Origin of the sequence: Butyricimonas sp., from assembly GCF_019423355.1 — a bacterium.
In the GTDB taxonomy this organism is placed as follows: domain Bacteria; phylum Bacteroidota; class Bacteroidia; order Bacteroidales; family Marinifilaceae; genus Butyricimonas; species Butyricimonas faecihominis.
The window spans coordinates 403,700-577,627 of the sequence record NZ_JAHZBP010000002.1 but is presented as its reverse complement, the minus strand read 5'-3'; the positions used below and the strand labels follow the sequence as shown (position 1 = coordinate 577,627).

The 173,928-nt window shown below is 43.4% G+C and carries 133 protein-coding genes, 1 tRNA gene and 2 pseudogenes (1 of these 136 running past the window's edge); 88 read left to right on the top strand and 48 right to left on the bottom strand.

The features are described 5' to 3' along the window. Positions 1-153: 153 nt before the first annotated feature. Positions 154-1,104, top strand: a complete 951-nt coding sequence (gene ftsY / locus QVC79_RS05085) for a signal recognition particle-docking protein FtsY (protein WP_027203074.1) — start codon at positions 154-156, stop codon at positions 1,102-1,104. A gap of 70 nt (positions 1,105-1,174) precedes the next feature. Then, positions 1,175-1,651 carry a low molecular weight protein-tyrosine-phosphatase gene (locus tag QVC79_RS05080; protein ID WP_087422090.1) on the top strand — a complete coding sequence of 159 codons (477 nt, stop codon included), beginning with the start codon at positions 1,175-1,177 and terminating at the stop codon, positions 1,649-1,651. A gap of 48 nt (positions 1,652-1,699) precedes the next feature. Here the strand turns inward: QVC79_RS05080 and QVC79_RS05075 are convergent, their stop codons facing one another. Together QVC79_RS05075 and QVC79_RS05070 are read right to left on the bottom strand one after the other, a co-directional pair. Further along, a complete protein-coding gene (locus tag QVC79_RS05075) occupies positions 1,700-2,647 on the bottom strand; it encodes a phosphoribosylaminoimidazolesuccinocarboxamide synthase (protein ID WP_270593420.1) in 948 nt (315 codons plus the stop codon). 21 nt (positions 2,648-2,668) lie between these two features. Then, positions 2,669-3,616: a PhoH family protein gene (locus QVC79_RS05070; protein WP_124318110.1), complete on the bottom strand. Its 948-nt coding sequence runs from the start codon at positions 3,614-3,616 to the stop codon at positions 2,669-2,671. A gap of 103 nt (positions 3,617-3,719) precedes the next feature. On the opposite strand from QVC79_RS05070, the gene mazG reads away from it, so the two are divergent. From mazG to menA, 5 genes are all read left to right on the top strand, one after another. Beyond that, positions 3,720-4,511: a nucleoside triphosphate pyrophosphohydrolase gene (gene mazG, locus QVC79_RS05065; protein ID WP_118301910.1), complete on the top strand. Its 792-nt coding sequence runs from the start codon at positions 3,720-3,722 to the stop codon at positions 4,509-4,511. A gap of 99 nt (positions 4,512-4,610) precedes the next feature. Continuing rightward, the gene (locus QVC79_RS05060; RefSeq protein ID WP_270593422.1) at positions 4,611-4,961 is read left to right on the top strand and encodes a hypothetical protein; all 351 of its coding nucleotides are present in this window, start codon (positions 4,611-4,613) and stop codon (positions 4,959-4,961) included. A gap of 110 nt (positions 4,962-5,071) precedes the next feature. Further along, positions 5,072-8,302: an FAD-dependent oxidoreductase gene (locus QVC79_RS05055; RefSeq protein ID WP_270593423.1), complete on the top strand. Its 3,231-nt coding sequence runs from the start codon at positions 5,072-5,074 to the stop codon at positions 8,300-8,302. 135 nt (positions 8,303-8,437) lie between these two features. After that, positions 8,438-9,283, top strand: a complete 846-nt coding sequence (locus tag QVC79_RS05050; RefSeq protein ID WP_270593424.1) for a CvfB family protein — start codon at positions 8,438-8,440, stop codon at positions 9,281-9,283. A 171-nt stretch (positions 9,284-9,454) separates the two neighbouring features. Further along, positions 9,455-10,360, top strand: coding sequence for a 1,4-dihydroxy-2-naphthoate octaprenyltransferase (gene menA / locus QVC79_RS05045; protein ID WP_270593425.1), 906 nt, complete (start codon positions 9,455-9,457; stop codon positions 10,358-10,360). A 223-nt stretch (positions 10,361-10,583) separates the two neighbouring features. Here the strand turns inward: menA and QVC79_RS05040 are convergent, their stop codons facing one another. The 5 genes from QVC79_RS05040 to QVC79_RS05020 form a co-directional block, all read right to left on the bottom strand. Beyond that, a complete protein-coding gene (locus tag QVC79_RS05040; RefSeq protein ID WP_087422097.1) occupies positions 10,584-10,961 on the bottom strand; it encodes a DUF3127 domain-containing protein in 378 nt (125 codons plus the stop codon). A gap of 69 nt (positions 10,962-11,030) precedes the next feature. Next, complete coding sequence (bamJ, locus tag QVC79_RS05035; protein ID WP_087422098.1) at positions 11,031-11,735, bottom strand: BamJ family beta-barrel-assembly machinery protein; 705 nt, start codon at positions 11,733-11,735, stop codon at positions 11,031-11,033. A gap of 18 nt (positions 11,736-11,753) precedes the next feature. Beyond that, positions 11,754-12,356, bottom strand: a complete 603-nt coding sequence (gene bamJ / locus QVC79_RS05030; RefSeq protein WP_087422099.1) for a BamJ family beta-barrel-assembly machinery protein — start codon at positions 12,354-12,356, stop codon at positions 11,754-11,756. 127 nt (positions 12,357-12,483) lie between these two features. Next, on the bottom strand, positions 12,484-13,140 hold the full coding sequence (locus tag QVC79_RS05025; RefSeq protein ID WP_118261008.1) for an ABC transporter ATP-binding protein: 657 nt from the start codon (positions 13,138-13,140) through the stop codon (positions 12,484-12,486). A 199-nt stretch (positions 13,141-13,339) separates the two neighbouring features. Beyond that, complete coding sequence (locus tag QVC79_RS05020) at positions 13,340-13,681, bottom strand: DUF3795 domain-containing protein (protein ID WP_270593427.1); 342 nt, start codon at positions 13,679-13,681, stop codon at positions 13,340-13,342. Between the two features lie 153 nt (positions 13,682-13,834). Here QVC79_RS05020 and QVC79_RS05015 point away from each other — a divergent pair, with 153 nt between their 5' ends. The 3 genes from QVC79_RS05015 to QVC79_RS05005 all read left to right on the top strand — a co-directional run bounded on the left by QVC79_RS05015 (position 13,835) and on the right by QVC79_RS05005 (position 17,395). Continuing rightward, positions 13,835-15,967, top strand: a complete 2,133-nt coding sequence (locus QVC79_RS05015) for a Tex family protein (protein ID WP_270593428.1) — start codon at positions 13,835-13,837, stop codon at positions 15,965-15,967. A 16-nt stretch (positions 15,968-15,983) separates the two neighbouring features. Further along, positions 15,984-17,099, top strand: coding sequence for a Fic family protein (locus QVC79_RS05010; protein WP_270593429.1), 1,116 nt, complete (start codon positions 15,984-15,986; stop codon positions 17,097-17,099). Positions 17,100-17,161: 62 nt separating this feature from the next. Next, positions 17,162-17,395 (top strand): hypothetical protein, encoded by a 234-nt coding sequence (locus QVC79_RS05005; protein ID WP_118301916.1) that lies wholly within the window; start codon positions 17,162-17,164, stop codon positions 17,393-17,395. Positions 17,396-17,402: 7 nt separating this feature from the next. On the opposite strand, the gene QVC79_RS05000 is transcribed toward QVC79_RS05005, so the two are convergent. From QVC79_RS05000 to QVC79_RS04975, 6 genes are all read right to left on the bottom strand, one after another. After that, positions 17,403-19,733 carry an ABC transporter permease gene (locus QVC79_RS05000; RefSeq protein ID WP_270593431.1) on the bottom strand — a complete coding sequence of 777 codons (2,331 nt, stop codon included), beginning with the start codon at positions 19,731-19,733 and terminating at the stop codon, positions 17,403-17,405. 2 nt (positions 19,734-19,735) lie between these two features. After that, the gene (locus QVC79_RS04995) at positions 19,736-22,114 is read right to left on the bottom strand and encodes an ABC transporter permease (RefSeq protein WP_270593433.1); all 2,379 of its coding nucleotides are present in this window, start codon (positions 22,112-22,114) and stop codon (positions 19,736-19,738) included. A 2-nt stretch (positions 22,115-22,116) separates the two neighbouring features. Next, the gene (locus QVC79_RS04990) at positions 22,117-24,459 is read right to left on the bottom strand and encodes an ABC transporter permease (RefSeq protein WP_270593434.1); all 2,343 of its coding nucleotides are present in this window, start codon (positions 24,457-24,459) and stop codon (positions 22,117-22,119) included. A gap of 2 nt (positions 24,460-24,461) precedes the next feature. Beyond that, complete coding sequence (locus tag QVC79_RS04985; protein WP_270593436.1) at positions 24,462-26,849, bottom strand: ABC transporter permease; 2,388 nt, start codon at positions 26,847-26,849, stop codon at positions 24,462-24,464. Positions 26,850-26,887: 38 nt separating this feature from the next. After that, positions 26,888-28,138: an efflux RND transporter periplasmic adaptor subunit gene (locus QVC79_RS04980; protein ID WP_270593437.1), complete on the bottom strand. Its 1,251-nt coding sequence runs from the start codon at positions 28,136-28,138 to the stop codon at positions 26,888-26,890. 190 nt (positions 28,139-28,328) lie between these two features. Next, positions 28,329-29,678: a TolC family protein gene (locus QVC79_RS04975; RefSeq protein WP_162613847.1), complete on the bottom strand. Its 1,350-nt coding sequence runs from the start codon at positions 29,676-29,678 to the stop codon at positions 28,329-28,331. Between the two features lie 245 nt (positions 29,679-29,923). Here QVC79_RS04975 and QVC79_RS04970 point away from each other — a divergent pair, with 245 nt between their 5' ends. The 4 genes from QVC79_RS04970 to QVC79_RS04955 all read left to right on the top strand — a co-directional run bounded on the left by QVC79_RS04970 (position 29,924) and on the right by QVC79_RS04955 (position 35,069). Continuing rightward, on the top strand, positions 29,924-30,610 hold the full coding sequence (locus tag QVC79_RS04970; RefSeq protein WP_087422109.1) for an ABC transporter ATP-binding protein: 687 nt from the start codon (positions 29,924-29,926) through the stop codon (positions 30,608-30,610). A 75-nt stretch (positions 30,611-30,685) separates the two neighbouring features. Beyond that, a complete protein-coding gene (locus tag QVC79_RS04965; RefSeq protein WP_270593441.1) occupies positions 30,686-32,356 on the top strand; it encodes a TlpA disulfide reductase family protein in 1,671 nt (556 codons plus the stop codon). Positions 32,357-32,369: 13 nt separating this feature from the next. After that, entirely contained in the window at positions 32,370-33,731 is a 1,362-nt protein-coding gene (locus tag QVC79_RS04960) for a sigma-54-dependent transcriptional regulator (RefSeq protein ID WP_270593442.1), read from the top strand. 9 nt (positions 33,732-33,740) lie between these two features. Then, complete coding sequence (locus QVC79_RS04955) at positions 33,741-35,069, top strand: sensor histidine kinase (RefSeq protein ID WP_270593443.1); 1,329 nt, start codon at positions 33,741-33,743, stop codon at positions 35,067-35,069. Positions 35,070-35,818: 749 nt separating this feature from the next. Here QVC79_RS04955 and abc-f read toward each other — a convergent pair. Next, positions 35,819-37,684, bottom strand: a complete 1,866-nt coding sequence (gene abc-f, locus QVC79_RS04950) for a ribosomal protection-like ABC-F family protein (RefSeq protein WP_270593444.1) — start codon at positions 37,682-37,684, stop codon at positions 35,819-35,821. A gap of 164 nt (positions 37,685-37,848) precedes the next feature. Continuing rightward, entirely contained in the window at positions 37,849-38,562 is a 714-nt protein-coding gene (locus tag QVC79_RS04945) for a DNA alkylation repair protein (protein ID WP_270593445.1), read from the bottom strand. A 143-nt stretch (positions 38,563-38,705) separates the two neighbouring features. Here QVC79_RS04945 and QVC79_RS04940 point away from each other — a divergent pair, with 143 nt between their 5' ends. The 5 genes from QVC79_RS04940 to QVC79_RS04920 all read left to right on the top strand — a co-directional run bounded on the left by QVC79_RS04940 (position 38,706) and on the right by QVC79_RS04920 (position 45,112). After that, complete coding sequence (locus QVC79_RS04940) at positions 38,706-39,473, top strand: ParA family protein (protein ID WP_087422340.1); 768 nt, start codon at positions 38,706-38,708, stop codon at positions 39,471-39,473. Between the two features lie 140 nt (positions 39,474-39,613). Further along, positions 39,614-40,507, top strand: coding sequence for a ParB/RepB/Spo0J family partition protein (locus QVC79_RS04935; protein ID WP_270593446.1), 894 nt, complete (start codon positions 39,614-39,616; stop codon positions 40,505-40,507). Positions 40,508-40,515: 8 nt separating this feature from the next. Further along, positions 40,516-41,235, top strand: a complete 720-nt coding sequence (locus tag QVC79_RS04930) for a DUF5683 domain-containing protein (protein WP_229782874.1) — start codon at positions 40,516-40,518, stop codon at positions 41,233-41,235. Between the two features lie 10 nt (positions 41,236-41,245). Continuing rightward, on the top strand, positions 41,246-42,823 hold the full coding sequence (locus tag QVC79_RS04925; protein ID WP_124317287.1) for a lytic transglycosylase domain-containing protein: 1,578 nt from the start codon (positions 41,246-41,248) through the stop codon (positions 42,821-42,823). 264 nt (positions 42,824-43,087) lie between these two features. Next, the gene (locus tag QVC79_RS04920; protein WP_270593447.1) at positions 43,088-45,112 is read left to right on the top strand and encodes an LruC domain-containing protein; all 2,025 of its coding nucleotides are present in this window, start codon (positions 43,088-43,090) and stop codon (positions 45,110-45,112) included. A gap of 36 nt (positions 45,113-45,148) precedes the next feature. Here the strand turns inward: QVC79_RS04920 and rlmD are convergent, their stop codons facing one another. Continuing rightward, the gene (gene rlmD, locus QVC79_RS04915; protein WP_270593448.1) at positions 45,149-46,552 is read right to left on the bottom strand and encodes a 23S rRNA (uracil(1939)-C(5))-methyltransferase RlmD; all 1,404 of its coding nucleotides are present in this window, start codon (positions 46,550-46,552) and stop codon (positions 45,149-45,151) included. A gap of 105 nt (positions 46,553-46,657) precedes the next feature. After that, on the bottom strand, positions 46,658-47,344 hold the full coding sequence (locus QVC79_RS04910; protein WP_270593450.1) for an SIR2 family NAD-dependent protein deacylase: 687 nt from the start codon (positions 47,342-47,344) through the stop codon (positions 46,658-46,660). A gap of 90 nt (positions 47,345-47,434) precedes the next feature. On the opposite strand from QVC79_RS04910, the gene QVC79_RS04905 reads away from it, so the two are divergent. Beyond that, complete coding sequence (locus QVC79_RS04905; RefSeq protein WP_124317291.1) at positions 47,435-48,220, top strand: C40 family peptidase; 786 nt, start codon at positions 47,435-47,437, stop codon at positions 48,218-48,220. Positions 48,221-48,305: 85 nt separating this feature from the next. Here the strand turns inward: QVC79_RS04905 and QVC79_RS04900 are convergent, their stop codons facing one another. Continuing rightward, positions 48,306-48,923, bottom strand: coding sequence for a WbqC family protein (locus QVC79_RS04900; RefSeq protein WP_270593451.1), 618 nt, complete (start codon positions 48,921-48,923; stop codon positions 48,306-48,308). Between the two features lie 326 nt (positions 48,924-49,249). On the opposite strand from QVC79_RS04900, the gene QVC79_RS04895 reads away from it, so the two are divergent. The 5 genes from QVC79_RS04895 to glgP all read left to right on the top strand — a co-directional run bounded on the left by QVC79_RS04895 (position 49,250) and on the right by glgP (position 60,214). After that, on the top strand, positions 49,250-51,232 hold the full coding sequence (locus QVC79_RS04895; protein ID WP_270593452.1) for an alpha amylase C-terminal domain-containing protein: 1,983 nt from the start codon (positions 49,250-49,252) through the stop codon (positions 51,230-51,232). An 86-nt stretch (positions 51,233-51,318) separates the two neighbouring features. Next, positions 51,319-53,265, top strand: a complete 1,947-nt coding sequence (locus QVC79_RS04890; protein ID WP_270593453.1) for an amylo-alpha-1,6-glucosidase — start codon at positions 51,319-51,321, stop codon at positions 53,263-53,265. Between the two features lie 45 nt (positions 53,266-53,310). Continuing rightward, positions 53,311-54,594 (top strand): glycosyltransferase family 4 protein, encoded by a 1,284-nt coding sequence (locus QVC79_RS04885; RefSeq protein ID WP_317146634.1) that lies wholly within the window; start codon positions 53,311-53,313, stop codon positions 54,592-54,594. A 25-nt stretch (positions 54,595-54,619) separates the two neighbouring features. After that, positions 54,620-55,960 (top strand): glycoside hydrolase family 57 protein, encoded by a 1,341-nt coding sequence (locus QVC79_RS04880; RefSeq protein WP_270593454.1) that lies wholly within the window; start codon positions 54,620-54,622, stop codon positions 55,958-55,960. Positions 55,961-55,969: 9 nt separating this feature from the next. After that, a complete protein-coding gene (glgP, locus tag QVC79_RS04875) occupies positions 55,970-60,214 on the top strand; it encodes an alpha-glucan family phosphorylase (RefSeq protein ID WP_270593455.1) in 4,245 nt (1,414 codons plus the stop codon). A 142-nt stretch (positions 60,215-60,356) separates the two neighbouring features. Here the strand turns inward: glgP and QVC79_RS04870 are convergent, their stop codons facing one another. Next, positions 60,357-60,695, bottom strand: coding sequence for a translation initiation factor (locus QVC79_RS04870; protein WP_270593457.1), 339 nt, complete (start codon positions 60,693-60,695; stop codon positions 60,357-60,359). Between the two features lie 386 nt (positions 60,696-61,081). Here QVC79_RS04870 and QVC79_RS04865 point away from each other — a divergent pair, with 386 nt between their 5' ends. The 8 genes from QVC79_RS04865 (at position 61,082) to QVC79_RS04830 (ending at position 73,311) form a co-directional block, all read left to right on the top strand. Continuing rightward, entirely contained in the window at positions 61,082-63,382 is a 2,301-nt protein-coding gene (locus tag QVC79_RS04865) for a bifunctional dihydroorotate dehydrogenase B NAD binding subunit/NADPH-dependent glutamate synthase (RefSeq protein WP_270593459.1), read from the top strand. Between the two features lie 169 nt (positions 63,383-63,551). Further along, positions 63,552-64,088 carry an RNA polymerase sigma factor gene (locus tag QVC79_RS04860; protein ID WP_270593460.1) on the top strand — a complete coding sequence of 179 codons (537 nt, stop codon included), beginning with the start codon at positions 63,552-63,554 and terminating at the stop codon, positions 64,086-64,088. 113 nt (positions 64,089-64,201) lie between these two features. Next, on the top strand, positions 64,202-65,362 hold the full coding sequence (locus tag QVC79_RS04855) for a FecR family protein (RefSeq protein WP_270593461.1): 1,161 nt from the start codon (positions 64,202-64,204) through the stop codon (positions 65,360-65,362). A 94-nt stretch (positions 65,363-65,456) separates the two neighbouring features. Next, positions 65,457-68,924: a SusC/RagA family TonB-linked outer membrane protein gene (locus QVC79_RS04850; RefSeq protein ID WP_270593462.1), complete on the top strand. Its 3,468-nt coding sequence runs from the start codon at positions 65,457-65,459 to the stop codon at positions 68,922-68,924. A 10-nt stretch (positions 68,925-68,934) separates the two neighbouring features. Further along, positions 68,935-70,377: a RagB/SusD family nutrient uptake outer membrane protein gene (locus QVC79_RS04845; RefSeq protein WP_270593463.1), complete on the top strand. Its 1,443-nt coding sequence runs from the start codon at positions 68,935-68,937 to the stop codon at positions 70,375-70,377. Between the two features lie 12 nt (positions 70,378-70,389). Then, a complete protein-coding gene (locus QVC79_RS04840; protein WP_270593464.1) occupies positions 70,390-71,688 on the top strand; it encodes a zinc metalloprotease in 1,299 nt (432 codons plus the stop codon). Positions 71,689-72,032: 344 nt separating this feature from the next. After that, positions 72,033-72,614 (top strand): hypothetical protein, encoded by a 582-nt coding sequence (locus QVC79_RS04835; protein ID WP_287642442.1) that lies wholly within the window; start codon positions 72,033-72,035, stop codon positions 72,612-72,614. Next, the gene (locus tag QVC79_RS04830; protein WP_270593467.1) at positions 72,607-73,311 is read left to right on the top strand and encodes a nucleotidyl transferase AbiEii/AbiGii toxin family protein; all 705 of its coding nucleotides are present in this window, start codon (positions 72,607-72,609) and stop codon (positions 73,309-73,311) included. The genes QVC79_RS04835 and QVC79_RS04830 overlap by 8 nt, the downstream gene beginning before the upstream one ends. 56 nt (positions 73,312-73,367) lie before the next feature. On the opposite strand, the gene QVC79_RS04825 is transcribed toward QVC79_RS04830, so the two are convergent. The 4 genes from QVC79_RS04825 to QVC79_RS04810 form a co-directional block, all read right to left on the bottom strand. Beyond that, the gene (locus tag QVC79_RS04825) at positions 73,368-74,564 is read right to left on the bottom strand and encodes an FprA family A-type flavoprotein (RefSeq protein WP_270593469.1); all 1,197 of its coding nucleotides are present in this window, start codon (positions 74,562-74,564) and stop codon (positions 73,368-73,370) included. 120 nt (positions 74,565-74,684) lie between these two features. Next, a complete protein-coding gene (locus QVC79_RS04820) occupies positions 74,685-75,890 on the bottom strand; it encodes a C1 family peptidase (RefSeq protein ID WP_124317577.1) in 1,206 nt (401 codons plus the stop codon). Between the two features lie 126 nt (positions 75,891-76,016). Continuing rightward, positions 76,017-76,937 (bottom strand): CPBP family intramembrane glutamic endopeptidase, encoded by a 921-nt coding sequence (locus tag QVC79_RS04815; protein ID WP_270593471.1) that lies wholly within the window; start codon positions 76,935-76,937, stop codon positions 76,017-76,019. A gap of 204 nt (positions 76,938-77,141) precedes the next feature. Continuing rightward, positions 77,142-79,673, bottom strand: a complete 2,532-nt coding sequence (locus QVC79_RS04810; RefSeq protein WP_416336078.1) for an FtsK/SpoIIIE family DNA translocase — start codon at positions 79,671-79,673, stop codon at positions 77,142-77,144. 235 nt (positions 79,674-79,908) lie between these two features. Here QVC79_RS04810 and QVC79_RS04805 point away from each other — a divergent pair, with 235 nt between their 5' ends. Together QVC79_RS04805 and QVC79_RS04800 are read left to right on the top strand one after the other, a co-directional pair. Then, complete coding sequence (locus tag QVC79_RS04805) at positions 79,909-81,378, top strand: trypsin-like peptidase domain-containing protein (RefSeq protein ID WP_270593475.1); 1,470 nt, start codon at positions 79,909-79,911, stop codon at positions 81,376-81,378. A gap of 98 nt (positions 81,379-81,476) precedes the next feature. Next, positions 81,477-82,337 carry a sigma-70 family RNA polymerase sigma factor gene (locus QVC79_RS04800; RefSeq protein ID WP_026207779.1) on the top strand — a complete coding sequence of 287 codons (861 nt, stop codon included), beginning with the start codon at positions 81,477-81,479 and terminating at the stop codon, positions 82,335-82,337. A gap of 296 nt (positions 82,338-82,633) precedes the next feature. On the opposite strand, the gene QVC79_RS04795 is transcribed toward QVC79_RS04800, so the two are convergent. Continuing rightward, positions 82,634-83,278 (bottom strand): DUF6266 family protein, encoded by a 645-nt coding sequence (locus QVC79_RS04795; RefSeq protein WP_270593476.1) that lies wholly within the window; start codon positions 83,276-83,278, stop codon positions 82,634-82,636. A gap of 328 nt (positions 83,279-83,606) precedes the next feature. On the opposite strand from QVC79_RS04795, the gene QVC79_RS04790 reads away from it, so the two are divergent. After that, entirely contained in the window at positions 83,607-84,236 is a 630-nt protein-coding gene (locus QVC79_RS04790; RefSeq protein WP_270593478.1) for a hypothetical protein, read from the top strand. A 252-nt stretch (positions 84,237-84,488) separates the two neighbouring features. Here QVC79_RS04790 and QVC79_RS04785 read toward each other — a convergent pair whose 3' ends face one another. From QVC79_RS04785 to QVC79_RS04765, 5 genes are all read right to left on the bottom strand, one after another. Continuing rightward, positions 84,489-85,040 carry a hypothetical protein gene (locus QVC79_RS04785; protein WP_270593480.1) on the bottom strand — a complete coding sequence of 184 codons (552 nt, stop codon included), beginning with the start codon at positions 85,038-85,040 and terminating at the stop codon, positions 84,489-84,491. A gap of 11 nt (positions 85,041-85,051) precedes the next feature. Continuing rightward, positions 85,052-85,183 carry a hypothetical protein gene (locus QVC79_RS04780; RefSeq protein WP_287642441.1) on the bottom strand — a complete coding sequence of 44 codons (132 nt, stop codon included), beginning with the start codon at positions 85,181-85,183 and terminating at the stop codon, positions 85,052-85,054. A gap of 659 nt (positions 85,184-85,842) precedes the next feature. Then, positions 85,843-86,187: a carboxypeptidase-like regulatory domain-containing protein gene (locus tag QVC79_RS04775; RefSeq protein WP_270593481.1), complete on the bottom strand. Its 345-nt coding sequence runs from the start codon at positions 86,185-86,187 to the stop codon at positions 85,843-85,845. Between the two features lie 78 nt (positions 86,188-86,265). Further along, positions 86,266-86,676, bottom strand: coding sequence for a carboxypeptidase-like regulatory domain-containing protein (locus QVC79_RS04770; protein ID WP_270593482.1), 411 nt, complete (start codon positions 86,674-86,676; stop codon positions 86,266-86,268). A 142-nt stretch (positions 86,677-86,818) separates the two neighbouring features. Then, positions 86,819-87,334 (bottom strand): RNA polymerase sigma factor, encoded by a 516-nt coding sequence (locus tag QVC79_RS04765; protein ID WP_270593483.1) that lies wholly within the window; start codon positions 87,332-87,334, stop codon positions 86,819-86,821. A gap of 549 nt (positions 87,335-87,883) precedes the next feature. Between QVC79_RS04765 and QVC79_RS04760 the strand changes: the two genes are divergently transcribed. The 12 genes from QVC79_RS04760 (at position 87,884) to QVC79_RS04705 (ending at position 107,014) form a co-directional block, all read left to right on the top strand. After that, positions 87,884-89,098 carry a FecR family protein gene (locus tag QVC79_RS04760; protein WP_270593486.1) on the top strand — a complete coding sequence of 405 codons (1,215 nt, stop codon included), beginning with the start codon at positions 87,884-87,886 and terminating at the stop codon, positions 89,096-89,098. A gap of 90 nt (positions 89,099-89,188) precedes the next feature. Next, positions 89,189-92,569: a SusC/RagA family TonB-linked outer membrane protein gene (locus QVC79_RS04755; protein WP_270593487.1), complete on the top strand. Its 3,381-nt coding sequence runs from the start codon at positions 89,189-89,191 to the stop codon at positions 92,567-92,569. 10 nt (positions 92,570-92,579) lie between these two features. Beyond that, entirely contained in the window at positions 92,580-94,058 is a 1,479-nt protein-coding gene (locus QVC79_RS04750; RefSeq protein WP_270593489.1) for a RagB/SusD family nutrient uptake outer membrane protein, read from the top strand. A 28-nt stretch (positions 94,059-94,086) separates the two neighbouring features. Further along, complete coding sequence (locus QVC79_RS04745; RefSeq protein WP_270593490.1) at positions 94,087-94,929, top strand: DUF4843 domain-containing protein; 843 nt, start codon at positions 94,087-94,089, stop codon at positions 94,927-94,929. 24 nt (positions 94,930-94,953) lie between these two features. Continuing rightward, on the top strand, positions 94,954-96,567 hold the full coding sequence (locus tag QVC79_RS04740) for a PKD-like family lipoprotein (protein WP_270593491.1): 1,614 nt from the start codon (positions 94,954-94,956) through the stop codon (positions 96,565-96,567). A gap of 76 nt (positions 96,568-96,643) precedes the next feature. Continuing rightward, positions 96,644-97,579 (top strand): ABC transporter ATP-binding protein, encoded by a 936-nt coding sequence (locus QVC79_RS04735; protein WP_027203008.1) that lies wholly within the window; start codon positions 96,644-96,646, stop codon positions 97,577-97,579. 11 nt (positions 97,580-97,590) lie between these two features. Next, on the top strand, positions 97,591-99,891 hold the full coding sequence (locus QVC79_RS04730; RefSeq protein ID WP_270593493.1) for a Gldg family protein: 2,301 nt from the start codon (positions 97,591-97,593) through the stop codon (positions 99,889-99,891). Positions 99,892-99,906: 15 nt separating this feature from the next. After that, on the top strand, positions 99,907-102,207 hold the full coding sequence (locus QVC79_RS04725; RefSeq protein ID WP_270593494.1) for a DUF4350 domain-containing protein: 2,301 nt from the start codon (positions 99,907-99,909) through the stop codon (positions 102,205-102,207). Between the two features lie 7 nt (positions 102,208-102,214). Beyond that, the gene (locus tag QVC79_RS04720) at positions 102,215-104,593 is read left to right on the top strand and encodes an ABC transporter permease/M1 family aminopeptidase (RefSeq protein ID WP_270593496.1); all 2,379 of its coding nucleotides are present in this window, start codon (positions 102,215-102,217) and stop codon (positions 104,591-104,593) included. Between the two features lie 69 nt (positions 104,594-104,662). Then, entirely contained in the window at positions 104,663-105,568 is a 906-nt protein-coding gene (locus tag QVC79_RS04715; protein ID WP_270593498.1) for a hypothetical protein, read from the top strand. Positions 105,569-105,639: 71 nt separating this feature from the next. Next, positions 105,640-106,191, top strand: a complete 552-nt coding sequence (locus QVC79_RS04710) for a DJ-1 family glyoxalase III (RefSeq protein ID WP_124316116.1) — start codon at positions 105,640-105,642, stop codon at positions 106,189-106,191. A 1-nt stretch (position 106,192) separates the two neighbouring features. Continuing rightward, positions 106,193-107,014 (top strand): DUF4846 domain-containing protein, encoded by an 822-nt coding sequence (locus QVC79_RS04705; protein WP_124316117.1) that lies wholly within the window; start codon positions 106,193-106,195, stop codon positions 107,012-107,014. Here the strand turns inward: QVC79_RS04705 and QVC79_RS04700 are convergent. From QVC79_RS04700 to mce, 8 genes are all read right to left on the bottom strand, one after another. Continuing rightward, on the bottom strand, positions 107,004-107,786 hold the full coding sequence (locus tag QVC79_RS04700; protein WP_124316118.1) for a TIGR02757 family protein: 783 nt from the start codon (positions 107,784-107,786) through the stop codon (positions 107,004-107,006). The genes QVC79_RS04705 and QVC79_RS04700 overlap by 11 nt on opposite strands. Positions 107,787-107,867: 81 nt before the next feature. Next, complete coding sequence (mnmC2, locus tag QVC79_RS04695) at positions 107,868-108,524, bottom strand: tRNA (5-methylaminomethyl-2-thiouridine)(34)-methyltransferase MnmC2 (protein WP_124316119.1); 657 nt, start codon at positions 108,522-108,524, stop codon at positions 107,868-107,870. A 3-nt stretch (positions 108,525-108,527) separates the two neighbouring features. Beyond that, entirely contained in the window at positions 108,528-109,556 is a 1,029-nt protein-coding gene (locus QVC79_RS04690; protein ID WP_124316120.1) for a threonine aldolase family protein, read from the bottom strand. A 101-nt stretch (positions 109,557-109,657) separates the two neighbouring features. Continuing rightward, entirely contained in the window at positions 109,658-110,923 is a 1,266-nt protein-coding gene (locus tag QVC79_RS04685) for a sodium ion-translocating decarboxylase subunit beta (RefSeq protein ID WP_124316121.1), read from the bottom strand. A gap of 21 nt (positions 110,924-110,944) precedes the next feature. After that, complete coding sequence (locus tag QVC79_RS04680) at positions 110,945-111,331, bottom strand: acyl-CoA carboxylase biotin carboxyl carrier protein subunit (RefSeq protein WP_229782879.1); 387 nt, start codon at positions 111,329-111,331, stop codon at positions 110,945-110,947. Between the two features lie 60 nt (positions 111,332-111,391). Next, positions 111,392-111,736, bottom strand: coding sequence for an OadG family transporter subunit (locus QVC79_RS04675; protein WP_087422296.1), 345 nt, complete (start codon positions 111,734-111,736; stop codon positions 111,392-111,394). Between the two features lie 5 nt (positions 111,737-111,741). Then, positions 111,742-113,301: an acyl-CoA carboxylase subunit beta gene (locus QVC79_RS04670; RefSeq protein WP_151411432.1), complete on the bottom strand. Its 1,560-nt coding sequence runs from the start codon at positions 113,299-113,301 to the stop codon at positions 111,742-111,744. A 37-nt stretch (positions 113,302-113,338) separates the two neighbouring features. Further along, a complete protein-coding gene (gene mce / locus QVC79_RS04665) occupies positions 113,339-113,743 on the bottom strand; it encodes a methylmalonyl-CoA epimerase (protein ID WP_087422294.1) in 405 nt (134 codons plus the stop codon). A gap of 267 nt (positions 113,744-114,010) precedes the next feature. Between mce and QVC79_RS04660 the strand changes: the two genes are divergently transcribed. Then, positions 114,011-114,424: a hypothetical protein gene (locus tag QVC79_RS04660; protein WP_124316123.1), complete on the top strand. Its 414-nt coding sequence runs from the start codon at positions 114,011-114,013 to the stop codon at positions 114,422-114,424. Between the two features lie 350 nt (positions 114,425-114,774). Here the strand turns inward: QVC79_RS04660 and QVC79_RS04655 are convergent, their stop codons facing one another. After that, the gene (locus tag QVC79_RS04655; RefSeq protein WP_270593505.1) at positions 114,775-115,326 is read right to left on the bottom strand and encodes an RNA polymerase sigma factor; all 552 of its coding nucleotides are present in this window, start codon (positions 115,324-115,326) and stop codon (positions 114,775-114,777) included. Positions 115,327-115,669: 343 nt separating this feature from the next. On the opposite strand from QVC79_RS04655, the gene QVC79_RS04650 reads away from it, so the two are divergent. The 12 genes from QVC79_RS04650 (at position 115,670) to QVC79_RS04595 (ending at position 135,921) form a co-directional block, all read left to right on the top strand. Beyond that, positions 115,670-116,140 carry an RNA polymerase sigma factor gene (locus QVC79_RS04650; RefSeq protein ID WP_124316685.1) on the top strand — a complete coding sequence of 157 codons (471 nt, stop codon included), beginning with the start codon at positions 115,670-115,672 and terminating at the stop codon, positions 116,138-116,140. A 93-nt stretch (positions 116,141-116,233) separates the two neighbouring features. Further along, positions 116,234-119,017 (top strand): sensor histidine kinase, encoded by a 2,784-nt coding sequence (locus tag QVC79_RS04645; RefSeq protein ID WP_151411433.1) that lies wholly within the window; start codon positions 116,234-116,236, stop codon positions 119,015-119,017. 99 nt (positions 119,018-119,116) lie between these two features. Further along, positions 119,117-120,235, top strand: a complete 1,119-nt coding sequence (locus tag QVC79_RS04640; RefSeq protein WP_270593508.1) for a FecR family protein — start codon at positions 119,117-119,119, stop codon at positions 120,233-120,235. A gap of 77 nt (positions 120,236-120,312) precedes the next feature. Then, positions 120,313-123,918 (top strand): SusC/RagA family TonB-linked outer membrane protein, encoded by a 3,606-nt coding sequence (locus tag QVC79_RS04635; RefSeq protein ID WP_124316688.1) that lies wholly within the window; start codon positions 120,313-120,315, stop codon positions 123,916-123,918. A gap of 10 nt (positions 123,919-123,928) precedes the next feature. Then, positions 123,929-125,368, top strand: coding sequence for a RagB/SusD family nutrient uptake outer membrane protein (locus QVC79_RS04630; protein ID WP_124316689.1), 1,440 nt, complete (start codon positions 123,929-123,931; stop codon positions 125,366-125,368). An 11-nt stretch (positions 125,369-125,379) separates the two neighbouring features. Further along, positions 125,380-126,291 (top strand): hypothetical protein, encoded by a 912-nt coding sequence (locus QVC79_RS04625; RefSeq protein WP_124316690.1) that lies wholly within the window; start codon positions 125,380-125,382, stop codon positions 126,289-126,291. 37 nt (positions 126,292-126,328) lie between these two features. Further along, positions 126,329-128,881 (top strand): zinc-dependent metalloprotease, encoded by a 2,553-nt coding sequence (locus QVC79_RS04620; RefSeq protein ID WP_124316691.1) that lies wholly within the window; start codon positions 126,329-126,331, stop codon positions 128,879-128,881. Positions 128,882-129,188: 307 nt separating this feature from the next. Further along, complete coding sequence (ettA, locus tag QVC79_RS04615; RefSeq protein WP_124318254.1) at positions 129,189-130,865, top strand: energy-dependent translational throttle protein EttA; 1,677 nt, start codon at positions 129,189-129,191, stop codon at positions 130,863-130,865. A gap of 12 nt (positions 130,866-130,877) precedes the next feature. Beyond that, positions 130,878-131,684 (top strand): hypothetical protein, encoded by an 807-nt coding sequence (locus QVC79_RS04610; protein ID WP_087422285.1) that lies wholly within the window; start codon positions 130,878-130,880, stop codon positions 131,682-131,684. Positions 131,685-132,084: 400 nt separating this feature from the next. Further along, positions 132,085-132,852 carry a polysaccharide biosynthesis/export family protein gene (locus tag QVC79_RS04605; protein ID WP_124317430.1) on the top strand — a complete coding sequence of 256 codons (768 nt, stop codon included), beginning with the start codon at positions 132,085-132,087 and terminating at the stop codon, positions 132,850-132,852. A 52-nt stretch (positions 132,853-132,904) separates the two neighbouring features. Continuing rightward, positions 132,905-135,238 carry a GumC family protein gene (locus tag QVC79_RS04600; RefSeq protein ID WP_270593510.1) on the top strand — a complete coding sequence of 778 codons (2,334 nt, stop codon included), beginning with the start codon at positions 132,905-132,907 and terminating at the stop codon, positions 135,236-135,238. Positions 135,239-135,240: 2 nt separating this feature from the next. After that, a complete protein-coding gene (locus QVC79_RS04595; protein WP_270593511.1) occupies positions 135,241-135,921 on the top strand; it encodes a tyrosine-protein phosphatase in 681 nt (226 codons plus the stop codon). 51 nt (positions 135,922-135,972) lie between these two features. Here the strand turns inward: QVC79_RS04595 and QVC79_RS04590 are convergent, their stop codons facing one another. The 3 genes from QVC79_RS04590 to QVC79_RS04580 form a co-directional block, all read right to left on the bottom strand. After that, positions 135,973-138,477 carry an AsmA family protein gene (locus QVC79_RS04590; RefSeq protein WP_270593512.1) on the bottom strand — a complete coding sequence of 835 codons (2,505 nt, stop codon included), beginning with the start codon at positions 138,475-138,477 and terminating at the stop codon, positions 135,973-135,975. A gap of 99 nt (positions 138,478-138,576) precedes the next feature. After that, a complete protein-coding gene (locus QVC79_RS04585) occupies positions 138,577-139,125 on the bottom strand; it encodes a ComEA family DNA-binding protein (protein ID WP_270593514.1) in 549 nt (182 codons plus the stop codon). A 74-nt stretch (positions 139,126-139,199) separates the two neighbouring features. Further along, positions 139,200-140,588 (bottom strand): S41 family peptidase, encoded by a 1,389-nt coding sequence (locus tag QVC79_RS04580; RefSeq protein ID WP_270593516.1) that lies wholly within the window; start codon positions 140,586-140,588, stop codon positions 139,200-139,202. 219 nt (positions 140,589-140,807) lie between these two features. Between QVC79_RS04580 and QVC79_RS04575 the strand changes: the two genes are divergently transcribed. Continuing rightward, positions 140,808-140,880: transfer RNA gene (locus tag QVC79_RS04575), tRNA-Lys, on the top strand. 85 nt (positions 140,881-140,965) lie between these two features. Here the strand turns inward: QVC79_RS04575 and QVC79_RS04570 are convergent. Further along, positions 140,966-142,459: a Fic family protein gene (locus QVC79_RS04570; protein WP_270593517.1), complete on the bottom strand. Its 1,494-nt coding sequence runs from the start codon at positions 142,457-142,459 to the stop codon at positions 140,966-140,968. Positions 142,460-143,709: 1,250 nt separating this feature from the next. Then, positions 143,710-144,365 (bottom strand): annotated as a pseudogene (locus QVC79_RS17805) (ORF6N domain-containing protein). Between the two features lie 286 nt (positions 144,366-144,651). Between QVC79_RS17805 and QVC79_RS04560 the strand changes: the two are divergent. The 3 genes and pseudogenes from QVC79_RS04560 to QVC79_RS04550 all read left to right on the top strand — a co-directional run. Continuing rightward, positions 144,652-144,834: pseudogene (locus tag QVC79_RS04560) on the top strand (AAA family ATPase); the annotation flags it as partial. Between the two features lie 779 nt (positions 144,835-145,613). After that, positions 145,614-146,588: an alpha/beta hydrolase gene (locus QVC79_RS04555; RefSeq protein WP_270593518.1), complete on the top strand. Its 975-nt coding sequence runs from the start codon at positions 145,614-145,616 to the stop codon at positions 146,586-146,588. Between the two features lie 571 nt (positions 146,589-147,159). After that, the gene (locus QVC79_RS04550) at positions 147,160-148,137 is read left to right on the top strand and encodes a helix-turn-helix domain-containing protein (RefSeq protein WP_124318286.1); all 978 of its coding nucleotides are present in this window, start codon (positions 147,160-147,162) and stop codon (positions 148,135-148,137) included. Positions 148,138-148,168: 31 nt separating this feature from the next. Here the strand turns inward: QVC79_RS04550 and QVC79_RS04545 are convergent, their stop codons facing one another. After that, on the bottom strand, positions 148,169-149,488 hold the full coding sequence (locus QVC79_RS04545; RefSeq protein WP_270593519.1) for an MATE family efflux transporter: 1,320 nt from the start codon (positions 149,486-149,488) through the stop codon (positions 148,169-148,171). A gap of 351 nt (positions 149,489-149,839) precedes the next feature. On the opposite strand from QVC79_RS04545, the gene QVC79_RS04540 reads away from it, so the two are divergent. Continuing rightward, positions 149,840-150,022, top strand: coding sequence for a hypothetical protein (locus QVC79_RS04540; protein ID WP_270593520.1), 183 nt, complete (start codon positions 149,840-149,842; stop codon positions 150,020-150,022). 230 nt (positions 150,023-150,252) lie between these two features. Then, on the top strand, positions 150,253-150,594 hold the full coding sequence (gene rbp, locus QVC79_RS04535) for an RNA-binding regulator (RefSeq protein WP_027202973.1): 342 nt from the start codon (positions 150,253-150,255) through the stop codon (positions 150,592-150,594). 45 nt (positions 150,595-150,639) lie between these two features. On the opposite strand, the gene pgl is transcribed toward rbp, so the two are convergent. Together pgl and QVC79_RS04525 are read right to left on the bottom strand one after the other, a co-directional pair. Next, entirely contained in the window at positions 150,640-151,338 is a 699-nt protein-coding gene (pgl, locus tag QVC79_RS04530; protein ID WP_270593522.1) for a 6-phosphogluconolactonase, read from the bottom strand. 226 nt (positions 151,339-151,564) lie between these two features. Continuing rightward, positions 151,565-152,917, bottom strand: a complete 1,353-nt coding sequence (locus QVC79_RS04525; protein WP_164720055.1) for an MATE family efflux transporter — start codon at positions 152,915-152,917, stop codon at positions 151,565-151,567. A gap of 213 nt (positions 152,918-153,130) precedes the next feature. Between QVC79_RS04525 and QVC79_RS04520 the strand changes: the two genes are divergently transcribed. The 18 genes from QVC79_RS04520 to QVC79_RS04435 all read left to right on the top strand — a co-directional run bounded on the left by QVC79_RS04520 (position 153,131) and on the right by QVC79_RS04435 (position 169,146). Then, entirely contained in the window at positions 153,131-153,523 is a 393-nt protein-coding gene (locus QVC79_RS04520) for a hypothetical protein (protein WP_270593523.1), read from the top strand. A gap of 215 nt (positions 153,524-153,738) precedes the next feature. Further along, positions 153,739-153,864 carry a hypothetical protein gene (locus QVC79_RS04515; protein WP_262707606.1) on the top strand — a complete coding sequence of 42 codons (126 nt, stop codon included), beginning with the start codon at positions 153,739-153,741 and terminating at the stop codon, positions 153,862-153,864. A gap of 33 nt (positions 153,865-153,897) precedes the next feature. Continuing rightward, on the top strand, positions 153,898-154,713 hold the full coding sequence (locus QVC79_RS04510; RefSeq protein WP_124317454.1) for a MotA/TolQ/ExbB proton channel family protein: 816 nt from the start codon (positions 153,898-153,900) through the stop codon (positions 154,711-154,713). A gap of 24 nt (positions 154,714-154,737) precedes the next feature. Then, entirely contained in the window at positions 154,738-155,340 is a 603-nt protein-coding gene (locus tag QVC79_RS04505) for an ExbD/TolR family protein (RefSeq protein WP_027202968.1), read from the top strand. A gap of 30 nt (positions 155,341-155,370) precedes the next feature. Beyond that, positions 155,371-156,042, top strand: a complete 672-nt coding sequence (locus tag QVC79_RS04500; RefSeq protein ID WP_027202967.1) for an ExbD/TolR family protein — start codon at positions 155,371-155,373, stop codon at positions 156,040-156,042. A 4-nt stretch (positions 156,043-156,046) separates the two neighbouring features. Next, positions 156,047-156,871 carry an energy transducer TonB gene (locus QVC79_RS04495; protein ID WP_087419816.1) on the top strand — a complete coding sequence of 275 codons (825 nt, stop codon included), beginning with the start codon at positions 156,047-156,049 and terminating at the stop codon, positions 156,869-156,871. 111 nt (positions 156,872-156,982) lie between these two features. Continuing rightward, positions 156,983-157,921, top strand: a complete 939-nt coding sequence (locus QVC79_RS04490) for a PstS family phosphate ABC transporter substrate-binding protein (protein ID WP_164719734.1) — start codon at positions 156,983-156,985, stop codon at positions 157,919-157,921. Between the two features lie 17 nt (positions 157,922-157,938). Continuing rightward, positions 157,939-159,594, top strand: coding sequence for a tetratricopeptide repeat protein (locus QVC79_RS04485; RefSeq protein WP_124317456.1), 1,656 nt, complete (start codon positions 157,939-157,941; stop codon positions 159,592-159,594). A gap of 157 nt (positions 159,595-159,751) precedes the next feature. Next, positions 159,752-160,144 carry a hypothetical protein gene (locus QVC79_RS04480; RefSeq protein WP_124317457.1) on the top strand — a complete coding sequence of 131 codons (393 nt, stop codon included), beginning with the start codon at positions 159,752-159,754 and terminating at the stop codon, positions 160,142-160,144. Between the two features lie 136 nt (positions 160,145-160,280). After that, the gene (atpD, locus tag QVC79_RS04475; RefSeq protein ID WP_124317458.1) at positions 160,281-161,792 is read left to right on the top strand and encodes a F0F1 ATP synthase subunit beta; all 1,512 of its coding nucleotides are present in this window, start codon (positions 160,281-160,283) and stop codon (positions 161,790-161,792) included. A 142-nt stretch (positions 161,793-161,934) separates the two neighbouring features. After that, on the top strand, positions 161,935-162,168 hold the full coding sequence (atpC, locus tag QVC79_RS04470; protein ID WP_270593528.1) for an ATP synthase F1 subunit epsilon: 234 nt from the start codon (positions 161,935-161,937) through the stop codon (positions 162,166-162,168). 7 nt (positions 162,169-162,175) lie between these two features. Beyond that, positions 162,176-163,309: a F0F1 ATP synthase subunit A gene (gene atpB / locus QVC79_RS04465; protein WP_270593530.1), complete on the top strand. Its 1,134-nt coding sequence runs from the start codon at positions 162,176-162,178 to the stop codon at positions 163,307-163,309. Between the two features lie 67 nt (positions 163,310-163,376). Next, positions 163,377-163,634, top strand: a complete 258-nt coding sequence (gene atpE, locus QVC79_RS04460; protein WP_027202959.1) for an ATP synthase F0 subunit C — start codon at positions 163,377-163,379, stop codon at positions 163,632-163,634. 9 nt (positions 163,635-163,643) lie between these two features. Further along, positions 163,644-164,141, top strand: coding sequence for a F0F1 ATP synthase subunit B (atpF, locus tag QVC79_RS04455; protein ID WP_027202958.1), 498 nt, complete (start codon positions 163,644-163,646; stop codon positions 164,139-164,141). 11 nt (positions 164,142-164,152) lie between these two features. After that, on the top strand, positions 164,153-164,701 hold the full coding sequence (locus QVC79_RS04450) for a F0F1 ATP synthase subunit delta (RefSeq protein WP_027202957.1): 549 nt from the start codon (positions 164,153-164,155) through the stop codon (positions 164,699-164,701). Positions 164,702-164,792: 91 nt separating this feature from the next. Continuing rightward, positions 164,793-166,367, top strand: coding sequence for a F0F1 ATP synthase subunit alpha (gene atpA / locus QVC79_RS04445; RefSeq protein WP_287642440.1), 1,575 nt, complete (start codon positions 164,793-164,795; stop codon positions 166,365-166,367). A 17-nt stretch (positions 166,368-166,384) separates the two neighbouring features. Then, on the top strand, positions 166,385-167,257 hold the full coding sequence (atpG, locus tag QVC79_RS04440; protein WP_270593534.1) for an ATP synthase F1 subunit gamma: 873 nt from the start codon (positions 166,385-166,387) through the stop codon (positions 167,255-167,257). Between the two features lie 23 nt (positions 167,258-167,280). Further along, positions 167,281-169,146, top strand: a complete 1,866-nt coding sequence (locus QVC79_RS04435) for an SLC13 family permease (RefSeq protein ID WP_270593536.1) — start codon at positions 167,281-167,283, stop codon at positions 169,144-169,146. A 20-nt stretch (positions 169,147-169,166) separates the two neighbouring features. Here QVC79_RS04435 and QVC79_RS04430 read toward each other — a convergent pair whose 3' ends face one another. Further along, positions 169,167-170,327 (bottom strand): DUF6051 family protein, encoded by a 1,161-nt coding sequence (locus QVC79_RS04430; RefSeq protein ID WP_270593537.1) that lies wholly within the window; start codon positions 170,325-170,327, stop codon positions 169,167-169,169. 182 nt (positions 170,328-170,509) lie between these two features. On the opposite strand from QVC79_RS04430, the gene QVC79_RS04425 reads away from it, so the two are divergent. The 3 genes from QVC79_RS04425 to QVC79_RS04415 all read left to right on the top strand — a co-directional run bounded on the left by QVC79_RS04425 (position 170,510) and on the right by QVC79_RS04415 (position 172,679). Further along, a complete protein-coding gene (locus QVC79_RS04425) occupies positions 170,510-171,364 on the top strand; it encodes a LytR/AlgR family response regulator transcription factor (RefSeq protein WP_183312856.1) in 855 nt (284 codons plus the stop codon). Further along, positions 171,357-172,190, top strand: coding sequence for a helix-turn-helix domain-containing protein (locus QVC79_RS04420; protein WP_124318164.1), 834 nt, complete (start codon positions 171,357-171,359; stop codon positions 172,188-172,190). The genes QVC79_RS04425 and QVC79_RS04420 overlap by 8 nt, the downstream gene beginning before the upstream one ends. Before the next feature lie 105 nt (positions 172,191-172,295). Beyond that, a complete protein-coding gene (locus tag QVC79_RS04415; RefSeq protein WP_124318165.1) occupies positions 172,296-172,679 on the top strand; it encodes a VOC family protein in 384 nt (127 codons plus the stop codon). A 295-nt stretch (positions 172,680-172,974) separates the two neighbouring features. On the opposite strand, the gene QVC79_RS04410 is transcribed toward QVC79_RS04415, so the two are convergent. Next, a protein-coding gene (locus QVC79_RS04410) for an Rpn family recombination-promoting nuclease/putative transposase (protein ID WP_270593539.1) crosses the window boundary here: on the bottom strand, positions 172,975-173,928 show its 3' portion. The gene runs 9 nt beyond the window's last position; the window shows 954 of its 963 coding nt (coding positions 10-963); its start codon lies beyond the right edge, outside the window — the gene reads right to left on this strand; the stop codon is at positions 172,975-172,977.

Sequence of the window (173,928 nt, the reverse complement as noted above, 5' to 3'; positions counted from 1 at the left end):
GCCGATAGGTGGGAGAGTAGGTCGATGCCGAATTTAGAAGAGAGGGCGAGTTCAAGTGACTCGCTCTTTTTTATTTTCTTTCATTTTCAATTCTTCATTTTCAATTTTCAATTGTTTTACCTACCTTAGCGTTCTGAATCAATTTATGTGGAAATGGCATTATTCGGTCTATTTAATAAAAAGAAAAAGGAAAGCCTTGATAAAGGTTTAGAAAAGACGAAAGAAAGTGTATTCAAGAAACTCTCTCGGGCAATTGTTGGTAAATCCAAGGTTGATGACGAGGTTTTGGATAACTTGGAAGAAGTGTTGATTTCTTCGGATGTGGGAGTTGATACAACTCTTCGTATCATTGAACGAATCGAAGAAAGAGTACAGCGGGATAAATATGTGGGTACGGATGAATTAAACCGGGTATTGAAAGAAGAGATTGTTGATTTGTTGAAAGAGAATAATTCAACGGATTACGATGCTTTGAGTTTACCGGAAGGACATGGCCCTTATGTGATCATGGTAGTCGGTGTGAATGGAGTGGGTAAGACAACGACAATTGGTAAATTGGCTCACAAATTTAAAGATGCTGGAAAATCTGTTGTTTTAGGGGCTGCAGATACCTTTAGAGCTGCTGCGGTAGATCAGTTGGTAATCTGGGCGGAACGAGTAGGGGTACCGATCGTAAAACAGGGTATGGGGGCAGATCCGGCTTCTGTGGCTTTTGATACGCTGAGTAAAGCGAAAGCGGAGAATGCAGATGTGGTGCTTATTGACACGGCGGGACGTTTACACAATAAGATAAACTTGATGAACGAATTGACGAAAATCAAGAAGGTCATGCAAAAAGTGATTCCGGATGCCCCACATGAAATTTTGTTAGTACTTGACGGTTCTACCGGGCAAAATGCTTACGAACAAGCAAAACAATTTACCTTGGCTACGGAAGTAAATGCTTTGGCGATTACAAAATTGGACGGAACGGCAAAAGGTGGCGTTGTAATTGGTATCTCTGATCAATTCAAAATTCCCGTGAAATACATTGGTATCGGTGAAAAAATTGATGATTTGCAAGTATTCAATCGTGAAGAGTTTGTAGACTCTTTATTCAATTAATAGAACATAATTTTTGAGAGCGGTTATTATGGCAAACAAGGTCATGATAACCGTTTTTTAATGTTTAGTTATGAAGAAAAGAATTCTGTTTATATGTTTGGGTAATATATGCCGCTCCCCGAGTGCCGAGGCAATTATGAAATATTACGTGAAAGATCGGGGATTGGAGGAACAATATTATATTGATTCTGCAGGGATTAGTGGTTATCATTCCGGTGATCCGGCGGATCGTCGGATGCAAAGTCACGCGATAAGAAGAGGATATGATCTGACCAGTTTATCCCGGAAATTTTATCCGGATGCAGATTTTTCTGATTTTGACATGATTATCGGTATGGATGACCAGAATATCCGTGATCTGCAAAGAATGGCTACATCCGAGGAAGAAAAGAATAAAATATTCAAGATGACTGATTTCTGCCAGCGTTTTTCCTATCGGGATAGCGTTCCCGATCCTTATTATGGCGGGGATTCCGGATTCGAATTAGTCTTGGACTTACTGGAAGATGCTGTTGAAGGTCTGTTGGATCAGCTAGAAAATAAATAAAGCTCATAGGAAAATTCCTTATGAGCTTTATTGGAAAGTTTTGACTATTTATTTTAGGCTAGCCAAGCATTCATTTACATTGTTCTCGATGCGGGCAAGAATGTTCGTGCTGTCGGCTTTTTCGAACTTTGTTCCCGTGATATGTTCGTATAATTCGATATAACGATTCGTGATGTTGGCTACCACTTCCGGAGTCATTTCCGGAACAGTTTGCCCTTCTTTTCCTTGGAATCCATTTTCCATTAACCATTCGCGAACGAATTCTTTGGATAGTTGACGCTGTCTTTCTCCTTTTGCAAGGCGTTCTTCGTAACCGTCGGCATAGAAGTAACGGGAAGAATCCGGGGTATGGATTTCGTCGATCAAATAGATTTTTCCATCTTTTTTACCGAATTCGTATTTCGTGTCTACTAGAATTAATCCCATTTGGGCTGCAATCTCTGTTCCTCTTTGGAATAGGGCAAGAGTGTATTTTTCGATGGCCTCGTAATCTTCTTTACTAACCAGTCCGGACGAGATGATTTCTTCTTTAGAGATATTTTCATCGTGTCCTTCCATAGCTTTGGTGGTAGGAGTTACAAGAGGTGTCGGGAATTTCTGGTTTTCAACCATTCCTTCCGGCAAAGGTAAACCGCAAAGGGTTCTCTTTCCTGATTTGTATTCTCTCCATGCACTTCCGGCCAAGTAACCGCGAATAACCATTTCTACTTTGAACGGTTCGCATTTGTGACCAACGGTCACCATCGGATCGGGTGTTGCTATTTTCCAGTTCGGAACGATGTCTGACGTTGCATCTAGGAATTTAGCGGCAATTTGATTCAATATTTGTCCTTTGTAAGGTATTCCTTTCGGGAGTACCACGTCGAAAGCGGAAATTCTGTCGGATACCAACATAACGAGGTATTCGTCATTGATGTTATACACGTCACGTACTTTACCGACGTATTCATCTTTCTGTCCCGGGAATTTGAAATTTGTTTTTACAATCGCTTCCATGTTATTTGCTTTAAAGATCCGTTATTTAGTTTTTTCTTCGTTGTTGTAAGCGTTAACAATCTCTTTCACCAACCTGTGGCGAACGATGTCACTGTTGTCGAATTCGACAAATGCAATTCCTTTTATATGATGCAGTAATTTGAAGGCATGAATCAATCCGGAATCACTTCGTTTGGGAAGGTCTATTTGGCTCATATCCCCGGTGATCACGAATTTAGCGTTGACACCCATACGGGTTAGGAACATTTTTAACTGATTTTTTGTCGTGTTCTGTGCTTCATCGAGAATCACGAATGCATCATTGAGTGTACGTCCCCTCATGTATGCTAAAGGGGCAATCTGAATGATTTCCGTTTCGAGATATTCGCTTAATTTTTTCGAGGGAATCATGTCAGAAAGAGCATCGTACAAGGGTTGCAAATAGGGATCAACTTTCTCTTTCATGTCCCCGGGTAGGAATCCAAGACTTTCACCTGCCTCTACTGCCGGACGGCTGAGAATGATCCGTTTGACCTCTTTATTGCGTAATGCTTTTACCGCAAGAGCAATTGCCGTGTAGGTTTTACCGGAGCCGGCCGGACCCGTGGCAAAAAGCAAGTCGTTTGTTTTGGCCAGATCAACGAGTTTACGTTGATTTGTCGTTCTGGCTCGTATAATTTTCCCGTTATTCCCGAAAACAATAATTGAGGCCGGGTCCTCGGGGTCTTCCACGATCTCGTCTTCCAGAATAATTCTTTTCAGATTGGCGATCGTGAGCATGTTATATTTATTGTAATGTTCCAAAAGGGCATTAATTTTGGCAACAAGGACATCAATGTCGCTTTCTTCTCCCTGAATAATGATTTCATCGCCCCTAGCGGTGATCTTCAATTTCGGGAAAAATTCTTTTAAAGTAATGAATTTTGCGTTGTTAATGCCGTAAAAGTCAATAGGATCAATGTTTCCAATACTTATTCTTCTCTCTATCATGAAACTTAAAATAAAAGCCTTATTTTTGCAGGTGCAAAGTAGGGAAAACAATTGAAAATTGAAAGTTGGAAATTGAAAATTTTTCACGAGAGTAGAGTTTGTTATGGAGAAAGATTTTACGAAACAAAAAGAAGCTTTTGCCGAGCTGTTGGATATAATGGAAACCTTGAGGGAAAAGTGTCCTTGGGATCATAAACAGACGATGGAGTCTTTGCGGACGTTATCGGTGGAGGAGGTTTATGAGCTGGGAGATGCAATTCTGAAAAATGATATGCAGGAGGTGAAAAAGGAGCTGGGAGATTTGCTTATGCATATCGTGTTTTATGCTTTGATCGGGAAGGAACAGGAGCAATTTGACATGACGGATGTTTTGAACGAGATCTGTGCCAAGTTGCGCTATCGTCACCCGCATATTTACGGGGAGGTGAAGGTCGAGGATGAGAATGACGTGTTGCGTAACTGGGAGCAATTGAAGTTGAAAGAGAAGGGCCGTCATAATAAAGTTTTGGAAGGTGTCCCGGATGCTCTTCCGGCTTTAGTGAAAGCATACCGGATTCAAGATAAGGTGAGGGGAGTCGGGTTCGACTGGAAACAGAAAGAGGACGTGTGGCAAAAGGTACGGGAGGAGTTGGGTGAATTGGAAGTCGAGGTAGCCCGGAAGGATCAGGAGCGTATGGAAGAAGAATTCGGTGATTTCATGTTTGCCATGATTAACGCGGCGCGACTATACGGTATAAATCCGGAAGATGCTTTGGAGAAATCCAACAAGAAATTTATTCGTCGTTTTTCGTACGTGGAAAAGAAAGCTCACGAAACAGAGCGTAACCTTTCGGATATGACCTTGGAGGAAATGGACGAGTATTGGAACGAGGCAAAAGCGATGGAAAAAGCTTGAGAAGATTCCGTGATAGTCGATTTGATAACTGGAAGATTCTATAATCACTTAATTGGAAATCACTAAATCACAAAATTAATCGGATTTAAAATTAGCAAGGTGGATTTAACAGGTAAATGGAAATATAAAGAGGATTATGGCTACGGGGTAGCCGAGGGTGAGTTGTTCTTGAAACAAGAGGGGAATGATTTGTCTGGGCGGATTATTTTTACGGATAAGCTTGAGGGAGAGGAAGGATATATGTTGCAGGAATTTTTAGTGGGGAGGCTTGAAGAACATAAGGTGAAATTGGATGCCGAAGAGTTTGATATTATTCATTCCGAACACGAGATCGAGTACGAGTTGGATAGTTGGTTTGGTATCTTGGTTGATGTCGATACGATCGTTGGTGTGAGTAAGGATGGACAGGGAATCGAGGGAAAATTCACATTCACGAGAGAAAAGAATTAAATGTTAAAAAATAGATAAATTTGAAAAGCTGACTTTTGTCAGCTTTTTTTTGTCTCGGATCGGTTATATTGCAAAAGAATCTAATAACCTAACTAATAAAACAATAACTTATGTCGAAGATTAATTCGCATCCGATTCTGGATGTTCCGAAACGAGATAAAGTGGTGTTCACTTTTAACGGTAAGAAAATCGAAGGAGAAAAAGGTTTTACCATCGCAGCAGCCTTGCATCAGGCCGGGTACCCCGTGCATAGTCACAGTCTGGATGGCCGGGGACGTTCTCTAGCCTGTGGCATCGGGAAATGTGGGGCTTGTGAGATGTTGGTGGATGGTAAAGTCCGGCGTATTTGCGTGACAAAAGTGGATGGTGTGAAAGAGGTACGGGAGTTCGCCCAGGGGGAAATGGCCGAACAACATGCCGAACACCGGATTGATACACGGAAAGTACTTCGTACCACGGTGGTGATCGTGGGGGCAGGACCAGCCGGATTAGCTGTGCGGGAGGAATTTGAAAAGTATGGTATAGATAATATCGTGATTGATAATAATGATAAGATTGGCGGTCAGTTTAATATGCAAACCCACCAGTTCTTCTTTTTCGAGAAAGAAAAACGTTTCGGGGGTATGCGCGGATTTGATATTGCCAAAACATTGGCGGGGGAGAATATGGAAGGTATTTATCTGAACTCTACGGTTTGGGATATATTGGAGGGGAAACGAGTGGCCGTGAAGAACTTGGAAACGGATACCGTGTTTTTCGTGGATGCCGATTATCTGGTCGTGGCCACGGGGGCTGTTCCGTTTATGCCGGCTTTCGAAAACGATGATTTACCCGGGGTATATACGGCAGCTGTCGTCCAGAAAATGATGAATAACGAACTTACGCTGTTGGGGAAAAATGTACTGACCGTGGGAGCCGGAAATATCGGTTACTTGACTTCTTACCAGTTGATGCAAGCGGGGGCCCACGTGAAGGCGATTATTGAGGGGATGCCCAAAGAAGGTGGTTTCCCCGTGCAAGCAAACCGGGTGCGCCGTTTGGCGATACCGATCATGACGTCCCACGTGCTGTTGAAAGCGATCCCGAATGCTGATCACACGGGAATCACGGGGGCTGTTATTGCCGAATGTGAGAATTTCAAACCGATTCCGGGTACGGAAAGAATATTGAATGGCATAGATGTCATAAATATATGTACAGGGTTGATACCGGACAATCAATTGTTGATGAAAGGAAAGGCCGTCTTTGGAGAGCATTGTTATGCTGCGGGAGATGCCGTGAGAATTGGAGAGGGAACGAGTGCCGTGTTGCGTGGAAAACAGACGGCGATTGAGATATTGATGGATTTGGGGGCTAGGGTGAGTTATGATGATTACTTGGTGGTTTCCAAAGAGTATATTGATTCACAACAACATCCGGTTCGGATTCTGGAAACACCCTGTTTGCCGGAGACGGAACGTATGCACAAACGAGGATTCGTGCAAATGGATTGTTTGTATGGTTTTGCATGTAATCCTTGTTCTTTTGCCTGCCCTCACGGGGCGATAACGAAAAGTTCGACTTCTACCGTACCTCACGTGGATTACGATAAATGTATCGGGTGTATGGAGTGTGTCTATCAATGTCCGGGATTGGCCATTTTCGGTTATGATTTACGAAAAGATAACTTGTTCCTGCCGATAGAATACGAGGTAAAGGAGAAAGAAGTGGTTTACTTGGTGAATAATTATGGTGAGAGATTGGGAGAGGGGATTATCGAGAAAGTTCTACACAAGCCGAATAAAACGAATATAGCCCGGGTGAAAGCCTTGGATGTTCACGGGGAAGATTTGGTGAAGGTGAGAGGTTTCGTGGTGAAGGAGAATTACCCGCAACCGCTAGATTTGGAACCGTTGTTGAAGGATCAACCGGGAGCCACGTTTATTTGCCATTGTGATGATGTTACTTTGGACGATGTTTTGAAAGTCGTGGGTGATCGTACCTTTATTTCGATAGACGAGATAAAACATACCACTCGCTTGGGAATGGGACCTTGCCGGGGGAAACGTTGTATTCCTCGGTTGAAAACAGCTTTACGAGCTAAAGGGATTGAGATCGTGGGTGATGCTACACCGAGAGCGCCCCTGTCTAACCAGTTGAATCTAGGTGAATTGTACCCGCCAAAGCGAGGTGATGAGCATCGTGTGGCTAATCGATCGGATTTCAAGAAGATAGAGGTAGGGGCGTTGATTGCCGGAGGTGGTATTGCCGGAAGTGCATTATTCCGCTATATGGCAGATTCTGGTTTGAATCCCGTGCTGGTGAATGCGGATAGAGGTTCCTCATGGAGAAATATCGGGGGAGGGCGTACTGCATTCTCTTTACCGGAGCTGGCCGAGATTGCGGAGCATAATCATGCTATATTTAAAGAGTTACAGAAAATATCGAATATTGATTACAAGACGACGCGCTATATTAATCTGGCTCATGATGAACCCACGTTCAATGCCTTGAACGCAAGTCGTGCATGGTCGGATGCCTATATGGTTGACCCGAAGAATTTTCAGAAAGAGATTTCTCCTTATTTCAGCACGAAATCCAAACGTTACTTGGGGGCTTTGATTACCAATGATTGCTGGCAGGCAACCCCCGGTAAAGTGGTCGATTTGATTCGTAACATGGGTATTTCGGCTGGGGGGCGAATTGTGGAAGATTGCAAGGTGTTGGAAGTGATGAAAGAGGGATCAACATACAGTATCTTGGTGTTGACTCATGATAAGAAATACGTGGAATTCCGCACGGAGATATTCGTGAATGCCTTGGGGGCCGGGGCCGGAAAGATATGCGAGGGATTGGGGATTCACGCGGGATTGTACCCGGTACGCCATCAGGCATTTATCACTCGTCGTTTGCCCATGCTAGGGAAGAACGGGGATAGTCTGGATATGCTGATCGATCGGCAGGAATATAAAGGATTCTCCGCTGTCTATGGGCAACAATTAGTCCACACGGGGCAAATTATCGGTTGTGCATCCCCGCGGGTGGATGCGTTACGGACGGATAAAAATCTGATTTTGAATACGAAGGAGTTTATGGAGATTATCAGTGAATTCTTCGTGGATTGGATGCCTGAATTGGCTGGTGTCAGCATACAGGCCACGTGGTCCGGGTATTACACGGAGCCTCGCTATATCGTTGATCCCGAATTAGGTCTGTTTGTCGGTATGCGGGGGCATGGTTTCATGTTATCGCAATACTTGGCTAAAATGTATGTTGATAAATTGATGGGCCGTCCGGTGCCGGAGTATTTTGATCAGTTGAAGTTGAACGGACCGGGATTGTCGGAAAAAGCCTTTAAGTGATATCGAGATTTACGATTGAATGATTTTGTGATTCCCACCTTCCTGCATTCTTGTAGGTGGTGGGAATGATTTAATCACCGAATCATAAATCATAAATCACTTAATTTCTCTATCTTTGTCACAAAATTACAGAATATGATAAAGTTAGGAGAATATAATATATTGAAAGTCGTTAAGATCGTGGATTTTGGAGTTTATCTGGATGGAGGAGAGTATTGGGGAGAGATTTTGTTACCGAAAGAGACGACTCCGGCTGAATGTAAGGAAGGCGATGAATTAAAAGTTTTCATTTATTTTGATTCGGAAGACCGGGTGATTGCCACGATGACAACACCTAAAGCCGTTGTGGGTGATTTTGCCTTGATGAAGGTGGTGGGTACGAGTCGAGTAGGAGCTTTTTTGGACTGGGGATTGCGTAAGGATTTGCTGGTTCCTTTCCGGGAACAGCGGGAAGAAATGATTGTGGGGCGTGAATACTTGGTTTATGTTTACGTGGATAAAACGACGGATCGTATTGTTGCTTCCACGAGATTAAGTCGTTTCTTGGATAAGACTCCGGCAGAGTATGAATTGGGGCAGGAGGTTGAGTTAATCGTTGCTCGTCGTACGGATTTAGGGTATAATGTTATTGTCAATAATAGCCATGAGGCAATTATCTATCGTAACGAGATATTCCAACCTATAACCATCGGGCAGCACCTGACCGGTTATATAAAGACAATCCGGGAAGACGGGAAAATTGATTGTATCCTGCAAAAAAATGATGGTCATGAACAAATTGATCGTTTGGCAGCCTTGATACTGAAAAAGCTGGAAGAAAATGGAGGTTCCTTAGCTGTATCGGATAAGAGCGATCCGGACGAGATATATCGCCTTTTCGGTTGTAGCAAAAAGAACTACAAAAAGACGGTTGGCGGTTTGTTCAAACAGCATAAGGTTATTATCGGGGAGAAGGAGCTGAAGTTGAAAATGGAGAATTAAAAGTTGAAAATAAAAAATGAACTCCCTCCCCCTTCGGGTGCTCCCTCTATAAACAGAGGGAGAGTTGAATTACTTTTCGACTTAGGGAAGAGTTACCAGCTCCTCCTCTGTTTATAGAGGAGGTGGCAGCGAAGCTGACGGAGGAGTTTAATTTAAAATCTGAATGAATACATGTCTAAAGTTCGGGCATATATCACGAGTTTTCGGTTAAGAACATTACCTTTATCCTTATCGGGTGTATTACTAGGTTCTTTGTTGGCAGCAAGCGATGGGTATTTTAAAACAACGACCTTCGTGTGGGCCATGCTCACCACGGTTGCCTTACAAATATTGTCTAATCTGGCGAATGAGGTGGGGGATTTAACCAAGGGAACGGATAATGAACATCGTTTAGGGCCTATCCGGAGCGCCCAAAGTGGAGCTTTGAGTATGCGGGAAATGGTACAGGCCATGATTGTTTTCGGGGTAATAGCGATCATCACCGGAAGTCTGTTAATCTATGAGGCATTTCGGGATTTGTTGAATTGGAAAAGTATTTCTTTGTTTATTGCCGGAGGCGCATCTATCGTGGCCGCCGTGAAATACACGGTCGGGAAGAGCGCTTATGGTTACCGGGGACTGGGTGATCTTTTCGTGTTTATTTTTTTCGGGTTAGTGAGCGTGATGGGAAGTTATTTTGCCATGTCCGGTGTTTTACCTTGGATATGTGTATTGCCGGCCGCAGCCATCGGTTTTCTCTCTTCCGGTGTTTTGAATATGAATAATATCCGCGACATCGAGAATGACTCGGTTTGTGGCAAGCGTACCATCCCGGTTATCTTGGGAATACGGGGAGCAAAGATATATCATTTCGTGATCACGCTATTGGCTGTGATTTGTCTAGTGGAGTACTCCGTGCTGCATCCTGCCGGATGGACGGGCTATCTCTTTTTGTTAACGCTACCGTTGCTGGCAATGCATCTGAAGTCTGTCTATTGGGGAGAAGGAAGAGCCTTGGATTCTCAATTGAAATTTCTTTCGATAACGACGTTGTTGATAGCGCTTTTATTAGGTTTTGGTCAATTATTGAGTTGTTAGATTATGGTATTAAAAAAAAACTGTCCCAAAAGTCATTTTTCAACTCCCTCCCCCCTTCGGGGTACTCCCTCTATAAACAGAGGGAGAGTTGAAATACTCCCTGTCTTCGGGAAGAGTCACCAGCTCCTCCTCTGTTTATAGAGGAGGTGGCACGAAGTGACGGAGGAGTTTTTTGAAATAAAATGACTTTTGAGATAGCCCCTTTTAATACTAGTATTTCCGTTTAGAAAGGAAGATCGTCGGCTTCCGGCATGGGAGGAATGTCTTCCACCTTGTATTCCGGTACCGGGGCGCCCATCATCGGGGCTTCCGCTTGAACTTTCTCAATTCTCCAACCTTCGAGGTTCGTGAAATAAGAAACCTGTCCGTTGTTCTCCCATTTGCGGCCACGCAAATTGAAATACACTTTAATATTCTCGTTCAATTGAATAGTCTCTAATAGATCACACCGGTCTTGGATCAATTGAACTTTTACGAAGTCGTTCCACTGTGGATTCTTCTCGTTTTCAACTTCTATCACGAATTCTCTCTTCTGGAAACGATCACTGATTTTTTGTGTAGCTTCTTTGTAAATTAATTTTCCGGTAACTTCGTAATTCATTGTTTTTCTGATTAGAAACAAGCCCAAGAGTCCTTGGGCTTGCTAGCTGTTTAAATATCAAATAATAAATTATTTTTGAGCGTTCGGGTCAACGATGTCGATTAATTCAACTTCGAAAATCAACGTTTCGTTCGGTCCGATAGCACCTCTGGCTCCTTGAGGTCCGTATGCCAAGTTTGACGGGATATAAAGCGTCCATTTAGAACCAACAGGCATTAATTGTAATGCTTCCGTCCAACCTTTGATCACCCGGTTTACAGGAAATTCGGTAGGCTCGCCTCTCTTGTATGAAGAGTCAAACTCGGTTCCGTCAATCAAAGTTCCTTTGTAGTGAACTCTAACAACACTGGTATCTGCCGGGATAGCTCCGGTTCCTTCTTTTTCAATTTTGTATTGAAGTCCGCTTTCGGTAGTTTTGATACCATCTTTCTTAGCGTTTGCTGCCAAGAATTCTTCTCCGGCTTTCAATGCTTTTTCAGCTTTAGCCATCATGGCTTTTTGAGTATATTTCTGTAAAAACATATTCATTTGCATCATGTCGGCAGGAGCGTCTTTTTTCTGTAAGGCACTGTTCATTCCGGCGATGATAGCGTCCATGTTGATGTCTTCAATACCGTTTCCAGTGATGTTAGAACCGTACATGTAACCAATATAGAAACTTGCTGTATCGGCCTCGTTTTTCAGCGATACATTCGTTTTTGTAGAAGTGTTGCAGCAGCTAGATAAACCGATTGCAGCAACAGATAAACCTAAAATTAGATTTTTTGCGTTCATAGTTTTTCGTAAATTAAATTATACTATATCTAATAATTCGATATCAAAAATCAAGGTCTCGTTCGGTCCGATCGCCTGTCCTGCACCGTGAGGGCCGTAAGCTAGATCAGAAGGAATGTATAGTTGCCATTTTGAACCCACGGGCATTAATTGAAGAGCCTCAACCCAACCGGCAATAACTCCGTTAACCGGGAATTCAGCCGGTTCGCCACGGCGGATGGAAGAGTCGAACACGGCACCATTAATCAGGCGTCCTTCATAGTGGCATTTTACAGTATCGCTACTTTTCGGAATAGCCCCGTTTCCGGTGGAAATTACTTTATATTGTAATCCGCTTTCTAGGGTAACCACGCCTTCTTTGCTCTTGTTATCGTTTAAAAATTGTTCTCCGGCTTCCTTGGCAGCTTTACCTCTTTCATTTTGCAGTTTGTTAAAATAGTCCTGCAAAATCTGGTTAGCCTCTTCCGGTTTGATTTCCGGCATCTGGCCTGCATAGACTGTTCTGATAGCGTCAACAAAAGCTTCTGTATTAATGGTGTTCACACCTGAAGAAAGGAGATTACTTGCAATACTTAGACCGAAACAATAACTCACTTTGTCTAACTCTTCTGTATATTTCATTGAAAGGTTTAATTAATAAATAAATATTTTGTTCATTAAGATGCAAATGTAAGAACATTGTGCGAAAACACAAACAGGTTTTCGTGTTTTATTCGCGATACGAGAAAATCGTGCCGGAAGGTTCATTTTATTCATTCATTAGCATTCCGTCATTTAATTTTATTTGTCTGTCTGACATACGGGCTAGTTCCGTGTCATGCGTGACGATTACGAATGTTTGTCCGAGTTCTTCCCGTAAAGTGAAGAATAACTGGTGTAATTCATTTTTGGTACGGGTGTCCAGGTTTCCGGAAGGTTCATCGGCCAGCACGACCCGGGGATGATTGACGAGAGCCCTTGCAACGGAAACTCGTTGTTGTTCCCCGCCGGATAGTTGATTGGGTTTGTGGCTCACCCGGTCTGCCAGACCGAGAAGGGTCAGTAGTTCCATGGCCCGCAGCTCCGCTTCTTTTTTTCCGGTTCCTTTGATCCATGCCGGGATGCAAACATTTTCCAACGCAGTGAATTCCGGTAATAAGTGATGGAATTGGAATACAAACCCGATGTTATTATTTCGGAATTCCGATAGTTTGTTGGAGGATAACCGGGCAATGTTCACGGAATCATACAATAGTTCACCCTCGTCCGGGGTATCGAGTGTTCCCAAAATGTGTAATAACGTACTTTTCCCGGCACCGCTAGCCCCGACGATCGTTACGATCTCTTTTTCTTTTATCGTGAGATCAATTCCTTTCAGCACTTTTAGTTCGCCGTAGCTTTTGACTATATTTTTAATTTCTATCACCTGATTGATTTCTTGATTTATGATTTCCGATTTAGTGATTCCAACCCGCTAACCAACATTTATTATTTGATGGTAAAGATAATAATTTTCAATTTTGGATAATCCTGTTGATTATTTTTATTTCAATGATAGATGTAAATATGCTTGTAGGCATAATAAAGTTATGCTGTTGTAATGAATCCAAGGCAAGAAGGTGATTTTAAATTGATGATAAAAGATTTTCTTTTGCACTGGGGTTATGCTGGAAAATAAGACCGATGGTCGGGCAATGATCCAGTTCTTTACAATCGCCACAGGTATTGAATCCTTTTGTTTGAACACATTTCCGGATTTCACAATAATTGCTGCAATAGGCGAATTTAGACCCGTCAACACGGCAACCCGTGCAATTAATAGTTTCCGGTGTGATTTCCGACGTGTTGTTCATGACACTCCATTTTTGAGCGGTTTCTTCTCTTAACTTGTCATCGTTATTGATTGTGGCGATACGGGCATCGCAGTTTTCGCAATCTAATCCACAACAGGCGATTAATTGTTTCATAATAGGGTATGTTTGATTTAAGTTTTAGACAAAGATAAGAAATATTAGATCGCTACCTAGGATTACTTCACGTGATTCGATGAATTTATTTGATGGATAGAGATAGCGATTAAATAAAGAGTGTGTATCTTAGCAATCTAAAATCAATTACGTATGGAATATTATATAGATCCGGTCACCTTCGTGACACAAAAGAGTGGTTTTGAGAGTAGATATATAAAAAATTTATTGGGGTTACTGGATGAAGGAGCCACGATACCTTTTATTTCCCGTTATCGGAAAGAGATGACCGGGAGTATGGACGAGGTGCAGGTGGGACAGGTACGAGAGATTTACGAGCAGTTCAAGGAACTGGAAAAGCGGAAAAAGACGGTGTTGGAGAGTATCGAGCTGCAGGAGAAACTGACCCCGGAATTACGGAAACAGATAGAGCATTGTACAGATTTACGAGAACTGGAAGATATTTACCTGCCTTATAAACCGAAGAAACAAACTCGGGCATCAAAGGCAAAAGCAAAGGGATTGGAACCTTTGGCTGCCATGTTGATGAAACAGGATAACGGGGATGTATGGGACAAAGCGGCTCGTTTCGTGAAGAATGACGTGGAGAATGAAGAAGAGGCTTTGCAGGGTGCTAGGGATATTATTGCCGAGTGGGTCAGCGAGAATGACCGGGCAAGAAACACCGTGCGTCGCTCTTTTGACCGGGTGGCAGTAGTAAAGGCGAAAGTTGTGAAGGGGAAAGAGGAAGAAGGGGAGAAGTTCACGGATTATTTCGATTATTCGGAGCCTTTGCGGAGGATTCCTTCCCACCGTATGTTAGCGATTCGTCGGGGGGAGGCTGAAGGTATTCTGAAAGTGGCGATTGAAATTCCGGAAGAGGAAACGATCGAGTCTTTGGAAAGAATATTCGTGAAAGGTCGTAACGAGAGTGCCGAGCAGGTGACCATGGCGGTGAAAGACGGGTATAAACGTTTGTTGCTTTCGTCTATCGAGACCGAGTACCTGCAAAGCGGTAAGCAGAAAGCAGATGAAGAAGCGATTAAGGTGTTTGCCGAGAATCTGCGTCAATTGCTTTTGGCTCCGCCTCTTGGGAATAGGCGGGTGTTGGGTATAGACCCGGGGTTCCGCACGGGATGTAAGGTTGTTTGTCTGGATGAAACGGGAAATCTGGTGCATAATGAAACCATTTATCCTCACCCGCCACAAAACGAGGTGAAACAGGCGGCTAATAAGGTTACCAATCTGGTAAACTCGTACCGGATCGAGGCGATTGCTATCGGTAACGGTACGGCAGGACGTGAGACCGAACGGTTTATCCAGAGTTTACGTTATGACCGGGATATACAAGTGTTTGTCGTGAGTGAAAGCGGGGCATCGATTTATTCGGCCTCTAAGATAGCCCGGGACGAGTTCCCGCAGTATGATGTAACGGTTCGCGGTGCCGTGTCGATAGGGCGTCGGCTGATGGACCCATTGGCCGAGTTGGTAAAAATTGACCCGAAGTCTATCGGGGTAGGGCAATACCAGCATGATGTCGATCAATCCAAATTGAAAGAGAGTTTGGATCGGGTGGTCGAGTCGTGTGTGAACCGGGTTGGGGTGAACGTGAACACGGCAAGCAAGTACTTGTTGACTTACGTCTCCGGATTGGGGCCGACTTTGGCAGAAAATGTGGTTACTTATATCAAGGAGAACGGGGCATTCCGTAGTCGCAGCGAATTGAAAAAAGTGAAACGTATGGGAGAGAAGGCATTCGAACAGTGTGCCGGGTTCCTTCGTATCGAGGGGGCCGAAAATCCCTTGGATAATTCATCCGTGCATCCGGAATCATACGCCGTGGCAGAACGGATGGCAAAAGACTTGGGCATCCCGTTGAAATCGTTGATTGGTAACGAGGAGACTTGTAATAAGATTGAACTATCCCGTTACGTGAATGACCGGATTGGGCTACCCACGTTGAAAGACATCGTGGATGAACTCAAGAAACCGGGGCGTGACCCCCGTTCCGTGGCTAAAGTATTCAGTTTCGCTGACAACATTCACACGATCGACGATTTGGAGATCGGGATGGTTGTTCCGGGTATCGTGACTAATCTGACGAACTTCGGAGCCTTCGTGGATATTGGCGTGAAACAGGACGGACTAGTACACATATCCGAGATTGCCGATAAATATATTTCGAACCCGGCGGATGTACTTTCTTTGAATCAGCATGTTTCAGTGAAAATCGTGCAGGTTGATAAGGTACGGAAACGTATCGGTCTTTCGATTAAGCAGGCATAAAATAAGAAAATTTAGCATGAATGATTTCGAAGAATATATAAAGCAAAATGAACCTCATAAACGGGAAAAAGGTTATGTATGGCAAACTGCAATTGGTTTACAGGCTGTCGATGGATTAAAACCGTCGGAATACTTAATCGAAACAGCTCGTCGGAACATAGAAGGGGATATAACAATTGACGAGGCTCGTCAGCTTATCAAGAATTATTACGAGTCAAAAGGCGATCGTGTAAATGATGCTGATGATACGGAAGAGGCCGATAAGGTGTCGGCTAATATTGCTAAGTTGTTAAGTGAACGGACATTTGCTTTTACTGTAGCGGGATTTATAGCTATTCATCGACGTATATTTGATGGCGTATTTAAATTTGCAGGAAAAATTCGGGACTATAATATTATTAAAAAAGAATGGGTCCTTCGAGGTGATACGGTGCTATATGTTTCCGCTCCAGATATTCGTAAGGCCATGGAATATGATCTTGAACAAGAGAAAGGGTTTGACTATACCGGTTTGAGTATAGTACAAGTTACAAGTCATGTGGCGAAATTTGTATCAGGATTATGGCAGATACATCCTTTTGGGGAAGGAAATACTCGGACAACAGCCGTTTTTACTATCCAATATTTACGTTCTATGGGATTCAATGTTGAGAATAATCTTTTTGCCAATCATTCTTGGTATTTTAGGAATGCTTTGGTACGAGCTAATTATCAGAATATTCAAAAAAGTATTACACGTGATACTGAATATTTAGAACGTTTTTTTCGTAATTTACTGATGGGAGAGAAAAACGAATTAAAAAATAGATATATGCTCATCCAATTTCCTGAAGAAATACGAGAGAAGGTGGAATCTACCGATAACCGAACAACTACCGAACAACTTACCGAACAACTTACCGGACAAGAACGTATTCTTTTGTTGTCAATAGGAGATGAGCAATATACTCTTAAACAGTTAATGGAAAAACTGAAGCTGAAACACCGTCCTACGTTTTTGGAGAATTATATCAATCCGGCAATGAAAAATGGTTTTATAAGATTACTATACCCGGAAAAGCCTAATCATCCTCGGCAAAAATATTTGTTGACAGTAAAGGGTATGGCAATATATAATGAGTTACATGACTAAATTTTTATAAACTTTTTTCCTTTTCTTTCGTTTCACGTGTATAAATTCAAACGAACACGGTTATGAAAGAGAAGGAAAAGAAACAAGAGAATATGGATGTGAAAAAGCATCTGACACCCGAAGATGATGAGAAATTACACGAGGCATATATAAACGCTTTAGGTGAAATTCTGGAGAATGACGATGATGATGCCCGGGATAATTTGGCTAATTACATGGACGAGGTAAAAGAAGAGTCCGATGCCTTGGGTACGGAACCAGACGAGAATGATTTGGATAGGGGAAAGAACGCTTGACTTTCCCCTATTTTATAGTATCTACCGGATTCATCCGGGAGGCTTTAAATGCTTGCCATGCGACGGTCAGCGTGCCAATAACGACTGCCGCTATACCGATAAAGATAAATGATACCGGAGAAATTTCGTTTTTATAAACGAACTGTGTGAGCCACTGTACTGAGCAGTAATAGGCAATCGGCGCCCCGATGCAAAAAGCAACTAGAATCCATTTGATAAAACGGGCGCATAGTAACACGGCGATTTGGTTTTCACTGGCCCCGTTGATTTTACGGAGGCTGATCTCTTTCCGCCTGTTCTCCACGGAGAACCATGCTAATCCGAATAATCCTAAACCGGCTAGCAAAATGCTGATATAGGAAAATATTGAAAGAATTTTCATTACTTGTAACTCTTCTTCGTGAAACTCCATGTAGCGTTCAGACAGACTACAAGTTTTTATTTCGATTGCTCCGGGAGCAATTTGTTTCCAAAGTGCATTAATCTTTTCTTCGACTATTTTTCGGGTACCGGGTTGAATACGGATAATATGACGATCAGACCCGGTATCACTGAATCGAATAAATAATGGCGTGATCTCTCGGGTGAGTTTATCTCTTGGATAATCGGCAACGACCCCGACGATCGTGTAGGTTTCATCCCATATTTGGAAGGTTTTACCTAAAGGCTCTGTTATCCCTTGTTTCTTTAGAAAAGTCTCGTTCACGATGGCTTCATGTAATCCTTGTTTTCCCGGAGAGAAAAGTCTTCCTTCCAAAAGTTGTATATCATAAAAATCAAAGAACGAGAGATCGGCGTCTGTGCAAGCCACGTACATATTATCTAGTCCGTAAGTGCAATTTTGAGTGATAGCGCTCATCGTTCGGTGCGTGATCTCCGGGATGGAAGAGAGTTGGTCATAAAAAGCTTTCGTCGTTTCATCTTCTACCGTGTAAAGTCCCCATCCTAATATCAAGATTTCATTGGCGTGTGGACGGCAATGTGTTGCGAAGTCCATCTGGTGGTGAATGTTTACCACTGTTGTCGTCAGGATAATGGATATGGTAAACTGGGTAATCACAATATTGCGAATAAGAATGTTTTTTTGTTTGTTTTCATTCTTTAGAATTTCAGATAGAGAATTTTTGTTGATTTTTAGGATCACGTATAAAGGAGGTATGATGATAATTGTACCGAGTAAAAGAATTAGCACCAGTGGAGTATATCCGGCATATAAATCCGATAGACATAAATCGGAAGTAATGAATGTGTTGAAATAAGGAATAAGAATATGGATAATACCAATAGATACGATAAAGGAAAACATAACGAGTAATCCGGTTTCCATGATTAACTGTTTACGTATTCCTTGTTTTGATTCTCCCGAAATAAGTTGAATCCCGGTTGTTTTTAATTGTTGTATGGTACGGGTCAGACAAATGTTGATGTGGTTGAAGCAAGCGATGATAAATATGAGTATGGCAACTCCCATGCCTAAATAAACGAAAGAAGGATCACGTTTAAAGATTAATCCGTCCTCGTATAAATATTTTGCTTTTGAAAAATAAAGTTGTTCAACAGGTTTTAGATAGATCGTTCTATCCTTAAATACTTCTTCGTTCCGATCATTTATTTTTGTTAGGAAATTTGGAGCTGTAACTTTAGACGAAAGCTCGATAAAAATGTAAAAAGAGAATCCGGTAACTTTTGATATTTCTTCGTCCGGTAATCCTCGTAATATCCCAAAATGGAGAAAATTCTTTTGCGAATCGTCAATAACAGTTGTGATTGTACAAGGTTCGAATATCTTTTTGTAGATATTTTTCTCCCCGTCAAAATGAACAATATAGCGCCCTAATGTGAGAGATTTCCCAATAGGGTTAGCAATTCCGAATTGTTGGCGGGCAAAAGACCGGGTAACGGCAATTTCATTGGGGGATGAGAGTGTTTTGCGTAAATCTCCCGATAAAAGGGGAAGTTTAAAAAAGTCGGTGAAGTTGGGTGTAACAGAATAAGCATCCATGTAGTCCGGTTCTTCCGCTTTTTCACTGAAAAGAAGATGTTCATTCCGGAATACACAATAGGCTTTCACTTCTGGATAAATGTTTTTTAGTTGAACCCCGCTTTCCCCGGAAATGAAAGCATCATTGGGATGGACGTCTTGTTTCCTTTGCTCCTGAACAAGATAACTATTTTTACTATTCAAGATAGAATGAGCGATATTATATTCGTGTATCACGAAAGTAACGAGCAGCGTGCAACACGTGATCCCCGTGATCAGGCTGATCAAAGAAATCAGCGTGTAGGTCTTGTTTTTTAGCCAACCTCGAAATATGATTTTGAATTGAACGTTTTGCATGATTATTCGGTTTTAAGGGTATCTATCGGGTTATTTCTTGATGCTTGCCGGATCTGCCAGTTGGTCACGAGCAGAACAATACAAAGGGATATAACGATGGTAAGTACGAAAATCCAAGGTTGTATTTCTATCCTGTAAGCGTAGTTTTCCAGCCATTTCCGGGAGGCGTAGTACGCTATCGGCAGACCGATCACGCAGGCCACGAGAACTTTTGTCATGAATTGTCGGTTAAATAGTAACATGATTTGTCGTTCCGATGCCCCGTTTACTTTCCGAAGGGCGATCTCCCTCGTTTTGCTTTCCACCATGAATATGGCAAAAGCGAATATCCCCATACCACCGATTAGAATGGCGATCAGTGAAAACAGGATCACGAGTTCCATAAAGGCCATGTCTTTTTGGTATAGGTCTGAGTAATTATATTCCTTGCACTCGAAAATATATTCTGGGTTTCGGGATAGATATAAGTCTTGCAGATATTCAAGAATCTCTTGCCGTTTTCCCGGTTGGTAACGTATTAATAATAAATACGAGGATGGCGGTAAAATCATCGTGGGGCGTACCGGGTAATGGAGTGATTGCGTGTGATAATCTTCCGTAACTCCTGTAATTCGATAGTGAACAGAATGTTGCTGGTTTAGGATCATTCCTAGAGGGTGATCCAGTTTGAACGTTTCCACGAATTTTTTATTTACCCACACGTCGGTTGTTGATGAGTAATTATTTTCAGGCGAGGGATTAAATTCGATAGGAGTAAACTCCTGACTTTCAATAATCGGAATTTTATATACATTGGTAAAGTCTTCGTCCCCGTATGCACATACAACATCAATTTGTTTTTCCGGCTCTGTGAGAAGGGGTATTTTCTCGATGGAGGGTATGTAAGTAAAAGGTATACTCATACCGTTACATACATAAAGAATTCCGGGATGCTGAAGTAATTCTTCTTTTAGAGGTTGATAGCTGCGGGAATTGTCAAACCAGCCAACTTGAAGGATATGTTCCGTATCTATCCCTAGTGGTTTGTTTTTTATAAAATTAATTTGTGAAATAATGATGGTACAATAAAAAAGTAATGAGGTGAAAATACCGATTTGTAATATGGTTAAAATTTTGGAAAGATTTATCTGTTGTGGTTTGGGTTGGAGCATACCTCTCACACCTTCCCGGCTAACATGATGTTTAAAGTGAAAGTATAAAATGGAGCAAATGATCCCCATAATCAGACATATAAATCCTACAAATACGAAATTGGAAAGGTTGAAAAGTTCAAATGGATAAATATGCTCCGGTGACAAGATTTGGATAAAATAAGGATGCAATCCATAGGTCAAAATACACGAGAGTAGAAGAATAACTCCTGTCTGTAACCCGATTTCACCGAGCAATTGATAGAATAAATGCTTGTTGCTGGCTCCATAACATTTGTGTATGGCAAAACGGGAAGAATCCCGGTCTTGTTGGGCAATTCGGATAAGTAGGAAGTTTCCGGCAGCAAGTAGTAGAATAAGAATTGTGATACTCCATAATAAATAGGTTAGGGATTGAGAACCCCGTAACAATTCATCTTCTCGTAGATGATCGGAATGAAAATAAATATCTTTCAGGGGTTGAAGTCTGTGACTGTAATGGTTAACGTCGTCCGGCATATTGGATGCGATTGTCGGTAATTTCTTTTCGATAGCTCGAAGGTCTGCGGTTGGTAGGATATGAAAATAGGTGTACAAAGAGTAATTTCCTCGATGTTCATCAAAATATGGGATTCCCTGTCGGCAATCCACGATGATGTTTGCTTGAATCGTCGAGTTCGCCGGAAAATCTTTTATAACAGCAACGACTTGGCATTTGATGTCTTTTTTTCTGTTATTGATTCCATCTTTAATGGTTACCGTCTTTCCAATCGGGTTCTCCTTGTTAAAGTAGCGTTTGGCACTTGTTTCCGTGAACACGATCCATGAAAAAACGGTTGTGTCAATTTTCCCTTGTATCACGGGAATCTCGAACAGATCAAAGAACGGAGGATCGACAAATGCAAGTTTAGGTTCTATGGTAAAATCTTGGTCATCCTTTATTTTTATGCGATAATCTTTTTGAAAATAGCGTGCTACCTGTACGATTTCCGGAAATGTTCGTTTTGCTGCAGGACCGAATGGCGTGTTGGTTCGGCAATTCCAGAAATCCTCATCACCGTATCGGGTGATCACCCGGTAAATATTGTCGCTGTTTTTCAAATACCCGTCCATATTCCACTCGTTTGACGTGTGACTGTATATCAGCCAAGCGGCAGAAAAGGCAATGGACAACCCGACAATATTGATCACAGTGTAAACCCTGTTGCGGGAAAGCTTGCGTACTATGAATTTAAAATATTGCTTAAACATGGCTATTCGGTTTTAAGGGAATCTATTGGGTTTAGTGTTGCGGCATACCAAGATTGGCGAATCACGGTAATAATGCCTATCATGATTACGAGCAATATACTCGTGATAAAAATCCACGGGGATAACTCGGCCCTGTACACGAATTGTGAAATCCATGCGTTAGCCAAATACCAAGCGATTGGAATACCGAGAAGTGAGGTCCAAATCATCCATTTCACAAAACGTCCGCACACGAGCAGTACGATTTGCTTCTCGGTTGCTCCGTTGACTTTCCGCAGGCAAATTTCTTTTGTCCGACATTCAACCGAATACCACGCTAACCCGAATAATCCCATGCAAGAGAGTAGCATACTGATCCATGTGAATACGGAAACGATTCGTGCCGTCCGGAACTCTTCCTTGTGTATATCCCTGTAAATCTCGGCCAAAGAAGTAAAAACCAACGGAGATTCATCAGGAGCGATCGTTTCCCACAAGCTCTGCATCCGGGCAATCGTGGCCTCAACCTCTCCCGGTCGGGTTTTAATTACCGTGCCTCTGGCGTTTACCCAGTCATCCGTCTCCCGGATGATAATTAACGGTTCGACCTCGTTCGTGACGTGATCAATAGCGTAATCCTTGATGACACCGCAAATTACGAAGTCCATCCCGTCATGTGAAAAAGATTGCCCGACTGGGTTTTCGATCTGTTTCTTTCTGATCAGCGATTCATTCACCAACACCTTGTGGATCGAAACATCGGTAGCATGACACAAGGAATCCCCTGCCACGAGTTCAGCGTGATAAAAACGGAAAAAGCGTTGATCCATCTTTAACGTGTTGGCATTAAACTCCCGGTTAGCGATGGCCCCGTTCATGAGCGGGAGGGTAGAGGTGTAGTCAACAACTTCCGGTAGCGTGATCACTTGCTCCTTGAATGTCTTCCACGAATGTTCGTCGGGAGTATATTCGTGTTCTATGGAAACAATCGATTCCGCGTCCGGGCGAATGTGTGTGATATATTCGGTCTGCTTTTTTATCGTGAGGAAAAGGGCCAGTAAAATGATCGAAATCGTGAATTGGACAACAATAATTCCGGCAATCAGCGAGCGATGAAACGTGTAATTTTTCCTTAGAATATCGGCCAGAGCCACCCGTTCCGCTTTGTACAGGATATAAATTGACGGGAACAGGATCACGGCGACAAGGGTATAGGAAATGATCGGTAGCGTTTCTCCCCGGAACAGATCGACAAAAGCCAGCTTGGAATCCATAAAGGCATTAAACGTCGGTAACACCGTGTAAATCAATGCCAGTGAAATAACGAAAGCAAAGCCTACTTGGAGTGCTGTTTCTTGAATCACCTGCCACCGGATTTCGTTCCGGGAAGCCCCGTGTATCAGTTGCTGGCCGGAATAAAGCAGACGTTGGAACGAACGGGTCATGTTGATATTCACGTGATTAAAACAAGCGATAATTAGAATAAGTAGTGCGATATACAGGCTGGTTTGCAACTGTTTATAATCCCGGTACCTGAAAAGTCGGTTCTCGGAATAATCTTTCGTGTAGTACGCCTGTTCGATGGGGAGCAGGAAAAGCGGGGTGGCGTTTTCATCCTTTTCTTGCAGGACGGATAGATCACTTCCCGCTTGCACTTGCACCACGTTATGATACCACGAAGTGCTGAAAGGTTGCCGGGCAATCTCTTCCGTGGATAACCCGAAAAGAAGCTCGTAATACAGGACACTTGGTTGGCGATCGTCAATGACTGAGGTGATCGTGTAGTCTTGGTTGACTTGTTGTTGTGAAACCCCGTAACCGTCCCCGTTCTTCACGAATACATCTTTGTAGATTTCGAGCGTGAGAACCTCTCCCATCGGGTTTTCCTTCCCGAACGTGCGGAGGGCAAAACTCCGGGTTATCGCGATTTCCAAGGGATGCGATAGAGTTTGTTTTAAATTCCCGCTAATCATTTCCGGTTGGAAAAGCGTGTCGAAACCGGGAGTTACTTTATAAGCGTTATCAATCTCCAGCTTGTGCTTTCCCCGGTGCATGACGACAAATTCTTGTCGGAAAGTGCAGTACCCCGTCACCTGCGGGTATTTCTCGTGTAGTTTTTGGGCAGCCCCGACCGGGGTATCGTACGTTTTCAATTCCGAGTTGTGGTAAAAATTATCTTTCGTTTGCACCACATAAAGCTGGTCCTCTCCGGGCGTGGAATGTGCCGTTTGCCGTTCGTGCATGGCAAACCCGATCAGTAGCGTACTGCACGTGAGACCGATAACCAGACTGAATGTCGAGATACAGGGATATATTTTGTTTTTACCCCAATGCCGGAATAATATTTTATATTGGAACATCCGCATGATCATTCGGTTTTAAGGGTATCAATCGGGTTTCGGCGTGTGGCCCGGCGTATTTGCCAACCGGTGACGAGAACCACCAGTAGCAAAGAAACCCCGATCACGCAAACGGTAATCCAAGGGCTTATCGTGACTTTGTACGCGAAACCTTGCAACCATTGTCGGCAAATCAGATAGGAACAGGGAATCCCCACGATACAGGCGACCGCTACTTGCCCCGTGAAAATACGGTTCAGGTAAATCATAATTTGCCTTTCCGAGGCCCCGTTCACCTTGCGGAGAGCGATCTCTTTGGTCTTGCTCTCGGCGATGAAAACGGAAAAGGCAAGTACTCCCATGCCCCCGATCAATAGGGCGATGCCCGTGAATATATACACGAGATGTCCCAGCATGATTTCCCGCTCGTATAGTTCGGAATAGGGATATTCTTGGTAACTCATCAGCGTTTCCGGGTGACGGGTTTCGTATAATTGTTGCAGGTAATGGATCATCTCGCTTCGTTTCCCTTCCCGGTACCGGACGATGAGTGTGAACGACACTCCCGGAAGGTCACTACCGATCATGACGGGTTGAATCGGTTCATAGAGTGAACGGAAGTGGAAGTCCTGCACGATTCCCACGATTTGCATTTTGGCGATTCCGTCACTCAGAAGTGTTCCAATCGGGTGGCTCAATCCCATTTGCCGCACGAACTTCTGGTTCACGACAATCTCCACGACGTCCACGGGCTTACGGGAATAGATTCCCGGTGTCGTGATCTTCGTTTTGGCATCCCGTCCTTCCACGAGTTTTAACTGGTAGGTACGGAGGAAATCTTCGTCACACAAAAGCGAGTAGGATTGTATGCTTTTTTCCGGTTGCTCAGCCAAATGAATAGCCCAGTGCGACCAGTTCCCGATTGGGAGCAAGGCTCCGCAACTCACGGCCAGCACGTCCGGGTGTCGCGACAACTCTTCCTTCAGGGACGTGATCTCGTAGGGATTCGGCCAATTGAAAGAAATCGTGTTTCGGTTATTGTAACCCAGCGATTTATTTTGGAGATAATCGATTTGTTGAATAAACACGATGGAGAAAAAAAGCAACCCGCAGAAAATTGTCAGTTGGGCAATCATCAGAATTTTCTTCAAATCCAGTGACGAACGGGAAGAGGCAATCGTGTTTTTCAGTCCGGAAGAGTTGAGTTTTCGGCTGATATGCCCGTAAGTAATTCCCCCGACGCATCCGGTAAACAGTAGGAAGATGAGCAGGAAACCGATGACTTCCGTTCCGCTCAAATAAAATGGGAAGGGATGCTTGGGCGAAATGATTTGTGCGAAATAGGGATAAAAAATAAAGGTCAGCACGACCGTCAAGACGAGGGCCGTCACGGTATATATGCCTATTTCCTGCAACACCTGCACGAAAATATTTCGATTACTACTCCCGAAATATTTTTGTATGGCAAACCGTTCCGCGTTTTTATCCGCTAGGGCTAGTTTGATGATGAGGTAATTACAAAATGCCAGCGACAGAATGAGCAAGAGGATTCCGAACAGAATCCAGTTAAAGGTTCCCGACCCTTGGGCAAAGGAGAGGTCAAAGTCCTGTATGTGATCCGAGTGCAAGTACATTTCCCGTAACGGTTGCAACTGTAATAGCTCCTTTTGTTCCCGGATATAATCAGACTCCCGGTATTCAATTTGAAGTAATTGCTCTTCAACCTTTTGGACATCCGCCCCGTCGGTTAATTGAATAAACGTCTGCACGGCGTTTCCCATGTTGTACCGGTACGAATGTCCTATCACGAAAAAATCCAGAATCACGTCGGCTTGAATGGATGAACGGGGTGGCATGTCCTTCATGACCCCGGCAATTCGATAAGTTGACTCTCTGCCACTCGTATACAGGTCTTCTAGATGTACCAGTTTCCCTATCGGGTTCTCATCCTTGAAGTAGCGTCGGGCAATACTTTCCGAAATCACCACCCAACCGGGTTGTTCGAAGGCTTGAATACTCCCTGTCACGAGCGGGAACGTGAACATGCTGAACAATTGTCGGTCAGCGTACCCGCAGGAAATCCCGGTTTGATAGTGATCGTTATTCTCCCAGCGAATTTTCATCTCCCGTGCCGTGATGATCCGGGTATAGTCAGTCACTTCCGGAAGTTCCGCTTTGGCAATCTCTCCCAGCGAGCTACAAACCTCTGCCCCCCAGTGGGTATTCCCGTCGGTTTGAACCGTGATTCGGTAAATGTGGTCAACATTCTCGTGGTACGTGTTTGTCTGCCACTCTTTTACCAGAAAAGTATAAATAAATACGGAGGCGGTGAGAGCCACGGCCAGCCCGATCGTGTTGATCACGAAATAGCCTTTCCGTTGAAAAATCTGACGTCCTACCAGTTTGAGATGATACATATCGTGTTATTTTTAGCCGTGTTGCAAAGTACAAAAAATCACTTGAAAATAAGTCGTTCATTGTCGCCAAACATTTCGTATCCTGACGTGATGATCTTTTCACCCGGTTGGAGTCCTTCCGTCACTTGATAATAACGGGGATTCTGTTTACCGATTTTTATTTTTCGTCGGAAAGCCTCTGTCCCGTCGGGCGACAACACGTATATCCATTGTCCCCCGGTGCTTTGGTAGAAAGTACCTCTGGGAATCAGTATCGATTCGTCCGCCGCGCCGAGTTGCAAGTTCAGATGGTATGTCTGTCCCGTCCGGATATTGGGAGGGACGGTAGTCGTGAACTCCAAGTCTGTCTTGAACTGCCCGTCCTTCACGTCGGGGTACACTTTGATCACCCCCATCTGGAAATCCTTACCTTGCCGCTCCAACGTGGCAGTCAGCCCCTTGCGTACCCGGTCGATATAATGTTCGTCGATTTGTGTCATCACCTTGTAATCGTTCAGCATGTTGATCTTCCCGATCTGGCTGCCGGCCCCCACCATCTGACCGATCTCCACGTTCAGGTCGCTCAACTGCCCGTCGATCGGGGCGCACACGTTAAGCCGGGCATAGCGTTCCTGCGTCAGTCGCAGGTTACGCCGGGCATTCTCCATTTTTTGCTTGAGCATAATGACCTGCGAGTGGCGGCGAATGGAATCTTTCGTTTGTTTTTCCGTGATCAGCTCCCGGTTGTGGATGGCGTACTCGTAATCTTCTTTGGCCACGAGGTACTCTTCCTTGGCGATCAAGTCTTCCTCGAAAAGTTGCTTGTTTTGCAAGTATTTTCGTTTCTTCCTTTCCACGTCAAGCTCCAGCGTCAACCGCTCCTGTTGCAGGTTCAGCTCTTCCCGTTCCAAGTCCAGCAAGCTATTCTGCACGGAGTTCTCTTCCTCGGCGAACCGATCCTTGCTATTCAGTATCTCCGTTTCCAGATTCTTGCTTTCGAGCCGGATAATGACCTCTCCCGCCTTCACCATTTCTCCCTCTTCCACGAGAATCTCTTTCACGTTTCCCCCTTCTTGCACGGTTAACTGCGAGAATGTCAACGGTTCCACGTTCCCCATGATCCGGATATAATCATGGAAAATCCCTTGGCTCACGTCCTCGATAGTTACTTTCTCCTTGTCCACCCGCAAAGCCGATTCGTGATTCCCGAACACGGCCCACCCGGCAAACCAAAGAATAAATATTCCCCCGATGAGGTAAGGTATGTGTTTTCTCTTAATTCCTCTTTTTTGTTCTATTAGTCGATCCACGATGTTATTTTAGATTTTTAGATTTTAAATTTTAGATTGAACTCCTCCGTCAGCTTCGCTGCCACCTCCTCTATAAACAGAGGAGGAGCTGGTGACTCTTCCCGAAGACAGGGAGTATTTCAACTCTCCCTCTGTTTATAGAGGGAGCACCCCGAAGGGGGGAGGGAGTTCGTTTTTTCATTTTCAATTTTCAATTCTCAATTTTCAATTGTAACGGTTTTCCTTGATAAAAATCAATCATCCTCTTCTGCATCACGTAGTCCAAGCGGGCTCGCAGCACGTCGTACTTTGCTTCAAGGAGGCTGTTGGAGGTTGTGTTCAGGTCGATGATGGTGATCAGTCCTTGCTCGTAACGTTTGCGGGCGGCGTTGTAGGAGAGGGTGCTGAAATTCTCTCGCTGCACGGCAATCCGGTAGCGCTGGGTGCAGGACTTCAAATCCTGCAGGGCTTGTTGTATCTCGTTATATAATGCTCGTTCCGTCTGTTGGTATTGTATCTTCGATGATTGATAATTGTGTTTGGCTCTTTGGAGGCTGGAACGGCGGCTCAGACCGGAGTAGAAGGGAATACTCATGCCGATGCTGAACCCTTTCCCGATCTGGTTGCGGTCCGTGATTTGCGAGAAGAAATCACCCGAACGCTGGTCACTATAATTTCCGAAAGAGATACTTCCGCTAATACTGATCGAGGGATATAATCCGGCTCTTGCCGAGTACACGCCGAGCTGTGCGGAACGGATTTGATAAGCGGCCAATTTGATTTCCGGCAGCGTTTGGAGTGCTTGTGTGAAAACCTCTTTGGGCTTCAATTCGTGGAGTTCCGGGTGAACTTCGGAAACCGACCGGGCATCAATCTTTAATTCCTCTTCCGCGTTATAATTCATAATATATTTAAGATTAGCCTGTGCGTTGAGACAATTATTTTGTGCCGTGATCAGCCGGAACTCCACGGAGGCTTGCTGTGCCTGCATCTCGAAAAGATCGCTTTTCGGCTTTTTCCCTAACTCGTATTCCCGTTCGATCTTTTTGAGACGCAACCGGGAGTTTTCCACCTGTTCCTGCGTGATCCGAACCTCTTCCTCTGCATACAATAACGTGAAGAAAGCGTTCATCACCTGTATGGCGATCTGGTTGGCTTGGTTCTCGGTTTCTTCCCATCCCATCAGGCGGCTTAACTTGGCAGCTCGCAGGCGATTGATATTGCTGAATCCGGCAAACACGGTCAGGCTACTGCCCACGCCGAATCCCCCGACCGACATATAGCGGGTATTCGTGTACGTGTTGGTTTCCGGGTCAATCCCCCGACCGAAACTGTAACTGACGCCGGGAGAAATCCCGCTAACGGAGGGTAGGAGCGAGAGCGTGGCATCCCGCACGTCCAGTTTATCGTTTTTATTTTGTAGCTCCCGTTGTTGCATGGAAAGACTTTTCTCCACGCCGTAATCAATACACTCCTGAAGACTCCATTCCCGGTTTTGCCCGTTGACAAGCAAACCGGATGTTAAAATGCTCAATAGAATGGAATATTGCTTTAATATCATCATTTTTTGTTTTATCTTGCATCTAGAGGAACGAATGTCGTGCCAAAGTCGGAAAGTGTTTGTTTCCAGCGGTATAGAGGAAAATAGGGAAGAATGGGATGTCAAAAAATAAGACACGATTGTCTAATTATTTGACACGTGGTATAAAGTATATTTTGGTAATGTGTTGATAATTAGTGCAAAATACCTTTTGGCATGATAATGGTACGTTCAACGTGAAGTTTTACTCGTAAATAGATTGAATCATGATAAGAATTGAGCATTTAAGTAAAGTATTTCGCACCGAAGAGGTCGAAACAACAGCGTTGAACGATGTGTCCCTTCACGTGAAACAGGGAGAATTTGTGGCCATTATGGGACCTTCCGGTTGTGGTAAGTCAACCTTATTAAACATCATCGGTTTGTTGGATAACCCGACATCCGGGAATTATTATTTCAACGGACAGGAAGTCGGGCATTTAAAAGAGAAACAGCGGACGCAGGTTCGCAAGGGGAACATCGGTTTCGTGTTCCAGAGTTTTAACCTGATTGACGAGTTGAATGTCTATGAGAACGTGGAATTACCCTTGATCTACCTGAAGAAAAAGGCGTCGGAGAAAAAAGAACTGGTCACGTCGATTCTCGACCGGATGAACATTAGTCACCGGGTTAAGCACTTCCCGCAGCAACTTTCCGGGGGACAACAACAGCGGGTTGCCATTGCCCGTGCCGTCGTGGCAGGGCCCAAGCTGATCCTTGCTGACGAGCCGACCGGAAACCTCGATTCTAAAAACGGGGCAGAAGTCATGAATCTATTGACCGAGCTGAACCAAGAGGGAACCACTATTGTCATGGTGACCCACTCCCAGCATGACGCCTCGTATGCCCACCGGGTGGTTCATCTCTTTGACGGGCAAATCGTGACCGAGTTGGAAAACCGGGAAATCCTCTGATTTAAAATAGAACGATTGTCAACCGGAAAATTTTGGACGAGACGGGAAGAATTAAAAACCAAAAAATAACAACTTATGAAAGGTAAAAGCTTGCTCTTCGGATTGTGCTTGTGTCTCTGGACATCGTTGGGATGGGGACAACGAATGATTGAAGTCCCGTGGTACGAGACCACCAACACGTATATGTTTGATATTATAAAAATGGAACTGACCGATGAGGCGACAGTTATCACGGGACAAGTGAAGTATTTCCCTAACGAGTGGTTTCGGGTTGTGGGGCGCACGGTATTAAGAGGGGAAAGTGGTAAAGAGTACAAGCTCTTAAAAGCTGAGGGAATCAAGCTGAATGAACAGGTATTTTTACCAGAATCCGGACAGATGACTTTTCAGCTCTATTTCGAACCCGTGGATGTCGGGGAGAAAAAGGTGGATTACGTGGAGGGAAACCACGAAACGGACTGGCGGATTGGGGGTATCGTGTTGGATGAGAAACCGCAAAAGCTGGAAAAGGAGAGCGATTGCCTGATCCGGGGGAAGGTGCTGGGACACCCATCGAGCTATCGGTTGGTGCTGATGGGCTATTATGACGATAATCGGATTCAGGAACCATACGCCATTATACCTGTTCGAAACGGGAAGTTCGAATACGTGTGCCAATTAGGAGAGAGCAAAATGTACTGGTTGGTGTTTACTGATGAATTGGTAAAATCAGCCTTTCGTCCGGTGTGTTTTTTTATTGAACCGGGGGAAGTCGAGATCACGATTCAGCCGGAAGATGCCTATACGGATTCGGAAATTCGTGGAGGAGAAGTCAATGAGCAGTATAGGAGTTATCTACGATTGAAAGAAGATAAATTCAATTTCAAAGCGTTGTATAGCGCATTCGATTCGTTGCATAATCAGAATCTTAGTTTCACTCCTGAGGCGCAGAAATTGAGTGAATTAATGTCCGAAAATTTCAAAAACAGGCAGAAACATGATAGCCTGTATGCCGCTTTTCTGCAATTAGAAAAGGATGGCAAAATGTACACCCCTCAAATGATGGCGTTAAATGAGAAAAAGAGAGAGTTGAGTAAAAAGGAACAAAAATGGAAAGAGGACTATATTGGAGAGCATCCGTCACTGGCAACTTATTTTCTGTTAATGGATGATTTGAGGAATCTGATGACTTATCGGTTGCACGGTTTCCCCGAAGAACTTGAAGTCCTGTCTTTTAAAGACTTGCCGCATCTGGAAAATATGTATTATACCATCTATAAACCCATGTTTCCCAAACATTCATACACGGAGTTAATCGCTACCATGCTCCAGTCATTAAAACAGATCGAAATGGGTGGACATTACATCGACTTCACCGCTCCGGACTTCGAGGGGAATCCCGTGACTTTATCCGAGCAGATAAAAGGAAAGGTGGCTTTGATTGACCTGTGGGCCTCTTGGTGCGGCCCGTGCCGACGGTCGGCGAAAAGCATGATTCCCGTGTATGAAAAATACAAATCCAAAGGTTTCACGATCGTCGGGGTTGCCCGAGAAAAGACGGTGAAGACGGCGAAAGCTGCGGCCCTTCAAGATGGCTACCCGTGGTTGAACCTCGTGGAACTCAACGATGCCGGGAACATTTGGTTTAAATATTGTGTCGGTAATTCCGGAGGGGGAACTTTTTTGGTGGACCGGGACGGCAAAATTTTAGCCATCGGTCCGTCACCTGAAGAAGTGGAGCGTATTTTAGAAAAAATGTTGGAGTAGAAAAACAAGATATATGGCGAAACAGGGAACCATACTGGTCGTGGACGATAACAAGGCCGTACTGAACGCTTTGGAGATGCTGTTGGCAGGAGTGTTCCGGGAGGTAATTACGATCAGAACCCCGAACCAAATCGAGGCAATCCTTGAATCCGGTCGGGTGGACGTGGTATTGTTAGATATGAATTTCTCGGCGGGAATCAATACCGGGAACGAGGGACTTTACTGGTTGTCGAGAATCAAGGGGTATGCCGCAGAAATCCCCGTGGTCCTGTTCACGGCTTACGCGGACATTGATCTGGCGGTGCGAGCCGTGAAGGAAGGAGCGACAGACTTTGTTGTCAAGCCGTGGGATAATGCCAAGCTCGTGGCAACCCTGTTGGCAGCGTATCGTCTGCATGAATCCCGACGAGAGGTGAAACAACTGAAAGCAAAAGAAGAAGTGTTGAAAGGGCAGCTTTCCCCCGAACGAACCGTCGTGTGGGGAGAGTCGGATGCCATGCGCCGGGTACGTCAATTGATTGAAAAAGTGGCGGTCACCGATGCGAACGTGCTGATTACTGGGGAAAACGGCACGGGAAAAGAGATCGTGGCAAGGGAAATTCACGCCTTGTCGGGGCGGAAAGGGGAGGTGATGATTTCGGTGGATATGGGAGCAATCACGGAAACCCTTTTCGAAAGTGAGTTGTTCGGTCACGTGAAAGGGGCTTTCACCGATGCACGGGAAGACCGTGTCGGGAAATTCGAGGCGGCAAACAAGGGTACGTTATTTCTGGATGAAATCGGAAACTTGTCATACGCCCTGCAATCCAAACTACTGGCAACCCTGCAAAGCCGGAAAGTGATCCGCGTGGGATCGAATAAACCGATCGACGTCAACATCCGTCTGATCTGTGCCACGAATAGCGACTTACCCCGGATGGTCAAAGAAGGTTCTTTCCGGGAAGATTTACTTTATCGCATCAACACGATCCACGTGGAAGTCCCCCCGTTACGGGAAAGAGGGAATGATATTCTGTTACTGGCAGAGGCCTTTTTACAGGATTACGGCAGGAAATACCGGAAACCCGATTTATCCTTCTCCAGTGAGACCCGGCGACGGTTGTTAGGATATTCATGGCCGGGAAACGTGCGGGAATTACAGCACACCGTGGAAAAAGCCGTGATCATGTGCGATCGGCAGGTACTCACCCCCGAAGATTTCCTGTTCAAAAGCGAGCCGGGCGAGATAGCTCCCTTGGAAACCCTTGAAGATATGGAACGGGAGATGATCCGCAAGGCTTTGGTCCGGCACGAGGGCAATTTGTCGGCTGTCGCATCCCGGCTGGGAATCACCCGGCAAACCCTGTATAACAAGATGAAAAAATTCAATCTGTAAGAATAAGATATGGTAAGAAACATCACCTCGCGGGTATTGGCGTATTTGTTACTTCTGATCGTTCTGGTCGTGGCGACCTGTTATTTTTTGTCGGAAGATGAGTATATTCCGGGTGTCGCCACGGCAATACTCGCCGTGGGGTGTTGTTTCCGTGTCGTGTGGAACGTCCGGTCCGTGAACCGGAAACTGGCTTACTTCTTTCAAGCTTTGGAGAACGATGATTATTCCATTCATTTCCCGGAACACGGTGGTAGCCATTCCGAGCGTTTTCTGAACGGGGTGCTGAACCGGATCAAGGATATTTTGCAGAACACCCGCTTGGAGATACAGCAACGGGAGCAATTTTACGAGTTGATCATAAACAGCGTGAGTTCCGGTATCGTGGCATTGGATGAACGGGGATTCGTGACGCAGAATAATCAAGTCGCCTTAAAATTGCTAGGCTTGGAGATATTTACACACGTCAACCAGTTGGAACGAGTGTCCCCGGCCTTAAAATTGCTGGTGACGGAAATCCGTCCCGGAGAGAGTCGGCGGGTGACTTTCACAAACGAGCGGGGTTCCGTACAATTATTGGTCAGTGCCTCTCGCATCCTGTTAAGAGACAAGCCCATCACCCTGTTAGTCATGAATGACATCGAGAATGAACTCGACGAGAAGGAAATTGATTCTTGGGTACGTCTGATCCGGGTGTTATCGCACGAGATCATGAACTCGATCGCCCCGGTAACCTCTTTGAGCGACACGTTACTTTCCATGCACTCTGACCCGGAAATCACTCCCGATGACTTGAAACGTAACACAGAAAACGGGTTGAAGGTGATTAGTGAAACGGGCAAAGGGTTGATCTCTTTCGTGGAATCCTATCGTAAGTTTACCCGTATTCCTCGGCCTGAACGGGAATTGATCAACTTGAACGAATTTATCCAACGGGCGGTGATCCTGAGTAGTACGGAACCGAATTTCCCGGAAGTCACGATCGACATTTGCATTGAGCCGGAAGACTTGAAAGTGTTTGCCGATCCGAACCTCATGGGACAAGTCCTTTTGAACTTGATGAAAAATGCGTTTTACGCTTTGCGGGGTAGGGAAGATGCCCACATCACCCTCTCGGCTGAGCACGGGCCGACGGGAAAGGTGCTGATCCGGGTGCGGGACAACGGTCCCGGTATTCCTCCCGAAATCATGAACGAGATATTCGTCCCCTTCTTTACCACGAAAGAAGAGGGTTCGGGCATCGGGCTAAGTGTCTCCCGCCAGATCATGCGAATGCACGGCGGTAATCTAAAAGCTTCATCCATAGAAGGTAAAGAGACGGTTTTCACGATTATTATCTGATGTCTATCCTTTGAAACCGTTTGAAAATTAGTGTAATTCTATTGATTTACACGGAGTAAATGTATGATCGGAAACGGATTCCGGTCTACATGGAATGTCCAGTAAATTTCAGTGCCTTTTCCTACTCGTGTAATCTGAATATGTAATATTTTAAATGAAGATTTATTATATTTTTAATATAGCATCTCCTATTCAACTCCCATTCAACTCCTATTCAACGCTTATTAAATTGAAAATTAAATAGGTTATTATTAATAATTGCAAATGCTCTTTATTGTTTAAAATACCTTATAATTATATTTAATGATACGTATAAATATAGGAAATCCTCACCTTATCGTGGGGATTTCCTATACTTCTGTTTTCATGACGGGAAGGGGCTGCCTAAAAAGTCATTTTTCAAACTCCCTCCCCCCTTCGGGGTACTCCCTCTATAAACAGAGGGAGAGTTGAAATACTACCTGTTTTCGGTAAGAATCACCAGCTCCTCCTCTGTTTATGAGGCCACTGAAAAAGTCCCTCTTTTTGAGGTAATATTTTGATTTTACTTACAGTTTGAAACTAGAAAGAGAATTTAATACCTATATAAGACTATATTTTGTTAAATATTCGCCAAAAACTGGTTGTATATCTCTAGCTAACTTACAAATTGTAAGTGTTAAAACGTTTTTCAGTGGCCTCGTTTATAGAGGAGGTGGCACGAAGTGACGGAGGAGTTCTTGAAGATAAAATGACTTTTTGGACAACTCCTATTCAATCTCGCTAAGTTCCAGCCAGCGCATTTCCTTTTCGTCCAACAAATCAATGATCTCGGCAATTCGCTGGGAAGATTTCACCAGTTCGTCCGTATCCAGTGTCCCGGAGTTCAGGGCTGTTTCCAACTCTGTTTTTTCCGAGTTTAGTTTTTCCATGTCGGATTCCAGTTGCTGCATTTCCTGCCTTTCCTTGAAAGTCAGTTTACGGACTTTTTCCTTTTCTCTCACGGGTTTGGGTGCGACAGGGATTTTCTTCTCTTCCTGTTTGCGCAGTAGTTCCTCTTCTTCTTTTTTGTTCTTATACTGGGTGTAATTACCGGGGAAGTCTTTCACCACGCCGTCTCCCTCGAAAGCGAACACCCGATCCACCACTTTGTCTGTGAAGAAACGGTCGTGCGACACGATGATCAGGCAACCTTGGAAAGATTTCAGATAATCTTCCAACACGTTCAGCGTCATGATGTCGAGATCGTTCGTTGGCTCGTCGAGAATCAAGAAGTTGGGGTTGCTCATGAGGACGGTCAGCAGGTAAAGCCTCCGGCGTTCACCCCCGCTAAGTTTTGCCACGAGGGAATATTGCAGCTTGTCCGGGAAAAGAAAATATTCAAGAAATTGCGAGGCCGACATCACCCGTCCGTTACCGAGGTCGATTTTCTCGGAAATGTTTTTCACGATGTCTATGGGGCGATCGTCTTCCTTGAAACTGATCCCGTCTTGTTTGTAATAACCGTAAACCACGGTTTCACCAATTTCGATGGTTCCGCTGTCCGGCTCGATCTGGCGGGTGATGATATTGAGAAAGGTCGATTTCCCGACCCCGTTTTTCCCGATGATCCCGATCTTTTCCCCCCGTACGAATTTGTAGGAGAAATCCCGTAACACGCGGAAATCCCCGTAACTCTTGTTCACGTGTTCCAGTTCGAGAATCTTCTTACCGAGGCGTTGTCCTTTTATATCGAGTTCCAGTTGTTGCTCCGTCGTGTTTTGAGAGGCGACTTCTTTTATTTTATAGAAATTGTCGATCCGGTATTTCGCCTTATGCCCGCGGGCCTGCGGCATCCGGCGCATCCATTCCTGTTCCGTGCGTAGCAGGTTCTTGGCTTTGTCGATCGAGGCATTGCGGGCCTCAATCCGTTCGTCTCTCTTTTCAAGATAGTAGGAGTAGTTTCCTTCGTAGGCGAATAAACCGAAATCGTCGATCTCGATGATCTTGTCGCATACCCGATCCAGAAAATAACGGTCGTGAGTCACCATGAGTAGCGTGGCATTCGTTTTTTCGAGGTACTCTTCCAGCCATTCAGTCATCTCCACGTCCAAATGGTTCGTCGGCTCGTCAAGGATCAGGAAATCGGGGTTACTGATCAATATTTTGGCCAGCCCGACACGTTTGCGCTGTCCCCCGGATAGCTCCTTGATCCGTTGGCTATACTTGTCAACCTTGAGTTCCGACAGAATTTGTTTCACTTGCGTGTCGTAGTCCCACGCGGCGAGAGCGTCCATTTGCGGGATGAGTTCTTCGAGAGCCGACGCATCGTTGTCCTTCACGGCTTGCTCGTATGTTTTGATTAATTTCAAGGTCGGGTTCTCCGAGTTGAACACTTCTTCAAACACGTAATTTTCCGGGTTGAGTTCCGGGTCTTGGTCCAAAATACCGATTGAAATGTCGTTACGGAAGATCACGGAACCCGTGTCCGCGGAGTCTTTGCCCGCAATGATACGTAACAGGGTGGATTTTCCCATCCCGTTCTTGGCAATTAAAGCTACCTTTTGATTTTTGCCGATTCCAAAAGTTATATTTTCAAACAGGAGTTGTTCCCCGAAACGTTTACTGAGATTTTCGACTTGTAAAAAACTAATCATGGAGTAATTTATGATTTTAGATTTATGATCTGATTAATTTATGATTTTAGATCCTATCGATTAAGTGATTTAATGATTTTCGATTAGGTGATTTTAATCACTCAATCATCGAATCGGCAATCACGGAATCTTTTTCATTCTAAACTTTAAACTCTAAACTTCTTTTAAATCATGGAATTTAAAAAGGTTTTCCGTTTCCCTTCCTCGAAACGTTCGATGGCGTACCGTAACATGGTGCGGGGCATTTCCTTGTAGCGAGGGGTGAGATAATCGATTAAAAGTTGTTCGTCCTCTTTGCCGATCTCACGGAGAATCCAGCCCACGGCTTTGTGGATCAGATCGTGAGGGTGGTGCTGGAGAAGGTCGGCAATCGCGAGAGCATCCTTGAATTCACCTTGTTTCACGAAGTGCATACAGGAGATCATGGCGATACGCTGTTTCCAGAGGTGATTCTCTTTTGCCCAGTCATAAAGGAGTTGTTTGTCCTTGTCGAAAAGCCAATGCCCCAAAATCTTGTAACAGCTAAGGTCAACGAGATCCCAGTTGTTGATGGCGTCCACCTGACTTACGTAGAAATTCACGCAAGTCTCTCTGGACGCGTGGTCTTTGAGTTTGGCGTAACGATAGGTTAATGCTAGGAGGGCCGTCAGGCGATACTCGTGGTACGGAGAGGCGAGTAGTTCCCGGAACGTGTCGAAGTCCGCGTCAAAATGTTTTTTGGCAACGATACGCAAATTCGGAACGACCACCCCGATAAATTGATCCCCTTCACCGTATTCCCCTTTACCCGTTTTGAAGAAACGGGGCAGGAAAGCCGCTTTCGATTCGTCCCGGTATGTATTTATTTCATTTATAATTTCTTTCGTTGAATTTTTCATCTTTCCCTCAGTTCTTTAGTTCCCGGTGTAAAGGTAATTATTGTTAGTAAAAAAGTAGGCGTTGTTATTAAAAAATTGAATAAAAATGGGGGACGTATTCTTTTTAATTGTATTTTTACCACATAATCGAAAAACGTGGATTTATGTCAAAAATTATAGCTATCGCGAACCAAAAGGGGGGTGTTGGAAAGACAACGACGTCTGTAAACTTGGCGGCTAGTTTGGCTGTACTGGAACAGAAAGTGTTGTTGGTTGATGCTGATCCTCAAGGGAACGCGACAACGGGAGTGGGATATGATTTAAAGGAATTGAAGGCGACTATCTACGAATGTCTGGTGGACGGGTTGGAGCCGAAAGAGGCGATCCTGAAGACGGATATTGAGAATTTGTTTTTGTTGCCTTCCAATATAGATTTGGTGGGAGCCGAGTTGGAGATGTTGAATTTCGAGGAGAAAGAGAGTGTAATGGCAAAAGTGTTGGCAAAGGTGAAAGATGACTACGATTATATTTTAATCGATTGTTCGCCTTCATTGGGTTTGTTGACCGTGAATTCATTGGCCGCGGCCAATTCGGTGATGATCCCCGTGCAATGCCAGTATTTTGCATTGGAGGGATTGGGTAAGTTATTAAATACGATCAAGATTATCCAGAAACGTCTGAACACGGCTCTGGAAATTGAAGGATTCGTGCTGACCATGTATGACGGGCGTGTCCGTCTGTCGAACCAAGTGGTAGCCGAGGTGCGGAAACATTTCGAGGAGATGGTTTTCGACACGTTGATTCAACAGAACGTGAAATTGGCAGAGGCCCCGAGTTACGGACAACCGGTTATCCTCTACGATGCCGAGTGTCGCGGTTCCGTGAATTATTTGAGTTTGGCAAACGAATTGCTGGAGAAAAACAAAAAATAGTTTAGAATTTAGAAGATTCTGTGATTGCTGATTCAATGATTCAGTGATTAAAAATAGGTGGAAATAGAGCGGGAGGGAAGGAATCACTTAATCTGAAATCATTAAATCACTAAATTGATAGGATCTAAAATTAATAAGAGATGGCGAAAAAGAGTGCATTAGGTAAAGGATTGGGAGCGTTATTGTCGGATGCGGCAGAGGAGGCGAAGCCAAGGGGGACGGTTTCATCGGCGTTACAGGAAGAATTGAAATTGAGTGATATTCGCCCGAATCCGAACCAACCGAGAACCGTTTTCGATGAGGAGGCTTTGCAAGAGTTGGCTTCTTCGATCAAGGCTATCGGTATCGTGCAACCCATCACCGTGAGAGAAGTGGAAGACGGGAAGTACGAGATTGTTGCCGGGGAACGCCGGTTCCGGGCATCGAAGATGGCAGGGTTGGAAACTATTCCCGCTTATATCCGTAAGGTGGAAGAAGAATCCGTGCTTGAATTGGCATTGATTGAAAATATCCAGCGGGAGGATTTGAATGCTATCGAGATTGCGATTTCGTACGAGCGTTTGATTGACGAGTGCAACTTGACACAGGATGCGTTGAGCGAACGGGTAGGTAAAAAGCGAACGACGATTTCGAATTATTTGCGTTTGTTGAAGTTGCCCGCCCCGATACAGTTGGCAATCAAGGAACGGAAAATCAGCATGGGGCATGCCCGTGCTATTATTAATATAGAAGATCCGGAAACCCAGTACATGGTTTTCGAACAGATCATGAAATACGATTTTTCCGTGCGAAAAGTCGAGGAAATCGTTCGGGAGCTGATGAAACCGGAAGAGGAAAAAGAGAGAAAAGCCGAGAGGAAACGTCAACCTATCGAGGATTACATGGAGTTACAAACTCATCTGGCTCGTTATTTTGACACGAAGGTTGACCTGAAACGGAACGAGAAGGGAAGAGGGAAGATCGTGATTTCTTTTAAATCGGATAGCGATCTGGAGCGAATTGTTGAGTTATTGGATAAGGTGGATAAGAAATAAACTTTGTAGTGAGAAGTATTTTAGTGAAAATAGTTTTGATTATCCCGGTTTTGCTTATTTGTACGGGAGTAACGGCGTCGGAGTATCGTTCGGATTTCCCTGTATTCTTGCAAGACACGATTATTCACACGGATTCCTTGACGTTCACGGGAAAAGAGGAAGTGTTGAAAAGTAAAGCGAGAAAAAGAGATAATGGTAAACCCCATTCCCCGCATCGGGCAACGATCATGGCGATGGTATTACCGGGTTCCGGACAGATTTATAACCGTCAATGGTGGAAGTTACCGATCTTGTACGGGGGTATTGGGGCTACCGTGTACGGGTTGTCGTGGAACATGAAGTATTACAAGAAATACCGTACGGCATTCGTGGATTACACGGCTTATTTGAACGCTTTGGAGGCTGATCCGGAAACGCCTTACCCGGCTAATTCCAGTTGGGATAAATTGATGTTACCGGGTAAAACGGCTGAAAAATTTCAGCCGGAGATGCGAAAGCGTTTACAGGAGCAGTTAAAAACAAAGAAAGATAATTATAAACGGAATCGGGACTTATTGTATATCGTATCGGGTGCAATATACGCGATACAAATTATTGATGCTACGGTATTTGCCCATTTTTATGATTTCGAGATTAACGACGATTTGTCGATGAATCTTCGTCCCTCAACTGGATTTTCTCCCGTCAGCGGGGGAACCGTGGGTTTGACATTAACTTTTAATTTTTAAAGGAATAACCATGCGTTTTGTGTTTTTGTGGCTATGTGCGATTTTATTTTCAGGTGTAGTATATGGTGAGAGTGATCGGGATTCGTTGAAAGTACGATTGGGTGCGCCCCGGCTAAATTTAGGGGCGCCGGTGTTGCTGACGGATTCTATTCCGGGTGCATTTATCGAACGATTGGATGAATTATACAGTAAATGGTACGTTTCCAGATTGGGGGAAGGTAATTATGTGGATTCGGTGTACCTGACTGAAATGGTGACCGGGCCGGCTGTTCCGGATTCGGTGTATTTACAACGTTTGGATAAATTAAATTCAGCGATAAAGCTTTCCTATAACGATATTGTACGGAATTATATTGAATTATATACCGTGAGACGTCGAGCCCAAGTGGGAACGATGTTGGGGTTGAGTTCCTATTATTTCCCTATTTTTGAAGAAGTGTTGGATCGGGAGGGATTACCGCAGGAGTTGAAATACTTGCCAGTGATTGAGAGTGCTTTGAACCCACGGGCATTTTCCCGTGCGGGGGCCTGTGGCTTGTGGCAGTTTATGTACGGAACAGGGAAGATGTACAAGTTGGAAATAAATTCTTTTATTGACGAACGCCGTGATCCGGTAAAATCCACGGAGGCAGCCGTTTGTTTCTTGAAAGATTTGTATAAGATTTACGAAGACTGGATTCTGGTGATCGCGGCTTACAACTGCGGACCGGGTAACGTGAACAAGGCCATACGACGGTCGGGAAGTAAAAAGAATTATTGGGATATTTATTTCCATTTGCCGAAGGAGACACGTGGCTACGTGCCGGCTTTTATCGCTGCCATGTATACGTTCAATTACCATAAAGAGCATAATATTTTTCCCTTGGAGAATGAGTTGCCCACGATGTGTGACACGATCATGATTTCCGATGCCTTGCATTTCGAGCAGGTGGCCAAATTGATGGATATATCCGTGGAACAAATTCGGGATCTGAATCCGCAATACCGTTCAGACATCGTGCCTGCCGGATTCGGGAAGAGTTACGCTTTGCAGGTCCCTTATAATCATGTCGGGGAGTTTATTGATAAGCAAGATACGATCTTTGCTTATAACCGGACGACTTATTTTAATGATAGTGACCGTACGGCCGATCCGAAGAATCGTTTCAAGAAATACGCTCATGCCCATGCTGTCCCTAGCAATAAAGCCAAATTGGTTTACACGGTGAAAAGTGGGGACGTGATCGGGAAGATTGCCGAGAAGTTCAACGTGCGTTTATCCGACTTGAAGTACTGGAACGGGATGACAAGAGACCGGATCAATATCGGGCAGAAACTTACGGTTTACGTGCCGAATAATAAGGTAGACTATTATAAGTCTAAAGTGAATGCCAAGTATGCCGGGATTGCCGCAAATGCGGAAGTCGAGGCAGAACCTTTAACAGAAGGCGAGTTCTTCTACTACACGATCAAGCGAGGCGAGAATCTGTGGTCGATTGCTAAGAAATATCCGGGCGTGTCGAACCGGGACATCATGAAATGGAACGGGTTGACCGACCGATCGGCAAAGAATCTAAAACCGGGACAAAAGTTAAAGATTAAGATTTAATAATAGAGAAAGTGAGATTTTATCTATAAACAGTCAGAAGAAATTCCTTCTGACTGTTTTTTTATGAGATTGTCTCGTTTTTGCGGATTGGAAATTAGGTGATTTCAATCTTACAATGACGATGGGTTATCTTTCAGTAAATACGAGAGAGGTGATATTTTGTATAAAAATAGTTATAAATTTCACTATATAGCATTTGTTTAGTGAAATATATTGTACCTTTGTGAAAATTATAGGTAGAAATTCTCTATAAAAGTTATGAAGATGGGTGTATGTGTAAAATTGAAAATGCTTGTGAGTGCCACGTGTGTGGTTATTCTACTAGCGATGATAGGGTGTAAGAAGGAGATGTATACTCCTGATGAACCTGTGGTTGATCCCGAAAACGTGTTTGATTTCTCGACGAGGGAAAAATACACGTTGCATGTAAAATATGATGTTCCTGAAAATTATAAGGTGTATTTTGAAGTGTACACGAAGGATCCGGAACAGTTAGATGCCGATGGGCAAGTGGTGAAAAGAGATATAGAGCCTGTTGACGTCGGGTTTACGGATGGAAATGGGGAATATAATCATAAAATAGAGGTTCCTGCAACGGCAAAATACTTGTATATTTATAGTCCTTATGCAGGAGTGCCACGAGTGTTGGTAGCCGAAATTAAGGATGGAGTTTTGTCGGAAGTTGCCTATCCGGACGAGATTGAAGGGGCGAGGTCTATGCTTGGGCGTGCCGATGATGGCGATTATAAAAATGAGGCTTACAATACGATTACAGGGAAGAAATTGAGCCGTTTGGGATATTGGAAGAACGCTAAAAGAGCTTATTCATTGAAGGGGGTCACTTATGATCTTTACGGACGTCCGGATTATACGAAGGTGGGAGACCGGATAACCGTGTCAAGAGATATATTGAACTTGATAAATCAGACGGTACCGGAAGGTGGAAAGGTGGACCCAAGCTTAATAAGAAATGGGGATATACGTGTGACTAAAAAAGCGCATATTGATTTATTTTTGGTTGATGAGACAACATCTGCCAATAATACGTTGGCTTATTATTGTTATGAAACCAATAATCCCCCGAAGAAAGAGGCTGATATTAAAGTAAATGATATTGTTATTGCTTTTCCTAATGCCAAGGTTTTGAAACGACATGATTATGAACCTAAAGGAAATAATGGTGCATTGGAAAGAGGGGAAGGAGTTCGTTTACATTATTATAAAGACGGAAAAGATATGGGAGAAGAATTCCCAGAAGGAGTTTCTATCGGTTGGATTATTTATAATCAGGCTTATAGGACAGCTGTGAATGGTAATGCTTTGAATACTGGAGTAAAACACTATTTTGCGGATAAGGATTTGAATGGAAACGGAAAAGGGAATGTGGTTTTATTCAGAAGTGGGGAAAAAGTGATGTTTGGTTTTGAGGATTGGAATGGCGATTATGATTACAATGATGTTGTTTTTTACGTGAAGGCAGATCCGATAGAGGCGATTACTCCGGATATACCTGATGTGAAACCGACGGATCCGGATGATTCGGATATTGTTGCGGAAATAACTTATCGGGGAATATTGACTTTTGAAGATTTGTGGCCATACCGGGGTGATTTTGATATGAATGATGTGGTGGTTGAATACGAGTCGACAGTTGGTTACAATCAGGCAAATGAGGTGCTTCGCACGATTGATAATTATACGATATTGTGGTCTGGAGCTAGTTATGATAACAGCTTTGCTTATCAATTGGAGGCATTACGCGGAGAGGTGGAAGTGGAGATTTCTTCGTCTTTGGGCGGAAATGGAGGGGCTTTCGTGGACCCAGAAGTTGATCGTGCTACTATTCGTTTGGCGAATAACGTGCGGGCATACGCTAATGAAGATGAAAAGGTGACATTCAAGGTTGTGACGAAATACACCGGACGTAAGATTAACAAGGAGGATTTCGTGTTACCACCTTATAATCCTTTTATCACGACAAATTCATTGGATAAAGAGGTGCATTTAACAAATATGCGGCCGACAGAGAAGTTGAATAAGGACAATTTGGGGTATGGGAATGATAAATCGGATCCGAGTTCCAATCTTTATTATGTCACCTATGACGAGAATGGCCAACAGATGCCATTTGCCATTAATATCGCTTATGAGCGCAAAGAGGATTTGAATACTTTCGTGATCCCGAGGGAAAGTAAGCATATTGATACTTATTATCCGAAATTCTTAAATTGGGTAAAGACAAAAGGAAAAGAAGATGCTGATTGGTATTTGCATTCTAGTAATAAATAAAAAAAACTCCGAGATTTCTCGGAGTTTTTTTTATTCTTATCTGCGATGTAACAAAACAATGTTTTCCACGTGATGCGTGTGAGGGAACATATCCACGGCTTGAACGGCCATCACTTCATAGTCTGCATCCATGAGAGCCAAATCCCGTGCTTGGGTGGCAGAGTTGCAGCTAACGTAAACGATACGGTCGGGAGCCGCTTTTAGTATGGTGTCCACGACGTCTTTGTGCATTCCGGCACGAGGTGGGTCCGTGATGATCACGTCGGGATGACCGTGGCGACGGATAAACTCTTCGTTTAGCACGTCTTTCATGTCTCCGGCGTAGAATACCGTGTTGTGGATATTGTTGAGTGCCGAATTGATTTTGGCATCTTCAATGGCTTCCGGGACGTATTCGATACCGATAACTTTTTGGGCATTGCGAGCCACGAAGTTGGCAATGGTCCCGGTTCCGGTGTAAAGGTCGTACACGGTTTCATTTCCGGTTAATCCTGCCAGCTCTCTTGTTTTGGCGTACAGGTTATAGGCCTGTTCGGAGTTGGTTTGGTAGAAGGATTTCGGACCGATCTTGAATTTTAAATCTTCCATCTGTTCGAAGATGTGGTCGTTCCCGTGGAAACAGATCACTTCTTGATCGGTGATCGTGTCGTTCATCTTTTCATTGATGACGTACATTAAAGAGGTGATTTCGGGGAATTGTTGCACGATAGCATTCAGCAAGCCTTCCCGATCCTCCCGATTTTCTTCTCCAAACGTGACGATGACCATAACTTCTCCCGTGGAAGAGGTGCGGATGATAAGGGTACGTAGGAATCCGGCCTGTTCCCGTATATCATAAAAACTGAGTTCATGTTTGATAGCATACTCCCGGATAAAGTTACGAACGCCATTTGAAGGTTCGGCTTGCAAATAACATTTCTCAATATCAATAACTTTGTCAAATAAACCGGGGACGTGAAAGCCCACGGCCGGGGTACGATTTATATCTTGATCATTAGCAATTTCTTCCCGAGTCAGAAAGCGCTTGTTGCAGAAGGTATATTCCAATTTATTCCGGTAATAGGTGGTCTTGGGAGAACCGATGATCGGGGCCACGTTTTGTAGTTCTACTTTACCGATTCTTTGCAGGTTGTCGATGATTTCCTGTTGTTTGAATTCTGTCTGCAATTGATAAGGCAGGTTTTGCCATTTGCATCCGCCACATATTCCGAAGTGCGAACAAAAGGGTTCCGTGCGGATATCGGAGTATTTCCGTACGTTAACAATAAAGCCTTCTAGGAAACTTTTACGTTTCCGGGTGACCTGTACGTCAACGATGTCACCGGGTACGGTGTTCGGTACGAATAATACCTTTTCATCCACGTAAGCGATGGATTTTCCTTCCGCGGCTATTTTTTTTATTTCGATATTTTCCAGTAAGGGCTTTTTACCACGAGCCATATTAATTTTAGATTTTAAATTTTAGATCTGATCAATGAAGTGATTTCATGATTTTTGATTAGGTGATTTAGAATCGCAGAATCGTTCAATCGGAAATCACCTAATTTATTTGTTTTTCAGTTTTTCTTTCAGGATTTTGACACCTTCGGAGGCGCCTTTTTCAATGAACTCGATCTTACTGTTTTTGACACTTTCCGGAATTTTCGGGTCGATCAACAGGATGCGACAACCGGCAGGTGCATAGTGTAACAGGCTGGCAGCCGGATACACGGCTAGCGAGGTCCCGATGATCACGAGAATATCGGCTTGTTGAACGAGTTCTATGGCCGGTTCGATGTTCGGAACGGATTCTCCGAACCAAACAATGTGAGGGCGCAGGATAGAACCGTCCTCGGCTTTGGTTCCTAGCTTTAATTCCCAACCGTCAAGGTCGTATATTAGGTTCGGGTTCCGGCTACTTCTGACTTTTTTAAGTTCTCCGTGAAGGTGTAATACGTTAGTACTTCCGGCACGTTCGTGTAAGTCGTCAATGTTTTGCGTGATGATCCGGACATCGAAATCTTTTTCGAGTTCGGCAAGCCCGTAATGCCCGGCGTTGGGTTTTGCCTCGTAGAGTTGTTTACGACGCTCGTTGTAAAAACGGTTCACTAATTCCGGGTCACGTTGCCATGCTTCCGGAGTGCAAACATCCATAACATTGTATTCTTCCCATAGGCCGTCGCTGTCTCTGAAGGTACGAATTCCACTTTCGGCACTCATGCCGGCTCCTGTTAAAACGACTAACTTATTCATAATCAGATTGTATTTTAATCATTGAATTCGATTGCAAGTTAGATAAAAAAACTCTATTTTCGTAACTTTCAATTTTCAATTTTGTACGGTATGACTTTTGGTATAGCGGATTTAAGTGTTATCCCCATGCGACGGGAAAAATCGGAACGGAGCGAAATGGTTTCTCAGTTGTTGTTCGGGGAGGTGTACGAAGTACTGGAGGAGGAGGATAAATGGCTTAATATTTGCTTGTTACATGATCATTGTTGTGGATGGATTGATCGTAAAACTTACAAAGAGGTAAGTGAAGAGTTTGCGGAAAAGTACCGGGCTTCCGATCAATTGATTATGAGTGAGGTGTTTAATCTGGTGGTTAAAAAAGGGGATTGGGAGAACAAGATGGTCGTGGCGGGGAGTGTGTTGCCTTTCTACGATGCATATACTAAAAAATTGATGATCGGGGATGAGGAGTATGTCGTGAAGGGTTTTTTACGGGAAGTAGGGATTGAAAGTCTGCGGGAATTATTGATTCAATATGCGTTGATGTTCTATAATGCTCCTTATCGTTGGGGAGGGCGAACTCCCAATGGTGTGGATGGTGCCGGATTGGTGCAAATGGCGTATCGTTTGGCGGGAATTACCATCCCGCGGTATATCGAGCAACAAGCCGGCGAGGGGCAAGTTTTGTCTTTTCTGGAAGAAGCACAACCGGGAGATCTTGCTTTCTTTGGGGATTCTTCCGGTGCTGTTACTCATGTCGGTATCTTGTGGGAACAGGGGCGAATTATCCATGCCTCGGGAAAAGTCCGGGTGGATAAAATCGATCATCACGGTATTTTCAATGAAGATTTGAAACGTTACACGCACACGCTGAAGGTGGTGAGGCAGATTTTTTAATTCGCTGAAGACGAATTAAAAAGTCGCAGGTTACAAGTTGACAGGTTACAAGTTCTTCTTCAATCTAAAATCATTAAATCATAAATCATAAATATCCTTGGCTTTCCGGGCCCATGTTGAATAATAGGTCGAGGATGCTGAGGTTGGGGGCGAAAGGGAATCTTTCGGCAAAGGTTTGGTGGTAAGGTTTGGCGACGAAAGGGTCTTCTACACGGCGGCGGGAAGGTTTCGGGTGAATAACATCCCGCAAGTCTGTGAGGGTGTCGTATGTCGGGTAATAGTCTTCCGTGAGTTTAATCGGACGTTGGAGTTGCAGGTTATCCATGAGCTCTTTTAGAATTTTGGTATTGAGATCCAACAGGAACTTCTCTTTCCGTTCGAAGAAATGCATGAAGTTGTCGATATAGTAATCGTAGTAAGGGGAATTTTTGTAGGCAGATTCTATTCCTTTGAAATGGAGCTTCTGCCAGTTCGTGGAGTAGTCAACCTGCACGTCTTTGGTTAATATCTTTATGGATGAACCTTTCACGACTGGTACGGATAACGTCATCACGCCATTGGCTGTCATGATGTCACATCGATTTCGATAGCTTTGTTTACCATAGCTTTCGTATTGTTCAATCCATATTTCAGTGCAATCGTGTATTTTTGTAAAGTATTGAACTGGTGGAAAGTATGCCGTGTTAACAAGTATATTGCTCATGATCCATTTATATTAGCCGGGCAAAGATAAGAATTTTTCAATGAATTGAAAATCTGTAATATTTTGTATGATTAACAAATTTATACTCAAAAAGTATGATTTGTGGTGTAAAAGTTGTATATTGTAACAGGATAGAAGGTTGTCGTATTCGACTCAAACTACCGCAGGTCGATTTTATAGAAAGGAGAGGATTTTTAGGCCTGCAATAGAACAAAAGCCGTAATTCTACGTAACTAATTAGTAATAGTATCACAACCAGAACGTAATATAAAAGTAGTTCATTTGGAAGGGTATTATTACATGATAAATAGAAATAAAAGTAATATATGATGCTAAAACTCGTAGAAGAAGATAAATTATTAAAGCCATTTGCAGGAATTATTGAAAAAAGACACCAGCAAGTATTGGCGATGGAACGAGAATTTACTTATCGGACGACTCGTTTGTCCGATTCGTGTAATTCTTATTTGTATTATGGGTTGCATCGAACGAATGAGGGGTGGGTGTTTCGAGAATGGGCGCCAAATGCCACGGCAATTTATCTGTTAGGCGAGTTTAACGATTGGAGAAAACATCCTGATTATGCCTTGACCAAGGTCGGAGATGGGAATTGGGAGATTAAACTGCCTCTGGGAGCGTTGGTTCACGAGATGCTTTATCGTTTACTCGTGGAGTGGAACGGGGGGAGCGGGGAGCGGTTGCCTTCTCATGTGCGACGAGTGATTCAAGATGAATACACGAAAATATACAGTGCGCAGGTATGGGACCCATTGAATCCCTACCAGATGCGTCATGAAAGACCCAAACGAACAGATTATCCGTTAATTTACGAGGCTCATATCGGGATGTCAACGGAGCATCGGAGGGTATCGACTTTTACGGAATTCCGTTTATTTGTGCTACCGCGTATTGTTGATCTAGGTTATAACACTATACAGTTGATGGCCGTGCAGGAACATCCTTATTATGGTTCGTTCGGTTATCAAGTGGCGAATTTCTTTGCCGTGAGTTCCCGTTTCGGGACACCGGATGAGTTGAAAGCCTTGATCGACACCGCTCATAGTATGGGAATCCGAGTGATTATGGATATAGTCCATTCGCACGCGGTGAATAACGAGGAAGAAGGATTGAGCCGCTTTGATGGTAGTTACGATCAATATTTTTACCCCGGAGATCGGGGGTATCACCCCTTGTGGGGATCTCGTTGCTTTGACTACGGAAAACATGAAGTGTTGAATTTCTTACTCTCGAATTGTAAATATTGGTTAGAAGAATTCCGTTTCGATGGTTATCGTTTTGATGGGATTACCAGTATGTTGTACTGGGATCACGGAATCAATAAGGATTTTACGGAGTATAGCTTGTATTATGACGGAAATCAGGACGAGAGTGCAATTACTTATTTAGCATTGGCTAACCGGGTGATTCATCAAGTCGATCCGGAGGCGATCACGATTGCCGAGGACATGAGCGGGATGCCGGGAGTCGCTAGCCCAATAGAGGATGGCGGTATGGGATTTGACTACCGGATGAATATGGGAACTCCGGATTACTGGATCAAGCTATTGAAAGAGAAACGGGATGAGGAATGGCACGTCGGAGATCTTTTTTACGAGTTGACCAACAAGCGGGAAGAGGAACATACGATTAGTTACGCGGAAAGTCATGATCAGGCATTAGTGGGAGACAAAACCATATTTTTCCGCTTGGTGGATAAGGCCATATATTCCTCGATGGGCGTGTTTGACAAGAATGTAATTATCGACCGGGGTATGTCGCTTCATAAAATGATTCGCTTGGTTACTATTGGAACCGCAGCCGACGGTTACTTGAATTTCATGGGAAATGAATGGGGACACCCGGAATGGATTGATTTCCCGAGAGAGGGTAACGGGTGGAGTTACGATCATGCCCGGCGTTTATGGAGTCTGGTAGATGATGAAAATCTTCGGTTCCGTTTTTTGAATATGTTCGATAAGGCGATGATCCAAATGGTGAATGATACAGGTGTTTTTCACTGGCGGCCGGAACCGTTAGTGCGGGATAACGAGCGGCAGGTGTTGATATTTACCCGGGGGGATTACCTGTTCGTGTTCAATTTTAACCCGGAGAAATCCTTCCCGGATTACGTGTTTGACGCTCCCTCCGGGAAGTATACGATGGTCTTGAACACGGATAACAAGAACTTTGATGGGGTAGGACGAATTGATGAGGAGGTTGAACACTTTACCCGTTACGTTTCTCCGGGAAGGGGACAACTGAGTTTGTACGTGCCTGCGAGGACGGGATTTGTATTAAGGCGTTCATAAAATATATAGGGATTTATGATTTACGATTCGGGTGTTGAGGTAATTGTTGAGTCATAGATCTGAAATTAAAAATCTGAAATTAGATTATGAGTTATTTGAATTTCAACAAAGAAGAATTGGTAAATCTGGAATATTCTTTGAAGAGAGAAGTTTTATCAACCAATAGAGCCGGGGGATATTCTTCGACAACGGTTGTATGTTGTAACACGAGGAAATATCACGGGCTACTTGTATTACCTATCTCGGAGTTCGGGGGAGAGAATCATGTATTACTTTCCTCTTTGGATGAGACGGTTGTTCAACACGGGCAATCTTTTAATTTGGGAATCCATAAATATCCCGGGGTATATGAACCTAGGGGACATAAATATATCGTGGATCTGGCTTATGATCCATTGTTCACGTTGACTTATCGGGTGGGGGGCGTCGTGCTGAAGAAAGAAATTTTGATGGTACATAACGAAGCTCAATTGATGGTTCGTTATACATTGGAAGATGCTCATTCGGAGACTTTCTTGCGGTTGAAGCCGTTTTTGGCTTACCGGAATGTTCACGCTTTAAGCAAGGCGAACATGATGGCAAACACGAAGTTTGATCACGTGGAGAATGGTATCCGTTCAAAATTGTATGTCGGATTCCCGGCTTTGAATATGCAGTTGAGTAAGGAAAACGAGTTTATACCCGTGCCTGACTGGTATTATAATATAGAGTATCTGGAGGAAAAGAACCGGGGATATGAGTATAAAGAAGACTTGTTTGTTCCCGGTTATTTTGAAGTTCCGATCAAAAAAGGAGAAAGTATTATATTTTCGGCTTCCACCGAGGAAGTAAAAACTTCCACCTTGAAACGTAAATTCCAGCAAATGGAAAATAAACGGGAACGTCGGGATGACTTTGAAAGTTGCTTGACTTATTCGGCTTCCCAGTTTATTGTTCACGAGGGGAAAGATACGGAGGTTGTGGCCGGTTACCCGTGGTTCGGACGCTGGGGACGCGACACGTTTATTGCCCTTCCGGGGTTGACGTTAGCTGCCGGAGCGAATTTGAAGGACTGTAAAGAAGTGCTTGATACCATGGCTCGCCAGTTACACAATGGTTTGTTTCCGAATATCGGTAAAGGAGATAAGGCTGCCTACAATTCGATAGACGCTCCCATGTGGTTCTTCTGGGCGGTGCAGGAGTACGATAAAGCTCAAGGAGAGCCGGGCGTTGTATGGAAAAATTATGGCGGGAAAATGAAATCTATCTTGACCGCTTTCCGGGAAGGCGTGAATCCCGGGTTACGAATGGACCCGAGTGGTTTGATCTGGGCCCGACAACCCGGAAAAGCACTGACATGGATGGATGCTGTTGTGCGGGGAGTTCCCGTGACACCGAGGGCCGGGTATGCTGTGGAGATCAACGCCCTTTGGTATAATGCAGTGTGCTACATGTTGAAATTAGCGGGAGAGGCGAAGGATCAATCCTTTATAAAGGAATGGCAGGATATGCCTGAGTTGATTCGTAAATCGTTCGTGGAAACCTTCTGGAATGAAGAATATGGATATTTAGCCGATTACGTGGACGAGGAAGGTCAGAATCTGGATGTAAGACCGAATCAGGTGTTTGCCTGTTCTCTGATGTATTCCCCGCTTACGGACGACATGAAGGAACGGGTTCTGCGAGTCGTGACGAAAGAGTTGTTGACACAGAAGGGCTTGCGGACTTTATCTCCCAAAAATCCGAAATATCACGGGCATTATGAAGGTAACCAAGATGAGCGGGACAACGCTTATCATCAGGGAACCGTATGGCCTTGGCTGATAGGGGCGTATATAGAGGCAAATCTTCAGCTTTACGGGAAACAGTTCTTGCCGGAGGCGAAAGAATTGCTGGAAGGATTTGAAGAAGACATGACCGTTTACGGGTTGTGTTCGGTCGCTGAAGTGTATGATGGTGATCCTCCACATCATCCGAATGGGAGTATATCTCAAGCGTGGAGCGTCGGGGAGATACTTAGAAGTATGGAATTGATAAGGAAATATGAAAATTAATCGAATTAGATCATTTCCGAATTTGCAAATTAATATATTATGAGCATAAAAGTATTGATGTTTGGGTGGGAATTTCCACCACATATTGCAGGGGGCTTGGGAACGGCCAGTTACGGGTTGACGAAGGGCTTGGCGAAACATGGCGTCAAGGTAATGTTTGTCATGCCGAAGGCCGGAGGTGATGAGGATCAAAGCGTCGTGAAAATCATTAATGCGAGTGATGTCGAAATGATGAGCGAGTATTCGAATTTGGATGAATACTGGCAGAATGTAAACTTTATGGAAATCGGTTCGAATCTTGTTCCCTATCTGGACCCGGAAACCTTCGAAAGAACGGTAAAGGAAACCATAAAGACGGGCGAACATTCCGAGCATATCGTTTTCCGTAACAAGTTCCAATTTTCCGGTAAATACGGAACAAACCTGATGGAAGAAGTTGCCCGCTACGCCATGGTGGCAGGGACGATAGCGGCGCAACAGGATTTTGATATTATCCATGCCCACGATTGGCTGACCTATTCGGCTGGGATCGTGGCGAAAAAAGTTTCGGGTAAACCGTTGGTGATCCATGTACATGCCACGGAATTTGACCGGAGCGGGGAGAATGTCAACCAACAGGTGTACGATATAGAGAAACGTGGAATGGAAGCCGCCGATCGGGTAATCACCGTGAGCAATCTGACGCGGAACATCGTGATCAATCGTTACGGTATTAATCCGGATAAGGTAGTAACGGTTCACAATGCCGTGGATTTCCAGACACGGGAAGATATTGAAGTGGAACGGGGAGTGAAAGAAAAAGTGGTCACCTTCTTGGGAAGGATCACTTTCCAGAAAGGACCGGAATATTTTATCGAGGCCGCGAATAAGGTTTTGAAACGTTACCCGAACGTCCGGTTCGTTATGGCCGGAAGTGGGGACTTGTTTAATCGTTCCGTTCGACGTGTGGCCCAATTGAAAATTGCTACGAAATTTCACTTTACCGGATTCTTACGGGGGGATGATGTGCAGAAGATGTTTTTGCATAGTGACGTGTATGTAATGCCTTCTGTCTCCGAGCCATTCGGGATTTCGCCGTTGGAGGCGATGCGTGCGGGTGTTCCCACGATTATCTCTAAACAATCCGGGGTGGCAGAAGTATTAAAACATTCTATTAAAGTAGATTACTGGGATGTCGATGCGTTGGCAGATGCTATATATGGTTTATTGGCCTATCCAGCTCTGGGAAAAATGGCCGGGGAAGAGGGGTTGGATGAGGTAAACCAGTTGAAATGGGAGAATGCCGCGTTGAAAGTCGATGAGGTTTACAAGGACGTATTGGGAGTTTAGAGTTTAAAATTTAAAATGTAAAATTATGAAAAAGACATTGTGTTTTTATTTCCAGATACATCAACCCGTAAGATTAAGAAGGTATCGTTTTTTTGATATAGGCAAGCGTCATGATTATTTTGACGAATATGTGAATCGTTCCACGATACGGCGTGTGGCGGAAAAATGCTATTTGCCGATGAATCAGTTGGTCATGGATATGATTCAGCGCTATGGGGCGAACTTTAAAGTGAGTTTTTCCATTTCCGGCTCGGCATTGGAACAGTTTGCCCTTCATGCCCCGGAAGTGATTGAAAGTTTCCAGAAATTGGCCAAGACAGGCTGTGTGGAATTTTTAGCCGAGACGTATGCTCACTCGTTGGCATCCTTGTCTGATACGGATGAATTTGAGAGACAAGTACGACGACATGTGGCTAGGATGGAAGAGTTATTCGGGCAGAAGCCGGTGACCTTGCGGAATAGTTCGTTGATTTATTCCGATCAGATCGGGGAACGGGTGGCTGCCATGGGATTTGAATCCATGTTAACCGATGGGGCAAAGCATGTGTTGGGGTGGAAGAGTCCGAATTTCGTTTACACGAACGTGATGAATCCCCGGTTGAAACTATTGTTGAAAAATTCTCGGTTAAGCGACGATTTGACCCTGCGTTTTTCAGATCATAGCTGGCGTGAATGGCCTCTCACGGCAGATAAATATGCTCGTTGGTTAAAAGATAGTACGCGGGATAGTGAGATCGTGAATTTGTTTATGAACTACGAGACGTTTGGTGAAAACCAATTGGCCGAGACCGGAATTTTCGAGTTTATGCGTTCTTTGCCCGAATTTATATTCTCGACAACTGATTTTGAATTCCTGACCCCGAGCGAGGCGGTGAAAAAACATCAGCCAGTGGCTCCTTTGCACGTGCCTTACCCGATTTCATGGGCGGATGAAGAAAAGGATATTACCGGATGGTTGGGAAATGAATTACAAAATGAGGCTTTTGAAGAGCTGTTTAAAATACAACCAAAAGTGGAAGCATTAAATGATCCGGAGCTGAACGAGGATTACTCTCGCTTGCAGGCTAGTGATCATTTCTATTATATGAGGACGAAACTGTTCTCCGATAACGACTATCATCGTTACGTTTCACCTTATGAAACTCCGTATGAAGCATTCATAAATTATATGAATGTGTTGAGTGATTTTGTCGCACGTGTGGAAGATATGGAAAAAATGCGTAATATTGCGGGCAATAAAATCACCGAAGAAGAGAAAAGTCCGGAAAAAAAGAAACGGACTCCTCGTGTAAAAAGTGCGGAGAGTGCTGCGAAGGCGACGAAGAAGGTGAGTACTAAGGAGAAACAAGTGAAGTCAAAACATTAAAAATTAAATATGAGTAATTTGGAATTGAAAGATCCCGCCTATTTGTTCGAGGTAAGTTGGGAAGTATGTAATAAGGTTGGGGGAATTCACACGGTAATTTCAACAAAGGTGTTGAGTTTGGCCGGGGAATTCAAAAACAACCATATATTGATTGGCCCGGACGTGTGGCGGTATAATGAACCGAACCCGGAATTCACAGAGGATGCCCATTTGTTTAAATCGTGGCGGGTGAAAGCGGCACAGGAGGGGTTGCGGATTAAAGTGGGACGATGGAACGTGGCGGGTAACCCCGTGGCTATTCTGGTGGATTTTACCTCTTTTATTCCCCAGAAGGATCAAATTTTGACGTCTTTTTGGGAGAAGTTTCAGGTGGACTCGTTAACCGGACAATGGGATTACATTGAACCCGTGTTATTTGGTTACACGGCAGGAAAAGTGATCGAAAGTTTTGTCCGTTACCATATATCGCCTCGTCAGCGTATTATTGCCCAGTTCCACGAGTGGATGACGGGAAGCGGTATGTTGTACTTGAAAAATGCCCTTCCACAAGTGGGATGTGTGTTCACCACTCATGCCACCGTGTTAGGACGTAGTATTGCCGGGAACGGCTTGCCTCTTTATGATCCGATGAAGGATTACAATCCAGTGGAAACGGCTCATCGTTTCGGCGTGGATTCCAAACAATCCCTGGAAAGTAAGGCGGCAGAATGGGCGGATTGTTTCACGACGGTCAGTGACATTACTGCGAAAGAATGTGAGCATTTCTTGGGTAAGCAAGTGGATCTTGTTACCCCGAATGGTTTCGAGAATAGTTTCACCCCCAGCGAGGAGGATTATCCCGCCAAGCGTCAGCAAGGACGGGAAAAGTTGTTGAAAGTGGCGCAGGCTTTGTTGGGAAGGGCGGTCGCTGAAGATGCTTTAATCGTGGGTATCAGTGGACGTTACGAGTTTAAAAATAAGGGTCTGGACGTGTTTATCGAAGCACTGGGACGCTTGAACCGGGATGCAGATAATAAACGGGATATTTTGGCGTTTATTCTGGTTCCGGCAGGACACAAGGGTGCAAATCGGGAATTACTGAATAATTTGGAACGTCCCTATCAGGCCGTAGAAATTACACATCCTTACGTGACGCATGAATTGTCGGACCCGCAAAATGATCCGGTCTTGCGTAAGATCGAGGAGCAAAGGTTATCGAACGGGCCGGAGGATCGGGTGAAGGTCTTTTTCTCCCCGAGTTATTTGAATGGTAATGACGGCGTGTTCAATATGCCTTATTATGATTTGCTCGTGGGAATGGATTTAACCGTTTTCCCCTCTTACTACGAACCTTGGGGATATACGCCTTTGGAAAGTTTGGCGTTTAAAGTACCGACGATCACGACCTCCTTAGCGGGATTCGGTTTATGGGTAGAATCCTATTGCAAGAAAGCGCATCCGGGAATTGAAGTGATAGAGCGGAATGACCGGAATAACGAGGAGGTGGTCGAGAAGATTACCGATAAAATAAAAGCGATTGCCGGACTGAACGAAAAAGAGTATCAAGCTGTAGCTAAGAATGCCAAGGACGTTTCGAAGATTGCTCTTTGGGAAAACTTGATCTCATACTACAAGAAGGCTTATCAGATTGCGATAGATAAAATAAATGAACGGATTGATGAAATCCCGGTGGTGGAAGACGAACAGTGGTCGTTTATCGAGAAGAAAGCGGCAACAAATGTTCCGAACTGGATCAGCGTGATCATTCATCGGTCGATTCCTGCCAAATTAAGTGCCTTGGAAGAATTGGCAAATAATTTATGGTGGTGTTGGAACGAGGAGGCGGTTGATCTGTTCAAGAGTATCGATCCTTTACAATGGATGTTGACGCGCCATAACCCGATAGCCCTCTTGGATAAGATTTCTTTAAACCGATACAAGGAGTTGGAGAATGACGAGGAATTTGTGGCCCGTCTGGCAGCCGTGTACGCTAAATTCTCCGAGTACATGGATGAGAAAAAACAAATGAATGATCCTTCCATTGCTTATTTCAGTATGGAGTATGGGCTACACGCTTCCCTGAAAATTTATTCGGGCGGTCTTGGAGTTTTGGCCGGGGATTACTTGAAAGAGGCGAGCGATAAGAAAACGAAGATCACGGGTATCGGTCTGTTGTATCGTTACGGTTATTTCACGCAGAAATTCTCTGCCGCTGGAAATCAAGAGGCTGAATATGAAGCGCAGGATTTCACGAAAATTCCGGTGTCTCCGGCTCGGGATGCAGAAGGAAATTGGTTGACGATTAGTCTTGCATTCCCCGGACGAGAGGTGTATGCCCGAATCTGGAAGGTGAACGTTGGACGGGTTGAGTTGTACTTGTTGGATACGGATTTCGAGGATAATCAGGAAGGCGATCGGAGTATCACGCATTACCTGTATGGTGGGGATTGGGAAAATCGTTTGAAACAGGAAATTTTGCTGGGTATCGGGGGAATCCGGGCTTTGCGGAAATTGAATATTCAGGCGGATGTGTACCATTGTAATGAAGGACATGCCGCGTTTACTGGGTTGGAAAGATTGCGGGAATACGTGTCAGAAGGTCAACTCTCATTTGCCGAGGCGATGGAAGTCGTTCGGGCGTCTTCGCTTTTCACCACGCATACGCCGGTTCCGGCAGGGCATGATTCATTTACCGAAAACCTGTTGAAAAATTACTTCTGGTTTGTGGCTGAACGCTTGAAAATCACGTGGGAACAGTTGCTTGGGTTGGGACGTGTAAATGCAAATGATCCGAATGAGAAGTTCTCCATGAGTTTCCTAGCCGCGAACTTATCACAAGAGGTGAACGGGGTTAGCTGGTTACACGGGAAAGTCAGTCGGGATATATTCAAGGATTTATGGCCGGGATATATGCCGGAAGAGTTACACATCAGTTATGTAACTAATGGCGTGCATTACCCGACTTGGACGGCTCCGGAATGGAAAAAAATACAGATGAGCGTGTTTGGAGAGAAATTCAAAACGCATCATTACGATAAAACTTGTTTTGAAGGTATCTACCAAGTACCGGATCAAGTGATCAAAGAGGTACGTATGGTTTTACGCAGTCGGTTGATCCGTCATATAAAGCATCGTTTGGCTGACGAGAAGAGTACGGCTTATTTCACGCCGCGGCAAATCGTGGAAATTCAAGACACCTTGCGGGATGATATTCTGACCATCGGTTTTGCCCGTCGTTTTGCGACTTACAAGCGGGCTCATTTGCTATTCAGTAATCTGGATCGTTTGAATGAGATCGTGAATAACCCGGACCGTCCGGTTCAGTTTATTTTTGCGGGGAAAGCTCACCCGGCGGATCAGGCCGGTCAGGATTTGATCAAGCGGATCGTGGAGATCTCCAAATATCCGCAGTTCTTGGGTAAGATATTGTTCCTGCCGAATTATGACATGGACTTGGCTCGTCACATGGTGCAAGGAGTGGACGTGTGGATGAATACCCCGACCCGTCCGCAGGAGGCTTCCGGTACGAGTGGGGAGAAGGCTGCCATGAATGGAGTCATGCACTTCAGCGTGCTGGACGGTTGGTGGGTTGAAGGCTATCAGAAGGATGCCGGTTGGGCTTTGCCGATGGAAAGAACGTACGAGAATCAAGAATTCCAAAACGAGTTGGATGCCGAGTTGATTTATAATATCATTGAATCGGAAATCGCTCCGGCGTTCTATGAGCGGGGAGAGAACGGTATCTCCAGCAAGTGGTCTGGATACATCAAAAACACGATCGCGAAAGTGGCTTCAAACTTTACGTGTAATCGGATGTTGACGGATTACGAGGATAAGTTCTATATTCCGATGTCTCGCCGTTTCCACCGTTTGAGTGAGAATAATTATGCTTTGGCCTCCCAGATTGCGGAATGGAAGAGAAAGGTTAGCCGGGAATGGGATTCCGTGCAGGTGGATGGTTTAATTCTGCCGGATAAATCGAAACAGATTATCTCTTTGGGAAAATCTTACCAAGGAAAGGTAATACTTGAGTTGGGAGAGTTGTCCATTGATGACATCGGGGTCGAATTAGTGGCCATGATGAAGAAGGATGAGAAAATCGAGGTTTGTTTCACGCAGGAGTTCGTGCCTGTTTCTTTCGAGAACGGAAAGGCTACGTATTCCATCGAGGTGACACCCGATGATCCCGGAATCTTCATGCTGGGATTGAGAATCTTCCCGAAGAATGTATTACTTCCTCACAGACAAGATTTTGCTTTGGTGAAATGGGTATAGGAAAAGCATGCAACTAAATAATAAGGGGCTGTCCCAAAAGTTAATTTTAAACAACTACCCCCACTAACTCCCCCTTACACAGGGGGAGTTGGAGGGGGTAGTTTGTAGATACTGGATAAGACTTTTGACGCACCCTCTTTTTTTATTTTGCCCGGTACTTATTGTCCCGGAGAATGGTCAGTATTTTTTCTTTCACTTCCCCTTGAATGATAATTTCTCCATCTTTCACGGAACCACCCACGCCACATTTGTTTTTCAGTAGCTTGGCCAGTTCTTTCAGATCTTCTTCCGTGCCTACGAAACCTTGTACGAGAGTGACGGTTTTGCCTTTGCGCTGTTTGGAATCAAGGGTTACCCGCAGGTTTTGTTTTTCCGGGGCCAGTGTTTCCTGTTCTTCTTCTTGATTGTATTCGTATTGGTAATTGGGGTTCGTGGAGTAGACCACGTTAATTCGTTCCTTTTTATCGTTTTTGTTACCCATAATGTCCATGTAATTTGTTTTCGGGAACAAAAATAGCAATATTACTCGGATTGTCACGAAATGACGTGAGTTTTCCGATATGACAGATTGTAGGAAGTTACTTTACTTTGTGTGTTTAGTTTAGGGCGAGTTAAGCGGGAGATAAGGAACGACAAACGAGAGACTGACGTGTCCCCTTCGTTTTATAGTCGTTTAGTGACTAACTTTGCTATCTAGGGAATGTGCTGATGTGATTTTGGGTGTGTCTGACTTCATGCTTACTTCTAACTTATCTTGCCATTAATCGAAATAAAAATTGTTTTTTCCAAGGGGTTCGTTATCTTTGCGGCTTGAAATCGAAAACGATAGCGGGGTTGAAATAAGTAGAATAGATTAACCTATAGACTATGAATAAAATTTTAAGTAAGACTTATTTTTCAGAAAAAGTTGTAAAGCTGGAAGTTGAGGCACCATTGATAGCAAAGGCCCGTAAACCGGGTAATTTCGTGATTGTACGCGTGGGAGAGAAGGGCGAGCGGATGCCGTTGACCATTGCTGATGCTAATTTGGAAAGAGGAAGTATTACATTAGTGGTACAAGTGATGGGCGTCTCTTCCCGGAAATTGTGTGCTTTGGAAGCAGGGGATTATATCACGGATTTAGTGGGACCCCTCGGAAAACCGACTCATATCGAGAAGGTCGGAACTGTGTTGGCTTGCGGTGGTGGTGTTGGTGTGGCTCCGTTACTGCCTATCGTGCGAGCTTTTAAGGAGGCTGGAAATAGAGTGGTTTCAGTAATTGCCGGACGTAATAAGGATTTGGTAATTCTGGAAGATGAAATACGGGCTTCTTCGGATGAAGTGATTATCATGACGGATGATGGAAGCTATGGAAAAAAAGGTTTGATCACGGAAGGTATGGAAGAGGTGATCAAACGTGAGAAAGTAGATTTGGCCGTGACTATCGGACCGGCGATCATGATGAAATTCTGTGAGAAACTGACTCGTCAATATGATATCCCGACAGTGGCTAGTTTGAATGCGCTGATGGTGGATGGAACCGGAATGTGTGGAGCTTGCCGGGTGACCGTGGGGGGAAAGACCCGCTTCACTTGCGTTGACGGGCCGGAGTTTGATGCTCACTTGATTGATTTTGACGAGATCTTGTCCCGGTTAGGTGGATTCAAGGATGCCGAGGTTGCCAAACTGCATGATGTAGAGGTAAAACAGGAGGAAGCAGAACATTGTCATGGTGTGAGCGACCGGAACGAACCTTGGCGTCAGGAATTGCGTCAGAAGGTGGCTGGAAAAGACCGTACTTCTATTGAGCGTGTCCACATGCCCGAAACGACTCCGGAGGAACGTATCAAGAGCCAACGTATCGAGGTGAACCAAGGTTTGACAGCCGATATGGCTATGCGGGAGGCTACCCGTTGTATGGATTGCGTGACCCCGACTTGTATGGAAGGTTGCCCCGTGGGTATTGATATTCCCGGATTCGTGAAAAACATTGAGAGAGGGGAGTTCTTGCAGGCGGCTGCCGTACTGAAACGTACGAGTGCTTTACCCGCGGTTTGCGGTCGGGTTTGTCCTCAGGAAAAACAATGTGAATCCAAGTGTTTTTATTTACAGAAATTGAAGAAACCGTCGGTTGCTATCGGTTATCTGGAACGTTTTGCATCGGATTTCGAGAGAGAATCCGGACATATTACCGTGCCGGAAGTGGCCCATGCCAATGGAATTAAAGTTGCCGTTATCGGTTCCGGACCTTCCGGATTATCGTGTGCGGGTGACTTGGCAAAATTGGGTTACGATGTGACCGTGTTCGAGGCGTTGCATGAAATTGGCGGTGTGTTGAAATATGGTATTCCTGAATTCCGTTTGCCGAATAGCGTGGTAGACGTGGAGATTGATAATCTGAAGAAGATCGGTGTGAAATTCGTGACCAACTTTATCGTGGGAATGACGGATTCCGTGGAGGATCTGAAGGCAGAAGGCTTTAAGGCTTTCTACGTGGCTTCAGGTGCCGGACTTCCCCGGTTTATGAATATTCCCGGAGAAAACTATAACGGTATTCTTTCTTCCAACGAGTATCTGACTCGTGTAAATCTGATGGGTGCCGATAGTGAAGATTCCGATACCCCGGTGTATCGCGGAAAGAACGTGGTAGTCGTGGGAGGTGGTAACACAGCAATGGACTCTGTGCGTACGGCAAAACGTTTGGGTGCGGAACGTGCTATGATCGTTTATCGTCGGAGCGAAGAGGAAATGCCTGCCCGTTTGGAAGAGGTAAAACATGCTAAGGAAGAAGGATGCGAGTTTATCACGTTGACTAATCCGGTGGAATATATTGCCGATGAGCGGGGACGCGTGAAACAAGTACGGGTACAGAAGATGGCTTTGGGCGAACCGGATGCCAGCGGACGTCGTAGCCCTGTGCCGATGGAAGGTTCCGAGTACACGATCGATGCCGACGTGGTGGTTGTAGCCGTGGGAGTTTCTCCTAACCCGATCGTTCCGAACTCCGTGAAAGGATTGGAGATTTCACGTAAAGGTACAATCGTGGTGAACGACGAAACGATGCAGTCTAATTTGTCAGAGTTCTTTGCGGGGGGAGATATTGTGAGAGGTGGAGCAACGGTGATTTTGGCTATGGGTGACGGTCGTCGGGCTGCCAAACATATAGATGAGATGTTCAAAGCGAACTAGAATAGAATTTATTGTTACCTATTAAAGAACGGGGCTGTCTAACTTTTTTATTGTTAGACAGCCTCGTTTTAGTTTCTCTTTGTGTGTAAAAGTTTAGTGTTAATTTCAGTTTGTTTTATAAAAAATAGTAACTTGCAGCGGATTCGTATTTTTATTTATGGGAGGCTCTATGGAGATACCGATGGATATTTCGACATGGGATGATAAGTGTATGCAGGCGTTTATTCGAGAAAATGCTTCGATGTTCCGTGTGTTTGCTTTCAGGTATTTGCAGGATGAGGAGGCGGTGGATGATGTATTGCAGGAGTCTTATATGAAATTGTGGATAAATCGTTCGAAAATAGGTTCTGTGAAATCGCCTCGCAATTATTTCTTTTCTATTATAAAAAATACGATTGCGGATAAGCGAGACTATTTCCCCAAAGGCCGGAAGGCGCTGGTGCCTGCGGATGTTTCGGATGACGGGCTTTTGTTGCGCAATATCATAGAAGCGCAGAGTATCCGGATGATTGGGGAGGCCATCATGCAGTTGTCGCCACAGAGTCGGCAGGTGATGCAGATGACGCTGGATGAGATGAGTTTGGCCGATATTGCTGCGGCTTTGGACGTGAGTGTCAATACGGTAAAGACAATCAAGTACAGGGCTTTGAAACGGTTGGCAACCATGCTTTCGCGAGAGGATTTTTTACTACTGCTGTTGTTTTGAGGGTGAGGAAGAGAGGAGGAAAGGTAAGATTTTCGGGAATATTAAAAAAAATTTTTAGATGGTGTCATCCTTTTTGGATGCACTTGCCGTCTATTAGGCAAAATTTAATTAAAATGGAAAGAACAGAAAGAATTGCGCGATTGATTTCCGCCCGGATGCTCGGTCAGGAGTTGACGGAAGAGGAGAAAAGGGAGTTGGATGATTGGTTGGGGGAGGAGCAGGCCAACAAGGACCTTTTGGAGGAGGTAAGGAGTTTGCGTGGGGTACGGCAGTTTGTGCAGTTGGAGCAGGAGGGATATGGGGAGCAGATGGCTGCGGCTTTTGCGGAGAGATGTAGAGGCGGGAAGAGACGTTCGTTGAGGCGGATAGTGCTTGCAGCGGTGGGGAGTGCTGCTGCGGTGGTTGTGCTGGTGGTGGGACTTTGGATGTGGACGGGAGAGGAAGGGAGGTCTTTGCCGGAGGTGGTTGCGGTAGTGGAGGATTCGCTGTCGATACAAAGAGTGGGAACGGTGTTGACTTTGGCAAGCGGTGAACGAATCGATTTGAAGCAGGAGGAGACGGAGAAGGCGGCCACGAGGCAAAGGGGAGAGCGGGTGATTCCTGCGGAGCGGATGGCTAAGGAACATCCTGAGGCATACCACACTTTGTCTGTGCCTGCCGGAGGAGAGTTTCAATATGTACTGGCGGACGGGACGAAGGTGTGGTTGAATTCGGATTCGGAATTGCGTTTTCCGACTTCGTTCACCGGAGATGAACGGCGGGTGTACTTGAAGGGGGAGGCGTTTTTTGACGTGGTGAAGGACAGCGGGAAACAGTTTGTGGTGGCGTTGCCGGAAGGGGATATCAAGGTGTACGGTACGCGCTTCTGCATCACGGATTATGGGAATAAGCCGATGTCCGCTGTATTGACCCGCGGGAGCATCGGGTTTACGACAACGGGAGGAGAGGAGGTTCGCCTGAAGCCTGCCGACCGTTTGACGTATGAAGCAACTGAGGGTGTGTTGAAGGTGGAGCAGGTGGATACTACTTTATATATGTCGTGGATAAACAAGATGTTTGTGTTTAAGGGACAGCCCTTGGGCGAGATTATGGAAACCTTGTCGCGTTGGTACGACTTGGATTGCGTGTTCGCTTCAGAGGATTTGAAACAGGTGCGTCTGTCGGGACGGCTGAACCGTTACCAGAATATACAGGTGTTGTTGAAAACGTACGAGGGAATTGCCGGCTTGCGTTTCGAGATTGAGGGCAGGCAGGTTTTTATATCGAGGAAATAACCGGTGAGATACAAAAAATCCGATCCACAGCTACGACCCCGGAACCGGATTTTATGTGTTGAAGCCTTTTTTATAAACTTAACGCTTTAAAATTATGAAAAAAAGTTCGTATTTGGTGTGGAAAGTTCCACAAAAAATCGAGAAAAAGCTTATGCGATTATCATTATTGATTACCTTGTTGCTTTCGTGTGTGATGCATACGGAGGCGATGGCTCAACGGATAAGTATCCGGATAGAGCCGGGATCTTTGGATCAAGCCTTTCAACAGATTATCAAACAAAGCGATGCGCAATTGGTGTATAATACGGATGTCGCTTCTGCCATCCGTTGTAAGGGCGCTGTGTTTGAAAATCAGGATTTGAAGAAAATTCTGGATGAGTTGCTGGCGGATACCCGTCTGCGGTGTCGGTTGGAGAATGGAATCTATATTATAGATGATCGGCCAGCGGAGCAAAAGCAGGCAGTGAAGCTAATCGGTAAAGTGGTTGACAAAAACGGGGAACCGATTGTGGGAGCTACCTTGGTTATCAAAGGGACGACTGTGGGAGTGGCTACGGATGTGGATGGAAAGTTCGAAATGAATAACTTGTCAGGTGAGAAATTCGTGTTGCAGGTTCGTTTTATCGGTATGGGTATGCAAGAGGTGACCGCGTATCCTGATAAGTTTATCACGATCACTTTGCAAGAGGAGGTGAGTGAGATGGACGAGGTGGTTGTGGTGGGCTACCAGTCGGTGCGTCGCGAGCGTATGACGGGTAGTAGCAAGACCGTTACTGCCCGGGAAATCGAGGGGCGAGGGCTGACCTCTATCAATGAGGTGTTGAGCAGCACGATATCCGGTTTGAATATGGTGAGTAGCGGGCGTCCGGGGGCAGATTCGCAGATTCAGATCCGGGGCATCAACTCCATCAACGGAAGCACGGAGCCTATCTGGATTGTGGACGGAATGCCGATGCAGGGTGAGCTTCCGAATATCAAGGTGGGTTCCACGGATTTGCAGTCTACCATTTTTACATCCGGTATCGGCAACATCGCTCCAGATGATATCAAGTCCATCACGGTTTTGAAGGATGCCGCTGCGACGGCTATTTACGGTGCGCGGGCGGCAAATGGTGTGATTGTGGTGGAGACGAAGAGTGGACTGGTGGGAAAGACCCGTTTTAGCTTTTCGTTGAACTATGGTATCAAGGAGCGGCCGCGGAATAATATAGAGATGATGAATACGGCGCAGAAAATACAGTTCGAGAAGGAAATCTTTTACGATGAGCCGGGTTATCTTTTCGAGCCGGGGAGAATCATGAAGTTGTTGCGTTCGGCCAGTTATGGCGTGATGTCGCAGGAGGAGGCAGATGCCGAAATCGCCCGTCTTTCGACCATTGATACGGACTGGTTCAAGGAGATTTTCCGCACGGCTACGAACCAACAGTACAGTTTCAGTATGTCCGGCGGTACGGAGAAGACGCAACATTATACCTCTTTGAATTATCAGACGGAGACGGGTACGGAGCCGAACAATAAGTATAACAAATTGGGAATGAGTTCTAAGATAACTCATATTCCAGTTGAAGCGTTGCGGATTACGGGAAGTATCGGGGCCACGCTGAAGAATGACCGGGCAACGGCGAGTATGATTTCGCCCCTGAATTACGCCATGTATGCGAATCCTTATGAACGGCCTTACAATGAGGACGGTTCGTATGCCAGCGATATCACTTATAATGCCCAGCAGAGTAGCATCCGTCCGGGTTTGGACTGGGAGAATTTCAATATCCTGCATGATTTGAACAATAATACGAACAAGAGCAGGTATATCGATGCGGAAATACAGTTGAAGGTGGAGTGGGAGATTATTAAGGGGCTGATGTTCACGACTCACGGGATTTATAACGTGAATTCCAATCATAACCGGATTGTGGAGGGAGCGAATACATATACGAATTTCAAAAACAACTGGTATGACTATATCAGTTACGGGGAGGATTTGGATTTGGCTTTGGTGAGGGGGTCTTTGCGGGAGGCGACGGCATACAGCAATGCTTACACGTTTAAGAATACCTTGCAATATTCGAAGGATATAAAGGACCGGCATTTTATCAATTTCTTTCTCGGACAGGAGATTTCTGACAGGACTACTCACAGTTCATTCAATTATTCGCCGGTCTATGATGAGGTGCATAATATTATCGGGTTTCCGGATTTGTCGGGGGTGAGTGCGAACAATATCAATTTCGACCTTTTGGGGAATACGGGAAAGGAGCGGATGAAGATGTCCTCCTTTTTTGCGAACGCCTCTTATTCTTATGAGGACAGGTATATCCTAACGGGTGCCATCCGTTATGACGGTTCGGATATTATCGGTAACCGGAACCAGTTTACGCCGCTGTGGAATGTGGCTTTGCGTTGGAATCTGCATCGGGAGCGGTTTATGACGGCTTTGCCTTGGGTGAACCTGTTTTCTTTGCGCGGAGGTTTCGGTTATACGGGAAGTATCGATAAGAATGCTCTTCCTTTCTTGGTGTTCACTTTGGGACAGAGTGTGATATATGACGAACAGAATGTGCCGACGAGTCTGGAGTATCCGAATCCGAATATCAAATGGCAGAAGAAGCAGGACATGAATCTCGGTTTAGAGTTGTCTTTGTGGGATTACCGGGTGGAGTTAGGCGTGAATTACTATCACAATATTACGCGGGATGTGCTTGATAAGAAGCGTCTGGCTTCTTCTTCGGGACGATTGGAGGCAACGACGAATGTTGCCAATCTGCATAATAGCGGTGTAGAGGTCGATTTGGGCGTGACTCTATTGAAACGCAAGGATTTCCAGTGGTTTGCGAAGACTAATTTCGCCTTTAACAAGAATGTCGTGAGGAATACTTTTTATCAGAAGATAGAGGATTTGCCGCAGAAGGTGACGGCTTCTTCCGCTAACAATTATGTGGAGGGTTATGCTGCCGGGAGTTGGTTTGGTTATAAGATGGCGGGCGTGAATCCGATGACAGGCGGTCTGTTGGCTTATACGGGTAACGGGGATGCGACGCTCGACCTAGGTACGGCGCAAGGGCATGTACCGAATTCCATGGTGCGCTACTTGGGACAGAAATATCCTCCCTATGTCGGAGGTTTTTCAACTTCTGTGAATTTCAGACAGTTTGTGTTCAGTGCGAATTTCGAATACAAGGCAGGGCATAAGATTATGTCTTTCACGACTTTCAGCACGCTGAACAGCCAGAACCGCCATGTGAACGATATCAACCGTTGGAGGCAGCCGGGCGATATTACGAATGTGCCCCGTTTATCGCAGTCGAATCTCACTTCCAGTTATTATATGATGGATAATCGCCTAGAGAAGGGTAATTATCTGAAATGCGGTTATCTGACTTTAGGCTATAATCTTCCACCGGAGTTCCTTAAGAAGATCGGGTTCAATACGGCTCGTTTGAGTTTCACGGCCAAGGATTTGTTCACCCTGACCCCGTACAAGGGTATCGATCCTTTGCTGATGGGTGATTTCGGATACCCGAATTCCCGAAAATATACGATAACTTTGAATTTCAGCCTTTAAAATAGAGTCTATGAAAAATATAATTTTGTTGATAGCCATTCTGGTAGGTCTCAGTTCCTGTAGTGAATATCTGAAGGTGGATCCGTCGAATGTGCTGGCGGTTGCCAATTATGATGATGTGAAAGCGTTGCTGGGGGCGCATTTGAAAATGTATGCCGATCCGACATCGACGACTTTGAAGGAGACGGTGATTCCTTATAAGGAAAATAGTTTTTGGGTTTATCTGTACCTGTTGACAGATGATGTGGATACGGACAAGTATATTTTGTCGAATTTCGGCAATAATAACAAAACGGTTTTCGTGAATACGCTGGACTGGAAGAATACGGAAACACCGGGTGTGATTTGGGAAAAGCTGTATCTGAATATCGGTTTTTTCAATACGATATTGGATGAGTTGGATCGTGTGGATGCTTCCCCTGCGCAAGCGGATATTGTGAGTTGTGAGGCGAAGGTGTTACGCGCTTGGCACCTGTTCAAGCTTTTGCAGTATTTTTCTCCCTATCATTCGAATGAATTGGGGATTCCGGTGAATTTGGATGCGCAGCTGGTAGGCAGTTATGATGCAAGGCGGAGGAGCCAGAAAGAGGTGTACAGGATTTTAATCGACGAGTTGACGGATGTACTGGAGTGCGAGACGAGTCCGCGGGAGACGTATAATGTGTTTTACGACAAGAAGATCGTGAATGCATTACTGGCGGAGATTTATTTGTTCAAAGGAGGTTCCGGTGCCGGCGAGGCTACAGACTACGATAATGCTATCCGGCATGCGAAGGCTGCGATGGAGGGACGGAAGTTGCAGACAGTCGATGAGTATGTGCATTTTCCTGTGTTCCCGGAGCGGGAGGGGGTGAAGAAAGATTATCCACAGGGACTTTTTTATGACAACCGGAGCGATTATGTCATGCAAAATATTGTGGGCAGCAGCTATAGTAAAATTATGGCGGCGGAGAGCTTGGTGAAGATGTATAATGAGAAGGATGTGCGGAAAGAGAAGTTTTTTGATGAGTCCGGGAATATTCAGAAATATGCGAATGTGAATCCTGTAGGCAGTTATAAGCAGTTCTCTGTTTACACCTTTTTCTCTTATGCGGAGATGCACTTGATTGTGGCTGAGAGTTATGCCCGCAAAGGGGATGCACAAGCAAAGACGTGGCTGGAGGATTTTCAGCGTTGCCGTATCCGGGATTATGCGGGGTATAAGGGGAATGATGTCTTGCAGGAGATTTTGGACGAGCGTAGGCGTGAGTTCTGTTATGAGTATGATATGCGCTGGTGCGACCTGATTCGTACGCAGAAAGGATGGACACGTAATTCGTATAAGGATGAAGAAGCAGCCACTTATACGTTGGAGGACGGGGATTACCGTTTCTGTATGCCGATACCTTTGAATGAGGAATTGCAGTACAATAATATTGAGCAGAACCCGGGCTGGGGATTTTTAATCGATTAAAATTGAAAAGTTATGAAGACAGTATTATTAGTGATATTGGGATGTGTTTTACTTTTGTCCTGTGAAAAGCAGGAATATGAATCTTGGAGGACGTTTCCGGATGTGTCGAAAGTGACACGGGTCAATCTGTCGCCTAATAGCCCAGTGCTCATTGCAGACGGGAAGGCGGAATTAACTTTCAAGGTGAAGGCCTATATGGGGGTGGAGGACATTCGGACGATAGAGTTGGAGAATGAGGACGGGGTGATTGTCAAGGATTCTACTTTTAGGGATACGATTGAAATCAAGGAAGATCGGATTCCGAAGGAGGATATCAAGATTTATCTGGAGGATGGGACGCCGGTGGACTGGGCATTCAGGACGACGGAGCATGCTGGAGAGACTTTGAGGTTCAAGGCTTCGGTTTATGGGGTTGAGTCTGAAGTGCGGGAAGTGAGGATTATCGAAAAGCCGGAGGTCAATTTTGAGCATATCACCATTCCTTTGATTTTCCATCTTTTGTATAAGGAGGATGAAGCCTACCAGTATGAGAATATCACGACGGAGATGCTGCAAGGCATGGTGGATCGCTTGAACCGGGTTATGAAGAATGATATGATTAATGCTCCTTCGTCTGTGGATTTGAATGTCACTTTTGAGTTGGCGGAGACGGATAATCTTGGGAAACCTTTGAAAGAGAGAGGTATAAATCGGGTGCAGCTTTGGGATGGTATTGACGGAAATTCTTATATCAATGATTATTTGATTTGGGATTTGGATAAGTATTTGAATATATGGGTTGGAGAGCATCAGGACGAGTATTCTCTAAGGATCCAGTATCCGCAGTATATTTTGGATAACGGTTCGGAGTTGCAGATGGATGAATGGAGGACTTTACAGAAAGTGGAGAGCGTGGAGGATGCTTCCTATTGGGGTTATACTGAAGTTGGTATCGCTTTGAATAAAAAGCATCTGTATAATATGCCTAATGCTAGTAACTGGGCTGATATGGGAGGAACGAGCGAGCGGTTCGAATCCTGTATCGGGCAATTTTTCGGGCTTTATCCCACTTGGTGGTCTCCGTATGGCGGTGCGGCGGACGATTTCTGTTCGGATACTTACACGGGGACTGACATGTCTCTTCATTTTGAGAAATGGACTTATGAACCGGGTGCGCCATCGAAAAATGAATACAAGAACGGGCATGAGATTTATTTCGATTCGTTCAATATCATGGACCAAAATACCTTTTGTTCGACTATTACTTACGAGCAGGCGTTGCGTATGCGTACGGTGATGGAGAATTGTCCTTTCCGTATGATGCGGAAGTAATTTTTTGGAGGGAAATGTTTACCCAATGGGAAACTTTCCGTCATGGGTTTCTCTTGGGTAATCATAGGCAAGTAAGCTCCTTTGTTCTTTTTTAGCAAAAAAAGGGGGCTGTCCAAAAAGTCATTTTTCAAACTCCCTCCCCCATTCGGGGTGCTTCCCCTCAGGTAGGGAAAGAAGGAGGTGGCACGAAGTGATGGAGGAGTTTTTTGAAATAAAATGACTTTTGGGACAGTCCCTTTTGATATGAGTGATTTTCTTTTTTGGAAAATGGAGATATTTTGTTATATGTGTCATTGATAATGTTTTTTTCTTATATTTGTGAACTGGTAATTTGAAATATTAAAATGATTAGTTCACAAAAAGTAAATGATATTATATTCCGGATATATGATGACTCTCGTACAGTCTTTAGGTTACATGATATAGCGTTACTTTTAGGAGATTTAAATATATCTTTGTTAAGTCAACGTTTAAATTACTATGTTCGTACAGGACGCTTATTGAATCCTCGCAAAGGATTTTATGCGAAACGCGGGTATAATCCCGAAGAATTTTCAAATCTACTTTATACTCCTTCCTATATTTCTTTAGAGTATGTATTACAAAAAGCCGGAGTCGTTTTTCAATATGATGATAGAATATCTGCAATAAGTTATTTAAGTCGGGAAATAGAATCGGATGGTAAGGTGTATATGTATAAAAAAATTAAAGGAGAAATTCTTGTTGACATGAGTGGTATTGTACAACAGAATAATGTTAATATTGCGATCCCCGAACGAGCATTTTTGGATTTAATGTATCTGAATAAAGAATATCATTTTGATAATTTGAGTTTACTTGATAAGAATATGATTTTAAAATTTTTACCCTTATATCGTTCGAAACGCTTGGAAGAAAGGGTTATAAAGCAACTAAAAAATGTTTGATTTAAATAAGCACAAGTTTTTCATGCTTCAAATCTTGAAAGAAATATACTCTGACGCAGAATTGGCTTTGTGTTTAGGGTTTAAGGGTGGGACTGCTCTGATGTTTTTTTACGGATTACCTCGTTTCTCTGTTGATTTGGATTTTAATCTGCTTGATATAACACGGGAAGAACTTGTCTATGAAAAATTGCGAGCAATATTATCTAAATACGGTAAGATTGCAGATGAGGCAATGAAATTTTATGGCCCGATCATCGTGTTAGATTATGGTGTTGGAGAACGTAAGCTAAAAGTTGAAGTAACAAATCGTGTGTATGATAATCATTATGAAATAAAGAACCTACTGGGAATTTCTATTAATGTGCTGGTTGAATCAGATATGTTTGCTCATAAATTATGTGCATTATTGGATAGAACAGAAGTAACAAATCGTGATATTTTTGATTGCTGGTTTTTCATGCAACGTCGAACCCCAGTTAATCAATATATTGTTGAGGCACGGATGGGGATGACTTTGACCGATTATTTTCAACGGTGTATTGAATGTTTGGAAGGGATGAGTGATCGAAGAATTCTTAATGGATTAGGAGAATTGATGGATGATAAAATGAAAAAATTTGTCAAAACGCAACTTCGGCAAGAAACTATTACTTTGATGCAGTTTTATAAAACCTTTCCAATTTTGTCGAGAGAATAAAAACAAAGAGCGGGTATTTCAAACATACCCGCTCTCCTTTTTCATATCGTTTGAAATCAACAGATTTCGTCCAATTTATCTGCCATAGCGTAGGCGATGTTACGGCACGTTTCGAAATCTTCGTCTTTTGGGCAACCGCAAGCCTCGCAAGAAGGAGCAACCACTTCCCATTTGATTTTTTCAGCGAATTGGTTGAAACGGGGCATTGCTCCGCCAGCCCATGCTTTTCCGCCAAAGAAGGCCACCACGTGGTTTTTCACGCCCATGTGTTCCAGTTCGAACAACAGGGTTTCCATGGTTGGGAATGCGTTACCGTTGTAAGCGCAACTTCCGAGGATAACTCCTTTATAACGGAAAATGTCGTTGATGATATATGACGGGTGTGTTTTGGATGCATCGTGAATACGGATTTTCTTGATTCCTTTTTCAGCCAAGAAACGAGCGATTATATCAGCCATTTTTTCCGTGTTCCCGTACATGGAACTGAACACGATCACGACACCTTTGTCCGTGTCGTACTTGCTCCACTTGTCATATTTAGCCACGATGTCGGCAATGTGCGAACGACGGATCGGTCCGTGGGTAGCACATATCATTTTGATCGGAAGGCCTCCGAGTTTTTTCAGTGCAGTTTGAGCCGGTTGACCGTATTTTCCAACAATATTGGAATAGTAACGGCTGATTTCCTCTTCCAAGTAATCCAGATCTAACTCGTCGTCAAAGATACCTCCGTCAAGCGTACCGAATGCTCCAAAAATGTCACCACTGAACAGGATACCTTCGGTTGATTCGAAAGTAACCATCGTTTCCGGCCAGTGAAGCATCGGGGCCATGTAGAAATTCAATTTATGTTTTCCAAGGTCGAGAGAATCGCCTTCTTTTACTTCCATCAAGTTGTCACAAACCCCGTAGAAGTTTTTCAGCATGGGGAAAGTCTTGGCGTTACCGATGATTTTCACGTCCGGGTAGTGGCACAATAAAGCTTTGATGGCTCCGGTGTGATCGGGTTCCATGTGATTAATCACGAGATAATCCACTTTCCGGCCATTCAGTAATTGTTCGATATTCTCCACGTAGTCATCCATTTTGCTTCTTTCGATCGTGTCGATGACTACCACTTTTTCATCCACGATGATGTAAGAATTATAAGCAACACCTTTGGGAATAGGCCAGTAATTTTCGAAGATATGGGTTCTTCTGTCATTGACTCCAACCCAGTAAATGTCTTTCTTAATTTCTCTCGCTAGATTCATATTGATTATAATTTTATGTATTTCTTTTTCGCTCCCGCGAAATTATGAAAAAAAGGCCGTTAATCGGATGGATCAACGGCCTTTTTTTATAGTTTTTCTCTAACTCCTTATAGAGTGGATTTATTTGATTCCAAGTTTTTTGCGAATATCCTTCGGGATGGCATTCTTGTGAACGATGATGTTCATCGTTTTGTATTTCATGAAAGGTTCAGAAGCGTAGAAATATCCACCGAATTTATTATATTGATTCCAAGAGTTTTTCACGATATAGTAAACCGTACCGTTCTGGTCTTTCGCTTTACCGATTACGTGCATACCGTGATCATCGGTAGTTAAGTAGTTGTCGAACTCTTGTTGTCTCATTTCTTGAGTAATCTCTTTTTCAGGAGCCGGGCCTTGTCTGAAAGCATCCGGAGTTTGGTTCCCTTTAGGCATAGCTTCCCATTTAGCGATTTCGGCACCGCTCATTTCTTTCGTGTCGGTTGTCGGAACCACGGCAACTCCGGGTTGTGAGGTTTGGAAACCTCTTTCGCTCACGTCAGAAGCCCAAGCAAAGGTGTAACCGTTGTCGATAGCGTTGCTCATGACTTGTGCCAGTTCATCTATCGGTAAATTGTAAGACATTCCCCACAACCAGTTGTCCGGAACTTCAATTGCAAATTGAGAATAGAACGGGTGGTGAGTGAATGAAGTCAAGCTCACATAATCATCCATGTTCAAACCAACAACTTCGTCAGCGAAAGTTCTCGGGGTATATTCTTTACCTTTGTATTCGAATTTTTCGGGTTCTTCTCCGAGATAAGCATCTAGAATACCGTCAAAGCCTTTTTTCCAAGCAGTACTTAATTTTTTGTTTGAGTTTTTGATAACAGCGTTAACGTAACCTGCCAACACATCGTCGATTTCTCCGAAAGCGTGGTTCGGTTCACCGTAGTTCAATCCTTTGTAAACGTCCATCGGAACGATACCGTAGTTTTTGATCACGTGCATCACGTCGCAGAAAGCTCCGCCGACAGCAAAGTTCATGCTACCGTGCAGACGAACAAATTTAGTTGCTTTGTCGCTGTAAGCGTGTCTCACGATGTACATGGCTGAAAGATCGATTGGTTCTTTGCCCATACGGATCATTTCTGATTCAAAGAACGAGATTCCGGACCATGACCAGCAGGTACCTGCACGAGCCTGATCTTTTACAGAAGTTGCAGGTAATCTCTTAATATCAGTGAATTGGTAACCTTTCGGTTGATTGCTTTTAGCATCCTGAGCATTAGCCAAGAAAGACAGCCCAAAGATGAGAGCGAACATTAAAGATGTAATTTTTCTCATTTTTTTGAAACTTCGATTATAGATTAATATAATTGTTATCACGTTTTTGTTTACTGCCAAAGATACTATTTTATTGGCAATGTCATGAAAGTAACACGAGTATTAAGAAAATTTTAAGAACTTCTTTTACTCGACGACTTCCCGTTCTACTTTTCCCCACAGGTTGACCTTAGAGAAAAATTTGTATTTCCGGTTACAAACCCAAAGGAAAATGACCCCGCAGACGAGCATCACCACGGTATCCATGTGCGAAGCCGTTGGTGCCATATCCTTGAACAGTGCGTGTGTTTGCAGGGCGGAGGCGTCATGTGTTACCACAAGGGAGGAAATGACGTTGTTGGCCAAGTGTAACCCCAAAGCCAATTCCAACCCGTCATCCCAGATGGCTACCAGTCCAAGGAGTAATCCCATCAGAATATATTGCGGCATAGCTACCCAGAAACCGAAACGATCCACTTCCGGGTTGGACCCGTGAAGTAACCCGAAGGCAAAACCGGTAAGTAATAGGGCTACCCATCTGTATTTGAAAAGTAGGATACTGCCTTGCATCAGATATCCCCGGAAAATAAATTCCTCGAATGCCACTTGGAAGGGAATGAAAATCAGTATAACGATGCACATCATGATGAAATTGAATGGCTGGAATTGGAACACGAGGTTAGACGTGTCTCCGAATCCGTATTGCGCACCCAGTAGGACGATGGTTAATATTCCCCATATGGCAGCCCCGAAGAACACCCGTTTCACGTCAAAACGATTTCGGCCCGTGAGTATATCCGTCGGTTTCTTGTGATGGAAATATTTCACGCATAACAGAAGTGCGATGACGCCTCCGGCGAACGTGAATAGCATGAGTGCTAGGCCCAGATTCGTGTTCGTGACGGCCAGAATGTTATTCGTCCCCCCGCTTAGTATTTCGGGATTCATGATGATACTGTAAATTACTAACGGGATTGACGCTACTTGTACTGCGGCAAACACGATAATGAGCGTGAGGATGTAAAAATACCATTTGTTGTTACCTTTGTATGACTTTTCTAAAAACATGACGTTGTTAATTTTAGATTTTAAATTTTAGATTTCCACCCACGAAATCACCCTTCTAGATTTACTACATTCAACTTTTATCTTTTAGTTTTTATCTTTTAACTTCAATCTTTCCAACTCCCCCCTCTGGCTCCCCCTTACACAGGGGGAGCCAGAGGGGGGAGTTTTTTCCATTCTAAATTTTAAATTTTCCATTTTAAATTTTTAAAACTCCACGGTTTTAAGAATGTGTTCCAAGCTGTACTCGTCGGGGATAAGTACTTGACGGGCTTTACTACCCTCGAATGGTCCCACGATGCCTGCCGCTTCCAGTTGGTCGATGATTCTTCCTGCCCGGTTGTAGCCGATGGAGAAACGTCGCTGGATAGAGGAGGTTGAACCCTGTTGGGTGTTCACTACCAAACGGGCGGCCTCTTCAAATAACGGGTCTTTTACCCCGAGATCGATGTCGCCACTCACCCCGTTTTCCGTGTCGGAAACATATTCGGGGAGTGCGTAGGCTTCCGGGTAACCCTGTTGATCCGCAATGAATTTCGTGATGGCATCTACTTCCGGGGTATCGACGAAGGCACATTGTACACGTACCATCTCGCTATCCTTGGAAATCAACATATCCCCGCGGCCGATCAACTGGTTGGCTCCCGGTGAGTCCAGAATAGTGCGGGAGTCGATCATGGAGGCCACCTTGAAGGCTATTCGTGCCGGGAAGTTGGCTTTGATGACCCCGGTGATGATGTTCGTGGAAGGTCGTTGCGTGGCAATGATCATGTGAATCCCGACGGCACGGGCCAGCTGGGCGATACGGGCAATCGGTTGTTCCACCTCTTTACCCGCAGTCATGATCAAGTCGGCAAACTCGTCTACCACTACTACTATATAAGGTAGATAACGGTGACCATTGTTCGGGTTCAGTTGCCGTTTCACGAACTTTTCGTTATATTCTTTGATGTTTCTTACGTGAGCTTGTTTCAACAGATCGTAGCGGCTGTCCATCTCGATGCAGAGAGAGTTGAGCGTGGCCACGACCTTGTCGTTATCGGTAATAATGGCTTCTTCTGCATCCGGTAACTTCGCCAAGAAATGTTTTTCGATGACGGAATAGATGCTTAACTCCACCTTTTTAGGGTCCACCATCACGAATTTCAATTGTGACGGGTGTTTTTTATACAAGAGCGATGTGATAATGGCATTCAAGCCCACGGATTTACCTTGTCCCGTGGCTCCGGCTACCAGCAAGTGGGGCATTTTTGCCAGATCGAACGTGTAAGGTTCATTCGAGATGGTTCGTCCCAGTGCTACCGGAAGGGCATATTTGGATTCTTGGAATTTCTTGGATGCGATGATTCCCCGCATGGAAACGACTTCCGGATTCTGGTTCGGCACTTCAATACCGATGGTTCCGGCTCCGGGGATCGGGGCAATGATTCGTATGCCTAAGGCTGACAAGCTTAACGCAATGTCATCTTCGAGGTTTTTGATTTTCGAGATTTTTATACCGGGAGCGGGGACAATTTCGTATAACGTGACTGTCGGTCCGATGGTCGCCTTGATCTTGGTGATCTCTATTTTATAATGGCGCAATGTCTCGATAATCGTGTTTTTATTCTCTTCGAGTTCTTCCGCTGTTACTTTTTGCGAACCGGAAGAGTGTTCTTCCAGTAATTCTAGCGGGGGATATTGATAGTTCGATAAATCGAGAGTCGGGTCGTACTCCGTGTCCGGCATCAAGTTTTTGGTTAATTGCTCTTCCAGCTTGTCAGCCATAACGGTCAATTCAATATCGTCATTGGTGAGCGGGAGAGTATCTTCTCTGTGTTCATCTTGATTTTCAGGGTTCTTGTCCACGGATAAATTGAAGTGATGTTCTGTCGTGAATTCCTCTTCGGGATCATGCAATTCCAGTTTTTCTGATTCATCCGGATGGGGCGTGTCAAACTCATGACGGGGGAAAAGTTCATCTTCAACAGGCGGAACCTTTTCTATATCCAATTTCTCTTTTTCTTCGGTATCGATGTCCTCTTCTTTTTCTTGCAGGTCTTCCGGCTCTTCAGTTTTTGCCATCTCTTCTCGTTTCCGGGTAAGAGCGGCTTCTTGTGCCAAGGCCCTTTCTTCCTTGAGTTGAGCCCGACGTGCGAAGTAATTCTTGATCATGGTCATGCATTTGTTGAAAGCGTTCTCGAATCCAAAGAAAAGAATGGCTGCAAACGAAACAATCAACAGGAAGAACGAGCCGATTTCCCCGATAAACGAGTTCAGCCAAAAACACACGAAATAGCCGTGAGCTCCACCCGGGAATACGTATCCTGTGGGTAAGAACGTGAAAATATATCCCAATAACAAGGAGCACCAGATGATTAGGACAAAGCTAATGATGATCTTTTTCCCGAATTTCTTGATATTCCGTCCGGCAATACGTAGCCCGATGATAAATAGCAAGTAGCAGAATATGAATGACGAAACTCCGAACCACCGGTTTATGAGCAAATCGGAAAGAAACGCTCCTAGTTTGCGTCCCGGGTTTCCGACGACAATATCCGGGTTGGTCATTAATTCCCGGGTCTCTTTATCGATCAGACTCTGGTCCATGCCACCGGTGAAAAAGAAACCGACGAGGGACACCAGCAGGTAAATGGAAAATAGCATAAAAATCAGCCCAACAACTACACGTGTCCGGGGATCCTTCAGAAAATTAAAGGAATAGGGGGTACGTGTTTTACCACTCTTTTTATTGTTTATACGTGTTATCATGTAAATTGAAATTATCGAAATCGCAGGTACAAATATACAAAATGTAAAATTTAGAATTTAGGATTTGGAATGAAAAGATTTTGGCACGCCTCAAAACATAGTTAAGGTATATTAATTAAGAATTTCTTAATAGTCAGTTGGCAAGGATATTGCTAATATTGTAATATACAAACAAAATGTGGATACTTTACGTTTAATCTATAAAGGAGATAAAGATATGACAATGAGAAAATCATTTTTAAATTTAGGACTGGGGGTTGTTGGCGGTTGCCTTGCTTTCGTGGCGATAGATGCCATTCGAGGGGAAAGTGCTGCACCGGTTTCACAATTGGAAATTGCATCTCCCGCGGCGGTTCGTCCTGTTTCACTCGCGTCTAACACGGCTCTTCCTGTTGGGGGAGCGGGTAGCGTGGATTTGAGGGAGGCTGCCAAAAAGACAGTTCCGGCTGTTGTTCATGTCAAAACAGTACAAATGGGACGGGAATATATAGGTAACCCACTATTGGAGTTTTTTTACGGTTATGCCCCGCATACACGGGAAACCCCGCAAAAAATGGGTATTGGGTCGGGTGTAATTGTCTCTGAGGACGGGTATATTATCACGAATAATCACGTGATCGACAAGAGCGACAAGATTACGGTGACCTTAGATAACAAGACGGAATACGAGGCCAAGGTAATCGGGACAGATCCTAGCACGGATATTGCTTTATTAAAAGTAGAAGCAAACGGACTTCCTTATCTGGAGTATGCGAATTCGGATGACGTGGAGTTGGGAGAGTGGGTTTTGGCCGTGGGTAACCCGTATAATTTAACCTCAACGGTTACAGCAGGAATTATCAGTGCCAAAGCGAGAGAGTTGGGGATAAACCGGAGCCAGATGAGTCTGGAGTCATTCTTGCAGACAGATGCCGCAGTGAACCCCGGTAATAGTGGGGGTGCGTTGGTGAATGCCAAGGGTGAGTTGATTGGGATCAATACGGCAATTGAATCCCCGACAGGCTCTTACTCGGGTTACTCGTTTGCCGTACCTTCGAATATTGCCCGTAAAATTGTCGGGGATTTGAAGGAGTTTGGTACGGTTCAGAGAGCGATGATGGGAATATCCATGTGGAGAGACGAGTTGACGCCTGCTGTGGCGAAAGAGCTGGGAACGGATGAAGTGAGCGGAATATATGTATATGAGGTGATACCTAACGGGGCGGCAGCTAAAGCCGGAATAAAGAAAGGAGATGTAATCAAACGCATAAATGGTATCGAGATAAAGACAAGACCGGAGTTCCAAGGACAGTTGGCTAAATATCACCCGGGAGCGACTATTTCCGTGACTGTGAGCCGTGGAGGAAAATTAAAGGATTTGGATGTGGTACTCCAGAACACGTATGGTGATGTTGCCTTGGTGGATAAGAATTATACCGGAATACTGGGAGCCACGGTGGAGCCGTTGAGTCGGGAGGACCGTTATCGCTATCGCTTGAACGGGGGTGTGAAAATTATAGATATAAAGAATGGCCCTTTTAAAGCGATTGGTTTGGATGAAGGATACATTATCGTGAAAATTAATAACACGGTGATTTATGATAAAGACGATTTGGTACGGGCGCTGAAAGCGGCAGAAAATGAGGGTGTTCTTGTGACAACTATCTCGCCGCGAGGACGTGTCGAGTACTACGCTTTATCTTTACAGAATTAAAAAACGTTAATATTGGAAAGGTGTCGATTTTAACATATTGGTTTATGGATAAATTGTTCTACCTTTGCGACATATTTGGGGGAGAATATTAGAAGACTATGAGACAGCTAAAGATAACAAAATCTATAACGAACAGAGAGAGTGCTTCTCTTGACAAGTACTTGCAAGAGATTGGTAAGGAGGATTTGATTACGGTTGAAGAGGAAGTTGAGCTTGCCCAGCGAATCCGGAAAGGGGATCAACGGGCTTTGGAGAAACTGACTCGGGCAAACCTTCGTTTCGTGGTATCTGTTGCAAAACAATACCAGAATCAGGGATTAAGCCTTCCGGACCTTATCAACGAGGGGAATTTGGGTTTGATTAAAGCAGCAGAGAAGTTTGACGAAACGAGGGGATTCAAATTTATTTCTTATGCCGTATGGTGGATTCGCCAATCTATCCTGCAAGCATTGGCAGAACAATCGCGTATTGTACGTTTGCCATTGAATCAAGTTGGATCTTTGAATAAAATCAATAAAGCATTTTCTCGTTTCGAACAAGAGCATGAGCGTCGTCCGTCACCGGAAGAGTTGGCAGAGACTTTGGATTTACCGGCTGAAAAAGTTGCCGATACTTTGAGAGTGTCCGGCCGTCATATTTCCGTGGATGCACCTTTCGTTGAGGGGGAAGACAACAGCTTGCTCGATGTGTTGGTAAACGATGATTCTCCTGTTGCGGACAAGACGTTAATTAACGAGTCCTTGTCAACGGAAGTAGAGAGAGCATTGGCTACATTGACCGAAAGAGAACGTGATATTATTCGTTTGTTTTTCGGTATCAATTGCCAAGAAATGACATTGGAAGAAATTGGAGAGAAGTTCGGGTTAACCCGTGAACGTGTTCGCCAAATCAAGGAAAAGGCTATTCGCCGTCTGCGACATTCTTCCAGAAGTAAGCTATTAAAAACTTATTTAGGATAAATGAAAAGCGCCAGTTGGCGCTTTTTTTTATGTTTTAATGACCTGTTATTGACATCGTTTTCGTTAATAGGTCAAGAGTATTGACAGTTTCACTTTACGTTATAAATCTAATGCACATAGAGAGGTCGTCTAACAAGTCTTATCCAGTGTTAAAACTACCCCCTCCAGCTCCCCCTTATACAGGGGGAGAGTTGATTTCCAAGCGATTTCTCCCCTGTGTAAGGGGGAGTTAGTGGGGGTAGTTTTTCAAAATTGACTTTTTGGACAATTCCTCCTAAAATTAGCTCCTTCCCGTTTTATGCGGTTGTTATTTTCACGTGTTGGGAGGGAGAGGCCAGGTAACCGTTTGCTGAAGTGGCGAAAAGATAGACGTTACAATTTTCTACCGACCAGATCTCGGGTAATTCGATCGAGGTTACTCCCGATTCTCCACGCGCTCTTAATGATACGATCCCGCTGAGATTTGTCTTGGTTTCGAGGATGGATGCGTAGAGAAGATCCTTCGGGTCACTGTTCAGCAACGAGTTCGACAGTGCTTCTTGTTGGAACACGAGCATCCTGCCGTCGGCGTTGTACGTTACCGTGACTTCGAAGAAACAGGGCAGTTTGCCGTCCGATACCTGTAGCTTTTCGAGGTCAATCGTGGCCTCGTAGTTTTCATCCACTTCCACGAAGTTTTTGTTTGCTCTCACGAACTCGTTCGACGAGGAACGCCCCTTTGCTTTTTCTGGGAAACCGGTTCGAGTCGTTTCGATTAGTACCCGTGCTAATTGTACGAGCATCGTGAAGGTTGCTCGATGACGAAGTTGTTTCGGGGTTTTCGCATTTTTCACGTGTGCGACTTTCGCCCGGGCGAATGTTTTACCGTGCATGATGTAATACGTTACATTTCCCACGGATTTTCTCAATTTTTCAGCCATTGGCGCTTGATATTCTGCCATAACTTTTAGGTTTTAAGTGATTATTAATTTTAAAGGATCCTTTCTTATATAATATAAGAAATGGCTTTAATACCCCGGTTGTAAAAGTTAAATAATGTTAGATACATTGATCCGCTAGCATCGTGTGGATCGGTGTATTTGTAATATGCTGTTTGCTCGTTGTTTGGCTAGGGTTTCTCCGTGCTTTCTCCGTGTCACTTGCGAGTGACGCTAGAAAAACATTTGTTTGGGAAGGGGGGTATTTTTGTCCAAAACTATATTTTAAGATAGAGAGAGGGTAGCATGACTAGAGGGAATTCAAATGTTTCATGAATAAAAAAAGAGAATTATGGCAAAAGTGGGAAATTGTTTAGGAGGTTTTTCCGGGAAAATCGGGAATGTAGTTTATTATTATTGTAACGGGAATTTGTACGCACGGCGTCGACCGTATAGGAAGATGTTGGTGAGGAGCAAGAACCAGCAATTATGGCAGAATCGTTTCAGTGCCTGTATTTCGTTCTATCGTTCATTGAATGGTGTTTGCGTGAAACCGATTTGGGTGAAGCTGGGTAAATTAATGAACATAAACGGGTTAAATGCTTTTGTTTCTTCGAATATCCAGGCTTTTAACGGGGAGATGGGTATTAGTAATTACGAGGAGATTCATTTTAGTAAAGGAGTTTTGAAGGTGCCTATGGGTTTCGAAATTAGGGAAAGAAAGGGAAACAAGTTGGACGTGTGTTGGGATACGGGATGGCAGACTTCGCTTGATGCTGGTACGGATCGGCTTTGTGCAGGGGTGATTTATGATGACGAGCCTTTGCGTCCGTTGCTGGCAGAAAATGTGACAGGAATCCGGTCGGAAGGGATAGGAATGATCGAATTGAGGGAAGGAATTACGAAATGTTATCACCTGTATTGTTATTTCATGTCAGGGGATGGACGGAGTTATTCTGGCGACAAGTATTTCCGGGGATAAGGGAAAGGCGGTTTGCAGCGTGTTGACGAAAAGGGGGCGAGGGAACGTCACATGTTCCCTCGCTTGTAGCGAATACTTTGAAGGTTCATAGACCGAATGAGGATGATACTGTCTAAATAAAGGACACAGGTTAATTTACATCCTCGATTAATTTGTTCAAAAAGTTGAGAATAACCTGTGGCAGCAAAAAATTAATTTTATAACACAGTTTAAATTCCATTTTTTCATGTTTGAGAATCGAGTAAATTATTTCTATTGATGATCCTCGTAACGATTCATAACATCAATTATGTCACCTTTATCATTCCGGATAGTGTCTTTTACCCACTTACCGGGTTTACGATGCTTATATGGAATCACGATTTTGTTTTTTTCGGCTCTGGATAATTTATCGTAATCTCGAATTCCCATGCCATGTCCAAAGGCGACATCAAAAATAGTTAAATCCTCCCAAAAATAGACTTTTGCGGCATACTCGCTGTAGAATATTTCCTTTTCCATATCATAAGGATACTCTACCGTGTAATATATCCGTTTCATGTTTTTTCTGATAATTGATGGATGAAGGTCTCTGGAAGATTTAGACACTCGCCTGTACTTGATAACAGGTTCTTTATATTCCCGATAATAATCTCGTCCGTGTTTCAAGACCACCTGTTTCGTTAACTTGATCAATTTTTCGTCAAGCTTCTTTTTAGCTATACTATCTTTAATCACTACCGTATCTTGCTCTTGAGTGTATGTCATGTTATTAATACCCAAGAGGCAAAATACAACCAATAAAATGAATTCAAACTTTTTCATCTCTATATTATTTAAGGAATTTCTCTTCTGTTAGGACCATAAGTGTACATTTGTTTCGGATTATCTTTTATATCTACTGGATCTCCCGCAAATACTTGATACAAATAATCATATACCAGCCCCGGCAAACTACCTTCTGTCATTACAAGATAAGAATATGGTCAAAATTAAAAAAATACTGGATTTTAAATAACTAAAAATGACCTTCCTTTTCATAACGTTAAATTTTGAATGTAAAACACCTTTTCTTCACAACACTATAGTGGACTATTTTAGTATATGATATAATTTCTATTGAATTACATCTTACTTATATGTTGTCATTAAAAATTTTAGTGGTTGTACAAACGCTCCACAATTTAATTATAATTTTATAATTAACAACAAAAACATCAATATGTTTTAGACCGTTTTACGCATTTAGCTTGTTTTGTATGCCATATCACATTATGCAATAAATACATATGTTTGTCTATTTTATATTAATTCTAAATAAGTAAAAATGCATAAAAATATGATGATTCAAAAAAAAACTTCGTCATGGAGTAACTCAATCACTTGGATGAAAATGGATTCGAATTTGCTTTTCAACCGCTTTTTTGTTGTTATGTGATTGATATGTAGTTTGTTGTCCAAAATAAATACACGAAATCTTTCACGAATAATAAAGGCTTTTCGATTGATAATCAGAAGAAAAGCCTTTATTATTCAATCACGAAAAAGACTGTCTAAACTTGTTAGACAGCTTTCTTGTAATCATTTTATTATTTAGCAGGTTTATTCCGTCCTGTTTTTCAATATACTATTTTGTTTTCTTGGGTGATTTTATGTCTTTCGTTTCTTTTTTCATTTGTACATTTATTTCTGATTTCTCGCCTACGGAGATTTCTTGGGTCTTCATTCCTTCTTTGGAAAATATCAACGTGCTATTCGTTAACGTGACCATTTTGTATCGGCCTTCCGCATTAGTTACCGTGCCAATTTCTGTTCCTTTGACCATGATGATCACTTCGGGGATCGGTTTCCCGGTTACGCTATCCGTTACGATTCCATGAATGCTTTTGGGAGAGTCGGGAGTGAGCGTGTCTGTTTTATTTCCCCATGTAAAACTGGCAATGAAGGTGCAAATAAATAGTATTTTTATCATGGTGTTCTATTTTATGTCATACTATACGGAGGTACAGAGATTTGTTTGGGGGGGTAACCCGAATCCGTGGTGATTTCTCTATATAATACAGACGTGTGTGCCAGGGCAAATAGCCTTGTATTCTATTGTTGGTTCGTTTATTACCGGATCGTTTTGTGAGATTTCGAAGTAGAAAGAATCGTCCTGCAAGACCACGTTGATAACACTTCCAAAACTTCTGACTCCAACTTTCAAGGTTTTCATACCCAAATACGAAAATACGAGCGTGTCACCGGGCATAGCGTAGATCGTGTAATGACCGTCGAAATCGGTCGTGGTGCCAATGATAGAACCCTGAATTACCACGGTTGCCCCGATGATCGGATTTCGGGCCCAGTCAGTTACGGTTCCCGTAATCCCGAATTGTGCGAACGCTTGGCTTAGCGGACTGAATCCCAGTAATAAAACAAAGAGTACGAGTACTCGTTTTGAAAATAATTTAGATTTCATAGTTGTAGAGTTTTAATTAAACATGACTGTTACTTGGAACAGCTTGATTTTAAATAAAAGACACCACTCGAACCGAGTGAGGATGAATGGAATGTGAATATTTTAATCTGGCTAAACGATTGTGTCTATGTAAAATACGCTTTCATGGCTGATCAAGCTCGTAATCATTCGAATTGAAATATTCTCTCAATTTGCGGATCGCTGAATACTTGAGTGTTTTGATCGTGTTCACGGAAACACCCATGACTTTAGCGATTTCCTTGTTCTCGTACCCTGACAGGATGAGGCGCATGATACGGGCGCTTTGCACGGGGAGCAGATCGATGGCGTGTATCAAAATTTGATTGATCTCTTCTTCGATCAACATGTTAAGTACTTTGGGATGTTCAAATTCTTCTACTTCAAGATGATTATAACGTTGTTTCTCTCTTTGTGAGCCTCGCAGGTAATTTAAGGCTTCATTTTTAATCATGGTATACAGGAAGTTATCCGTGGATTTAATGTTTTCGTAGTTTTTCCGGTTTTTCCAGAATTTGATGATAACTTCTTGGGTGATGTCTTGTGCGATGTCGGGAGAACCAATAAAGCGTAAGGCAACGGCACACATGGAAGAGTAGTGTTTTCGGATGAAAATTTCTAGCTGTTGATTTTCTCTCATAATTTGTAGCACTTATATAGACAGAATGGTTCGTGTGGAGGTCACGTTTGGAGGTGTCGTTGAAACGATGGGAGCATATTGATAGAAATATCCTTTTTTGCTTGTTACGGGATATAGATTATGGAATAAACCTTGTCTTGAGAATACAATTTGGGGAAAAATTTGATGTGAACAAAGTGTTGCAAATATAGTAGGGGTACTTTCCCCGGATGGATTATTGGAAACAAGTCCTTGAGGCTTATTCTCGGATAATTTATAATGAATGTTAAATATAGGAAGTGTTATCATACAAAATATAAGATATTTGTTCGACACAGTATATGATTATAGACACCGCCCGAAATCATGCGGGATGAATGGAATCCTGTTTTTTTATAGAATTCGGTTAATAATGATTTTACCAGTTCTGATATTTTTTTGACGACTTTAAGTTGTACGCTATAAAGCTGTGTCCTTGATTAAAACGATTGTTAAATGCAGAAAAAAATGTGATCCGGTTCATCCCGTTTTTCAGCTAGTGGTGTCTATATATCAAATGCAAGATGATATATGGTGATGAAGAGAGAACAAATACTAGCAAGGGTTATTATTAGAGTACGATTGGGTATGGCTACCGAGGAGGAGCGGGAACTTCTGGGAAAGTGGCTGGATGAAGAGGTGGCCAACCGAAGGTTGTATCGAAATATAATTAGAGGAAAGAGTATCGCCGGAAGGTTGAGGCTGGAAGATGAAATTAACCAGACCACTGATTTTCAGAAGGTGTACGAGGAAGTTGCTCGACGTTTGGCCGTGCATCGTTCCCGTCGGTACTCGTTGAGACGGATTGTCGTGGTTAGTGGTGCGATTGCGTCCTGTCTCGTGGGAATTTTCGTGGCTTTGCATCCTTTGGTGAAAGTGGAGGTTCACAAGTCGATGAGTGTGCAGGGGGAATTGAAAGAGATGAAGATCGTGAAAGAGAAGGTGATGCTTGTACTGGGAAACGGAGAGCGTATCGGGTTGGTGAAGCAGGTCCCCGATAGTCTGAAGTTGGCACAAGCCACTTTGATCGGGACGAAAGGAGGGTTATTCTATGAGGCTAACACGGATTCGGTGCCGGAGCGGGAGGAATTTCACCGGATAGAAACGGCTGTGGGGGGAGAGTATTTTGTCGTGCTGAGTGACGGTACGCGGGTGTGGGTAAATTCCACGTCTGAATTTGTTTACCCGGTACAGTTTATTGGTGACCGCCGGGTGGTACAGCTAAAGGGTGAGGCCTATTTCGAGGTGAAACATGACCCCGCCCGGCCATTTATCGTGCAGGTACGGGATGTTGAAACTCGTGTGTTGGGGACGGCTTTCAATGTCAGCGCTTACGAGAACGAGGAGTCGGTTTACACGACCTTGCTGACGGGAAAAGTGCAGGTCAGTTTGATGGACCAGAAATCTGATATTCCATCCATGATTCTGAAACCGGGTATGCAATCTTACTGGAAAAAGGGAACGGGAGAGTTTTCCGTGAGGAAGGTAGATACGAAAAATGTGGTGGCTTGGCGTTACGGGGAATTCGTGTTTGATGAGGACGATATAGAGGTGGTGACCCGGATGTTGTCCCGTTGGTATGAGGTTCGTTTCGTGTATGACGGGAAAAGGAAAGGGCGACACACGTTTAGCGGGAAGATGAGTAAGGATGAGAAGTTGGAATCTATTTTAAAAATGTTGACTCTGGCGGGAGGACCGGAATTTAGGATGGAAGATGGAATTGTACATATCGTAGAGAAAAGGTAAAAAAGAAATGCCGGAAATGTTTAGGAGGCATTCCCGGCTTGGGACCTTGCTGATAACAAGGCACTTGTTTAATTAAAACAGAACAAAGTTATGAAAAAAAACTGCAAAGCAAAAGTGTTTTGTAGACTTTCGGTGATGCGTGGTGCGTTATGCGGATTGTTATTACTATCCCTAACCACGTTGTTTACTCACTCACCGGTCTATGGACAACAGAATGTGAAAAGAATTTCTTTAAAACTTGAGGCAACTAGTTTGCTTGAGGCGTTATGCGAGATCAACCGGTTGGGTGACAATGTGGTTGTGTTTAAAAAAGAGGAGGTGGAGCGGGAAACCAAGCGAGTGACGGTTGACCTGAAGAACGTGACAGTTAAGGCAGCGGTAGAGGCCTGTGTGGATGGGACCGGATTAACTTGTGTGGACTTCGAGGGAAAGGTAGTCGTGACTCCTCGGCAGCAACCGACTTCGATCACGGTTACGGGCACTGTGCGGGATGTGAACGGTGAAGTTCTACCGGGGACAACGGTAATCGTGAAGGGGGATTCCCTGTTCTTGGGGACGAGTACAGGAGCTGATGGTGCATATCGGTTGACGATGCCGACAAGCGTGACGACGTTGGTATTTTCTTTTGTGGGTTATAAACCGAAGGAAGTGACTGTTGGTGGACGTACGAAAATCGACGTGGTGTTGGAAGAGGAGGTGAAAAGCGTGGACGAAGTGATCGTGACGGGTATATTTACCCGTAAGGCAAGTAGTTACACGGGTGCGGTTGTCACGATGACAGCCAAGGATATTATGCGGGCTGGAAATCAAAATTTGTTTCAAAGTCTGAAAAATCTTGACCCGTCGTTATTCATCATGGATAACTTGGAGATGGGTTCGAACCCGAATGCGATTCCGGAGATGAAGATGCGGGGTATATCGAGTTTCCCGCTGGAAGAGACAGGTGTCCGCTTGAAGGGAAATTATAAAAATAGTCCGAATCAACCGTTGTTTATCCTTGACGGGTTCGAGGTGACGGCGGAGCGGGTGATGGATATGGACATGAACCGGATTGAAAGTGTAACCTTGTTAAAAGATGCTTCCGCGAAAGCCATCTACGGTTCTAAAGCAGCTAATGGGGTAGTGGTGATCACGACTAGACGTTTGGCTGGTAACGAACAACGGGTGACTTACACGGGCAGTGTGGATATACAGATGCCGGATTTGAGTAGTTATAATCTGTGTGATGCAGAGGAAAAGTTGGAAGCGGAACGTATTGACGGGATTTATGATGATGCTAATTTTCTGTTATACACGCAAAAGCAGATGTTGTATCAGCAGCGGAAACAATTGGTTGCAGCTGGATTAGACACCTATTGGTTATCGAAACCTTTGCGTACGGGTGTGGGGCACAAGCACAACTTGAGCGTGGAATTGGGAGATGCCGAGACATTAAGAGCCGTGTTGGACGTGTCCTACAATCAAGTTATCGGTGTAATGAAGGGATCCGATAGACGGAATATTTCTGGTTCATTGGATTTGTCTTATCGGAGAAATGACTTGATTTTTAGCAATACAATGACTGTAAATAGCAATAAAAGTTATGACTCCCCTTATGGTGCTTTTAGTGATTACGCGAAGATGAATCCCTACTGGCGGGCAAAGGATCCCGAAACGGGACAGGTGGTACGTTGGGCTGAAGATCGGATTCCCAACCCGATGTATGATGCCGAGATCGGTACGTTAAAACAGGAGTCTTACGTGGATTTTTTGAATAATTTTCAAGTGGAATGGAGAGCGTTGAATGGTTTGATCCTGAGAGCTCGTGTGATGTTGTCTTTTAAACGGAATGATGGTGACGAGTTCTTACCGGCTGCGCATTCAAGTTTTGCTAATATTACGAAAGACTCTCCGGTGGAGGAACAATTACGAAAAGGATCTTATCGTTTGGATAATGGGAAAAGTAGTAACGTGTCCGGTGATTTACATGGGAATTATGCAACCACGATAGGTAAACATTCTATCTTGGCAATGGGTGGTTTTGGAATATCCGAATATTCATACGAGGCTTACGTGCATAAGGCCGAAGGGTTCCCCAATAGCCAGTCTGCAGATATTACATTTGCTCGTCAGTATGCCTTGGACAGTCGTCCGGAAGGATCGTCATCTTTGCGTCGAGAGATTAATTTCGTGTTGGGAGGTGGTTACAGCTATGACGATCGGTATTTCCTGGATTTTAACGTGCAGACTAGTGCATCTTCGCTTTACGGAAACGATAATCGTTGGGCTACGGGGTGGTCCGTGGGAGTCGGATGGAACTTGCATAACGAGCATTTTTTCCCATGGAAGGATTTGGTTCGTCAATTCAAAGTTCGGGGGTCGATCGGATTAACCGGGAATCAGAATTTTGATACCAATGAAGCGGTGGCAACTTACCAGTATTACACGGATGCGAATTATTTGGGTATGACGGGATCCTATTTAGGGCGCTTGGCAAACCCCTCGTTGAAGTGGGAACAGAAAAAAGATTATAACGTGGGGGGTGATGCAACGATTCATCGGGCCACGTTACGTTTCGATCTTTACCGAGCCGATACGGAGAATATGTTGACGGATGTTTCTGTGCCGACAAGTACGGGATTTGCGACCGTGAAAGATAACTTGGGGCTGGTACGGAATAGTGGAATTGAGGCTTATCTTTCTTATGGTATGTTGCAACAGAACCAGACTTTCTTGACCGTTTTCGGTTCATTGGTGACCACGAAGAACAAAATTATCCGGTTGTCGGAAAGTATGCGTGCTTTCAACGAGTTGCGGGATAAGATGGCTTCGGATAAAGCAAATAATCGTCCGGTGCTGAAATACGTGGACGGGGAGTCCATGGAGACTATCTGGGCTGTGCGCTCTGCCGGGATCGACCCGATGACAGGACAGGAACTTTATATTCGTCAGGATGGTTCACTGACCTACACGTATTACGAATCGGATTTATACCCGGTAGGTAATTCATTACCCAAATACAGGGGAACTTTCGGTTTCACTTTCGAGCATAAAGGATTTGGTGTCAGCACGACTTTCCGTTACCAAGCCGGGTATCAGTATTATAATAAGACATTGATCGACCGGGTGGAGAACGTGGACATGAATTATAATGTTGACAAACGGGCATTGTACGGTCGTTGGAAAGAGCCGGGACAAGTAACTCCTTTTAAACGTTTGGGAACTTTCCGGTATGATGATGATCCCTTGTCACGCCAGGAGATGACAAGGGCAACTTCTCGTTTCGTGCAGGATGCGAAGGAATTGACTTGGGGATCGTTGAACGTGTATTATGATTTTCAGGCGGATATACTTAAATATCTTCGAATGAAACGATTGAGAGAGTCTTTCTACATGGAAGAGATCTCGAAAATCTCATCTATAAAGGCCGAGAGAGGGTTTGATTATCCTTTTGCCAGAACGATGTCGTTTTCGCTTATTGGAACATTTTAATTAGTTAGATATGAAGACAATAATAAAAAATATCGTGTTGTGTGTGATATTATGCACGATGGTGGCTTGTGATAGTTGGCTGGACACGACACCCCCTTCGCAAGTACCGGAAGAAGATCAGTTCGATGATGAATTTGGTTTCCGGCAGGCCCTGATCGGTTGTTATATCGGTATGGCGGATGTTGATTTATACGGGAAACAGCTCACGTGGTATTCTACGGAAATGCAAAGCGGGCAGTACACGATTCATTCGCAGGCTTACGTGTATGCAATGGGAACCTACCAGTACACGGCCCAGCGGGCATTGAGTATACTTAACAGTGTTTGGCAGAAGGCGTATAACGTGATTGCCAACGTGAATAATGCGTTGAAATTTATAGATAAGCGGCAGGGGGTATTGGATCCGGCTTCTTACCGGATGATTAAGGGCGAATTGTTAGCTATTCGTGCTATGTTGCATTTTGACATGATGCGCTTGTACGGGTACGGGAATCTGGCTGGTCGAACGGATAAATCAACGAAACCGACCGTGCCGTATGTGACGGATTATGACAAAGAGATGACTCCCCAGCTTTCGTATAATCAGACCATAGAATTGATCGTTAAAGATTTGATGGATGCTTTGGGGTTATTGGATGATGAACCTATCACGGGAAAACATCCTGCAGATTATTACGATGCGTTGAATGACGACGGGTTCTTCAGTGACCGTACTTTCCGGTTGAATTATTTTGCCGTGAAAGCTTTATTGGCAAGAGTATATATGTGGGAAGGAAGTGATGCATCCATAGCCTTGGCGCGTCAAGAAGCGTCGGATGTGATACGTGAAGGCGAGCGTTTGGGACTCTACCAGTGGGTGACGACAGATTTGGTAAGTACAGACCCGATTCATTCCACGGAACATATTACTTCTTTAAATATTCCGGCATTCACGGATCGTTTGACGGATTATTATCTTTATAATTTCTTGGAAGGTACGGCGTATGAAGCGATTAAATTGAGTGAGGATAATTTGGTTAATATTTACCAAGAAACGGGGAGTGGGGAGAATGCCGATTACCGTCGGGAAAAGTTATTCTTCAGAAATTCCAACGGGTATTATACACCGTTAAAGTTAGCACAGGATCGTTCATCGGGATATTTAAAACTAAACCGTATGCCTTTGATCCGTCTTCCGGAAATGTACTTGATCGTGGCCGAGAGTTATTTGCGAGGAGCAAATATTGATTTGTCTCAAGCCGTATCTTACTTGAAAACGTTGCGGGAGAATCGTTCGAACTATATTGATATTAGCGGTTATACACGAGACGAGTTATTAACATGCCTGATGAATGAATATCGGCGGGAATTCTTGTGTGAGGGAGTGACCTTCTTCTATTTCAAGCGTATTGGAGCAACCGATATTCCCAACTCGACCATCGTGATGAGTGACGAAAAATATTTGTGGCCTTATCCCGCTATTGAACGGGAAATGGGACGTGTTCAATGATGATTAATAATGCTATAAATGAAAGGATATGAACAGATTTAATTTTCTGTACGCGATATGTTTTCTTTTGAGCGGGTTGCTATGCGGCGGTTGCTCGAAAGTGGGAATAGATACTTTTGATGAGACCCAAGCCACGGTAACGGTTCCATGGAATAGCGTGGACGTGAGGACTTATCCGGGATATAACTCCTTAACGAAGACTTTTGACCAGACTTATTCGTTTTGGAGTGATCCGGAAGAAGAGACGATGGTGGTGAATATCCCGTTAAAGTTGGTCGGGGATGTCCGGGATTACGACCGGGCGGTAGGGTACACGATCGTGCGGGATAGCAGCCGGTTGTTGGAAGGATCGTATAAGGTGTTGAATGCCGTTATTCCCGCCGGGGAACGTTACGGGTATCTCACGCTGGAATTGCCGAAGTTGGTTGAATTGGAAGACACGACGTGTATGATGGAAATTGTGTTGGGTGCTTCGGAGTATTTCGTGGCCGGACCACCGGAATATACTCGTATTAAATTTTCGTGGGATAATCAATTACCGATGCTCCCCAGTGGTACATTTTATGCCCGAACCTACAATTTTTTGATCAATGCAGGACAAAGTATGAATCTGGCGAACTACAATTATTATAGCCGGAACGCACATAAGGCGATTCTGGCAGCTTTAGGATGGCCGTGGCAAGCGGATCAGTGGCCCCAGTATAACCGGATGGATCCGGATGGGTATATGTTCTATAATACAGCGATCACGAATGCTTACTACGAGTTGTTACAGAAGTATCTGGATGATTACGAACAAGAACATGGAACTCCATTGTTGCATGATGGAGGACTTGCTATAAACCAACCAGTGAGAGCGCGAAAGTTTTGATAAAACGGATTAAAGATAATGAAGATGAAAACTATATATTACCTGTTGTTGCTCGTGTTGGGATACGGCCTCGTGTCGTGTTATGACGACAAGAGCACCTATGACACGAAAGAAATTCCTAACGTGGAACTGGACCTGAATGGTGTGTCGGAAACGCAGTACGTGGCGTATTTGGGCAAATTGCATATTGATATTCCCGTGAAAAAAAACGGAACCCCGGACCATCCGGATTTGGAATATAAATGGGAGATCGAGTTAAGTTCGTCAGCGGGATTGAGAGAAGTGTTGTCGAACGAACGGGTGCTTGACACGATTGCTTCCATGCCGATTCAGGCTAGTGGTTACACGTTGACCTTGGAAGTGACGGACAAAGTTTCCACGCTTAAATATTATTCTGTCTTTTCTCTAGTGGTGGAGAGCCAATTCGGGGAAGGCATTATCGTGGCTCATTCCCGTGATGGCGTGACTTCCGATTTGTCGTTAATCATGGATAAAGACATTAGCAAGGGATTTACGGGAACGGAGAAAATTCAATATGATGATATTTTCACCTCCAAGGGGGAACCTTTGGATGATTGGATTGATAACGTGGCCTATACCGTGTCGGGAGCAACATGGAGTACCTATCAGAATATCCTGTGGATGGCCGGAAAGAATGGATTGTTCCGGGCTGATTGCCGGGACTATTCCTTCCTGAAAACGGGTAAGATTATTCCTTTCGTGACCGAGACATATACTTCCGGACATTTCTATTTGGCTCCCGCAACGACGATTTTGGTGATGAATAATCAGGTGTACCAGCATCTTCGTCAGAATGATGCGATATTTATCAAGCCGGAAGTGGTTTCCGACTTGGGCGGTTTGCAGTCCAATTACGTGGATAATCGAGTGGTTGCCGCGGCCACGGGCGATGGGACTCATTCCAGCGGATCGACGATCTGGTATGATTCACAGGTAGGACGCTTCGGGCGTTTTAACGGGGCTTACTCGCAGAACAAATGTTCGTTGTATTCTTCTTCTGAAAATGACGATAATTTCCCCTTTGATCCTTCTGCCGTGCCGGGTAAAGAGGCCGTGGCCGGAGGTTTCATGAATAGCTCTTCCTTGGTGATGGTATTGAAGGACAAAGTATCGGGAGAATATTCTCTTTACACATTTTTTACTAAAAATCAGGATTATACGTTGGTTAACCCGACTCCGAGTTACTTGTATTCGGTTCCGGCAGCCATCAAGGATTTACTGGATCGTTCTGTGTCAATTTGTTTCAGTACGGTGGACCCGATCATGTACGTGGCGACAGCTAGAGAGATTCATGCCGTGCGTCTGAATATAGACGGTTCACTCAGTTCATCATTGAAATACACGGCGGTAGCAGGAGAGAATATCACTATTCTGAAATTCTACACGCAGGGAAGATATAATGTCAATTCGGAAGACTTTGACAGTGACACGGAAATTTTACTGACCTTACCGTTGAACACGAAAGCCGTGATGATGGCGACACAAGCCTCGGATTCGGAAGGATATGTTTACCTGATTCCGCAAAAAGATCCGGGAACGGGAAATTTGGATGAGGAAAAGCAGGTGAAATATGATGGTTTCGGGAAAATTTCAGATATAACAGCTCAAGGAAAATAGTTTATAATAAAACAGGCAGGTAAGGCATGACGAAAGCCTTACCTGCCATAATAGTTAATTTTTTAAAATGAATAACATGGAGAATCCGGTTGTAAAGGTGGAACATTTGTCTCATCGTTATAGTGTGCAATGGGCGATACGGGATATTAATTTCGAGATTTACGAGAAAGGGATATTGGGATTGTTGGGATCGAACGGAGCGGGTAAATCGACAACGATGAATATCATGTGTGGTGTGTTGAACCAGACAGAAGGGGAAGTGTATATTAACGGGATTAATTTTCGGGAGGACCCGATTGCGGCTAAAATGAATATTGGTTTTCTACCACAGAAACCCCCGTTGTACACGGATTTGACTGTGGAAGAGTATTTGGCCTATTGTGCGGATCTGCGTTCGGTTGCACCTAAAAAGATACGTTCTTCGGTGGACTATGCGATGGAGAAATGTGGGATCACGCATTTCCGGAAACGGTTACTGAAACATTTATCGGGAGGTTACCAGCAACGGGTGGGTATCGCGCAGGCAATTATTCACAATCCGAAGTTCGTGGTGCTGGATGAACCGACGAATGGACTCGATCCGAATCAGATCCTGGAAATTCGGGAATTGATCAAGGAGATTGCTACGGATCGTTCCGTGCTACTTTCCACGCATATCTTGTCGGAGGTACAGGCCACCTGCGACCACATCAAGATGATCGAGGAAGGGCAACTGGTATTTGCGGGGACGATGGATGAGTTTAACAATTATATCCAACCGAATTCATTCGTGGTGGTACTGAAGAATCCGCCGAGAATGACCGAGTTGGAACACGTGCCGGGAGTTAGCCGGGTGGAGGCAATAAATTCGAAAAGTTTCAGGGTATGGTTTGATACGGATGACGACGTGACGGCCCGGATGGTACACGAGAGTGTCAGCCGGGGATGGGAGTTAAGCGAGGTTTCCGTGGAACGGAGTTCTCTGGATGAAGTGTTCGCTCGCTTGTCGGGAAAAAGTAAACGTGAATCATAAGTTCGTGTAGTATGAGAAAAATATTCAAGATAGCATTGACAGAGTTATGCACTCTGTTCTATTCGCCTATCGCGTGGTTAGTCCTTATTATCTTTACCGTTCAGGCATGCATGACCTATTTCCGTTTGGTGGATATTATGTTGATGCAGCAATTTAACAAGCCTTTATGGTATAGTATAGCGAAAGAGATGTACACGGGAAGTATGGGATTATTCCCGAATATGCTGGTGCATCTCTACCTGTATATTCCTTTATTGACCATGGGATTGATGAGCCGGGAATATAGTAGCGGTTCCATCAAATTATTATATTCTTCGCCGGTATCAAGCGTGCAGATTATCTTCGGGAAATTTCTTTCCATGATGATATACAGCCTTATTCTGGTGGGGATTCTCTTTTTGTTTGTTGGGTTCACGGCATGGAACGTGCCTTCTTTTGATATGTCATTGGCTTTGTCGGGGTTGCTGGGAATTTATCTGGTGATCTGTTCCTATGCGGCGATAGGATTGTTCATGTCTTGTCTGACCTCCTATCAAGTGGTGGCGGCTGTTGCCACGTTAGGGGCTTTGGCCTTCTTGAATTACGTGGGAAGAATAGGACAGGAAGTTCCTTTTATTCGGGATGTCACGTATTGGCTGTCAATTTCCGGGCGTTCCGACGAGTTAATCAACGGTTTGATCAGCAGTGAGGATGTGTTTTATTTCCTCGTTGTGATCGGTCTTTTCCTGACGCTTTCTATTATGGTCATCTTGTCGGGGAAACGCAAGTTATCAAAAAGTATGGCTTTTACCCGTTATACTGGGGTGGTTATATTGGCCATGTTGTTGGGATACGTGACTTCCCGACCGGGATTGCAATGTTCTTACGACGCCTCGTCGATTAAACTGAATAGTCTGAATCCGGTCAGTCAGGAGATTATGGAAAAAATGGACGGTGGGTTGACAATCACGACATACGTGAATCTTTTGGAGGCGAATTTTCATCGAGGGGCTCCTTCGGAGAGGAATAGTGATGCGAATCGATTTAAAAAGTTTATTCGCTTCAAACCGAAGATGCAGATGAATTACGTGTATTACTATGCCGATGCGGGAAACGAGGTCTTGGAAGATCGTTTCCCCGAGTTGAACACGCAACAACGTGCGTGGAAAATGGCCGTCATGGAAGATTTGGATATAGAGATGTTTCTGAGCCCGGAACAGGTAGCCCAACAGGTTGATCTTTCGGGTGAAAAATATCGTTTTGTGCGTTTGTTGGAACGGGAAAGCGGGGAAAAGACCTTTTTGCGGATTTTCGATGATAGTTACATTTATCCGAGGGAAGGAGAAATCTCCACGGCCATGAAACGTTTGGTGACGAAAGCCCCCAAGGTTGTTTTTCTAACCGGGCACGGGGAACGTGATATTCAACGGGCAGGAGACCGGGACTACTACACGTTTGCCATAGACCCGACATTCCGTCATTCTTTGATTAATCAAGGGTTTGACGTGGATAGTATTACCTTGATGGGGGATCGGCCGATACCCATGGATATTGACGTGTTAGTTGTTGCAGATTTACAGCGTCCTTTGTCAACAGATGAGTTGGCTCAGCTCGAAGAATATATAGCGAAAGGCGGGAATATTGTTATTGGCGGGGAACCGGGAAAATCGGATTTGATGAATCCTCTTACGGCTTCTCTGGGCGTGAGTTTCTTACCGGGGACTTTAGTACAACCGACGAAAGCTTACGATGATAATTTGCTGGTTTGCTCTTTTGTTGAGGAGGGTGTGAATGTCGTGACTCCTTTGCGGGGACTATGGCAACAAAAATATGGGGTTACGATGCCGGGAGCAGCCGCGTTAAGTTACAAAAACGGACATGGTTTCAACGTGTACCCTTTGCTAAAGACAAAAGACGAGGGAAGTTGGAACGAGTTAACCACCGTAAATTTTACGGACGAAAAAGCTGTATTAAATCCGGAAATCGGGGAGCAAGAACAGTCCTACCCGACGATGCTTGCCTTGACTCGTAACGTGGGAGACCGGGAACAGCGGATATTCGTGTTAGGTGATGTAGATTGTATTAGTAATGCCGAGTTATTGATGTCTAGAGTTGGGATGAAAACGAGTAATTTCTCTTTAATCACGGGTATGTTCCGGTGGTTGAGCTACGGGGAATTCCCGATCGTTTTGTCGAATATACCGCCCGTGGATACGGTGTTGGAATTGAGTAAGGACACGGTGCCTTATGCGAAATTTGCTTTCACGTGGGGATTGCCTATCTTGTTCGCATTGGGATATTTTGGCGTGTGGTTTAAAAGAAGACGGAGATAATGTAATTATAAACGAATGAGAAAGATATTGAAAATAGCGGGAAATGAGTTGCGCGCTCTCTTTTGTTCTCCCGTGGCTTGGTTTATTTTGGTGATATTTGCCGTTCAGTCGGGGATGACTTTTACCGATTTGTTCCGGAGTGTTTTGCGACAACAATTTATGGGGGAACCGATAGAATATAGTATCACGACGGCTCTGTTAACAGGAATGTCGGGAACATTTACGGTGATACAACAATATTTGTATCTATATGTTCCCTTGTTGACGATGGGATTGATGAGCCGGGAATTTGGTAACGGTTCGATTAAACTCCTGTACTCGTCCCCCGTGACAGCGGGACAGATCATTTTTGGAAAATTCCTTTCTATGATGGTTTACGGGTTGATATTGATGGGCGTGTTGCTGGTTCTGGTTCTTTTTGCTTGTTGCACGGTGGAATCATTTGATCTTTCCGCGGCCTTATCGGGTTTACTCGGATTGTATTTGTTAATGTGTGCTTACGCAGCAATCGGGCTTTATATGTCTAGCCTGACCTCTTATCAGGTTGTGGCGGCCGTGGGAACATTGGCCGTGTTAATCGTGCTGAATTTCATCGGTAGTGTGGGGCAGGATATAGCTTTCGTGCGTGAAATCACGTATTGGTTGTCGATTAAGGGACGGGCAACCGTGTTTATTGACGGGTTGATATGCAGTGAGGACTTCCTGTATTTCGTCGTGGTAATTCTCTTTTTTCTGACATTGGGAATCATGAAGATCGAGGCTCACCGGGCAAAACGAAGTCAAGTGATGACGGTAGGACGTTACCTCGTCGTGATTGTGGTTACCGTGGCATTGGGGTATATGACTTCTCGTCCCACGTTTTTATGGTATTATGATGCGACAGCAAGTAAGACACAAACATTGACTAAAGAAAGTCAAAGTATACTGGAAAGGATGAAAGACGATTTGACAATTGTCACTTACGTGAATCTTTTGGGAGATAACTCTTCTTACGGGATGCCCCGTTCCCTGAAGAGTGACATGGAAAACTTCAAACCGTACATCCGTTTCAAATCGAATATCGAGCTGAAATACGTGTATTATTATAAAAAAGCGTCGTCCTACATACGGGAACGGTATGCTGACGTGAGCGACCGGGAGGTGGCCGAAAAATATGTTGATCAGATGAAATTGAATCTGAAAATGTTTTTATCTCCCGAAGAGATCGAGGCCCAGATTGACCTTGCTCCGGAAGGTTATCGTTTCGTGCGACAGTTGGTGTTACCCGACGGTTCTGCCACTTTCCTGCGGTTGTATAATGATATGTTTGTACATCCGATGGAGGCAGAGGTTTCCGCAGCACTGAAACGGTTGATCATGGAAGTACCCAAGGTGGCTTGTCTTACGGGGCATGGAGAGCGGGATATGAACAACGTGGGTGATCGGGATTATTATGCTTTTGCCAAGAATCCGACTTTTCGTTATGCTTTAGTAAATAATGGTTTTGATGTGATCGCCTATCGCATGACCGAGGGGGAGGAAATCCCGGAAGATATTCGTATTCTGGTGATTGCGGATGTGAAACAACCGTTGACCGAAAGCGAGTTGGAAAAGATTGACCGCTACGTGGCCCGTGGAGGAAATTTGTTGATTGCGGGAGAACCGGGGCGTCAGGAAGTAATGAATCCTTTGGTGGAACGTTTCGGGGTACAATTTATGCCCGGTGTTTTGGTACAGCCCAGTCGGGATTTCGATCCGGATCTGATTCGGGGGGAATTGACGAAAGATGCCGCGGAGATGTCCCTTAACTATGCCGATTTGCAGAAGAAAAAACGGGTAATCACGATGCCCGGTGCCACGGCGTTAAACTATACAACGGATAAAGGTTTTATGGTGCGTCCTGTTTTGGCCACGCGTGACACGGGATGTTGGAACGAGATAGAAACCCGGGATTTATTGAATGAGCCGGTTGAACTCAACCCTGTCGTCGGGGAAAAAGAAGGCATTTACCCGATTGCTTTGGCATTGAGTCGGAAGATGGGTGATCGGGAACAACGGATCATTGTACTGGGAGATGCGGATTGCATCAGTAACTCCGAGCTGATGATGTACCGGAAGGGTATCAAGGCGTCCAACTTCTCGTTGATCACGGAATCCTTCCGTTGGTTGACGGATGGGGAATTCCCAGTGAATACCCGTCGTCCGGATCCTGCCGACACCTCGATTTCACTGGAATTGTCATCTATGAAATGGGTGAAAGTGATGTTCGTGGGGATATTACCCCTGTTATTAATTGGTTGTGGAATATTAATCTGGCACCGTAGGAGGGGTAGATAAAATGAATATGCGTAACGTGAATATCGTGGCTCGCTATGAGTCTAAATTGTTAAGACGAGATATTGTTTTTCTGGGATTTGTAGTGATTGCCCTTGTCGGTATTTCGTTATGGCAGATGATAAAGCAAGGAAGAGTAAATGTGTTTTGGTATAAAGTGGCTCTTCCTTCCTCTTTTCCTTTTTTTAGTATGTATTACTATAACTTGGTACAAGTCCTGATTGCTTTGTTTGTGTGCATGGAGGTCGTGTACCGGGAAAGGAAAAAGGACGCGATGGAAGTATTCCTGTGCCGACCGTTTCGGAACAGTGAATACTGCATCGGTCGTTTTCTAGGAATATTTAGGATGTTCCTTTTCGTGAATATCTGTGTGTTGTTGGTGTGTATGTATATAAACCTTTGGGTTGTAGGAGCTCCTTTTAACGTGTGGATTTATGTTTTCTACCTGTTGACGTTGTCCCTCCCGACTTTAATTTTTGTATTAGGCTGTGCGTTGTGCATTTCGGGTATGGTCAAGAATCGTCCGATATCTGTTTTAGTTCTGGGACTTTGGGGATTGGGAGTATATTTCTATTTGGATGAGTGGCAGTTTGGAGCGTTTGACTTTTGGGGCAGAAACTTGCCGAATATATTTTCGGATGTGGTGGGACACCCTGATTTGCGTGGTTATTTGCTGCATCGCTTGACATGTGCTGGGTTGGGTGTTGCCGGAATCTTATTCTGGATCGCTAACATGAAACGTTTGCGGGATTGTAAAGAACATCAAGGATTACAATGGGGAAGTGGAGGTGTGGTTGTGTTGTGCAGTGTGATCTGTTTGTTTTTATTTTGGGATGCTATTCGGCAGCGGGAGAACCGTTCCGAGGAGTATCGACAGGCTTATGTCGAATATCAATCCCGTCTTAAAGCACGGGTTGCCAATCACGAAATCACCTACGAATGGAAAGATGGGGAGATGTGGTTGGATAGCAAGATGATTTTACAGAATCGGAACCAAGAAATGCTTTCGGAGATCGTGTTGTACCTGAATCCTACGTTAGAGATTTATTCTCTAAAGGAGGCCGATAGCGACGTGAGCTATCACCGGGATCTGCAGGTTATCATACTTGAACGCCAGCTTTTACCGGATGATAGCATTTCTTTACATATCTCCTATAAAGGCAAAATCGACGAGGCAATATGTTACTTGGATGTGCCTTTTGAAGAGCGGCATAATGTGGGAAGATATGATCCCGGAATGCGACGAGGTTTATTCAATTTCGGAACCCGTTTCGCTTATTTGGAGGAAAACTATACCTTGTTACACCCGGAAGTCCTTTGGTATCCGGTAGCCGTTCCCCCGGTCAACATGGTATCACCATACGCCCGCGAAATAAATTTCACGGAATATACCCTGCGGGTGAAAACATGGGAAGGGCAACAGGTTCTATCGCAAGGAGTACCGGAATACGGAACGGGTGAAGTATCTTTCAAAAATAGACAGAAATTATCCGGGATAACGCTTTGTATCGGGGATTATCACAAGAAAGAAATCGAGTTCGGTGGTCTTCAACTGGAATTTTATTATTTCCCCGGTCATGAATTATTTTTCGAGGGTTATACCGAAATCCAAGGGGAGAAATTGAGTAAGGTATTGACCATGCTCAAAGGACGTTTGGAAGCAAGAATCGGGCGGAGTTACCCGTTTCAAAAATTGATGTTGGTGGAAAGTCCTCTCTCGTTCGTTTCTTTTTTACGGAAATGGAAAACGGGCAGCGAATTTGTTCAACCGGAATTTGTTTTTTTCAATGAACGGGTTGCGACGATCTCTTCTTATGTTCCGATGACCATTGCGAAAAAACTTGCGAAGGAAAGGCAAGAGGGTTTGGATGATCCCGAAGGGATTTATAGTGTTGAACGCATGGGATTACAATCTAACTCTATGCAGCTTCAACAAAAGTTACATGATATTTTGCCCATGTACTACGATTACACGGGTTTCTTGTCTTCAGGCACTTATCCGGCAGCCAATATGTTACTTAGTAAAATGTTTACTTCTAAAAAGAAATATACAATAGGGAATGCCGGTCTGAGACCGGAGGATATGTTAGCTATTGACTGTTTGCAACAATCTAGTTTGCGTGGAGTTCTTTCTAATGATTCGTTACCTGACAAAGTGCAGGCAAGAATTTTTGAATTGGAAGCAGGAGCCTTGGGTGCTTATTTATCGGTTTTTGTTGCTCCCGAAAAGTTGTACCAGTTTTCGGAAAAGGTTTCTTCCGGTGCTCAATTTGAAGAAATTACTTTAGAGCAGCTTGCGCTGAATTTCCAGAATGAGTTAGGTGTTGATTTGCTTCCGTTTATGGATAAAATATACCAACGGGAGGGACTTCCGGTTTTTGATATATGAGATATTCAAGTACAGCAAATTATTACGGACGGTTTCCCGAAATATCAAGTTGGTTTTAAAGTATGGAATATGTCGGATATAGATGGGGTTATATCGATTATTGCTGATGATGAAACCGTGGATGAAGTGATGTCAAAACGTGAGGGAAGGATTGCTGCGGATTTTAACATGCCCATGAAAGAGAAATATTACATGATTCCGGCCGGGGTATGCAAGGAGGTAAAATTTATCATGAACGGGGATCATGGTTACATCGGGACGAATTTGGCGGCTAATTTTCCCGGCGATTATAATATTCTTTTAGTAAAAGAAGAAATTTCCAAAATAAGGGAAGGCATGGAGGGCATTTGGGATATTGATCGTCGTTTCTTCGAAAATTCCGGCGAGATCATTGTTGATAACCGGAGTGAACAATTCCAGTTGATTGATTCCGGGGAGCGGAAAAGATTGCCGTTCTTGACAAAGGAGCGTAAATCAACTTTTAAGGTGTCATTGGAGAAGAAGGAATGGACAGAAATGTTCACGGCAGAAAGCTATGGAACCCCCGTGCGGAGTGCTTTTGGTAAAGTTTCCGGAACCGGGGCGGGAAAGGCTATCTGGACGGCAGATATAAAGGAAGCAGGGAAATATGAAGTCTTTTTTTATCACCAAGTTTCATCGCTTACTTATCCACCCATTAGTTCCGTTTTCACGGGTTCTTTGTTGCATTACAAGGTATGTAATAGTTTGATTGAAGAGGAGATTATCATGGAAGCGGATCTTATTCCGGTCGGGTGGGTTTCTTTAGGAAAATTTGATTTTCCGGTCGGGCAGGCTCAAGTGATTCTGAATGACAGGGGTGGGGAGATCAAGGCTGATGCAGAGGATAAAAGTGCCGGTTTAGTACAAGTTCATGGCGTGCCGGATGATAAATTACCAGTTAAGAAACAACTGATCATTGCCGATGCCGTGAAACTGGTGCGTGTGAAGGAGTAGTTTGTTATTTAGGATTTGAAACCTGTTATATTTTTCGTAATTTTGGAGAATCATTTAAAACTACAAGAATTATGAGAAAGTCATTTTTATTTTTAGCGGATGGTTTTGAAGAGGTAGAAGCTCTCGGGGTAGTGGATGTTTTACGTCGGGGAACGATCGAAGTGAAAACGGTTTCTATTTCCGATAAGAAAGAGGTTACAGGTGCGCATGGAGTTCCTGTGGTGGCCGATCTTTTGTTGAGTGACGTGAAAGAAGAAGAGGCAGAATTCTTGATTTGTCCGGGCGGAATGCCGGGAGCCAAGAATCTGGGAGATTGTACGGCATTGGTGCAAATGATTCAAAAACACTTTGACAAAGGTGGTTACGTGGCGGCTATTTGTGCAGCTCCGGCTTTGGTGTTGAGTAAGATAAAAATGAACAAAAGATATACAATGACTTGCTATCCGGGATTTGAAGAATATTTACCAGAAGCCGAAATGCAACCTCATGGCGTGGTGGTTGATGGCAATGTGATCACGGGCAAAGGTCCGGCATACGCTTTCAAATTCGGTTTGGCTATTTTGGAGCAATTAACTTCCAAAAAAGTGGCTGAAGAAGTTGCGGCTGGAATGTTACTGGATTAACATGAAAAATTGCATTACCCTCTGCATCGTTTTGTTATGTTGCCTGCAAGGGATAGGGCAGAACACGTTGCTCCGGGCGGATGGAAAAGAAATCCGTACCCGGATTGTTCCTCCCAAGGGATATGCGAGGGTAAACGTGAAGGAAGGTTCTTTTGGTGAATACCTGAGGAACCTTCCTTTGCGTTCTCACGGGACTAAAGTGTATTATTTTGATGGCCGGGAAAAATGGAACCGGAGCGTGTACTGTGCCGTGGTGGATATGGAGATCGGTAAGCGGGATTTGCAACAATGTGCCGATGCCGTGATTCGTTTGCGGGCGGAATACCTGTATAAGCATAAAGCGTATGACCGGATACACTTTAATTTCACGAATGGATTCCGTGCCGATTACACGAAATGGGCAGAAGGTTACCGGATCAGCGTGAAAGGAAATCGAGTTTCTTGGTATAAATCCAAAGCAAAAGATTACTCTTATAAAACTTTTAGAGCCTATCTGGACGTGGTGTTCGCTTATGCCGGGACTTTATCTTTGGCGAAGGAATTAACGTCCGTACCGGTGACTTCCATGCAGATCGGGGACGTACTTATTCAAGGCGGTTCACCCGGGCACGCGGTCATCGTGGTCGATATGGCAGAGAATCCCGCAACGGGAGAAAAGTTATATTTGTTGGCCCAAAGCTATATGCCTGCACAGGATATTCAAGTATTGGTAAACCCGAAAGAGCGTGATAAATCCCCGTGGTACACCCTCAAAAGAATGGGTAATATTCTGACCCCGGAATGGAGATTTACGTCAGCGGACCTGAAACGTTTTAAAAATTAGAACGGTTATATTTCTCGAAAGCCCCCAACCCGAAAAGTGAAAAATCATAGCGAATTGGATCAACAGGGTCCATTTCCCGGAGACGTGCAGTAAGTTCTTCCACGGCTTTCCGATCATTCTGGTTACGGGTAAGGAGGCCCAGTTGACGACTCACGTTACCCGTGTGCAGGTCAAGCGGGATCAATAGGGCAGAGGTTGGAATTTCTTTCCACAGGCCGAAATCCACTTCTCCGTCGTGTCTCACCATCCAACGCAAAAACATATTTACTCTCTTCGCTGCTGAACCCTTCTCCACGTTCGCGATATGTCGCAGTACTCTTGCCTCGGCAGGTAAAGAGGTGAAAACAGAATACCACTCTTTTAGAACTTCAAACATATCTTGATGCTTTTGGTAGGCCCGTGTGAAAACGGTTTCTAATCCCCCGTGATGGCGATAAATATTTGCTAGCGATTTCAAAAAGTAAACACAATCGTAGCTATTAAACGTGCGGTGCTTGAAATTGCAGAAACGTTCGTAGTCTTGATCTTCCGCCTGCATCACGAAATCATGGGGGGCATAATCCATTAATTGCATCAACTCCTTGCATTTCTTGATAATCGTGGGCCGCTGTCCCCATGCTAGCGATGCCGCTAGGAATCCGGCAATTTCGATGTCTTCTTTTTCCTCGAAACATTTCGGTATCTGAATCGGATCGGTCTCTATAAAGAATTCCGATTTATTGTATTCTAAATACTTTTCGTCAAGTAACTGTTTTAAATCCTTAGAAAACATTTGAATAATTTACGATTTATGACTTCCGATTTACGATTGAAAAAGCGTTGGTCCCGTGCGGTTGGAATCTAAAATCTAAAATTATTTGACCGCTCTCAACATCTCCCGTTTCCCCGGAGGACCGGGAAGGCGTTTAAGGTTGAAACCGATATTACGAAGAGCTTGTTTTACAGTCCCCTTCACGCAATAGGTCGTGAGAATTCCTTCCGGTTTAAGTGCTTTGTAAAACTTGGAAAGCATTGATTCCGTCCATAGGCGAGGTTGCACGTCGGGGGCGAAAGCATCGAAAAAGACCATATCAAAATATTTGTGAAAATTAACTTCTTCGAAATCTGCCCGATGCTTGTGGAGCGTGAAATAAGGGGTGATGACAACATCCTCTTCCCAAGGTGCGTCATGTAATTGTTGAAACAGGGGTGCATCTTCCGGGGTGAAGAGGTCAGAATAATTAATCTGTTCCACTTCTTGAGGTGTCAGTGGGTATTTCTCGAACGTGTGAAACACCACTTTACGTTCATTATCTCTCGCCTCAAGTAACGTTAGAAAAGCATTCAGTCCCGTTCCGAACCCGGCCTCCAGAACCCGGATATTCTTCTGTCCGTAGTATTCAATACCTGCTTTTATAAATATATGAATAGATTCCTGTATGGCCCCGTGAATAGAATGATAATGTTCATTTAGTTCCGGTATATACAAGGTAGTACTTCCGTCTTCCGTGGTAATAATTTCTCTATCCATCTTCTAACATAATTCTTGACGCAGTAGGTTGGCGAATTCGATGACATCATTTTCCGTGGTGTCAAACGAGCAAACCCATCTCACTTCGGCCGCATCTTCATCCCACACGTAAAAGAAACATTCATTCTGGAGTTTGGTAATTTTTTCTCGCGGGATGATAGCGAAAATCTCGTTTGCCTCAACCTTCTGCGTGATGCTCACAGAAGGAATCTGCTCTGCTGCGTTAGCAAGCTTTTGTGCCATGGCATTTGCGTGTGCGGCTGATTTCAACCATAAATTATCTTTTAGAACAGCCGAGAACTGGGCGGCGATAAAGCGCGATTTGGAATGTAGCTGCATCAACTGTTTACGGATATATTTCACCTCTTTCGACATTGTGGTGTTAAAGAAGACAACAGCTTCACCGAACATCATGCCGTTTTTGGTTCCCCCGAAGCTTAAAACGTCTATTCCCACTTCTTTCGTGATGCTGGCCGGGGTACATCCCAAGTATGCAACGGCATTTGCCAGACGGGCTCCGTCCATGTGAACATACATATCGTGGGCGTGTGCGAAGTCACAGATTTCTTTTAATTCATCATGCGTGTAGACTGTTCCGAGTTCAGTACACTGCGTTAGCGAGATGATCTTCGGTTGGGCGTGGTGTTGATCATCAAATCCATGCATGTGATTATGAATCAGTCCTAGGGAGAGTTTCCCGTCAAATGTGGGAACGGTCAGCAACTTGCTGCCGGTTTGTTTCTCGATAGCCCCGCACTCGTCCACGTTGATATGAGCTGTCTCTGCGCAAATGATCGCGTTATAGGAATGCGTGAAAGCCGAGAGACTCAATATATTGGCTCCCGTTCCATTATAAACGAAATACACGTCAATATCATCTCCGAATATTTGTTTGAAATCTTCGATGGCTTTTTCCGTGTATTTGTCTTCCCCGTAGGAATGTTGATGTCCGAAGGCTGATTCTTCCAGTGCTTTAAATACTTCCGGTAATACTCCGGAAAAATTGTCACTACCGAAACCTCTAAGTCCCATGAATAGAATAAATTAGTTTGTGGTTAAAAGAAAATAATGTATAATGAACAGAATATAAAAAGACTACCTCAAAGTAAATTTGAGGTAGTCGAAATATTAGGTTATCCTAAGAATGACAATAATATACCGGCTGCAACGGCAGAACCGATAACTCCGGCCACGTTCGGCCCCATGGCGTGCATCAACAGGAAGTTTCCTGGATTTGCTTCTTGTCCCACGTTCTGTGATACGCGGGCTGCCATCGGAACTGCAGAAACTCCGGCAGAACCGATCAACGGGTTGATCTTGTTCTTGGTGAACAAGTTCATGAATTTTGCCAGTAATACACCACCGGCACTACCTATACTGAAAGCTAGAACACCGATAACCAAAATGGCTAACGTTTGCAAGTTCAAGAATGCAGCTGCCGTAGTGGTTGCTCCAACGGAGATACCTAAGAATATCGTACAGATATTCATCAACTCATTTTGAACCGTTTTACTCAAACGTTCAACAACACCACATTCACGCATTAAGTTACCTAACATTAAGCATCCGATCAGGGGAGCTGCAGAAGGTAATAATAATGATACAAATATGGTTACAACGATCGGGAATACGATTTTCTCTTTTTTAGATACTTTACGCAATTGTTTCATTACAATCTCCCGTTCTTTCTGGGTTGTTAACGCTTTCATGATAGGTGGCTGTATCACAGGAACCAGTGCCATGTACGAGTAGGCAGCCACGGCAATGGGACCAAGTAATCCCGGTGCTAGCTTGGATGTCAAGTAAATCGCAGTTGGCCCGTCTGCACCTCCGATAATTCCGATAGATCCTGCCTCTGCATAAGTAAAGCCTAATGCAAGGGCTCCCAAGAACGTAGCGAAGATTCCGAGTTGGGCGGCAGCTCCCAAAAGAAAACTTTTAGGATTCGCCAATAATGGACCGAAATCCGTCATGGCTCCAACACCAATAAAAATAATACATGGGTAAATTCCTAATTTTACTCCTAGGTAAAGGTAGTCCAGTAAGCCAATGTTATTGGCATTCGTGAAAGCCTCCCAATGTACATGTCCTCCATCAAAAAGTTCTGGATGGAATAATCCGGCTCCGGGTAAGTTTGTCAATAACATACCGAAAGCTATAGGCAACAATAATAACGGCTCGAATTTCTTTACGATAGCCAAATAAAATAGCACGCATGCCACGACTATCATGACTAAGCACAGCCAATTCCCGGCGAAAAGTTGGGCAAATCCAGTATCGTTCAAGAATTTGGATACTTTTTCTCCCATATCAACTTCCTCTGCACTAGCGGCAAAAGGCATGATAAATATACCGAGTAATAAGGCTATTTTTAGCAGGTATTTTTCCACTTGTCTCATTTTCAATTGTTTTACGGTAAATTAAACCAAATCAACAAGCGGGTCATCCTGAGAAACACTCTGACCAGCAGTTACATGTATTGCTTTCACTTGACCGTCAACACTTGCCACGATATTGTTTTCCATTTTCATGGCTTCCATGACTAATAGACAATCTCCGCGTTTTACTTGACTGCCAACTTTCACGCTAACAGCGGAAATCGTTCCGGGAAGCGGTGCTTTAATGCAGGTCGTCTTGTTGCTTGTTGCAGATGTACTTTGAGCGGAACTTTTATATGTAGTTGAAGTCGGTATGGCAGCAGGTTTACGAGGTGCGGTGGTAGCAACCGTGTTTTTGCTTTCGTATGATACTTCATAAGATATACCGTTCACCTCAACTGTAGCTTTGTCATGATCCGTTACATTCACAGTTACATCGAAATTGTTTTCGTCTATGGTGATTTTGAATTTATTCATAATCTGTTTATTTTACTTATTAAGGTTTCTCATACCGTAAATTTTAGAACTCCACGGAGAATAACGTTTTTCAACTTCTTCGATCGTGATCACGTGAGGTTCCTCGTCATGAGAGTTGAAATATAGATGCATAGCCATGGCGATGGCAGCTTGTTCGTGAGGTGTCGGATGGGTATCCGTTGTCACTACTGCTTTTTCCGTGTCTTGAACTGTTTTTGCGTGATCTTCTACTTGATTCGTCAACTTGGTCTGTAAGTTAATAATCCAGATCAAAAGAATCAATAGCAGAAATACTGTTACCATCCCCACGCCTGTAACGAGGAGTGCGTAACCCCAGTTAATTGCTAATGTAATCATATGAATTACAACGGTATATTTGAGTGTTTCTTCATCGGGTTAACAACGCGCTTGGTCTGCAAAGACTGGAAAGCACGGATAATGCGGAAACGCGTGTTACGCGGTTCTATAACATCATCAATGTATCCATATGAAGCGGCTTTGTACGGGTTCGCGAATGCCGAGTTGTATTCTTCCTCTTTCGTGGCAACGAATTTAGCTTTTTCCTCAGGATCAGAGATTGCTGCCAATTCTTTACCATACAACACCTCGATAGCCCCCTTAGCTCCCATAACGGCGATTTGTGCCGTGGGCCAAGCGTAGTTGAAGTCTCCACGCAATTGTTTACATGACATCACGTCATGAGCTCCACCGTATGATTTTCGTAAAGTAACGGTTACTTTGGGAACGGTTGCTTCTCCGTAAGCAAACATCAATTTTGCCCCGTGAGTGATAATACCACCATACTCCTGTACACGTCCCGGCAAGAATCCCGGTACGTCAACCAAGGTCAACACCGGAATGTTGAAACAGTCGCAGAAACGAACGAAACGTGCCGCCTTGCGAGATGCTTCAATGTCAAGAACTCCGGCATAGAAACTCGGTTGGTTAGCGATAACGCCGACAGAACGTCCACCCATACGGCAGAATCCGACAATAATGTTACGAGCATAACGTTTGTGAACTTCCAAGAATTTTCCGTTATCCACGATGCCTTCAATGACATCCATCATGTTATACGGTAAATTCGGATTATCAGGAATTATTTCGTTTAACCGGTCTTCCAAACGGTCGATCGGGTCATTGCATACGGCAATCGGAGTCTCTTCCAAGTTGTTGGAAGGTAAATAAGAAAGCAAATCACGAATAATAGCGATACCCTCTTCTTCGTTTTCTGCCAAGAAATGAGAAACACCGGATTTCGTGGAGTGAACTTCTGCACCTCCCAATTCCTCGGTTGTGATATCTTCTCCCGTTACGGTTTTCACCACTTTCGGACCGGTTACAAACATGTATGATGATTGGTCAGTCATCAGAATGAAGTCCGTCAAGGCAGGAGAGTACACGGCCCCTCCGGCACAAGGACCAAAAATGGCAGAAATTTGCGGGATAACTCCTGAAGCGAGAATATTCCGTTCGAAAATTTCCGCGTATCCAGCTAAGGAGTTAACCCCTTCTTGAATACGGGCACCACCCGAATCATTCAATCCGATAATGGGAGCTCCCACAGTCATGGCTTTATCCATCACCTTGCAAATTTTTTGAGCTAACATCTCGGAAAGGGCACCTCCGAAAACAGTGAAGTCTTGAGCAAAAACAAATACGAGACGTCCGTCAATTGTTCCTTGTCCGGTTACCACTCCATCACCCAAGAATTTGGTTTTTTCCATCCCAAAGTTATAACAACGGTGTGTTATAAACATATCAAACTCTTCGAAACTATTTTCGTCCAGCAACATGGCGATTCTTTCGCGAGCGGTATATTTCCCTTTTTTGTGTTGGGATTCTATACGCTTTTCCCCTCCGCCAAGCTTTGCCTGCGCACGTAATTCAATTAACTCTTTGACTTTATCTTGATTTGTCATATTATCAAAATTTATATGAGCTGATTATTAAAAAAAATTATTTTGTTCCGCAAAGTTCAGTCAATACTCTGAATGTTGATTTCGGGTGAAGGAATCCGATTCTCAATCCTTCTGCACCTCCGCGCGGAGCTTTGTCGATTAACTGGCAACCTGCAGCCTGTGCATCATTCAATGCGGCTTGAACATCTTCAACGGCGAAAGCTATGTGGTGCATACCACCTCCGTTTTTCTCAACGAATTTACCGATAGGGCCTTCCGGGTCAGTTGATTCCAGTAATTCGATCTTAGTTTGTCCTACTTTGAAGAAAGCGGTTTTTACTTTTTGATCTTTTACTTCTTCAATAGCATAACATTCCAATCCTAATACTTTTTCATAATAGGGGATTGCTTCATCTAAACTGGCAACTGCGATGCCGATGTGTTCAATATGTGTTGGTTTCATAACAAAAAAACATTAAAGTTAGATATTATATTTTAATCATTTAGCTTATTTATGGCGCACTTTCTTTGAATATTTCTCTCGTTCCAATATTTATGCGCGAAACTACTCATTGTTCTTGCGATATTCAAGTAAAAACGGTAAATATTTTCAAAAAAAACGAGTTTATACTTGTTTTAAATAGGGTGTTGATAACTTCATCATTATTCGTTACGTAAACCTTGTTTAGAAAGAGAGACATTTGTATTAAAAATAAAAATATCGGATATTATGAGTAAGCAAAAATTTGTCGTTTTTTTGATCGCCATCATTGGTATGATTGCGACGTTTCTACCTTGGTATGAAATTGGTAGTTTGGGTATGATCATGGGGTATCAAACAGTCGGTTGGTCCACGTTTATCATGTTTGCCTTGGTTTTTCTTTTTGGCTTGCGAAAAGAGGTAAAACAGGATATGTCCATGGGGTTATTATACCTCGGATCATTTTTTTCGTTGCTTGCCGCTTTCGTGGTTTTGTGGCAGATGATCACGCTCGGTTTGGACCAAGAAGGGGGTAGTATGTCAGTTGCCGGTAACACGCTGGCTAATGATACACGTGTTTTATACGGGGCTTACCAAATCGTAATTGCCGGAATCTGTTTGCCGTTCGGGGCTTTCCTTTTCCGTGATAGGAAAAGAAGATAAAAATACAGATGTATTTTTCTGGAAAAAGTTTACCGAGAGCAGGTAAACTTTTTCAACCCTATTATATGGATATTAAAACCTGTATAGAATATTTTTTTCTTATATTTAATGTAGTTTTATTATATCAACTCCTATTCAACTCCCATTCATCTCCTATTCAACGCTAATTATTATAGAAATTATATTGAAAACAAAAAATAAATAAGAAGATAGTAATTCTACTATAATACCTGTGATATTACTCTTTTATTATTTTTATAGGTAGAAATGCTTTCTTAAAACCTAATTAATTGGGTTTGAGATAGGACAGAAGTTATAGAAAATATATGGGAATAATGAGCTTGCAGAATTTATTTATCTACGTGTAGCAAGAGCTTGGCGAAAAAAAGGATAATATATTCGTGTCCGATAATCTTTCGTAATTTGGTGTACATTTCTTTTTTGAGAGATTTCACGGAGTTAAGAGAGATTCCCAGTACGTCTGCGATTTCCGGATTTGATTTACCTTCTAACGCGAGAGTGGCGATTTCAAGGCTGCGTCCGGAGAGCTGGCTGATGGCGGAATGCACGCATCGGATCATTTCTTGGGTGGCGATTTCTTCCAGAAGCGAGTCATCCGAGGGTAATTCATTCTTTAATAGCTCGACATCTTTGGTTTTAAATTTATTCCGTCTCAGGTTGTCCATGCAAATGTTTTTGGCCGTGATGTAGATAAAGGCGATTGCGTTTTGCTTGGTGTAGGAATTATCCGAACGTTCGTACAATTTGAAAAATGTCTCCTGCGTGGCGTCCATGGCTTGTTCCCTGTCCTTCAGGTAAGTGCTGCAAAATCCCCACACGGCTTGAAAGTAATCCGTGTACAGTTCTTTAAATGTATCTATACCGTTAACAAAGTCGCTCATGTCGGGAATTTTATCCACACAAATATAGGGTGAAAAGTTTAAAAGCGAAAATCTTCTTGGTTGAAATGGACAAGAAGTGTATGATCAAAATGTGTTGGAGGGGTACTTGATAAAAGGAGCATTAATGGTTCGTTTAATAATATTGATTTTTATTTTCGTCAAGATGATGACTATAAAGAGAAATCTTTGATGTATGTTTTTGATTTTGAGGGAAGAATAAAAAAATGCACCTATTTGGGTAATTGTGTGTTATTATTACTATTTTTGAGGATTATTAAACGAAGGTTTAATCCTGTTTTGAAATTATGTGAGAAAACGGGGAATTTCGTAGGGATCGGCACTTATGACGGAAGAGAAAGAGAAGATTATTGCTCGACTATATTGTAAGTTGAAGCATGAATTGCGAGTTTATGCCGCTCGCTATTGTCCTGATGAGGCTGAAGATATCGTGCATCAGGCTTTCGTGAACGGTTATGACAAGATCGTGGAAGAACGAAATGAATCGGAACAGCGTTCCTATCTTTATTCCACGGTGAAAAATTTGTGTCTGAATTTTATTCGTAATTCTCGTCCGGTATACATGGATTTATCACCCGAGTTGATGACCGAGTTTGTAGTCGTGGATACTCATGATTATATGTACGAATTGATCGGTCGCTTGCCGCGAAAAGAGCGTCGTATTTTAGAATTAGCCTTACAAGGATATGACACGAGGGAAATCGCCGAACAAATTGGCATGGAGTATAATACCGTGCGGCATTACAAGAAAGAGGCTTACGCTAAAATACGAGAGGCATTGAAAAATGAAATTTAACGGCCTGTTTTATTTTGAAAAGAGAGCCGGAATGAAGGATATTTTACTATTTTTGTGAGATTAGGCGTTGAATATAATCAAATTTGTAAGGTCGTGGATAATAATGGTCGGTTCAATAGTGGACGTGTTCAAGATTTGTTGAATAAGGCACGAATGGGTTGGTGGGAAGCTGATTTCTCTAAAAAACAGTATGTCTGTTCTGATTTTCTTCGAGAATTGTTAGATTTGGGCGAAGATGGGATAATCAGTTTTGTTGATTTTCGTAAGTTGATCCGGGAGGATTATCGTTTACGAACGGTGAACGAATTTCGTTTTGGAAAAACCCAGAATATATATGACCAGATTTACCCGATCGAGGTGAGAGGAAAAATCGTGTGGGTACGAGTGAAATTGTGTTCCAAGGAGGTAGATGCCGAGGGGAATATGAAAACCTGTGGTTTCATGGAGTGTCTTGATGTCCCGGAGAATATGGATACGGAGGAAACGGCGATGGAACGTGTGAACAATTTGTTTGCCCAGCAAAATAGTATCTCTCGCTCGTTGCTTTCATTGCTTCGTTCCGGGGATATGAGCAGTGTTATTAATAAGATATTGGGCGATATTATGCAGCATTATCCGGAGGGGTGTACCTATATTATAGAGTACGATTGGGAAAATCGCACGCAGACGTGTCGTTACGAGGCGGGAAATTACAAGTCTTTCAAGAAAAAGAATTACATGGAGAAATTCCCGATGAGTAATATTCCTTGGTGGACGAAACAGTTGGCCGGAAATGCGTCCCCGATTATTTTTGCCAGCTTGGATGAGTTACCGGAAGAGGCAAGCGAGGAAAAAAGGCGTCTGACGGAGCAAGGGGTGAAATCGCTTATTGTTATCCCGATGTTTTCAAAAGACGGCGTGTCCGGGTATGCGGGTATAGATATTTTGGATAAGCCTCACGTGTGGAAAAATGAGGATTACCAGTGGTTTGCCTCGATGGTGAATATTATCAGTATTTGCATGGAACTCCGGAAGGCGGAGGATAAGGCTCAGGAGGAGAAAAAGTTCTTGGCTGATTTGTTTAAACATATGCCGGTGGGATATGTGCGGATGAAATTGTTTTATGACGAGGAGGGGGGCGTGAAAGACTATTATTTCTTGGATTCGAACACGATGGCTCAGATTCTTTACAACACGAGGGGGAATAGTTGGATCGGGAAATATGCTAGCGAGGTTGATGCGCATTTTGTGGAACGGTTGCCTGATCTGGAAAGGGTGATGCGAAATGGGGTTGTACGGGATATAAATTATCATCTGGAAGAGAAAAATAAGTATTTTCATGCCGTGATGTATTCTCCTTGCAAGGATGAGGTCGTGTTAATGTTTTCGGATATGACCGACACGTTCTCAGCCCACGAGGCGTTGGACCGGAGTGAACGTTTGTTACGTAATATATATCAGAATATCCCGGTCGGGATAGAGTTGTATGATAAAAACGGGAATCTTGTCGATTTGAATGATAAAGACCTTGAGATGTTCGGGTTGGCTAGGAAAGAGGATGCATTGGGAATTAATATGTTTGAAAATCATCTTATACCGGAGGAGATGAGGGAAAGAATGAAGAGAAGGGAGAATGTGAGTTTTTCTCTAGTGTATGATTTTTCGAATTTGAATGGTCTCTATGTTTCTAAGAAGACGGGGAGGTTGAATTTACTAACAAAAGTGACGACGTTGTATGATGCACAAAATAATTTGATCAATTATTTGTTGATTAGCTTGGACCGGACGGAAGCCACGGAGGCGTATAACCAGATTCAGGAGTTCAAGGATTTTTTCACGTTGGTGGGCGATTATGCCCAGGTCGGGTACGCGCATTTTAACGCCTTGACTCGTAACGGGTACGGTTTGGATAGTTGGTATAAAAACGTGGGGGAAGAAATCGGGACGCCTCTATCGCAGATTATCGGGGTACACTCGCATTTCCACCCGGAGGATCGGGTTTTGATGCTTACTTTCTTGTCGGATGTAATTGCCGGGAAACGTACGCATTTACGGAATGATATGCGAATCCGACGGGCTGACGGGCATTACACGTGGACGCGGGTGAACGTGTTGGTGAGGGATTATCGCCCGCGGGAAGGAATGATCGAGATGATTTGTATTAATTATGATATTACGGAATTGAAGGAGACCGAGGCGAAGTTGATCAAGGCGAAGGATAAGGCGGAGGAATCGGATCGTTTAAAGTCGGCGTTTTTAGCGAATATGAGTCATGAGATCCGGACTCCGTTGAATGCGATTGTAGGTTTTTCCAATTTATTGGCTTATGCCCAAGAGGAAAGTGAACGTGCGCAATATATCGGTATCGTGGAGGAGAATAACGAGTTGTTGTTGCAGTTAATTTCGGATATTCTGGATTTATCGAAAATCGAGGCGGGGACTTTTGAATTCGTGTATGATCGGGTGGACGTGCGCCAGTTGTGCGAGGATGTCGTGACTTCACTCCGGGTGAAAGTTCCAGCCGGGGTTGATTTGTGTATAGTTCCCAATTTGCCGGAATGCTGGGTGTACAGCGATAAGAATCGGTTACGGCAGGTTATTTCCAATTTTGTGAATAATGCTTTCAAGTTTACGACTTCCGGGGAAATTGCCGTGGGGTATACGTTGAGAGATGGAGAGGTTGAAATATCAGTGACGGATACGGGCGTGGGTATCGAAGAAGAAAAGCAGAAACAGATTTTTGACCGTTTTGTGAAATTGAATAGTTTTGCTCATGGCACAGGTTTAGGATTATCTATTTGCAAGAGTATCGTGGAACAGGTAGGAGGCCGCATCGGGGTTAATTCGGAGCCGGGAAAGGGTTCTCGCTTTTGGTTCACACATTCATTGGGTAGATGATATTTGTATATCACACAATTGTTAATGTAAGTTAAATATAAATTTTCTTTCATACATTTTTTCTTTTCATGTGTAACATGGATATAAGACAAAAATATAATGAAGGAACTACATAAATTAATTACGAAGGACATCTTTGATTGCTTGTCGGAAGAGGATGCCGGGAGGTTACGAGAGTTGCGTGCCGAGCTGCATATTGATGATGAGGCGTACAGGCAAATGAAAAAGATGATCACCAGCCGGGAGGTTCACGAACGGATCATGGAGGTAAGGAAAAAGCCGAGCCGAATGATAAAGATGATGCGTTACGCTGCCATTCTGATTTTACCCGTGGCTATTGCTGTCTATATCTTCATAAGTCAAGGAAATGTAATAAAGCCGGAAATAGTGGTGCAAAATCAAGTCGAAGAAAAATTACCTGTTCCGGTTCGTAAACAGGCTATGCTGGTTCTAGAAGACGGTTCTGTTCTGCAGCTTCAGAGAGTGGAGGGTAAAAAAGAGGTTACCTCGAATGCCATCACAAATGGAAATGAGCTTGTTTATTCGAAGAAAGATTCTTCAGCGAATAACGTGGTGGTCGAGTATAATACCGTGGTGGTTCCGAAGGGTGGAGAGTATCACGTGATGTTGGCTGACGGAACAAAAGTTTGGTTTAATGAAGAGACTCGATTGAGATTTCCCGTGGATTTTGTTGGTGATAGCCGTGAAGTGTTTTTGAGCGAGGGCGAAATTTATCTGGAAGTGGCGAGAGATGAGAAACACCCTTTTATCGTACACACGGAGAATGGAGATATACAAGTGCTAGGGACGGAGTTTAACGTGAAGTGTCTGCCGGATAAAAAGGTGGCAACGACTTTGGTGAAGGGTAGCGTGCAAGTGAAAAGGAAGGATGCGGAAGTTGTGTTAAAACCCAATCAACATGCAGTTGTGGGTAACGTGATGAACGTGATCACGGTGACCGAGGTGGATGTAGAAGAAATTATTTGCTGGAAAGATAACATGTTCTTTTTCCGGGACGTGGAATTGGAGAAAATTCTGGATCAATTGGCGGAATGGTATGGCTTTACGGTATTCTACGAGAATGCGGATGTAAAGCAGGAGAAGTTTTTTGTTCGAGTGGATAAATATGCTGAGGTCGGTAAGATCTTGGATGTGATTTCTGATGTTGGTGATGTTAAATTTAAAATTAGTGGAAAAGTAGTAACTGTATATAAATAGGAAAAGCGAGTGCTACCAACACTCGCTGCATCCCATGCCTAAAATGGCATAAGTGTTAAATTCTAATTTACAAATGTATGAAAAAAATGTTTGATTCTTGGGGAAGTCATGTTAAAAAAATTCCCCTTCAAGGGTTGTTATGTCTTTTTATTTTGTGTTTGAGTTTGCCTCTTCACGCTCAGAATGAAGAAGGTAAAATAAACATTAACGTGAAGGATGCCAGCGTGAAGGAGGTCTTGGAGGTGTTGAAGAAGTATAACTATCGTTTGGTGTATTCCACTGCCGTTATTGATGCCTGCAAGAAGAAAATAACCTTGGATATGAAGAAGGTTACTCCTTCGCAGGTATTGGATGAAATTTTTAAAGAAACGAATCTGGTTTACAAAATCGAGGGAAATCTGATCACGATTAAGGAGGTGAAAAAGGATGAGTTGCTTGTAGCTCAAGGGGTAGTTAAGGATGAGAATGGGGAGCCGATTCCGGGAGTATCCGTGTTGATCAAGGGAACGGTGACGGGAACGGCAACGGATAATAAGGGGAATTTCTCGTTAAAAGTGAACAAGAATAGTGCGTTGATTTTTTCTTTTCTTGGTATGGAAACGAAAACAGTTTTTGTCGAATCTGAAAAACCTATCCAAGTGGTGATGAGGGAGATGAATAATGAGATGGACGAAGTTGTTGTGACTGGTTATCAAATAATCAAAAAGAGAGAATCTACGTCGTCTATTGTATCATTGAAAGCAGAAGATATTATAGAACCGGTTGGGACTTCATTGGATCAGATGTTACAAGGGAAGGTCCCGGGGATGTCTGTGATGCAAATGACTTCAACCGTGGGTGCTGCTCCGAAGATTCGTATTCGCGGTTCTTCGACAATTATTGGTAATCGGGAACCGGTATGGGTGTTAGATGGTGTAGTATTGCAGGATCCGGTTCCATTAGATGCAACCGAGTTGAATAGTATGGATCGTGTAAATTTGATCGGTAATGCTATTTCCGGCTTGAATCCGGAGGATATTGAGCGTATAGATGTGTTGAAAGATGCTTCTTCTACTGCCTTGTATGGAACTAAAGCTGCTAATGGAGTAATCGTGATTACCACGAAACGCGGTAAAAGAGGGACACCGTCAATTCGTTATAGTACTTCTATGAGTTTTATTGGAAGACCTTGTTATGATGATTTATTTTTAATGAATTCTCGTGAGAGAATAGAAGTTTCTGAAGAAATCTACAAGAGAGGTTTACAATTTGTGGGATTCTCTCCCACAAACGCAGGGTTTGAAGGGGCTTTATATCAATTATATAATGGAATGATTGATCAAAAGCAGTTTAATCAGGAAGTGCAGGAAATGAAAGAAATAAATACAGATTGGTTTGATTTGTTATTTCGTAATTCGTTTAGTCAGCAACACACATTTTCTTTGTCAGGGGCTAATGATCGGGTTGACTATTATTTTTCTGCTGGGTATGCTAATCAGCAGGGATCTTCTTTAAAGGAGAATTCAGAGAGATTCAGTTTTATGTCGAATTTGGGATTTAAGATATCGGATAAGTTTCGAGCAGCAGTAATGTTAGGTGCTAGTGTGTCTACAACGAATCGTCCTACGGTGGATTTGTTCGAGTATGCTTATAATACATCACGGGTAATTCCGGCGTATAATGCTGATGGAAGCTGGTTCTTTTATGATTATTCTGCGGGAGTTATGGACGGCCCTACTTTAACTATTCCATTGGTATATAATGTATTTAACGAATTGCATTATTCGGGATCAAAGAATAAGATCAAAAGTATCAACACGAATATAAATTTAGATTATAAGTTTACTTCTTGGTTATCAGCTTCTGCTGTGTTGTCTTATAATTCTAGCGCTTCAGAGAGTGAAATGTGGTATGATGAACGTACGTATAAAGTTGCTACTTATCGAAAATTGCCCTATGGTTTTGACCGGAAACAATTGACTAATTTGTCTAACTATATGAATAATGTTTGTGAATTACCGTTCGGAGGAATATTGAACTCAAGTTTTAATGGAGGAGATTCTTTCACAGCTCGTGTTTCTTTCAATATTAATAAATCGTTTAATGAGGTACATAGCTTGAGTTTATTGGGTGGTCTAGATTTACAATCTCAAAAATCGACGGGAATCAGTGAAGAGATTTGGGGATATTTGCCAGAGCGTGGAAAAAATTTCGTGTCTTTGGATAAATTGGATGAATGGCCCAATGCTGCAAGAAGAATGTTGCAGATGAAACCGACAATTATAGATGCGACGAATAATAGTATTGCTTATTATGCTTCATTTTCCTATGCTTATAAAGGGAAATATGTGATGAGTGCTAATATTCGTGGAGAAGGTTCAAATAAATTAGGAGAACAAGCTCGTTTTTTACCAATATGGTCGTTTTCTGGACGTTGGAATGTGACAGATGAGAATTTTATGGATCCACTCTTAAATGTGCTTTCGGATTTGGCTATTCGGGCTTCTTATGGTATTCAAGCGAATGTGACAGAAGCACATAATCCTAATATGATAATTTCTGTGGGGTCATTGGATTCAAAATCGGAAGAGTATTATGCAACTCTTAATTCACTACCTAATGAAGGCTTGAAGTGGGAGAAAACTAATTCTTTCAATATCGGGGTTGATTTTGATTTGTTTAAAGGAAAACTTTCCGGTTCTTTTGAATATTTTCATAAAAAGAGTAAGGACCAATTACTGCCTTTGCAGGTAACAAGTACTAACGGGGAAAAAATGGTGACAATTAATGGAGGAGATTTGACGAATAAAGGATGGGATTTATCGTTAGCGTTGACCCCGATTAAGACAGAAGATTTTGAATGGCGTGTATCATTTAACACGAGTAAGGTGTATAATGAAGTTTCTACGACAGCCGAGCAAAGTGTAACTTATGAGCAATATCTTAACGGTTCTTTAGTGAGGGATGGATATGCTTTAAATACATTCTATTCTTATCGTTTTGGAGGTTTGGATAATAAAGGAATTCCAATATTTTTAGGGTTGGAGGATCATGATGAGGAAGGGAATGTTATCATTACGAATCAGGAAGAAGCTTTGAGATCGGCTTTGGTATGTAGTGGAAAACGGGAGCCGGATTTATCCGGAGGATTAAGTATGGGATTTCAGTATAAGAATTTCAGTATTAATTCAACGTTCTCTTTTCAGTTTGGAAGTAAAATTCGTTTGAATGAGTTGTATCAAGGAGATGATTTTAAATTACCTTATCCTGGTCAAAATATGAGTTCAGATTTCGTGAAGCGTTGGAGAAAGCCAGGTGATGAGAAATATACGAATATTCCAGCATTGACAGATGAGTTATATACTGTACGGGGGGTATACACGGGCGGTGAAAATCCGATAAATAAGACAGATATTATGAACAATGTGTCTTCTAATTATTGGCAAATGTACAATAATGCTGATATGCGAGTTGTTTCGGGGAATTTTTTGCGTTGTAATTCTATCTCCTTATCCTATTCTTTTAATAGTGATTTCGTGAAAAAGTTGTACTTGAAATCTTTGTCGTTGAGTTTGGGCGTAAGTAATCCTTTTGTTATCAAAGCGAAGGGGCTGCAAGGACGTGACCCGGAGCAGTTGACTCTAGGGTCAGGTACGATCCCTCCTCAACAGACTTATTCGTTTTCTATGAATGTAACATTTTAATTGAGAAGAGATGAAACAGATTATTTATATGATTTCTTTATTTTTATTATTCGTTTCTTGTAGTGATTTTTTAGATTATAAGGATAAAGACAAGGTGATTCCGGATGAATTAGACCATTATAGTGAATTGGTGTTAGGGGAATTGGTTCAAAAATCAGTTGGGGCGACTGGATATAATCTTTGGTATATGAGTGATGACATGGGTACGTTCATTCCTTCATGGATTGGTAGTACAACTAAAGATGATCGAATTTCTAACAAAAGTTATTATACATGGGCAAAAGAGTGTCAAATAACACCGGAAGGGGATGAAAGAATAGACCCAGCCTGGGAATACTTTTATCATAAAATATTGATGTGTAATATTATTGAAAAGGAAGTGGGTGAATTTGAGGCTGATGTTGACAATGTGAAATTCCGATTGTTAGGAGAAGTGCAGGCTCTCCGAGCCATGTCTTATTGGTATTTGGTAAATATGTATGGGGAACCGTATCGTGATGCTGAACAAGCAAAAACTGCCATGGGGATTCCGATCAATAAGGAAACAAGTATAAAAGATAAGTTATATACTAGAGCTTCCTTGCAGGAAGTATATGATTTAATGGAAAATGATTTGGAAAGTGCTTTGAGAAACTTAGAGGATGGTGAGCAGAAAAATTCTATTTTTCATCCGAATAAAGATGTCGTTCGCTTGTTCCTGTCTCGTATTTATTTGGAAGAAAAAAGATATGATGATGTAATAATTGTGTGTAATGAGGCTTTGAAAGAGACAAATCGGACGCTTATTTCATTAAATGAAATGTTGGGTTATTCTAGTGATACTAAACCTATGTTAAATAAGGATAATAATAGTATACTTTTTTCTTGGCTAAATAAAGAGGCGCATCCCACATCATCATCAAACACATCGATGGGTACGTACTGTCCGTCAGAGGATTTAATCGCATTGTTTGCTAGTAATGATGTTCGTAATTATAGGGATGTCCTTGTTGACTATTGGAATAGTTGTAGGATTGTCAAATTTAATGTAAATTACTCTGGTTGCTGGAATACAAATTATCGCATAGAAGAATTTTATTTTAATCGTGCAGAGGCTAATATCAAGCAGGGAGAATGGGGGTTGGGAATGAAAGATGTGAATGAGGTGTATAGTAAACGTATTGAAGGTGGGAATGGTTACCTAGAAGCGAAAAATGCTGAGGATGCATGGATCCTTTTTCAGGAAGAAAAAAGACGGGAATTTTGTTTTGAAGATATAAGATGGTTTGATATTCGGCGTTGGGGATTAGCTGTTGAGCATAAATATTATGATTTTAGCGTAGACCGAAATTTTGTAACTTATGTTTTGGATGCTAATAGCCCTAATTATGTGCTACCCCTTCCGTTAGACGTTCAACGCCGTAATTTTGAGATAGAGCAACCGGTTCGAGTTGAGAGCAAAACCAAATAAAGGAGATTATTATGAAAAAGATTATAATGTTTGTATTATCGGGATTGTTATTTATCGGATGTTACGAAAATGAAACGATTCATGCTGATTACATGGAGTATGGAAGAATTTACGATACGACTTCTACTGACCCAGTTTTGAAATATATTTCTCAATACTATTATAAGTTCGGAAAGTTGTTGATAGTCGATCCTGATACAGCCGATTATATTTTTAATTTTCAATCCAAATACGATGTACATATTGTGCCTCCTAAACAGGAAGGAAATCATATTGAGAGAGGATTGGAACTTTTGAAAGAGTTATTTTTGAATGGATATAGCGATCAGGTAAAGCAGGAATTATTTCCTTATGCACTTATTATGGCAGATACCATTGAAAATACGTTTAAAGATGAATACGTAAACATATATACCGCAGATCGCTATATTGCTTTTCTGGTGAATGATCAAATATTGGATAGAACGGAAAAAGGAAAAGAGGAACTTTCCAGAGAATGGAATAATACTTTTCTGAATTATAGTATGGATAAAGTAGGTTGGGTTGTTCCGGAAGAGTTTTATCTTTATTCAGAAACTGAATATGGTAATAAGGAAAATTGGTGGATTCCTATAGAGGGAGCTACTGAGAAAGATACAGCAGATATAAATATCGTTTGGGAAAGAGGTTACCCTACTGGAAATTGGACTTATTATTATGATGATACTTGGACGAATAAAATATGGGGATATGCGGTATCTTCAAGCCGAACGGGATATTTGGAAAAATTCTTTGAATTTTTGTTTACGACACCTCAAGAAACGATAAATAAGGCTGTTGCAGACCATGAAAAATTAAGGAAAGCACATGATGTTCTAGATCAGGCATTGAAAGATGATTTCGGGATTGATTATAGAACCATGGTTTATAAAGCAAAGAATTAGTTATAGAAAGAATGTGAAAATAATTTAGGTATAAGTTATGAAAAGATTATTTTATGTGTTTGTTTTACTGTGTTTTACTTTAAATTTTGCGAGCGCTTCTGATGAGTTGTGGGGAAAGAGGAAAAAAAAGAAGGATACATCTGAAAAAGTTGAATCTAGGGATTCTACCTCAAAAACATCTTCCGAGAGTGCATACGAGAAGTTTATGAAAGAAGCTACGGTGAAAAAGGGAATGTTCAATGTAATCAAGAAAAAGGATAAAATTTATTTGGAGATTCCGAAAAAATTGATGAACCGGGATTATTTAATTAGTTCTCGTGTTTCCTCCACGAGTCGCACGTGGCAGATTGATCCGGGAACGATTAATCGTACACCATTATTAATTACGTTCTCTTGTGATGAGAATAAGGTGTATATCCATTTCCCTCATTTGGATTACGTGTGCAAAGAGTCGTCGGAAATGTACGAGGCTTACAAGAGACACAGTAACCCGCCGATCTGGAAAGCGTTTAAAATCGAGGTGATGTCAAAAGATTCTTCCAATTGTGTGATTGATGCCACCCCGTTGTTCTTGTCTTCGATTGCTGAGTTTTCTCCATTCCCGGATCTTCCGGCTGAAGTTCGTATGATAGTCCCGTTTGGAGGTTCTTTTCAGAGTGATCGTTCCAAGATTGAGGAGTTCAAGGCTTTCGAAGATAATATTATCGTGAAGAGTATGATGACTTACACGACGGATAAAGAAGGTCCTTTGACCACGATAGAGGCTCGTAACATTATTATTTTGCCGGAGACCCCGATGGTTCCCCGTTATGCGGACGAACGGATTGGCTTTTTTGAAGAGTCTCGTAAATTATTTGACGAACATCATGATCGTTTGCAACAATACGGGATTATCAATCGGTGGGATTTGCAGCCTAAAGATATGGATAAGTATCTGGCTGGAGAGTTAGTAGAACCTGTGAAACCGATTGTTTGGTACGTGGACCCCGCAATTCCCGAGAAGTGGAGAAAATACGTGAAGTTGGGTATTGCTGACTGGAATATCGCTTTTGAGGCTATTGGTTTTAAGAATGCCATTGTCGTGAAAGATTACCCGGTGGATGATCCGAATTTTGATCCGGATGATATTCATTATAATTGCTATCGATTTGTGACTTCGGCAAAGGAGAATTCAATGGGACCGTCGTGGATTGATCCCCGTTCGGGAGAAATTTTGTGTGGAGACGTGATTTCGTGGTACGGTGTGGTGACTTTGCTGAACAAGTGGAGAATGATCCAGACCGGGGCGGTAGATCCTTCCGTGCGTTGTCCCGTGATGACGGACGAGAATATGGGAGAAGCCATGCGTTACGTGGCGGCTCACGAGATCGGTCATACGTTAGGGTTAATGCATAATTTTGGAGCATCAGCGGCTTACCCGGTTGAGAAGTTGAGAGACCCGGAGTTTACTCAAAAGTACGGGACTACCCCGTCGATCATGGATTACGCTCGGTTTAACTACGTGGCACAGCCCGGAGATTTAGAGAAAGGTGTAAAGTTGACACCTCCTTTAATTGGCGAGTATGATAAATTTGCTATTAAATACGGTTATCAGGTACTCCCGAACGTGAAGAGTGCGGATGATGAGAAAGAAATTTTGCGGGGATGGGTGAGAGAACAGATAGGAAATAAGATGTGTTTTTACGGGAAACAGGTGTTTCAATTTAATTTTGACCCTCGTTCCATGGCAGAGGATTTAGGGGATGATGTGGTGAAAGCAAATACTTATGGTCTTAAAAATTTGAAGTACGTGGCAGCTAATTTCGTGGATTGGATAGCTGTAAATGACGAGGGATATGCTGCGGTGGAAAGTACTTATAAAGAGATTATCGCTCAGTTTGTCCGGTTTATGGATCACGCGATGGTGAGTGTTGGGGGAATGTATATTAACCCGAAATATTACGGTGATCCGGAGCCTCTTTACGAGTATGTTCCTAAAGCGAAACAGGTTGCAGCCTTGAAGTTCGTGCTGAAGAATTTGAACGAGTTGCAGGACTGGATTATTAATGATAAGGTTACCGCTATTATCGGACCTACGGCCAAGCATTACGTGGCTCAAACGCAATTCTTCAACGAGTTGTTGACAAAAGAAATGTTAGGTCGTTTGCAAATAAACGAGGTGGACGGAAAGAATGTATTTACGTTGGATGAGTACATGGGAATTATTTTTGACGAGATGTTTACCAAGAAAACCGGAAATTTGAAGCTGGCGGATATGGCATTTCAGAATTCTTTCGTGGAGAACTTGACCGGTTACATGGATAAAGGAGAGTTCAAGAGTGCGGGGAGGCATTCGTTGAGAGAATGGACGAACGAGACTACTTGTAGTTGTCATGCTTATTGCGAGTCTCGTCATAGTTTTGATGCCGTGGATCCTCTAGGTGAAATCGTGTTATCCCCGAGAATTGACAAGTCAAATAAGCGTCCGATCGTGATGAAGTATTTGCGAAAAACATACAACACGGCTAAAAGTCGGATGAATACAGGAAATGAAAAAACACGTGAACATTATCGATTATTAGTGTTAAAATTGAATTATTTATTCGATTAATTAATTTATAGAGATTTGTGTTTTTTTATCCCCGGGAGAGAGAAGGCTCCCGGGGATTCTTGTGTAATGGCTATGATAGCTAGTTTGTTATATGTTTGAATGAATTATGTTTGATGAGGGGGCAAACGTATTGTTAAAGAAAAATTGTGAATTTCTCCTAGAATCTTGAAACAAAATACACGTTTGTTTCGTATAACGGATTAAGTATATTTTTTTAATTTGAAGATATAATATATCTTTGTATCCATTTTAAATATAATTAGTTGTGTGCTAGAAGTGAAACATAATATCGTGTAAGTTAATGGGTATGACAGACGAGAAGAAAATTATTTTTTCCATGATGGGGGTGAGTAAAACGATACCACCTCAAAGAAAGATTATAAAGGATATTTATCTTTCCTTTTTTTACGGGGCAAAAATCGGAGTGATCGGTTTGAACGGTTCTGGAAAATCGACGTTATTGAAAATTATTGCCGGGTTGGACCCGAATTACGAGGGTAAGGTGATCTGGTCGAAAGAACATTCTATCGGCTATTTGCCTCAGGAACCTCAGTTGGATGATTCCAAGACCGTGAAAGAGGTCGTGCAGGAAGGTGTTCAGGGGGTGATGGATTTGTTGAAAGAGTACGAGGAGGTGAACATGAAGTTTGCCGAACCGATGAGTGATGAGGAGATGGATAAGTTAATGACTCGTCAGGGGGAATTGACGGAATTGATCGAGCATCACGGCGGATGGGAGATTGACCAGAAGTTGGAGAGGGCGATGGATGCCTTGCGTTGCCCGGAACCGGACGCGGAAGTGAAGTTCCTTTCCGGGGGAGAACGTCGTCGGGTGGCCTTGTGTCGCTTGTTGTTGCAGGAACCGGATATTTTGTTGCTGGATGAGCCGACGAACCATTTGGATGCCGAGTCGGTGGAATGGTTGGAACAACACTTGCATCAATATCCCGGTACGGTGATTTGCGTGACGCATGATCGTTACTTCTTGGATAACGTGGCCGGTTGGATACTGGAACTAGACCGGGGTGAGGGAATTCCATGGGAAGGAAATTATTCTTCTTGGTTAGAGCAGAAGGCAAAACGATTGGAACAGGAGGAAAAACAGGCCAGCAAACGCCGGAAGACGCTGGAACGGGAGCTGGAATGGGTACGTATGGCTCCTAAGGCTCGTCAGGCAAAGAGTAAGGCCCGTTTGAAGGCTTATGACCGGATGATGGATGAGGACGTGAAGGAGAAAGAAGAAAAGCTTGAAATATTTATTCCGAACGGTCCTCGTTTGGGAAACAAGGTGATCGAGGCCGAGCATGTGGCGAAGGCTTTCGGGGATAAGGTGTTGTTCGATGATCTTGAATTTAAGTTACCTCCGGCCGGAATTGTCGGGGTGATCGGCCCTAACGGTGCGGGAAAGACTACTTTGTTCCGTTTAATTATGGGCGTGGAGCAACCGGATAAGGGGACATTTGAAGTTGGGCCGACCGTGAAGATTGCGTATATAGATCAACAGCATAAAGCAATAGACCCGGAGAAGACGGTTTATCAGGTGATTTCCGGGGGAAGTGATTTGATAAACTTGGGGGGACGGGAAGTGAATGCCCGGGCTTATGTTTCCAAATTTAATTTCTCCGGGACGGATCAGGAAAAGAAATGCGGGGTGTTGTCCGGAGGGGAGCGTAATCGTCTGCATTTGGCATTGGCATTGAAAGAGGATGCTAACGTGTTGTTGCTGGACGAGCCGACCAATGATATTGACGTGAACACGTTGCGGGCGTTGGAAGAGGGATTGGAAAACTTTGCGGGGTGTGCCGTGGTTGTGTCACATGACCGTTGGTTCTTGGATCGTATTGCCACTCATATTCTAGCTTTCGAGGGTGATTCCAAAGTGGTATATTTCGAGGGAAGTTATTCCGAATACGAGGAAAATAAGAGAAAACGTTTGGGAGATGTTACCCCGAAACGTATACGTTATAAAAAATTAATCGGTTAAGATTATAAAGACGTGCCTAAGAAAAAAGAAAAAAAGATTGTAGATACCGGTTTCGTGCCGGGCATCTACAATTATTGCGACAGATGGTGTGAACGTTGTCCATTGCAGCTTCGTTGTATGAGTTACATGATGGGGAAGAAATTGAAGGAACGGACGAAAGTGAACTTGGGAGAGGAAATGCCGGATGATGACGAGTCGGCGTTAGCCCGTCTGAAAAATATTTTTGATTCTACTTTTGACGTGTTGCGAGAGTTGGCGGAGGAAAGAGGTATGGGGATAGAGGATATTTATTCCTCGGAGAAGGTGGATCGGGGATTCTGGGGGGAGGATTACGAGGATTTGGAAGATGAGGATGAAGAGGCGGTCAGGCAGATAGAACAGGAAGATCTTGTGAAATGTGACCGGATTTATAAGACTCTGGCCGAGAAGTGTCAAGAGAGTATTTATCAATGGTTTGACGAGGCCAAGATAAAAGAAGGTGATGCTCCCAGAACGAAAGAGGTCGGGGATGCGTTGTTGGAGGTAAATTGGTATCTGGATTTGATTCACTCCAAGATTAGGAGGGCGTTGTACGGGTATTATATCTATTCGGATAAGATTAATGCCACGCAGGAAGAGGATGATTATAATGGATCGGCGAAGGTAGCCTTGTTGGCTGTCGAGATTTCTCAAAATGCGTGGATGGTTTTGAGGGAGCGTTTGTCAAGTTTTGAACCGAATATATCTCACTTGATCGTGGTTTTGGAACAATTGGGATTGGAGATCGACCACTTTTTTCCGAAGGCTCGTTATTTCAAGAGACCCGGATTTGATTGTTAATATAAAAATGTGATAGAGGGTTGGCGATAGGCTTTGAATACCGTTTTTCTTGTAAAATCTTCTGTATAAGGGAAGAATTTGAAAAACGGTATACTTGAGGGAAAAGTGGTCATCTGGTTGTGAGATGATGCGTTTTTCTAATCGTTGAGTAGGAAAAATATCTATATTGTTGTTCGTGTGATTATGAAAAAAAATATATATTTGTGACCAAATAAACGAACGATTCTTAATATTATAAATCCAATAATTCTTCTTTCTTCATCATTCTTACTTAGTCATTCATACACATGCTTTTGTGACTAGGTGAACTTCTGTGGCTTTTTGTTTTTACCTTTCTTTTTGGACTATCAAAAATCGTTGGTTTAATGATAGCGTGTAAACTATAAAAAGAAAGGTATATATGTCTGTGTACAAATTATTTATAATTGTGTTGTGTTGCGTGAGTGTTTGGGGATGCGCTTCGAGTAAAAAAGTCGTCTATTTGCAGGATGTAAAGGTAGATGGCCGGATTAAGGCGGCATGTGAGTATCGGACCGTGATTCATGTGGACGATTTATTGTCAATTATCGTGTCGTGTGATGACATTGAGGCTGCCTTGCCGTTTAATACTCCGATGATTGGTTTGGGGAAAGAGGTCACGTCGGGTAATCAACAAGGGGCATCTGGTTATCTGGTAGATAAAGAGGGGTATGTTGATTTTCCTGTATTGGGTAAATTGCAGGTGGACGGTATCTCTCGTAATGAATTGGCAGACCTGTTGAAGGAGAAGTTGTCCGGTTATTTGAAGAACCCGATTGTGACGATTCAATTCCTGAATTTTAAGGTGACGGTTTTGGGAGAGGTGCGCAATCCCGGAAGTTACAAGGTAAATAGCGAGCGTATTTCGATTCTTGATGCCTTGGGAATGGCGGGTGATTTACAGATTAATGCCAAGAGAAAGAATGTTCTGGTGATGAGAGAAGACGGGAACGAGAAAGTCTTTTCTCGTGTCGATCTAACTTCGAGTGAGTTGTTACATTCCCCGTTTTTCTATTTGCAGCAAAATGACGTGGTGTATGTTGAACCGAGTCGTGGACGTATCGTGGGAGGTAACGCGGGAACTTTCCTGCCTTATATATTATCAAGTGTATCCACTTTCGTGGCCGTGTTGGCTTTAATAATAAGATGATAGCCGGAAGAGCTGGTTGCAACTATTTATGAATCTATAAAGTAACAATTTTATGAACGAGAATGTCAGTAGAGAAATACAGTCTGATCAGGAAGATGTCATTGACTTGGGTAAGTTGTTTTATAAGATTCTAGTCCGGTGGCGTTGGTTTATCATCTCGGTGCCGCTGTGTCTGGCGGCGGCACTATTTTATTGTTTAATCAGTACGCCGGTGTATGATATTCACGGGAAGGTGATGATTAGTGACACGAAAAAGGGTGAGTTGGGAACGAACGTGATGATGAAGGAGTTGGGGTTGTTCCGGGCGGGGGATGTGTACGTGGAGAATGAAATGGTGGAATTGCAGTCGAAGAATTTGATGCGGGAGGTGGTTCGGGATTTGGAGTTAAATATACGTTATACTCAAGAATGTTTCTTCCGGGGACATGAGTTGTACAACGAGTCTCCCGTGAAGATACTGGTTGATCATCCGGAGTGCATAAAAGATACTTGCCTGTACGTTCTTTTACAAGCAAATGACGAGATTATCGTGACGGATCCGAAAGGGGACGTGATCCGGCAAGGACATTTTTCGGAGAGTATTCCTATGGGGGATTACTGTATCTCTGTGGAAAAGAATGAGAGATATGCGGGGAGTGAATTACAGAAAGTTCGGATCAATTTGGATTCATACGAAACTGCCACGAAGGCTTTTTATAAAAGTTTGAGCATCACGCCACTAGAAAAGAATACAAATGCCGTGCGGATTGCGCTGAAAGACCCGGTTCCGGGACGAGGTGTCGAGTTGATACACGCTTTGGTGGATCGCTATAACCAGAACGGGGTGACGGATAAACAACAGGTTTCGGCCAAGACGGTGGAGTTTATTAATGCTCGCTTGCAGGTAATAAACGGGGAATTGGGAACGATAGAGAATGATGCCGAACGTTTTAAGCGCACGAATAAGCTGACGGATCTGACTTCTGATGCGGCTTTTGCCATGGAAAGGAAAAAGTTGGCCGGAACGGAATTACTAAAGGCTCAAACGGAGTTGGACGTGGTGCGAAGTATTCGATTGCTGACGGAAAAGAACGAGGGTGGGGAGTTCTCGTTGCTACCGGAGAATATGGGGTTGACGGACGACGGGTTGAATAACGCTCTTTCCCGTTATAACGAAATGATATTACGACGCGAGAAATTATTGTTGAGTGCCCGGGAGAATAACCCGATCGTGACGGGGTTGGATATACAGTTGCGAGGGGTGAAGAGTAGTATCCGGGAGGCCATCGGAAACGTGGAAAAGGGATTGATTATAAAAATCAAAGGGTTGGAACGGGAAAGTCTTTCGGTGGACGAACGATTGACTTCAGTACCCACGCAGGAGAAACAATACCGGGCAATAGCCCGCCAGCAGGAGTTGAAGGAGAATTTGTTTCTTTTTCTGATGCAAAAGCGGGAAGAGGCGGAAATTGCGAAATTGGTTTATGTGCCGACAGCGAAGATTATCGAAGATCCGGATGCGGGAGAGGGGCCTGTAAGCCCGAAGAAATCGTTGATTTTGTTGTTGGGGTGTATGTTGGGCGTATGTATACCCGTGGGGATTATTCTGGGAATGGATATGTTGGATTCGAAAGTAAGGAGTGCTGAAGATATTGAACGGGTGGTTCGTTTGCCTTTGCTGGGAACCTTCCCGGAGGTAGAAAATGGGAAAGTGAAGATTGGGGAGGAGGATTTTATGCAGTCGGAGTCAATGCACTTGATCCGGGAAAAGTTGAGTTATATTCTTAAACAGCAAAAGTCCCCGGTGATTATGGTGACTTCTACCATTCCCGGAGAAGGAAAATCTATGGTTGCAACTCATCTGGCCAACGCATATGCCAAGGCAGGAAGGCGGGTGATTGTTGTCGGGTGTGACTTGCGGAATCCCAGTCTGCATAATTTTTTGGACCGGGATCACCGGGAAGGGGTGTCGGCTTATCTGGCAGGATTGTGTGATGATCCGGAATCGTTGATCTGCCGGATCAGCGATGAGTTGTATGTAATGTTTGGAGGTGTTGTGCCACCTAATCCGGTGCAGTTGGTTGCCGGTCCCCGGATGCGGGAGTTATTGGAATATCTGAAAGACAATTATTCTTGTATTATTCTGGATACACCCCCTCTGGGAGTATTGGCAGAAGGCTTTACGTTGAGTAAGCTGGCGGATGCCTGTGTTTACGTGGTGAGGGCTAATGTGCTGAGAAAGGAATCGTTAAGACTTTTATCCGAGCTGGAAAAAGATAAGCGTCTACCGGATTTAGGGGTTGTTCTCAACGGGGTAAAGGTTGAATCGGGCGGGTACGGGTACGGTTATGTATACGGCTATCAATACGGTTATGGTTACAGGAATAAGAATCGTAAAACTTCTTGATCATGTTGTTTTTTAATAGACGTAAACGATATTTTTTCGAGTATGAAAATGATATACATGCTCATGTTTTACCCGGTTTGGATGATGGGGTGAAGACGATGGATGAGGCCGTGATGATCGTGAAACGGATGGAACAAGTGGGATTGAGACGATTGACGTGTACGCCCCACGTGGCTTACCCGGCTATGATAAATACACCGAGAGATGTGGAGAGTATGTTGTTCGTGTTGAAGTCCCGCTTGCGGGAAGAGGGGGTGCGTGTAGAGGTGGATTCCGGGGCGGAATACCGGATGGGGGAGTTTATGCTGGAGTTGTTGGAAAGGGGAGAAATCATGGCATCGAACCGGGGAGAAGTGTTGGTTGAGCATAGTTTTGTCGGGCCGTCTAATTACGTGGATGATATATTATTTGGCTTACAGGGACGGGGATTTTGTCCTGTGCTGGCGCATCCGGAACGGTATCCGTTTTACGCGAAGGATATTGTCCGGTATTGTGAGCGGTTTAAAGAAAAAGGTGGAAAGGTGCAGGTGAATATACTTTCATTTGCAGGATTCTATGGCAAAGAGGCTATGATGGGAGCCCGAAAATTGTGTGATGCCGCTTTGGCCGATTATTATGCCGGGGATATCCATTGCTTGCAGCAAGAGATATTGATGGAAAAATATATAGGAGGAGCGTGGTAATTCTTTTTAGAATTGCTTTTTTTGAATGTTTTTTACGCTCCTCCGTTTCTTTTATTTGAATAGTTTATCCAAGCCTTTCAAGAGGTTATTTTTTAATTCTTTACCGGCTTCTTTTTCTATTTTCTTCAATGCTTTAGATAAATCGGGGGTAATCGTCGGTTTATCCAGAGTACCACCAAGTTTGACATCAACGTCCAGTGATTGAATGTTGTTGGCTCCGGGGATGGCTTTCAACACTTTGTCAATGTCTTTCCCGAAGTATTTCCGGGCAATGTTCATGGACATCGTGTAATCCATTTTGCCATCAACGGTTTGGCTGCCGGAGAAGGTGGTCGGGTTACCCGCGATATTCGTGGTAAACGGTTCCACGATAATATTTCCTTGTTCAATCTTGAAGTCTATTTTCAAGTTGGAAATGCTTAAACGGCTTAACTCGTCATTTTTCAACAGATTGGCCAGTTGGGTCATGGCCGGATTATCGTTCAGGACAAATCCCTTGGTTGAGAGGCTACCACCACCATTGGCCGTTGTCATGATCGGGCTCATTTCTTTGTCCAGATCCGAGCTGAATTTCATGGCAGCGGATATTTTACCGTTGCAGTTCATGGCAATCGGCAGGCTCTGTTTGATGAACGAGAAGGCATTATATGCCGAGTGAATGTCAATGTCGGTAATCCGTAAATTCAAGTCCACGGAAGGCTTGACGGGGTTTGCCGTGTTGTAGGCCCCGTTCATGATCAGGTTCCCGTTCAGCATATCCATGCTCAGATTCTTTAGCGTGGCGATACCACCGGATGTTTCGATGTTTCCTTTGACGGAGTTTATCACGAGGCTATCGAACAAAATTTCTTTGATGTTCGTGCCGAAGGCCAGTTCTATGTTTTTCGGAATAGCCAGTACACTTGATGTTTCTTCTGCCGGGGCCGAACTTTGTGTTGTTACAGCCTGTGTCGTGTCGGTCTCGGAGGTCGTTATGTTTGCCATGAATTCATTCAAGTCGATTTTGTTGGAATTCAGGGTAAAGTTACCTTTTAAGGTCTGGTCCTTGAACACGTAGGGCAGGTAGTTGGCAAGGTAACCGGCCAAGGCGAAGTCTGAAGAGTTGATTTTTACTTTCAAGTCTTTCAAGTTCAGCCGGGCGGGTGTGATGGTTACCTCTCCGGACGGAACGGAAATTCCGGCAGGGAAGTCCGCGTTCTTGAACAACACGTTTTGCAGGGCAATCTTACCGTTTGCCGTGAACTTTTCGTATTGTTCTTTCTCTATATATTGGTACTTCCCGTCAAAGGAGAGATCGGTTGTTAAGATACCGTTTAACGTGATGTCTTTTAACGGTAAGGCTTTTTTCAAACTCTCGAAGTTGATAACGCCTTTCATGCCGCCCTTTAATGTCGGGTCATCCGGATTGACCACAAGCAGGTTCATGCTGAACGGGTTGTTGGCAACCGTGAAGGTCAAAGTACTTAAATCTGCCTTGGTTTGCGCGACGGTTCCGCCGGGGTTGGTTACTGCCAGTTTCAGATTGATTTTTTCAACCGATTCGGGAAGGTCCGGGTACTTCAGATTCGCGTTCAGGATGTTGAAACGCAGGTCAAAAGCGGGAAGATGATTCTCGTAATATTCCCCTTTCGCGGATAGGCTGAGTTGGAATTCTCCGGAAGTTTTGACCCCCTCGATTTCTTTCTGGAAATCTTTGGGAATTAGCGCTAACAGGCTTTCGAATTTCGTGTCGGGTGCGTTCAGATTCAAGTCCATCGTGTATTTGTCGTCATCAATATCAATGTTTCCGGTTAAATCCAGTTTCAAGTCATTCAATGACATATCATTTTTCTTGATGTTGAATTGGAGTTCTTTCAAGTTGGCACCGATTTCGGCTTGCCAGTTGAAATCAGTGTTGTTTACCCACACACTCTTACCTTGACGCAAATATATGTTTTTGAGTTCCAATAACACGTTTAGTATGGTATTGGTCTCGGAAAAATTTCCTTGTAAAGCCATATTCACGGCATCAACCCGGGCAAACGTCAGTGCTTGTTCGTCTTGGTAGTTTAACATCAGGTTGCGCACTTCGATGTTGTTGAAAGCGATGGCAGTTTCCGAAGCGGATTCTTCCGTGGTTTCCACGGGAGTTTCTTCTGTTTTCACCTCTGTCGTGTCGGAAGGAACCATGATGTCCCAGTTGGCTTTTCCTTCGGCATTGACTTTGGGCATAAAATCACAATCTTTTAATAAAATGTTATTGATTATGATTTCTTTACCGGAAATTAAGGAACGTAAATTTACGGATGCCTCGAAAAGAGGAATATTGATTAAAGTGTCCCGTGTGTTCGTTTCTTCCTTGGAAATGACCACGTTATCCAAGGATACGCTTAGGTTCGGGAAGTTTTTGAACATGCTCAGATGTACGTCCCCGATAGCTAGTTCGGCTTGGATGTATTTTGAGGATTTTTCCTCGATTAATCGTAGGATGTCACTTTTGAAAAAGACGGGTATAACCATCAGTGTGACAATAATTAGCACGATAATAATTGCTAGTGTTATAAATACTTTTTTCATACGCTATAAGTTATGTGTGTTGTTTGCGTTGTAAATGACAGTGTTGTAAATTATTTACGACAAGCTATCATGTATTACTCTATACAAAGTTATACAAAATTATTTGAAGTAAGGTTTTATTTTTTTGAGTTTAAATAATGGTAAAACTTTTTGGGATTCCAAGGTAGAATAGTCAATCTTACCGAATTTTCGTTTGGCGTTGAAGATGAGTTGAACATCTTCGTACACTAGATAGGGGTGATGTAAAACGCTTTTAAAACTCATGGTGTCCAGTTCCTTTTTTCGGATTAGCGCGGGATTCACGGAGAAATGGGGAAGTAATGAATCTATGTTCAGGTATTGAAATTTAATTTCTTTGAGCTGACGGGTGGCGTGAAAACCGCCCAGTTGTTCCCGGTAACGCAGGATTTTGTTGGCGTAGTACGGACCAATGTCCCGGATACTGACCAATGCCGTGCTGTCGGCAGAATTGAGTTCGATTACAAGAGGTTTTGGGGAGACGGTTTGTGTCGTATCAGAAAGTCGGGAATAGGGAATCAGGAAGACCGGGTATTCATTCTTGTGAATGGTTCGTGGTAGCACGAATAATGCCATAGTAAGAATGCCCAATGTTATGATTCCTTTTTTCTCCGATTTTCTGATAAACATGGTTGTGATATTAGCTGTATAAACTCCATCACAAGTTACGAATGTTTTACTAAATAATTACTATATTGATTTGATTATTTTACGTGAATTATCCGGTTGCTTTTGATGTCATTAAATGCTTTTGGGAGCATGTTAAATACAGGGGATGTTTCAATGCTTCTGCCTTTTGCTTGCATTCGCCGTGTTCCGGAAATGAGGGCTAGGGCCTCTGCCAGTAAGGGTTCGTTTTCATCGCCAAGTTGGATGCCGTTGAAAAGATCCTCTTTAACCTCGTGTTGAGGTGTCATGCCTTCCAAGGAGTTGGGATACCCGTCGATATTGGTGAATCGGGAGCATACCGGAAATATTAACCAGTTGGCCAGTTCTTTATCTGCCACTAATTTCCCATTTTCTTCATATTGCGGGGAGAAAGCGTACATGGTGACGTATTTTCCGTAAGTCTTCGTTCCCACGAGTTCGACATCCATAAATGCTTTAAGGCAGGCAATCGTGTACTCGGAGGCTGAAACAGTCTCGCCAGAGGTTAAGATATATACTTTCTGGGAAGGTAAATCCAGATTGCAATTGGTTTCCACGAAAAACCTGTTAAGTAAGTTTTCGTATTGGGAGTCACTTTCAAATATTTCTTGGCAGGGCGAATTCCATGTTTCTTTGGAGAGAAGTGTACCTACCACGGCTTTTTCTTTGGGAACAATCGCGCTGCATAGGAATGTGGAGGCGTCATCGTCGCCTCCGTGATTGTACCTGAGGTCGAGTACAAGATCGGTAATCCCGGCTTCCTTAAATTCGTTGAAGGCTTTTACAATACTGGTGTTGAATGTTTTCGTGAAATTGGTGTACATGAGGTAGCCGATTTTGTGGTTTCCCCGTTCGAAGAGTTTGGCTATAAGAACGGGGTCTGCATCCATTTTCCGGGAAGTGATGGTGACGGTCTTTCCCGAAGGAGCTATGGCATCCCCTTCTTGTTTTCCCATTCCCAAGTGGAGGGTCCCGGGATTGGTAAGTTTGCTGAGGTCGCTTTCTGTAAAGCTTTGCGAGTTCAATTCTACGATAATGTCTCCTCGTTTCAGTTTTTCGGCAGCCGGAGAACCGGGATAAACGTATTGGACGATGGCAAAACATTTGTCACTGTCCTTGAATCGCCCGTAAGCAAGCCCGTAGCCATAAGTTTCCCCTGTTCCAGCCATTTCTTCCAGAAGTCCGTTGGCATCATCAGTGATCAGGGACCATTTGTCTTTGGAGGAAAGGAGGACCTTGAAATATTCTTTCGGGTCTTTTTTTGATTCCGGTTTAATGTTCGGTATTTCGTCATACCACAAGTAGAATGTAGATAAATTGCTCTGAATGAATTGATTCATCCGTGTGGCTAATTCATCGTCTTCCGAGTGATTGTTATCTTTCTCACAGGAAACTAAAAGAGATAGCACAAGGAATAAAGAAAATAGAATTTTTGATGTATTCATGAATGATTTTTTTGTGATTGTTTGGTAAAATAAGTAAAATATATCGACAATTCCTATCTTTTGTCCGAATTTATGGCGAGGAAACGGGAGACTCAATTAAATCATAATGAAGTTTTTACTCTTTTCATGAAAAAAATGCGTGAAAAAAAATCGAAATAAATTTGTGAGAGAAACAAAAAGATATACCTTTGCAACCGCAATTGAGAAACACAATTGAAGGATTCAGTAGCTCAGCCGGTAGAGCACAACACTTTTAATGTTGGGGTCCTGGGTTCGAGTCCCAGCTGGATCACGAAAAGAGACTAAATTGTTGATTTTTAGTCTCTTTTTTTTGTTGTAATACAGGTTTCGTGAGTGATACTTTTTTTGAAACACTATCAAATACTCGATAAAAATCTCACAAAAGGAACTATATTCCCCTCAACGCTTGCTTTTTCGAGTGCTGCCATGTATTCATCCCGCCTTTCCACCGGAATAATCAGCCAATCGTAACCACCCGAAGCCAACATGACATTCATTAAGAACCGCCCAATACGACCGTTTTCATCCATGAAGGGATGAATATAAGTAAACAGGAAATGACCTAATACGGCTCTTACACAAGCTTCCGGTTCTTCTTTGAGCAACTCAAATAAAGTGGTCATGGCGTCACGAAGTGCGCCCGGATTCAGAGGTATGTGCATCGAGTTACGAATATAGACCTGATGGGAACGATAACCGACAATATCAGACGGTTTGATAATGCCTGCCGTAACGCAGGGCATGAACATTTCGCTGTGCCATACCGATAAATCCCGTTCCGCCACATCCGCACTGTTACTACCTTTGAGAATATCAGATACGCTCTTTTTGACTTCCTGAAAAGCTTGCCAATAACCACGTGCGGCAAGAGCATTCTTTGAATCCATATCCTCTCCATCCGGCTTCCATGCACCGCTTTTTACTTTATTTATTAATTCATCGGTAACCCGATACCCCTCGATAGACAGGGAGTGATAAGCATCCAATTTGTATCGGGTTTCCATTCGCTCTAAAAATTCTTTGGCGGAAAGATTACTTTTAAGCCGGGTGAAATTAGCATTTACATCTTCTCTCATATTCTGCCACATCAAGCGCAAACGGACAGCGAATGGAGATTGCGACACATGAATTTCCATCACCTTTTCAAACGGGTCTTCTTCATAAATAGTATAACCCATACGCTTCATCGTTCCGGCAATTTCATCGGCTATGTCCATTCGCCCGATATTACGAAATGCACCAATCACTCTGCCTGCCCGCACTGTTTGCCCTGTATCTACCAATATCTTCAAAATATCCGAGCTATCATTAACCATTGCAAGGGCAGTCCTCATCGTTAGCGCATCATTGCGATACATGGTCGGCGTAGCTACAATAATAGCTTCCGCCAGTGTATAGAGGTTGAGATGATACGGATTGTTCGTATCAATCTTTGAGGGTAATGCTGCCCCTAAATTGAAAATAGAGGTCGGGGGAATTAACGGAACCATATAATCGTTGCCTTTAGGCGCTCTTATAAGAACTTGGTTAGGTATGGTGGTAGCACCTGTATATATCGACAATGATTGTTCGGCTGATAAACACCACTCCTTGCCGTAGCGTTCATTTGCATATCGGGTAATAAAATTCCAAAACGAAGCATACCATGCCGTACTGTCGCCCGGCATTGCTCTTGGGTCGGTAGCCACATACCAGCCCTTTATGATAGGTTTGAGAAAATGATTATCAACCAATCTTTTTATGTGTGTCCGGGATAAGTCACTACTTCTAATTATCGTAAAATCATTACCCTGTTGCACTTGTTTGAGCGCATCCAAGGAAGATGCTAATAGTTCTGCTATCGTTGCCATAGTCTTGATTCTTTTATGTATTACACGATTATTCTGTTTCTGTAAAACACGAACATGGTGATTTTGTATTACACGAATATTTTGCAAAAATAGTCAAATATACTTGGAAAACAAATAAATAGAAGTATAACAAAGTACAAAGACAGATTTAGGCTATAAAGTTTCTCTACAACAAAATAAAAAGTAGATGCAAGGATATATATGTATATATAGCTTGCATTTTGTGCCTAAGTTGAAAGATTAATAATCAAACACTTGTATAATTCAAAACGAATGCGGACTTTTGAACCCAAGATATATGGAGACAGACATCCGCCAAATGCGGATAGAAACCCTTAAAAAAGTCAGTATCCCAATCGTACCCCCTCTCACGGGGTGATGATAGATAATATATTGATATTTAGGATGGTGAACCGGATGGGTTAAAGACTCGGGCGGATCACCAGAAGCGATTACAAAAGTAGTCGCTTTTGCGTTGATAGGGATTGTTACAATGTTCAGTAAAAATGAGCATGAAACAGAAAGACATCCCATAGGATTTATTCAAGAAGAAGATGGCAAGAAATATTTAGGAAAAGATAACCTTTATCTCATGACAAATGAAACCGCCTCTAGGAGAAGAGGCGGTTTCCGGACTTAAAGCGAGAAGGAGTTAACAGATTCTCTCGCCGTTAAGTATCTTAAAAGAGGGGGCGCGGGTTCCCCCTCTGTTTTTGATCTAACTTTTGTAAACTATCAATTTCATTCATCAGATCAAGTTGTCCTAAGTTCAAATACCCCGCGCTCAAGTATTTAACCGATCAATCCTATTTTTAAAGAAAACAGCCGGGTGGGATTCAAACTACTAATGTGAGAAGATGAACGTGGCTCCCCTGTGCGTTTCCGGCTGCTTTCAAGTTTGCACCGGAATAAAAAATCCCGGTGCTATATTTTAGCAATCCGGGAGATTTATAAAATCGGACCGGGCTGCTCTTCGTAGCAGAGGTCTAGCAACAAACCTTAGGACACGAAAAGCAAGCCTCGACCCGACTATATATATTACTATACGTAATCAGGTTCGAAGGCGTTGCAATCACCGTGGTCCATATAGAAGTTGCTAGTTTCTGCTCACAGTGCATAATTGCACGCTATCAATAAAAACTGAACGTCTTGCGTTCTGTTATTGCAAAGATGATAAATAATTATCTCATAAACAAAAAAAACACTAAATTATTTTTCAAGTCTTGGCAAAATAGCGTGATCCTTGTTCATTACTTTATAATCACCGTGAAAGCTGAATCAATCGTGTAACCGTGATCTCTGTTTCCGACTTTCACGTCTATAATATACCGACCACTTGGAACAGTATGATTATACGGGAGTTCGATCACTCCTGTCGGTTTTATTGAAAATTGATTCATGATTTCCGGTTGTCCCCCGTTAATACCCCGTATCTGAAAGTAAATAGGTAATGTCCCTTCCACGCCGTCCATCTCGTTGGATTGCCACGGTATCTTGTGTTCGATTTGATACGCGTCCTCTTCCTCGTCCAATTTTGCTTTCACGACAAGCGAATCGGGCGAGTACATGGCATTAAAAGCACGCATGATATTGATATTAATTTCAATCGCAACATCACTATTTAACACCGAAGATAGCATTGCCACGCCTTGCTCGGTGAAAGCAAAAGGCATATAACGAGTACCACCCCTCGTGTTTGAGGACGCAAATTGCGACCTCAAAGAATTGTATTCTTCTCTCGTGAGTTCAAACATGAAATCGTGAGGGAATCTTTTCGTATTACGCCTAACGGCTTCCTTGAGACGTTTTGTTTCCGTCCCGTACATTTCTGCCAAATCGAGATCTAGCATCACCCTTTGCCCCGGATCTCGTGTATCTTGCTTTGTATTAACTGAAGGTTGTCCATGTTCATTGCTTGATGATTTCGCCTGTTAATTCTGCCCAATCCCCCAAGCAAAAATTATACAATAAAAAAGCGAGGATTGCAAATTCTATCTAAACAGAGGCATCGCCTTGTTGCAAACAGACAGCAATCCACGCTTGCCAAGCGTGAATTTCATGTCTAATCCTGCTACTTAAATTTGGCGATTTTCTATTGAAGATTAGAGTAAACTCACAATATTTTCATGCGGACTGTATTGTCCTGAAAAAAGTTTACTCAAAACCAGTAAACCTATTTCAGGAAAGTACAATTCCGACGAGATCAGATTTGGTTTACACAAAAAGACCGTTATGGGGCAACTGAACTTTATTCATTAGCAGAGTATAAAGTGCGCAACGATGCTTCGTTTGAAAAAGATTACTTATCCGGAAAGTATGGTGCAATTCCAATTGTTGGAGATTTAACCCGTTTGTTTAATACCCAAGAAAATTAAGCTATGACGGCTACTTTGCTAGTAGAAGAATTAAATAAATTTCTATAATATTAAAAACCTGTTTAAATTTCGTGTTGATACGATAAAAATATTGGGTGTCAGTTGTTCAAGAGACTGGTACAAGAGATCATCTAATGGTAAAGCCATATAAATTCACGTCCGTGATATTACTCTAATCCAACCCGGATAAAGAAGTAATTTAACCCAAATAATCTTGCTCCCTCAGAGATTATTCGATGCTTACCCGGAGCCTAGTCATTCCGTAATGTTTGAGCCACGAGGAAGCTTCGAATGATCTTCGAATAAGGGGGATTATTTCCCTAGGATTTCCGTGGGATTTCCCTTGTTTTTTATTATAAGATAGTTGTTCTCTGAACTAAGTTTGCTTGTAGGCTCCTTAACCTTTCCTGTATTCTCCATAGGGTGTTACCTTATAGTTCATTTAGACGAAGGAGCATTCATCCTGCATTCATCTTGCATTCACCTTCGATTAAATTGATTTTTTAATCGTTTTTGTTTGAATCTTCATGCCCTTATGAAGTATATTTGTTATACGGATAATTTTAGTCGGATGATAGTGGGGCATAGAGGTAGGGTAGGGAATCGGGAGACCAGTTGTAGCCTTCGTGCGTCAAGTTCGAGATTACCGGGTGGCGGGATATTTTGAAAATATAGGCGAATGTATAGAAGTATGAAAATTTATATTTAATTTCGATGGCGAAGAGACTGGGAGCATGGGGTATATGGTCCGGTCGGAAGAACAAAAAAGAGGCAAGAGTATGGACACTTTTTACGAGGAAGATATATTGGGAGAGGGATTTCAACGAGCGACAATCTCTTTGCGCGATGATTACGAGGGACGGGCGATAGCCACGCTTGTTCGCCGTTTGTCGGATAAGGGAAACGGTCGGTCGGTGCTTTATATTCACGGTTTTAATGACTATTTCTTCCAACGGGAAATGGCTTGCCGTTTTAACGAGCAGGGATTTCATTTTTACGCGCTGGATTTACGAAAATACGGGCGTTCGTGGTTGCCTCATCAGAAATTTAATGACATCCGGGATCTTCGGGCTTATTTTGAGGAGATTACATTCGCTTTGCAAATGATTCGGGAGGAGGGAAGCCGGACAACCGTTTTGTTTGGTCATTCCACGGGCGGGTTGATTGCCACGCTTTACGCTAAAGAAAACGGGGATAGTTCTCTTTTTGACGGCATCATGTTGAACAGTCCTTTCTTTGATTTTAATAAAAGTTGGTTTGTGAAGAAGTGTATCCCGTTTGTCGCATTGGTGGGTGGTTTTTTACCGGGGATAAAGATTGCCGGAGGATTCACGGAACAATATGGTAAATTCCTGCACCGGGAGAGTCGGGGAGAGTGGGAGTATAACTTGGCTTGGAAACCGCATGTTGCACCCCGGATTAATTTGGGATGGGTTCGGGCTATTCATAAAGCACAACGGGAGTTGAGGCAACCTTTTGAAGTACGAAAACCCGTGCTGGTTTTACATTCGGAGAGGTCTGTCTCGAATTTCTCGAATGAGGAACAAGTGCAGTCCCGCGATGCTATATTGAACGTAAGAGATATTCAGCAGGTGGCACGGAATATCCGGGGACAGGTGGAGATCGTGTCGGTCTTGGGTGGTCTGCACGATTTGGTTCTATCCTGCAAGGAGGTCCGGGGAAAGGTCTACCAGATCATGTTTGACTGGCTGGAGCGTCAGAATGGGACGAATGATCGTAATTGTTTAGGTTAAAGCACGTGGTAAGTTTTATGGTGTGATTAAAAAAAGAGTGGGTCCGCGACCTGATAGTGTGTGTATTTGGGTTATTGTTTTGAAGATTTCGCGGACCCGGTAGCTCTAGGGACCCTCACGGTCAGCTGTTTGCGAGCTTTTGTTTTTTAGTTAAACAAGGGATGTTCCCCCAGTTAACGAATTATGAAAAAAAAGAAATGGTTTTAATGAACCTGATTTTACTCGATGTCTGTTATTTCATTTGTTATTACTGTTTTATTAAACTGATGTAAAGGTACGGGATTTTTATTCATCCAAGTAACCTATATTTGTAGGTAAATGTTGGTCGGTTTACGTTAATAATAGATTGTTTCTATTTTTGTTCGTGTTGTTTGCAGGGAAGAATAGAGGAAAGAGAAAAAATGACTATTTTTAAAAGAAGGAACGGAGTGCTAATGTTGGATGTTTGAATAGGGAGAAAAACGGGGTAACCCGTGTCAAAAATAGTCGTATTATGTTTCTCGTGTTTCGATGATCTGGTGGTATTTTCCATACTTTTGACTTGAGTTCTTTATGAAAATAGTGTATAAGTATGAAAGATGTTTCACTGTATGAAAGTTTCCTGACGGAATTGCGAAAGAAAATCCCGCAAGGAGCTAAGTTGACAAATACCTTGGTCGATATGTTGTATATCGAGCGGGAGGCGGTTTATCGCCGATTGCGCGGAGAAGTCCCCTTCACGTTTGTGGAGGTTATGACTGTCGCCAAGGAGTTGGGAATTTCTCTGGATAATCTGACGGAGACGGACACGTGCAAGAGCCGTCCGTTCCAATTGAAATTGGTGGAGTACGCGAACCCGCTTGACGCGGATTTCCGGATGATGCAGGATTTCGTCGAGATATTCGCTTGCGCGGAGAATGAACCGGACTGGGAGGCCGGTTTCTCGACGAACACTCTTCCCAAGTCTTTTTGTTATTATTATCCCGGGATCACGCGTTTTTATTTGTTCAAGTGGTTGTATCAATATAGTAACGTGGATTCGGTGAAGCCTTTTCGGGAGATGGTGATTAGTGACCGCTTGGCCAAGATTCAACAGGATTTTTTACATGGGATGCGGTGTGTTAGATCTTCTTTTTATATTCTCGATCATTTGGTGTTTCACTATTTGGTGACGGATATGTTGTTTTTTGCCAGTATAAACCTGATCACGCCCGGGGAGTTGAAGGAGTTGCAGGAGGAGTTGATGTTACTGTTGGAGAAACTGGAGCGTTTTACGGCGAAAGGACGGCACGAGGACACGGGGAACGAGATGTATATCTATCTTTCTAATATTAATCTTGACACGAGTTATTGTTATGTGAGTAGTCAGAATTGTCATTTAAGTATGTTGAAGGCGTTCACGCTGAATGTAATATCATCTTTTGACTTGGAGACATTCAACCGGTTGAAAAGCTGGATGAACTCGTTGAAACGTTCGTCCACGCTGATCACGGTGAGCGGGGAGAAGGAACGGGTTCGTTTCTTTAATGACCAGCGCCAGTTGGTGTCGGACATGACGAACACGGTCTGAAAAAGTTTTTCGTGACCGTGTTCGTCCTTTATTACAATTTTATGATTTTTTCGTTTGTTCTTTTTAGGTGAAACCATGAAAAAAGGAAAAGAAGGAGTACGTAAAGATGCTCCGATGTCCAGTACACCGCTAAAGGGATCTCTCCGATTCGGTTGATGCAGGAAAGGTAAATAAGGTATATGGCGATCGTGATACATTGGTAGATAAATGCCGCACGGGTGGCTCCCGTGCCTGACACTGCATTACAGAACACGTGTGCGGGAAGGGAGAGTATGTAGTTTGACAACATGACGACAAAGGGCCAAAAGGCTAGTTGAACGAGTTGCCTGTCGGGGGTGTAAATACCCATGACCACGTGGGGAAATAACAGGGCGATCACGATTAACGGGATTCCAAGCAAGTAACCGAGGCGGATGATTTTTCGGCACAAGGGCATGATCTGGTTCCTTTCCCCGGCTCCCGCCAGATTACTGACGAGTGATCCCGTGGTGGTGGAGAAGGAACTTACGATGACGAAAAAGATCGTGGAGATGCTCCGAATGATATTGGCGATCGCCAGTTGCGTGGTACCGAGATGTTCGATGAGGATAAAGAAAAGGAACCAAGGGGTCACGCTGATAAAAGAGTGCATCATGCTCCAGACAGACAGGCGGAATAGTTGTCCCATGAGTCGTTGGTTGAAAATGGGGAAAAGGCCGTAATGCCGTTTGTCTATTTTGAAGCGGGTGTAGATCACCAGTACGAATAGCCCTCCGAGTTCGGAGATCGTGGATGCCATGGCTGCACCCGATATTCCTAAAGCCGGAATTTTTCCGGCACCGAAAATCAACAGGTAGTTTAGCAACACGTTCATGCTCGCTAGGGTGATGGCAGAAGCGGTAAGTACACGGGTTTTGGTGATACCCACGAAGAATGCCCGGAAAGCCAACATCGGGAAAGCGAAAAACAGACCGAAGGTCCGCCAGTCCAGATATTGTATGACAGCCTCGTATATCTCTGTCGAAGTCAACAGATGTTGCAGGATGAAGGGTGTGAAAACTTTGGAAAGAGTAACGAGCGAGATGGCGAGTGTGGTCAGGAAAAATAGTCCTTGAAAGAATACTTTTCCTGTTTCTGCGGGACGCCGTTCTCCATTCCGACGAGCAATCATCACTTGTAGGCCGAGGCTGAACCCGAAACCCAATATGTAGAGGGAGAGATAGTACATTCCCGCGATGGCGGAGGCTCCCAGTTCTGTTTCCCCGATATGCCCGAGGAATATGGCATCCGTGATATTTATTAATTGTTCGACTAACACGCTCATCATCACGGGATAGTTGATGAGCCAGATTTGTTTGCTTGTAAAATTCATGATTCAACTTGAATAGCACATATCAAGATTGTTCCACGTGAGTGGAATTACTTGTTATGCCCGGTAAATAAAAGGGTATAATAAACTCTGTTCCCGGAAACGTGTTCTGTTTCCGACAGGCGGGGCCTGCGATCGGAATGCTATACAAGGAGCGTAGCTATATGCAGAGTTGTGCTTTCATGTTGAATAATAAGGTTAATGCTGCAAACATACAAAAAAGATGTGAGATTCTTCTTTTTTGCAAAACTTTTGTATAAAGAATTAAGGGGGAGAGGGTACGTGTAACACTCTATTTGCAGTGACGTATAATGTAATATAGGATAGATATATGAAGTAATAAATTAGAAAGTTATGAAAGAACGTGAAGAAAAGAAGACGAGAGCGACGAGTGGGGACCGGCATGCCCGGAACATTCCTTCAAAACAGGATAAAAGTTGGGTTGGCGAGCATCAGATGCAACAAGAACAATTTGACAAGACCGAATTTAAAAAAAGGGAGGCTAAAAAGCATCCCGGAAGAAGGATATGTCACTGATTTAGTGCTTATTTTCGAGGGTAATATATTTTTATTACCCTCGTGTTATTTTTACGTGTAGGATTATTTGTTTATTAAAAATATTATCGTAGATTTGTCGTGATTTTGAGTTTTGATTTGATCGCTACAGAGCGTTTGCCTTCATCGTATTAAAATGTATCGTTAAGCAGACTTTTCTAGACAATATCCGACCTCAAGTATTTAAATTATTAATTTTAAAGTTTGTATTAATGAACATTTACATTTCAAATTTAAGTTACGACGTGAATGATAGTGACTTAAGAGAGTTATTCGAAGAGTACGGTGAAGTTTCTTCAGCAAAAGTTATCATGGATAGAGAAACCGGAAGATCAAGAGGTTTCGGATTCGTGGAAATGTCTGATGACACCCAAGGACAAAAAGCTATTGATGAATTGAATCAAGCTGAATATGACGGTAAAGTTATCAACGTGAACGTTGCCAAACCGAGAACCGATCGTCCGGCTGGTGGTCGCGGTGGTTTTAACCGTAACGGTGGCGGTCGTGATCGTCGCAGTAACGGTGGTGGTCGTAGTTTCGAGAAAAGATTCTAAGGTATCCTAGATATAGAGAAAAGGTGGTTTTTCAACCACCTTTTTTTATTCTGTAACCCGATCTGTAAAGAGGGTTGCTGTTGATGCATGAGAGAAGATGTAGGACGCCGGGTATACTCCCTGTTTATGAACGAGGTGTTCCATGATCTCCTGTTTGTCAGCTCCTACAACGGGAATTAATATCGTAGAACTTTTTAAAATCACGGTTCCTGTCATTGTGATGCGTTGTTGTCCCGTTTTCGGGTGGTGTGAAACCGCGTAAATTCGCTGGTCGGTTAGTAGATTCATTGAATCGTTGAAAATAGAGGCCACGTGTCCGTCAGTCCCGATACCTAGTATAGTACAGTCGAAACGGGGCATATTCGAGTAGCCGGGAAGTTCCCATTTCACCATTTCCGAATATCGTTCAGCTTCGATTTTGGGTTCTTGTTCTCCCCAAATGCGATGGATATGATTTTGAGGAATATCCATGGGCATGAAAAGGAGGCGTTCAGCATGCTTGAAATTGCTCTCGTCATCTTCCGGTGACACGCATCGTTCATCTACCCAGTAAAAGTGGAGAATATCCCAAGGAATGTCATTCCGGTATTCTTTTACCCATAGTTTGAAGAGTTGTTGCGCCGTAGAACCTCCGGACAGGGCGATATGAAAAGGTTTCGATTTGCTTTTTTTGATCACCGCTATCAAAGTCTCAGTCATTGAGCGTAGCGTTTCTTCGGTAGTTTTATATACTTCTATTTTCATGATTGTATGGATCTAATTCGTACCTGTTTATACGATGCAAGTTACGGTTTATTCATGATATAAACAAGAAAAAAAGTTAAAAACCCTTACTAATTTTAGATTTATGATTTTAGAGTTCAACCGCACGAGACAAGCGCTTATTCTGTGATTTCGTGATTGCCGATTAGGTGGTTATAGAATCGCAGAATCATTCAATCGGCAATCACGTAATCTTTTAATCTAAAATCTATAAGTTTGTAACTCGCTGCTGGCGAATGTTTCTCACTGATTTATTGAATCTACGAATGAAGAGGGTGGCAGCAAACATGAGGCCGCCACAGAATCCGGAGAGTAGGCCGGGAGCCCCGAAGTCGAGCAAGATGCCGGCAATATATGCTAGCGGTACGGCGACAAATAGATAGGATACGAGGGCATAGATCATGGGACGCTGCACATCGGTGATACCTCGCAAGGCTCCGAGTGCAGTTACCTGTAATCCGTCGAAGATTTCAAACACGGCGACCACGAAGAATAGGTTGCGAGCTACTTTTATCACCTCGGGATCAGGGGTGAAAATGGACGCGATGGGGGTCCCGAAAAAGGCGTAGATCACGGCTGCTCCGGCCATGAAAATAACGGCAAGGCGGAGAGAAGCATGGGCGTAACGACGCATTTTCCCGATATTTCCTCGCCCGAATTCATGACTGACAAGTATGGTTGAGGCTCCGGCGATTCCGCTGGAGATCATGAATGTAAGGGAAATCATGGACATGACAATTTGATTTGCCGCGAGGGCAATGGTGCCTAACCATCCCATCATGACTGTGATGAGGCTGAGGGATAGAAATTCCACGACCATTTGTCCGGCTATGGGGTAGCCAACTTGTAATAGTTGTTTGATTTTTCGACGGCTCGTGTTGCTAAATTGAAAAAAACGAAATACGGGGCTATATATTTGGGAACGATGGATGTAGAGAAAAAAAGCAACAGGCATCATCAGGCGGGAGATTAATGTCGCTAGTCCCGCACCCGCTACCCCAAGGAATGGCGCACCGAATTTACCATATATAAATATGTAGTTCAGGAAAATATTCATCAAATTGCATGAAATCGTGATCACCATGGCTACCTTCGTGTTTCCAATTCCTTCCATGTATTGTTTGAATGTCATGAACAGAATGAACGGGATGACCGAGAATGAGGTCAGGATATAATATCCTTTGCATAATTCTACAACTTCCACGGGTTGTCCCATCATGGAAAGGTAGGGCATGAGCATGAACAAGAAAAGGGTGAGTACGAGTGACACGGTTGTGTTCAGTAGAAGTGAATTTTGGAAAAATCCGGCTATACGTTCTTTATCATCAAGCGCATGAGCTTGGCCCACAAGTGGGGTTAGGCCGGTGGCAATCCCCATGCCGACAACCATCGTGTTCATGATAATTGCTCCCGCTAATGACACGGCTGCCAATTCTGGGGCACCAAGTTGTCCTACCATGATGTTATCTGCCATTTGTACGATCGCCTGACCGGCTAATGATAGCATGATCGGGAAGGCGATGTTGATGTTCTGTTTGTAATACAGTGAGTTAATTCTCATGACTTGAATTTTAAAAACGGGGACAAAGATGTACATTTATTGTCACAAATAAAAATGTTGAAATCTTTTTGCGGGAATGAAACTAAGTTAATCATCGTTTCCGTATAATGAATAAATGAAACGCAAAAATTTGAGAAATTTAACTATATATTAAGTCAAAAAATTGCGAGAATTGGAAAATATGTGTATTTTTGGTATTGTAAATAGAGAGAAATGAAAGGATTGATATTTCGATATTTTTCGTTGTTACTCCTCTTTTTGATCATCGGGGTAAATCTCTTTGGAAGTGAAAATTCCAAGGGGAATATTCCTATTTCTGATAAGGAGAACATAGAAAAAGCGTCGGAAGAATTCCAAGTTTCCACTACCCCGTTTGATCAGCATGGAGTTTTTGAACGAACTTTAGAGTTTTCAAGCCGGCAGATTGTTAATAATGGAAGTCGGGAACAATTCTCCCTCTCGTTCTATCGAAAAACAGAACTTGCGTCACGTAGAAGTGAATTCCGGATGATGGCAGAAAAGACTTACGGGTATTTTTCCGATTTGTTGGGACTTCGACATCTTCAAGGTTTCTACGTGTTCGATTTGTGTAAAATCATTATTTAGTTATTCCTAGGTCCGTTTTGTCCAGTGTCACGAATGGTGATACCGGTGAGTTGTACTCGCTCATTGAAAGCGTGTTTTGATATGACATGCTGGTATAGAGGTGACTAATGTAATTATGGTATCTTTCTTCGGATACGGACGGACGAATTATATCCTTATTTTTCAGTGTATTATAAAATTGAATTTATTCATAAACGAATAATAATAGTAGACCTATGGAGAATAGTAAAGAAGATGCCAAGGGTTTTACCAACTCGGCATTATTTCAAACATTGTACCCGATCGTGATCATGTTAGTCATATTTGGTTTGGTTTTCTTGGCATTATACGTGGCATTATAATATTAAAGCGTTTAAAATATAAAAAATACTCCTATGAAAAAGACTGCAACAAAACAAGGAACAAGAAGAAGTTTAGGTATTTCTGCATTTCCGATAATCATTCTGTGTTTTATACTGGCAATGGTTATTTATCATTTCGTGTATGGTAATCCGGCTAATTTTATTAATAATGACCCGAACAATCATCCTATTCAGGGAAATTTACTAGGTACGATTTATAAAGGAGGGATCATCGTTCCGGTTATCCAGACTTTGTTATTTACGGTATTGACTTTAAGCGTGGAGCGGTTGATTGCCTTAAAAAGAGCAAAAGGGAAGAAGAATTTGCAACAATTCGTGACGAAGGTGAAGAGTGATCTTGAGGAGGGGAATATTGAGGCTGTTCGCCAAGCTTGTGACGAACAGAAAGGAACCGTGGCAAACGTGATTAAATCATCGCTTTCTACTTATTCACAGGTGTCAGCTTGTGACACGTTGTCGAAAGAAGAGAAACAGTTGGCAGTACGGAAAGATCTGGAAGAGGCTACCATGCTTGAGTTGCCGACGATGGAACAGAATCTGGGGGTAATAGCCACGATCACTACTTTAGGGACTTTGATGGGATTGCTCGGAACTGTAATCGGGATGATCAAGTCTTTCGCTGCATTATCTTCTGCCGGGGGAACGGATTCTATTGCCCTTTCTACCGGTATTTCGGAGGCGCTTGTGAACACGGCTTTCGGTATTGCAACCGGGGCGTGTGCTGTAATTGCTTACAATTTTTTCACCAGTAAGATAGACGGGATCACGCATAGTATTGACGAGATCGGGGCTTACTTGGTACAGAGTTTCACGATTAAACAACGCTAGTATACACTTGTTAATATATACGTTATGAGTCAGAAAATTAAAAAGAAATCAACGTTTATCGACATGACGGCCATGAGCGACGTGACGGTACTGTTGTTGACGTTTTTCATGCTGACTTCCACGTTTATCCAGAAAGAACCGGTGCAGGTGAACCCGCCGCAGTCGGTTTCCGAGATCAAGATTCCCGAATCAAATATCGTCTCTATTTTAGTCGAGCCAACGGGAAAGGTGTTCATGGGACTGGATAAACCACAGGATCGTATCGAGGTGTTGAAAAAGATGGGGGAGAGTTATCAGATTGAATTTTCGGATCAGGAATTGAAAAAATTCAGTCTGTGTAATTCATTCGGGGTGCCTATTCAGGGGATGAAACAATTCTTGGCATTATCGTCGGAAGAACAGGATAAAGTGATCATGAATTATGGAATTCCTTGTGATAGCACGAATAACCAGTTTAAATCGTGGATGCAATTTGCCCGGGAGGTGAACAAGGACTTGGTGATCGCTATCAAGGCGGATCAGAAAACTCCTTACCCGTTGATTAAGGATATTATGGCAACGTTGCAGGATCTGCGAGAGAATCGTTATAACTTGATTACCTCGTTGCGTAATATGCCGGAGGTATGATGGGACTTTATAACTTGTAATTTATTTATTATGGCAGAAATACAACAAAAGGATAGCGGGGAACGCAAGAAAGGGAAACAGAAGAAATTCAGTATCCGGGTGGATTTTACGCCTATGGTGGATATGAATATGTTGTTGATTACTTTCTTCATGCTCTGCACGTCCATGAGTAAACCCCAGACAATGGAAATCAGTATGCCGAGGAAAGATTTGTTGAATGAGCAGGAGCAAAACAAGGTGAAGGCTTCCAAGGCAATGACTATTTTATTGGGTAAGGAGGGGAGAGTGTACTATTATATGGGAGAGCCGGACTACGAGAATCCCGATATGGTGCAAGAAACTGATTTTTCCCCGAACGGTTTGCGTGCAATCCTGTTAGGACGTAATCAGGTGGTGATGCAGAAGATCCGGGAATTGAAACAAAAGAAAGCAAACTTGGAGATCTCGAACGAGGAATATCTGAAAGAGGCTGCCGAGATCAGAAAAGATAAGGATTCTCCCGTTATATTGATCAAGGCTACCGATTTTGCGAATTACAAAAATTTGATTGATGTTCTTGATGAGATGCAGATATGTAATATCGGACGGTACGCGATCATGGATATAACTCCGGGGGATTTGCGATTGTTACAGGATAAGACACACGACGGGTATGCTGATGATTTGAAAGAAGTCATCGAGTACCGGGAGTTAAAACAATAAGACCATGGCAAAGGATATAAATGTAAATTCGGTAGAGTGGTGTGATCTGATATTCGAAGGAAAGAATAAGGATTATGGGGCTTACGAGTTGCGTAAACACTCACCCCGGCGTCACTTGACGGCCTATGTCGTGATTATAGGTTGTGTGGTTCTGGCAATGGTTCTTCCGGCTTTTGTTCGTTTTCTGACACCCGTTAAGGCGCAGGAAAAGATGGTTACGGTGACGGAATTGTCTGATTTGAAGATGGATTTGCCGGAGGTGAAGGAAGAGAACAAGATCGTGGCGGTGAATGTTCCGCCGCCACCGACGTTGAAGACAACGATTAAGTTCACGGCTCCCGTGATTAAGAAAGATGAAGAGGTTCGTGAGGAAGACGAGATTAAAACACAGGATGAGGTGAATCAGGCAAAAGCGGCGATTTCCGTGGCGGATGTGAAGGGTAATGACGAGGAAAACGGTAAGGATATTGCTGATCTGGAAGACCATAAATTGATCGTGGCAAGTGAAGATGAGGTCTTTCAAGTGGTGGAACAAGCTCCCGAATATCCGGGGGGTATGGCTGCCTTGATGAAATGGATCGGTAAAGAGATCAAGTATCCTTCTATTGCCCAAGAAATGAATATAGAGGGAAGAGTAATCGTACAATTCGTGATCGGACGGGACGGGTCGGTACGTGATGTACAAGTGTTGCGTACGGTCGACCCGACGCTGGATAAAGAAGCCGTTCGCGTGGTAAAGGCCATGCGTAAATGGATTCCCGGAAGACAGCGGGGTGAACCGGTTTCCGTGCGGTTCACTTTACCGATCACGTTTAAATTACAACAATAAAAGAAATGATTCTGTGATTTAGTGATTGCCGATTAGGTGATTAAAAGAAAGCGTTGGACAGCGAGTGAAAATTACTAAATCTAAAATCGTAAATCAAAAATTAGAAAGGTTATGAATATTCGAATCGGCTTTTGGCTGTTATGCCTGATCTCCCTTGTGGCTTGTAAAGGGAAAACTTCAGGAGTACAAGATACCTTGTTTAGCGGGGTAATTCGAGTTGCAGTCGACGAAACGCTGTCTCCCTTGGCCGAGGATGAGATTGCAGTTTTTGAAGCGCAATATAATCAGACAGGTATCGTCCCGATATATACGAGTGAAGTGGATGCAATAACCCTGTTGTTACGCGACAGCGTGCGCTGGGTGTTGGCCACACGCCCTTTATCGGGGGACGAATTAGAGTCATTCCACAGCAATAAGTTTTTTCCGGAGTCCATCAAGATAGCTACTGATGGTGTTGCTTTGATTGTAAACAGGCAAAATGCCGATTCGATATTTAATGTGAGTACTTTAAAGAAAATATTTTCCGGAGAGATAACACGTTGGAACCAATTGTCGGCGGATTCGAAATTGGGTGAAATACAAGTTGTGTTTGACCACCGGAATTCCAGCACAGTACGTTACGTGCTGGATTCAATATGCGGGTGGGGTAACTTGTCTGATCGATGTCATGCCGCCGGAACGAATCGGGATGTCATCGAGTATGTTACTCGAACTCCCGGTGCTATGGGGGTAATCGGGGTCAATTGGATTAGTGACGAACAGGATTCTTTATGCCGGGATTTTCGAAAAGAGATACAGGTGGCACGGATCAGTCGTGCGGAGTTACCTACTTACGGGAATAGTTACCAGCCTTACCAGTATTACCTCTACACGGGGCAATATCCATTGTCTCGTGATATATATATTTTACTGAATGATCCCCGGAGCGCACTCCCAACCGGGTTAACCTCCTTTTTTGCAGGAGCAAGAGGACAGCGAATCATTTTGAAAGCCGGATTGTTACCTGCCACGATGCCCGTGAATATCGTGAACGTGAGGGACCAACTTTAACGAATAATTTTAAGATCATGAAAACGAAATTAATTATATGCGGATTATTTTGCTTGCTGGCAGCGAGGAGCGTGAAGGCAGCAGACAATAAGGTCGGAATAGATCTTTATGAATCGGGAATGATCGGGGCTGCCAAGGCTTTTTTCCTCGATAATTTGAAGCAACAACGAGAGGGAGTTTTGCAAGCAGAAACCTGTTACTATCTGGGGGAATGTTATCTGGTGTCGGGGCTTCGTGATTCTGCCGGGGTATACTACCAGAAAGGAATAGAGTTTATGCCTGACTATTCTTACAACCGGATCGGGTTAGTTGGGTTGAAATTGGGGAAAGATGTAGACGCTGAAGAGTTGTTCAAAGAGGTGCTTACAAGTAAAAAAGACAAGAAAGATGCCGGCGTGCAGTTGGCAATAGCCAGAGCATATTTGTATGCAGGTAATATGACAAAAGCAATGGAACACGTGAATCAGGCGAGAGAGTTGGATGCTAAAAGTGGGTTGCCGTACTTGGTGGAAGGAGATATTCTGGCAGCACAAGGGAAAGTCGGGGAGGCTTGTGCCAAATACGAAACGGCCGCTTATTTTAGTCCGGATTGTGTGGGTGCATATTTAAAACAGGCTCGCTTGTACATGTCGGCCAATCGTTCCTTATCATTGGAAAAGTTGGATAAGGCCCGGGAAAAATCCCCGGAATTTTGTGGTATTTATTGTATATTAGGGGAACTGTATGAAATGACCGGAGATAGTAAGGCTGCAGCTGATAATTATTCTAAATTTATTCAGTCGGGATACTATGACCAGAATAATTTGTTGCGATATGCCGGCATACTGTATTTCGATAAACAGTATGATAAGATGTTACCTATACTTCAGTCCGTGTTGAGAGAAAAGCCGGAAGATTTGGTGGCTAAACGTTTATATGCTTATTGTCTTTCTAAACGGGAGAATGGGGAAAAATGTCTGGAGGCTATAAAGCATTTTATAGAATCTACTCCCGAAGAGAGTCAGATTTGTCAGGATTATCTTTGTTACGCGGAACAGTTGACCGTGAAAAAAGAGTATAACGAGGCAATTACTTATTATAAAAAGGCGTTGAATGCGGATGGTAAACGTCAGGAGTTATTGAAAGATATTGCGGATCTTTTCGTGAAAAATAGAGAATTGGATTCGGCCGTGGTTTATTATCAGCAATATTTTGATTTCGTGGAGGAACCGGCCGCGGAAGATTTGTTGAAACTGGGGAAATGTTACTATAATCTGGCTTGTCAGGATTCAGTTCCAGAATTGCAAAAGGAAGAGCTGATAAAAGCAGATACTTTATTCAAAGAGTTAAGTATTCAAGTTCCTAATAGTTACGTGAGTTATTTTTGGCGGGCTCGGGTAAATTCCATGCTTGATCCGGAAACAACGAAGGGGTTGGCAAAACCATATTACGAGAAAGTAATAGAAATAGGATCAGTACAACCGGAACGTTATAAACGGGAACTGATAGAAAGTTATAAATACTTGGGGTATTATCATTACGTGATTGCTGATGCTATTACCACAAAAAATAATGGGAATCCTGATCCGGCAAAAGAAGAATACGGGGAAGCAAAGTCATTTTTCTCTAAAGTATTAACGTTGGATGCCAAGGATGAGGTGGCCTTGAAAGCTCTTGAGAGTATTAAGCTGTGAATCGGTAAAAGCGTGTCGATTGTGGGGATGTTCTTGTATTAGGATATCCCCAATTTTAATAAAATGAAAATTTAGTATTCGTAAAAGATTAAGTTTTGGTACGGAAATTGCTTTACAAGGGGAGAGTTGTTTATTGAATATTTAAATAGATTGAATTATGAAGTGGATTTTGCGGGCGATACCAATTTTACTTTTGATGGTTTGTTTTGGAGGGCAAGCTATGCCGGAGGACATGCCAAGAGAAAGAAGAATGGAGATCACCGGGGAATCGATGAATAGTTCAGAGATTACAGCTACTTTTTCGGCAATTGATCTGACGGACGTGTATGATTTTCTGGAGAAGTCATTTATGTTGACGGATATTGTGGATTTACCCGAGGATGTAGAAATTCAAAAAGACAAACGAGTGAGTTCTGCGAAAGAGATTCTCAAACAAGGTATCGAGGGAAAGAATAGTCATGACGCGTGGCGTGATGAAATCTTTGATTACTTGTCTATGAAACATATCCAGGGATTTTATATTTACTGGATGAACAAGATGATTATTTAATTTGTAATAATCATATAAACGTATACTGGGAATCTAGTACATAGCTTGAATATAATAAGGCTGGGAAGAAACTATTCTGAGTGAATATACGTTAAAGTTATAAGTTGGTATTTAAAGAACGTTTAAATCATATATTATGACACAGAAAGTCGGATACGTGACACAAGTGATTGGTCCTGTTGTGGACGTCATTTTTGAAGGTGGAGGGGTTGACTTACCTCCTATTTACGAGGCTCTGGAGATTGAGAGGGAGAATGGATCGAAGTTGATTGTCGAGGTGGAACAACACGTGGGAGAAGATACCGTGCGTTGTGTAGCAATGGATACCACCGACGGTTTATATCGCGGTATGAAGGTTTTGGATTTAGGACGGACCTTGACGATGCCTATGGGGGACCAGATTAAGGGACGTTTGTTGAACGTGACAGGTGATGCTATTGACTATCTGGCCCCATTGGATTACAAAGAAACGAGTTCTATACATCGAGAGGCACCGAAATTTGAAGATTTGTCTATCAAGGAGGAATTGCTGCTTACGGGAATAAAGGTGATCGATCTGTTGGAACCTTATTCTAAAGGTGGAAAGATCGGTCTGTTCGGGGGTGCCGGAGTTGGTAAAACAGTGTTAATCATGGAAATGATTAATAATATTGCCAAAGGACATAATGGATATTCCGTGTTTGCCGGAGTCGGAGAACGTACCCGGGAAGGGAACGATTTGTTGCGGGAGATGATAGAATCGGGGGTTATCAACTATGGTGACAAGTTCAAGGAGGAGATGGCAAAGGGGAAGTGGGATTTGGAGAGCGTGGACATGGAGAAGGTGAACCAGTCGCAGGCAACATTGGTTTTCGGACAGATGAATGAACCTCCCGGGGCTCGTCTACGAGTGGCTTTGTCCGGGTTGACGGTTGCGGAAATGTTTAGGGATTCGAATGCTGGAGGAAAAGAAATTTTGTTCTTTATTGATAATATTTTCCGTTTCACGCAAGCCGGGTCGGAGGTATCGGCCCTGTTGGGACGTATGCCGTCAGCAGTAGGTTATCAACCGACATTGGCATCGGAGATGGGTAAGTTACAAGAACGTATCACTTCCACGAAGAATGGCTCAATTACTTCTATCCAGGCCATTTATGTTCCGGCTGACGACTTGACAGACCCGGCACCGGCCACGACATTCAGTTTCTTGGACGCCACGACGGTGTTGAGTCGTAAGATTACCGAATTGGGTATTTATCCGGCGGTAGATCCATTGGAATCTTCTTCGCGTATTCTTGATCCGGCAATTGTTGGAGAAGAACATTATCAAACCGCACAAAGAGTGGTCGAATTATTGCAGCATTACAACGAGTTGCAGGATATTATTGCAATTTTGGGGGTTGATGAATTATCTGATTCGGATAAAATCGTGGTGGCACGGGCTCGTCGGGCGCAACGTTTCTTATCGCAACCTTTCCACGTGGCTGAACAATTCACCGGAATTCCCGGGGTTATGGTTCCGTTGGAAGAAACGATTCGAGGTTTCAAGATGATTCTCGATGGGGATATGGATGAATATCCGGAGCAGGCATTTATGAATACCGGAACCATTGATGATGTGATAAAGAAAGGGAAAGAGATGATTGAACAAGCGAAGAAAAGAAATTAGAGAATGTAAAATTTAGAGTTTAGAATGAAAAAGATTCCGTGATTGCCGATTCGATGATTAAAATCACTTAATCGAAAATCATTAAATCACTTAATCGATAGGATCTAAAATCTAAAGTTTAAAATCTAAAATAACTAAGGTCATGATTTTAAGAATAGTATCTCCGGAAAGAGTGATTTATAAAGGTGAGGTGCAAATGGTGAAATTGCCTGGTACGGTGGGTCAGTTTACCGTGTTGGAAAATCATGCACCGTTAGTATCTACGTTGACTCCGGGAGAAATTGTCTATAAAGGGTCAGAAGAGGAAAAGAGTGTACAGATTCGCGGGGGAGTTGTGGAAGTTCGGGACAATAATGTGGTGGTTTGTATAAATTAATGCACCTATGAAGAATGATTTGAAATATATATTGTTGACACTTGTTCTGTTGGTCGGAACGCTAACTGCGGGTGCGGTTAGAGTGGCCGCAACGGGTGTTAGCGGGGAAGAATCGCAACAGGTCGAGGACGAGCTTGCCGTACGGGTGGATTCCGTGATGCAGCAGGAGGAACGGGAGGATAAGGCTTTTGACCCTAAAAAGACTATTTTCGAGCATTTGGGGGACGAGTATGGATGGACGATTATCGGAAAGGTAACCATACCTCTGCCCGTGATTGTTCGGGATAATGGTGGGAAATGGTATTTTTTCAGTTCTTCACGTTTAGCAGACGGGAAAACATATAAAGGATTTCATATTGCCGGGGAAGGAGCTTATGAAGGGAAGATCGTGGGGGTAGATGCTGCCGGAAACGAATATCGTCCTTATGATTTTTCTATCACCAAAAACGCTTTTTCCGTGATGATTAGCGGGCTGATCACGATGTTGATCGTGTTCTCGTTAGTTCGATTTTATAAAAGGAAAAAGTTTAAGGCCCCGCGTAAGGGAATGGGTGGTCTGGAAATGATTGTCGAAATGTTATATAAAGAGGTTATTGTCAGTGTGCTGGGAACGGAATCTAAGCGATATGCACCCTATCTGTTGACTTTGTTCTTTTTTATATTCGTATCCAATATGATGGGGTTGATAGCTGTATTCCCGGGAGGGGCGAACGTGATGGGAAATATGTCAATCACGCTGGTCTTGGCATTATGTACTTTCGTGGTGATTAATGTTTCAGGGACGAAAGAGTACTGGAAAGAGATATTTTGGCCGGATGTGCCTATGGGATTGAAATGTCCGGTACCCTTATTGCCTGTTATTGAGATATTCGGAGTGTTCACGAAACCGGTGGCTTTGATGATTCGTCTTTTCGCTAACATGTTGGGAGGACACTTGATTGTGTTGGTGTTGATTTCGTTGATCTTTCTGTTTAGCGTGATGGGACAGGTGGTATTGGGCGTTACAACGGTATTTTCAGTATTGTTTGCCGTGTTTATGAACTTGATTCACGTGTTGATCGGGTTTATTCAAGCATACGTGTTTATGTTGCTTTCAACAATCTTTATCGGGTTGGCGAGAGTGAGGAAAGTTAAAAGCTAAAAACTTAAATCTAAAAGTTTGAATTTAAAATCTAAAATCATTAAATCTAAAATTAATAAATAAGGTTATGGAAAGTTTGATTTTATTGGAAGTAGCAGCAGCCGGGTTAAGTCTGGCTAAGATAGGTGCATGTGTTGGAGCTGGTTTGGCAGCTATTGCTGCAGGTATTGGTATCGGTAAGATCGGTTCTTCGGCGATGGATGCTATTGCCCGTCAGCCGGAAGAGACTAACAATATCAGAACCAATATGATCGTGATTGCGGCTTTGATCGAGGGTGTTGCTCTTTTCGCAATTATCGTTTGTTTATTAGCATTGTTTGTATAAAAAGAAGCTATGTCATTATTTACACCGGAATTCGGATTAGTGTTTTGGATGCTGGTTGTCTTTTTGATTCTTTTCGGCATTCTGGCAAAATACGCCTGGCCGGCTATTGTCCGGATGATGGACGAGCGGGCTGATTTTATTGATAAAGGCGTAGAGTATGCCCGGGAGGCTAAAAGAGATCGAGAAAAGGCACAAGAGGATGCCAAAGATTTGCTGACGGAAGCCCGTAAGCAACAATTAGAGGTATTGCAGCAGACAGAACGGCTGAAACGGGAGATGATAGCGGAAGCCCGAAAAGCGGCAGAAAATGAGGCAAAACAAGTGAGGGAGGCTGCCAATTTGTCGATAGAGCAGGCAAAACGGGAAGCAGAATTACAATTGCGTAAACAAGTGGCATCCTTGTCTTTGCAGGTTGCAGAGAAAGTGATGCGTAAAGACTTGGCTACCGATAAGAACCAAATGGAACTGATCGGTAAGTTGTTGAACGAGCTTGAAAATAAAGAGTAAAGGAGGAGAGTATGGACGAAGGATTGATTGCTCGAAGGTATGCAAAGGCCGTGTTTCGATACGCGCAGGAGTTAAATGCTGCTGATGCAGTGTATGAGAAGATGAAATTATTCGAGAAAAATTATATCGCTCATCCCGACTTGCAGAAAGCTTTGTTAAATCCGTTGTTATCACCCGAGGATAAGGAAATGCTGCTCTCCACGGCTATCGGAATCGAACCGGGAGAGGCGTACATCAAGGGTATTCGTTTGTTGATAAGAAACCACCGGGAAATGTATGTCAGGTCAATTTGCCTGATGTTTCAGAAGATTTACCGGGCTGCAAACGGGATTATCCGGGTGAAGATCATCACGGCGATGGAGTTGTCGGACGAGACGATGGATAAGATCAAAGAGTTCGTGCGGCGTCATACTGATAAGACAATAGAGTTTGTCCATAAGGTTGATCCCTCGATTATCGGAGGTTTTATATTACAGATCGGGTCCCGACAACTAGATGCCTCGCTGATGAAAGAGCTGAAGGAGATGAGTCTCCAGTTTGGATTTTTAGATTATAAATGAATCCTTCGGGAGGATGACAAGAAGAAGGTGTTAGCCTTGTGAGGCTGAAATTTAAAATCTAAAATCATTAAATCTAAAATTATTTAGGGTTATGTTGAAAGCGAATGAAATATCAGATATTTTAGAAATGCAACTCAAGGAGGTCGATACGAAGATGGCTTTCGAAGAGGTGGGAACCGTGATGGAGGTTGGTGACGGGGTGGCCCACGTGTTCGGGCTGGATAATGTGCAGGCTAACGAGTTGCTGGAATTTGAGAACGGGGTTCGTGGGGTTGCCATGAACTTGGAGGAAGATAATGTGGGAGTGATTCTGATGAATGCCGGTGATCGGGTGAAGGAAAATTACACGGTGAAACGTACGGGAAGTATTGCCTCCGTGAAGGTGGGAGAGGGATTGCTCGGACGGGTTGTCAACACGCTGGGTGAACCTATCGACGGAGCCGGACCTATAGAAGGGGAATTGATACAGTTACCGTTGGAACGTAAGGCTCCGGGGGTAATCTATCGTCAGCCGGTGAAAGAACCGTTACAGACAGGGATCAAGGCGATTGATTCCATGGTGCCGATCGGACGGGGACAGCGGGAGCTGATCATCGGAGACCGTCAGACCGGAAAGACATCTATTGCCGTGGATACGATCTTGAACCAGAAAAGAAATTTCGATAACGGTGATCCGATTTATTGTATTTACGTGGCTATCGGTCAGAAAGCATCATCTGTAGCCATGTTGGTGAACACGTTGCAGGAGAGAGGTGCGATGCAGTACACGGTCGTTGTTGCGGCAAACGCATCCGATTCGGCAGCTATGCGTTACTATGCGCCTTTTGCGGGAGCGACGATCGGAGAGTATTTTCGAGACAGTGGTCGTCACGCATTAGTTGTGTATGATGACCTTTCCAAACAGGCTGTTGCTTATCGTGAGATTTCTTTGATTTTGCGTCGTCCTTCCGGGCGTGAGGCTTATCCGGGAGATATATTCTATTTACATTCTCGTTTGTTGGAACGGGCAGCGCGAATTATATCCAGTGATGAGATGGCACAGACGATGAATGATTTGCCGGATGTGTTGAAATCCACAGCCAAAGGAGGTGGTTCATTAACCGCATTGCCGATTATCGAGACTCAGGCAGAAGACGTGTCGGCGTATATTCCGACAAACGTTATTTCTATCACGGACGGGCAGATTTTCCTTGAGGCCGGATTGTTCAACGAAGGGGTACGTCCCGCAATTAACGTGGGAATCTCGGTATCCCGTGTCGGTGGTAATGCCCAAGTGAAAGCTATGAAGAAGATTGCCGGAACATTAAAGATCGATCAGGCCCAGTACCGGGAATTGGAGGCCTTCTCTAAGTTTGGAGGAGACATGGATTCTGTGACGGAGATGGTGATCGATAAAGGGCGTAAGAATGCTCAGTTATTGATTCAGCCCCAGCATGCACCGATGCCCGTGGAGGAGGAGATTGCCGTGATTTATTGCGGTACACAAGGGTTGTTGCGTAACGTGGAGTTGAAGCATGTAGCCGAGTTTGAGAAGATGTTCTTGGAAATATTGCGATCCAAATACCAAAAAGAGATTTTGGAGCCATTGCGGGAGGGGGTTCTGGATGAAAATGTATCTAAATTATTAGAAGAAGTGGCCACGGAAGTGGGGCAGACTTTTAATTAGTTCATAAAGTAAAAATTATGGCATCAACACGTGAATTGAAAGGAAGGATAAATTCGGTACATTCTTCTCAAAAGATAACCGGAGCCATGAAGATGATCTCTTCTGCCCGGTTGAGGAAGTCTGAGAATGCATTGAATCATGCCCGTCCTTACATGGAACAGTTGCAAAATATACTGGATCATATTGCAAGTGAAATTAATGATTATCAGTCTCCGTTGAGTCAGGATCGTCAGGTTCAACGGGTCGCAATTGTTATTTTTGCTGCCAATGAAGGTTTATGTGGCGCTTTTAACCTGCTATTATACAAGAAATTATTGGAGACATTACAAGAGTATGATGGTAAGGTTAAATCGCCTGTTTTCGTTTATTCCGTGGGGAGAAAGCTCGTGAACGATATAAAACGGACGAGGGGGGTGGAGGTTATGCCGATCCCCGATCTTTTCGAAAAAAAACAATATGCAGAAGGAGCAACGGCATTGGCAGATGAATTAATTCGTCGTTTTTTGGAGAAGGATGTGGATCGGGTCGAAGTTATTTATGCTCATTATAAGAGTATGGGAACACAGATCATTAGTCGGGAGCAGTTACTTCCGTGGGTACCTCAGGAAACGAAAGCTCTTTCAGATAAAGAACGAAATAAAGTATATATTTACGAGCCGGATTGCGAAGAGATATTGGAGACGATTTATCCGTTGGTTATCCATTCCACAATGTATCGGTACCTACTGGAAAATCAGACTTCAGAACAGGCCTCTCGCATCTTATCTATGCAAATGGCAAATGATAATGCTATTAAGTTGTTGAAAAACTTGCAGTTGGAATACAATAAGTTGAGACAACAGAATATTACGGCCGAGTTGATGGATATTGTGGGTGGGTCGATAGAGTGATTTATGATATAATAGTTTAATTTATGGTTATAACGCTGATTATTTTAGCATTATCTGCTTTCTTTTTTGTAAATGGAAAAATTCGGTCTGATGTAGTTGCACTTTGTGCGTTGGTACTTTTGATACTATGTGGTATATTAACCCCGGAGGAGGCACTTTCAGGGTTCTCTAATTCCATCGTGATTATGATGGTGGGGTTGTTCGTGGTGGGGGGTGCCATATTTCAAACCGGATTGGCTAAAATGATCAGTAGTAAAATACTTCAACTGGCAGGTAAGAGCGAGTTGAAGCTTTTTATTTTAATCATGTTGGTTACTTCTGCTATCGGGGCGTTTGTGAGTAACACGGGAACCGTGGCTCTGATGTTACCGATTGTGGTCAGTATGGCGGTTAGTGCGAATGTTAGTCCTAGTCGATTTTTGATGCCTTTGGCATTTGCAAGTAGCATGGGTGGAATGGCGACGCTGATAGGTACACCGCCTAACCTTGTGATTCAAAATACTTTGTTGGAGGGTGGATTTGAGGGGTTGTCCTTTTTTTCGTTTACTCCGGTTGGAATTATTTGCGTGTTGATTGGAATTGTCGTGTTGATACCTTTAAGTCGGATATTTCTGGTTAAGAAGGGCGAGAAAAAGACGGAGAAAAAAGCACGGAAAAAATCATTAAAAGATTTGGCCTATGAATACCAGATTGCTCAGAATCTGTTCCGGGTGGGAGTGAAATCGGATTCTACATTTCGAGGAAAGACATTGGCCGAATTGAATATAACCGGGAAATATAACGTCACGATTTTGGAAATCCGGCGAGAATCAAAGTCTCAGAATCCTTTTATGAAGACGATTGATCAAGAGCTGGCAGGCCCCAATACTTCCTTGCAGACAGGTGACGTGTTGTATGTTTTGGGAGCTTTTGCTCAAATCGAATTATTGACGAAAGATAATAATTTAGATTTATTGGATACACATACGGCAGAAGTTTCGGAAGAAAAAGTTCCCCGGGATATGGTGTTCGGGGAGATCGGTATTGCCGAGGTTTTATTGATGCCGAATTCTCAATTGATTAATCGAGCTGTAAAAGACTCCGGTTTTCGGGAAAAGTACAATATTAACATATTGGGAATCCAGCGGGGAGGAAAGTATCTTTTACAGGAATTGAAGGATGAAAAGATGCATTCGGGGGATGCTTTGTTGGTACAGGGGACATGGAAAGATATTGCCCGGTTGAATGAAATGCAATCGGAATGGGTTGTTGTCGGTCAACCACTGGCAGAGGCCGCAAAAGTGACATTGGATCACAAAGCCCCGATTGCGGCAACGATTATGATCCTAATGATTATTGCGATGGTTTTCGATTCCATTCCCGTGGCTCCCGTGGCTGCCGTGATTGTTGCTGCTTTATTGATGGTATTGACCGGATGTTTACGTAACGTGGAAGATGCCTACAAAACGATTAATTGGGAAAGTATCGTGTTGATTGCAGCCATGTTGCCTATGTCGTTAGCATTGGAGAAAACGGGGGCATCAGCTATGATTTCATCCGGTTTGGTCAGTTATTTGGGTGATTTCGGGCCAATTATCCTGTTGGCAGGGATTTACTTTACAACTTCGTTGTTAACCATGTTTATCAGTAATACGGCGACAGCTGTCCTTTTAGCTCCGATAGCCTTGAAGGCCGCACTAGATATAGGAGCAAGTCCTTATCCATTCCTGTTTGCCGTGACCGTAGCTGCAAGTATGTGTTTTGCATCTCCTTTCTCAACACCGCCTAATGCGCTGGTGATGTCTGCCGGGAAGTACACGTTTATGGATTACGTGAAGGTCGGTTTACCTTTGCAGGTGATTATGGGTATCGTGATGGTTTTAGTGTTACCTTTATTGTTTCCGTTTTAAGGAAAATATAGAGGGGCTAATTATAGGAAATTGGCCACTCTATTAAATATTCCGGTAAAAGATTGATAAAGCATTTCAGGTGTGGCTCCAGTGTTGGTGGGAAATGGGTTTTGATGAGAATACTCGTACGGAAAATCCAATTCTTCCAATATCGTGTCAACACATTTGGGACCGAGTGCCTCAATAACTCCTTGTGTTGGCATTACGGTATCCTTTTTGAGTGTGACAATCCGTAAACGATCTTGAATTCGTTCGAAAAATGATTCTCGGTAATTTTTCATTACCTCGGGACGTATCATCGCTTTAAATGCTTTTTCCATGAAATCCTCTTCATACAAAACGGGGAGCATTCGATGTTCATCATTTTTTGTCAGAAAATCATTCAGAAAATAATTCTTAACTCTTCTATACGCCTCTTGATCCATGATATCCCGGGCACTTCCGTCCATTTGGCTGAATATGGAGCCTCCACAGAAGAGGAATAGTTTACTGTCATCCAATAGATGTTCCGGGTTGGCAAGCATCAGAATCTGTGACAGGAACGCTCCGATGGAATAGGCGAAAATGTTTATGGATGAATCTTTTTCAAACAGGGGGTGTTGTCCGGTTTTTATTTCCCGGAATAACTGCCATAAATTGAACATGGACTCTTTTCCGGATATGTAAAAGCGCAAAGGGGTGTCCGAGAGACGATAACTTAATGCCACATTGACAAACGTGGAATTATCCAGATGCTCCACTTCTTGCTTACGACGTGCTACCCAAGGCATAAGGGTTCTTGGATTATACCAGTTACCGGGAGTACGGTTCATGTGGAAAGCTATCGGAAACAAAATAACCGCTTTACCCGTGGCTAAGGATAAATATTCTGCCCAAGTGAGGTATTTGTCCCAGTTACGTTCGTTCAGCCCGTGTAATAACAGGATTGCCTGGTTCGTTTTTCGTGATCCTTTAGGCGTGAATATGGTATACGAAAAACTCTTGTTCTCCTGAATATTATTGTCCGGGATAGAACAAAATTCACTTGTCGGGATCAATTGCTGAAATTGCTCTATTTCATTTACTCCCATGTTCTGGATAAAATGATAAGGACGAATTTCCAGTGGTTGATCTTCTAGGATAACTTTCTTGTCATAAGAAAAAATAGCCTTTAATTGTTTTGTTCTAGTTGAGATTTCCATAGCTCTTGCGATTAATTTTAATACAAACAAACGCCACAATTCTTTGTTTTCAAAATTAATGGTGTGTACCTAGACTTAAAGGGACAAAATCTCATATTTAGGGATGAAATTTGCTCTTTAGGGGTGAAATTTTTTACGGGAAAAATGTATCTTTGTTTGAAATTTATAAAAATTAGAGAGAGATGAACGTGTTGACCCGAAAAATACCAGCTTACTATTACGATAAATCAAATTTAATACGCTTGGTATTATTCACTGCTTTTTTTGATCTGATTTTTATCAATATCTACAAACCTTTCAGTTCTCTGACGTGGTATCCGGTATCGGAATTTAAGTTTTTCATTTTTTCGAGTCTGGTCATTCTTACCGGAGTACTTGCCGTGGCGATCAGTCGTGTGATCATGTATTTTTACACGAAGAAGCATACCCTTAATTATATCGAGTATGGCATCTGGATCGTGTTGGAAATTTTCTTTCTATCGACGTTCTACACGGTTTATTCTTGTTTTTTACGGCCGGAGAGGGACGTGATAGAAACTTTTTGGGAGGCCTCAGAAAACACGTCATTAATTCTTTTATTGCCTTATGCGATCTTGATGCTTTATTTTTCTTGGCGGGATAAGGAACAGAAATTGCAGATGCTTGAAGAGATGAAGGGAGATACCGGGGGGACGAGTGTTATTTCTTTTCGGGATGAGAAAGGTGAATTGCGTTTGTCAATCAAACATTCGAACTTGCTTTATATCGAGTCCGCGGATAATTACGTGCAGATTTGGTATTTGAATAAAGGCGTGGTGACAAAATTCATGTTGCGTAATACTTTGAAGGCGATGGAAGAGACATTTGAAGGGACGAATGTATTGAGGTGCCATCGTTCCTATATGGTGAATTTCGAGCATGTTAAAGTGATTCGTCGGGAGAAAGATGGAGTCTATTTGGAATTCGGGGTTGAGAAAGTTCCCGATATTCCGATTTCAAAGACTTACAGTGAGAAAGTGACGCGCTGGTTCATGTGTTATTCCTCTTCGAATGAGTAAATACCAATACAGACCGCCTTGCCGGGAATTATCCGGGTATGTCCAGTATTACTGGATGCTAGATCTTGAGGATGTATGTCCATCGTGTGAGCCGCATCGTCTTACACCGCAGGGATTCATGGAAATTGTTTTTTATTATCGGGATTCGTACAAGCTTATTCTGTCCGATGGAGAAGAAACTCATCCCCGGGCGACACTTTACGGGCAGCGAACCGAATTTATAGATGTTTTACCCACGGGTAGGGTGGGGCTGATGTCGGTTGTGTTTACCCCTGTGGGGGTACGGGACATTTTGCATTTGCCTCTGAATGAGCTGACAAACCGATACGTCTCTCTGGAAGAGGTGTTGGGAAGAGAAGGGAAAGATATGGAAGAGCAAATGATGAATCTTTCCGGTTTTGACGAACGGGTGGAGGGTTTGGAGTCATTTTTGTTAGGTCGCTTGCAGCGAAGAAATGAATTTGAGAATAACCGGATGCGGATGGTCATGACTCGTTTATTACAGTGTCGGGGAATGTTCAATGTGGAGCAACTGGCCAGTTATGCTTGTTTGAGTAGAAAGCAATTTGAGCGTGTGTTTGCGGCTTACGTGGGATTAATGCCGAAACAATACTTACGGGTGATTCGTTTTTTGTATGCCGTGGAATTTCGAAATCGAATGCCGGAGGTTGATTTGGCAACATTGGCATTCCATACCGGATATTACGATGCGGCTCATCTGGCGAATGAAATTAAGGCTTTAACCGGTCATACTTCGTCAACTCTTTTTCAATTGATGTGTTTTTCCGAGGATGCAGAGAGTATTGAATGGTTTCTAGGTGCATAGAAGGAAATAAAAGTTTTATCGGAACTGAGAATGTCTCTTTTTTCCAATAATTGAGGGGTGATGAGGGTGTACTTTTGTTGTGTTAATCAATAAAATAAATACAACATGAAAACATTCGTAGCTTTTTTTGAGATTCCTGCTGTCAACATGGAGAGGGCAGTTCAGTTTTACGGGACGGTTTTCGGAGAAAAACTGGAGGTTGTCGAATACGGAGAAGAGAAGATGGCTTTTATTTCTTCCGGTAATCAGCAACCGATCGGCTGTATTTTTAATTTAAAAGGATACCAGCCAACCTCTAACAGTATTACGATTTCATTTTACACGGAAAATATGGATGAATCTTTAGTCTTGGTGAGGAAGGCCGGGGGAAAGATTGCCACGGAACCTTGTGAAACTTGTGAGGGATCAAAAGATTATTTTGCTTACTTTTTAGATACCGAGGGAAACCGGATCGGTTTGTTTACACGAAACATTCATCCGGGAGAATAGTAATCCGGACGAGACGAACCATATCTTGCGGGTTGATTTTATAGGGCTGTCCCAAAAGTCATTTTTCAAACTCCTTCCCCTCTTCGGGATACTCCCTCTATAAACAGAGGGAGAGCTGAAATACTCCCTGTCTTTGGCAAAAATCACCAGTTTCTCCTCTGTTTATAGAGGAGGTGGCACGAAGTGACGGAGGAGTTTTTGAGGATAAAATGACTTTTGGGACAGCCCCTTTTAATATGCTGGTTATTCGTGTTTTTTGGTTGTTGTTCTTTGAAATGAGAGTGAAATTTCTGGTTTAAAATGGGAGTTCTTCTTTTTTTAATCCTGTTAGTAAAAGAATATTTTCGATGGACATACCCATTTCTTTTGCTTGTTTCGCTATCGTCAAAGCCTTCTTTTTTTCTCCTTCAGCTAATCCCTCTGCCTTCCCTTCAATCAATCCTTCGGCTTTCCCCTCAACCTTCCCTTCAGCTAATCCTTCAGCTAATCCTTCAGCTAATCCTTCAGCCTTCCCTTCAGCCTTCCCTTCAATCCAGCCGGATTGGATCACGCTGCGTTGATATTGTAGGGCGCTCAAATGTGCTTCATAGCTGGCACGTTCTTTGGGACTAAGATTGTCAAGACGTAGTAATTCTCGGGCTTCGGATAATCCGCTAGTCTTTGTGTTGTCGGCAATTTCACCTGTTTTCAAGAAAGCTATCCATTCGTCAAGGGGAGTTTTAGCCAGTTTATCAAACTCGTTGACACGTAGCACGTAGTATTCAGGAAAAAGATCTCCGGCATTCTCACGGATGAATTGTTCTCGTTGTCGTAAAGATAGTTTGAGGGTATCATGTTTATGAATTCCTTCGAAAGAAGTGTTCCCGTGATATACGTAGTCTTCCCCTTGTCCTAGGTCAAAGTACACGATGTTTATGGAGTATACTTTTTTTACTTGCGAGTAGGGTTCTCCTTTCGTGATGTATTCGGTAATAGCCTTTGATACTCCATACAACATACGATGAAAATAGTCCAGCTCCCGGTTGTTCTGTACTTCGATAATAACGAGTTCACCTTTACTGTTTTCAGCTAGCATGTCGACCCTGTTGAATTTATCTTCAGCATGTTGCTGGTTGCCCTCGCTTTCCAGCATACGATCAATTTTGATACGTTCTCCCAGTAACGTGGAGAGGAATCCCTCGAGAATCACGAAGTTTGATTTTTGTCTTAACAATCGTTTGGTTGCCCAGTCGAATCGTACATAATTTTC

Coding starts and splice junctions, on each gene's coding strand:
- QVC79_RS04995 (WP_270593433.1), bottom strand. CDS start 22,114: ATGTTTAAGCAATATTTTAAATTCATAGTACGCAAGCTTTCCCGCAAC.
- QVC79_RS04835 (WP_287642442.1), top strand. CDS start 72,033: ATGATTAGTTCACAAAAAGTAAATGATATTATATTCCGGATATATGAT.
- QVC79_RS04865 (WP_270593459.1), top strand. CDS start 61,082: ATGAATAAAATTTTAAGTAAGACTTATTTTTCAGAAAAAGTTGTAAAG.
- glgP (WP_270593455.1), top strand. CDS start 55,970: ATGAGTAATTTGGAATTGAAAGATCCCGCCTATTTGTTCGAGGTAAGT.
- QVC79_RS05080 (WP_087422090.1), top strand. CDS start 1,175: ATGAAGAAAAGAATTCTGTTTATATGTTTGGGTAATATATGCCGCTCC.
- QVC79_RS04760 (WP_270593486.1), top strand. CDS start 87,884: ATGGTGATGAAGAGAGAACAAATACTAGCAAGGGTTATTATTAGAGTA.
- QVC79_RS04985 (WP_270593436.1), bottom strand. CDS start 26,849: ATGTATCATCTCAAACTGGTAGGACGTCAGATTTTTCAACGGAAAGGC.
- QVC79_RS04890 (WP_270593453.1), top strand. CDS start 51,319: ATGAGTTATTTGAATTTCAACAAAGAAGAATTGGTAAATCTGGAATAT.
- QVC79_RS04770 (WP_270593482.1), bottom strand. CDS start 86,676: ATGAAATCTAAATTATTTTCAAAACGAGTACTCGTACTCTTTGTTTTA.
- menA (WP_270593425.1), top strand. CDS start 9,455: ATGTCTAAAGTTCGGGCATATATCACGAGTTTTCGGTTAAGAACATTA.
- QVC79_RS04420 (WP_124318164.1), top strand. CDS start 171,357: ATGAGTAAATACCAATACAGACCGCCTTGCCGGGAATTATCCGGGTAT.
- QVC79_RS04425 (WP_183312856.1), top strand. CDS start 170,510: ATGAACGTGTTGACCCGAAAAATACCAGCTTACTATTACGATAAATCA.
- QVC79_RS04690 (WP_124316120.1), bottom strand. CDS start 109,556: ATGGGACTTAGAGGTTTCGGTAGTGACAATTTTTCCGGAGTATTACCG.
- QVC79_RS04505 (WP_027202968.1), top strand. CDS start 154,738: ATGAGTCAGAAAATTAAAAAGAAATCAACGTTTATCGACATGACGGCC.
- QVC79_RS04650 (WP_124316685.1), top strand. CDS start 115,670: ATGACGGAAGAGAAAGAGAAGATTATTGCTCGACTATATTGTAAGTTG.
- mnmC2 (WP_124316119.1), bottom strand. CDS start 108,524: ATGGATAGAGAAATTATTACCACGGAAGACGGAAGTACTACCTTGTAT.
- rlmD (WP_270593448.1), bottom strand. CDS start 46,552: ATGGCTCGTGGTAAAAAGCCCTTACTGGAAAATATCGAAATAAAAAAA.
- QVC79_RS04630 (WP_124316689.1), top strand. CDS start 123,929: ATGAAACAGATTATTTATATGATTTCTTTATTTTTATTATTCGTTTCT.
- QVC79_RS05040 (WP_087422097.1), bottom strand. CDS start 10,961: ATGAATTACGAAGTTACCGGAAAATTAATTTACAAAGAAGCTACACAA.
- QVC79_RS04935 (WP_270593446.1), top strand. CDS start 39,614: ATGGCGAAAAAGAGTGCATTAGGTAAAGGATTGGGAGCGTTATTGTCG.
- QVC79_RS04840 (WP_270593464.1), top strand. CDS start 70,390: ATGAAGACAGTATTATTAGTGATATTGGGATGTGTTTTACTTTTGTCC.
- QVC79_RS04800 (WP_026207779.1), top strand. CDS start 81,477: ATGAGACAGCTAAAGATAACAAAATCTATAACGAACAGAGAGAGTGCT.
- QVC79_RS04780 (WP_287642441.1), bottom strand. CDS start 85,183: ATGACAGAAGGTAGTTTGCCGGGGCTGGTATATGATTATTTGTATCAA.
- QVC79_RS04515 (WP_262707606.1), top strand. CDS start 153,739: ATGGAGAATAGTAAAGAAGATGCCAAGGGTTTTACCAACTCGGCATTA.
- QVC79_RS04490 (WP_164719734.1), top strand. CDS start 156,983: ATGAATATTCGAATCGGCTTTTGGCTGTTATGCCTGATCTCCCTTGTG.
- QVC79_RS04540 (WP_270593520.1), top strand. CDS start 149,840: ATGAAAGAACGTGAAGAAAAGAAGACGAGAGCGACGAGTGGGGACCGG.
- atpA (WP_287642440.1), top strand. CDS start 164,793: ATGTTGAAAGCGAATGAAATATCAGATATTTTAGAAATGCAACTCAAG.
- QVC79_RS04705 (WP_124316117.1), top strand. CDS start 106,193: ATGAAAAATTGCATTACCCTCTGCATCGTTTTGTTATGTTGCCTGCAA.
- QVC79_RS05055 (WP_270593423.1), top strand. CDS start 5,072: ATGTCGAAGATTAATTCGCATCCGATTCTGGATGTTCCGAAACGAGAT.
- QVC79_RS05020 (WP_270593427.1), bottom strand. CDS start 13,681: ATGAAACAATTAATCGCCTGTTGTGGATTAGATTGCGAAAACTGCGAT.
- QVC79_RS04555 (WP_270593518.1), top strand. CDS start 145,614: ATGGACACTTTTTACGAGGAAGATATATTGGGAGAGGGATTTCAACGA.
- QVC79_RS04600 (WP_270593510.1), top strand. CDS start 132,905: ATGAACGAGAATGTCAGTAGAGAAATACAGTCTGATCAGGAAGATGTC.
- QVC79_RS04815 (WP_270593471.1), bottom strand. CDS start 76,937: ATGTTTTTAGAAAAGTCATACAAAGGTAACAACAAATGGTATTTTTAC.
- QVC79_RS04945 (WP_270593445.1), bottom strand. CDS start 38,562: ATGAAAAATTCAACGAAAGAAATTATAAATGAAATAAATACATACCGG.
- QVC79_RS04940 (WP_087422340.1), top strand. CDS start 38,706: ATGTCAAAAATTATAGCTATCGCGAACCAAAAGGGGGGTGTTGGAAAG.
- ftsY (WP_027203074.1), top strand. CDS start 154: ATGGCATTATTCGGTCTATTTAATAAAAAGAAAAAGGAAAGCCTTGAT.
- QVC79_RS04965 (WP_270593441.1), top strand. CDS start 30,686: ATGAAAGGTAAAAGCTTGCTCTTCGGATTGTGCTTGTGTCTCTGGACA.
- QVC79_RS04590 (WP_270593512.1), bottom strand. CDS start 138,477: ATGAAAAAAGTATTTATAACACTAGCAATTATTATCGTGCTAATTATT.
- bamJ (WP_087422098.1), bottom strand. CDS start 11,735: ATGAACGCAAAAAATCTAATTTTAGGTTTATCTGTTGCTGCAATCGGT.
- mazG (WP_118301910.1), top strand. CDS start 3,720: ATGGAGAAAGATTTTACGAAACAAAAAGAAGCTTTTGCCGAGCTGTTG.
- QVC79_RS04485 (WP_124317456.1), top strand. CDS start 157,939: ATGAAAACGAAATTAATTATATGCGGATTATTTTGCTTGCTGGCAGCG.
- QVC79_RS04910 (WP_270593450.1), bottom strand. CDS start 47,344: ATGAATAAGTTAGTCGTTTTAACAGGAGCCGGCATGAGTGCCGAAAGT.
- QVC79_RS04960 (WP_270593442.1), top strand. CDS start 32,370: ATGGCGAAACAGGGAACCATACTGGTCGTGGACGATAACAAGGCCGTA.
- QVC79_RS04725 (WP_270593494.1), top strand. CDS start 99,907: ATGAGAAAGATATTGAAAATAGCGGGAAATGAGTTGCGCGCTCTCTTT.
- QVC79_RS04925 (WP_124317287.1), top strand. CDS start 41,246: ATGCGTTTTGTGTTTTTGTGGCTATGTGCGATTTTATTTTCAGGTGTA.
- QVC79_RS04510 (WP_124317454.1), top strand. CDS start 153,898: ATGAAAAAGACTGCAACAAAACAAGGAACAAGAAGAAGTTTAGGTATT.
- QVC79_RS04685 (WP_124316121.1), bottom strand. CDS start 110,923: ATGAGACAAGTGGAAAAATACCTGCTAAAAATAGCCTTATTACTCGGT.
- QVC79_RS04775 (WP_270593481.1), bottom strand. CDS start 86,187: ATGATAAAAATACTATTTATTTGCACCTTCATTGCCAGTTTTACATGG.
- QVC79_RS04550 (WP_124318286.1), top strand. CDS start 147,160: ATGAAAGATGTTTCACTGTATGAAAGTTTCCTGACGGAATTGCGAAAG.
- QVC79_RS04860 (WP_270593460.1), top strand. CDS start 63,552: ATGGAGATACCGATGGATATTTCGACATGGGATGATAAGTGTATGCAG.
- QVC79_RS04570 (WP_270593517.1), bottom strand. CDS start 142,459: ATGGCAACGATAGCAGAACTATTAGCATCTTCCTTGGATGCGCTCAAA.
- QVC79_RS04660 (WP_124316123.1), top strand. CDS start 114,011: ATGAGTAAGCAAAAATTTGTCGTTTTTTTGATCGCCATCATTGGTATG.
- QVC79_RS04805 (WP_270593475.1), top strand. CDS start 79,909: ATGAGAAAATCATTTTTAAATTTAGGACTGGGGGTTGTTGGCGGTTGC.
- QVC79_RS04850 (WP_270593462.1), top strand. CDS start 65,457: ATGAAAAAAAGTTCGTATTTGGTGTGGAAAGTTCCACAAAAAATCGAG.
- pgl (WP_270593522.1), bottom strand. CDS start 151,338: ATGAAAATAGAAGTATATAAAACTACCGAAGAAACGCTACGCTCAATG.
- QVC79_RS04795 (WP_270593476.1), bottom strand. CDS start 83,278: ATGGCAGAATATCAAGCGCCAATGGCTGAAAAATTGAGAAAATCCGTG.
- QVC79_RS04670 (WP_151411432.1), bottom strand. CDS start 113,301: ATGACAAATCAAGATAAAGTCAAAGAGTTAATTGAATTACGTGCGCAG.
- QVC79_RS04785 (WP_270593480.1), bottom strand. CDS start 85,040: ATGAAAAAGTTTGAATTCATTTTATTGGTTGTATTTTGCCTCTTGGGT.
- QVC79_RS04750 (WP_270593489.1), top strand. CDS start 92,580: ATGAAGACAATAATAAAAAATATCGTGTTGTGTGTGATATTATGCACG.
- QVC79_RS04755 (WP_270593487.1), top strand. CDS start 89,189: ATGAAAAAAAACTGCAAAGCAAAAGTGTTTTGTAGACTTTCGGTGATG.
- QVC79_RS04830 (WP_270593467.1), top strand. CDS start 72,607: ATGTTTGATTTAAATAAGCACAAGTTTTTCATGCTTCAAATCTTGAAA.
- QVC79_RS04710 (WP_124316116.1), top strand. CDS start 105,640: ATGAGAAAGTCATTTTTATTTTTAGCGGATGGTTTTGAAGAGGTAGAA.
- QVC79_RS04895 (WP_270593452.1), top strand. CDS start 49,250: ATGATGCTAAAACTCGTAGAAGAAGATAAATTATTAAAGCCATTTGCA.
- QVC79_RS04450 (WP_027202957.1), top strand. CDS start 164,153: ATGGACGAAGGATTGATTGCTCGAAGGTATGCAAAGGCCGTGTTTCGA.
- QVC79_RS04640 (WP_270593508.1), top strand. CDS start 119,117: ATGAAGGAACTACATAAATTAATTACGAAGGACATCTTTGATTGCTTG.
- QVC79_RS04955 (WP_270593443.1), top strand. CDS start 33,741: ATGGTAAGAAACATCACCTCGCGGGTATTGGCGTATTTGTTACTTCTG.
- atpB (WP_270593530.1), top strand. CDS start 162,176: ATGAAGAATGATTTGAAATATATATTGTTGACACTTGTTCTGTTGGTC.
- QVC79_RS04605 (WP_124317430.1), top strand. CDS start 132,085: ATGTCTGTGTACAAATTATTTATAATTGTGTTGTGTTGCGTGAGTGTT.
- QVC79_RS05010 (WP_270593429.1), top strand. CDS start 15,984: ATGAATGATTTCGAAGAATATATAAAGCAAAATGAACCTCATAAACGG.
- QVC79_RS04730 (WP_270593493.1), top strand. CDS start 97,591: ATGAGAAAAATATTCAAGATAGCATTGACAGAGTTATGCACTCTGTTC.
- QVC79_RS04990 (WP_270593434.1), bottom strand. CDS start 24,459: ATGCGGATGTTCCAATATAAAATATTATTCCGGCATTGGGGTAAAAAC.
- QVC79_RS04715 (WP_270593498.1), top strand. CDS start 104,663: ATGTCGGATATAGATGGGGTTATATCGATTATTGCTGATGATGAAACC.
- QVC79_RS05005 (WP_118301916.1), top strand. CDS start 17,162: ATGAAAGAGAAGGAAAAGAAACAAGAGAATATGGATGTGAAAAAGCAT.
- QVC79_RS04655 (WP_270593505.1), bottom strand. CDS start 115,326: ATGAGCGACTTTGTTAACGGTATAGATACATTTAAAGAACTGTACACG.
- QVC79_RS04740 (WP_270593491.1), top strand. CDS start 94,954: ATGAAAACTATATATTACCTGTTGTTGCTCGTGTTGGGATACGGCCTC.
- mce (WP_087422294.1), bottom strand. CDS start 113,743: ATGAAACCAACACATATTGAACACATCGGCATCGCAGTTGCCAGTTTA.
- QVC79_RS05075 (WP_270593420.1), bottom strand. CDS start 2,647: ATGGAAGCGATTGTAAAAACAAATTTCAAATTCCCGGGACAGAAAGAT.
- QVC79_RS04435 (WP_270593536.1), top strand. CDS start 167,281: ATGGTTATAACGCTGATTATTTTAGCATTATCTGCTTTCTTTTTTGTA.
- QVC79_RS04900 (WP_270593451.1), bottom strand. CDS start 48,923: ATGAGCAATATACTTGTTAACACGGCATACTTTCCACCAGTTCAATAC.
- QVC79_RS05050 (WP_270593424.1), top strand. CDS start 8,438: ATGATAAAGTTAGGAGAATATAATATATTGAAAGTCGTTAAGATCGTG.
- QVC79_RS04870 (WP_270593457.1), bottom strand. CDS start 60,695: ATGGGTAACAAAAACGATAAAAAGGAACGAATTAACGTGGTCTACTCC.
- bamJ (WP_087422099.1), bottom strand. CDS start 12,356: ATGAAATATACAGAAGAGTTAGACAAAGTGAGTTATTGTTTCGGTCTA.
- QVC79_RS04430 (WP_270593537.1), bottom strand. CDS start 170,327: ATGGAAATCTCAACTAGAACAAAACAATTAAAGGCTATTTTTTCTTAT.
- QVC79_RS05070 (WP_124318110.1), bottom strand. CDS start 3,616: ATGATAGAGAGAAGAATAAGTATTGGAAACATTGATCCTATTGACTTT.
- QVC79_RS04520 (WP_270593523.1), top strand. CDS start 153,131: ATGAAAGGATTGATATTTCGATATTTTTCGTTGTTACTCCTCTTTTTG.
- QVC79_RS04970 (WP_087422109.1), top strand. CDS start 29,924: ATGATAAGAATTGAGCATTTAAGTAAAGTATTTCGCACCGAAGAGGTC.
- atpE (WP_027202959.1), top strand. CDS start 163,377: ATGGAAAGTTTGATTTTATTGGAAGTAGCAGCAGCCGGGTTAAGTCTG.
- QVC79_RS04585 (WP_270593514.1), bottom strand. CDS start 139,125: ATGTTTATCAGAAAATCGGAGAAAAAAGGAATCATAACATTGGGCATT.
- ettA (WP_124318254.1), top strand. CDS start 129,189: ATGACAGACGAGAAGAAAATTATTTTTTCCATGATGGGGGTGAGTAAA.
- rbp (WP_027202973.1), top strand. CDS start 150,253: ATGAACATTTACATTTCAAATTTAAGTTACGACGTGAATGATAGTGAC.
- QVC79_RS04735 (WP_027203008.1), top strand. CDS start 96,644: ATGGAGAATCCGGTTGTAAAGGTGGAACATTTGTCTCATCGTTATAGT.
- abc-f (WP_270593444.1), bottom strand. CDS start 37,684: ATGATTAGTTTTTTACAAGTCGAAAATCTCAGTAAACGTTTCGGGGAA.
- QVC79_RS04675 (WP_087422296.1), bottom strand. CDS start 111,736: ATGATTACATTAGCAATTAACTGGGGTTACGCACTCCTCGTTACAGGC.
- atpD (WP_124317458.1), top strand. CDS start 160,281: ATGACACAGAAAGTCGGATACGTGACACAAGTGATTGGTCCTGTTGTG.
- atpF (WP_027202958.1), top strand. CDS start 163,644: ATGTCATTATTTACACCGGAATTCGGATTAGTGTTTTGGATGCTGGTT.
- QVC79_RS04790 (WP_270593478.1), top strand. CDS start 83,607: ATGGCAAAAGTGGGAAATTGTTTAGGAGGTTTTTCCGGGAAAATCGGG.
- QVC79_RS04415 (WP_124318165.1), top strand. CDS start 172,296: ATGAAAACATTCGTAGCTTTTTTTGAGATTCCTGCTGTCAACATGGAG.
- QVC79_RS05015 (WP_270593428.1), top strand. CDS start 13,835: ATGGAATATTATATAGATCCGGTCACCTTCGTGACACAAAAGAGTGGT.
- QVC79_RS04700 (WP_124316118.1), bottom strand. CDS start 107,786: ATGTTTTCTAAGGATTTAAAACAGTTACTTGACGAAAAGTATTTAGAA.
- QVC79_RS04595 (WP_270593511.1), top strand. CDS start 135,241: ATGTTGTTTTTTAATAGACGTAAACGATATTTTTTCGAGTATGAAAAT.
- QVC79_RS04495 (WP_087419816.1), top strand. CDS start 156,047: ATGGCAAAGGATATAAATGTAAATTCGGTAGAGTGGTGTGATCTGATA.
- QVC79_RS04820 (WP_124317577.1), bottom strand. CDS start 75,890: ATGAGAAAAATTACATCTTTAATGTTCGCTCTCATCTTTGGGCTGTCT.
- atpC (WP_270593528.1), top strand. CDS start 161,935: ATGATTTTAAGAATAGTATCTCCGGAAAGAGTGATTTATAAAGGTGAG.
- atpG (WP_270593534.1), top strand. CDS start 166,385: ATGGCATCAACACGTGAATTGAAAGGAAGGATAAATTCGGTACATTCT.
- QVC79_RS04975 (WP_162613847.1), bottom strand. CDS start 29,678: ATGATATTAAAGCAATATTCCATTCTATTGAGCATTTTAACATCCGGT.
- QVC79_RS04500 (WP_027202967.1), top strand. CDS start 155,371: ATGGCAGAAATACAACAAAAGGATAGCGGGGAACGCAAGAAAGGGAAA.
- QVC79_RS04580 (WP_270593516.1), bottom strand. CDS start 140,588: ATGAATACATCAAAAATTCTATTTTCTTTATTCCTTGTGCTATCTCTT.
- QVC79_RS04905 (WP_124317291.1), top strand. CDS start 47,435: ATGACTTTTGGTATAGCGGATTTAAGTGTTATCCCCATGCGACGGGAA.
- QVC79_RS04720 (WP_270593496.1), top strand. CDS start 102,215: ATGCGTAACGTGAATATCGTGGCTCGCTATGAGTCTAAATTGTTAAGA.
- QVC79_RS04855 (WP_270593461.1), top strand. CDS start 64,202: ATGGAAAGAACAGAAAGAATTGCGCGATTGATTTCCGCCCGGATGCTC.
- QVC79_RS04880 (WP_270593454.1), top strand. CDS start 54,620: ATGAAAAAGACATTGTGTTTTTATTTCCAGATACATCAACCCGTAAGA.
- QVC79_RS04845 (WP_270593463.1), top strand. CDS start 68,935: ATGAAAAATATAATTTTGTTGATAGCCATTCTGGTAGGTCTCAGTTCC.
- QVC79_RS04765 (WP_270593483.1), bottom strand. CDS start 87,334: ATGAGAGAAAATCAACAGCTAGAAATTTTCATCCGAAAACACTACTCT.
- QVC79_RS04635 (WP_124316688.1), top strand. CDS start 120,313: ATGAAAAAAATGTTTGATTCTTGGGGAAGTCATGTTAAAAAAATTCCC.
- QVC79_RS04480 (WP_124317457.1), top strand. CDS start 159,752: ATGAAGTGGATTTTGCGGGCGATACCAATTTTACTTTTGATGGTTTGT.
- QVC79_RS04920 (WP_270593447.1), top strand. CDS start 43,088: ATGGGTGTATGTGTAAAATTGAAAATGCTTGTGAGTGCCACGTGTGTG.
- QVC79_RS04745 (WP_270593490.1), top strand. CDS start 94,087: ATGAACAGATTTAATTTTCTGTACGCGATATGTTTTCTTTTGAGCGGG.
- QVC79_RS05000 (WP_270593431.1), bottom strand. CDS start 19,733: ATGCAAAACGTTCAATTCAAAATCATATTTCGAGGTTGGCTAAAAAAC.
- QVC79_RS04825 (WP_270593469.1), bottom strand. CDS start 74,564: ATGAATCTAGCGAGAGAAATTAAGAAAGACATTTACTGGGTTGGAGTC.
- QVC79_RS04525 (WP_164720055.1), bottom strand. CDS start 152,917: ATGAGAATTAACTCACTGTATTACAAACAGAACATCAACATCGCCTTC.
- QVC79_RS04545 (WP_270593519.1), bottom strand. CDS start 149,488: ATGAATTTTACAAGCAAACAAATCTGGCTCATCAACTATCCCGTGATG.
- QVC79_RS04625 (WP_124316690.1), top strand. CDS start 125,380: ATGAAAAAGATTATAATGTTTGTATTATCGGGATTGTTATTTATCGGA.
- QVC79_RS04620 (WP_124316691.1), top strand. CDS start 126,329: ATGAAAAGATTATTTTATGTGTTTGTTTTACTGTGTTTTACTTTAAAT.